We start from the raw sequence: 206,809 nt of genomic DNA, 5'->3' as shown, positions 1-206,809 counted from the left end.
ATCTGATGGCGAGATTCGACAGTGCGATCGGCTTGGCTTGGTCGCACGGAGTGATCACCGATGAAGTCAACACCTGACCAGCCATAGCTCAGTCGCTGCAATCAAGACGGGATCGCCGGACGCTTACCTTGAGCGCGCCGGCTTCGTTCACAGCCACGACTTCGTCATGCAGTTTCAGGGCACCGGGCAGACGGTCAGTCACTACACATGGCAGGCTGGCGCCGCCAAGGCTCGGTGAGGCCCAGCGGCAAGTCACCAAGCCCGCCATAACTTATCCGTCGACATGAACGCCCATTAACATCTGCTCCCTGCGGTCGCACTTTTGTGCGGGCCCCAGTTACGTTGACGTGAGGCTGCACCGTGGACATCCGACCCATTCAATCGACCGAAATCGAGGACGCAAGAGTCCTGCTTGCAAGCTCCGGTTGGTCGCATCGAGTCTCAGATGCTGAACAATTCCAGGAGCTCCTCGCTCGCTCGCAGATTGCTTTGGTCGCGGTTGACCAAGGGAAGGTTGTGGGGTTTGTGCGTGGGCTGACTGATGGCGTCACGAACGGGTATATCTCGATGCTGGTTGTGGACGAGTCGCATCGCCTGCGCGGCATTGGTTCGGCTCTCGTGCGCGCGGCAATGGGCCAGAATCCAGAAATGACGTGGGTTCTTCGCGCGCAACGGCCAGGCCTGTTTTCGTTTTACGAGAAGCTTGGCTTTCGTGTTTCGAGTGTTGCCATGGAAAGGGTGCGGGCCAGTGCTTCCTGACCAGTTGACCGACAGGGATGCGGTATGACGAATTTCTGCACCCCACCGAAAGCACGCCCTTTCAGCGCGCCGCCGACAGCGCTGTTTCGCGAATGATCGTCGCGGTCTGGATCGCCACCGTGCGGGAAATCGGCTCTGTGAACGTCACCACCACCACTTCGAGCGCGGGCACGACGTAGATGAACTGCCCGCCGAAACCTGACGCGTTGGAGGCCGGCAATTCGTCATGCGGCTCGAGCCGCTGACGCCCTGCTGGTAGTAAGCGAAGGTCGCTGTTCTAGCCTTGGATCCGTTCCAGAATCATCCAAGCCCCTGGCGCAAGTCGCCGGTCACCTTCACCTTAGACTGCAAAATTATCCAAGGTGCCAGCATGCTCGTTCGAAGAACAACCGAGTCCGAAGACCTGGTGGCGCTCACTGCCATGATTCGCGCCGCCTACGCGCCGCATGCGTTGAAAGGGCTGCGCTATTGGGCAACCCACCAGTCCGTTGAGGACACGGCCAGGCGCCTCGGCGGAGGTGTCGGCTTCGTTGGCGAGGTAGATGGAGAGTTGGTCGCCACCATCACGCTCAGCAAACCCGACCCCGAGTCCAAGGTTGCGCTTTTGCGCGACGAGTTCACGTGGTCGTTTGGTCAGTTTGCCGTCGCGCCAACGCATAAAGGCAAGGGCTACGGAAGGCGCATCCACGACGCCGCATTGCAGCATGCCATTCGCGAGGGTTGCCAGGTCATGGCGCTGCACACTGCCGAGCCCGCTGTCGAACTGATCGAGATGTACCGCTCCTGGGGCTATGCTCAGGTCGGCACCTGCGACTGGCGACCACACACGAACTTCTTGAGCGTCCTCATGACGAAGTCCCTCGCCTCGCAGGCAAGCAGCAAGGCGGCCTAACCCATCGTTCACGTTGACCGGCCTGCCGCAGCGGTCAGCTCAACTCAAACGTCAGGCCCCGGAATCAGCAACAGACCCAAACTGCCATGTTCGACAACTTTCTCCTTGGCGTCAGCGACTACGCCGCGGCCAAAGCGTTCTTCGCCACAATGTCGAGGTTGTGTGTCACGTCGGGTTGCCAAAAATGATTGTTGTCGTCGGTAGTGCTCTCATTCTGGACGGACGCGGTGAGGAAGCTCTCGCATTGAGCCTCGACCATGTGAGGCGTTCGCGCGCCGAGCCTGGGTGCATGTCGCACTTTGTGCATCACGATGCCGAGAATCCGCGGCGTTTGGTTTTTGTGGAGGAATGGCAGGATCTGCCAGCGCTCCAGATGCATTTCCAAGTGCCGGAATCCCGAAAGTTCGCCAAAGCGCTTGCCAGCCTGTGTGATGGTCGGCCGAGCATGCAGGTCTATGAAAGTGAGACGGTTGATCCGTTTCGCCAGTCAGACCACACACGTTAATGTCTTCGATCGCCACCCACGAACTCCAGGACCGGATTGTCGAATTCCTTCGCGGCATCGGACTCTCCGTTCGCGAGGAGGCAATTGCGGGAGACACATTCCTGCCAGGCCTTGCCATCGTGAATGGCGAGTTGATTCTCGATCGTGCCCGCAATACGTGGCCTGGCGATCTGCTGCACGAGGCTGGCCACCTGGCCGTACTTCCTGATGTCTTGCGCCGCACTGTTGGTGGAAATTTGCACGGTACGGAATTGGTGTTGCATGCCGGTGAGCCGGAAGTCACTGCATGGGCCTACGCTGCGCTGGTGGAAATTGGCCTTCCAGCGGAAGTGCTGTTTCATGAAGGCGGCTACGGCGGCAAGTCCGCTGGCCTTTGTTTTACCTACAGCATAGGCGTGTATCCAGGCGCAGCAGGCCTCTCAGCCGCAGGCATGGCGGCCACACCGGCGCAGGCCAGCGCCGCAAGCGCCAAGGTCTATCCCGCCATGTTGCGCTGGCTTCGTGCCGCGTAGAGAGAGAATTCACCTTCGTTTCGCAGCCGCCTCATGCCTGACAACACTCGCGCCTTGATCCTCAGACACTGGGAACTCGCCAATGCAAGGCATTGGGACGAGTTCGCAAAGCTTCTTGCGTCAGACCTGAAGTACGAAGTGCCGCAGACTCGCGAATACATCGAGTCTGGACAGGGCTACGCCGAAATGTTCAGCACCTGGCCAGGTGACTGGAAGGCCAAAATCACTGACTTGGTATGCGATGGCGACAAGGCCATCTGCATCATCGACTTCAACGTGGGTCAGGACAGCATGAAGGGCATTTCGGTTTTTGAAGTGCACGGCGGCCAGATCGCCAGGGTGACTGATTACTGGCCCGAACCCTATGAGCCACCGCCGCGCGAAACTGCACACATGAAGCGCCGGCCACCTGCGGGCAGTGCGGCTTGAGTGTCGCGCGAGCGCAGCGAACACGCCCTCTTCGAATCGGCAAATAGAGAAAGTCCGCAGATATGCCAACTACTCGTCGTCAAGTCCTCGCTCTGATGGTCAAAGCAGGCGCAGCTTCGTCAGTCGTCCCGCTGGCGGCTTGTGCATCGAATGAAGGGCTGCGATTCTCATCGCTGGCTGCAGCGCAAGATGCGGTCACCAAACTGGCCGCCAATGGCATTCCAAAATCGGACACTGCGTTCTCATGGGCGCAAACGCTGAATCACCTGGCCCAGAGCATTGAATATTCAATGACCGGTTTTCCGGAATCGAAGTCACGCCTTTTCCAGAAAACCGCCGGCGCTGCCGCCTTCCAGGTGTTCGCATGGCGTGGGCAAATGACGCACAGTCTGTCGGAGCCAATTCCTGGCGCGCCCGCGCTGGATCGCGGATCGGACCCCAAGCAAGGCATGGAACGGCTTGTTGCCGCTATTGCCGCCTTCCGCAATTGGCCAGGCGGGCTCAAGCCGCACTTTGCGTACGGTGAGCTTGACAAGGCCAGCTATGAGTTGGCGCACGCCATGCACATCGCGAATCATGTCTCTGAATTTAAAGCGTAGCCCGGGCCGTAGCATCAGCCAATGACACTGCAAGAACTCCTCGGCATCGAGCTGCCGATCATCCAGGCGCCAATGGCGGGTGTGCAGGGCAGCGCGCTGGCAGTGGCCGTGTGCAACGCAGGTGGGCTCGGCTCGCTTCCCTGCGCCATGCTGAGCCTGGACGCGCTTCGCAGCGAACTCATGGCGATCAAGGCGCAAACCAGCAAGCCGTTCAACGTCAATTTCTTTTGCCACACACCGCCCGTGCCGAGTGCCGAGCGCGAGGCGCTCTGGCGCGCGTCACTTGCGCCTTACTTCCGGGAATTCGACATTGATGCCGACAAGATTGCGCCGGGGGCAGGGCGCGCTCCCTTCACTGCCGAAGCTGCTGACGTGCTGGACGAGTTCAAGCCTGCCGTGGTGAGCTTTCATTTTGGGTTGCCGTCCGCCGGACTGCTGGCCCGCGCAAGGGCATGGGGCGCGAAGATTTTCTCGTCGGCAACGACTGTCGACGAAGCGCTGTGGCTGCAAGCCCAGGGCGTTGACGCCATCATTGCCCAAGGGCTGGAGGCGGGCGGGCACCGCGGCAACTTCCTGTCGGACGACTTGACTGCCCAGATGGGCACCTTCGCGTTGTTGCCGCAGATCGTGCGAAGCGTGAAGCTGCCGGTGATTGCGGCAGGAGGCATCGCGGATGCGAATGGCGTTGCTGCTGCCATGGCACTTGGCGCGGCTGGTGTGCAGATCGGCACGGCTTACCTGCTGTGCCCCGAGGCCACGACGAGCGCCATCCATCGCGCTGCGCTCAAGAGTGATGCTGCGCGCCACACTGCACTCACCAATCTCTTCACCGGGCGGCCTGCCCGGGGCATCGTCAATCGCATCATGAGGGAGCTGGGGCCGATCAGCACTGCTGTACCCGCCTTTCCGCTGGCCACCGCCGCCATCGCGCCATTGCGCGCCAAGGCGGAAATGCGTGGGTCGGGTGATTTCTCGCCCCTGTGGTCGGGCCAGAATTCCAGCGGTTGCAAGGACGTTGCGGCCGGTGAACTGACGCGGGAACTGGCCAGGTTGTTATCTGGCATGGAGGAGCTTCGGGCGTGAAGCAGGCGGCTTGCCCTACTGGATGTGCGTTGCTATAAAGGCTGTGGCGATGTCGCCGGAAACCGGAGCTTGCACATGATCAAGTCACTCGCAGCGGCGACCGTACTGGCAGCGCTATCGCCGTTCGCATCTGCCGGGCAACCGGCCAGCCTGGGCCAGCTGCTGGATCTCGGGGCGCAAAAACTCTCTTCCGGTGAAGTCCAGTCGCTGGGTGACCTGCGTATCGTGCGCAAGGCTGCGGACGCTGACTCTTACATGACCATGCGTGGGGATCGCACGGTGGTGGGCATGGTCCATAACAAGCAAGGCCACGGCTCGAGCGAAGCAGTGGGCACGTGGCAGTTACAACCCGATGGCCAGCGTTGTGTGGCAGTGCAGTTGCCGGCATTCCGTATGGAAATGAACCAGTGCGGCTACACCTACCGGCTGGGCAAGGACATCTTCTTTGCGCCTTCAGATTCAGATAGAACCGTCGCGGTGACGCACTACACAGAGAACGCGTTTCTCGAATAGTTGCCAGACCTCGCCGCGTGCTGCATCACATCTCGCTCGGAGTCGCCAATCTTGAAACGGCTGGCGCGTTCTACGACGCAGCTCTGGAGGCGTTGGGCTTTCGGCGAGTATTTGAAGCCAGCACGGCTATCGGCTACGGCGTCGAAGACGGCAAAGACAAGCTGTGCCTGAAGCTGCAGCCAGCGGCCCGTGCGCCCGGCCCGGGCTTTCATCTTGCATTCGATGCTTTGTCGCGCGAAGCAGTCGCCTCGTTTCATGCAGCAGGCCTCACAGCGGGCGGCACGGACAACGGCGCGCCGGGCTTGCGGCCTCACTACGGTGAGCATTACTACGCCGCTTTTCTTGTTGATCCGGATGGTCATCATGTGGAGGCGGTGATGAACTCGCCCGCTCACAGCGACTCGTAGTCCAACCCCCTATGCCCATCTTCGACTTCCTGAACCCCAACCTGCCCGCAGGCCTACCGACAGTGCGCATGCCGGTGGTCGATGCGACCGATGCCAACTTGAAGGGCTTTGGCCATCTCGTCGCTGACGCAGACAAGTGCCCGGTCGAGATCGTGCGATGGCCCAGCGTTGGCACGCGAGCCGTCGATGAAGACACGGGCGACCAGGCCGGCACGACGCAGGGTGTGTTCGTGAGCGAGTGGAAAGGCGACGTGCTCTATGGCCGCAACGAAGCCGTGTCGGGCCACTACGTGCTGGCGTATGGCACCGATCCTGCGCAGGCGCGTGAGGACCACTCGCGCGCACCGGCTCGCATGCTCCTGTGGCACGCGAACTATCACCCCGATGGCGGCCAGCTGTTCTTCCCGCTCGACAGGCATCCGTTCTACGTGCCGCTCGCATTGCCGGGTGACGACATCACGCCGCAGCGGTTTATCTGTTTTCGTTTCGAGGGCGATCGCGGGCTCTACATCCACCCCGGCATCTGGCATGAAGGCGTGTTCACGGCCCGGGGTGCGCAACGATTCTTCGACAGGCAGGGCGCGGTGCATGCACGCGTCTCCGTTGACTTCGCGCGTGAGTTCAATTGCCTGCTCGAAGCGCAGCTTGGCGATCAGGCCTGATTCGGCGGCAGCGTCTTCGGCTTGAAGTCGCACCAGGGGCTCACGGCGCACTCCCAGCACCGCGGCGTGCGGGCCACGCATACATAGCGGCCCAGCAAGATCAGCCAGTGGTGCGCGTCGTGCATGAACTCCTCGGGCACGCGCTTGAGCAGTTTCATTTCAACCTCGTGCGGGTCTTTGCCCGGCGCCAGGCCAGTGCGGTTGCTCACCCGGAAGATATGCGTATCGACCGCCATGGTCGGCTCGCCGAACACCACATTGAGCACAACGTTCGCGGTCTTGCGGCCCACACCCGGAAGCGCTTCCAGCGCCTCGCGTGAGCGTGGCACCTGGCCGCCATGCTGCTCAACGAGGATGCGGCAGGTTTCCATCAGGTGCTTGGCCTTCATGCGATACAGGCCGATGGTCTGGATGTACGTGGTGAGGCGCTCGATGCCCAGGTCAAGAATCGCCTGTGGTGTGTTCGCCACCGGAAAGAGCCGGCGCGCCGCCTTGTTCACGCCTACGTCGGTCGCCTGCGCGGACAGCAGCACGGCTGTGAGCAGCTCGAATGGCGTTGTGAATTCGAGCTCCGTCACGGGCAGCGGATTGGCAGCGCGCAATGTCTCAAAGAAATGCTGGATTGAATCTGTCTTCATTGGGGGGAAGTCTAGGCCAGGCCCTGGCCGTTAGCGTGCCAACAGAGGTCGGGCAATAATATCGGCATGACCTTCGACTTCAACAATCCTTACCTGTCCACGCGCCTGCCGGTGTTCGCGCGAAACATCTGCTCGACGTCGCACCCGCTCGGCTCGCAAGCAGGGCTTCGCATGTTGCTCAAGGGCGGCAACGCAGTAGACGCAGCGATTGCAGCGGCAGCAACCATGACGGTGGTGGAGCCGGTGAGCAACGGGCTGGGCAGCGACTCATTCGCCATCGTGTGGGACGGCAAAACGCTGCAGGGCCTGAATGCAAGCGGCCCGGCGCCAGCGGCCTGGACGCCTGACTACTTCAAGGACAAGTACGGCAGCAGCAAGAACCCGCCCAAGCGTGGCATCGACTCCGCGACGATTCCGGGTGCGGTGGGCAGCTGGATGGCGCTGAGCGAGCGCTACGGCAAGCTCCCCTTTGCCGACTTGATGGAGCCGGCCATTGAGGCGGCCGAGCGCGGCTATTTGGTGCCCGTTGTTGTCCAGAGCAAGTGGGCAGCGGTGATCGACGAATTGCACGCGCAACCCGGTTTCGCGAAGGCATTCATGCCGAATGGCCGCGCGCCGCACGTGGGCGAGCTGTTCCAGTTCAAGTCAGCGGCCAAGGCGCTGCGGCTGATCGCGCAGACCAAGGGTGAGGCGTTCTATCGCGGCGAGATTGCGCAGGCGCTGGAGAAGTTCTCGAGCGAGAGCGGCGGCAGCCTCAAGGCGAGCGACCTGGCAGCGTACAAGCCCGAGTGGGTGCAGCCCATCGAGCGCAATTACCGTGGCTACACGATGCATGAGATCCCGCCGAACGGGCAGGGCATCGCGGCGTTGATTGCACTGGGCATCGTCGAGAAGTTCGACCTGGCCAAGCTGCCGGTGGACAGCGCCGATTCACAGCACCTGCAGATCGAAGCGATGAAGCTCGCGTTTGCCGATGTGTACAAGTACGTGGCCGAACGGTCCGCCATGAGTGTGACTACCGAGCAGATGCTCGATGACAAATACCTGGCCAGCCGCGCCGCGTTGATCGACATGAAGAAGGCGCAGGATTTTGGTGCGGGCAACCCGGTCAAGGGCGGCACGATCTACCTCACCGCCGCTGATGAAAACGGCATGATGGTCAGCTTCATCCAGAGCAACTACATGGGCTTTGGCTCCGGCTGTGTGGAGCCGACGTTCGGTGTGAGCCTGCAAAACCGCGGCCATGGTTTCAGCCTGGAGGCGGGCGCGAATCAGGTTGCGCCGGGCAAGCGGCCCTTCCACACCATCATCCCCGCGTTCCTCACGAAGGACGGCCAGCCGGTGATGTCGTTCGGCGTGATGGGCGGCAACATGCAGCCGCAGGGCCACCTGCAAACGCTGGTGCGCATGATCGACTACAAGCAGGGCCCGCAGGTGGCGTGCGACGCACCGCGCTGGCGCTTCAATGCCGGCATGGAGCTCAACGTCGAGCAGCAAATGGACCCGGCGGTTGTGCGCGAGCTGCAGGCGCGCGGCCACCAGATCGAAGTGATCAACGACAGCTACATGGATTTCGGCTCGGGCCAGTTCATCTGGCGCGCGGGCGACCCGGCGCGCGAAGGCTACATCGCGGCGAGCGATTCGCGCCGCGACGGCCTGGTGGCCGGGTTCTAGCGGATAGCGCGAATCGCGCTGCATCAGCGTTGTATAAACGCTGATGCATATTCGCAAAACCTTCATTGCCCTGGGTGTGGCGCTTGCCGCCGCCGCTGCAGGCCCCGCCGTTGCGCAGGCGCAGGCACCCACCCCCGTCGAGATCTTCTTCCAGAACCCCGCCATGAGCGGTGGCAAGCTGTCGCCCAATGGCCGGTACCTGGCGCTGAAAGTCGCGCCAAAAGGCGGGCGCGCCCAGCTGGTGGTCATGGATGTCGAGAAGCTCACTGCGAAAGCACTGGTCTCGCCGACCGATGTGGACATCTCGCAAGTCATCTGGGTCAATGACAACAGGCTGGTGTTCAACGTGCACGACACCGAGACAGCCATTGGCGACACCGTGGTGGGCGGTGGCCTGTACGCCGTGTCGCGCGACGGCAGCGACTACCGGCAGCTGGTCGACCGTGACCAGCAGTTCCTGCGCGAGCATGGCGATGTACGCATGCTCAACTACTTCACCGACTTTCTCGCGACGACCAACGACCAGAAATCGGACGACATTTTTGTGGAGCAATGGGACTGGACCAGCAGCCTGGGCACCGCATCGATGAATGTGTTGAAGCTCAATACGGCCACGGGCCGCTACACCACGTTCACCCGCCCCGGCAAGATCGTTGACGCCGTGATGGACAGCACCGACACGCCGCGCGTGGAGCTGACCTACGACGAAGGCAAATATGCCGTGCACAGGCTTGAGGCCGACGGCAAGTGGACGATGCTGGCGCAGTTCGACCAGTTTTCCTCGGGCGGCTTTTTCCCTGTGGCCATTGCGCGAGACGGCTCGCTGTTTGTCACCTCAAACAACGGCCACGACAAGACAGCGCTGTATCGCTTTGACCCGGTGAAGAAGGCGCTCGACCCCGAGCCTTTGCTGTCGCTCAAGGACTTCGATTTCCATGGCTCGATCGTGATGGGCCAGGATGGGCCTGTGGGCATACGCTATGTCTCCGACGCGAACGCGACGGCCTGGCTCGACCCGAAGTGGAAAGACGTGCAGGCGCGCATCGACAAGCTGCTGCCCAACACCGTGAACCACATGGAAGTGCCGCTGCGCGGCGAGCTGCCTGTCGTGCTGGTGAACGCCTATTCCGATGTGGATCCGGGCACGTACATGCTGTTCAATACCGCGACCAACAAGTTCACCGTGCTCGGCCCCGTGATGCGCGAGATCGACCCCAAGCGCATGGCCACGCGCGACTTCGTGAAGTACAAGGCCCGCGATGGCCTGGAGATCCCAGCGTGGCTCACGCTGCCACGCGGCGCCAAAGGCAAGAAGCTGCCCATGGTGGTGCTGGTGCATGGCGGCCCGTGGTTGCGTGGCGGTGAATGGAAGTGGAGCCGCGACAGCCAGTTCCTTGCGTCGCGCGGTTACGCCGTGCTCGAACCTGAGTTTCGCGGCAGCACAGGCTACGGCTACAAGCACTTCAGCGCGAGCTTCAAACAGTGGGGCCGTGCCATGCAGAACGATGTGGCCGACGGCACGAAATGGGCCATCGCCCAGGGCATTGCGGACCCCGCTCGCATCTGCATCGCGGGCGCCAGCTACGGCGGCTACGCCACCATGATGGGCCTGGTGAACGACCCCGATCTGTACAAGTGCGGCGTGAACTGGGTCGGCGTGGCCGACATGGAAATGATGTACACGGTGAACTGGAGCGACATCTCGACGGTCGTGAAGAAGTACGGCTTTCCGCGTTTGCTGGGCGACCCGGAAAAAGACCGCGCCCAGATGGACGCCAATTCGCCGCTCAAGCAGGCAGCGCGCATCAAGCAGCCGGTGTTGCTTGCTTACGGCGGCGCAGACCGGCGCGTGCCGATCGTGCACGGCACGCGTCTTCGCTCAGCCCTGGAGCGCACGAACCCCAATGTGGAATGGATCGAATACACCGAAGAAGGGCACGGCTGGAGCCTGGTGAAAAACCGCGTGGACTTCTGGACTCGCGTCGACAAATTCCTTCAGAAGAACATGGGTACCGCGCCCTGAGAACATTCTTATTAGCGCGCTAACAGTCTGTTTCAGGTGCAAGCTTGTCATTGCAATTTCCTGTTAACGATCGCACCAATTTGTTGACGCATTGCCAGCGCATCGAGCTGTAACGCAAGTAACCTTATCTGTGTCACACGGATGAGGTTTTGATGAAGTCAGTTGTATTTGCTTTTGTTCTCGCGGCTGCCGCGCTGGCCGCCAACGCCCAGGGCGATAAATGGGTCATTGGCCAGTCTGTGCCTTTGACGGGCAGTAACGCAGCTTTCGGCAAGGACATTCGCGATGGTGCGAAGGCCTATTTCGCGCACGTCAATTCCAGAGGCGGCGTGCAGGGCAAGCAGATCGAGCTGGTCTCGCTCGACGACAAGAACGACCGCAAGCAGGCGGCGGCCAATACGAAGACGCTGCTCGAAGAAAAGAATCCGCTGGCGCTCTTCGGCTATGCATCTGCCACGCTGAGCCTTGACGCCATACCGCAGGCCGAAAAGGCCGACGTCGCCTTTTTTGCGCCGTTCTCCGGTGCCAATCCGGTTCGCGTGAACAACCCGGTGCTCTTCACGATGCGCGCGTCGTATGGCGAAGAGATGGAGAAGATCCTGAATTTCTGGATGAGCCTGGGGCTCAAGCGCGTCACGGTCGTTCACTACGAAGACGAGGTCGGCAAGCAGAACTTCGAGGTCGTGCAGAAGTACCTGCAAAAGATCAACCTTGTGCCGCAGGCGCTGCCGCTCAAGCGCAATGTGCCGATCACCAAGGTGGAAGTGGATGCCTTGCTGGCGCAGCAACCCGACCTGATTCTTCACACCATCCTGTCGGGAGCGGCTGCCACTTTCCAGAAGCAGCTGGTCGAGATGGGCCGCATCGTGCCGACGTCGTCGCTGTCGTTCATCGGCGCGGACCAGTTCATCACCGCAGCGGGTGCATCAGCGTCGGGCGTGTCCATCACGCAGGTGGTGCCCAACCCGAGCTCGCAGCAAGTGCCGGTGGTGCGCGAATGCGCCAAGGCCATTGCCGATTCGGGCATCACGACGCCGATGAACAGCACGCAGCTGGAGGCCTGCATCGCCGCGAAGACGCTGGTGGAAGGCATTCGCCGCGCCAAGGCGCCGGTGTCGGCCCGGACGGTGCTGGCTGCACTCTCGAACCTCGGCACCTACGACCTGGGCGGCTACAAAGTTGCGTTCAGCTCTGGCGCGCACCACGGCAGCAAGTTCGTTGACCTGGCAATGGTCACGCGCGACGGGCGGCTATTGAGCAGGTAAGGTGCCTAGCCCGGCGCCTTTGCCGTGACCGGCACCGACCACGGGTAGTGCCAGTAAATGCCGTACTTCTTCATCGACTCACCGCGAAAGCGCACATCGGTGAAGCCGGCGTCTTCCAGGTTTTTGCGCAGGGCTTCCTTGGCGAACACGCGCATCTCGAGCGTATCGCCCGGGCCGCCGTGAAACACCAGGTCACGATGCACTTTCACTTCGCCTGACGCAAGCGTGTTCACCAGCTCGTAGTCGTCCCCGACTTTGCGGATCTCGAAGTTGTGGATGTCCGGGTAGTGCTCGATTGTTTCTGGCGTCTCAAGCGCGAACGGCACCGACATCACCAGCGTGCCACCGGGCTTGAGCAGTTTCATCGCACCTTCGAATGCCCTGGATACGGGGGGCAGCACGTGTTCGAACACATCCGTCGAGATGATGAAGTTGCAGGTGTGCTCCATCTCGGCGGGCGGCTTCGTGATGTCGAGAAACGGCGCCTGGTGGTAGTACGTGTTGGTGTAGTTGACGCGATGCGGCAGGCGATTGGCATAGCCGTCCCAGTCGCTCAGGCCCACGCCGCGATATTCGGGGTGAACCGGCCACTCGGTCAGCACGAGGCTCCTGCCGTAAAGCGCTTCGCTCGCGTGATGAATCATGGCGCGCATGCGCACGGTGGAGCCGCACTGGTCGCAGCTGGGCGACTCACGGTTGAAGTCGCTGTAAGGGCGGCTGTTGTAGGCGCCGCAGATATTGCACTGGAACCATTTGCGAAAGGGCGCCTTCGAGCGGATGCCCAGCAGGAGGCCCTTGAGGTGACTGGCGTACAAGCGGGCGGGCGAGGGCCGCACACCGGCCGTCATAGCGTGCGGGCAAACAGGTCGAGCACCCGTTCCCAATGCCGCTCTGCGCTCGGCTTGTCGTACACGGCCCGCTGCGGAAAGACAAAGCCGTGCTCTGCTTTCGGATACCACTCGATGCGGTGCTTCATGTTGGCAGCTTTCATGGCGGCTTCGAGCTTGTCGATATCGGCGGGCGGTGCCCACTTGTCGATCTCGGCGCAGGCAAAGTAGGCCTCGCACTTGATCTTCGCGGCCGTGAGGTGAGGGGAGTCGGGCAGGTCGTTCACCATGTTCGCGCCGTGGATCGACGCAATGCTGTGAATGCGGTCGGGGTAGGCCGCTGCCACGTGCATGACGAACGGGCCGCTCATGCAGTAGCCGACGGCGCCGATCTTCGAGGCATCGGCTTCAGGCTGGGTGTCGACAAAGTCGATCATCGCCCTGGTGTCGCTCACGATCATGGCGTTGGTCGTTGCGTGCATGTGCGTGAACATCTCGGCCATGCCGGCTTCGGTGCGCTCGCGCAGCCAGTAGTCGCGCGTGCGGCGGTAGTACAGGTTGGGCAGCACGACGAAGTAACCCACCGAAGCGAGGCGGCGCGCCATGTCGTGCAGCTCTTCGCGCTTGCCCGGTGCATCCATGTAGAAGAAGACAACAGGCTTGGGCCCGCCTTCGTCCGGATGCACGACGAACGTGTTCATCGCGCCATCAGCCGTGGTGATGTCCAGGTGTTTTTCGATCATGAATTTCCCTCAGGCGAGCATTTTGCCTTGCGCACTCGCGTGCCAGAGCACAATGCGCGCATGTTTGCCCATTACCTTCTTGCGGCCAGCGCCTTCATCATCCTTGCGCTGGGCCTCGTGCACCTCATCTATACATTTGCCACCGACAAATTCGACCCGCGTGATGCGGCCCTGAAGGTCGCGATGGAAGCCGTGTCGCCCGTGATCACGCGCCAGACGACGATGTGGCGGGCCTGGGTCGGCTTCAATGCGAGCCACTCCTACGGCGCGATCCTGTTCGGCTGGATCTACGGCTACCTGGCGCTTGCGCAGACCAAGGTGCTCTTCGCCTCCACCTTCCTGCTGGGCACGGGCCTGGTGGTGCTGGTGGCCTACGCATGGCTCGGCTGGCGCTACTGGTTCAAGATTCCGTTCCGCGGGATCGTGATCAGCCTGAGCCTGTATGTGCTGGCGCTCGTGGGCGAATTCGCCTAGGGCAGTTCCTGCAAGAACAGTTGTGCCTGCGCCAGATACGGCTTGCCCCGCCCAGCCGCGCCACAATACTCAGTCCATACCCGGCCCAGACCCTTTCACCACCATGCCCATCCCGTTCGCCAAACGCCTCGACAACGTAGAAACCTCTGCCATCCGCGAGCTGTTCAAGCTGCTTGGCAAACCCGGCATCATTTCGCTGGCCGGTGGCTTTCCCGACAGCGCGATGTTCGATGTCACCGGGCTGTCGCAGGCCTCGCAGCGTGCCTTGCAGGAAGAGCCCGGCGGCGCGCTGCAATACGGCGCCACGGAAGGCTTTGAGCCGCTGCGCACGCAGCTCGCGCAATTCATGGCCGGCAAGGGGATCGACGTCAGACCTGACGGCCTGGTGGTCACCACCGGCAGCCAGCAGGCGCTGGACCTGCTGGGCAAGACGCTAATCGACCCGGGCGACAAAGTGATTGTCGAAGGCCCGACCTTTCTGGCGACCATCCAGTGCTTTCGCCTGTACGGCGCCGACCTGGTGAGCGCGCCGGTCGACGAGCACGGCGTGATGGTCGATGTGCTGGAGCAGCAGATCATCGAGCACAAGCCGAAGTTCATCTACCTCATTCCCACGTTCGGCAACCCGAGCGGCGCAACGCTCAGCCGCGAGCGCCGCATCAAGGTGCTGGAGTTGGCCGCGAGGCACCAGGTGCTGGTGGTGGAAGACGACCCCTATGGCGACCTGTATTTCGGCGAGCCACCGCCGCCCAGCCTCATGGCGTTGTCACAGCAGGTGCCCGCAAGCCGTGAGTGGCTGGTGTACTGCGGCAGCATGAGCAAGGTGCTCAGCCCCGGCCTGCGCGTCGGCTGGATGGTGGCGCCGCCTGCGCTCTTGCAAAAAGCAGTGATGTGCAAACAGTTCAGCGATGCGCACACCAGCACGTTCGCGCAGGCCACGGCTGCGCAATACCTGAAGGCGGGGCGCATGCCTGCCACGCTCGATCATGTGCGCACCGTTTATGCCGAGCGGGCACGGGCCATGGGCCAGGCGCTTGCGCGTGAACTCGGCGATGCAGTGGCATTCACGCAGCCGCGCGGCGGTTTGTTCTTCTGGGCACGGCTGACGGGTGCGGGCGGCAAGGTCAAGGACGCAGGCGAATTCGCCAAGCGGGCGATCGAGCAGGGCGTTGCGTTCGTGCCGGGCGCGCCGTTCTTCGCCAAAGACCCCGATCACTCGACGTTCAGGTTGAGCTTTGCGACGGCCGACGTGCAGAAAATCGAAGAGGCGATCGCGCGGCTGGGCCGGGCGGTTTGAGTTTGCCGGGCTCGTGCGTGAGGTAACTCTGTGCGTGCTGCACCGGCCACGCCGCACGCTACCGCTTCATTTCCAGGGATTCCTCAGGGTCGCTGATTTCATACATCGCGTCGCCCATGTAGCGGTTAGGCCCGAAAGCAGCTGCGAGCGCATGGCGCTCTGCATCCTGCCATTGCACGAAGATGTGCCGCTCGGCGTCAGACAGGTCTTCCATGTCGGGGTCGTAGCCGTAAATGCATGACAGGCGGCGGTGGCTCTCGTACACGGCCAGAACCAGGGCGGGGGCGCCGAGGTGTTCCTCCATGGATTTGCGAAAGCGCTCTTCAGCGGCGGCGAGGTCGAGGTCGGTTGCCTCGGCCTCCCAGATTTTGAGTTTGTAGTCGAACTTTTCCATGGGCCGCAGAGCCTAACTCATCGCACGGCGAACTGCGTGGTACCGTTATGCAAACACGAGAAGAATTTCATATGCCACGCAAAATTTTGTCTGAAGCTTCCATTCATCCGGCCGTCAGGCAGAAGGTCGAGCGCTGGCAACACGGCATCGTCGACGAGGTCATGGCCGCCGTCGCGTCCAACGATGTCGTGGTGGTGGGCATGGCGTTCAATCCTTTTCCTGCGAAGGCGCGCAAAGCGCTCGATGCGGCCGGTGTGCCGTACAAGTACCTCAGCTACGGCAGCTACACAAGCCAGTGGCGGCCGCGCAATGCGCTCAAGATGTGGACAGGCTGGCCGACTTTCCCGATGATTTTCGTCAAGGCAACCCTGGTGGGCGGCTATGAAGACCTGCAGGCGCTCATCGACAGTGCCGAGCTCAAGAAAATGCTTGCGGCGGCGTAATGCGGCACGACGAGCGCGAACGTTCCGTCGCCATCTACTGGGATTTCGAAAATCTGCACGCCAGTCTGTGCGAGGCGAAAGAGCCCGGCGCTTATGCGCGGCCCGACAACCGGTTCAGGCTGCAGGAGCCGCTTGTGCAGGTGCAGGCGGTTGCCGATTTCGCTGCATCGCTGGGGCCGGTGGCGATCCATCGTGCGTATTGCAACTGGCAGTTCTTCGGCCGCTACCGTGAGGCGCTGCTGAAAAACGCCATGGAGCTGGTGCAACTGTTCCCCCCGGGTGCCACGGCCAAGAACGGCGCTGACATCAGGCTATGCCTCGACGCCATGGAGGATGTGCACAGGTTCGGGCACATCGACACGGTCGTGGTGGTCGGCGGCGACAGCGACTTCCTGCCTTTGTCGCAGAAAATGAAGGCGGCCGGGCGCAGGCTCGTCGGTATCGGCGCGCGGAACGCCACCAACGAGCATTGGGCCCGCAGCTGTCACGAGTTCAGGTATTACGAAGACATCGTGGGCCAGGCCCACGCGGAGCAACAACAATGAAGACACGCGCTGCGGTGGCATGGCAGGCGGGCCAGCCCCTGACGATCGAAGAGCTCGACCTCGACGGCCCGCGTGCCGGCGAAGTGCTGGTCGAGATCAAGGCCACGGGCATCTGCCACACCGACTACTTCACGCTCTCCGGCGCTGACCCTGAGGGGCTGTTCCCGGCGGTGCTCGGCCATGAAGGCGCAGGCGTCGTCGTCGATGTCGGCCCCGGCGTGACGTCGCTGAAGGTTGGCGACCACGTCATTCCGCTCTACACGCCGGAGTGCCGCCAGTGCAAGTTCTGCCTGTCGCGCAAGACCAACCTGTGCCAGCTCATTCGCGGCACGCAAGGCAAGGGGTTGATGCCTGACGGCACGTCGCGCTTCTCGCACAAGGGCAAGCCCGTGCTGCACTACATGGGCACCTCTACATTCAGCAACTACATCGTCGCGCCTGAAATCGCGATGGCGAAGATTCGCAGTGACGCGCCGTTCGACAAGGTCTGCTACATCGGCTGCGGCGTGACAACGGGCGTCGGCGCCGTGATCTACACCGCCCGGGTCGAGGCGGGCGCGAACGTGGTGGTGTTCGGCCTGGGCGGTATCGGCCTGAACGTGATCCAGGGCGCCAGGATGGTCGGTGCCGACAAGATCATCGGCGTGGACCTGAACCCCGCGCGTGAAGCAATGGCCCGCAAATTCGGCATGACGCACTTCGTCAACCCGAAGGACCACCCCAATGTGGTCGACGCGATCGTGCAGCTGACCGACGGCGGGGCCGACTACAGCTTCGAATGCATCGGCAACACGACCACCATGCGCCAGGCGCTCGAGTGCTGCCACAAGGGCTGGGGGCAAAGCATCATCATCGGCGTGGCCCCGGCGGGCGCCGAGATCAGCACGCGGCCGTTCCAGCTTGTGACAGGTCGGCACTGGAAGGGCTCCGCCTTCGGCGGCGCGCGCGGCCGCACCGATGTGCCGAAAATCGTCGACTGGTACATGGAAGGCAAGCTGAACATCGACGACCTGATCACGCACACGCTCAAGCTCGAAGACATCAACAAGGGCTTCGACTTGATGAAGTCCGGTGAGTCGATCCGTTCAGTCGTCGTTTTTTAATCGCAAAGCACAGAGGCACAAAGACATGGCAAGCATCGTCAAAGAGATCAGAGTCCCCGCGAGCCCCGACAGGGTATGGCAACAGGTTCGCGACTTCGGGCAGGTCCACAAGCTCTTTCCCGGCATCGTGAGCGAATGCAAGATGGACGGTGAGGCGCGTGTGGTGAAGTTCTCCAACGGCATCGTGGTGCGCGAAATCCTGGTGGACATCAGCGACGAGCGGCGCCGCCTGGTGTATGCGTCGGTCGGTGGCCGCGCAACGCACCACAACGCATCGATCCGGGTCTTCGCCGATGGTGCGGGCAGCCGCGTCGTCTGGACGCTGGACTTCCTGCCCAACGAGCTGGCACCGGCGATCAAGGGCCTGGTGGACGCCGGCGGCACGGTCATGAAGTCGGCTTTCGCCACGACGGCGTGACCAACACCCCACGTCCGGCGTAGCTGCCCGCTGCAACAGGCCCGGTAATTGCTTCGGCCGAAGGCATGTCCGACGTCCTCAGCCTGTGCCGCTTGCTGCCTGAACTGCAGGTAGCAGCTGGCCACGTGCTGATCGAAGAAGGCGTGCCGATGGGGCGCGTTTACGTGCTCAAGGAAGGCGCCTTCGAAGTGGTGCGATCAGGCGTGCGGGTGGTGGCCGTGACGCAGCCTGGCTCTTTCATGGGCGAGATCTCGGCGGTGCTCGGCTCGGCGCCCATGGCTGATGTGGTGGCTGTGCGCGACAGCACGGTGTACATCGTGGACGACGCGCAAGAGGCAGCCCGGCGCGACCCCGCGTTGACTTACGCCATCGCGCAGTTGCTCGCGCGCCGCCTGCAGGCCGTGACCTCATACCTGGTCGACATCAAGCGGCAATACGCGGGCACCAACACGCACCTGGAGCTGATGGACCAGGTGCTGGCCAACCTGATGGCCATGCAGCAGGGCGCAAGCAGCGGCTCGGGCTCCGAGCGGACGGACGTGCCGGACTATTGACCCAGGCCATCAACGCAGCCTGCACGGGGCTTACCCCAGCGCCTGTTCCTCCACGCCTTCCATCGTGATCCAGCGCGCGACCTGTGCGTCGAAGTCGATTTCGATGCGGGCCGGAATGTCGCCGATCTGGTTGCCCGCATTGAACAGCCATGTGTTGCCGATGCGGTCGAACCAGCTGCCGTCCTTCTTGTGGGGCGCCTCATGGATGTGGCCGCACAGCACCGCCGAGGGTGCGTACTGCGCAATCAGCGCGGGCAGCGCCGGATCGCCAAAGTGCCGCTTGCCCGTCCAGCTGAGCGGGCCCTCGGGCGGCGCGTGATAGACCCAGATCCAGCGGCCCGTGCGTTTGCTGGCCGCTTCAGCCAGCAGGGCCGCGACAGCTTCGCGGGCGTGAGGGCCGTCCCACCAGGGGCAGACGGTGAACATGGTGTCTGCGATGTGCACGGTGTCGCCGTCAATGGCGAGCGTGCCGCTGCGCACCGCGTCCAGCCATGCCGCCGTCTTTTCCCCCTGCGGGTTGCGGCTGTCGAGATCGTGGTTGCCTGAGCATACGAGCAGCCGGCTCTCGTGCGAGAGGGCCGTGAGGCTGGCCGACAGTGCGGCGATCTGCACCCGGTCGGACACGGTCGAAGAGATGTCGATATGGTCGCCCGCAATCACGACTGCATCGAAGCGTGCCGCCACGCCAAGCAGCCAGTCGTAGTGCCGCAGCCGGTAGTGCAGGTCAGAGGTCAGCAGCAGGCGCATGGTGGGAATCTGCGTAAGCAAGGTGTGCGCCACTTCATCATCGCCTACCGGCGCGGCTCCTGCGCCGGCAAAATGGCGCCCATCCATGATGAAAAACAAATCGGGTTCGGGCGGGCTGGTGTATTCGACAGACGCGGGCCGCATGTGCCCCGTGTGCCGCAAGCCGGTGGCGCAATGCGCATGCAAGAGCAGCCAGGCTCAGGCTGCGGCCGGCGACGGGATCGTGCGCGTGCTTCGCGAAACCAAGGGGCGCGGCGGCAAGGCGGTGACCGTGGTGCGGGGCGTTCCTGCCGACGCGGCGGGCCTCGTCAAGCTGGACCAGCAGCTCAAGACCGCGTGTGGGTCAGGCGGCACCGTGAAAGACGGCGTGATCGAAGTGCAGGGCGACCACTGCGACAAGGTCATCGCCTTGCTCCAGGCGCAGGGCTACAAGGTCAAGCGCGCCGGTGGCTAGGCCGACGTGCTGGCGCGCCTGTCGCGGCCGAACAGCTTGCCGCGCAAGGTACCGCTCTGGTAGCTCGTCTTGAACGCGCCGCGCTCCTGCAGTTGCGGCACGACATGCGCGATGAAATCGTCGAAGCATTCCGGCACGACGGTGCGCGAGAGGTTGAAGCCATCGACATCGGCCGCATCGCACCATTCGATCATCTTGCGCGCAATGGCCTCACCGGAGCCCACCCACGGCGGCTGGCGGCTGCCCATCACGAGCTGGTCGAGCAGCTTGCGGCGCGTCCACTGCGGCCCGGCGGCGCGCGTCATCGCGGCCACGTTCGACTGGATCGCGTTGCTCTTCGTCTCGATGGGCTCGTCGATGTCGTACTTGTAGAAGTCGATACCGAGCGATGCAGCCGCATGCACAAGCGCTGCTTCTGAATTGGCGTAGCGCTTGTAGTCCTCGAACTTGTCCTGTGCTTCCTGCTCGGTGGCGCCTGTGACGATCGTCGCGCCGAGAAACACCTTGATGTCGCTGGCAGCGCGGCCCTGTTGTGCGGCTGCCTGGCGCAGCTCCTGCACGGCCTGCTTCACGGCGGGCTGCTTCTGGCCGTTCATGAAAACGCATTCGGCATGCGTTGCCGCAAAGCGGGTGCCGCGCTCAGACGCGCCCGCCTGGTACAGCACCGGTGTGCGTTGCGGCGACGGCTCGCTCAGGTGCATCGCGTCGACTTTGTATTGCTTGCCCGCGTGATGAATGACGCGCACCTTGGCGGCGTCGGCGTAGATGCCGCGGGCCTTGTCGCGGATCACGGCGTCGTCGTCCCAGCTGCCTTCCCACAGTGCAGTGACGAGCGACATGAATTCATCGGCCATGTCGTAGCGGTCGTCATGGGCCATCTGCTGCGTGAAGCCCGCAGCGCGCGCAGCGCTGTCGAGATAGCCGGTGACGATGTTCCAGCCGATGCGCCCGCGCGTGAGGTGGTCCAGCGTGGACATGCGCCGCGCGAACTGGAAGGGCTGCTCGTACGTGAGGTTCGCCGTCACGCCAAAGCCCAGGTGCTGCGTGACTGACGCCATGGCAGGGATCAGCATCATCGGGTCGTTCACCGGCACCTGCACGGCGTTCTTCACAGCTGCGTCCGGGCTGCCGCCGAGCACGTCGTACACGCCGATCACATCGGCGAAGAAGATGCCGTCGAACAGGCCCGCCTCCAGCCGCCGGGCGTAGTCCGTCCAGTAGCTGATATCGGTGTAGCGCGTCGACTGGTCGCGTGGGTGCGTCCACAGCCCTTGCTGGATGTGGCCGACGCAGTTCATGTCGAAGGCGTTGATGCGGATTTCGCGGGGCATGGGTGTGAGGCTTTCGTGAAAACGCATCCTCCATATTGAGGATGTGCAATTTGCCACTGGATGTTACATACCGGATCTCAACAACAGGAGAGGGTGTATGCGAGTTGCACTTGTTGCAGTATGGGTGGCTGCGGCCGGACTTTCCGGCTGCGCGAATGTCAATTCCATCTACCGGCCGTTGGGCTTGGGCGATGGTGGCTCGGCGGTGGCGGTGGACGCCAAGCAGCGGGCGATATTTGCTTCGAACCGCAAAGACGCTGCGCAGACGGCGAAGGGACTGGAATACATCGAAACCCGAGTGACGTGTCCCGAGCCAAGCCCTGATGCTCTTTCCGCCTACAGCGCCTCTGGTGGCTTGACCGCGCTGATCGAAAGCGCCAGCGGCGCGCCCTCGCAGGCAAGCCGCGCGCAAGCGGCATTTGCGGCAGGCGAGGCCTCGGCATCGATAGGCCTGCGCACGCAGTCGATCCAGCTCCTGCGCGATGGCCTGTTCTCGAACTGCCTTGCCTACATGAATTCAGCTGTGAGTGGAGAGCAGTTCTATGAGCTGCAGCGTCGAAGCCAGAACTTCACGCTCGGCTTGCTGGCGATCGAGCAACTGACCGGCGCGGTGAAAGCGGACCAGGCCGCACTAGGCACCAACAGCTCCGCGGCGACCGGAAGCGACAACACCGACAAGGAGGCGGCTGCCGTTGCCACCGCCCAGGAAAACCAGAACGACGCGAAAACCCGTCAGGCCGAGGCAGCGCTGGCGATGAAGCAGGCACAGCAAGCGTTAGCGGACGAGCGACGGAAGCTGGACGACGCAAAGAAGAAACTGGCCGGCCTGACCGCGCCTGACGAGGCCACGAAGAAAGCCGCCGAAGATGAAGTGGCCAGTCTCACCGAGTCTGTCAAGCAGAAGCAGGCTGACGTGGAAAGCAAGCGTGTCGCGGTCGACACGGCGGATCGGGCAGTGGTGAATGCAAACGCACAGGTGCGACTGGCCCAGGAGAGCCTGCTCGCGGCGCAGATGCGGGTCCGCGCGGCGGCCAGCGGATCGGCGCAGCTGTTGAGCGCAGGTGGCACGCGTGCCGCCGTCACTGACAAGGTGGCCACGGCCGTGACGGACATCGTCAAGGCCGTGCTGGAGAGTGGCAGCGATGAGGCGTGCTGGACGATGCTGACGCGACTGAGCGGGCTGGACGAAAGGCAGCTGAACGAGGGCAATGCGCTGCTGCGGCTTTTCAATGCCCGCTGCGGCGTGGTGGCACAGAAGGCCTTGGCGCAAAACGTACTGAACAAGCTGAACACGGAACGCAAGGTGCCCAGCCCCGAATTGAAGCGAGCCGTGCCGCAAATCAACCAGCTCATCACGCAGTAAGCCGTGCGGGCAGGCCCGCGGCCCGCTCACTTGGCGAAGAGCGACTCCATGTCGGCGAAAGCCTTGAACTCGATCGCGTTACCCGAGGGGTCGAGGAAGAACATCGTCGACTGCTCGCCGACTTCGCCCTTGAAGCGGGTGTAGGGCTCGATCACGAACTGCGTGCCCGCGGCTTTGAGCTTGGCCGCGAGTTCTTCCCACTGCGCGATGGACAGCACTGCGCCGAAGTGGCGAACGGGCACGTCGTGATTGTCAACGCTGCTTGACTGGCGATGGCCGCATTCGCCGGGCGCGAGGTGGGCCACGATCTGGTGGCCATAGAAGTTGAAATCAACCCACTCGTTGCTGCTGCGCCCTTCGGGGCAGCCAAGCAGCTCGCCGTAGAAGCGGCGCGCTGCAGCAAGGTCATGGACGGGGAAGGCGAGGTGGAATGGGGGCATGCCGTCAATTCTGCACGAGCCTGCACTACCATGCTGGTTCCATTTACCTGACCGGAGTGCCTCATGTCGAACGATTTTCTGTCGCAAATTCTCACCAGCGTGATCGGGGCAGGCGCAGGAGGCGGTGGGCTGGGTGGCGTGGGCGGAAGCGCTGCGGGTGGCGGACTCGGTGGCCTGGGCGGACTTGGAGGCCTGGGTGGCCTTGGGGGTCTTGGTGGCGGCCTTGGCGGCATGCTCGGCAGCGTGCTGGGCGGTGGCAGCCGCGACAGCAACGATCAGGGCGGCTCCGCGCTCGGCGGCCAGGGCGGCGCGCTGGTCGCGATGCTGCTGCCGCTGGCCATGCAATGGGTGCAGCGCAACGGCGGCCTGGGCGCTGTGCTCGACAAGTTTCGCGAGCAGGGCCACACCCAGCAAGTCGCCTCGTGGGTGTCGACCGGCGCCAATGAAGGCATTGGTGCGCAGGCAGTCGAAGACGTGGTGGGCGCCGACGAGCTCTCGCGCATGTCGCAGCAGCTCGGCGTCTCGACCGAAGAGGTCACCAGCGGCCTGGCGCACATCCTGCCGCAGGTGGTCAATCACCTGACGCCCAGCGGCGACGTGCCTGACGATGCCGACGACACGCTCGGCTCGGCGCTGCAGAAGCTGTCGCAGCTGTCCGGCCGCCTGGGCTGAAAGCGAGCCTGCGCCATGCGCGCGACGGCGTCGGCAATTACCGTCCTTGCGGCCTGGGCGGCGCTGGTTTGCAGCGCTGCGGCAGCGCACGAGCTCGACCCCGCGCTTGTTCCACTGGCCGAGAAAGAAACCGCACCACTGCTTGAAACGCTGCGCGCCCTGACTGCGTTCGACTCTGGCACCGGCCAGGCGCCGGGCCTGGAAGGCGTTGCGGCCTACATCGAGAATTTCGCACGCGCAATAGGCGGCGACGTGCAGCGTGTGGCACCCGCCAACGACGTGGCCGGCACCAACCTGCTCATCACCTTCAAAGGCACGGGCAAGCGCAGCGTGCTGCTCATCGCCCACATGGACACCGTGTACACCGCGGGCACCGCAGCGGCGCGCCCGTTTCGCATCAATGGCAACCGGGCCATTGCGCCCGGAATCGCCGACGACAAAAGCGGCATCGCGGTGTTCCTGCACGCGATGAACCTGCTCAAGGCGCGTGGCTTTGGCGACTACGAGCGCGTGACCATGCTCTTCACCACCGACGAGGAGCGCGGCTCGGCCGGCTCGCGCGACCTCATTCGCAGCCAGGCGCGTGCGCATGACGCGGTGCTCAGCGGCGAGCCCACCGGCCCTGACGAAGGCGTGGTGCTGGGAACATCGGGCGTCGGCCAGCTCAATGTGCGCGTGCAGGCCGGCCCCGATGCGCGCGCCATCGAGGAGCTTGCCGATGTCATTCTGCGCAGCGTCGACGCGCAACGCGAGGTGCCCGAGACGCGGATGAACTGGACGGTGATGCGCGCCGAAGACCCGGCAGGGCTCGGCCGGCTGTCCAATACCGCGTACGACTTTGCGACCCTTACCTTCCGCGTGAAGGGACGCGCTTCGCATGCCGGTGTCTCGCCGGAGCTCGGCGTGAATGCCGTCGTTGAAACGGCGGACATCGTGCGGCGCGTGTCGGCCGCGTCAGCGCGCATGCCGCAAGTCCGGCTGCACTGGCGGATCGCGGGCGGCGGCGTGGTGTCCAACATCATTCCCGAGCGCGCGCAAGCTGTCGCCGAACTGGCCGTGCCGAAAAACCAGGACATGCGGCCTGTGGTCGAGCGGCTGGCAGAGGCGGGGGCACGTGGGCTGCTGTCCGGCGTCGAGATCACGGCGGAGTCCGCCGAAGGCCTGCCGGAGAAGTCGGCAGCGCAAGGCCAGGCGTTTGCGTCCGCCGACCAGCGCGTGCCGGACGCACAGGCCTACGCATCCCTGGTGCGGCAAGCGCGCGCGCGCATCGGCCAGCAGAAGTTCAGTGCGTCGGCCATCACGGTGCAGGACGGCTTGTTCTTCCCGCCGTTCAATGCCACGGCGCAGGGCCGTGAGCTGGCGCAACTCGCACGCGAGATCAACGCGCGCCTGGGTGGCACGCTCACGCTGTACCCGCGCACGTATGGCGGCACCGACGCGGCCTGGGCCGGGCAGTCGGGCCAGCCCGTGGTCGAGAGTATGGGGCTGCCAGGCGGCAACTATCACTCGTCGCAGGAGGAGTTCATCCTCATCGACCGCATCCCGCGCCGGCTGGCACTCGTGGCTGAAATGATCCGCGCGATCGCGCAGCGGCCATGAGCGACAACGCGGGTGACCGTCCTACAGCCTTGGTCGTAACTCAGCCTTACGCTATTGCGCATGCATCCAGCCGCTGAACGCGCACTCTTGCTGCTGCGCGAGAAGTCCACGCTTTTGTGGCAGTCGATCCAACGCCACCCCGTGCGCACGGCCCTGGTGGCGCCAGCGCTTGTGCTGGTGTACGTGCTGGTACTCATTCCGTTCACGCCGGGCATTCGCGACTTGCGAAAGGGCAAGGCGGAGACGCCCGCAGTGGTGCTGTCTGCGGACAACGTCGTGCTGGCCGAGTTCAGGCGAGTCAACCGGCAATGGGTGCCGCTTGCGAAGATATCGCCGCATGTCGTCAACGCGCTCATCGCCACGGAAGACAAGCGCTTTTATGAGCACCACGGCATCGACTTCGTGCGCACGGGCGGCGCACTGCTGCGCACACTGGGTGGCAACCGTCAGGGCGGCTCGACCATCACGCAGCAGCTCGCGCGCAACATGTACCCCGAAGACATTGGCCGCGCCGTGTCGATCAACCGCAAGGTGAAAGAGGCGATCACGGCCGTGAAGATCGAGGCCGTTTACACCAAGAGCGAAATTCTTGAGACGTACCTGAACACGGTGCCGTTCCTCTACAACGCGTTCGGCATCGAGATGGCGGCGCGCACGTATTTCGACAAGTCGGCAGACAAGCTCGACATTCTTGAGTCGGCCACGCTGATCGGCATGCTCAAGGGCAATAGCGTTTACAACCCGGTGCTCAACCCGGAGCGGGCACGCGACAGGCGCAACGTGGTGCTCGCGCAGATGGTCAAGGCCGGCAAGCTCGACGCGAAGCGTCTCAACTCGCTCGCGGCGCGGCCCCTGGTGACGGACTTCGAGCGCCAGAAAGAGCCGATTGGCGTTGCGCCGCACGTCGCGCAGTTTGTGCGGCAATGGTTGATCGGCTGGGCTGACCGCCGCGGCTACAACATCTATGCCGATGGCCTGGTAGTCAAGACGACGATCAATTCGCGCCACCAGAAGGCCGCCAACCAAGCCGTGCTGCGCAACATGAACAGCCTGCAGGCGCTGGCCGATGGCCAGCGCAAGCGCGGCGAAGAAAAGCGGGTGCTGCAGACGGGCTTCATGGCGCTCGATCCGCGCAACGGGCGCATCCTGGCGTGGGTGGGCAGCCGCGACTTCGCGACAGAGCAGTTCGATCACGTGGTGATGGCGCGGCGGCAACCCGGCTCCACGTTCAAGCCGTTCGTGTATGGCGCTGCATTCATGGGCGGGTTCGGTCCATCGGATACGTTCGTGGACCAGGCCGTGAGCTACCGCATGAAGGGCGGCGATGTGTGGACGCCGACGGATGGCACGCCCGCCACCGGCGACTCGATGACGCTGCGCGATGCGCTGGCCCTCTCGAAGAACACGGTGACGGCGCAGCTGATGCAGCGTGTAGGCCCGCAGCGCGTGGTGGACCTGGCGCAGGCCATGGGCGTGCGGCAGAGCAAGCTCGAAGCGGTGCCCTCGCTCGCCCTCGGCACGTCACCTGTCACGCTGAAAGAGATGGTGACGGCCTACGCCACGATTGCGAACGAGGGTGCGTACAACGAGCCGTTTCTCGTCACGCGTGTGGAAGACCGCAAGGGCGTTGTGCTCGAGCAGTTCGCCCTGCCGCTGGCCTCAGAAGGCATGCCGCGGCCCAGCGCGTTGACGTTGGTGGATGTGATGCGTGGCGTGGTCGACAGGGGCACGGGCAGCGCGATCCGCACTCGTTATGGCATTCAAGCCGACGTGGCCGGCAAGACGGGCACGACGCAAGACAACAGCGATGGCTGGTTCATCCTGATGCATCCGCAGCTCGTGGCGGGTGCGTGGGTGGGCTACAACGACAACACCGTCAACATGGGCGCGTGGGGGCAGGGCGCGCGCAGTGCGCTGCCGATCATTGGCGACTACTTCCAGCAGTCGCTGCGCTACAAGTGGATCGACTCGCAGGTCGAGTTCGCGATTCCGAGGCCACGGCCGGAGCCGCCGCCGTTGCGTTTGCCTGACCCGGTCGATTTGGTGCGCGGGTTTTTGGACAGGCTGTTTCGGGGGCGGTGACTTTTCTGGGCGTTCTTTTGTTTCAAGGGGCTCTCGTTGTTCAGGGCCGCTCGCGGCAGGCGGACTCTGGCGCGGCCTCCTGCTGTGACGGTTTGCGCTAGTCGCGCAAACTTCGCTTTGAAATTTTCCTTCGGACCGGTGCGAAAAAAACTCCCTGCGAGTTTGCAAGCAAACTCTCCGGTCAAACAGCTTTTCGCAAGTCAGTGCACGAGTCGCGCTAAAGCGCGATCCGGTGTACGCCCGCGGAGGCGTTCACACAGCGAGGTGAAAGTCCTTGCCGGGGCATGCCAGAACCCCGTAGTCGAAGGTAACTGCGTCGCTGCGAAGCGGGGTGGGGAGCAACCGGAGGCGAACTGGCGGTCCGCAGGATGACGAACTCGATTCGGCGGGTAGTGGTGGCGAGCCTATGTCGGAATGGCGAAGCCTGGAACTCATTGCAAGCGCTGCGCTGGCGGGTAAAGCGACTTGCGAACCACGCTTGTGGTTGGAGGCGGAACGTCTGGAAAGTGTGAGCGAGACAAGCGGGGAGACCTGTGAGCCGTGGGTGACGGCAGCAGGAGTCAGAGCCCTCGTAGTACCGAGGCTGGAGTGATCGAGCCACAGGCCCGGGCAACATAAACCGGGCTGAGGGAAGGTGGGCAGGAAGGTGAATGTGTGAAAGAAAGATCAAGCGAAGAGCAAGCAGCAACACCAGTGTCGGCAACGACTAGACGTGTTGCGTCGGACCCCGCCAGTGCAGGCATCGAGCCTGCGCAGGAAAGCCACGAGTGGGAATGGGTAGACCGCGAGATCTGGACAGAACGCATGTTGGCGGCGCTGGTAACGGCGTCAAGCAAAGACAGAGGCAGCAAGTGGTTCAGCCTGATTGACAAGGTCTGGCGCGACTCGACCCTGCAGGCGGCTTGGCAACAAGTCAAAAGCAGGCGCGGCGCGGGCGGTGTCGATGGCATCAGCATTGCGCGCTTTGAAGCTCAAGCCGAGAAGTATCTGGGCGAGCTTGCAGAACAACTCAAAACAGGTCACTACCGTGCTGACGCGGTGCGCCGGGTGGAGATACCCAAGACGGGCGGCGGCAGCCGCCCACTGGGCATCCCCACCATCAAGGACCGGGTGGTCCAGGCAGCAGTCAAGCGCGTGATGGAGCCGATCTTCGAGACCCGGTTTTGCGAGACGAGCTACGGGTTCCGACCGGGCAGAAGCTGCAAGGACGCACTGCGTGCAGTCGATGGCTGGTTGCGACAGGGCTACACCCATGTGGTGGACGCCGACCTCAAGAGCTACTTCGACAGCATCCCGCATGAACGACTGAAGGCACGAGTGGCCGAACGCATCAGCGATAGCAAAGTGCTGGCGTTGATCGACGGCTGGCTGCAGCAGGACATTGTTCAGGAACTCAAACGTTGGACACCCACAAGCGGCACGCCGCAAGGAGCGGTGCTCAGTCCGCTATTGGCCAACATCTACTTGCATCCGCTGGACGAGCACATGCGTGCAAGCGGCTACAAGATGGTGCGCTACGCGGACGACTTCGTGATCCTGTGTCAAAGCGCTCACGAGGCGCAGCAGGCGTTGGTCGAAGTTCAGCGATGGATGACTGACAACGCGCTGGAGTTGAACATGGACAAGACCTCGCTTGGAGATTGCCGCCAAAAGGGGCAAGGCTTCGAGTTCCTCGGCTACCACTTCGAGGCAGGAAGGCGTCTGGTCCGAAAGAAAAGCCTGACGAAGTTCAAGGACGCCATACGCGAACGCACGGGCCGCACACGCAGCCTGTCGATGCGCGACATCGTGGCCGAACTCAACCCCGTGCTGCGCGGCTGGTATGCGTACTTCAGGCACGCCATCGCTACGACGTTTGTTCCGCTCGACGCCTTCGTGCGTCGTCGCCTGCGAGCGATCCTGCGACGCCGCGAGAAGCGAGTCGGACCTGGGCTGTGCCTGGCCGACCACCGACGCTGGCCGAACTCCCACTTCGCCGAGCTGGGACTATTCACCATGTATGCAGTCCGGCGCGCGGCGAGCCAACCCCGATGAGGACTTCACCAACTGGAGAGCCGTGTGCGGGAGAACTGCACGCACGGTTCGGAGGGAGGGGAGGCTGACGCCTTCCCTACCCCTATCCGAAGGAAAATTTCAAAGCCGCTCACAAAAGTCGGCCGCGCCAGAGTCCGCCTGCCGCGAGCCAACGGCTGCGCTTGATCAACGAGATACCGGCCGCTGCCTGTTTTGCCAGCTAGTGCGCGGCAATTGGCCGCAAACTCCGTCTCGCCCAACCGCACTAGCCCTCATTCCCGGCAATGCGGAGCGAGCCGAGACCTGGTCACAAACCCCCCGTTGGTTGACGCGCGGCAGGTGGACTCTGGTGGGGCCGATTTCTTTTGTGGCTTCAAGAATTGGCTCGAAGCCGGATCGCGCTTTAGCGCGACACGTCATCTAGCTTGCGAAAGCTGTTTGACCGGAGAGTTTGCTTGCAAACTCGCAGGGAGTTCTTTCGCACCGGCTTCGAGCCAATTCTTGAAGCGACGTTTGCGCGACTAGCGCAAACCACAAAAGCATGAGGCCCCGCCAGAGTCCACCTGACGCGAGCACCCTGAACAGAAGACAACGAACAGATGAGCCCGAACAGCACCCCAGTCAAACAAGCGAAAATGGCCACATGCCACTGCCCGAAGCACAACCCCGCACCCACCTCCACACCCGCGCCGTCACGTACCGCGGCTTTCACCGTCAGGACGGCCTGTGGGACATCGAAGCCGAGATGACCGACACGAAGGCCTACCAGATCGAGCGCTCTGAGCGCGGCGTGATGGTGCCCGGCACACCCATCCACGGCATGGCGATACGCGTCACCGTCGACGATTCATTCACCATCCGCGAAATCATGAGCTCGTCGGACCACACGCCGTTCGACGAGTGCCAGCAAGGCGCGCAGCCCATGCAGAAAATGGTCGGCGCCGTGATGGGCCCCGGCTGGCGGCAAACCATCGAGAAGAACCTGGGCGGCATCCGCGGCTGCACGCACCTGCGCGAGATGCTGTTCAACATGGCAACGGCCGCTTACCAGACCATTCCGTCCTACCAGCATCGCCTGCGCCGCGCCGCCGGCCTGCCCGAGACAGAGACTGACAAGCCGCCGTATCACCTGGGCAAATGCATCGCGTGGGACTACGACGGTGCGGTGGTGCAGCGCCACTATCCGCAGTTCGCCGGATGGGAGCCGCTGAAGCGGCGGACCTGATCAACCGCGCAGCAGCGCGACCTCCATCCGGTCCATCCCCGCGCTGCCCTGGATCCTTCGCGCCACTGAAAGCAGGCGCGCGTTCAGGCGCAGCTTCTGCCGCGCGGCGGCCTCCAGCGAGACACCGAAGCGAACCCGGTCGTCTTCCATGAAGAAGCTCATCACACTGCCTCTGGGGTGGGCCGAGTCGACGTCGCCCACGGTGAGCACGCCCTCGGGCACGGCAGCCAGCACATCGGATGCCCTGGCCGTCGTGTCCGCTTTCACATACAGGATGTGCACACCCGTCACCGGGTCGCCCGGCAACAGTCGCACGACGGTCACGGGGCGTCCGTCGCGCGGCCGGTCGCGCGCCAGGGCGTTGAGGTCGGCGTACACCTCTTCGTCGCCCATCACGCCGATACGCACCGGCGTGTCGGGCCGCGCGAACGTGCCTTCGGGCCATTCGACAAAGCTGAAGAACTTGTGCAGGAAGGCAGCCTTGACGAGCGCGCTGCGCATGCGCTCGGTGGCTTGCGCACCCTGGGCCTGCGCCAGCGCTTGCGCCCGGCTCTCGTGCGCTGGCCCGCCCAGTGCGGCCAGTGCGGCCAGGCAGCCGATGGCGGCCCACCTCGCCACACCCTTGCGGGGCAGCATGGCAGACGGCGCAAGCGGGGTTCTCATTGCCGCCATACCAGCTTTGCTATGGCGCCGCGCGACAGCTCTGCGCGTGCGCCGCCAGCACCCCATTCGGTGTGGGACGGATCGTTGATGTTGCGCACGGTCACGGAGAACTGCATGCCGGGCCGCACGTGCCAGCCCCAGCGCACGTCCACAGCGCTATAGGCAGGCACGGCCGGATTGGGCAGGCCGCCAACGCGGCGCGCCGTCACGTCCAGCTCATGGCCGCCTCCCAGGTCCCAGGACGAGCCGAAGTTCCAGCGCGAGCGCGGATCGTTGCCGAGCTGGGCGCTGCCGCCGACGGGTGAAGTGCCGGCCAGCGCCGTGAACTGCTCGCGCATCTGCGTGGTGCCCAGGTTGATCTTCCAGCTGTCGGACACCCGGTAGCTGCCCCAGGCTTCCACGCCCGTGAGCTTGCCGCTGAAATTGTTGTTCACTGTCAGGCCGCCGGGGGTCGCATCGACCGATCGCAACTGGCTGAACCTGTGGTGAAAGAGCGTGAGCGACCACGACAGCGCCGCCATGGGTTGCGCGCGATAGCCCGCCTCAAAAACGCGGGCAACTTCCGAGACGAAGTCCGCACCGCCTGCGATCACGTAAGGCGGGTTGGCCGGCGAGTAATAGTCGCGGTCGACGCGCGCGGGTGCGCGCACGGTGCGCGACGCCGCAGCCCAGAGCAGGTGGTTGGGCGCGAAGGCCCAGGTGACGCGGGCACTCGGCAGGAACTCCACACCCGTATACGCATTGCGCTCGAGCTTCGCGCCGACGGTCACATTCACGGACTCGGCAACGGCGATTTCGTCCTGCGCGAAGATGTTGGCCAGATCAAGGTGGCGCTGCGGTGGCAGCAGCGCCAGCGTTTGCGGCGCAATGTTCTCGGCGTTGTCGCGCAACCAGCGATAGCCGCCGCCCACCAGCAACTGGTGATTGGCGAATGATCGGGTGAGGTGCTGCACATCGAGGTCGAGCGTGGTGATCGCATCGCGGATCGAGCCGGGCTGGTCGCGCGCTGTGCGGTCGGCATAGGCCTGCACCTGCGTGCGGCCCCCGTCGGTGTGGTCCATCGACCAGCGCACGAGCACGTTGCCGCCGCTCAGTCGCCGCTCGCTCGGCGCAGCGACTGAGCCCTGGTCGATGCGGCCGTCGTATGCGTCGGCCTGCAGCGTCCATTGCTGGCCGCCACCCGAATGCTCAGCGCGCACACCGGCGCGGTTCATGCCGGAGGCGTCGCGCACGGCCTGGCCGCTGGCGTTGACGGCGTTGTCGCGCTCTGCGCGCCTGGCATAGACGCGATAGGCGATGCCGCTGCCCGTGGTGCCGCCATAGCGTGCGGCCACCGAGCGGTCATCCCTGCCATACAAGGCGGCTACCAGCGCGCCCTGCGTGTCGGAGGCCTGCCGCTTGATGACGTTGATCACGCCATTGACCGCGTTGGAGCCATAGAGCGTTCCGCCTGAGCCACTGAGCACCTCGATGCGGTCGATGTCCTCCAGCATCAGGTCGCGCTCTTCCCAGAACACGCCGGAGAACAGCGGCGAATAGACCGTGCGCCCATCCACCAGCACGAGCATCTTGTTTGCGATCACGCTGTTGAAACCGCGCGCGGAGATGGCGTACTGGTTGGCGTCTGCGCGGGCGACGTGCAGGTTGGGCGCCAGGCGCAGTGCCTCTGGCAGGCTCGTTGCGCCGGAGCGGCGGATATCGTCCGCCGTGATGACGTAAACCGAGCCGGCGACATCGGCCAGCCGCTGTGCGCGCTTGGAAACGGATGTCACCTCGATGTTGGCGAGCTGTTCGAGCGAAAGATCGACGAGGCTGGGTGCCTGCTGTGCTTGCGCCATCGCAGGCACGCACGCCGTCCACGCGGCCAGGGTGATGCCGGCAATGCCCGCCATGGAGCGGGCCGGTGCGATTTGCATGATCCGCGCCTTTCGATAGAGGGCTGGTTTCCAATGCACAGGTCGGGTGCGCGAAGTGCCGTTTGTACCGCAAACGCGCGGCTGCACAATGCGCGACAGGCATCACGATGGGCCTGCGTCATCATGGATGAGCGGCATCGTCATATTTTTCAACGCTCACTCAAAAAAGAGGACTCAACCATGCTCACACTCCACGGCTTTCCTGTGTCGAATTACTACAACAAGGTCAAGCTGGCCTTGCTGGAAAAGGGCGTCGCTTTCGATGAGGTGTACGCAGGCACCAGAAGCACGGATGAGGCTGTGCTCAGCAAGACACCGCTTGGCAAGATTCCTTTCATCACGACGGATGAAGGCTCGCTGTGCGAGAGCACGGCCATCATGGAATGGATCGAAGCCAAGTGGCCACAGCCGGCGCTGCTGCCTGCCGACCCGTTTGCTGCCGCCAAGGTGCGCGAGCTCACCATCTTCCTTGACTGGCACCTGGAGATCGCCGCGCGCCAGGTTTACGGCCCTGCGTTCTTCGGCAGCGCGCCGTTGAGCGAGAGCAATGCAGCACGCATCCGCAAGCAGATCGACGATGCCATCACCGGATTCAAGCGCCTGGCCAAGTTCGCCCCGTTCGTGGCCGGCGCCGAGATGACGCAGGCCGACTGCTCGGCGTTCGTCAACCTGCCGCTGGTCGGCATGGCCACGAAGATCGTGTACGGCGAAGATGCCTTGCTGGCCGCCGGCGTTGACTACAAGGCTTACGTGAAGATGATTGGCGAGCGCCCCTCGGGCCAGCGCGTCAACGCCGATCGCAAAGCCGCGCAGACCAAGAGCTGAGCGCCCCATGAATGCTCCTCGGCAGGTCGCGATCGTCACGGGTTCGGCGACCGGCGTCGGCGCTGCCACTGCCTTGATGCTCGCGCAGCGCGGCTTCGATGTGGTGGTGAACTATTCGCGCAGCGAAGAAGAAGCGCGCGAGACGCAGCGCAGCTGCGAAGCAGCAGGCGCTGCCACACTGCTCGTGCGTGGCGATGTTTCCAGCGACGCAGACTGCGTGGGCCTCGTGCGGCAGACTGTCGAGCGCTGGGGCCGCATCGACACGCTCGTGAACAACGCCGGCATTTCGGTGTTCGCCGAAGCCGCCGCGTGGGACGCGCTCGACGCCTCGACCTTTGCACGCATCATGGGTGTGAATGTGGTCGGCGCGTTCCAGATGATCCGCGCGTGCCTGCCGCACCTGAAGGGCTCGCGCGGCAATGTGGTCAATGTGTCGTCGATCGCCGGCTCGCTGGGCATTGGCTCATCGGTGCCCTACATCGCATCGAAAGGCGCGCTCAACTCGATGACGCTGCACATGGCGCGCACGCTGGCGCCTGATGTGCGGGTCAATGCCGTTTGCCCCGGGCTCATCACCACCCGCTGGTTTGTTGATGGGGTGGGGCAGGCGGGCTTCGAGAAAACGCGCGCAGCCTACGAAGCCATGGCGCCGCTCGGCGTGGCGTGCACGCCGCAAGATGTTGCAGAGGCGATCGTGTGGCTCATCCACGCGCGCACGGTGAGCGGGGAGCTGGTGCAACTGGATTCCGGCATGCACCTGGGCGGGCGGGCTGCGCCGTTGATCCAGCGCTGAGCTTCGGCGCGCCTTGTGGTGCCGCCCCGCGTGAATAGTTCTCGCAATGCCGCCAAGGGGCACCCTCAGTTGAAAGCAGGGTGAACTCGCCGGGTGTCACGCGCTCCTTTCCTACTCGCGTAAGAAAGGACCTACATGATTCTCGTTGTTCGACCCGTTCACTCTGCAATTGCCGGCTTTCTCACCGTGACCCTGGGATGCCTCATCGGTGTGCAGATGAATGGGGGCTGGCTGCTTGATGAGCCGGCCCCGGCCACCGCGGTTGCACCTGCTGCCCCACATGTCTCTTCACCTGCTGCCGGCGTTGCGCTGGCCGCGGGCACGCTAGCCGCAGCGCCCGTCGCCGCAGCCAACGAGAGTTACTACGTGCAGCTGCGCAAGAAGATCCGCTGGGTCGAAACGCGGCTGGGTGCGGCAGTCCTGAAGACGCCTGACGAAAGCTCGCGCCTGTTGCTTGCCAAGTCGGCAGCCGAGCATGCGCGCCTGGCCGACGTCGGCCTGACGTTCCGGGATGTGTACGGCATCATCAACGCCGAGACTTCGTGGATTCCGCGCAGGGGCGCCAGCAAGGACGGAACGCCCAACCTTGGCATTGCCCAGTTCGAGCCGGCAACGGCGCGGGCGCTGGGACTGGCAGACCCGAATGATCCGGTGGAGTCCGTGCATGTCGCCGCACTGCACATGAAGGAAGCCGCCCTGTGGAGTGCGCAGCGGCTTTCCGGCCTGAAGCTCAGCGGCCCCGACCGCGCCGAGAAACTGCGCGAAGGCGTCTCGATCTACTACAACCTGTCGACGCGCGGCCGCAACGCCTGGAACGGCCGCAACACGCTGCAGCTGCCCCGCGAAACGCAGCGCCACATTGAAAATGCGCGCACCGGCGCACAGGAGGCCGCATGGCTCGACGCGCAAGTGCAAGCCGCGAAGTACAGCAGTGGCCGTGCGCTCGCGGTGGCGGCAAATTCAATCCAGGTGAATTCGAGGTAAAACCTTTGCACGACAATGGCGCAGCCGGACAACTCACGGTAGAGTGAGCGCTGCTCCACAAGACCACGCATGGCGACCGACAAGAAAAAATTCGATCCCGCGCCGCTGACTGACACCGGTGCGCTCTATTCCGCGCGCGACTTCCGCGCGCAGACCAATGCTGTCGAAAAGGATACCGACTCCGCATGGGACATGTGGGTCGAGGCGAACAAGTCCATTGAGCAGAAACCGCCGGGCGACCAGGGCTATGCGCGCACGGGGCCTGTGAGCCTGACCAGCGACCATGCGAGCACCATGAGTACGGTGCCCGCCAAGCTCGGCGAGGACCCCGGTTCTGAATCCGAAGCGCGCATGCGCCGGCGCAACCGCGTGGCCACAGTTGACGACGCCATGCTGGAGGCGCGCCGCAACAACCGTGTGTGCCCGCGCCCGAACCACTGGCAGACGCTCTACGAGATGCTTCCCAACCGCACGAAGAGCAAGCCGACGCCGCCGCTCATCGGGCCGCTGTGGAACTCGACACCGTCAATCACCAAGCGCACGTGCCTGCGCGAACACTTCGAGTGGGCCGACCAGCATGGTGTGCTCGCCCAGGTGATGAACTTCATGAAGACGCTGCCGGAAACCGACTGGTTCCACATGGACGACTGAGCGCCACCTGGCCCGCGCTCATGAGTCGGCAGCAACGCCTCCACCAGCTCGACGACGGCTCGCCCTGTGCCGCAGGCAGCGGCTTCGATGCACCAACCGGCTTGCTGAAAATCCATTTCACCTGAAGGAGACTTTGCCAATGAAAAAACGCAACTTCCTGGGCGGCGCTGCTGCCGCAGCCATCGCCATGCCTTTTGCTGCACGCGCAGCCAGCCAGCCTGTCGAAAACCTCAAGTCACCCACGCTGCTGACGGTCACAGGCGCGGTCACCAAAACCAATCGTGGCCCGCTCGACCCGATGCTCGACCAGATGCTCGCCAAGCAGAAGGTGACTTTCGAGAAGGCACATGCCTTCACCTTCGAGGCGCTGACGGCGATGCCTGCGTCGACGATCAAGCCCACCATCGAGTACGACAAGAAGGTGCACACGTTGCGCGGGCCGCTGCTGGTCGATGTGCTCAAGGCCTGCGGCGTCACGGGCGACACCGGCAAGCTGGCCATGCGCGCTGTCGACGGCTATTCGCCAACCGTGACGATTGCCGACGCACGCAAATACCGCTTCATCGTTGCGACGCACTTTGACGGCAAGCCGATGCCGCTGGGCGGCCTGGGCCCGCTGTGGGGTGTCTACGAGCCTGACGGCTTTGCCGACATGGCCGCCAAACCGGTGGACGCGCGCTTTGCGAACTGCCCGTGGGCGCTCTTTCACATTGACGTGCAGGCTTGATCGAATGAAATACGCACCGCTCGGCAGCAGCCAGCTCGAAGTGTCTCGCCTGTGCCTGGGCACGATGATGTTCGGCGACCAGACCGCCATGGCCGAGGCACGCGAGATCGTCGCGCACGCAAGCGGCCACGGCGTGAATTTCGTCGACACGGCGGACGTCTACACCAAGGGCGCGTCGGAGACGATGCTGGGCGAGGTGCTCAAGGACCAGCGGCACGACTGGGTCGTGGCGACCAAGCTGGGCAACAAGATGAGCGAGCGCGTGAATGAGGCCAAGTATTCGCGCACCTGGATTCTTCGTGAAGCCGATGCCAGCCTCAAGCGCCTGCAGATGGATCACATCGACATCCTCTACTTCCACCGCGACTACAACGGCATGGACCTCGAAGAGCCGTTGCGGGCCGTCGGCGCGCTGATCGATTCCGGCAAGGTGCGCTACTGGGGCGTCTCGAATTTCCGCGGCTGGCGCATTGCCGAGATCGTGCGCGTGGCGCAGCAGCTGGGCGTGCCGAAGCCGGTGGTGTGCCAGCCTTACTACAACCTGCTCAACCGCATGCCTGAAGTTGAAATCATGCCGGCGTGCCACCACTACGGCATTGGCGTGGTGCCGTACAGCCCGGTGGCGCGCGGTGTGCTCACAGGCAAGTACCTGCCGGGGCAGGCGCCGCAGGAAGGCACACGCGCCGCGCGCGGCGACAGGCGAATGGCAGAGACGGAGTTTCGCGAAGAGTCGCTTGTCATCGCGCAGAAGTTGCAGGCGCATGCGCAAGGCAAGGGCGTGTCGCTCGCGCAGTTCGCCACGGCGTGGGTGCTGGCCCATCGCGCCGTGAGTTCGGTGATTGCGGGGCCGCGCACGCTGGCGCAGTGGCAAGACTACCTGCCCGCGCTTGACTGCACGATCACTGCGCAGGACGAGGCGCTGGTCGACTCGTATGTGCGCCCCGGCCATCCTTCAACGCCGGGCTACACCGATCCGGCGTACCCGCTGCACGCACGTGTGAACTGAGCAGCAGCGTGCGTAGGCGATGGCTGCCTGCCACCAGCGCGCGCTGCCGGGCGCACACGCGACTTTGTCCTACGCGGCAGGGGTCAACGTGCGAACACTCTGGACGTTGGTCATAAAGAGACTTCATCCCCTTTTGAACCTCGACCACCATTTCGGAGGTTTACACCATGTTGAAGAAAATTTTGATCGCCACCGTCATCGGCGCCTCGTTCGCAACGGTACCGTTCGTCGCTACCGCGCGCACTTATGTCATCACGGAAGCACCGCCGCCCCCGCGCTCTGAAGCCCCGCCGGAAATGCGCCGGGGCCATGAGTGGGCACCGGGCCACTACGTGTGGCGCAACGGCCAGTACCGCTGGGTGGAAGGCCGCTTCGTGCGTGAGCGCCGCGGCATGCACTGGGTGCCGGACAACTGGGTTGAGCGCAATGGCCGCTGGGTGATGGTGGCTGGCCACTGGGAACGCGGTGCACGCCCCGGCATGCGCGACCGTGACGGCGACGGCGTGCCGAACCGCTACGACGCACGCCCGAACAATCCGAACAAGAACTGATCGTTCCTGACCGGACCGAGACGATCGCGACTCCTGCGGGAGTAGCGGTCGTCTCTTTTTTTTTGCGCGCGATGCTACGCGAGCTGGGCCCGGAAGAAGGCAATCGTGCGGTCCCACGCCAGCTTTGCAGCCGCAGCGTCGTAACGCGGCGTGGTGTCGTTGTTGAAGCCGTGCTGCGTGCCCGGGTACTGATGCATCGTGAAGCGCGCGCCCGCCGCCTTCAGGGCGGCTTCGTAGGCGGGCCAGGACGCATTGATGCGATCGTCGTTGGCGGCCAGCTGAACCAGCAGCGGTGCCTTCACGCGCGGCGCGAGTTCCACTGCGGGCGTGTTGCCGTAGAAGGGCACGCCCGCGGTCAGTTCAGGCAGGCGTGTTGACAGCATGTGCACGATGCCGCCGCCGTAACAGAAACCGACAGCACCGAGTTTTCCGTTCGAGTTGGCATGTGTGCGAATCCAGCGGGCAGCCGCCACGAAATCGGCTTCGATGTTCGGACGGTCGAGCTTTGAAAAAAGGCCGACGGCCTTTTCTTCGTCGCCCGGATAGCCGCCGACGATGAACAGGGCATCCGGCGCAAATGCGAGGAAGCCGTCGAGCGCGAGCCGGCGCGTGATGTCTTCAATGTGCGGGTTCAGGCCGCGGTTCTCGTGGATGACCAGCACGGTGGGCAGCCTGGTGGCTGCCGTTGCGCTGGCGGGCCGGGCGAGATAGCCCCGGCCGTCTCCGTTGCCGTCGGGTGAGGGGAAGGTGAGGTATTCCGTCTTGATGCGCGCATCGTCTTTGGGCACTTGCTGGCCTGCGGCGAAGTCGGGGCGCAGTGCTGCGAGCAGCCCGGCCGCTGTCACCCCCGCCTTGGCAAACTTCTGGGCCTTGTCGAGAAAGCCGCGGCGGTCGAGATGGCCGTGGACATACGCGTCGAAAAGGGCAAGGACCTCCTGGTCGAAGTCCTGCGCTGTGAGGCGGGGTGGCATGCTGTCTCCTGTGGTTTTTGCGGCAGGATAGCTTTGAACATGGCCTGACAGGCTTGTGGGGGTATCGCGGCAGAGCCGGCCTGCCGTGTGCTGCTGTGAGCTGCCGTGAACTGGCAGCCGCGTTGCTCAAAGCGCGGTGCGAACCTCGGCAGCAATCTCGTACGACCGCAGCCGCGCATCGTGATCGAAGATGTTCGAGGTGATCATCAACTCGTCGGCTTGCGTGCGCTCAATGAAAGCGCGCAGGCCGTCCTTGACTGTCGCGGGCGAACCAATGGCCGCGCACGACAACACGCTGTCGAGCAAGGCGCGTTCAGCGGGCCCCACGCTCTCGCGGTAACCCGCAAGCGGTGGCGGCAGCGGTGCCGGACGGCCACTGCGCAAATTCACGAAAGCCTGCTGGCTCGAGGTTGCGCGGATCTGCGCCTCTTCATCAGAGTCCGCCGCAAAGACGTTGAAGCCCAGCATCACATACGGCCTGGCGAGAAACTCCGACGGACGGAACGTGGCGCGATAGACCTCCAGCGCCTGCATGAGCTGCTGCGGTGCAAAGTGCGACGCGAATGCATACGGCAGGCCGAGCATGGCCGCGAGCTGCGCGCCGAACAGGCTCGAGCCCAGAATCCACACCGGCACCTTCGCCCCACGGCCAGGCACTGCGCGCACATGCTGCCGCGGCTCGTCGGACATCAGGTCGATCAACTCGACCACGTCTTGCGGAAACTCGTCGGCATCGGTGGCGAGATTGCGGCGCATGGCACGCGCCGTCGCCTGGTCGGAGCCGGGTGCGCGGCCCAGCCCCAGGTCGATGCGGCCCGGATAGAGCGCCTCGAGCGTGCCGAACTGCTCGGCAATGACAAGCGGCGAATGATTGGGCAGCATGATGCCGCCCGCCCCGACGCGAATGGACTTGGTGCCCCCCGCGATATGGCCGATGAGCACGGAGGTGGCCGCACTCGCAATGCCAGGCATGCCGTGATGCTCGGCGAGCCAGTAGCGGTTGAAGCCCCAGCGCTCGGCGTGCTGCGCCAGGTCGAGCGAGCGGCGAAACGACTGCGCCGCGTCTGAGCCTTGGGTGATGGGGGAGAGGTCGAGTACGGAGAACGGAATCATCGTGTGCAGGTGGGGGCGCGCAGCGCATGCACAAGGTGTGTGTATGCTGCCAGCGATGTCCAGCATAGCTGCTCCTGCCCCCGTTCCCGTTCCCATTCCCATTCCCGTTCCCAGCCGCATCCTGCCCGTGATCGTTCTGGCGCAATTCGCGGGCACCTCGCTGTGGTTTGCTGTCAACGCCGTCATGCCTGACTTGCAGCAGCAATGGGGCTGGCCTGCGTCGTCGCTCGGCACGCTCACCTCGGCCATCCAGCTCGGCTTCGTGGTGGGCACGCTCGTGTTTGCGCTGGCCATGATTGCCGACCGCTTCGCGCCACCGCGCGTGTTCCTGGTGTGTTCGCTGCTGGGCGCGTGCATGAATGCATTGACGCTGCTCGCGAATGGCGACATGGGCTTCTTGTTGGTGACGCGGTTCTGCGTCGGCTTCCTGCTCGCGGGCATTTACCCCGTGGGAATGAAGATTGCGGCGAGCTGGTATCGCGAACGGCTCGGTGCAGTGATGGGCGTGCTGATTGGCGCGCTGGTGCTCGGCACGGCGCTGCCGCATGGCCTGCGCGCGCTGGCAGGTGCCGCCAGCGTGGGCGGTGCCACTGGCCTGCATGCGCCCTGGGAGTGGGTGGTGGTCGGTGTTTCGCTGCTGGCGGCGGCGGGCGGGGTGGCAACGGCGTGGCTGGTGCCCGCCCACCCCGATGCAGCAGCGCACTCGACAACCCGCGCATCGCGCATCACGCCGCGCGCCTTGGGCCTCGTGTGGCACGACCGCAAGTTGCGCGCTTCCGTGTTCGGCTACTTCGGCCACATGTGGGAGCTGTACTCGTTCATCGTGCTGGCACCGCTGGTGTGTGCGACGCGCTTCGTCGGCAGCGAAGTGAGCGCAGCGGCCTTCTTTGCGATCGCCGCGGGATTTGTGGGATGCGTTGGCGGTGGCTTGCTTGCCAGGCGGCTGGGCAGCGCCGTCGTGGCCTATGTCCAGCTGGCGACCAGCGCAGCGTGCTGCGTTGCCGCGCCGTGGATGCTCGGTGCACCCACGGGTGTGTTCATCGCCTGGCTGCTGGTCTGGGGCGCGACGGTCGCGGGCGACTCGCCGCAGTTCTCAACACTCGCCGCGCAGAACGCGCCGCCCGCCGTCGTGGGCAGCGTGCTCACGTTCACGAACTGCATCGGCTTTGCGATTTCGATCGTGAGCATCGAACTGTTTGTGTGGGCCTCGGGCATCTGGGCGCTGGCGGACGTCTTGCCGTGGCTCGCCATCGGCCCGGTGCTGGGCCTGCTGATGCTGCGCCCGCTGCTTCAGGACCTGCCTGAGACGAGCACCGGCTTGTCGCGGTAAATCTCTGGCATCAGCGCCTTGAGATTGACGAGCTTGGGTGCATCGAACGTCACGATGTAGCCCGCATTCGGGTTGAGCGTGGCGTAGTCCTGGTGATAGGCCTCCGCCGGGTAGAACGCATCCAGCGGCGCGACCTGCGTGACGATGCGGGCCGGGTACACCTTGGCCGCATCCAGCTGCGCGATGTATTTTTGCGCGACCTGTTTTTGCGTGTCGCCGTTATAGAAGATCGCCGAGCGGTACTGTGTGCCCGAATCAGGCCCCTGCCTGTTGAGCTGCGTCGGATCGTGCGCCACCGAGAAGTAGATCTGCAGCAGCTTGCCGTAGCTGATCTTCTTCGGGTCGAAAGTCACCTGCACTGATTCGGCATGGCCCGTGCGACCGCTGCCGACCATCTGGTACTTGGCCGTGTCCCTGGTGCCGCCCGCATAGCCGGACACCGCATTCAGCACGCCGTTGGTGTGCTGGAACACGGCTTGCACGCCCCAGAAGCAGCCGCCTGCGAACACGGCCGTTTCAGTGGCTGCCACCCCTGCTGGGCTGTCTTGCGCGGGCGGCGGCAGGCGCACAGCCTTTTCGGCAGCGGTGCTGTTAGCCACCATCAGGCCGGCTGCAACGGCCACCGCGCCGGCAAAGCCCAGGAACTTGGTGGTCGAGAGGATGTTCATGCGTGGCTCCTGGTGTGAGAGGTGATTGTGGACCTGGCTGTCTGTCGTTGCTGCGGCCGGGGTCTTACACGCTTGCCCGCCTGCGTGGCGCGAACTACCATGCCCCATCAGCAGCCGGAGGCTTGCCATGCCGCAGCTCATCGCGTCCGTCGAAGGTGTCGAGATCAAGCACGTGTACCTGCAAAAGGACCGCACGACACTCGGCCGCAGCCCCGACAACGACATCGTGTTCGACAACATGGTGGTCAGCAGCCGTCACTGCGTGTTCGAGCTCAAGGGGCTGGCCGATGTGTACATCGAAGACCTGCGCAGCACCAACGGCACCTACATCAATGGCCAGATGGTGCGCAGGCAGAAGCTGCGTGATGGCGAGGTGATCGCCATCGGCAACTTCCGCATCCAGTTCCTGGAGGCGACCGAAAAGCCCAGCGGCTTTGGCGAGACGATGGCCTTCCAGCTCGAATCCGCCAAGCCTACGCATGCCGTGTTCCAGGTGCTGAGCGGATCGTCGGCGGGCCTGGAGATGCCGGTGGTCAAGGCCGTGACAACGTTCGGCAAGCCCGGCGTGTCGGTGGTGGCGGTTTCGCACCGGCGCGATGGCTACTACGTGGCCTGGCTGGACGGCACCAGCAGGCCGACGCTCAATGGCGACACGATCGGCGAGGACCCGGTGATGCTGTCCAACCACGACGTGCTCGAACTCGCGGGCAACCGGATGTTGTTTCGCATGGAATAATTGCCCGAACAGGCGGACCACACCACCATGAGTTTGATCAAGAAGATTTTTGGCGCAGGCTCGGGCAGCGGCAGCAGCGAGTCAAAATTGCCGCCGCCTTCGACGACGGATTCCGACAGCACCGCCAACGAGCGTGAAACGCCGCACATGCGTGCCGTTGCGCGCCGCGAGCTGGTCCACATGATCCTGCGCGAGACGATGCGCAAGCACGCCATCCCCAAAGACTGGATCACGGCACGCGTGTTGTCGGTCGAGTCGCGCGCACGCAAGGCCGGTGTGCATGTGCAGTTCATCGTGCACAAGGGCGACGACCAGCTCATGAGCTACGTCCACCAGTTCCAGGAAGGCTTCTGGCAGGAAGTCGAGAAGATGGACAAGACGGCCCGCCAGTGGATCTTCAGCCTGGCATGGCAGTTCGACGGCAAGTCGTCGCCCAATGCCCGGCCCATCCAGGTGGAGGCGCCGGCGCCATCGCTGGCTGCACAAGCCGAGATGGACGACACGATGCCCGAAGCCGGCGACACCATCCCGCACGACGAAGATGCAGTGGATCTGGAGTCGGACCTGGCTGCGTTGTATGCAGCGGTGAATGCGTCAGTGCCCGACAACGGCACGCCGCCCACGCAGGGGCGCTAACCCGGCGGCGCCAACCACGCGGCGCTGGCCAACAGCGCCTACAGCTTGGGAATGTGCAGCGTCTTGCTGATCATCAGGCTGCCGGACACCACGAAGAGCAGGGCAGCGAGATGAAGGCTCCACGGGCCAATCGCGTAAACACCACCCCATAGCGCATCGCCGACGCGGCCCTGCCACGCGCACACGGCGAGCAGGCCCGTGAGCACCACACTCGTGGGAATGGGCGTGCCTTCGAAATACTTCACCTTGTCGCCACCGCCCGAGAGCGATTCGGCTGTGACGTTGAAGCGCGCCAGACGGCTCACGCCGCAGCACACGAAGTAGATCAGCGCCGCCACGTCCCAGCCGCCGCGCATGCCGGCGGCAAAGCCAAGAGCGGCTGGTGCCACACCGAACGAAATCACGTCCGACAGCGAATCGAGTTCACGGCCGAGCGCAGAGTGCTGGTGCCGCGCCCGCGCGATCTTGCCGTCGAGCACATCGAAGATGAAGGCTGCGGGCGCGAGTGCCGCCGCCGCGTAGAAGTGGTCAATGCTGCCACTGGCCATGTACATCATCGCGAACAGCACGGCGCCCACGCCGCACGCGGCATTGCCGAGCGTGAAGAAGTCGGCGAGGTGGAATTCCCGGAGCATCGAGAAGTGGCGGCGTGCGTGGGGCTGATTCATCCGGCCCATCCTAGGCGCATTGCACGCCAGGTGCTGTCGGCGGTGGCCGACAAAAAAAAGGGGCCGAGAGCCCGCTGCAGAAAAAAAGGGGCCCGAGGGCCTGCTGCTGAAAAAAAAGGGGCCAGAAGGCCCCCTTGGAGAGTATGCAATGCAAGCGTGTGTGGATCAGCCGCCGGCCTTCAGGTACATCAGGAATTCCTTGAACTGCGCGTCGGTCATCATGTCGCCCGTCGCCTTCATCTTCTTGGCGTTCATCTCCCAGGCCATCGTCATCATGTCCATGAATTCCTTCTTGGACACCATGCCGTCCTTGTTCTTGTCGATCATCTTCATCGCCATGATTTCGGCGAAGGGGAAGTATTCGGCATTGGTGTGGCTGGCAGCGAAGGCGGGGGCCGACACCGAGAAGGCAGCGGCAATAGCGAGGGAAGAGGCAAGGGTCTTGAGGTTCATCGATCAATCTCCGTTAAGAAAGTTAAGGGCCCGAACACCGCTGCAACTCAAGTGATGTTCATGGTGCGCATGAGTCGCAGTGGGCTCGCGTCTCTTACACAACAGGCTGCAAAAAGTTTTTGATGCGCGGCCACACGATGCGTTCGAGCGACCACGCGCCCGGGCCGAAGATGGCGATGCCTGCCAGCAGGCTGCCCCACAGCGTGTGCTGCTGCAGTGCCACAGGAAGCACTTCCTGCAGCGACAGCACCGCCACGATATTCACGACCGACAACCCGAGCGCTGCAAAGCGCCCGCCCAGGCCAAGCACCAGCAGCACCGGCAACACCAGCTCGCCGGCAGTGCCAAGCGGCGCGGCAAGTGCAGGGGGCAGCAGCGGCACCTTGTATTCGTCGGCGAAGAGGGCGAGTGTGGTGTCCCAGTCGCGGATCTTCGTCAGGCCCGACAGGAAGAAGGCATGGCCGACATAAGCGCGTGCAGCGAGTGCCGCGAGCGGTTGCAGGCTATCGAGCGCCGCGCAGAGGTATTGCCACCATTGGAGCGGGTAGGCGAGCGCTTGGGCCAGGCGTGTGTTCATGTGTTCTCCATGGAATCGTTCAGAAGTGGTGCGGCGCCCGTGAGCAAGCCGCTTTGCACCGCACCGGCCAGCCAGGAGGGGAAGTCCAGGCCGGCGGCAGCGTCCAGTGAGTCGCCGAGCGAGCGCTTTTCTTGCAGTGCGCGCAGGAAATCTGCTTCACCAGGCGCGGCCGCGCGCAGTTGCGGTGCCAGGCCGCTGCGCCAGACCACCGCTGTCTGCGCCACATGGTCGCGCAGGTGCTGCGCTGCCAGCGCCATGGCAGATGCTTGCCCGCCATGCGCCTGGATGACGCTGACGACAGGGTGCGTGCTGTTCACGATGGCCGTGCCGGGCGCCAGGTGCAGCCCGATATCGCCCGGGTCGCATTCCGCGAGCAATGCGAGTGACTGCATGTCCACCGTGCTGTCGGCCGCCGTCGCGGCGCAGTGCAGCTGCCATTCAACGCGGGCCACATCGGCGAGATAGGGCGCATCGCGGCACAGCTGCGGCAGCGCCTCGATATGTGCGGGCAGGTGGCCGCCCCATTGGGCGACATCACCGCGCACGGGCGGGTCGCTGCGCCACAGCGTGCGGGCCAGCGCGTCGAAGTTGGCGTCGCCCACCAGTTGCGCCACGACCGGGAATGCGCCCTGCAATGCGCGGGCTGCCAGCGCATTGGCGTTCGTGCGGTAGGCCGTGATGCCACGCAGCGAGGTTGGCTGCGTGTCGATCGTTGCCGTGCTGGCTAGCCATGCAAACGCCTCGTCGTCGCGTGCGAGCCCGAGCGCCTTCAGGAGCGCCTGCTGCTGCACTGCAAGAGGCGTGTGCGTCATGGCGCCACGACCTCCAGCGTGTTCGAGCGTGCGCGCGCCGCTTCGGCCAGCAGCACTTCGAGTGCGGGCACCCCGGTGTCCCATTCGACGAGTGTCGCGGCGCCCTTGAATCTGTTGACGGCGTGCCGGTGCAGCTGCCACACGGCATCGCACACCAGGCTGCCGTGGTCGTCGATCACGATGTCGTCCATCACGCAGTGGCCGGCCACATGGATTTCGCTGTCGATGCCTTGGGGAATGCGGTCGAGCCACTGCATGCAGGCGGCGAGCGGGTCGATGTTGTCGCCAGCGAGTCTTGCATTCAGCGCATTCACGTAGATGTTGTTCACGTCGATGAGCAGGCCGCAGCCGGTTCGCAGCGCGAGTTCGGCGAGGAAATCGGTCTCGTCGCGATCGGAGCCGGCCATGCGTACATAGGCCGACAGGTTCTCGACCAGCAAGGGCCGGCGCAGCCGGTCTTGCACGCGCTGCACGTTCGCGCACATCACGTCGAGCGCTTCGGAATTGAAAGGGATGGGGAGCAGGTCAGCGGCATGCACGGTGTTGCCGGCGACCGGGCCGCGCGCAAAACAGGCGTGGTCGCTCACCCGCACGGGCTCGATGCGCTGCACGAGCTGCGCGAGCTGGTCGAGGTGCCAGTCGTCAATGCCGCATGCCGACCCCAGTGCGAGGCCGACGCCGTGCAGGCTGATTTCGTAGCGTTGCCTTGCGGCGAGAAGGACGGCAAGGGCAGCGCCGCCCTCGCCGAAAAAATTCTCGGAGTGCACTTCGATGAAGTCCAGCCCCGGCTGCTCTTGCAGCAGCTGCGCATAGTGCGCGTGGCGCCAGCCGATGCCTACAGGCTGCGTCATGGCGCGCGCGGCGGGCTGGTTCAGCCCTTCTTCGAATCGGCGGCGACCTTGGCCTTAGCCTGGTCGATGGTCAGGCCCTTGAGGGTGGCGCAGGTGCCGGCGGGAACGTACTTCCACTCGGCGACGTTGCCGTCGGTCTTGGACTGGCCGGCGCATGAGTGTGTGCCTGAAATGTTGGCGCAATCGTTCTGGCCTGCCTTGGTGATGCCAAAGCACTTTTCATGGCCGGCCTTCGGTGCGACGGGCTGGGCCAGTGCGGCGGTGGACAGCAGGGCGAGGGCGGCTGCGGCGACGATGGCTCGTTGATTCATGGGGTTCTCCGTTCAAGCTAGGTTGGGTGTCGATGGAAACCAGCGACATGCTGGTGATGCTTCGTCTGGCGGCGCGGCAACTTCTTACAGCGCAGCGCCAGATTCAAAGCAGGTCAGAAATCTTGTCCCAGGCCTCGGCCGGGATCCGTCCATGGAAGCGCAGCACGATGCGGCCAGCCTTGTCGATGACGTAGGTGGCGGGCAGCATGGTTTGAGCGCCGAAGTTGTCCTGGTAGCCCGGCTCGCCCGTCCACAGCTGCGGGAAGCGTTGCTCCTTGGCGACGACGCGCGCGATGATCTTCTCGTACGCCTGCACGTCTTCCTTGCGCCTGTCGGTGCTTACCAGCACCAGCTCGAACGGCTGGCCCTTCCAGCCTTCGTAGTTCTGGCGCAACTCGGGCATTTTGTCGCGGCAGACGGCGCAGTCGGTGTTCCAGAACATGACCAGCACCACCTTGCCTTTCAACGCCGACAGCCGGAACGGCGCGCCCTCCAGCGTGCGTGACTGGATGGCGGGGGCTGCGGGCTCGGGCTGCGTGGCGGGGGGTGCGGCCAGGGCACCGGGCGCAGCAGCCGTCAGGCAGGCAGTCAGGAGGAGGCCGGTGAGTGCGTGGGTCTTCATGCCGCCTTAGTCGTGTGAGATGATTTCCTCTTACACATGCACGCCATGACGATCGAACACCAACTGGCCGAGCACCGGACTTATCTGGTGCGCTACGCCATGCTGCAGCTGCGCAACGAGGCCTGGGCTGAAGACGCCGTGTCCGAAACCCTGCTGGCCGCCTTGTCGAAGCCGCAGTCGTTTGGCAGCCGCAGCCAGCTCAAGACCTGGCTGGTCGGCATCCTCAAGCACAAAGTCATCGACGTCTTGCGTGAGCGCAAGCGCGAGGTGTGCCTGCAGTTTGACGGCGGCGACGGCAGCGAGGAGCTGGAGGCCCTGATCTTCAAGGCGGACGGTCACTTTGCGTCGCAGCCGTCTGACTGGGGCAACCCCGAGCAGGAGCTCGAGTCGCAGCAATTCTTTGCCATGCTCGAGGCCTGCGCGCAAAAGCTGCCGCCGGCGCTGGCCCGCGTGTTCCTGATGCGCGAATGGCTGGAGCTGCCCTGCGAGCAGATCTGCAGCGAGCTCGAACTCACGCCCACCAACCTGTATGTGCAGCTGCACCGCGCGCGCCTGCGACTGAGGGAATGCGTGGACATCAACTGGTTTGGCAACCAGCAGAATGCATCATGAGCCTTGACCTGACCTGCAAGGAAGTAGCCGCACTGCTCATCGCGCAGGAAGACCGCGAGCTGCCTGCCGCCGAACGTGTCGCGCTGCGCCTGCACATGACCATTTGCAGGACCTGCCCGAAGTTTGAGGCGCAGCTGCTGACCATGCGAAACGCCTTCAAGCGCTGGCGCGGGTACACGGGCGAGTAGACGAGAGGCGCCTGCCAGGCGGTTAGACTTCAAGCGGGTGTCCGTGCCAACCCGGCGCGACAGGTTCATGCGCTGGTCGGGCCGCCACGCGGAGAATTCGCGACCATGTTCCCGCTCACCGCAGACACCATGCAAATCATCGCCGCCGCCATCTTTGCGGTCGCGCTCATCCACACCTTCACCGTCAAGCAGTTCGAAAGACTCTCGGCGCGCTTTCCCAGGCATGCCGGTGCGTTCCACCTGCTTGGCGAAGTGGAGGTTGTCTTCGGCTTCTGGGCGATCGTGCTGGTGCTGCTCATGGCGCTCATCCAGGACGGTGCCAGCGCGCTCACCTACGCCGAGTCACGCAACTACACCGAGCCGCTTTTCGTGTTTGTGGTGATGGTGGTGGCCGGCACGCGGCCCATCTTGCAGGCCGTGCAGCAGAGTGTTGATTTCATCGCGCGCGTGGCGCCCGTGCGCTCGGTGCTTGCCAGCACCTGGCTGAGCTTTGCCGCCATTCCCTTGCTCGGTTCATTGATCACAGAGCCCGCTGCCATGACCATCGCTGCGCTGATGCTCGCGCCCCGCGTGTTCCGCGCGGGCGTGCCCGAGCCGCTCAAGTACTTTGGCCTGGGCGTGTTGTTCGTCAACGTCTCCATTGGCGGAACGCTGACGTCATTCGCCGCGCCGCCCGTATTGATGGTGGCCGACGCGTGGAGCTGGAATTCCGCCTTCATGGCCAAAACCTTCGGCTGGAAGGCCGCGCTGGCCGTGTTGGTCAATGCGACTGCCGCCGTCGTGCTGCTGCGCAAACACCTGGCCGATGACGTTGCCCCCGCGTCGCCAGATGAACGGCTTTGTACGGTGCCCAAGACCATCATTGCAATCCACATTGCATTCCTGGCGGCCGTGGTGCTGCTGGCCCACCACCCCGTCGCATTTCTCGCGCTGTTCCTGATGTTCCTCGGCTTCACGCAAGCGTACGAGCGTCACCAGGACACCTTGATCCTCAAGGAAGCATTGCTGGTGGCCTTCTTCCTGGCAGGGCTGGTGGTCATCGGCGGGATGCAGCAGTGGTGGCTGGAGCCCATCGTCTCGCGCATGTCCGCCGGGGTGCTGTTTTTCGGCGCGGCGGCGCTCACGGCCGTGACGGACAACGCGGCGCTCACGTACCTCGGCTCGCTGGTCAAGGGCATTTCCGACGAGGCCAAGTACAGCCTGGTGGCGGGTGCAGTGGCTGGCGGCGGCTTGACGGTGATTGCGAATGCGCCGAATCCTGCCGGCGTGGCCTTGCTGCGATCGGGCTTTGACGACGGCACGATCGGCGCGGGTGGATTGCTGCTCGGTGCGATGGCACCCACGGCGGTGGCGTTGGCTGCGTTCTGGATGCTCTGACAGAATAATTTGCTCGCGCCTGTCGAAACGGGCTTGTCGCCAAACGTCATTGGTTCAGCGGCGCATGTGCGTCGCATCAACCCACTACGGAGTTCGAAATGCAATACCTGTTGATGATCTACAGCGAAGAAGCCGCCGAAATGAAGGCGACACCCGAGCAAATCACGCAGACGATGGTCGCTTACCGCGCCTACACCGAGGCCCTGCGAAAGGCAGGTGCCCTCGTGGCATCGGACCGCCTCAAGCCCACGTCCACGGCCACCACCGTGCATGTGGCCAACGGCAAGACCGAAGTGCTCAATGGCCCCTATGCAGAGACGCGGGAGCAGCTGGGCGGCTATTACCAGATCGAAGCGAAAGACCTGGATGAAGCGCTCTCGTGGGCCGCGCGCTGCCCGGGCGCGACGGGCGGCAAGATCGAAGTGCGGCCGATCTGGTCGATGACCTGAAGCCGATGGAGGGCGCGGCCATGATGGCGCAGCAAGCTGCCGAGGCCGCGGCCCGCCGCAGTTACGGCAAGCTCGTCGCTTTTCTGGCTGCCCGCACGCGCGATGTGGCCGGCGCTGAAGATGCGCTGGCCGATGCCTTCGCGAGTGCGCTCGAGGCCTGGCCCGCACGCGGCATCCCCGACAACCCCGAGGCCTGGCTGCTCACGGCAGCGCGCCGCCGCCTCATTGACGAGTCGCGCAAGCGCAAGACGGCTGAAGGCGCGGGCGAGCATTTGTTGCTGCTTGAAGAACTTGCGAGTAGCGACGACGAAGCCGACGCCATCCCTGACGACCGGCTTGCCCTGATGTTTGCCTGCGCCCATCCGGCCATCGACGCCGGCATGCGTGCACCCTTGATGCTGCAGACCATCCTGGGCTTTGATGCTGCCGCGATTGGTTCGGCCTTTCTCGTGGCGCCGTCGACGATGGGCCAGCGGCTCGTGCGCGCGAAGGCCCGCATCCGGCAGGCGGGCATTCCGTTTCGCATACCGGCGCAGGAAGAACTCGCGGCCCGGCTCGACGCCGTGCTCAACGCGATCTACGCCGCTTACGCCGAAGGCTGGGTTGACGCGGCCGGCACCGACGTGCGCCGCCGCAACCTGGCGCAAGAAGCGATCTGGCTGGGGCGGCTGGTGGCGTCGCTCTTGCCGCAGTCCGCAGAGGCGCTGGGGCTGCTGTCGCTGATGCTGCATTCGCATGCGCGGCGCAAAGCAAGGCGTGCTGCTGACGGCGCCTATGTGCCGCTGGCCGAACAGGACACGGCGCTGTGGGATGCTGCGTTGATGGACGAAGCGGAAGCTGCGTTGCAGCAGGCGAGCCGGATGAACACCATCGGGCGCTTCCAGCTTGAAGCTGCAGTGCAATCGGCGCATGCCGTGCGCAGGATGTCTGGCAGCACCGACTGGGCTGCGATTGAAAGCCTGTATGAAGCCCTGGCGACGATGAGCGATTCACCCGTGGTGCAGATCAACCGCGCCGTTGCGCTGGCGCATACCCAAGGGCCGCAGGCAGGCCTTGCCTTGCTGGATTCGCTGGCGGGTGATGCGCGGCTGGCTGACTACCAGCCGTACTGGGCCGCGCGCGCGGGGCTGCTGGCGCAGATGGGCGCGAAGGATCAGGCCGATGCGGCGTATGAGCGCGCGAGCGGGTTGGAGAGAGACGAGGCGGTGCGGCGGTTTTTGCAGGGGAGGCGGGCGGCGCTTGGGACGGTTACTTAGAATGCTCCACGCTTATGGCATGACTCGCCTGTTGGCCGCATTCAGCGTTGCGATCACGGTCTTTCGAAATACAACAGCAGCAGTAAGGGGGCGCAGATGGCAACGGTGACGGGTACTGAGGGACAGGACACACTGGTCGGAACGGACGCGAGCGATGTCGTCAATGGCCTCGGCGGTAACGACGCGCTATCTGGCGGTGGCGCCAATGACTCCCTGAGCGGCGGTGACGGCGCCGACACTTTGGCGGGCGGGGCTGGAGCTGACACGCTCGATGGTGGCGCGGGCAACGACGCGCTCTATTCCCACGCACCCAGCGCCGAAGGCCTGCCCATGCCGGGCTATGCCGGACCCGCCGATGGCAGCGTCGACAGGGGTACAGATGCCGATGTTTTGACAGCGGGCGCAGGGGATGACGCCCTTGTTGCTGGCTGGAAGGACAAGGTCGATGGCGGTGCAGGCATCGACACGCTCTATATCTCGTTTGCCGGCGCCACGTCCGGCGTCAACGCAGATTTCAGGCCACTGCTGAACAACGGCGTTCCTGTCCCTGAAGGCATCACGATTGCCGGAGCGGTCATCGTCAACATCGAGGCGGTGGTATGGGTTGAAGGCAGCAACTACGCTGACCTTCTGGTGCCCGTCGATTTTGGATACGCGCCGTCATTCGGCGATATCTATGGCCTGGGCGGTGACGACACAATCGTCAGCAACGACCACACACGCTATGTGTCCGGAGGGACCGGAAATGATCTGATCGACGCGCGTGCTGGCGGCGCCTGGGACATTTCTGGTGATGACGGAGCCGACACGATTTACGGCGGCAACTATGCACAAAACATCAATGGAGGCGCCGGGGACGACGAGATTCAGGGCGGTCTGATCAATGGTCGCTACAACGGCGGAACAGGCAACGATGTCCTGCTTGGCGGCGCAAGTGCAGATGATGTTTTGCACGGAGACGACGGCGACGACACGATATATGGTGGCGCAGGTGGCGATTTCCTCCATGGAGACGCCGGCGCAGACCTGATCTACGGCGACTCGCGCGGCTCAGGGTTGCCGACCGCGGCGGGTGATGCGGGCGACGATTGGCTACTTGGCGGCGCGGGCAACGACACCCTCTACGGTGAGTTCGGCAACGACACATTCGAGCCGGGCGAAGGCGACGACTCCATGGAAGGCGGCGCCGGTAACGACACCGTGCGGCTTGCCGGCAACGCGCCCGACTACGCTGTCGTCTACAACGCGGCAAACCAGCACTTCACCATTTCCGACACTGTCGCCGGCAGGGGCGGCGTGGACGTTGCTGGTGGCGTGGAGTTGTTCGTGTTTGCCGACAGTACGTGGGCAGCTGAAGACTTCATCGCGGGGCGCGCTGCACCGACAGCAGGAAACGACTCGGTGCTGGCCGGCTCCGGCAACGATAGCCTTTACGGCGGCTTTGGCCACGATACGCTGGCCGGCGGTGCGGGCGCCGATACGCTGACCGGCGGCCCTGGAATTGACTATCTCTATTCGGCTGCCATTTCGCCAGCGTGGCGCGAGTCCCACTATCCCTTTCTGGATGCAACCGAGCCGGTGCTCGATACCGGCGCAGAGGTAGACGTGATCGATGGGGGCGCAGATCCGGACGTCATTTTCGGCGGCTACGGCGACAAGATCGACGGCGGCATGGGTGAAGACATTCTGCTTGTCAGCTTCATGGGTGCCACCTCAGGCGTCAACGCGGATTTCCGGCCGTTACTCACTCAAGCGTCAATACAGATCGGCACCGGCACGATCGCCAACATCGAAGGCATCGCGTGGCTGGAAGGCAGCAACTACGACGACGTACTCGCGCCGATCGATACCAATTACGCTAACGGTCCGATCTATGGTCGCGGCGGCAACGATCTCATCATTGCCGCCTACCTGACCGCCGACATCTTCGCCGGTGATGGCAACGATACGGTCGACTGCTCCGCAAGCTATTACACCAACGCCATCTGGGGCGAACAGGGGAACGATCACATCATCGGCGGGCATGCGATGGAGCAGCTTTTCGGAGGCATTGGCAACGACAGCCTCGAAGGGCATTTCAGCAACGACATGCTGTATGGAGGCGATGGGGTCGACACGCTCGATGGTGGCCCTGGAAGCGACCTGCTTACCGGTGATGCGGGCGATGACCTCCTTTATGGTGCGGCCGAGCGCGACACGCTCGAAGGCGGCGATGGAAACGACACGCTTCACGGCGATGCGAGCCCGATCTCCGAGGAGAGCGGTGAGTCCCCGAATCACTTCGAAGACACCCTGATTGGTGGCGCTGGTGACGATGACCTGTATGGCGAGAAGGGGGACGATCTTCTGTTTGGCGGCCAAGGCGATGACTTGATCAATGGGGGGGCTGGCGTTGACGTCGCCTACTACCTTGGCAACCGCTCTGAATACACGTGTACCTACGACAAGGTGACGGGCATTGTCCTGATCGCCGACTCATTCATCAATGGCGATGGCGTCGATGCTGTTGTCGGAGTGGAGTTGTTTTCCTTCAGCGATGGGGTCTGGTCGCTTGACGACATCGTGAACAAGCGCAGCGCGCCCACGGGCGGTGATGAAACCTATGTCGGCGGCCCGGGCAACGACAGCATATTTGCAGGCGCTGGCGATGACCTGCTCATGGGCATGGCAGGTGCCGACACGCTGGACGGCGGCACCGGTGACGACTGGATTTTCAGCAATGAACTGCTGACATGGGGTTTCCATACGGTTGTCGAGTACGCATATGGCGTGGTCTATCCAGAGGTTGTGCCGGAGCTCGACACGGCAACCGAGGCCGATTCGATCATGGGCGGTGACGGCGACGATTCAATCTTTGGCGGATGGGGCGATCACATTGACGGCGGCGCTGGCACGGATGGCGTCTATTTGAGTTTCCAGGGCGCGACGACTGGTGTTGTGGCGGACTTCCGGGCACTAAACGGTGGCGCTGCCACCGTTGCGGTCGGCCCCACTCTTATCACCAATGTCGAAAGCGTCAGCTGGCTGCAGGGCAGCGAGTTCGCGGACTTTCTTGCGCCATTCAGCGCAGGCTCAGTTGGCGGCCAAATATCGCCCGATGGCCGCACCTCATTCGCACCGACGCACGGCGGTGGTGGCAATGACACGATCTACGGCTCGTATTACAGCGGCCCGATGTACGGCGACGCCGGGGATGACCTCATCGACGGCTCGCTCACCGGGTACCAGCCTCACCTTCATGGTGGAACTGGCAACGACACACTCATCGGCGGCTTGGGTGCGCAGGCGATGTATGGAGACGAAGGTGACGACGTCCTCATTGCAACGAACAAGCCAGAGGCGCCGTCTTGGTCGTGGATCTTCGGCGGCGACGGCAACGATGCGTTGCACGGCGCGGACGGCGATGAGACGCTCGATGGCGGCGAGGGTAACGACACGCTCGACGGCGGCAAAGGAATTGATGTTGCGCGCTATGAAACCGAAACCGATGCGCTGGATGTCAACCTTGCGCTCGGTAGCGCTTCAGGTGGCGCCGGCAGTGACGTGCTAATCAACATCGAGAGCGTTTGGGGCGGGTCCGGCTCGGATCTGCTGACAGGCGACGAAGGCCCCAACCGCATCGAAGGCAATGCTGGCAGCGACACGATTGAAGGCGGTGGCGGCGACGACTTTCTCGATGGCAGCCTGTATCCGTCCGAAGATGACTGGGTCGTCTACACGCATGCGAGTGGACCGGTCCTCGTCGAACTCTATGCCCTGCGCGCCAGCGGGTCTGCGGGGCAAGATACGCTCTACGACTTCAATCATGTGGGTGGTTCAGCGTTCAACGACACACTGATCGGCGACGATGGCTGGAACCGCATCGACGGCGGCACGGGCAACGACAGCCTGAACGGACGCCATGGCCGCGATACCCTCATGGGCGGAATTGGCAACGACACGCTTGAAGGCGGCCTCTTCAACGACTCAATCGATGGCGGTGACGGTAACGATGTTGCCGTTTTCACCTATTACCGGCTGGAGTACGACGTCACCTACGACAACGTGGTGCAGGCGTGGATAGTCACGGACCTTACTCCCGATCGCGACGGACAGGACACGGTGACCGGCGTCGAGTCTTTCAGCTTTGCAGGAGAACTCGTTGCGGTCGCTGACGCGCCCGCTGTGAAAGCCACAACTGGCGCGGATGTCTACGTTGGTACGAGCGGTGCCAATCATTTCAACGGTTTGGGCGGCGCGGACACGCTCTCTGGCGCAGCAGGAAACGATACGCTTGAAGGCGCGGGTGGTGATGACCGTTTGTCCGGCGATGGCGGAAACGACAGCCTAGTCGGCGGACCGGGCCTGGATGTCGCCGTATTCACGGGTGGCGCTTCAGCACATGTCATCACGTTCGATAGTGTGTTGGGTTCATGGAGTGTTTCAGCAACGACAGGGCCAGACGGCACGGATTCGCTCGCCTCGATCGAGCGCCTGGAGTTCCAGGATTTCAGTGTTGCGCTTGACCTGGACGGCAACGCAGGCGTTGTTGCGCTTCTGATCGGGACTGTTTTCGGTGAACCGTTCCTGTCGAGCAAGTCGCTTGTGGGCATAGCGCTGGACTATCTCGATCATGGTGGCAGTGAACTCGCGCTTGTGCAGGCTGCGCTCGACTACTGGATCGGACCCAACGCTTCGAATTCGGCGTACGTCGAAACCGTGTACAGCAACCTATTTGGCAGCCCACCCGCCGCCCAGGATCGCGAATACCTTCTGGGGCTGCTCGATGCACACGTTCTCACGCAAGTGCAAATGACGGAAATCGCCATGCACACGACCTACAGCGAGGCCAACATCGGCTATGCCGGTTTGCAGGAAAGCGGCTTGGCGTATTCCCCATTCTGAATTGCCCCGCCGCCCCAAACCCCACTACCACGTCTACGTCGTCCTCCTCGGCGACGAGGTATGGAACTCCGCGCGTTTTCGCCGCGCCAACCCGGACTATCAACTCGGCCAGCCCTTCCTCTATGTCGGCATGACGGGGCTCGACCCTGACATCCGCTTCGACAAGCACAAGGCCGGCATCCAGGCGAACACGTTTGTGCGGGACTACGGCGTGCGGCTTTTGCCCCACCTGTACGAGGCCTACAACCCGATGGCCTACGATGCTGCCAAAGCGATGGAAGTGGAACTGGGCATCGCACTGCGCAAGAAGGGGTTCGGCGTGTGGCAGGCCTGAACGGCACGCCGCACGAACGAGCCTCCAATGGAGACAAGAAATGACTGCTACCCGCGAGGGCACTCGCGCCGACATCGAGTCGCGCTACGCATGGATGCGGCTGGCCGTGTCGCTGCTGCTGATGACCATCGGCGGCTCAGGCATGTACGCGGTGAGCGTGGTGCTGCCGCGCATCCAGCAGGACTTCGGCGTGGCGCGCGCCGATGCTTCGCTGCCCTACACACTGACGATGATCGGCTTTGGCTTCGGCGGCGTGCTCATGGGCAAGCTCTCGGATCGCTTCGGCGTGATCATGCCCGTGGCCGTTGGCGCTGTGGGGCTGGGCATCGGTTTCGTGCTGGCTGGGCTTGCGCCCAACCTGTGGATCTTCTGCGCGGTGCAGGGTGTGCTGATCGGCCTGCTCGGCACGTCCGCCACATTCGCGCCGCTGGTGGCCGACACCTCGCAATGGTTCGACCGCCGCCGCGGCATCGCGCTCGCCATCTGCATGAGCGGCAACTACGTGGCCGGTGCGGTGTGGCCGCCGGTGATGCAGCACTTCATTGACAGCGTGGGCTGGCGGCAGACCTACATCGGCATGGGTGTGTTCTGCGTGGTCACGATGCTGCCGCTGTCATGGGTGCTGCGAAAGCGTCCGCCGCCGCAAGAGGCGCCCGTGGTGGCTATGAATGGGTCGGCGCTGGCATCCGACAGGCCGATGGGCATGAGCCCCGGCACAGTGCAGTTGCTGCTGTGCGTGGCCGGTGTGTCGTGCTGTGTGGCGATGTCGATGCCGCAAGTGCACATCGTTGCGTATTGCGGTGACTTGGGTTTTGGCGCGGCACGCGGTGCAGAGATGCTCGCGCTGATGCTGGGGCTGGGCGTGGTGAGCCGGCTGGTGTCGGGCTGGATATCGGACCACATCGGCGGGCTGCGCACGCTGCTGCTTGGCTCGGTGCTGCAGGGCGTGGCGCTGCTGATGTTCCTGCCCGTGACGGGGCTGGTGCCGCTCTACGTGGTCTCTGGCATGTTCGGCCTGTTCCAGGGCGGCATCGTGCCTTCGTATGCGCTCATCGTTCGCGAACATTTTTCGCCAAAGGAGGCGGGTGCGCGCGTCGGCACGGTGCTGATGGCCACGCTGTTCGGCATGGCGCTGGGCGGCTGGATGTCTGGCGCGGTGTTCGACTGGACGGGCTCTTACCGCGCCGCGTTCATCAACGGCATCGGCTGGAACTTGTTGAACGTCTCGATCGTGCTCTTCTTGCTGTACCGCGTGCGCTCGATGGCCACGCGTGAGGTCTCCAGGGCATAGACCACGGCGCGGCGATGCTCCTTGGTGGTGAAGGTCTCGCCGGCTTCGATCACGTAGTCTTTCTGGTCTTCGTCGAGCGTGATCCACACGCTGCCTTCGCGGCAGACGAGATCGAGGCCGGCTGCGTCGTTGATGCTGTGGAGCGCGCGGCGCGGCAATTGCAGTTCGCAGGTGCTGCTGGCAGTGACGGTGGTGGTGGCGGTCATGGCGTAGTCCTTTGCATTCCGTAGTGGAATGAATATACTTTTCGCTACACAAGCATTCAAACGCTCGTTTGGAATCATTGGCATGCCTATACGGAATGCGAAACTGCCCTCCGGCTTTCCTGCAGCGCGCCTGTCCGCCAGTCGCAATGAGCTGCCGCCGCTCGATTTGCTGCGCACCTTCGATGCTGCGGCGCGCCACCTGAGCTTCACGCTCGCGGGGCAGGAGCTCTTTCTCACGCAGTCGGCAGTCAGCCGCCAGATCCAGCAGGTGGAGGCGCACTTGGGCGTGCCGTTGTTCACGCGGCATCACCGTGCGCTGGCGCTGACCGAGGCCGGCCAGCTCTTGCACCGCGCGGTGGTCGACAGCCTGGAGCGGCTGCGCGATGCCACGGCGCGCGTGCGTTCCACCTCAACCATGCGGCAGGTCTCGCTGACCTGCACGAACGGCTTTGCGTCGCTGTGGCTCATTCCCCGCCTGTCGCGATTCACGGCGAATCACCCGGACGTGGACGTGCGCATCTCCGCGACGATGGACGTGCTCGACCTCGATCGCAGCCAGTTCGACCTGGCGGTACGGTTTTGCCCGACCAGCGATGGCATGGGCCCGCCGCTCTTCGAAGAAATGGTGCTGCCTGTGTGCGCGCCGCAACTCGTCAAGTCCAGGCCGCATCCGCTGAAAAAGCCCGCTGACCTGATTCACCACTCGCTGCTGGCCGTGGACATGCCGCAAGGCATGGCACTGACTGTGGACTGGGAGCCGTGGATTCACTCGATGGGCCTGGAGGACTTGCGCGCAAAAAGCTACATGCGCTTCACCACGTATGCCGATGCCATTTCAGCGGCCGTTGCGGGGCAGGGCGTTGCGATCGGCAGGCTGCCCCTGCTGGCGGAAATGCTGCGCGACAAGCGGCTGGTGGCGCCTTTCGGTGGCGGTGCTTCTTCGCAGCGTGGCTACTACGTGCTGCTGGGCAGCAAGGGCGCCAGCAATCCGGATGCCAAAGCGTTTGTCGATTGGTTACGCGTCGAGGCTGAACTGGCGCGAGTTCATGCTTGAATCTCATCCATGAGTGACCTGAACCCTACGCCCCACACGGATCGCCGCCGCTTGCTGCAGCTCGCCGCGGCCAGTGCGGCAGTGCTGTGGCTGCCGCGCAGCGTGTGGAGCCAGCCGCGGCTGGCAAGCGACCCGTTCACGCTGGGCGTTGCCAGCGGCTCGCCGTCGCACGACAGCGTGGTGCTCTGGACGCGGCTCGTGTCACCAGCGCTTGCGTCGCAGCAGGTCACCGTGCGCTGGGAGGTGGCGCACGACGAGCAGTTCACCCGCATCGCCCAAAGCGGCCAGGCGCAGGCACTGCCCGAGCTGGCGCATTCGGTGCACGTCGAGCCACAGGGGCTGGAGCCCGACCGGTGGTACTTCTATCGATTCATGGCAGGCGACGCGGTGAGCCCGGTGGGCCGCACGCGCACCTTCCCCGCGCCCGATGCGATGGCGCAGAAACTGCGGCTGGTCTATGCGTCGTGCCAGCGGTGGGAGCACGGCTTTTTCAGCGCGTACGAGCACATGCAGCGCGAGAACGCTGACGTCGTGCTTTTCCTGGGCGACTACATCTATGAATACGCGGGCGCTGCCAACGCGGTGCGCCCGGCGCCGGGCGGCTGGTGCCTGTCGCTGGACGACTACCGCGGCCGCTACGCGCTGCACAGGAGCGAAGCGGCCTTGCGTGCGATGCATGCAGCATGCCCCTGGATCGTCACCTGGGACGACCACGAAGTGCAAAACGACTATGCAGGGCTCACGCCGGGCGATTCCGGGCCCAGCGTTGCGGATTTTGCGGCGCGGCGGGCAGCGGCCTACCAGGCTTTCTACGAACACATGCCGGTGCGCGCCTCGACGCTGACGCGCGCCGTGGCTGGCCTGCGCGAAGGCGCGGAGATGCGCCTGTACGGCCAGGTGCAGTTCGGCCAGCTTGCCAACTTGCTGGTGCTCGACGATCGCCAGTATCGCGGTGCGCAGGTGTGCTCGCGCGGCGGCAAGTTCGGATCCAGCACGCTCGACCCGGCCACGTGCGCCGCCTGGGACGACCCGGCTCGCACGCTGCTGGGCGCAGCGCAAGAGCAGTGGGTGGACGCGGCCTTCGCCAAGGCGGGCGCTGGCTGGAACATCGTTGGCCAGCAAACCGTGTTCGGCCAGCGCGACTGGCGCAGCGGGCCGGGCAAGACGCTGTGGAACGACGGCTGGGACGGCTATTCGGCCGCACGGTCGCGCCTGACGCAATCATTGCAGCGCCACAAGGTGGCCAACGCCGTGTTCCTGGGTGGCGATGTGCATGAAAACTGGGTGGGCCATGTGAAGGCCGACTACGACAGGCCCGACAGCGCCGCACTCGGCGTCGAGTTCTGCGGCACCAGCATCACGTCACGCTCGGCGGGCAACCAGAAGATTTCCGAGTGGCTCGCCGAGAACCCGCACTTCGTCTTTGCCGATTCAGTGGGCAAGGGCTATGGCGTGGCGGAGTTCACGCCGCAGCGCCTGACGACAACGCTGCGCGTGCTCGATGACGTGACGCGGCAGGACACCCGGGTGCAGACGCTCGCCAGCTTCGTGGTGCAGGCGGGCCGTGCCGTGGTGGAGCGCGCATGATGCAGTCGCGCTGGCTGGCGCTCGCGTGCTGGCTGGCCTGCTGCATGGGCGCCTGCCTGGGCATGGGCGCCGCGCTCGCACAGGCACCTGTGCATGTGGGCGAGGTCGAGGTCAGCAACGCCGCCAGCTACCCGCTCTCGCGCTCGTTCTACTTCCTCGAGGACAAGGGCGCGAAGCTCACGTTCGACGACATCCTCAAGCCCGAGACGCAAGCGGCGTTCAAGCCGCTGCAGCAAACCGGGCCGGGCGCGAATTTCGGCTTGACGACGTCAGCAATCTGGCTGCGCGTGAAGCTGGTGGCCGCGCCCTACGCGCCTGCCGACTGGCTGCTCGAAGTGGCTTACCCGCCGCTGGATTCATTGCAGGTGTACTCGCCTGAGGGGCTCCGTTTCGAGAAGCAGGCGGGCGGTGACTTGCTGCCCTTTGGCAGCCGAGTGGTGCCGCATCGCAACCACGTGCTGCCCATCAAGCTCATGCCGGGTGCCGACAACGTGGTGTACATGCGCATCCACTCGGAAGGCACGGTGTCCGCGCCCACCACGCTGTGGCGGCCGCAGGCGCTCTGGGCGCATGACCAGGCCACGTACTCCGCGCTGGCGCTGTACTTCGGCTTGCTGCTGGGGCTGCTGCTCTACAACTTCCTGCTGTTCCTGTCGGTGCGCGATGTTGCCTACCTGGTGTACGTGGGATTCGTGGCGTCGATGGGCATTGGCCAGGCCGCGCTGACGGGGCTGGGCGGGCAGTTCCTGTGGCCCGAGCTCACGTGGTGGAACAGCGTGTCGCCGCCCGCAGGGCTCTCGCTGACGGCCGTGTTCGGCTTGCAGTTTGCGCGCATCTTCCTCGCGAGCCGCAAACGCATGCCGCGCATCGACTGGTTCTACCTGCTGCAGCTGGCCGGCTGGTCTGCGGCTTTCATCGCTTCGCTGACGCTGCCCTACACCGTGTCGTCGTACATGGTCACGGTGCTGGCCGTGCTGAGCGTCGCGACGATGGTGGCCGTGGGTGTGATCAGCGTCAAACGCGACTACCCCGGCGCGCGCTACTTCATCAGCGCCTGGACGCTGCTGCTGATCGGCGTCGTGACTTTGTCGCTCCACAACACGGGCGTGCTGCCGTCGAATGCATTCACGGCCAATGCGCTGCTGATCGGCTCGGCGCTGGAGATGGTGCTGCTGTCGTTTGCGCTGGCCGATCGCATCAACGTGGCCCGTCGCTTCAAGGAGCAGGCGCAGGCGCGCATCGCGGCGGAACACGCGATGGTTGAAGCGCTCAGCCAGTCGCAGGAGCGGCTGCGCTCTGTGCTGGAGGAGCGCGAGATCATCCTGGAGAGCTCCATCGTCGGCATCGCGTTCCTCACGCCGCAAGGGCGTTTTCGCTGGGCTAACCAGGCGATGCTCGATATCTTCGGCGCGAGCTTGCGCGCCGCATTCTCGATGGAGCCGTTCTACCTGACGCGCGACGAATACCTGCGCGTGGGCGGCGAGGTGGCCAAGGCCGTGGCGCGTGGCGAGGTGTACGAGACCGAGCTGCAGATGCGCCGCATGGACGGCACGCTGATCTGGATCTCCCTGTCGGGCAAGGCCGTGAGCCGCGAGAACCTCAGCCAGGGCACTGTGTGGGTGGTGATGAACATCACGCCGCGCAAGGAGCTCGAAGAGCAGCTGCAAAAGACGAACTCGGAGCGCGAGGCGATCCTCAATAGCGCGCTGGTGGGCATCGTGTTGTCGGTGCACCGGCGCCACGAATGGGTCAATGACAAGTTCGCGCAGATGCTCGGCTACCCCCGCCAGGTGCTGATCGGCCAGTCGTCCATGCATATCCACCCCGACGAAGCGTCGTGGCTGCACTTCGGCGAGGTGGCGCGGGCTGCGCTGATCGCGACCGGCTCTTATGTTTGCGAACGTCAGGTCAAGCGCCGCAATGGCGAGCTGCTGTGGGTGGAGATGGGCGGCAGCTGCATCCGGCCGAACGACCCGGACTCGGGCGTGATCTGGACCTTCCTGGACATCACCGAGCGCAAGAAATCCGAAGACGAAATCCGTGAGGCGCTCGAGCAGCAGAAGGCGCTCAATGAATTGCGCAGCCGCTTTGTTGCGATGACGAGCCATGAATTCCGCACGCCTCTGGCGGCGATCCTGTCGGCCGAAGAGCTGCTGCGCCACTACGGCGACCGCCTGCCGCAGCCCGAGCGCATCGAGGTGCTCGACAGCATTGCAGCCGGCGTGCAGCGCATGTCGCGCATGATGGATCGCGTGCTGCTGCTCGGCAAGGCCGACGCCGGCATGCTCGACTTCCAGCCGCAGCGCATGGATCTCAAGCCGCTGTGCAAGAAGCTGGTGGACGAAGCGCGCGCGCAGCAGCCCAATGATCACAGCGACGTCGTGCTCCAGGTTGCCGACGATGTGGGCGAGGGCGCCTATGACGAGAAGCTGCTGCGCCACATCTTCAGCAACTTGCTGTCGAACGCGCTGAAGTATTCGCCGGGCGGCGGGCAGGTGAAGTTCGATGTGCGGCAGGAGGCGTCAGAGACGGTGTTTGAAGTGGCCGACCATGGCATCGGCATTCCGCCCGACGAGTTGCCGCACCTCTTCGAATCGTTCCATCGCGCCAGCAATGTGGGCGCGATCCAGGGAACGGGGCTGGGCCTGGCGATCGTGAAAAACGCGGTGGAGATGCACGGCGGCACCATCACCGTGGCGAGCGTGGTGGGCGAGGGAACGCGCTTTACCGTACGACTTCCAGCAGGCGGTCCAGCCCGCCCGAGTTGATGGCAACCATGGCCTTCTCGCGCACGGCGGGCTTGGCGTGATACGCAACGGACAGGCCCGCTTCGTACATCATCGGCAGGTCGTTCGCGCCGTCGCCCATGGCGATGGCCTGCTTGGGCGAGATGCCCAGCGCCGCGCATGTTTCCAGCAGCATCTTGCGTTTTTCGGCGCCGTCGCAAATGTCGCCCCACGGCTGGTCCACCATGCGGCCGGTGAGCTGGCCGCAGTTCGGCCCTGATTCGACTTCGAGCACGTTCGAGCGTGTGTAGTCGATGCCCAGGCGGTCGCGGATGCGGTCGGTAAAGAACGTGAAGCCGCCCGAGACCAGCAGTACTTTCAGGCCGGCGGCTTTACACGCCGCCACGAGTTGTTCAGCGCCGGGGTTGAGTTGCAGCCGCTGCGTGTAGACCATTTCCATGTCGGCGATCGTCACGCCGCGCAGCAGGGCGACGCGCTGGCGCAGGCTTGCTTTGTAGTCGGCGATTTCGCCGCGCATGGCGGCTTCGGTGATGGCCGCGACTTCTTCCTTGCGACCTGCTGCGTCGGCGATTTCGTCCACGCATTCGATGTTGATCAACGTCGAATCCATATCGAACGCGATCAGTTTGAAGTCTTTGAGATTGAGCGGTGGTTGGACGCCTTGAATGACAAGGCCGGGGGAGAGTTCTTGCATGGGGTGCATTTTCTCATTGGTGCCTGATCGGCTTGTGCGGGGTAAACTAAGAAATTACTGCTATCACTCGAGTCCACTGTGGGAAAAGTCCAGTCAATTGAACGAGCCGTTCAAGCCTTGCCCCCGACTGAGCTGGCGGAGTTTCGTAGATGGTTCGTCGAATTTGATGGCGCGATGTGGGACGCGCAAATTGATCAGGATGCCGCCGCTGAAAAGCTCGACCACCTTGCGTCTGAAGCACTCGCAGACTACGACTCTGGCCGGGCACGCAGACTTTGAATCACACCGCGTCGAAGCGGTTCTGGCAATGACATGAGAGATTGCCGACCGACCGCAGTCACTGGTGCCCAGGTCGTTTGTTCAGCGCCGTGCCACGGACCCAGCGGTGGGGTGTTTGTTCAGTCATCACCCAACGTGGTCAACAACAGAGCGGTCGACTAAACACTCGTTGACTAACACTGTTCGGGTTGCTAAACGCAGCGGTTGCAAGCTTTCTCAGTCCCAACGATTGCGTACAGGTCGGTGAGCGCTGTGTGGCCGCTTCCCGCAGGTAAAGAAGGGAGCCCGGCCTCGTGGCCGGCGGAATGACACGGAGGGAAGCGGCCACACAGTGATCGCCGACCCACCCACGAACATAAAGCAAGCCCCCCGAACGCCTATGAGAAAAACTCAGGCGTTCACAACCACCCGAGGTTGACCCAACGAGCGCAGCACATCACGAACCATCTGCGCACGATCCTTCGGGTCAGGCAGCGCGCGTTCGATTCGCAGCTTCTCGTTGCCAGCGAGCTTGATGTGCCGGTTCTTCTGCACGAGCTCGATGATTCGCATTGAATCGATGGGCGGGTCTTTCTTGAAGGTGATGTGCGTCACGCCGGGCGCCGCATCAACCTTCACCACGCCATACGGCTTGGCCAACACACGCAAACGATGCACATCGATCAACGTCTGGCCTTGCGGCGGCAGCTTGCCGAAGCGGTCCACCAGCTCTTCGAGCAACGTGTCGATCTGGTCGGTGCTCTTGGCCATGGCCAGGCGCTTGTAGAACGACAGGCGCAGGTGCACATCGCCGCAATAGTCGTTCGGCAACAGCGCGGGGGCGTGCAGGTTGATGTCGGTGGTGACGGACAGCGGCGAGAGCAGGTCCGGCTCCTTGCCTGCCTTGAGTGACTTCACGGCTTCAGACAGCATCTCGTTGTACAGCTGGAAGCCGACTTCGAGCATGTTGCCGCTCTGGTTTTCGCCAAGCACTTCGCCCGCACCGCGAATCTCCAGGTCGTGCATCGCCAGGTAGAAGCCGCTGCCGAGTTCTTCCATCTGCTGGATGGCTTCGAGGCGCTGGCTTGCTTGCTTGGTGAGGCCTTCGGTGTCGGGCACCATCAGGTAGGCGTAGGCCTGGTGGTGGCTGCGGCCGACGCGGCCGCGCAGCTGGTGCAACTGCGCCAGGCCGAACTTGTCGGCACGGCTCATCACGATGGTGTTGGCCGAGGGCACGTCGATACCCGTCTCGATGATGGTCGAGCACAGCAGCAGGTTGAAGCGCTGCGCGATGAAGTCGCGCATCACGCGCTCCAGGTCACGCTCGGGCATCTGGCCGTGCGCGACGGCGATGCGCGCTTCGGGCAGGAGCTCTTCAAGGCGCTCGCGTCGCGCTTCAATGGTCTCGACTTCGTTGTGCAGGAAGTAAACCTGCCCGCCGCGCTTCAACTCGCGCAGCACGGCTTCGCGGATCACGCCGTTGCCTTCGTTGCGCACAAAAGTCTTGATCGCAAGGCGGCGCTGCGGCGCGGTGGCAATCACCGAGAGGTCTCGCAGGCCTTCCAGCGCCATGCCCAGTGTGCGCGGGATCGGCGTGGCCGTGAGCGTGAGCACATCGACTTCGGCGCGCAGGGCCTTCATCGCTTCCTTGTGGCGCACGCCGAAGCGGTGCTCTTCGTCAATGATCAACAGGCCCAGGTTCTTGAACTTGGTTGATTCCGAGAGCAGCTTGTGCGTGCCGACAACGATGTCGACACTGCCGTCGGCCAGGCCCTTGAGCGTGGCCGTGACTTCCTTGCCCGAGCGAAAGCGCGAGACTTCCGCCACCTTGATCGGCCACTTGCTGAAGCGGTCGACCAGTGTGGTGTAGTGCTGCTCGGCCAGGAGCGTCGTGGGTGCGAGGAAGGCGACTTGCTTGCCGCCGGTGATGGCGATGAATGCGGCACGCAACGCCACCTCGGTCTTGCCGAAGCCCACATCGCCGCACACGAGCCGGTCCATCGGTTGCGGCGACACCATGTCCTGGATCACGGCGTGGATCGCAGCGTTCTGGTCGGCGGTCTCTTCAAAGCCGAAGTCGTTGGCGAACGTCTCGTAGTCTTGCGGTGAATAGCGGAAGGCATGGCCTTGCCGTGCGGCGCGGCGCGCGTAGATGTTCAACAACTCGGCGGCCGTATCGCGCACCTGCTCGGCAGCTTTGCGCTTGGCCTTTTCCCACTGGCCCGAGCCGAGTTTGTGCAGCGGCGCCTCGTCGGCGGAGACGCCCGTGTAGCGGCTGATCAGATGCAGCTGGCTCACCGGCACGTAGAGCGTGGCTTTGTCGGCGTATTCGAGGTGCAGGAATTCCTGGTCGCCCTGGCCGAGATCGAGGTTGATGAGGCCGCGGTAGCGGCCAATGCCGTGCTGCGAGTGAACGACCGGGTCGCCGACGTTCAGCTCTGACAGGTCCTTGATCAGCGCTTCAACATCGCTGACTTGCTCCTGCTTCTTGCGGCGGCGCGCTGTGGGGCTGGAGGCGAACAGCTCCGTTTCGGTAACGAGGTCGATGCCTTTTTCAAGCCACGCGAAGCCGGTGTTGACGGGGCCTGTGGCGATGCCAATTCTTTCGTCGCTGGCTTCGAATTCGGCGAGTGAGTCGAAGGCGGGTGGCGAGAGGTGGCTTGCGCGCAGGAAGTCGAGCAGGCTCTCGCGGCGGCCATCGCTTTCGGCCAGCACCAGTGCGCGGTGCTGCGTGTTGCGCAGGTGTTCCTTGAGCTTGGCGAGCGGGTCGTCGGCGCCACGCACCACGGCCATGGGGGGCAGTGCGTCGAACTCGACGTAGGGGGGGATGCCCCCATCCCGACCTTCCCCCAGAGGGGGAAGGGGTAATGCAGAGCGGATGGAAAGCTGTGCGTGTTCATTCGCGCGGCCATAGAACTGGTCGGACGAGAGGAACAGTGTTTCCGGCGGCAGGGCAGGGCGCTCATGGTCGCCCTGCGCCAGCCGGAAGCGGTCGCGCGTGTCTTGCCAGAAGCGCTGGAATGCCGGTTCAAGCTCGCCATGCAGCACCACCGTGGCGGATGTGCCGATGTAGTCGAACACCGACGCCGTTTCGTCGAAGAACAGGGGCAGGTAGTACTCGATGCCGGCAGTGGCCACACCCGCGCCGATGTCCTTGTAAATGCGGCTCTTGGTCGGGTCGCCTTCGAGCAGTTCGCGCCAGCGGCTGCGGAATTTTGCGCGGGCGTCGTCGTCCATCGGGAATTCGCGGCCGGGCAGCAGGCGCACTTCAGGCACGGGGTACAGGCTGCGCTGGCTGTCGGGGTCGAACGTGCGGATGGAGTCGATCTCGTCGTCGAACAAGTCCACGCGAAACGGCACGGGCGAGCCCATCGGGAACAGGTCGATCAGGCCGCCGCGCACGGCGTACTCGCCCGGGCTCACCACGGTGGTGACGTGGTTGTAGCCAGCGAGCGTAAGCTGGGCCTTGAGCTTCGACTCTTCGAGCTTTTGCTTGACCTTGAAATGAAACGTGTAGCCAGCCAGGAACGAGGGCGGCGCGACGCGGTAGAGCGCCGTCGTGGCAGGCATGACGATCAGGTCGGCTTCACCTTGCGAGATGCGCCAGAGCGTGGCGAGCCGCTCGCTGATCAGGTCCTGGTGCGGCGAGAACGTGTCGTACGGCAGTGTCTCCCAGTCGGGAAACAGGGCCACGCGCAGGTCGGGGCAAAAGAAGGCGATCTCGTCGATGAGCCGCTGCGCATCGGTGGCCTCGGCTGTGACCAGGGCGGTGAGCTTGCCTGCAGCCTTCTCGCGCTCGGCCACGCTGGCGATCAGCAGCGCGTCGGCCGAGCCAGGCGGGCGGGGCAGCGTGAAGCGTTTGCCGGGGTTGAGTTTGGGTAGTTGCATGCGCTCGGAAAATACAAAACACCCCGCTCCTGCAAAAGGGTGGGGTGTGACGGCGATTCTAGAATGGACTTATGGCGACAAGTGACATGAGGACAGATACCCCGGCTTCTGCGCCGCCACGCTTTTTTGCGCTGGTGCCGTGTGCGGGAACGGGCAGCAGGGCCGGCACTGATGGCCCCAAGCAGTACGAGCGCATAGCAGGCCAGCCCATGGTGTGGCACACGCTCGCGGCGTTTGGCGCCGTCAGGCGAATCGCGCGCACGCTCGTGGTGGTGGCGCCGGCCGACGGATTCTTCGAGCGCAATCACACCTCGGCGTTGGTGGTGGCGTGTGGTGGTGCCACGCGGGCAGCGAGTGTGCGCAATGGCCTCTATGAGCTGGTGCGTGTCGGCGCCAGCGAGCAGGACTGGGTGCTGGTGCACGATGCGGCGCGTTGCCTCATCACGCCCGCGCTCATCGATTCGCTGATCGACGCGTGCCTGGGCGATGCCGTCGGCGGGCTGCTCGCCCATCGCCTGCCTGACACGCTCAAGCGTGAAGCCCAAGGGCGCGTCGTCGAGACGATCGCGCGCGACGACAAGTGGTTGGCGCAAACCCCGCAGATGTTTCGCATCGGCATGTTGATGCAGGGCCTGGAGCACGCCGGCGCCAATGTGACGGATGAGGCATCGGCCATCGAGTCGCTGGGCCACCAGCCGTTGCTAGTGCCCGGTGGCGCGCAGAATTTCAAGGTGACCTATCCCGATGATTTCGCGCTGGCCGAAGCCGTGCTGAAAGGAAGGCAGCGATGACGGCCATGCGTATCGGAGAAGGCTGGGACGTGCATGCGCTGGTGCCCGGGCGCAAGCTGGTGATCGGTGGTGTGCACGTGCCCTTCGAGCGCGGCCTGCTCGGCCACTCGGATGCAGATGTGCTGCTGCACGCGATCACGGATGCATTGCTCGGTGCAGCAGGGCTTGGCGACATCGGCCGTCACTTTCCAGATACCGACGAGCGGTTCAAGGGCGCGGATTCAGTGGTGCTGCTGGTCGAGGCTGCACGCCGTGTGCGTGAGCAGGGCTGGCAGGTCAACAACATCGACAGCACCGTGATTGCACAAGCGCCCAAGCTCGCGCCCTTCATCGAGCAGATGCGCAACCGCATTGCGGCCGCGCTCGACCTGCCGCCGGCGCAAGTGAACGTGAAGGCCAAGACGGCAGAAAAGCTCGGGCCCGTGGGGCAGGGGCTGGCAATTGAAGCGCGAGCGATTGTGCTGTTGACTGCGGGGTGACTGCCCGCGCGCTGCGAGTGGCTTGACCGTGGGCTGATCGCCGCGGCCGATCAGTGAATGCTTGCCGGCTCGCTGCGCAGTTCCGGCCCCACAGATTGTGTAGCAGCCGCCTTCGGCTTTTGCAGCTTGATGTGCGCAGCCAGGCCACCGGTGGTGGTGTTGGCCAGCGCGAAGATGCCACCCATGCGCTGGACGGTCTTGTCCACAATGGCCAGGCCCAGTCCCGCGCCGGTTGCCGCCGTGCGCGCAGCGTCGCCGCGGAAGAATGGCTTGATCAGGTTGGGCAGTGCGTCCGGTGCCACGCCCATGCCGTGGTCGCGCACTTTGAGCAGCACCCATTCGTTGCGTGCACGGGCTGCGATATCGACGATGGCAATGCCTGTCTCAGGCGTCTTGCCATACCGGCGCGCGTTCTCCAGCAGGTTCGAGATCACGCGGGCCAGCTCGACTTCGTCGGCGAGCACATAAAGGCCCTTGGACACATCGAGGTTGATCTTCATGTCGCCTTGCTCCTGCACCGCGTACAGGCAGGCTTCGATCACGTCGTTGAGCAGCACGGGCTTGAGCTCGGCGTGGTCGGGGCGGGCGTAATCCAGGAATTTGTCGATGATGGCGTCGAGCTGGTCGATGTCGGCGGCCATGTGGTCGCGCGCGTCCTGGTCGGACACGCTCATCTCGGTTTCGAGCCGCAGGCGTGCCAGCGGGGTGCGCAGGTCATGCGAGATGCCGGCGAGCATCACGGCGCGGTCTTGTTCGATCTTGGCGAGCTGCTGGGCCATGCGGTTGAAGCCGATGTTCACCTCGCGGATCTCGCTGGTGACGGCCTTCTCGTCGAGCCGGCTCGCATCGAAATCGCCGTCGCGCACGCGGCTGGCGGCAAACGACAGCTGCTTGAGCGGCCGGTTGATCAGCCGGGCGATCAAAGCCGCGCCGGCGAGCGACAAGCCAGCTGCGGTGATCAGCCAGATCAGCCACGTGCGGCCGCCGACTTTGGTCAGGCGCGAGCGGTCGAGCAGCATCCAGTAGCGGTCAGCATCGATCTTGAAGCCGACCCACAGGCCTTCTTCGCCGTTGACGCTGGCGGCCATGACGGTGCCGGGGCCGAGCCGGTTGACCAGCTCGTCCAGCACGCGCTGATCGACTTCGCCTTCGGTGAACGGGGCGGATTTGTCGTTGGGCTCGCGCGGCAGGATGCGCACGCCTTCCGAGTCGGCCAGCGTCTTGATGAGCGAGACGCGGTTGATCGAATCGGAGTGGATGAGTGCCGCGCGGCTGAGGTTCACGAGCGATGCGATCTGCTGCGCTGTCTGCACGGCACGCGGCTCGAATTCGAGTGCGCGAAAGGTTTGCAGCCAGGCGACGATGGAGCCGACCAACAACAGCGAGAGCAGGAAGAAGGTGCGCCAGAACAGTGACAGCCCGACGCGCGGGCGCATGTCGAGCGGCGCGGGCGCTGTCTCCAGCGGCACCGGGCCGGTCGCGTCAACGCTGGTTGTGCCGCTGCGAATCACCTTCACTCCCCTGAACTGGTGAAGGCGATTGTGGCCCGGGCCTGTCGTTGGCTGCAAATCAGCCCGCGCCGTCCGGCACGAAAACGTACCCCACGCCCCACACCGTCTGGATGTAGCGCGGCGCCGCAGGGTCTTGCTCGACCAGCTTGCGCAGGCGCGAGACCTGCACGTCGAGGCTGCGGTCGAACGGCTCGAACTCGCGGCCTCGGGCCAGCTGGGCCAGTTTTTCGCGCGAGAGTGGCTGGCGCGGATGGCGCACCAGCGCCTTGAGCATGGCGAATTCGCCGGTGGTCAGGGGCAGCTCTTCGCCGTTCTTGCGCAGGGTGCGCGCGCCCAGGTCGAAGGCAAACGGGCCGAAATTGACGACTTCGTTTTCGCTCGACGGTGCGCCGGGCGCCTCTTGCGCGGGGCGGCGGCGAAGCACGGCGTGCACGCGGGCCAGCAGTTCGCGCGGGTTGAAGGGCTTGCCCAGGTAGTCGTCGGCGCCGACTTCGAGGCCGACGATACGGTCGACGTCTTCGCCTTTGGCGGTGAGCATGATGATGGGCGTGCGGTCATTGGCGGCGCGAAGGCGCCGGCAGATCGACAGGCCGTCTTCGCCGGGCATCATCAGGTCGAGCACGATGAGGTCGGCGGTCTCGCGCAGCATGAGCCTGTTGAGCGCCTTGCCATCTTCGGCCAGGATGACTTCGAATCCTTCCTGCGTGAGATAGCGGCGCAGCAAGTCGCGGATTCGGGCGTCGTCATCGACGACCAGGATCTTGTCGGTGCGGGCTGCAGCTTGGGTCATGGGGCTCCAACGGAATTTGTAACAGCGCCAATTCTGAGGGGCGAATCCGTCTGCGTGCCTCGTTTTCCCGGACCCTTGACACAGTGTTACAAATGTTGCCCTGCGCGGCAAGGCTTGACCTGCGGGGCGCTTCGCTTGACTACACTGCGAGTCCCTCGACCAGGATTACCGACATGACGCTTTTTCCTCACGCCGCATGGCGCGCCGTAGCGACCGCACTTGCGATCACCGCTTGTTCCGCTTCCATGGCGGCGGAACCGCAGCCCCAGAACGTGCTGCAGCTGAGTGCAACGGGCACCGTCGAAGTCCAGCAGGACCTGCTGGCCCTGAGCCTCACGGCCACGCGCGACGGCAGCGATGCCGCGACCGTGCAGGCCCAACTGAAAGCGGCGCTGGAGACAGCGTTGAACGAGGCGAAGAAGACGGCGCTGGCGGGCCAGCTCGACGTTCGAACGGGTCAGTTCGGCCTGTACCCGCGCTACGGCACCGACGGGCGGATCAACGGCTGGCAGGGCACCGCCGAACTGGTGCTGGAAGGCCGCGACTTTCCGCGCATCACGCAGGCCGCCGCGCGCATCCAGACGATGACGATGGGCAACGTGTCGTTTGGCCTCAGCCGTGAGCAGCGCGCGAAGGTGGAAGGCGACGCCCAGTCGATGGCGATCGAGCGGTTCAAGGCGAAGGCCAGCGAGCTGGCACGCGGCTTCGGCTTCAGCGGCTACGCGCTGCGCGAGGTGTCGGTCAATGCCAATGACCAGGGCTTCCCGCAGCCGTTGCGAATGCTGTCGGCGCGGGCCAAGACTGGCGCCGCCGATGCGCAACTGCCGGTGGAGGCGGGTCGCAGCACGGTCATCGTGACGGTCTCGGGCTCCGTGCAGATGCGGTAGCGTCCGACAAGGCAGGCGGCGCAACGCGGCTAGGCTCGTCGCCTTGAGCATCCTTCTCCACATCTCCGATACCCACTTCGGCACCGAAATCCCCGCGGTGGTCGCGGCCCTGCAGGCACTGGTGCGCGAGCGCCGGCCCGACGTGCTGGTTTACAGCGGCGACATGACGCAGCGCGCACGCGCATCGCAGTTCGCCGCCGCGCGCGCGATGTGCGACTCGTTCGACATCCCGCGCATGCTCGCGTTGCCGGGCAATCATGATGTGCCGCTGTTCAACCTGCCTGCACGGCTGGCCATGCCCTATCGCGGCTATCTCAAATACTTCGGCCCGCGGCTGGATTCTTCACTCGAGACTGATGATTTCCTGGTCATCGGCGTGAACACCACGCGCGCCTCGCGACACAAGGATGGCGAGGTGTCGGGCGCGCAGATTGTCGAATCGGCAGAACGCCTGAAGTCGGCGCGGCCGCGTCAGCTGCGCATCGTGGTGACGCACCAGCCCGCGGTCGTCCTGCGTGAGGAAGACGAGCCAGACCGGTTGCACAACGCAGATGCGGCGTTGCAAGCGTGGTCGAGTGCGGGCGCGGACCTGGTGCTCGGGGGCCACATCCACCTGCCGTACGTGGCCGATCTCACGAAGATCAGCCCGGCAACGCCGCGCGCCATGTGGTGCGTGCAGGCGGGCACTGCTGTGTCTTCGCGCATCCGGCATGACACGCACAATTCGGTGAACCTGATCCACTGGCAGCCGGGCGCCGCCGACAGGCCGCGCAAGTGCAAGGTGGAGCGATGCGACTACCGACCGGCCGATGGATGGTTTGCGACGCAAACCATCCAGGAGCTTGCGCTGGGCTGAGGCCCTACTGTGCAGCCCAGCCGCCGTCCATGTTCCATGCCACGCCGCGCACGTTGTTCGCCGCAGGTGAACACAGGAACACCGCAAGCTGGCCAAGCTCTTCAGGGGTGGTGAATTGCATCGAGGGTTCTTTCTCGCCAAGCAGCTGCTTGATGGCGGCGTCGTTGGAAATGCCGCCCGCCGCCGCTCTCGCATCGACCTGTTTTTGCACCAGCGGCGTCAGCACCCAGCCGGGGCAAATCGCATTGCAGGTGACGCCAGTGGTCGCATTCTCGAGTGCGGTCACCTTGGTCAGGCCAACCAGGCCGTGCTTGGCGGCAACGTAAGCGGACTTTTGCGCGGAGGCCACGAGCCCGTGCACCGACGCCAGGTTGATGATCCGGCCCCAGTTCGCCTTCTGCATGGCGGGCAGCGCCAGCCGGCTTGCGTGGAAGGCGCTGGACAGATTGATCGCGATGATGGCGTCCCACTTCTCGGGCGGGAATTCTTCGATGGTCGCTACGTGCTGGATGCCGGCGTTGTTCACCAGGATATCGACGCGGCCGAACTCGGCGGCGGCGAACTTCATCATGGCTTCGATCTCGGCCGGCTTGCTCATGTCGGCGCCGTGATAGGCCACCTTCACGCCGTGCGCTGCGATCCCGGCCTTCGGGCCTTCGACATCGCCAAAGCCGTTCAGGACAATGTTCGCGCCTTGCGCTGCGAGCGCATTTGCAATGCCCAGGCCGATGCCGCTGGTCGAGCCGGTGACGAGGGCGGTTTTGCCTTTCAACATGGGGGTCTCCGTATTCAATTAGGATGGGGACACAAGAGCAACAAACGAGCCGCACAGTATGCGGTTTTTTCACGCGAATGCCCGACCCTAAGCTGAACTACGTACCCTGCCCGGATGCCTCCGGCGGTCATCGAATGGCGTTCTGGGAATGGGGCGACGCAAAGGCGGCCCACGTGGTCATTTGCGTGCACGGCCTGTCGCGCCAGGGGCGCGATTTCGACGTGCTTGCGCAGGCGCTGGTGGAGCGCGCGACGCACCCGATCCGCGTCATCAGCCCCGATGTCGTCGGGCGCGGCAAGAGCGACTGGCTCAAGGACCCATCCGGCTACCAGATCCCCCAGTACGTGGCAGACATGCTGGCGCTGCTCGCCATGCTGCATCAGCAGGCGCCCATCGTCACGCTCGACTGGTTCGGCACCAGCATGGGCGGCCTGATCGGAGTCGGCGTGTGCGGAACGCCGAACCTGCCGCTGCCCGCGCCCGTGCGCAGGCTGGTCTTGAATGACGTGGGGCCCGCCTTGCAGTCGCAGGCTTTGCAGCGGATCGGCACGTACCTCGGGAATACGGGCCAGTTCGAAACGCTGCAGCAGGCCGCGGATGCAATGTGGGCAATTTCCACGTCGTTCGGGCCGCACACGCCGCAGCAGTGGCTGGCACTGTCGGCACCGATGGTCAAGCCGCATCCGGCAGGCGGCGTCACGCTGCACTACGACCCGGACATCGCCGTCCCGTTTCGCGCAATCACGCCCGAGGCGGCAGCCCAGGGTGAGGCTGCCCTCTGGCAGGCCTACGACAACATCCGGGCGCAAACGCTGCTGCTGCGGGGTGCGCAGTCAGACCTGCTGCATCGCGACACGGCGATGGCCATGACACAGCGCGGGCCGAAGGCGCAGCTCGTTGAATTCCCCGGCGTCGGCCATGCGCCAACGCTGATTGCACAAGACCAGGTGGACGTGGTCACGTCGTTCCTGCTGAAAGATTCCGATGAAAAGCCTGAGTCCGGAGCAGGCTGAGAGCGCGGCCGTTCCCGAGCTGATCGCCGCGACCGAGCAGGCGATGCCGCAGCAGGCGAATGCACTGGCCCGCGCGCGTGCGTTTGCAGAGCCGCTGATCGCAGGCGAGACGCTCGACACCGGCGAGAACACACTTGCGCATGCTGATGCCGTCGCGGCGATCCTCAAGTCAATGGGTGGCTCGCAGGCCATGCAGGCGGCAAGTTACCTGGTGTATGCCACGTCGCACCTGAACAAGCCGCAGGAGATCATTGCCAAGGCGTTCGGCGAGAACTACGCCGCACTGGCCATGGAGACGAACAAGCTGGTGCGTATCCAGCGCCAGGCGCGCGACGCGAGCGATGCGCAGCCCATTGACGATGCGAAGGCGCAGACCGAGGCGGTGCGAAAGATGCTGCTGGCTTTCTCGCGCGACCTACGCGTGGTGATGCTGCGCCTCGCATCGCGCCTGCAGACTCTGCGCTGGCACGCCGCCACGAAGAACCCGGCACCACCCAGTGTGTGCAATGAAGTGCTTCACGTGTTTGCGCCGCTGGCCAACCGCCTGGGCATCTGGCAGGTGAAGTGGGAAATGGAAGACCTTGCGTTCCGCTTTCTCGACCCGGACACCTACCGCGCGGTGGCGGGGCAACTCGACCAGAAGCGCACGGAGCGTGAAACTTACGTCGAGCAATTGCGCTCGCGTCTCGAAGCGGAACTGCTCGCGCAGGGAATCAAGGCCAGTGTGTACGGCAGGCCCAAGCACATCTACAGCATCGTCAAGAAAATGCGTGGCAAGTCGCTCGACTTTGACCAGGTGTTCGACATTCGTGCGCTGCGGGTGATCGTGCCGTCGGTGGACGACTGCTATGCCGCGCTGTCGTGGGTGCACGAGAAGTTCACGCCACTCGTCGAGGAGTTCGACGACTACATCGCCAAGCCCAAGCCCAATGGCTACCAGTCGCTGCACACCATCGTGCGTGACAAGGAAGGCCGTCCGATCGAAATCCAGATTCGCACGCAGGCCATGCACGACCACGCCGAGCATGGCGTCGCTGCGCACTGGGCCTACAAGGAAGCAGGCACGAAGGGCTATTCGGGTGTGACGGCCAGCGGCGAGTACGACGCGAAGATCGCCGTGCTGCGCCAACTGCTGGCATGGGAGCGCGACCTGGTCGGCTCGGGAGACGGTCTCTTCGACGACCGCATTTATGTGCTCACGCCTGATGCGGCCGTCGTCGAGCTGCCGCGTGGCGCGACGCCGGTGGACTTTGCGTACACCGTGCATACAAGCCTGGGCCATCGCTGCCGTGGCGCGCGGGTGGATGGGGCCATGGTGCCGCTCAACACGCCGCTTCAAAACGGCCAGACCGTGGAGGTCATCTCGGCGAAGGAAGGCGGGCCATCGCGCGACTGGCTCAATGCCGAGCTGAATTTCCTGGTGAGCCATCGCGGCCGCGCCAAGGTGCGGGCGTGGTTCAACGAGCAAGTGCGACACGAGACGATTGCGCGCGGGCGCGAGTCGGTCGAAAAGCTGCTGCAGCGCGAAGGCAAGACGGCGTTCAAGCTGGAAGACCTGGCTTCGCAACTCGGGTTCAAGTCGGCGGAGGACTTGTTCTTTGCCGTTGGCAAGGACGAGTTTTCGCTGCGCAATATCGAGACGCTGCTCAAGCCGCCGGAGCCCTTGCCCGACCCCGACGAGATCGTGCTGCTGAAAAAAGCGCGCAGCGTCGAGCGATCGCCCAAGGGCGGTGTGCTGGTGGTGGGCATCGATTCGCTGATGACGCAGCTGGCCAAGTGCTGCAAGCCTGCGCCGCCTGACAGCATTCGCGGTTTCGTCACACGCGGCAAGGGCGTGAGCATCCACCGCGAGGACTGCAGCAATTTCCGCGAGCTGGCATCGCGCTCGCCCGAGCGCGTGATCGACGTGGAGTGGGGCGTTCCCAAGGGCGAGGGCGGCTCTGTCTATCCGGTCGACGTCGGCATCGAGGCCTCGGACAGGCAGGGGTTGCTGCGCGATATCTCCGAGGTCTTCGCCAAAGAGAAGATGAACGTGATTGGTGTGCAGACGCAGTCTGTCAAAGGCACGGCGTGGATGACGTTCACGGTGGAGATCGCCGATTCGCAGCGCCTGAACAAGGTGCTGGGCCTGGTGGGCGAGGTGAACGGTGTTCGCTGGGCCAAGCGCAGGTAACGCCTTTGTTGCCAGCGATGGACCAACCCTCATCCACCGACCTTCTGCTCATTGCCTGCGAACTGGCGGTCAAGGTTGAGTGCAGGCCGCAGCGGGGTGATGGCACGGACGCAGCCGTTTATGTGAGCTCGGGCGATACGCTCGCGCGTCGGGTCAGGGCGGGCGCAAAGATCACCGTGTCCAGCAACGCCGAAGTGATGGAGCCGGGCCTGAACGTCGCGTGCTTTTGCTGGACCGTCGTCATGCAGGTGGGGGCCGCGCGCAAAACAAAATACCTGGTCTGGATCGACGCGACGCCGCAGGAGCTCGCTGCGTTGTGGCAAGCCCGCGGGGAGGCGAAGGCCGTGCGTGACAGCTTGCCGCACAGCCAGCGCAAGAAAAAGCCATGGGGCCCGCTCTGATTCGCCGTGACGAGTTTGATATACTTCGCGCCTGCTGTGTAGCGTTGGCTTCACACATGACAGATACGGGCCGTTAGCTCAGCGGTAGAGCGCCTCTTTGACGTGGAGGATGTCGGAGATTCGATCTCTCCACGGCCCACCAGATTTTTTGCTTCTGCAAAGACCCGTTCCCGAAAGGGAGCGGGTTTTTCTTTTTTGCCCCATGCGCGGCTCTTGTATCCCTCAGGGAAAACCTTGGCCTGCCTGCCATGCCCCCTCCCTAGAATCTGTTGCACTGCAATACAACAGCGTTCGCCATGAGCGGGCGCCCGAGGAGCCAGGCACGTGCAAAGCAAGAAATCCGCTGGTGGCAAGCCCACGCAGCGCGTCATCAAGAAGTACCCCAACCGCCGGCTCTACGACACCGACACCTCAACGTACATCACGCTGGCCGAAGTGCGGCAGCTGGTGATGGACAGCGAGCCGTTCGTCGTTCGCGATGCGAAGACGAATGAAGACCTCACACGCAGCATCCTGCTGCAGATCATTCTGGAGGCTGAGGCGGGCGGCACGCCGATGTTCAGCGAGGCTGCGCTGGCGAACCTGATCCGCTTCTATGGTCATGCGTCCCAGGGCTTCATGGGCAGCTACCTGGAAAAGAACGTGCAGGCGTTCACCGATATCCAGGCCAAGCTCACCGAGCAGTCCAAGACGCTTACGCCCGAGATGTGGTCGCAGTTCATGAACATGCAGAACCCGCTGATGCAGGGGATGATGGGCAATTACGTCGAGCAGTCCAAGACCATGTTCGACAAGATGCAGGAACAGATGGCCAAGCAGACCGAGCAGATGCTGGGCGCCTTTCTCAAGCGCTAACTCAAACGTTGAGGCGTTTGCGACCACTGCCGCAACGCGCGCGCACGCTTGCGTCGTGCCTCTGGGACAATAGGGCCCATGAGTGAAGTCGCCCTACCTGAAGTCAAAATCCCCAAAGTCGGTTTCGTCAGCCTCGGATGCCCGAAGGCGCTGACCGATTCCGAGCTGATCCTCACGCAGCTGAGCGCCGAGGGTTACCAGACCTCCAAGACATTCGAAGGCGCGGACATCGTCATCGTGAACACGTGCGGCTTCATTGACGACGCGGTTCGCGAAAGCCTCGACACGATCGGTGAGGCGCTGGCTGAAAACGGCAAGGTAATCGTGACGGGCTGTCTCGGCGCGAAGGCTGGCGAGGGCGGCGGCAACCTCGTCAAGCAGATGCACCCGTCCGTGCTGGCGGTCACTGGCCCCCACGCCACACAGGAAGTGATGGACGCCGTTCATTTGAACCTGCCCAAGCCGCACGATCCATTCACTGACCTGGTGCCGGCATTCGGCATCAAGCTCACGCCCAAGCACTACGCCTATCTCAAGATCAGCGAAGGCTGCAACCACCGCTGCACGTTCTGCATCATCCCGTCGATGCGCGGCGATCTTGTCAGCCGGCCCATTGGCGATGTGTTGAAGGAAGCGAAGGCGCTGTTCGAAGGCGGCGTGAAAGAGCTGCTGGTGATCAGCCAGGACACTTCTGCGTACGGCGTCGACGTGAAGTACCGCACCGGCTTTTTCGACGGCCGACCGGTTCGCACCCGCATGCTGGAGCTCGTCCAGACCTTGGGCGAGTTGGCGCAGCCGTATGGCGCGTGGGTGCGGCTGCACTACGTGTATCCGTACCCGTCAGTCGATGAAGTGATTCCGTTGATGGCCACGGGCATGGTGCTGCCGTATCTCGACGTGCCCTTCCAGCACAGCCACCCCGATGTGCTGCGCCGCATGAAGCGGCCGGCCAGCGGCGAGAAGAATCTGGAGCGCATCGAGCGCTGGCGTGCCATGTGCCCGGAGCTGGTGATCCGCAGCACGTTCATCGCTGGCTTTCCGGGTGAGACGGAAGAGGAGTTCACGCACCTGCTCGATTTCATGCGCGAAGCACGCATTGATCGCGCAGGGTGTTTTGCCTACAGCCCGGTGACCGGCGCGGTGGCCAACGAAATTCCAGGAATGCTCCCTCAGGAAGTACGCGAAGAGCGCCGCGCACGCTTCATGAAGGTGGCTGAGGAAGTGTCGGCTGAGAAATTGCGTGAGCGTGTGGGCGCCACGATGCAGGTGCTGGTGGATTCAGCGCCGGCGCTGGGCCGCAAGGGAGGCGTGGGCCGCTCCTATGCGGATGCGCCGGAGATCGATGGAACGGTGAAGCTGCTGCCGCCGGAAAAAATCAGCAAGCAGCTGCGCGTGGGTGAATTCACGCGGGCTCGCATTGTGGGGACAGACGGGCACGACCTGGTGGGTGTGCCGGTTTGATGTCAGAAAAAAAAAGCCCGGCAAAGCCGAACCAACCAACAAAAAGGCCGGCAAAGCCGGCCTTATCATCTGTTGGTGCCCAGGAAGGGACTCGAACCCCCACGAAGTTACTCGCTAGTACCTGAAACTAGTGCGTCTACCAATTCCGCCACCTGGGCATCTCAGGAAAGAAAAGGATTCTATATCAAAAATATCGACCACATCGGCCACGGACTGCTCGATGAAATCGAAGGCACGATCCAGGGCCATCGTGATGGACACGGTTACGTGCTTCGCGACGATGGCGACAGCGACATTTACCTGCCGCCCAATGAAATGCGCGCCGTGCTGCACAAGGATCGCGTCAAGGCGCGCATCGTGCGCCATGACCGCAAGGGCAGGCCAGAAGGGCGCGTCGTCGAGATCATCGAGCGGCCGCCACAGCCCATCATCGGCCGCTTGCTGCATGAGAGCGGCGTGTGGCTCGTCGCACCGGAAGACAAGCGCTACGGTCAAGACGTGCTCATACCCAAGGGCGCGACAGCGCTGGCGAAAGCAGGGCAAGTCGTTGTCGTTGAACTGACCGAGCCACCGAGTCTCTTCGGGCAGCCCGTCGGGCGCGTGAAAGAAGTGCTCGGCGAGATCGACGACCCGGGCATGGAAATCGAGATCGCGGTGCGCAAGTACGGCGTGCCTCACGAGTTCTCTGACGCATGCATCGGCCTGGCGCGCTCGCTGCCGGACAAAGTGCGTCCCCAGGACAAGAAGCATCGCGTTGATTTGACCGACCTTCCGCTCGTGACGATTGACGGCGAAGACGCGCGCGACTTCGACGACGCGGTGTACTGCGAACCGGCGAAGGTCGGGCGCGGCAAGGGCTGGCGTTTGCTGGTCGCGATTGCCGACGTGAGCAGTTATGTCGAGACGGGTAGCGCCATCGACATCGATGCCTACGATCGCGCGACCAGTGTGTACTTCCCGCGGCGCGTGATTCCAATGCTGCCGGAAAAGCTCTCGAACGGCCTGTGCTCGCTCAACCCCGAGCAGGACCGCTTGTGCATGGTCTGCGACATGCTGATCAACGCGAACGGCGAGATCCACGCTTACCAGTTCTATCCGGCGGTGATGTGGAGCCACGCCCGGTTCACGTACACCGAAGTGGCGGCAATTCTTGCCAACACGCGTGGCCCGGAAGCGATCCGGCGCAAGGAGCTCGTTCCCTATCTTGAGAACCTGCACGACGTTTATCGCGGCCTGCTGAAGGCGCGCAATGCGCGTGGTGCTGTGGACTTCGAGACGACGGAGACGCAGATCATTTGCGACGACAGCGGCCGTATCGAGCGCATCGTCCCGCGCGTGCGCAACGATGCGCACAAGCTGATCGAAGAGGCCATGCTCGCGGCCAACGTCTGTTCGGCCGACTTCATCCAGCAAAGCAAGCACCCGGGCCTGTACCGCGTGCACGAAGGCCCGACGCCCGAGAAGAAGGACGTGCTGCGCGGCTATCTCAAGGCCATGGGCGTGGGCTTGAGCATCACCGACGATCCGCTGCCTGCCGAATTCCAGAAGATCGCGCTGGCCGTGAAAGACAGGCCTGACGGCCCGCAGATCCAGACGATGCTGTTGCGTTCGATGTCGCAGGCGATCTACTCGCCGATCAACGCGGGTCACTTCGGCCTGGCGTACGACGCCTACACGCATTTCACCAGCCCGATCCGCCGCTATCCGGACTTGCTCGTGCACCGCGTGATCAAGGCGATCCTGCTTCAAAAAAAGTACGAGTTGCCCGTGTTGCCAACGCCGGGCGAAGCGCACGAAAAGCTCGCGCGACGCCTGGCCTCACGTGTGAAGGCGCCGGGCAACAAGTTGAAGAAAGCGCCGCCGACGCCCTCGCGCGAAATGCAGGCGTGGGAAGCCGCTGGCCTGCATTGCAGCGCGAACGAGCGCCGCGCCGATGAAGCCAGCCGCGATGTGGAGGCGTGGCTGAAGTGCAAGTACATGCGCGAGCATCTCGGCGAGGAGTACGGTGGCGTCGTGACGGCGGTGACCACGTTTGGCATCTTCGTGACGCTCGACCAGATGTATGTCGAGGGGCTCGTGCACATCACCGAACTCGGCGGCGAGTACTACAAGTTCGACGAGGCGCGGCAGGAATTGCGCGGCGAGCGGACTGGCTTGCGCTATGCAATCGGCACGCGTGTGCGTGTGCAGGTCAGCCGAGTCGACCTCGATGGCCGCAAGATCGATTTCCGTCTGGTGCGCGAGGGCGACGAACTTCTCAACCGCGCGATGAAGGACAAAGGCGTTGCACACGAGCAGGAGAAGGCTTCGGCCAAGCCGCAAGGCAAGCGCAAGCCGGCTCGCAAGCCTGTGCCGGAGACGAAGTCGGTGGTCAAGGACCTGCGTGCCGCGGCCAAGAAGGCCGCTTCCAAAGGCAAGAGCCACCGTCCGCGTCGCTGAGCGGATCACGAACAAATCGAGGAGACATTGAGCATGGCAAGCAATACGGGCAAGGTCGCGATCGTCACGGGCGGTGGCACGGGGGTTGGCAAAGCCGCGGCGCTCGCGCTGCTGGCTGACGGCTGGCGCGTGGCGGTGGCCGGCCGCAGGGTGGGACCACTCGATGAAACGGTGGCCGTAGCCAATGCGGGTGATCGTGCTATGGCCGTGCCTGCTGATGTCACTGACCATGCATCTGTGGCGGCCTTGTTCGACACCGTCGTGAGGGCCTGGGGCCGCGTCGACCTGCTGTTCAACAACGCCGGCATTGGCGCGCCGGCAGTGTCCATCGACGAGCTGCCGATCGACCAGTGGAAGCGCGTCGTTGACACCAACCTGAACGGCATGTTCTACGGCATTCGCGAGGCATTCCGCGTGATGCGTGCGCAGTCGCCGATGGGCGGACGCATCATCAACAACGGGTCGATTTCGGCGCACGCACCGCGGCCCGGCTCGATTGCCTATACGGCAACCAAGCACGCGGTGACCGGGCTCACCAAGACAGCCTCACTCGACGGACGCAAGTACGACATCGCCGTGGGCCAGATCGACATCGGCAATGCAATGACGGAACTTGCCGCTCGCATGGCGCAGGGCGTGCCCCAGGCCAATGGCGAGATCGCCATCGAGCCGCTGATGGACGCGAGCGTGGTCGGGCAGTCGGTGCTGTACATGGCGAACCTGCCGCTGGAAGCCAACGTGCTGTTCCACACCGTGATGGCCACGAAGATGCCTTTCGTGGGCCGGGGCTAAGGCAGCACGGCTAGCTTCAAGCGCTGGTCAGGGCGCTCGCGAGCGCGCCTGCGGTCAGTGCTGTGCCTGCTGGCCAGCGGTCGGCAGCATCTGCATGGGCGAAGACGGCGTCAGTCGCTGCTTCAAACGACGGCATGCCCGCTGCCAGTCGTGCGGCGATCAGTCCGGCCAGCACATCGCCTGTGCCACCTGTCGCCAGCCGGGCGTTGCCGGTGATGTTGATCGCAGGCACCGCGCGTGGCGCGGCGATGATGGTTCCCGAGCCTTTCAACACCGACACGCAGGCGAATTGCGTGGCAAGTTGCCTTGCCGAATCCAGCCGGTTCGACTGAACCTGCTGCGTCGTTGCGCCAAGCAGCCGTGCAGCTTCGAGCGGATGAGGCGTAATCACGGTGGGGCGACCGCGCTGCGAACGGGCGCGCAGCAGGCTTTGCAATTGGGTGTCTGCAGCAATCACGTTCAGGGCGTCGGCGTCGAGCACGACACTGCCTGCGCTTGAAAGAATTCGCGGCAACTCGGCGCGAACGGCTTCGCCGCCGCCGCAACCGCAGGCCACAGCCATCTTTGACAGATCGAGGTGTGCCGCATGCCGGAACATGAGTTCGGGCTGGGTTGGATCGACGGTCATGGCGTTGTCGCCCAGCAATGCGACAAACACGCGCCCCGCGCCCCCATGCAGCGCTGCGCTGGCGGCAAGCAATGCAGCGCCTGTCATGCCCGTGGCGCCACCAACGATCGCCACGTCGCCGAACTGGCCCTTGTGCGAGTCGTGCGCTCGGCCTTGTGTGGCACTTCGTGTTGCAACCCGCGCCGTAGGTGTGTGGCCTGCTGTGTCGACGCCCAGGCTGTCGAACCAGATCACACCAGCTGCGTCACGCCCGCCCGCCGTGAACAGCCCCGGCTTGAGTGTGAGCAGGCTGAGTGTGTGGGTGGCGCGGACACCCTGGCCGGCACCGGTGTCAGCGTTCAGGCCCGATGGCAGGTCGATGGCGAGCACAGGTTGCGTTTGCGCCGCCATGGCAGCAGCCCATGCAGCCATTGGCCCCTGCAGCGGTCGCTGGCTTCCAATGCCCAGCAACGCGTCGATGGCCACGTCCCATGTTGCAGGTGCTTCGGCGGTGAAGCGGACTGCAGCATCACGCGCCCGCTGGAGAGAGGCTTTTGCATCGGCGGGCGCATGCGACTCGTCGCCGGCCCATGTCACGGTCACCTCTTTGCCCCACTGCTTCAAGTGCATCGCGGCCTCGAAGCCGTCGCCGCCGTTATTGCCCGCGCCGCAGGCAATCCAGATGTTGCGCGCATGCGGCGCCATGGCCAGTGCAAGGCGCGCCACTGCCAGGCCCGCCCGCGCCATCAAGGCATGAGCCGGCAGCGTGGCTGTGGCCGCCTGTTCGATTGCGCGGGTGGCCTCGACGTCGTGGAGTGGCCAGGGTCTATCGGGCGTGATTCGTTGCATGCGGGTATTTGGGGTCAGAGGGCCCATCGTTCCACGCCGAGGCCTTCCATGTCCACTTCTGGTTGCCGCTGGGCCATCAGGTCGGCCAGCGCCCGCGCGCTGCCGCACGACAAGGCCCAGCCGCTCGAGCCGTGGCCCAGGTTGATCCACAGCCCCGGCACTTTCGTGGCGCCGATCAGGGGTGGGCCGTCCGGCAGCATGGGCCGTGCGCCTTTCCACTCTTGGACCGCTGCACCTGTATTCGCCAGTTGGGCTGCGCCGGGGAACCAGTCGCGCAGGACTTTGTACAGCGTCTGGATCGCCTTCGGACGCTTGCGAGCCGGGTCGCCGCCGATCTCGGCACTGCCTGCGACACGCACGCGATTGCCCAGGCGCGAAATCGCCACCTTGAACCGCTCGTCCATCAAGGCGCTGCGCGGCGCGTTGAGCGGCTCGCGGATGGGCGCGCTGATCGAGTAACCGTGCACGGCCGCGAGCGGCACGTGCAGGCCGGCAGGCGCCAGCAAACGCGCGGAGTCAATGCCGCCGCAGACGACGATGGCGTCGAAGCGCCTGCGCACCGGCGCGGGCTCGCCCAGGACCCATGTCGAAAGTGCACCGTGCTCTGAAGCGTGAATCTCGTGAACGGCTGTGTTGAATTCGAAATTCACGCCATGCGCTTGCGCCGCGCCTTTGAGCAAAAGCGCGAACTGCCGACAGTTGCCAACTTCGTCCTGCGGCAGGTGCACGGCGCCGGCGAATTCGGTGTCCGGGTTGATCGCCGGCTCGATGAGGCGCGCATCTTCGGCGCTGATCTCGCTGAACGTCACGCCTGCGTCGCGCAGCACTTGCAGGCCGGGCTGCACGAGCTTGCGGTCTTTCTCGCCGCGCAGCAGCACCATGTAGCCGCTGCTTCGCTCGTACTCGATGCCGTGCTCCTCGGTGATCGCGTGCAGGCGCTGGCGGCTGTAGAACGCAAGGCGCTGCAGCCGCAACCGGTTCGCGGAGTAGGTCTTGAGATCGCACGCGCGGTACCAGCGCCACATCCAGCTGATTTCGGCGCGCGAAAGCGGCAGGCAGACGCGCACGGGCGCATGTTCGCTCAGCAGGTAGCTCGCGACTTTCGCGGGCATGCCGGGCGCTGCCCACGGCGTGACGTAGCCGGGCGCGACCACGCCGGCGTTGGCGAAACTGGTTTCTTCAGCCACGGATGAGCGGCGCTCGATGACAGTGACCTCATGACCATCCTGCGCGAGCTCAAACGCGGTGGTGACGCCGATGATGCCGGCGCCGACGACAGCGATCTTCATGCGCGCAGTGCCTTCGCCAGAGCAGCTTCCGCCTGCAGGGCGACCTGCAGCACGGTGTCGTCGTGCATCGACTGCTGCCAGATCATCAGGCCCACTGGCAGTGTGCCCGGCGCATGGCAGGGGATGGAGATGGCGCAGCCGTCAAGCATGTTCACGACGCTCGTGTTGCGAAGGAGCAGGGCGTTGACGCGGAAAAACTCGTCGTCGAGCGCCTTCGCGTCTTCGCCTGGTTTGGCCGGCCGCACCTGGTCGATAGGTGGCGCGACGATGGGCACGGTGGGTGACAGCACGGCGTCGAAGCCGGCAAGCGCCTCGCCGACGCGCGCGATCCAGCTCTGGCGAGCCTGTGCGAGTTCCAGGTATTCAAAGGCTTTCATGTTGGCGCCGCGCTCCAGGCGCACGCGCACGCGCTGGTCATAGTCCTCTGCGGCGCGCGCAAGCAACAAGCGATGCCATGCGTAGGCTTCGGCGCCTGTGAAGCCGCCAGTGGCTTGCAGGGCGCCCAGGTCACGAATGGCATCGAGTGGAATCTCCTGGATGCTCGCGCCGGCGTCGCGCAGGGTGCGAAGTGTTTGCTCGAAGGCGGTGGCAACCTGGGCGTCGAGCGAGTCGAGCATGGTCGTGCGCGCGACGGCCAGTCGCATGCCCGACAGGGGCGTTGACGATCGGGCCACCGTTCGGTTCGCGAGGACCTCGTGCGCCAGGATCGCGTCGCGCACGGAGCGCGTCATGGCGCAAGCCGTATCGAGTGTCGTGGACAGGGGTACTGCCCCTTGGGTGGAAGTCAGGCGCGCCGTGTTCTTGAACCCGACGATGCCGCATAGCGCAGCCGGAATGCGGATCGAGCCGCCCGTGTCCGAGCCCAGGCCGATGAACGCGGCGCCTGTCGCGACCGATACCGCCGCGCCTGACGAAGAGCCGCCGGGGATGCGGGGCGTTTGCGTGTCGGCGGGATTCACCGGCGTGCCGTAGTGCGGATTGACGCCGATGCCTGAGAACGCAAATTCGGTCATGTTCGTGCGGCCCAGCACGATGCCGCCACCTGCCTTGAGCGCGGCGACGGCGGGGCAGTCGGATGCGGCGGGCGGGGCAGCCGCCAGCACTTTCGATCCCGCAAGGGACGGCTGGCCTGCGATATCGAAGAGATCCTTGATCGAGACGGCAAGCCCGGCCAGCCGGCTGTGGTGCAAGTGGGGCTGGGCGCCGGCGTGGCGGACGCTGTCGAAGTCCGGTGCCAGGAAGGTGTGGCGGTTGGCCGGCGACTGCGCGATGGCGAGCGAGGTTTCCAGCTCGGCAGCAACGGTTGTCTGGCCAGCCAGAAGGCGCTCCCGCGTGGCGGTGAGGTCGGGGCGAGGGGGCTGCGTCATCGGGTGCGTGCTACAATCTTTGGGTTTTGCTGGGTGGCGGGCGCGTAGTGCGTCTGGCGCTGTCAGCACAACAAAATCGCTGATCCAGCCCACCCAGGTGTTGTGATGCATTCGAAGGGAAATCACCCTTCGCGAGGCAGCTCAATTCGGGCCGGATTTTAGACCCAACCTTTAGGAAATTCTCATGGCAGTCTCCATGCGCGAAATGCTGGAAGCCGGCGTCCATTTCGGACACCAGACCCGCTTCTGGAACCCCAAGATGGCTCCGTACATCTTCGGTCATCGCAACAAGATTCACATCATCAACCTCGAGAAGACGCTCCCGCTCTACGAAGAGGCCACCAAGTTCATCAAGCAGCTGTCCGCCAACCGCGGCACGATCCTCATGGTCGGCACCAAGCGCCAGGCCCGTGAGACAGTCGCTGCAGAAGCCCGCCGCGCCGGCGTGCCTTTCGTCGACCAGCGCTGGCTCGGCGGCATGCTGACCAACTTCAAGACCGTCAAGACATCGATCAAGCGCCTGAAGGACATGAAGGCCCAGCTCGAAGGCGGCCTGGAAGCCATGAGCAAGAAAGAGCAGCTCATGTTCGCCCGCGAAATGGAAAAGCTCGAGAAGGACATCGGCGGCATCCAGGACATGAATGCCCTGCCGGACGCCATCTTCGTGATCGACGTCGGCTTCCACAAGATCGCCGTCTCCGAAGCCAAGAAGCTCGGCATTCCGCTGATCGGCGTTGTGGACACCAACCACTCGCCCGAAGGCATCGACTACGTCATCCCCGGTAACGACGACTCGGCCAAGGCCGTGACGCTGTACGCCCGCGGCGTTGCCGACGCGATCCTCGAAGGCCGCTCCAATGCCGTGAACGACGTGGTCAAGGCCGTGTCCGAGGCCGGCGACGAATTCGTCGAAGTGAAGGAAGGCGCCGCCGCCTGAGTTGCGTGCCCGCCAAGCGAAAAGGGGGCTTTCGAGCCCCTTTTTCACAATTGAATTGAATTGAACTGAACCGTAAAGGCAAAAAAAATGGCTGCAATTACCGCAAGCATGGTCGCCGAACTCCGCGCCAAGACCGATGCGCCCATGATGGAATGCAAGAAGGCGCTGACCGAGGCGGACGGCAACTTCGAAAAAGCTGAAGAACTGCTGCGCGTCAAGCTCGGCAACAAGGCCGGCAAGGCCGCTGCGCGTATCACCGCTGAAGGCGTGATCACCGCCGTGATCGAAGGCGATGTCGGCGCGATCCTCGAGACGAACTGCGAAACCGACTTCGTCACCAAGAACGACAGCTTCCTGGCACTGGCCAATGCGGCAGCGCAACTGGTCGCCAGGAACAATCCGGCCGATGTGGCTGCGCTCGGCGCACTGGCTTACACGCAGGACGGCTTTGGCCCCACCCTGGAAGATGTGCGCAAGGGCCTGATCGGCAAGATCGGCGAGAACATGAGCTTTCGCCGCTTCAAGCGCACCGCTGGCGTCAAGGTCGCTTCCTACCTGCACGGCACGCGCATTGGCGTGCTGGTGGAGTACGAAGGCGACGAAACCGCCGCCAAGGACGTGGCGATGCACGTTGCCGCGATGAAGCCGGTGGCACTTGCTGCTGCCGACGTGCCTGCCGACCTGGTGGCCAAGGAGCGTTCTGTCGCGGCTGCCAAGGCTGACGAAGACCGCAAGGCCGCTGAAGCCGCCGGCAAGCCCGTGCAGTCTGACGAAATCGTCGCCAAGCGCATTGAGGGCGGCGTGCAGAAGTTCCTCAAGGAAGTCTCGTTGCTGCCCCAGCCGTTCGTGAAGAACGACAAGCAAACCGTCGAGCAGATGCTCAAGGCCGCGAACACCACGGTCAAGGCGTTCACGCTCTACGTCGTGGGCGAGGGCATCGAGAAGAAGGTCGACGACTTCGCTGCTGAAGTGGCTGCGCAAGTTGCTGCTGCCAAGCAAGGCGCTTAATGCGACCAGCCGCCCGACGGGGCGGCTAAACTCTCGGCCAATTCGAACAACAGGAGCCTTACCCATGCCCGACGCCCGTCCCGCCCACAAGCGAATTTTGCTGAAGCTGTCGGGCGAGGCGCTCATGGGCGACGACGCCTTTGGCATCAACCGCGCCACCATCGTTCGCATGGTCGAGGAAGTCGCCGAGGTCGTGAACATGGGCGTGGAAGTGGCCATCGTCATTGGTGGCGGCAACATCTTCCGCGGTGTGGCGGGCGGCGCAGTTGGCATGGACCGCGCAACGGCCGACTACATGGGCATGCTGGCCACGGTGATGAACTCGCTGGCGCTGGCCGATGCGATGAACAAGCAGGGCCTGACCGCCCGTGTGATGTCGGCCATTGCCATCGAGCAGGTCGTCGAGCCGTATGTGCGCCCGAAGGCGCTGCAGTACCTCGAAGAAGGCAAGGTTGTCGTCTTCGCGGCCGGCACCGGCAACCCGTTCTTCACGACCGATACTGCTGCTGCGTTGCGCGGCGCTGAGATCGGTGCGGAGCTTGTGCTCAAGGCCACGAAGGTCGATGGCGTTTACTCGGCCGACCCCAAGAAAGATCCCTCAGCCACTCGCTATACAAAAATTTCGTTTGACGAAGCGATGGCGCAAAATCTCGGCATCATGGATGCGACAGCGTTCGCTCTTTGCCGCGACCAGAAACTCCCGATCAAAGTGTTTTCCATCTTCAAGCATGGCGCTCTGAAACGAGTGGTGATGGGCGAGGACGAAGGCACGCTCGTTTACGCATGAGGAGCGAAAGACGATGAATACGATTCCCGAAATCAAGAAGAACATGGAAGCGAAGATGGACCAGTCCATCGCCGCGTTCAAGGTGAACCTGTCCAAGATCCGTACCGGGCGTGCGAGCCCGGGTGCGCTCGACACGGTGCATGTCGATTACTACGGCTCCTCGGTGCCAATCAGCCAGGTCGCGAACGTGTCCTTGCTCGATGCCCGCACATTGAGCGTGCAGCCTTGGGAAAAGGGCATGGGCCCGAAGATCGAAAAGGCCATCCGCGACAGCGACCTCGGCCTCAACCCTGCGTCGATGGGCGACCTGATTCGCGTGCCGATGCCGCTCATGAGCGAAGAGCGCCGCAAGGAGATGACCAAGATCGTGCGCCACGAAGGCGAGAGCGCCAAGATCGCCGTGCGCAACCTGCGCCGCGACGCGAATGATCATGTCAAGAAGCTGGTCAAGGACAAAAGCGTTTCTGAAGACGACCAGAAGCGCTCGGAAGCCGACATCCAGAAGATCACCGACCGGCACATCGCGGACATCGACCAGCTGGTCCACGCCAAGGAACAGGACATCCTGGCTGTCTGACGGCCAGACTCCGCATGTTCGCCGTCCCGCACCACGTCGCAATCGTCATGGATGGCAATGGCCGCTGGGCCATACGCCGTTTCCTGCCGCGCGCGGCTGGCCACAAGAAGGGCATGGATGCGTTGCGGGCCTGCGTGCGCCGCTGCGGCGAGCGCGGCGTGAAGGTGCTGACCGTCTTCGCGTTCTCGTCCGAAAACTGGAATCGCCCTGCTGAAGAGGTCTCCAGCCTGATGGCGTTGCTCATGCATGCACTCGCGCGTGAAGTGCCGCTGCTCAGCGAAGAAGGTGTTCGAGTGCATTTCGTCGGTGATCGCACGGCGCTCCCGGAAATGGTTCGCAATGGCCTGGCGAATGCGGAGCGCGCGACGGCTGCCAACACGCGCCTGATTTGCAACGTCTGCTTCAACTACGGCGGCCGATGGGATATTGCGCAGGCAGCCGCCAAACTGGCAGCGGCCGGCGAGCCGATCACTGAATCGAGCCTGGCAGGCGCGATGGCGCTGGCCCACGTGCCAGACCCCGACCTGATCATCCGCACAGGCGGCGAGCGGCGCCTGTCGAACTTCCTGCTGTGGCAGTCTGCGTACACCGAGCTCTACTTCAGCGACAAGCTGTGGCCTGACTTCGATGCCGCCGCGCTTGATGAAGCCCTGGCTGACTACGCGACACGCGAACGCCGTTTCGGAAAGACGACCGAGCAAGTCGCACCGCGCGCCAAGCGGCTCGTCGCGTAGGCCCCGCACTCCATGCTCAAGCAGCGAATCATCACGGCCATCGTCCTGCTGGCCATCCTGTTGCCTGCCCTGTTCTGGCCTTCGCCGACGCCGTTTTGCGCCGTGGCGCTGGTGTTGATCGCGGCCGGCGCGTGGGAATGGGGCAAGCTCAATGGACTGGGCCCGGCTGGCTCGGTCGCGCTCGGTGCGGTTTGCCTGGCAGCTTGCGCTGCGTCATGGGCTGCTGGCTTGCTGGGCCAGTCACTCGGGCTGGTCTGGACCGTGGCCAGCGCGTTCTGGGTCATTGCGGGCGCCTTCCTGATTCGGGCGGGTGTCGCCGGCTGGCCGCGTATCCCAAAGGCCATCCGGATTGCCGGTGGCGTGCTGGCACTGTGGGTTGCCTGGCTGGCCGTGGCGCAGGCCCGTGTCATTGGTATCAATTTTCTGTTGTCACTGCTCGTACTGGTCTGGGTGGCGGACATCTTTGCCTACTTCGCAGGCCGTGCCTTCGGCCTGAAATTCACCAAGCGCAAACTCGCGCCCGCAATCAGCCCCGGCAAGAGCTGGGAAGGTGTGTGGGGCGGGATGCTCGGGGTGGTCGTGCTCGCGGTCGCGTGGACGTTCGCTGATCGTGAATTCAACGCCGCAGTTCCCAGCCTCTTTTCGCGGCTTGCGGCCCAGAGCTGGTGGCTGCTGCTGGTGGCAGCCGTTTTCCTCGCAGCGATGAGCGTGGTGGGCGACCTGGCAGAGTCGCTGGTCAAGCGCAGCGCTGGTGCCAAAGATTCGAGCGGCCTGTTGCCGGGGCACGGCGGTGTGCTCGACCGGGTCGATGCGCTGCTTCCCACGTTGCCGCTGGCCATGATGGTCAGCTCCCTGGCATGGCAATGAAGCAACGCGTATCGGTCCTGGGCTCGACGGGCTCCGTCGGAGCGAACACGCTCGACGTGATCGCACGGCATCCGGATCGCTTCGAGGTATTCGCGCTCAGCGCTGCGACGAAGGTTGACTTGATGCTTGCGCAATGTGCGCAGTTCCGGCCCGCCTTTGCTGTCATGGCCAGCGAGCCGCATGGCCGCGAGCTGGCGGACAAGCTGAAAGCCGAAGGCCTGCCCACCCAGGTGATGTCAGGCCAGCGCGCCATCGACGAAATTGCGTCGCACGAGTCGGTCGATGTCGTCATGGCCGCCATCGTCGGCGCTGCGGGCCTCGAGTCGTGCCTCGCAGCGGCCCGGGCAGGCAAGAAGCTGCTGCTGGCCAACAAAGAGGCCCTGGTGGTCGGCGGCGAGCTCTTTCTTGAAGCCGTGAAGTCGGGCGGAGCAAAACTGCTGCCGATCGACAGCGAACACTCGGCGATCTTCCAGTCGCTGCCAGAAGATCCGGCCACGTGGAACGCGCGGGTTGAAAAGATCATCCTCACTGCCTCGGGCGGGCCGTTTCGCACGCGTGCAGTTGCCACGCTGCGCAACGTCACGCCGCAAGAGGCTTGCGCGCATCCCAATTGGGTGATGGGCCGCAAGATATCCGTGGACTCGGCGACCATGATGAACAAGGCGCTCGAAGTGATCGAGGCGCGTTACCTGTTTGGCCTGCAGCCTGACCGGCTGGAAGTGGTGATCCATCCGCAGAGCGTCATCCATTCCATGGTGCAGTACCGTGACACATCGGTCGTTGCCCAGCTGGGCACGCCCGACATGCGGGTGCCGATTGCTTATGGCCTTGCCTGGCCCGAGCGCATCGAGTCGGGCGCGCAGGCGCTGGACTTCATGTCGCTGGCCGACATGACCTTCGAGTCATTCGACAGCCGCGGCCACCGCGAGCGCTTCCCAGGGCTGCAGCTCGCCTGGGAGAGCCTGGCCGCAGCACCGGGAACAACGGCCGTGCTGAATGCGGCCAATGAGGTGGCAGTGGCCGCGTTCCTGGACGAGCGCATCCGTTTCGACCAGATACACAGTGTGAACCTTGCAACTTTAGGGACGGTTGCCCCCTCCAAGCCCGCATCGCTGGACGACCTGCTGGCCCTGGATGCGCAATCGCGTGCCGCGGCCAACGCAGCAATTGGACAGCTGCGCTGACTGAAAGAAGAACGCACACATGCTGACCCTCGTTGCCTTTGTCGTTGCCCTTGGCTTGCTGATCGCCATCCACGAATACGGCCACTACCGGGTGGCGGTGGCATGCGGCGTGAAGGTGCAGCGTTTCGGCATTGCGACGTTTCCGGTGCCAGAGCCGGAAGAAGGCAAGAAGGCTTCGTTCGGGCATCGCCTGGCGTACGCCGTGACCAAACCGGTGATTGAATGGCAGCCGCGCCGCCAGCACCGCGGGCAGGCAACCGTGTTTGCCATCGGGCTCTTTCCGCTGGCGGGCTATGTGCAGATGCTGGGCCAAAACGGCGAGAAGGAACCGCCCTCCAAAGAGGTGGCAGGAGACTTCCGCAATACCAGCGTGCTGCAGCGCACGGCTATCGTCGCGGCCGGGCCGGCAGCCAACTTGTTGCTGGCGATCTTTCTTTACTCCGTACTCAACTGGTATGGCGTTGAAGAGCCGAAGCCCATCCTGGGCAAGCCGGTCGCCGGCTCGGTCGCGCAGCAAGCCGGGCTATCGGGTGGCGAGGTCGTGACGGCTGCGGCTTTCGACGGCAGCGCGCTGGAGCCCGTTGAGAGCTTCGACGAAGTGCGCTGGATGCTCACGCGAGGCGCCCTCGATGGGCGCGATGTGCGCCTGGCGCTGAGCGTCAACGGGCGCGCAAGCGAAACAGTCATGCGCCTGTCGGCCCTGCGCGCGCGCGAAGCCGACGAAAAACTCAACCGTGAAATCGGCGTGCTCGGACCGTGGACTCAGCCGGTGATCGGCGATGTCATCAAGGGCGGGGCGGGTGAGCGAGCGGGCCTGCGCAAAGGTGATGTGATCCGCGCTGTCGGTGGCGTCGAGGTGGTTGATGCACAGCAGCTGCGCGAGATGATCAGGCTGTCGGTGGCGGGCGGCAAAGGCCTGTCGCAGCCATGGCGGATCGAGCGGGGCGGCATGGCCTCCACGCTGGATGTGCAGCCTGACGCCGTCGTCGATGCAGGCAAGGCCACCGGCCGCATCGAGGCCTATGTGGGCTCGCCGCCGGCGATGGTGCTGGTCCATCGCGGCTTTCTCGCGGGTCTGTCGAAGGGCGCCGTGCGGACCTGGGAGATGTCCACTTTCACGCTGCGAATGATCGGCAAGATGGTGATCGGTGATCTGTCGCTCAAGAGCCTGTCGGGGCCAATCACGATTGCCGAATACGCTGGCAAATCGGCCAGCGTCGGCCTGACCTACTACCTGCAGTTCCTCGCCGTGCTGAGCGTCAGCCTTGGTGTGCTGAACCTGCTGCCGGTGCCAATGCTCGATGGCGGGCACCTGATGTATTATCTTTGGGAGGGCGCGACAGGAAGAAGCGTCTCCGATGTGTGGATGGAATACCTGCAACGCGCTGGCATGGCAGTGCTGCTAGTGACGATGTCGGTCGCATTATTCAACGATGTTGCCCGCCAGGTGACCCGCTTCTTTGGCTGAGCCCCAAGCCCACTCTTGATTCAATGAAGAAACAATACAAGCGCTTTCGCGTTAGCACCGTTGCGGCCATGGTCGCACTCGCCTTTTCGGCCAGTGCATGGGCTGTGGATCCGTTCACCGTCCGCGACATTCGTGTCGAAGGCCTGCAACGCGCCGAACCCGGCACCATCTTCGCTTCGCTGCCGTTTCGCATCGGCGAGCAGTACAACGACGAAAAGGGCGCCGCAGCCATCCGGGCACTTTTTGCCCTGGGCCTGTTCAAGGACGTAAGACTCGAGGTCAATGGCGATGTGCTCGTCGTGATCGTTGAAGAGCGGCCGACCATCGCCGAGATCGACTTCTCAGGCATGCGCGAATTCGACAAGGAAGCGCTTCGCAAGGCGATGCGCGAAGTCGGCCTGACTGAAGGCCGGCCGTTCGACCAGGCCCTGGCCGACCGCGCCGAGCAGGAACTCAAGCGCCAGTACATCAACAAGAGCCTGTACGGCGCTGAGGTGGTGACTACGCTCACGCCTGTCGAGCGCAACCGCGTCAACCTGAACTTCACGATCACCGAAGGCGAGCCCGCCCGCATCAAGGACATCCGCATCGTCGGCGCCAATGCATTCAGCGAATCGACGCTGCGCGACCTGTTTGACCTGGACACCGGCGGCTTTCTCAGCTGGTACACCAAGTCCGACCGCTATGCGCGCACCAAGCTCAATGCCGACCAGGAAGCACTGCGCTCGTACTACCTGGCGCGCGGCTATCTTGAGTTCCGCGTCGATTCGACGCAGGTCGCGATCTCGCCGAACAAGCAGGACATCACGATCACCATCAACATCACCGAGGGCGAGCGTTACGTTGTCTCCGGTGTGCGCCTCGAAGGCAACTACCTGAACAAGGAAGACGAGTTCAAGTCGCTCGTGGTCATCCGTCCGGGCGAGCCCTACAACGCCGACAAGGTTGCAGAGACCACCAAAGCCTTCACCGATTACTTCGGCAATTTCGGCTATGCCTTCGCGAGCGTGGAAGCACGCCCTGAAATCGACCGCGCCAACAACCGCGTGTCGTTCGTCCTCGTGGCCGATCCGTCGCGCCGTGCGTATGTACGCCAGATCAACATTGCAGGCAACGCACGCACCCGCGACGAAGTCGTGCGCCGCGAAATGCGCCAGTTCGAGTCGTCCTGGTATGACGGTGACAAGATCAAGCTGTCGCGCGATCGCATTGACCGCCTGAGCTTCTTCAAGGATGTGGACATCACCACGTCGGAAGTGCCTGGCGCGCCCGACCAGGTCGACCTGAACGTGGCCGTGACTGAAAAGCCCAGTGGCAGTCTGCAGCTGGGCGCTGGATTCTCGCAGGCTGAAAAGCTGGCCCTGTCGTTCTCGGTCAAGCAGGAGAACGCCTTCGGCACGGGCAACTATCTCGGCATCGAGCTCAACACCAGCAAGTACAACCGCACCGTCGTCTTCAGCTCGGTCAATCCGTACTTCACCAACGACGGCATCTCCCGGTCGATTGACTTGTATCACCGTGCGACCCGGCCTTACGAAGACCAGGGCGGCAATTACCAGCTCGTGACCAGCGGTGCGGGCCTGCGTTTCGGCGTGCCCTTCACCGAGGTCGATACCGTGTTCTTCGGTGGCGCTGTCGAGCGCGTGCAGATCAAGCCCGGCACGAACATCCCTGCCGCGTACCTGGCCTACGCGGCCAAGGCGGGCTTTACCAGCGTCTCGTTGCCGCTGAGCATCGGCTGGGGCCGCGATGACCGCGACAGTGCGATTACCCCCACGAAGGGCCGGCTGCAGCGCGCGTCCGGCGAACTCGGCGTGATCGGCGACGCGAAGTATGTTCGCGCCACCTACCAGTTGCAGCAGTTCGTGCCCATCAGCAAGCAATTCACGCTGGCCTTTAACGCTGAAGGCGGCTGGGGCAAGGGGCTGTCCAACCAGCCTTTCCCCGTGTTCAAGAATTTCTACAGCGGCGGCTTGGGTTCGGTGCGCGGTTTCGACCAGGGCACGATCGGCCCGCGCGACGTGACGGGCTCCGTGATCGGCGGCACCAAGAAGGTCACACTCAATGCTGAGCTGATTGCACCGTTCCCCGGTGCGGGCAACGACAAGAGCCTGCGCGTCTTTGCCTTTGTCGATGCCGGCAACGTCTATGGCGAAGCTGAGAAATTCGAGCTGTCTACGCTGCGTGCCTCCACCGGCGTGGGCCTGTCGTGGATTTCGCCAGTGGGCCCGCTTCGCTTCGCCATTGCGCAGCCCATTCGCAAGTTCCCTGGCGATAGAATCCAGAAAATGCAATTCCAGATCGGAACGTCGTTCTAATGAAGTCCCTGTATCGCTCCTGCCTCCTGATCCTCTTTGCCGGCCTGGCGATGGCCGCGAACGCGCAGGCCGAAGATTTCCGGGTGGGATTCGTCAATACCGACCGCATCTTCCGCGAGGCCAACACAGCCAAGGCCGCGCAAGCCAAACTCGAGACCGAGTTTGCCAAACGTGAGAAAGAGCTCAACGACATCGGCAACTCACTGAAGGCCGCCTCGGACAAGTTCGACCGCGAAGCGCCCACCTTGTCAGAGGCCGTGCGTGCCACGCGTTCCAAGCAGATCCTCGACCAGGATCGCGACTTCCAGCGCAAGCGCCGCGAATTCCAGGAAGACCTGAACGCACGCAAGAACGAAGAGCTCCAGCAGGTCCTCGAGCGTGCGAACCGCGTTGTCAAGCAAGTAGCCGAAGCTGAAAAGTACGACCTTGTCTTGCAGGAAGCTGTGTACGTCAATCCCAAGCACGACATCACCGACAAGGTGATCAAGGCCCTCAACGCCCGTTGAGGGCGCAGCTGGTGTGCAGCTGCAGCTCCAAGCCATCATCGATGCCCTCGGCGGCGAATTGCATGGCGACGGCCGCCTGACCATCGAAGGGCTCGCCTCGCTGGAGGCGGCTTCGCCCCGGCAGCTGAGCTTCCTCAGCAATCCACGGTACCAGCAGCAACTGGGCTCGACCCAGGCAGCCTGCGTCATCGTCGCGCCGCAGTTTCGTGACGCTGCCGCTTCGCGCGGTGCGTGCATCGTGGCAGCGGATCCCTATCTCTACTTCGCCAAAGTCACGCAGCTGTGGCGTAAGGCGCAGGTCGTCGTGCCGGGCCCCGCGATTCACCCCAGTGCTGTGATCGATCCCGATGCAGTCATCGACCCGACGGCGCGCATCGGCCCGCTGTGCGTTGTTGAACGCGGTGCGCGGATCGGCGCGCACACGGTGCTGAAGTCACGCGTGAGCGTCGGCGAGCATTGCGTGATTGGCGATCGCTGCATCCTCCACCCAGGCGTCGTGATCGGTGCCGACGGTTTCGGCTTCGCACCGAACGCAGGCGCGTGGGAGAAGATCGAGCAGCTTGCCGCAGTGACCATCGGCAACGACGTCGAGATCGGTGCCAACACCTGCATCGATCGCGGCGCTTTGCAAGACACGGTGATCGAAGACGGCGTGAAGCTCGACAACCTGATCCAGATCGGTCACAACGTACGCATCGGCAAGCACACCGCCATGGCGGGCTGTGCGGCTGTCGCCGGCAGTGCAACGATAGGCGCGCATTGCACGATAGGCGGGCGCGCGGGCATCCTCGGTCACCTCACGATCGTGGACAACGTTCACATCTCCGCGACATCGCTCGTCACGCGCTCGATTCTCAAGCCCGGGCACTACACCGGCGTCTTTCCGTTGGACGACAATGCCACCTGGGAAAAGAACGCCGCCTCACTCAAGCAGCTGTACAAGATGCGTGAGCGGCTCAAGGCGTTGGAGAAAGCGCACGATGGTGCGCCAGTGAACAAGAGCGAACAATGACAACAATGGACATCCACGAGATTCTCAGGCTGCTGCCTCACCGCTACCCCATCTTGCTGGTGGACCGCGTGCTCTCTTATGAGAAGGGCAAGACAATCAAGGCGCTGAAAAACGTCACCATCAATGAGCCGTTTTTCGTCGGCCACTTTCCGCATCGCCCCGTGATGCCGGGCGTGATGATGCTCGAAGCCATGGCGCAGACCGCGGCGCTGCTTTCTTTTGCAACCGCAGATGCAGCGCCGGACAGCAAGGCCGTTTACTACTTCGCGGGGATTGATGCCGCGCGCTTCAAGCGCGTGGTCGAGCCGGGCGACCAGCTGGTGATGAATGTCGAACTGCTGCGCCAGAAGGCCGGCATCTTCAAGTTCAAGGGCACGTGCCACGTTGGCGATGAACTCGCGTGCGAGGCCGAGCTGATGTGCACGATGCGCACCGTAGGGTAGGCCGCGATGGCGCAGATTCATCCCACGGCGATCGTTGACGCTGGCGCGCAGCTCGACGACAGCGTGACCGTCGGCGCGTACACGCTGATCGGCCCGCACGTGAAGATCGCGGGTGGTACCAGCATCGGCCCGCACTGCGTGATCGAAGGGCACACGACCATCGGGCGCGACAACCGTATCTTCCAGTTCAACTCGCTGGGTGCGATTCCGCAGGACAAGAAGTACGCGGGCGAGCCGGGCGAGTTGATCATTGGCGAGCGCAACACGATTCGCGAGTTCGGCACGTACAACATCGGCACCCCCGGCGGCGGCGGCGTGACGCGCGTGGGCAACGACAACTGGCTGATGGCCTATGTGCACCTCGCGCACGACTGCATCGTCGGCAACCACACAACCTTCGCGAACAACGCGCAGATGGCGGGGCATGTGCAGGTCGATGACTGGGTGATCCTGGGCGGCTTCACGAACGTCCACCAGTTCGTGCGCATCGGCGCGCACGGCATGACGGCGCTTGGCACGGTGGTGTTGGCCCACCAGCCGCCATTCGTGATGAGCGAGGGCCAGCCGGCGCGTGCACGCTCGATGAACTTCGAAGGCCTGCGGCGCCGGGGGTTCTCCGCGGAGCGTGTGTCAGCGGTCAAGGCGATGCACAAGGCGCTGTACCGCGACGGCATCACGCTGGAGCAGTCGAAGGCGCGAATTGCCGAACTCGCGCAGTCGCATCCCGCAGCACAAGCTGATGTCGCGATGATGCTCGAGTTTCTCGGGGCGACGAGCACGAACGACCGCGGCATCGTCCGCTAGCGCGTCCTGGTCATGGAGCCCCTCAGAATTGCAATGGTCGCCGGTGAAGCGTCCGGCGACTTGCTGGCCGGCCTGCTGCTGCAAGGCATGCACGCGCGCTGGCCCGGTTTGCAGGCGCAGGGCATTGGCGGGCCGCGGATGAAAGCGCAGGGTTTCGACGAATGGTGGCCGCACGACAAGCTTGCCGTGCGCGGCTACGTCGAGGTGCTCATGCACTACCGCGAGATCGTCGGCATCCGCAAGCAGCTTGCGCAGCGCCTGCTGGCCGATCCGCCGCGCGCCTTCATCGGTGTCGATGCGCCTGACTTCAATCTTGATCTCGAAGGCCAGTTGCGCGAGAAGGGCGTGAAGACGGTGCACTTCATCTGCCCGTCGATCTGGGCGTGGCGCGCGGACAGGGTGCACAAGATCAAGCGCTGCGCTGATCACGTGCTGTGCGTGTTCCCGTTTGAACCAGAGCTGTTGCACAGCCATGGCATCGGCGCGACGTACGTCGGGCATCCGCTCGCCAACGTGATCCCCATGGAGCCCGACAAAGCCGCCGCGCGCGCCGCCCTGGGCCTTGCTGCCGATGATGAAGTGCTGGCCGTGCTGCCGGGCAGCCGCGGCTCGGAGGTGAAGTACCACGCGTCGCTGTTTTTCGAGGCGGCCGCCCTGGCCGCCACATCGCGGCCAGGCCTGAAGATCGTCGTGCCAGCGATGCCCGCCTTTAAATCCGCGATCGAGGAGGCGGCGCGTTTCGCCGGATTGAAAGACGCGTTGATCGTCGAGGGCCAGTCGCACGCCGTGCTGGCCGCCTGCGATGTCACGCTGATTGCCAGCGGCACAGCCACGTTGGAGGCTGCGCTGTTCAAGCGGCCGATGGTCATCTCGTACGCGATGAACTGGCTGACCTATCGCATGATGAAGCCGCACCAGGTGCTGCCGTGGTTTGGCCTGCCCAACATCCTGCTGCGCGAATTTGCCGTGCCCGAATTGATACAGCAGGATGCAACGCCGCCAGCGCTGGCGCAGGCGCTCTTGGACTGGCTTCAGGCGCCTGAGAGAATGGCTGCCGTACAAGACAAATTCAGGGCGTTGCACGTTTTGCTGCAACGCGATACCGCGCAACTTGCCACCGATGCCATCGACAAAGTCATCCACGCGTGAAAGCGGCGCTGCCTTGCGGCAGCGCTCGCGCGTCATTCAGAAACAGCTCGACTGGGACCCCGTCGGCCTGCTCGCCGGCGTGGACGAAGCAGGGCGCGGCCCGCTCGCCGGCCCGGTCTATGCGGCGGCCGTGATTCTTGACGACTCCAAGCGCATTCGCGGCCTTGCCGATTCCAAAGCCTTGACGGCGTTGCAGCGTGACCGCCTCTTTGACCAGATTCGCGAGAAAGCGCTGTGCTGCTCGGTCGCCTCGGCCACAGTCGAAGAGATCGACACCCTCAATATCCTGCAAGCCACGATGCTCGCGATGAAACGCGCCGTGGAGGGCTTGCGCCTGAAGCCGGCGAAGGTGCTCGTGGATGGCAACCGCCTGCCGACGATCGATGTGCTGGCAGAAGCCGTCATCGGCGGCGATGCGAAGGTCAAGGCAATCTCCGCCGCGTCGATTCTGGCCAAGGTGACGCGGGACCGCTATTGCGAGACGCTGCACGAGGAGTTTCCGCAGTACGGCTTTGGCTCGCACAAAGGGTACGGCACGCCCGAGCACCTCGAAGCGCTGCGTGTGCATGGCGCTTGCAAGCATCATCGCAAGTTCTTCGCACCGGTGGCCGCGACCTTCACCATCCGGGACGGCACGACGGTGAGCGTGTCGGTCTCGTGACAACCTCCGGCCCGCTTCTCGTCACGTCCGCCGCGAACGTGCAGCTCAAGGAGCTCAAGCGGCTCGCACAGGACAGCACCGCCTATCGCAAGCAAAGCCGCATCTGGCTCGAAGGTGATCACCTCTGCCGCGCGGCGGTTGAGCGTGGCGTGCAGCCTGAGCTGATGGTGTTTTGCGAATCGGCGTGGTCGCAAACCGGCCACGCGTGGTCGGGGCATGGCGGCAAGCAGTTGATCGTGTCGGATGCGCTGTGGCCGGGGTTGAGCGCACTGGAGTCGCCGGCGCGCATGGGCTTCGTCATCGCGATGCCAGCTCAGCCCGTACTGCAGAAAGACAAGCCAACTGTTGTGCTCGATGGCCTACAGGACCCTGGCAACGTTGGCTCGATCCTGCGAAGCGCGGCGGCATTTGGTTTCCAGCAGGTGATCGCGTTGAAGGGCACGGCTGCCTTGTGGAGCGCGAAGGTGCTGCGAGCGGGCATGGGCGCGCATTTTGGTTTGCAGTTGCACGAAGGAATGCTGGCCGCCGATGTGGGCGTGTTGGATATTCCGCTGATCGCGACGAGTTCGCACCACGGCGAGTTCCTGCACGAGGCGCGCCTGCCGACGCCGTGCGCGTGGTTGCTGGGGCACGAAGGGCAGGGCGTGAGCGCGGCGCTGGCTGCGTTGGCCACGCACTCGGTGCGAATCGCTCAGCCTGGCGGGGAAGAGTCGCTGAACGTGGCGTCTGCCGCAGCCATTTGTATGCACGCCAGTGCGACCTTCAAGAGCAGTGGGGCATAAGGCGTCCGTTATAATCGTGTGCTTTCCCGCAAACCCCCGTACGCCTAGCGCATTCAAGCCAAATCCCTGAACAAAGCTGCAGTGTGAACCCCGGTTCGCACGACGCACTTGAACCTTGGGCGTACCGTAATCATCCGGAGAACCCAGTGCTTTTGTTTCAACAGGGAACCGACGCCAGAGCCCTCCTGGCGCTTGCCGATGGCACAGTGTTCACAGGCAACTCGATAGGCGCTACAGGCGCCACCACCGGCGAAGTCGTTTTCAACACGGCCATCACCGGTTACCAGGAAATCCTCACCGACCCCAGCTATTGCCAGCAGATCGTGACGCTCACGTATCCGCATATCGGCAACTACGGCGTCAACGCGGAAGACGTCGAAGCGCAGAAGGTCCATGCCGCCGGCCTCATCATTCGCGACCTGCCGCTGATCGCATCCAACTTTCGCTCCACGCAAACGCTGCCTGACTACCTGCGCGCGCAGAACACCGTCGCGATTTCCAACATCGACACACGCAAGTTGACGCGCCTGCTTCGCACCAAGGGCGCGCAGAACGGCGCCATCGTCGCGTTGGCCGCCGGCGAGGAAATCACACCCGCCATCGTCGACAAGGCCATTGCCGCCGCACGAGGGGCGCCGAACATGAGCGGCCTTGACCTGGCGAAAGTCGTGTCGGTCGGGCAGCCGTATGAATGGTCCCAGCGCGAGTGGCAGCTCGGCGTGGGCTACACCAACCAGGGCGAGACGAAGCATCACGTCGTCGCCTTCGACTTCGGCGTGAAGAAGAACATCCTGCGCATGCTCGCCGAGCGCGGCTGCAAGGTCACTGTTGTGCCGGCGCAGACGTCCGCTGCCGAAGTCAAGAAGCTCCAGCCTGATGGTGTGTTCCTCTCCAATGGCCCCGGTGATCCTGAGCCATGCGACTACGCGATCGCGGCCACGCGTGAACTGATCGAAGCTGGCTACCCCACCTTCGGCATCTGCCTCGGCCACCAGATCATGGCGCTGGCTTCCGGCGCCAAGACGTTCAAGATGAAGTTCGGCCATCACGGCGCGAACCACCCCGTCAAGGATCTCGACAACGGCCGCGTGTCCATCACGAGCCAGAACCACGGCTTCGCGGTGGACGAGAAAACGCTGCCTCCAAACCTGCGCGCCACGCACGTCAGCCTGTTCGACGGCACGCTGCAAGGCCTGGCACGCACCGACAAGCCCGCGTTCTGCTTCCAGGGTCACCCAGAGGCATCCCCCGGCCCGCACGATATCGGCTACCTGTTCGACCGCTTCATCGGTTTGATGGAGGCGAAATGAAACAGAAGCTGATTGCTGCCCTGACGGTGGTGTTGGCAGGGTTCTTCGCGGCTCCCGCCTGGTCACAGCCTGAGGCACCTGGCGTCGCCCGCCTGACCGACCTGGTGGTGCGCACGCTCCCCGTTGGCGACATCTTCCAGGTCTTCCTCGACAAGGACCCGAACTGGCCCTTGGCCGACAAGGTCAATCGCGTATCGACCGAGCAGTTCACCTGCTTGCGCCAGCGCTTGTCCAAGCCGGGTTTCCTGGATCAGCGAAGCGCCGCCGCGGCCGCATTTGCCAAGCGCTACCCGGAAGCTGTCGAGCCGTCGATCAGTGTGCTCGAAGGCGGTGGCGCCGAAGTATTTTCCGCCGCCATTGGCGCCGGCCTGACCGAGGCGCGTAGCGGTAACAAGTCCGACTACGGCTCTGTGGCCGAGCGGTTTTCGCCCTTGCAGATGAGTGCGTTCGTCGAACTGGTCGGCGACCCGAAACACAAAGCATTGCGCGAGCTGATCGGCATTGACGACGTGCTCTCGCTCGGAGCCGGCAAGGAAGAGAATGCCGCGCGCGGCCGCGCCAAGGGTGAGCTGATTGCAATCAAGTTGATGTTCGCAGCCATGGACCACTGCAAGGTCCCGCTGGCGGCCATCCGGTGAAGGACTGACAGGAAAAAAATGCCAAAGCGCACAGACATAAAAAGCATCCTCATCATCGGCGCTGGCCCGATCATCATCGGCCAGGCGTGCGAGTTCGACTACTCTGGCGTGCAGGCCTGCAAGGCGCTGCGCGAGGAGGGCTACAAGGTCATCCTGATCAACAGCAACCCCGCGACGATCATGACGGACCCGGCCACGGCTGACGTCACGTACATCGAGCCGATCAACTGGCAGACAGTCGAGAAGATCATCGCCAAGGAGCGCCCCGACGCGATCCTGCCGACGATGGGCGGGCAGACGGCGCTCAACTGCGCGCTCGACCTGTGGCACAACGGCGTGCTCGAAAAGTACAAGGTCGAATTGATCGGTGCCACACCTGAAGCCATCGACAAGGCAGAAGACCGCCAGAAGTTCAAGAACGCAATGACGAAGATCGGGCTGGGCTCGGCCCGCTCCGGAATTGCGCATTCGATGGAGGAAGCCTGGGGCGTCCAGAAGTCGGTGGGCTTCCCCACCGTGATCCGCCCGAGTTTCACGCTCGGCGGCACGGGCGGCGGCATCGCCTACAACCCCGAAGAATTCGAAGTGATCTGCAAGCGCGGCCTCGAAGCCTCGCCCACCAAGGAGCTGCTCATTGAAGAGTCGCTGCTCGGCTGGAAAGAGTACGAGATGGAAGTCGTGCGCGACAAGGCCGACAACTGCATCATCATCTGCTCGATCGAAAACCTTGACCCGATGGGCGTGCACACGGGCGACTCGATCACCGTCGCTCCGGCGCAGACGCTGACGGACAAGGAATACCAGATCATGCGCAACGCGTCGATCGCGGTGCTGCGCGAAATCGGCGTGGATACGGGCGGCTCGAACGTGCAGTTCGCGGTCAACCCGCAAGACGGCCGCATGATCGTGATCGAGATGAATCCGCGCGTGTCGCGCTCATCGGCGCTGGCATCGAAGGCGACTGGCTTCCCGATCGCGAAGGTCGCAGCCAAGCTGGCCTGCGGCTACACCCTCGACGAACTGCGCAATGAAATCACCGGCGGCGCAACACCCGCGAGCTTCGAGCCGTCGATCGACTATGTCGTGACGAAGATTCCGCGCTTTGCCTTCGAGAAATTCCCGATGGCTGATTCGCGCCTGACCACGCAGATGAAGTCGGTCGGCGAGGTGATGGCGATGGGCCGCACCTTCCAGGAGTCATTTCAGAAGGCGCTGCGCGGGCTCGAAGTCGGCGTTGATGGCCTGAACGAAAAGACGCAAGACCGCGAAGTGCTCGAAAAGGAGCTGGGCGAGCCCGGCCCCGAGCGCATCTGGTACGTGGGCGACGCTTTCGCGCAAGGGATGTCGGTCGATGAGGTGTTTGACCTCACCAAGATCGACCGCTGGTTCCTCGTGCAGATCGAAGAGATCGTGAAGATCGAACTCGCGCTGGAGAAGATGTCGCTGGACGAGATCGACGCGCCCGCGCTGACGATGCTCAAGCAAAAGGGCTTCTCCGACAGGCGACTCGCGCGCCAGTTGAAAACGACGGACAAGATCATTCGCGACAAGCGCCGCGCGCTCGGCGTGCGCCCGGTTTACAAGCGCGTCGACACGTGCGCCGCCGAATTCGCGACGAACACGGCCTACATGTATTCGACGTATGAGTCCGCCACCTACGGCGGCGTCGCCGAATGCGAAGCCGAGCCGACGAACAACAAGAAGATCATGGTGCTGGGCGGTGGCCCGAACCGTATCGGGCAGGGCATTGAGTTCGACTACTGCTGCGTCCATGCCGCGCTCGCCATGCGCGAAGACGGCTACGAGACCATCATGGTCAACTGCAACCCTGAAACCGTTTCGACCGACTACGACACATCCGACCGCCTGTACTTCGAGCCGCTCACGCTCGAAGACGTGCTGGAGATCGTCGACAAGGAAAAGCCTTTCGGCGTGATCGTGCAGTACGGCGGCCAGACGCCGCTCAAGCTCGCGCTCGGCCTCGAAGCCGAAGGCGTGCCAATCATCGGCACCAGCCCCGACATGATCGACGCGGCGGAAGACCGCGAACGATTCCAGCAGCTGTTGCACAAGCTGAACCTGCGCCAGCCTGCCAACGCCACTGCGCGCGCAGAGCCCGAAGCGCTGGAAAAGGCCGCGGCACTCGGCTACCCGCTCGTCGTGCGCCCCAGCTACGTGCTCGGTGGCCGCGCGATGGAAATTGTGCACGAGCAGCGCGACCTTGAGCGCTACATGCGCGAGGCCGTGAAGGTATCCAACGACTCACCCGTGCTGCTCGACCGCTTCCTGAACGACGCGATCGAATGCGACGTCGATTGCCTGCGTGACCCGACGGGCCGCACCTTCATCGGCGGCGTGATGGAGCACATCGAACAGGCGGGCGTGCACAGCGGTGACTCCGCCTGCTCGCTGCCGCCGTATTCGCTGTCGAAGGCGACGGTCGAAGAGATCAAGCGCCAGACCGCGGCCATGGCTGAAGCCCTGAGCGTGGTGGGCCTGATGAACGTGCAGTTCGCCATCCAGCAAGCCGATGGCAAGGACGTGATCTACGTGCTCGAAGTGAACCCGCGTGCCTCGCGCACGGTGCCATTCGTGAGCAAGGCGACGGGCATCCAGCTCGCGAAGGTGGCGGCGCGCTGCATGGTGGGCCAGTCGCTCGAATCGCAGGGCATCCGCGACGAAGTCACGCCGCCTTACTTCAGCGTGAAAGAGGCCGTGTTCCCGTTCGTGAAATTCCCGGGCGTTGACACCATCCTAGGCCCCGAGATGAAGTCCACCGGTGAAGTGATGGGCGTAGGCAAAACTTTCGGTGAAGCCTTCGTGAAGAGCCAGCTGGGCGCAGGCACCAAGCTGCCGCGGCCCACGGATGCCGTGAAGAAGGTCTTCCTCACGGTGAAGAACAGCGACAAGCCGCGTGCTGTCGAAGTTGCGCGCCAGCTTGCTGCGCAAGGCTTCGATATCGTGGCCACCAAGGGAACGGCCGCCGCCATCAATGCTGCGGGCATCACTTGCGAGAGCGTGAACAAGGTGGCCGAAGGCCGGCCGCACGTGGTCGACATGATCAAGAACAACGAGATCGTGATGGTGATCAACACGGTCGAAGAGCGCCGCAACGCGATCTCCGACTCGCGCGCCATCCGCACCTCGTCGCTGCTGTCGCGCGTGACCACGTTCACGACCATCGCCGGCGCCGAGGCGGCCGTCGAAGGCATGAAGTACATGGACAACCTCGGCGTTGTCTCGCTGCAGGAACTGCACGCGCAGCTCGGTTGAGCGTTGGGCGTTCGGCGTCGGGCGTGTTGTCGCCCTGCGCCAGCGCTTCGGCGACAATCTCAACCACTGCGGGCATTTCCACGCTCAACCCTCAACGCTCAACGCCCAACCCATAATGCCTACCATCCCGATCACCACGCGCGGCTTCGAAAAGCTGAAGGCCGAGTTGCACCGCCTGAAGACGGTCGACCGTCCTGGCGTGATCAACGCCATCTCCGAAGCGCGTGCGCAAGGCGATCTTTCCGAGAACGCTGAGTACGAAGCCGCCAAGGACCGCCAGGGCTTCATCGAAGGCCGCATCCAGGAAATCGAGAGCAAGCTTTCGGCCGCGCAAGTCATTGACCCGACCTCGGTCGATGCGAACGGCCGAGTTGTTTTCGGCGCCACCGTCGAGCTCGAGGAAGAAAAGACGGGCACGAAGGTGAAGTACCAGATCGTCGGCGAAGACGAGGCTGACCTGAAGCAGGGCCTGATCAATATCTCCAGCCCCATCGCGCGCGCAATGATCGGCAAGGAAGAGGGCGACGTTGCCGTTGTTGAGGCCCCCGGCGGCGTGCGGCGGTTTGAGATCGTCGCTGTGCACTACATCTGATTCGCCGCAACTGAAAAGCACTTTGACCGACATGAGCGGCGGCTGGAAGGCCAGGGCAGGGGTGCTGGCCTGCGCTCTGTGGTGGGGCAGCCTCACCACCATCGGCTTCATCGTCGTGCCGCTGCTGTTTGCCAACCTGCCCACGCCCGCTGACGCAGGCCGCATGGCAGCCAGGCTGTTCACAGCGCAAACATGGGTCTCCATCGGCTGCGGCATCGTGGTGATGCTGTCGGCGCGCGCCACTGAAGAGGTGGCGTCGATGGACTGGAAGCACGGCGTGCTGATGTATCTCTTTGCAGGCGTGCTGCTGGCGGTGCTGGCCGAGTTCGCGGTGGCGCCTCACATCATCGCGAGGCAGGACCTGCGGTTCTGGCACTCGGTGGGCAGCGTGATGTACTTTTTGCAGTGGCTCTGCGCTGGCACCGTTTTGTGGAAGGTGACTTCGGCGCCCGGGGTGTGCCAGGTGCCGGAAGCGAATTAAGTCTGCCGGCCCTTCTTGACCGACTTCTGCTTGGGCGGCTTGGCACGGCGCACCTGGCCACCGGCCGTCAGCCGCTGGTTGCCCAGCACGCGCAGGGTTTTGACCTCGGGCCGCTGGCCGCCGCGCTTGCTGTACTTGAGCACCTTGAATTCGCGTGGGCCGGCCATGCGGTCTTCGTCAGGCGTTTTCTCCTTGGCGACCTTGGGGCGCCAGAGCACGAGCAGTTTGCCGATGTGCTGGATGGGCGCTGCACCAAGCTCGTCGCAAAGCTGGGCGTAAATCGCTTCACGGGCCTCGCGAGAGTCGCCCTGGACGCGGATCTTGATCAGGCCGTGGGACTTCAGGGCGGCATCAGCCTCTTTTTTCACGTTGGGCGTGAGGCCGTCGTTGCCGATCATGACAACGGGGTCGAGGTGGTGGGCTTCGGCGCGATGCGCCTTGCGCTCGGCAATGGTTAACTGGATGGCAGGCATGGGCACGTATTATGGGTGGGAAGCATGAACGCAAAGACAAAGAAGAGTGGCAGCAAGGTCAAGAACCGGTCCTGGCTGAACGACCACATCAACGATCCCTACGTGAAGATGGCCACGCGGGACGGCTATCGCGCCCGCGCGGCCTACAAGCTCAAGGAAATTGATGAGCAGCTCGGCCTGATCAAGCCGGGCGCTGTCGTTGTTGACCTCGGCTCGACGCCGGGCGCCTGGAGCCAGTATGTGCGCCGCAAGATGTCGCCCGCAGGCGCTGCGGCAGGTGAGCTCAACGGCACCATCATCGCCATGGACATCCTGCCCATGGAGCCTATCGAGGGCGTGACGTTTATCCAGGGTGACTTCCGCGAGCCCGAGGTGCTGGCGCAGGTGGCTGCCCAGCTGGGCGGCCGCAAGGCAGACGTGGTGATTTCAGACATGGCGCCCAACCTGTCGGGCATTGAGTCGTCAGACGCGATGCGTATCGCGCACCTGGTGGAGCTTGCGGTGGAATTCAGCCAGGCACACATGAAGCCAGAAGGGGCATTGGTGACCAAGCTTTTCCATGGCAGCGGCTACAGTCAGCTTGTCAAGCACTTCAAGGAATCGTTTCGCGTCGTCAAGCCCATCAAACCCAAGGCATCCCGCGACAAGTCGTCCGAAACCTTCCTTGTGGGCGTGGGTCTGAAGACAGGGAAATGACACAAGGTGCACCGGTGGCAATTGCGTCACTTCCGCCCCTGGCACCCGTCGCGAAAATACATCATTGCATGGCTTGAAAGGCCTAGAATGGGCATCAGCTAGTGCATATCTTCTTCGGAGACGCAGTTTGAATAATCAGTGGTTCTCGAAAATTGCCGTGTGGCTTGTCATAGCCCTCGTGCTTTTCACCGTGTTCAAGCAGTTCGACACGCGTGGTGCCGCAGGTGCTTCCGTGGTGGGCTACTCCGACTTCCTTGAAGAAGTCCGCGGCGGCCGCATCAAGAACGCCGTCATCCAGGAAGGCCAGGGCGGCACGGAAATCGTCGCCGTCAAGGAAGACGGCACCAAGGTCCGCACCACTGCCACCTACCTCGACCGGGGCCTGGTTGGCGACCTGATCAATAACAAGGTGAAGTTCGACGTCAAGCCGCGTGAAGAGGGCTCTTTGCTCATGACGCTGCTGGTCAGCTGGGGCCCGATGCTGCTGCTGATTGGCGTGTGGGTGTACTTCATGCGCCAGATGCAAGGCGGCGGCAAGGGCGGCGCTTTCAGCTTCGGCAAGAGCAAAGCGCGCATGCTCGACGAGAACAACAACCAGGTCACCTTTGCGGACGTCGCCGGCTGCGACGAAGCGAAGGAAGAAGTCAAGGAAGTCGTCGACTTCCTGAAAGACCCCCAGAAATTCCAGAAGCTCGGCGGGCGCATCCCGCGCGGCCTGCTGCTGGTCGGGCCTCCGGGTACCGGCAAGACTCTGCTCGCAAAGGGCATTGCTGGCGAAGCGAAGGTTCCGTTCTTCTCGATCTCCGGTTCCGACTTCGTCGAGATGTTCGTTGGCGTGGGCGCTGCCCGTGTCCGCGACATGTTCGAGAACGCCAAGAAGAACGCACCTTGCATCATCTTCATCGACGAAATCGATGCCGTCGGCCGCCAGCGCGGCGCGGGCCTGGGTGGTGGCAATGACGAGCGCGAGCAAACGCTCAACCAGATGCTCGTCGAGATGGACGGCTTTGAAACCAACCTCGGCGTGATCGTCGTGGCTGCCACGAACCGCCCTGACATTCTGGACGCCGCATTGCTGCGCCCTGGCCGTTTCGACCGCCAGGTGTACGTGCAGCTGCCCGATATCCGCGGCCGCGAGCAGATTCTGAATGTGCACATGCGCAAGATTCCGATCGGCCAGGACGTGAATGCCAGCGTGATCGCACGCGGCACGCCCGGCATGTCGGGTGCTGACCTGGCCAACCTCTGCAATGAAGCCGCCTTGATGGCAGCGCGCCGCAGTGCTCGCGTCGTCGAAATGCAGGACTTCGAGAAGGCCAAAGACAAGATCTTCATGGGCCCCGAGCGCAAGAGCATGGTCATGCCCGAGGAAGAGCGTCGCAACACCGCCTATCACGAGGCAGGGCACGCGCTCATCGGCAAGATGCTGCCCAAGACGGACCCGGTGCACAAGGTCACGATCATCCCGCGCGGCCGTGCCCTCGGCGTGACGATGAGCCTGCCCGCGCAGGACCGCTACAGCTACGACCGCGAGTACATGCTGAACCAGATAGCGATGCTGTTTGGTGGCCGTATCGCCGAAGAAGTCTTCATGAACCAAATGACGACGGGCGCTTCGAACGACTTCGAGCGTGCCACGACGATCGCCCGAGACATGGTGATGCGCTACGGCATGACCGACGCGCTGGGCCCGATGGTCTATGCCGAGAACGAAGGCGAAGTGTTCCTGGGCCGCTCGGTCACCAAGACGACTAACATGTCCGAGCAAACCATGCAGAAGGTCGACCAGGAAGTGCGTCGCATCATCGACGAGCAATACGCCCTGGCCCGCAAGCTGATCGAGGACAACCAGGACAAGATGCACGCGATGGCCAAGGCGCTGCTCGAATGGGAAACCATCGACGCCGACCAGCTCGACGACATCATGGCCGGCAAGGACCCGCGCCCGCCCAAGGACTTCACGCCGCGCACGCCCACGGGCGGCTCGGGTGGCACGCCGGTAGGTGCCGACCCGGCGCCTACAGCTGCTTGAGGGGTTGAGCGTTGAGCGTCGGGCGTTGAGCGTCGCGCAGGCGTAGTGCCGGGCTTGGCGCCGAACGCCCCACGCCGAACGCTCAACCTTCCCGTCATGCATTGGCAAACCAGCCGCTACCTCATCGATCTTTCGCAGCCGAAGGTCATGGGCATCGTCAACGTGACGCCTGATTCGTTTTCGGACGGCGGCCACTACGCCAGCACCAAGGCGGCGCTCGATCACTGCCAGAAGCTGCTGCAAGAAGGCGCGGACATCCTCGACATTGGCGGCGAATCCAGCCGGCCCGGCACGCCGCCGGTTCCGCTCGATGAAGAGCTCGCCCGCGTGCTGCCTGTGCTGCGTGAGGCTGTGTCGCTCGGCGTGCCGGTGTCTGTGGACACGTACAAGCCGCAAGTGATGCAGCAGGCGCTTGATTTGGGCGCAGACATCATCAATGACATCTGGGGCGTGCGCCAGCCAGGCGCGCGCGAGGTGATCGCTGCACATGCGTCGTGTGGCGTGTGCGTGATGCACATGCATGGCGAGCCGCAAACCATGCAGCGCTCGCCGATGGAAGGCGATGCCGTGCCGCAGGTGCGCGCCTTCCTCGACGGCGCAACGCGCCTGCTGCGCGAGGCGGGCGTTGCCCCTGCGCGCATCGCCTGGGACCCGGGCATTGGCTTTGGCAAGACGGTGGAACAGAATTTCGCACTGCTGGCGCGGCAGCACGAGTTGCTCGCAGGCCATGCGCTCGTCGCAGGCTGGTCGCGCAAGTCGTCACTCGGCAGCGTGACGGGGCTGGACGTCAACGATCGGCTCATCCCCAGCGTGTCGGCAGCGGTGCTCGCCGTCGAGCGCGGCGCGCACATCGTGCGCGTGCATGACGTGAAGGAAACTGTTGCCGCCCTGAAGGTGTTCGGCGCGATGGCAGCAGGCAATAATTAAAAGAGGCATTCCATGACAAGAAAATATTTCGGCACAGACGGCATCCGTGGCACGGTCGGCCAACCGCCGATCACGCCCGACTTTGTGCTGCGCCTTGCACATGCCGTAGGCCGTGTGCTGAAGAAGAAAGAGGCGCGCCCCACCGTGCTGATCGGCAAGGACACCCGCATCTCCGGCTACATGCTCGAGAGCGCGCTGGAATCGGGCTTCAACTCCGCCGGCGTTGATGTCGTGCTGCTCGGCCCGCTGCCCACACCGGGCGTGGCCTACCTGACGCGGGCGCAGCGCGCGAGCCTGGGCGTGGTGATCAGTGCAAGCCACAACGCATTCGCGGACAACGGCATCAAGTTCTTCAGCGCGCAGGGCACGAAGCTGCCTGACGAATGGGAAATCGCCGTTGAAGCCGCGCTCGACGAGCCGCCCGTGTGGGCTGATTCCGCCACGCTCGGCAAGGCCCGCCGCCTGGACGACGCGGCAGGCCGCTACATCGAATTCTGCAAAGGCACCTTCGCCAGCGACCTCACCTTGCGCGGCAAGACCATCGTGGTCGATGCGGCCCATGGCGCGGCGTACCAGGTTGCGCCCAAGGTGTTCCACGAGCTGGGCGCCGAAGTGATCTGCATCGGCTGCGCGCCTGACGGCCTGAACATCAACGACCATGTGGGCGCTACCCACCCCGACGCACTCGTGGCCGCCGTGAAGCAGCACAAGGCCGACTTTGGCGTTGCGCTCGATGGCGACGCTGACCGCCTGCAAGTCGTGGACAACAACGGGCGCCTGTTCAACGGCGACGAGCTGCTCTATCTACTTGCCGCCGACCGTCTGGCGAACGGTGAGAAGGTGCCAGGGGTCGTCGGCACGTTGATGACCAACATGGCCGTCGAGATCGCCCTCAAGGCCCGCGGCCTGCAGTTCGTGCGGGCCAAAGTCGGTGACCGCTACGTGCTCGAAGAACTCGACCGCCACGGCTGGCTGCTGGGCGGCGAGGGCTCTGGCCACTTGCTCGCACTCGACAGGCACACCACGGGCGATGGCCTCATCAGCGCGTTGCAAGTGCTCAATGCAGTGGTGCGCAGTGGCAAGTCGGTGGCGCAACTGCTTGAAGACGTCACGATCTTTCCGCAGTGCCTCATCAACGTGCGGCTGCAACCCGGGCAGGACTGGAAAAAGAGCGAAGCGCTGGCCGCGGAGAGCCGCAAAGTCGAAACCGAGCTCGCGGGGCAGGGCCGCGTCCTGATCCGCGCGAGTGGCACAGAGCCTTTGCTGCGGCTCATGGTCGAAGCCCGCGAAGAGTCTGTGGCCAGGTCGATGGCCGAGCGACTCGCGCAGGCGGTGAAGGCCGGTTGAATGTCGCAGCCGCGCGTTGTTGCCGTCCACGCGAGCACGAGCCACAGCTTCAGCAAGTTCACTGAAGAGGCGATCACCTTGCTCGAAGGCCTGGGCGTGCAGGGTGATACGCATGCCGGCGTGACGGTGCAGCATCGCTCGCGCGTGGCACGCGATGCGTCGCAACCCAACTTGCGGCAAGTGCATCTGCTGCATGCGGAGCTGTTCGATGAACTGGTTGCTGGCGGCTTCGCCGTGTTCCCTGGCGACCTTGGCGAGAACATCACTACACGCGGCCTCGATGTGCTGGCGCTGCCCACTGGCACGCGCCTTCGCATCGGTGCCGATGCAATCGTTGAAATCACAGGCCTGCGCAATCCGTGTTCGCAGATCGACAAGTTCCAGCTCGGCCTGACGGCGGCCGTGCTCGATCGCGATGCGCAGGGCAACCTCATTCGCAAGGCGGGCGTGATGGGCATCGTGCTGCAGGGCGGCGAGGTGCGCACGGGCGACGCCATTGAAGTGATGCTGCCTGCGCTGCCGCACGTCGCGCTGATTCCAGTCTGAAGCGGGCGGGCCCGGTGGCTTGCCCGTTCGAAAGGCTGCGCGGATACTCGCGGCCATGACCTTCCACCTGTACAAGATCAACGAGATCTATTCCAACGCCGATGGCACGATGCAGTACATCGAGCTGTCCGTTGGCAACTTCCAGGACCAGGGCCACTGGGTGGGCCAGCACATCAGCGTCAGCAATGGCGTCGCGACGCACACGCTGGAGTTCACGCACGACTTGCCGAGCGAGCTGACGGCCAACACAACGGTGCTGATTGCCACGCAGGCCTTCGCTGACATCGGCGTTGTCAAACCCGACTTCATCATTCCGGACAACTTCCTGTTCACGGCCAGCGGAACGGTCAACTTTGCCGGTGTCGATTCAGTCGTGTATTTCGCGCTGCCAAGCAACGGCCAGTCCGTGAATCGTTTCGGCGCGCTGCAGGCGGGCACGCCGAAAAATTTTGCCGGTGCCACGATCACGATCGACCCGTTGCCGCCAACCTTCACCGTCACGAACGGCACGGCGGACGACGATCACCTGACCGGCGTCGTGGGCAATGACCAGATCTACGGCTTTGCAGGCAACGACACGCTCGATGGCGGCCAGGGCGGCAACGACACACTCGATGGCGGCGATGGCACTGACACAGCGTTGCTCTACGCGCTGTCTAACGGCATCACAGCCGTGAGCGGCACGCTGGACCACCTCACGGTGACGGCGTGGGGCCGCGTCACGACCTATATCGATGTAGAGCGTGTTCAGGCTTTCGACAAGACCTTTGCGTTCGACACGCATGTGGGTGATTCGCTGTGGAACCTGGCAGCGCTGGTTTGGGCCGGGACCGGCTTCAAGCCGAGTGCGGGCACGCTCTGGACGTATGCGTCGGTGGCCGACTCAACTTCGTCGATCAATGAGCTCTCCCACGAACTGCTCGAGTTGTTCGGTCTCGCGGACGTCGGCGCGGCCGACTTCGTGACCCATCTTTTCCAGACGGTGTTGCAAATCGACCCGACGCCCGACCAGGTGGCCGCTGTCACAGCCCTGATGGGGCCGGGCCACCTGTTCGAGACGGACGCCGACCTGCTGGCCTACGTTGCCGTCCAGTCGATCAACACCGACAAGATGGTGGACTTCACCGGTAGCGTCCAGCAGCTGATTCCGAGCCAGTGGATCTAGCGCCAACGCGCGTTTTCATCGTAGTGCCACAAATGGGTTGCACGATGCGACCCATGACCCAACCCATCGTCATCGTCGCCATTGCCGCTGCTTGCATGCGCGGCGCCGTGGAATTCGTCGCGCTGCAGCTGTGGCGCCTGCGCGAACGCAGCTGGCGTTGAAGGCGCGGGTTCCCGAACTCCAGGAGCTCGAACGCGTCCTGTCTCGACTGGGCAGCGATGCGCAGCGGCACATCGCCTGCGAAGTGCAAGGCACCCCCGGCCAGACATTGCCGCTGCACGTCGTCACGCTGGGTAATCCGCACGCGGATGCTGGCGTCGCCTACGTCGGCGGTGTGCACGGCCTCGAGCGCATTGGGTCGGCTGTAGTAACTGCATGGCTCGACAGCCTGGTCTCGCGCCTCGAATGGGATTCGTCGCTTCATCAGTTGCTCGAGCGTGTGCGAGTCGTGTTCATTCCCATCGTCAATCCCGGCGGCATGCTGCGCGGCACACGCGCCAATCCGCAAGGTGTGGACCTGATGCGCAACGCGCCGGTCGATGCACTCGACGCCGTGCCATTCCTCGTGGGTGGGCAGCGCATCAGTGCAGGCCTGCCGTGGTATCGCGGTCGGCTGGGTGAGCCGATGCAGCCAGAGAGCGCCGCGCTGTGCGATGTCGTGCAGCGCGAGTTGCACGGGCGCAAGTTTTCATTGGCGCTGGATTGCCATTCGGGTTTCGGCATGCGAGACCGCATCTGGTTCCCGATGGCGCATCGCCGCCAGCCGATTGCACATCTGGCGCACCTGCACGCGCTCAACGACATCTTCGAGCAGAGCAACAACCACCACCATTACGTGTTCGAGCCGCAGAGCCGCCAGTACCTGGCGCATGGCGACTTGTGGGACTACTCGTACATGCAAGCGTGCGAAGCGGGGCAGGGCGTCTTCCTGCCGCTCACGCTGGAGATGGGTTCATGGCTGTGGGTGCGAAAGAACCCGCGCCAGCTCTTCTCGCGCCACGGCATCTTCAACCCGCTGATCGAGCACCGGCAGCAGCGCGTGCTGCGACGGCACTTCGCGCTGCTCGATTTCACGCTACGTGCGGCCGCATCGGCGAGCGCATGGCTGCCAGAAGGCGATGCGCTCCAGACACACCGTGCTGCTGCGATGCAGCGCTGGTACGCGCGTACATAAACGCTGGCGGTGTGTCATCAAACTGACCCGCAATTGCCACATTCGCGTCACTGGATGTTTGCACACTCCCGCTCATCGAGACCAACCGGAGCCGATCGATGAACGAACTGCCGAACCCGACCTTTGCACTTTCGCCGGTCGCCGTGCAACGGGGGTCACTTCCAGGAAATGATGCAGATGTTCAAAGGGCAGGCGGTGCGCTGGTTTCGTGGGCTCGGCATCAGGACGAAGTCCGGCAGGCGCAACGCCTGAGGTTCAAAGTCTTCGCAGAGGAGATGGGCGCACGGCTGAACACCAACGTGCCGGGCCACGACGTCGACCTGTTCGATGACTACTGCGAACACCTGCTGGTGCGTGACCCCGAAACACTGCAAGTCATTGGCACCTACCGTGTGCTCACCCCGGCGCAGGCCAAGCGCGCGGGTGGTGCCTATAGCGACACGGAATTTGATTTGACGCGCCTGCGCTTCCTGCGCGAACGCATGGTCGAGCTCGGCCGCAGTTGCGTGCACCGCGACCATCGCCACGGCGGCGTGATCCTCGCGCTGTGGGGCGCGCTGGCGCAATTCATGCATCGCAACAAGCTCGACACGATGATCGGCTGCGCCAGCATCCCGATGCTGCACAACGGTGTTGTGAGTGGCGACGCAGCGGCGAGCATCTGGCAGCAAGTGAGCAAGACGCACCTGGCGCCGATCGAATATCACGTGCGCCCGCGCTTGCCGCTGCCAGTCGAGCAACTCGATGGCTCGCTCGATGTCGAGCCGCCCGCGCTGATCAAGGGCTACTTGCGCCTGGGCGCCAAGGTGCTGGGGCCTCCGGCATGGGACCCGGACTTCAACACGGCCGACTTGCCGATGCTGATGCGCGTGGCGGACCTGCCTTCGCGCTACCGCCGCCAATTCAAGGAATGAGGCGATGCGCACCGCCTTCGACGCCTTCCTCCCATTCACAGAAGGTATCGTCGCCGGCGCAGCGTTCGACACCACGCACAACACCCACGATGCCGATGACGCGCATGGCGGGCAGCGCATGCGCACGATCTTCATTTCCGATATTCACCTGGGCACGCCGGGCTGCCAGGCGCAGGCGCTGCTGCAGTTCCTCAAAGACTATCCGTGCGACAACCTGTACCTTGTCGGCGACATCGTCGATGGCTGGCAGCTGCGCAAGCGGTGGTACTGGCCACAGGCGCACAACGACGTCGTGCAGAAGCTGCTGCGTGCAGCGCGCAAGGGTTGCCGCGTGATCTACGTGCCGGGCAACCATGACGAATTCGCACGGCAGTTTGCGGGCCATCATTTCGGCGGCATCGAAGTGCGCAATGAAGCCGTGCACGTCACGGCAGATGGCCGCAGCCTGTGGGTGATTCATGGCGACTACTTCGATGGCGTCGTGCAGTGCGCAAAGTGGCTCGCGTATGTCGGCGACAACCTGTATGAGTTCACCTTGCGGCTGAACCGCCATCTCAACCACATGCGCGCCCGGCTCGGCCTGCCGTACTGGTCGCTCTCGGCGTACCTCAAGCAGAAGGTGAAGAAGGCGCTGAACTACGTCACTGACTTTGAAGCGGCCGTTGCCCATGAAGCCAAGCGCCGCGGCCACGACGGCGTTGTCTGCGGCCACATCCACCGCGCAGAGATGCGAATGATCGACGGCGTTCTGTATTGCAACGACGGCGACTGGGTTGAAAGCCGCAGCGCACTCGTCGAGCACTTCGACGGCCGGCTCGAACTTTTGAGCTGGAGCACCGGCCACGACGTCCCCGGCACCCATTCACACACCGCCATCCAACCCGCCACCGCCCTCGTGAAGGAACACGCATGAAACTCGCATTGGTGACTGACGCCTGGCTGCCGCAGGTCAATGGCGTCGTGACGACGCTCGTGGAACTGGTGCGTGAACTCACGCTGCTCGGCTACGAGGTCAAAGTGATCCAGCCCGGCTTGTTTGCAACGCGCCCGTGTCCCGGCTATGCGGGCATCGATCTCGCAATTTCGCCGAAGAAGCGCCTGCGCGAAATGCTGGACGAGTTCCAGCCCGATGCGATCCACCTCGCCACGGAAGGGCCACTCGGCTGGGCGGGCCGCTCCTACTGCCTGTCGAAGGGGCTGCGCTTCACCACGGCGTTCCACACGAAGTTCCCCGAGATCGTGAACGCCGCGGCACGTGTGCCAGTGGGGTGGGGCTATGCGGTCATGCGCCACTTCCACAAGCACTCGTCCGGGATCATGGTGCCGACGCAAAGCGTGCTGCGCATGCTGGAGGGCAGGGGCTTTCGCAACCTGCGCGCGTGGACGCATGGCGTGGACACGACGCTCTTCGAATACCAGGCGCGGCCCGCCGACATTGCGGAATTCGCCGGCCTGGCGCGGCCCATCTCCTTGTTTGTGGGACGTGTTTCATACGAGAAAAACATCGAGGCCTTCCTGAAGATGGACTTTCCCGGCACCAAGGTGGTCTGCGGTGTCGGCCCGGTCGAAGCATCGCTGAAGCAGCGGTTTCCACAGGTGCGATGGCTGGGCCTGTTGCCGCGCGACAAGCTGGCAACGGTGTATGCAGGCGCGGACCTGTTTGTCTTCCCAAGTCACGCAGACACGTTCGGCCTGGTGATGGTCGAGGCCATGGCGTGTGGCACGCCAGTTGCTGCGTTTCCGGTGGATGGCCCGCTCGAAGTGCTGGGCCGCCTGCACGACAGCGGCCGCAGCCTGGGCGGTGTGATGCATGAAGATTTGCAGAAGGCCAGCTTCGGTGCGATGGGTGTGCCGCGCCATGAAGCGCGCGCCCGTTCGCTCGACTTCAGCTGGGCGCACGCGACCCGCCTTTTTGCGAGCTTTCTTGTGCAGGCGCGCGCACATGACAAAGCGCAAACACAGCCCACACAGGCCGTCACGAACCTGTCATCTGGCTAAGTGACACTGTCACAATTGCTTCATCAAATCGACTTACACCCTGATCTCCGCCGCCGCCGTGTCCGCGCCTTCCTCGCAGGGAATCCCTTTCCTCGACCGTGACCACAGCATCCTCGCTTTCAACGAGCGCGTGCTGGACTGGGCGCATCGCGCCGACGTGCCGTTGCTTGAGCGGCTTCGCTACCTGTGCATCGTCTCGTCCAACCTCGACGAGTTCTTCGAAGTGCGTGCTGCGCCACACCTGACAGCCGTGCAGACGGGGCAGGCGAAGGGCGAATACTCCGTGCAGTCGTTCGTGAGCCTGTCGCGCGCCGCGCACTTACTGGTGGACAAGCAGTATTCGCTCTACAACGACGAGCTGATGCCCGCGTTTGCCAAAAAAGGCATCGAGATCGTCTCCAGTGGCGAGCGCACTGCGGCCCAGCGCGCCTGGGTAGCCAGCTACTTTGAATCCGACGTGCGGCCCTTGCTCATTCCGGTGGGCCTGGATCCCGCGCACCCGTTCCCGCAGGTGGCGAACAAATCGCTCAACTTCATCGTGCGCCTGTCGGGCAAGGACGCCTTCGGCCGTGAGAACGAGATCGCCATCGTGAAGGTGCCGCGTGTGCTGCCGCGCCTGATCCGCATGCCCTCGCGCGTGTCGCGCGGCAAGTCGCTCTTCGTGTCGCTCTCCAGCGTGATCCGCGCGCACCTCGACAGCCTCTTCGCGGGGCGCCAGGTCGGCGAGTTCTCGCAGTTCCGCGTTACCCGCCACTCGGACCTGGCGGTGGACGAAGACGACGTGAAAGACCTGCGCACCGCCTTGCGGCTGGGCTTGCAGCATCGCCACTACGGCCAGGCCGTGCGCCTGGAAGTCTCGTCGGGGTGTTCCGAATATCTCTCGGCTTTCCTGCTGCGTGAGTTCGAGTTGCCGCCGGGCGCGCTGTATCGCGTGCATGGCCCGGTGAACCTCGTGCGGTTCGCGCAACTGATCGACCTGCTCGACGAGCCGAAGCTGCTCTTCGCCCCCCACACACCGACGTATCCCGTCCAACTCGTGCCGGGGCAGTCGATCTTCGAGCAGTTGCGCAAACGCGATGTCCTGATCCACCAGCCGTTCGAGAGCTACGACGGCGTGCTGGCGTTCCTGCGCGAAGCCGTGCACGACCCGAAGGTGCTGGCAATCAAGCAGACCATCTACCGCACCGGCGCCGACTCTGAACTGATGGACTTGTTGCAGGAGGCCGTGCGGCGCGGCAAGGAAGTGACTGCGGTTGTGGAGCTGAAAGCGCGCTTCGATGAAGAGGCCAATATCAACTGGGCCGAGTCACTGGAGGCGATCGGCGCGCAAGTGGTCTATGGCGTGATCGGCCTGAAGACCCACGCGAAGATGTTGCTCATCACGCGGCGCGAAGGGCGACAGCTTGTTCGCTATGCGCACCTGTCCACGGGCAACTACAACTCGCGCACGGCGCGGCTCTACACAGACCTGAGCTACCTGACGGCCAACGTGGCGCTCACGTCCGATCTTGAAGCCGTTTTTGTCCATCTGGCCAGCCACAGCCGCCTGCCGCGTCTTGCGCAGGTGTGGCTTGCGCCGTTTCACCTGCATCGCAAGCTGCTCGACCGGATCGAGGCACTGACCGAAGGTGCTGCGCAAGGAAAGAAGGCACGCATCGTCATCAAGATGAACGCATTGACCGACCTGCCGCTGATGCAGGCGCTGGTGCGCGCCGGGCAGGCAGGCGTGAGCATTGACCTGATCGTGCGCGGCGCCTGCATGTTGCCGGCCCGATTGCCGGGCGTGACGGACAACATCCGCGTGCGCTCGATCATCGGGCGCTTCCTCGAGCACTCGCGGGTCATCTATTTCCGGCTCGACGATGACGAGCAGCTCTACCTGTCGAGCGCCGACTGGATGAACCGCAACATGCTGCGCCGGGTGGAACTGGCGTGGCCCGTGAACGATCCCGTCCTGCGCCAGCGCATCGTGGACGAGTGCCTGGTCGCGTACCTGCACGATGAGCGCGACGCCTGGGACCTGATGGCGGACGGACATTACAAGCGCGTCAAGCGCGCAAGTGACGCCAGGGCGCCGAGTGCGCAGGCAGCCCTCGCGGCGCGCTATGTTGCCCCCAAGGGGCAGGAAGCTGGTTAAACCATGGACCTGATTTTGTGGCGGCATGCCGAAGCCGTGGACGATGTAGACGGCGGTGACGACCTGCAACGCGCGTTGACGGCGCGCGGCGAGAAGCAAGCCATGCGCATGGCCGCATGGCTCGACCGGCACTTGCCGGAGGGCGCGCGCATCCTGGCGAGCCCCGCGCTTCGGTGTGAACAGACAGCGATGGCGCTGGGCCGCAAGTTCAAGACCCGCACCGAGCTCGCGCCCGACGGCACCGTCGCCGGCGTCCTCGAAGCAGCCAAATGGCCCGATGCCAAGGAGCATGTGGTGATCGTCGGCCACCAGCCTGTGCTTGGGGAAACCGTGGCGCAGCTGTTGCAGCTCAAGCAGCCCGCCTGCCCGATCCGCAAGGGCGCCGTCTGGTGGTTTCGCACCCGCGAGCGTGACGGGCACCAGCAGACCTTGCTGATCGCCGTGCAGTCGCCGGACACCGTCGGCTAGCCGCCGACACGGGGCCTGGTGCTACCGTTCGACTTTCAGGGCCACCATGTCGATCGAATTCGAATTGAAGCTACAGGTCCCGCCGGAACGCAGCCGGGATATTGCCGCCGCGCTTGGCTCCGCGCCGCGCCAGCGCATGCGCGCGGTGTACTTCGATTCAGCGGACGAATTGCTGGCACGCCACCATTTGGCGCTTCGCTTGCGCAAGGAAGGCCGCGAGTGGGTGCAGACAGCGAAGGCGCCGGGTGCCCACGGCCACGCCCGGCTGGAGCACAACGTGCCGCTTGGCCGCGCGGCGGCAGTCCCTGCCGTGTCGCTGCAGCGGCATGCAGGCTCGGTGGTCGAAAAAGCGTTTCGCACCGCCCTGGGCGTTCGCGATCTCGGCGACGCCGAGCCTCTGGTCGCGCGGTTTGAGACTGACGTGTATCGCGTCGCCAGCGAGATTTCAGACTCGCACGGCAATCGTGTGGAGATCGCCTTCGACCGCGGCCACATTCGTGCCGCTGACGCGTCGCTGCCCGTCTGCGAGATTGAGTTCGAGTGTGTGCATGGCGATCCGGCGGCTGCCGTGCGAGTGGCCCGCCAATGGGCTCAGGAGCACGGGCTGTGGATCTCGACGGCGAGCAAGGCGCTGCGCGGTGACTTGCTCGCGAGGGGCAGGGCTATTCCCGATGCCACGCCGGCCTCGCAACCTTCACTGCATCGGCACGCGAGTGCGGTGAACGTGGTGGCCGAAATGGCCCTGCATGCGCTCGACCAGGTGTTTGCAAACGCCTCGGCGGTTGGTGATGGGTGTGACGATGCCGACATCGTCCACCAGCTGCGCATCGGCCTTCGCCGCTTGCGTGTCGTGGTGCGGGAATTCAGCCGGTGCGTGCCGGGGCTGGACACGCGCCACGAGGCGGAGCTGGCTGGCGTGTTCCGGCTGCTGGGCGAGCACCGTGACCGGCACAACCTCATCACGCTCATCGGTCCGCGCATCGTGGCTGATGGCGGGCCGCAACTTGACTGGCCGACGCCTGTTGGTGCGAGCGAGCTCTCGCGCGCCGTGCGATCGCAGCCGTTCCAGCAGGCGCTCCTGGTGCTGCTGGAGGCGGCCACGGCGGCGGCGGGCGAAGGCGGCGCCAGCCGCGACGCATCAGCGCGCCGCCTTGTGTCGCAGCGGCTTGCCCGCCTTCATCGGGCGCTGGTACACGACAGCAGGCGGTATGGCCAACTTGACGAGGCCCGCCAGCACCGGGTGCGCAAGCGGCTGAAGCGGCTGCGCTACGTCGCGCAACTCGCAGCTTCGTTATTTGGGCGCAAAGACGTGGCGCGCTATCTCGAAGCGGCCCAACCCCTGCAGGATGCACTGGGGCAGTACAACGATGAATTGGGCGCGCTGGACGCTCACCGCCAACGTGCTCGCCGCGATACCGATGCCATGTTCGGCCAAGGCTGGCTGGCGGCGCAGTGCCACGTCAGTGCCCGTGCCTGCGCAAACGAGCTCGCACGGTTTCTCAGGCGCAAGCCTTTTTGGCCATAGTGCGTTTCAGCGGCGTGCGCATGGGCGCAACTCAGTCCAGTGCAAACGCCCAGGGGGTTTTCTGCCATGCCACACATTCCTCACGCAGCAGGTGCGCAGACTGCGGGTAGGCGGCAGCCCAGTCGGGGCGCAATTCCAGGGTGACGGTGCGGCCATCGGCGCGCAAGGTGAGGCCGCGCAGGTCCGGATCGCGGCGCGCGTGGCACAGCAGCACGGCCAGCCGCAGGGCCAGCAGCTGGTGCACGAATTCGTCGTCGCCGAAGTCGGCTTCGAGCTTGCGCAGCTTGCCGCGGTGGCCCAGCACCAGCAGGCCGAGCTGGTGCAGCTCGGGCTGCGCAAAACCGGCGGCGTCGGCGTTCTCGAGGATGTACGCGCCATGCTTGTGATAGTCGCTGTGCGCAATGAGGCTGCCGATCTCGTGCAGGCGCGCAGCCCATTCCACCGGCCTGTGGAGCCGTTCGACGTCGCCGGGGCCGTCGCCTTCGCGTAGCTGGCGAAGCAGTTGCAGGGCAACCTTGCGCACGCGCTGCGCCTGCGAGAGATCGACGCCGAACTTCGCCGCCATCCGCTCCACGGTGCTGGAGCGGATGTCGGTTTCGCCATGCTCGCGATCGAGCAGGTCGTAGAGCGCACCATGGCGCAAAGCACCTTGCGCCGCCAGCATCTCGTCGATGCCGAGCAAGTCGAACACGGCAAGCAGGACGCTGAGGCCACCGCCGATCACGGCGCGGCGGTCGTCCTTCAGGCCCTCGAGTTTCACGCGGTCGGCCGATCGAGCGGCGATCAACTGCTCGCGCAGCCATTCGAGCGCGTCGCGCGTGACGGCCGCCGACTCGAAGCCGCTGGCCAGCAACACGTCGGCGACGGCGCCGATCGTGCCCGACGAGCCGTATGCGATCTCCCAGCGATCATGCGAGTACGCATCCAGCGCCTCATCGAGCACGGCTTTGGCAGCGACCTCGGCGGCCTGGAATGCTGATGTCGTGAATTCGCCCTGCGGAAAATACTTCATCGACCATGCGACGCTGCCCACGCGAAAGCTGTCCATCACCTGCGCCTCGAAGCGCTGGCCGAGGATCAGCTCGGTGGAGCGGCCGCCGATGTCGACGACAAGACGGCGCTCGTCAGACTGCGGCAGCAAGCGTGCAACGCCCTGGTAGATCAGCCGCGCTTCTTCGCGGCCGGATATCACTTCGATCGGAAAGCCCAGTACCTGGTTGGCTTTGGCAAGGAATGCTTCGCGGTTGCGTGCCTCGCGCAGCGTCTGCGTGGCAACGGCTCGCACCTGTGACTTGCGAAAGCCGCGCAGCCGCTCGCCAAAGCGAGCCAGGCAATCGAGCCCGCGCTGCATCGCGTCTTGCGTGAGGTTGCGCGATTCGTCCAGGCCATTGCCCTGGCGCACGGTTTCCTTGAGGTATTCAGTGCGGCGGATCTGGCCATGGTCCAGCCGCCCGATTTCGAGGCGAAAACTGTTGGAGCCGAGGTCAACCGCGGCGAGGAGGGAGCCGTCTTGCATGCTGTTTGATTTGGTTTCGGCCAGCATAGCATCGGCATGCCACGCCGACGTGTCGAGCGCACTACGAAGCTTGCATCTGGCTGTGAGCTGGACAGGCCAACTTTGACAGCTGTTCCACTCCAACGGGTGCGTGAACCAGCCACGGCACGACGAACAAGCGGCTCGCGAGCCCGCCCGAAATTCTCTCAAGCTGCACGCGCTCGCCATTCAGGCGCGCACCCAGCAGCGGGTCGCTTGTGCCTGCAGCCAGCACACTCTTGTTCAGCACCCATGCATACGGGTCGACACCCGCTCTGCGCAAATCTGTCTGCAGGGCGGCGGCTTGCGACACGGGCGTGACTTCTGGCAGCGTGACCAGGATGATCTTGGTGTACGCGGCATCCTGCAGCCGCATGAGCGGCGTGACCACGCGTGCGGCGCCCAGGCCTTCGTAGTCGCGCATCATCTGCCGGTGGTAGGCGCCTGTCGCGTCCATCAGCAGCAACGAGTGGCCGGTCGGCGCCGTGTCCAGCACGACAAAAGCGCTGCGCGCCTCGCTCACGACTCGCGAGAACGCGTGGAAGACAGCCACCTCTTCGGTGCAGGGCGACTGCAGGTCTTCAAGCAGCAATGCTTGTTCTTGCGCATCAAGACCGGGCGACTTTGCCGCCATCATCTTGTCGATGTAGCGCTGGGTTTCAACCTTGGGGTCAATGCGGTCCACGTTCAGGCCGGGCACTTCGCCTTGCAGCGTCACCGCCAGGTGTGCCGCGGGGTCCGTCGTGCTGAGATGCACCGTGTTGCCGCGCTGGATGAGCCCGAGTGCGAGGGCCGCAGCCACCGTCGTTTTGCCGACACCGCCTTTGCCCATCACCATGATCAAGCCACGGCCCGCCAGCGCCAGCTCGTCGGCGAGGCTGCCCAGCCCGAGGAATTGGTCAACGTGGTCGTCGGCAGTGGCGCGCACCTGCAGTGCCGGGGCTGGCGCAGAGCCGAGCAGGGCGCGCAACGCAGGCAGCCCTACGGTGTCGAACTGCCGCAGTGGCACGCGGTCCTGCGGTAATGCCAGCAGTGATGCAGGCATCTGCGCGATGGCTTGCTCGCCCAATGCTTCAATGGATGCGGCAACCATGTCGGCTGGATCGGTCGCGTGAAAGCAGCCGTTGATCACCAGGCGCTGGTTGTTCAGGCCCAGCGTGCGCAACTCATCCGATGTGCGCGCAGCCTCGGCGATCGCGCCTTTGTCGGGCCGGGTCACCAGCACCACGGTGGTCTGTGCTGGATCGCTCAGCGCGTCGAGCGCCGCCTTGAATCGCGCCTCTTGCATCTTCAGGCCCGAGTGCGGGCCCAGGCACGAAGCGCCGCGGTCGTTGCCGGCGAGAAAGCCGCTCCACGCCTTGGGCAAGCTCAGCAGGCGCAAGGTGTGGCCGGTGGGTGCCGTGTCGAAGACGATGTGGTCGAAGCGCGTATCGTCGCTCGAGAGCAGCGATGCGAATTCGTCGAACGATGCGATCTCAGTTGTGCAAGCGCCCGAGAGCTGTTCGCGCACAGCCGACAGCTCGGCTTCGCTCGTGCCCGCACCCATCTGCGCCAGAACGCGTTGGCGGTACGCATGTGCCGCTGTGTCCGGGTCGATATTGAGCACCGACAGGCCAGGCGCACCGGGCACGGCAACGGGCGTGTTGGCAAGCACGATGCCCAGCATCTCGTCGAGGTTCGATGCGGCGTCGGTGCTGACCAGCAGCACCTTCTTGCCCGCGTCAGCAAGCGCGATCGCAGTCGCGGTCGACAGGGATGTCTTTCCGACACCGCCTTTGCCCGTGAAGAAAAGAAATCGTGTGGGTTGGCTCAGCGCATTCATGTTTGGTCTTCAGATGGCGCGCTGATTGACGCGCTGCTTGTATCGAAGCAGGAAGACAGCGCTGTTCCGGCTGCGCCACCGGCCACCTGGGCTGCAATAAAGCCCAGTGCGCTTGCCGGCGCAACACCAGCAAAGGTGTCGCTCCACATGCGCCCGAACACAGCGGCGGGGTTGGCGAACGAAGTACTCGATGTGAACCAGTACGCAGCGCCGATGTAGCAGGCCACCAGCGCGGCTGCTTTGCCGGCAGGCGCGCGCAGGATCACGAAGATCAAGCCTGCTGCGGCCACTGCCTCGGCCAGCCACTGGCCCCAGCCCCCGCGCAGTTTGGTGCTGGCTTGGATCAGCGGCAGATCGAACATGGCGTTAGCTAACGCAGCGCCAGCGATGGCGCCAGCAAGTTGGGCCACGATGAAAAGTGCGGGCAGGGTAAACCTGTCGTAGGCGCTTTCGGCCTGCCGGGCGGCCAGCACAACTGTCACAACCGGATTGAAGTGCGCGCCGCTGATGGGGCCTAACACTTCGATCAGCACATACAGGATGAACACAGTCGCAAGCGTGTTGGCGAGCAGCGCCACGCCCACGTTGCCGCCGCTCAGCCGCTCGGCCATGATCCCGGAGCCGATCACGGCGCAAAGCAGAATGCCTGTGCCGATGAATTCAGCGAGCAGCGCTCGCGGCATCTTTTTCATGGATCAGGCTTGCCGGGCGAGGGTGCGCGCCGTGGTCTCCAGCGCCATGCTTTCGAGCCGTTCGTGCGGCAGGCTCACCAGCAGGTCGAGCCGGCGCTTGATGGCGTGCAGCGTGACCCTGAACGCCTCAAGGCGCTCGGCGTCAGTTCCTTGCACCTCGGACGGATCGGGGTAGCCCCAATGTGCGGTTGCCGGATGGCCCGGCCAGACGGGGCACACCTCGCCTGCCGCGTTGTCGCAGACGGTGATGATCAGGTCCATCGCCGGTGCGCCGGGTTGCGCAAAGTCGTCCCAGCTCTTGCTGTGAAGGCCCTCGGTGCTGATGCCGGCTTGCTGCAGCACCGTGAGCGCCAAGGGGTTGGGCTTCTGGTTCTCGCGCGGGCTGCTGCCTGCGGAAAAGGCTTTGAACTGGCCTTTGCCAATTGAATTGAGGATGGCCTCGGCCAGGATGCTGCGGGCAGAGTTGTGGGTGCAGAGGAACAGCACGTTCAGCGGTGAGTTGCTCACTCGATTCTCCGTAGGGGTTGAAGGAAGGCTCTCGCGGTTCAATGGCGAAGCGCTGCAGGATTCGCCCTGGCAGCAGTGCTCGGTGAGGTAGCCGAGCAGCGCATTCATTCGGTCGAAATTCGCGCGGTAAATCAGGTTGCGGCCATCGCGTTCCTGCGAAATGAGCCGGGCATGAGCCAGCTCTTTCAGGTGAAACGACAGCGTCGCAGCTGGCACCTGAAGTTGCTCGCTGAGCAGGCCGGGGGTCTGGCCTTCGGGTCCGGCAACCACCAGGGACCGGAACACGCGCAGGCGCATGTTTTGGGCAAGCGCCGCCAGGCTCTGGACGGCTTCGGGTTCATTCATCGCTGACTCATTCATATTTCTATGATAGTGGAAATATCGAAGGCTGCGACTCCCGTGAAGGGGCATACTTGCAGGTTCAGCCGATCACCCGGCCGTCTTGCGTGAGCATGCTCTGCGTCACGAAAGTGCCGCCGCGACGGCGCTGGTCAAAGCTCACGCGAAAGCCGCCCACGTCCAGGTTGGCGCGCCGCTGGAAGGCGGCGAGGGCGCTTTGCCGCGTCAGGTTTGCGTCGGCGTCGCGCAGCACTTCAAACGTGTAGCGCGCGGCGATGAAGCCGGCCAGGCTCAGCGGAGTGGGTGGTTCGTCGAATAGCTTGGCGAGCGCCTCGCGGTACATGCGCACGACAGGAACGCTGGCTGTCACCACCGGCACCGCCTGCGTCGCAATGATGGGTGTGTTGCGCGCGGCGCCCATCTGCATGAGCGTCTGCAGGTTCACGTCCGCGAGCGCGACCACATAGCGCTGGCGCGACTGCTTCTCGAGCCCCTGCGTGAACTGCGCGAGCTCGGGCGTGCCGCCGACGAACAGCAGGATCGCCGGTGTGGTTTGCGTCAGTTTTTGCCCGAGACGAATGAGGTCGCCGCCGGCGCGGAAAGTCTGTAGCTTGATCTTTAAGTCGGCCGCGCTGCGCTCGAACTCCTGCTGGTAGGCGTTGAATTCGACATCGCTTGCATAGACCGCACCGATCTCCTGCACGCTCATCACTGTCAGTGACTTGAGGGCGTGCACGATCTGCTCCTGGCGCGCAGCGAAGATGGGGAAGGTGCGCTCGTCGATGTCGAGGCTGGAGTTCTGCAGCCATGGCGCGACGTGCGCGATGCCCAGCCGCTCCTGCTTCAGCGTCGCCACGACGTGACCCGCAGTGATGTCACCGGCCGTGCCGGACAACACGACGACCGATGGGTTGTCCCGCAGCTGCGCAATCGCCGCGCGGACACTGGCCGCGCTGCCATCGACCTCGATGGATGTGTGCTGCACGGCGCGGCCATGCAGGCCGCCCCTGAGGTTGATGTCCTGCCAGGCAGCGCGCGAGCCGATCAGGAAGTCTTTCGAGACATCCTGTTGTGTGGCCGACGTATCGAAGAGCTGCGCGACCGTGACAGCACGCGCGCCAGCTGCGGGCTTGGCCGGCTGCGCAAACGCGCGAGGTGCGGCCGCCAATGCACAACCCGCCAGGATCGCGCCCCGGCGGGTGAGGGATGTGAATGCCACTGGATCAGCGCGGGGGCATCAGGACCCGGTCGACCGAGTGCACGACGCCGTTGGTCGCCATCACGTCAGCATGGGTGACCATCGCGTCTTCCACGGTGACGAAGTCGCCCGCTTTCGACAGCGCCAGGTTGGCACCCTGCGCGCTCTTGACGTTCTGTGTCTTGACCTGCGACGACGTGAGCTGCGAAGGCACGACGTGGTATGTCAGCACGGCCTTGAGCTTGGCGGGGTCTTTGGCCAGGTCATCCATGGTTTTGGCGGGCACGGCCTTGAAGGCCTCGTTGGTCGGTGCGAAGACCGTGTAGGGGCCCTGGGCCTTGAGCGTGTCGGCCAGGCCTGCCTTGACGACCAGGCTGTTGAGTGTGCTGAGTTCGGGGTCGCGTGCGATGGTGTCGGCGACGCTCACGGGCGTAGCCGCCGGCTGGCTGGCGCAGGCCGCCACGAGGGCGATGGTGGGCACGAGTGCGAGGATTCGGTTGAACGACATGGTTTTCCTTCTGGTCCTTCTGGCTATGGGTTTGACTCCCGCAAAGCTTAGGAACTGCACGTGACACATCCGTGACGGTCATGTGACATGGAGATGACAGCGCCCTTGGGCGGCCATGTCATGGCAATGTCACAAAAGCTTCTTAGAGTCGGCGCAACCCTTAGCAACAACCAACGAGGTGTTCAGCATGATTTCTGTCTCCCGATTCGTCCTGTGCAGCGCCGTCGCGCTGTCGTTCACCGCCCTGGCTGCCGCGCAAGACATCACCGGCGCGGGCGCCACGTTCCCGGCCCCGCTGTATGCCAAGTGGGCCTCCGACTACAACAAGGCCACCGGCGTCAAGATCAACTACCAGTCCGTCGGCTCCGGCGCCGGCATCCGCCAGATCGATGCAAAGACCGTTGCGTTCGGCGCTTCCGACATGCCCATCAAGGACGAAGACCTGGCCAAGAAGGGCCAGATGCAGTTCCCGACCGTCATCGGGGGCGTCGTTCCCGTGGTCAACATCAAGGGCATCGCGCCCGGCCAGATGAAGCTCACGGGCCAGGTGCTCGGCGACATCTACCTGGGCAAGATCGCCAAGTGGAACGACCCCGCGATTGCCGCACTGAACCCTGGCGTGCCGCTGCCTGATGCTGCTATCTCGGTGGTGCGCCGCGCCGATGGCTCGGGCACCACGTTCATCTTCACGAACTACCTCTCGAAGGTGAACCCTGAGTGGAAGGCCAAGGTCGGTGATGGCACCGCAGTGAACTGGCCCACGGGCGCTGGCGGCAAGGGCAATGAAGGCGTCGCCGCTTTCGTGGGCCGCCTGCCCAACTCGATCGGCTACGTTGAATACGCTTACGTCAAGCAAAACAAGATGACGTACACGCTGCTCAAGAACCGCGATGGCAACTTCGTGCCGCCGAGCGATACGGCGTTCAAGTCGGCAGCAGCCGGCGCTGACTGGGCCAAGACGTTCTACCAGATCACTACCGACCAGCCGGGCAAGGATGCATGGCCGATCACGAACCCGACGTACATCATCATGTACAAGGTGCAGGACAAGCCGGCAGAAGCAGCAGCAACCCTGAAGTTCTTCGACTGGGCTTACAAGAACGGCGACAAGACGGCTGACGACCTCGACTACGTTCCGATGCCTGATGCAGTCAAGGCGCAGATCGCCAAGGCGTGGGGCGACATCAAGGACGCGTCCGGCAAGGCAATCGCTTACAAGTAAGAACGTGTCCTCTACACTGTCAGGCCATGAGGCCGCGCAACTTCCTGACTCCATGCGTGCGAAGGGCGAGCGAGAAATGAATCCCCGTCCGCCCGCGTCGATGCGCATGGGCCCGATCGCCGACCGGCTCTTCGGCTGGGCCGCCAAGGGCGCGGCCCTCCTGACGCTGAGCCTGCTGGCCGGCATCCTCTTGTCGCTCGTGGTTGGCGCATGGCCGGCGATCAACAAGTTCGGCCTGGGCTTTCTCACCAACAGCGTATGGGACCCCGTCACGCTGGAGTTCGGCGGCCTGGTGATGATCTACGGCACGCTCGCCACTTCGGCGATAGCGCTCATCATCGCGGTGCCTGTCAGTTTCGGCATTGCGCTGTTTCTCACTGAACTCTCGCCCGCATGGCTCAAGCGACCGCTGGGCACGGCCATTGAATTGCTCGCGGCAGTTCCGTCGATCGTCTATGGCATGTGGGGCTTGCTCGTGTTCGGCCCGATCCTGGCGAAGTACGTCCAGACGCCATTGCAGACGCTCTTTGCCGGTGTGCCGGTGCTCGGCGCATTCGTATCCGGCCCGCCAGTGGGTATCGGCATCCTGTCCGCCGGCATCATCCTCGCGATCATGATCATCCCGTTCATCGCCGCGGTGATGCGAGACGTATTCGACGTGACACCGCCCATGCTGAAAGAGTCGGCCTACGCGCTGGGCTCAACGACGTGGGAAGTGGTGTCGAAAGTCGTGCTGCCGTACACCAAGGCAGGCGTTGTCGGCGGGATCATGCTGGGCCTGGGCCGCGCGATTGGCGAGACGATGGCCGTCACGTTCGTCATCGGCAACTTCAACCAGCTCGATTCTCTGTCGCTGTTCCAGGCGGCCAACAGCATCACCTCGGCACTCGCGAATGAATTTGCGGAAGCCAGCGAGGGCCTGCACCAAGCCTCGCTGATCTACCTCGGACTCGTGCTGTTCTTCATCACGTTTGTGGTGCTGACGCTGTCCAAGCTGTTGCTCGCGCGACTGCGCCGCAATGAGGGAGCCGCATCATGAGCGCTACCGATACGGGGACCGGCGCACGTCTGATCCGCACGGCCGACGCTAACGCCATGCGTGAGCGCAAGTTTGCTTCGCGCAAGCGAGTCAATAAGGTGGCACTGACACTCTCGATGGGTGCCATGGCATTTGGCCTGTTCTGGCTCGTGTGGATCCTCTGGGAGACCGTGGTGCTTGGCATCGGCGGCCTCACATGGGCAACCTTCAGCCAGATGACGCCGCCGCCCAATGAGGCCGGTGGCCTTGCCAATGCGCTGTGGGGCTCTTTGCTGATGGTGACGCTGGCGACTTTCGTCGGCGCGCCGATCGGCGTCATGGCGGGCATCTACCTGGCCGAATACGACGTGAAGGGCTGGCTCGGCTCGCTCACGCGCTTCGTCAACGACATCTTGCTGTCGGCACCCTCCATCGTGATCGGCCTGTTTGTGTACGCGGTGATCGTGTCTCGCTACAAGTCGTTCTCGGGCTGGGCAGGCGTGATGGCGCTCGCATTGATCGTGATTCCCGTGGTGATCCGCACGACAGAAAGCATGCTGATGCTGGTGCCCTCGGGGCAGCGCGAAGCGGCTTACGCGCTGGGCGCGCCGAAGTGGAAGGTGATCATGAGCATCACGCTGCGCGCTGCGCGTGCTGGTGTGGTGACGGGCGTGCTGCTGGCTGTGGCGCGTATCGCTGGCGAGACCGCGCCGCTGCTTTTCACGGCGCTGAACAACCAGTTCTTTACCAACGATCTCGGCCAGCCGATGGCGAGCTTGCCGGTGACCATCTTCAAGTTCGCCATGAGCCCTTACGAAAACTGGCAAAAGCTGGCCTGGGCTGGCGTCTTCATCATCACCGCGACCGTGCTGGCCCTGAACATCCTGGCCCGCGTGCTGACCCGCAACAAGCTTTGAGAACCACATGAACACGATGACATTGCCACAAGCAAGTGCCTCGAAGATCTCCGTGAAGGACCTGAACTTCTTCTACGGAAAATTCCACGCGCTCAAGGGTATCAACCTCGAGATTCCCGAAAACAAGGTCACGGCTTTCATCGGCCCATCGGGCTGCGGCAAGTCCACGCTGCTGCGCACCTTCAACCGCATGTTCGAGCTCTACCCGGAGCAGCGCGCTGAAGGGCAGATCATTCTCGACGGCGAGAACCTGCTCACCTCGAAGAAGGACGTCGCGCTGATCCGCGCCAAGATTGGCATGGTCTTCCAGAAGCCGACGCCTTTCCCGATGTCGATCTACGACAACATCGCCTTTGGTGTGCGCCTGTTTGAAGACCTGGGCTCGGTCGATATGGACGAGCGTGTGGAGTGGGCACTGCGCAAAGCGGCGCTGTGGGGCGAAGTCAAAGACAAGCTGCAGCAAAGCGGTGCAGGCCTGTCGGGCGGGCAGCAGCAGCGCTTGTGTATTGCGCGCGGCATTGCGATCAAGCCGGAGATTTTGTTGCTCGACGAGCCGTGCTCCGCGCTCGACCCGATCTCCACCGCCAAGATCGAAGAGCTGATCGCCGAGCTGAAGGCTGACTACACCGTCGTGATCGTCACGCACAACATGCAGCAGGCCGCGCGCTGCAGCGACTACACGGCTTACATGTACCTGGGCGACCTCGTTGAGGTCGGCGAGACCGAGCAGATCTTCTTCAAGCCCAAGCGGCGCGAAACGGAAGACTACATCACTGGCCGTTTCGGCTGAAGGCGAGGAATACGTGATGCCTGAAAAGCACTTGTCCACACAGTTCGATGCCGAACTCAATGGCGTTTCATCCCGCGTGATGGAGTTGGGCGGCCTTGTTGAATCGCAGATCCGCAACGCGATTTATGCGATGTCGCATTTCGACAGTGACGCGGCCGCGCGCGTGATCGATGTCGAGAGCCAGGTCAACGGCATGGAGATCGAGATCGACCGCGAGATCGCGTCGATCATCGCGCGCCGCCAGCCCACAGCGGGCGACTTGCGCCTGCTGATGGCCATCTCGAAAACCACGGCCAATCTCGAACGCGTGGGCGACGAGGCAGAAAAGATCGCGCGCATGGTGCAGTCGATCATCGAAAAGAGCGGCAGCATGCGTGCTTTGCCTGCTTCAGAGCTGCGTGTCGCTGCCGACCTCGCGTCGGCCCTGCTGCGCAAGGCGCTCGACGCGTTTGCGCGCCTGGACACCACAACTGCCGTGGCGATCCTGAAGGAAGACGACCTGATCGACAAGGAGTTCGACGGCTTCGTTCGCAAGCTCATCACTTACATGATGGAAGACCCGCGCACGATTTCGGCGAGCCTCGACTTGCTGTTCCTGGCCAAGGCGATTGAACGCGTTGGGGACCACGCCAAGAACATTGCCGAGTTCATCATCTACGTGGTCAAGGGCGCTGACGTTCGCCACACGTCGATGGAAAACATCGAGTCTGCCGTGAGGTAAGCATCGATGAAGAACCAGCCCCGCATCCTGATTGTCGAAGACGAGCCATCAATCGCCGAGCTGATTGCTGTCAACCTGCGCCACAACGGCTTCCAGCCCGTGTGGGCCGAAGACGGGGAAGCTGCCCAGCGCGAGATCGATGCCACGCTACCCGATGCGATCCTGCTCGACTGGATGCTGCCTGGCCAGACGGGCCTGGCCTTGTCGCGCAAGTGGCGCGCCGACTCGCGCACGAAGCTCGTGCCGATTCTCATGCTCACCGCACGCGGTGACGAGCCCGACAAGATCGCCGGCCTCGACGCAGGCGCTGACGACTACATCACCAAGCCTTTCTCCACGCAGGAGCTGCTGGCGCGCATTCGCGCTGTACTTCGCCGCCGTGCGCCGGAGCAGGCGAGCGATGTGGTGTCGATCAGCGGCCTGGTGCTCGACGCAGCAACGCACCGCGTGAACTGGCAGGACAAGCCCGTCAAGGTCGGGCCCACCGAGTTCAAGCTGCTGCACTACCTGATGAAGCATCCTGAGCGGGTTCATAGCCGCTCGCAGCTGCTCGACAAAGTGTGGGGCGACCACGTGTTCATCGAAGAGCGCACGGTGGATGTCCACGTCAAGCGGCTGCGCGAATCGCTGGGGCCGGCAGCAGGCGGGCTGATCGAAACCGTGCGCGGCGCCGGCTACCGGCTGTCGGCGCAGGCCAAGGCAGCGGCCTGACAAGCCTGAAGACACGGCCCAGGCCAGCCGGCCCGCGGTGTCCAACGCACAATCGCTTCCATGCTCTGGCGAATCACTAGCTTCCTCATTTGTCTGGCGACAGGAGCGGGCGTCGGCACGTGGATAGCGGGCAAGGACGGCGCGCTTGCAGGCGTCGTGCTCGGCAGCATGTTCTGGTTTGCCATTGACCTGTGGCGCGGTGTCCGCGTCCTGGGCTGGCTTCGTGCAGCATCTGCACCGGCCGCGCCGGAGATGAGCGGCTTGTGGGGCGAGGTTGTGGACCGCACGCGGCGCCAGCTGCGCACCCGTGACCAGCAGCTTGGTGAGTCGGTACGCCGGCTGCAAGACTTCCTCGCCGCGATCCAGGCATCGCCCAATGGCGTTGTGCTGCTGGACGCCACGGGCCATATTGAGTGGTGCAACCAGACGGCGGCCCATCACTTGAGCATCGATCCCCAGCGCGACCTGATGCAGTTGATCGGCAACCTGGTGCGTGACCCCGACTTCGCGGCGTACTACGCGATGAAAGACTACAAGCAGGATGTCGTCATCGAGTCGCGCAACAGCACGCCGGGCCGGCCGATGAAGGTGGCGGTGCATCTGCACCCGTATGGCGAAGGGCGCAAGCTCCTGCTCACACGCGACATTACGGGTGTCGAGCAGGCGGAAGTCATGCGCCGCGACTTTGTGGCAAACGTCTCACACGAGATCCGCACGCCGCTCACCGTGCTCACGGGCTTTGTCGAAACGCTGCAGAGCCTGCCGCTATCGGCCGACGAGCAGTCGCGCTACCTCGCCTTGATGGCGCAGCAGGCGCATCGCATGCAGACACTGGTGAGCGACTTGCTCACGCTGTCCCGGCTTGAAGGCAGCCCCTTGCCGGGCGGTGCCGAATGGACGCCCCTGGCGCTGCTGGCCGCGCAGTGCGAGCAGGAGGGGCGCGCGCTTTCTGATGTGCTGGGCAAGGCGCAGCAGCTGCACTTCGGCACTGCGCCACCGTTCGAGATTGCGGGCTCTGTCAGCGAGCTGTTGAGCGCGCTGACGAACCTGGTGAGCAATGCCGTGCGCTACACACCTGCCGGCGGTGCAATCAACGTGGAATGGACTGTGCTACCGGACAACCGCATCGAGTTTTGCGTGCGTGATACCGGCCCCGGCATCGCGCCCCAGCATTTGCCGCGCCTGACGGAACGCTTCTACCGTGTGGACCGCAGCCGTTCGCGCGAGACGGGAGGCACAGGCCTGGGTCTGGCCATCGTCAAGCACGTGGTGCAGCGGCACGGCGCGGAACTGCACATCGACAGCGTTGTGGGCACTGGCTCGGCTTTCACGATTGTGTTTCCGGCGGTGCGGCTGCGGCCTGCAACGGTTGAATCACGCACCGCTGCATTGGCGGCGGTGCGGCCCATGGAGGCAGGCCGCGTAGAGAAGGAGTCCAGCGAATGAAGAAGAAGGAGATGGAACGCCGATTGCAGCTGGAAGCGCTCGACAGTTACGACGAGGAACTGGAGCTGGAACAGGAAGACCGGCCGTTCGACAGCACGGGCGCCGAGATCGAGCTCTCAGCCGATGAGCGGCTTGCGCGGCGCGGCTACTTCGCGCAACTGCTGCGCCTGCAAGGGGAGCTGGTGAACTTGCAGGACTGGGTGGTCGCCACCGGCCACAAGGTGGTGATCCTGTTTGAAGGGCGCGATGCGGCAGGCAAGGGCGGCGTCATCAAGCGCATCACGCAGCGGCTCAATCCGCGCGTCTGCCGCGTGGCAGCCTTGCCTGCACCGAACGATCGCGAACGCACGCAGTGGTACTTTCAGCGTTATGTGCAGCACCTGCCTGCGGCAGGCGAGATCGTGCTGTTCGACCGCAGCTGGTACAACCGCGCCGGCGTTGAACGCGTGATGGGTTTTTGCAGCGACGAGCAGTACGAGGAGTTCTTCCGCACGGTGCCCGAGTTCGAAAAGATGCTTGTGCGCTCGGGCATCCAGCTCGTGAAGTACTGGTTCTCGATCTCCGACGAAGAGCAGCACTTGCGGTTTTTGAGCCGCATTCGCGATCCGCTCAAGCAGTGGAAGCTCAGCCCGATGGACCTGGAGTCGCGCCGCCGCTGGGAGGCGTACACACGTGCCAAGGAAGTGATGCTCGAGCGCACGCATATCCCCGAAGCGAGGTGGTGGGTGGTGCAGGCGGACGACAAGAAGGCAGCGCGCCTGAACTGCATTGACCACCTGCTTTCGCTGATGCCGTACGCGGAGGTTCCGCACGCGCCAGTGGAGTTGCCTGCACGCGTTCGCAACAAGGACTACACGCGCAGGCCGGTGCCGCCGGAGTTTTTTGTGCCCGAGAAGTATTGAGCCGTCAGCGCGCGTGGCGGCCAGCACGCACGGCGCGCCACAGCATGAACGACAAGATGGTGCCCAGCACCCAGAGCGCGATGGCGGCGGCCATCCAGAACGCCGCCGGTGAGTGTTGCGCATCCAGCGACCCGAAGCCCGTGTAGGCGAGTGCGTAGCCACCCGCCAGGCCCATGCCCCACAGCAGCACGCAATAGGCAACGAGCGGCGCGATCGTGACCCTGTAGCTTCGAAGCAGGAACACCACAACGCCCTGCGTCGCGTCGCCCACGTGATACAGCGCGAGCCAGCCCAGCAAGGTGGTTGCCAAAGCCACGACGGCTGCGTTGGTCGAATAGATCGCGGCAATCTCACCACGAGCGAGCAGCAGCACCGCAGCGAGTGAGAGGGCCATGCCCAGGCCCATCTGCAGCCCCGTGCGCACGGCACCGCGTGCCTTCTTCGCGTCGTTCGCGCCAAGCCAGAAGCTCACGCGCGCGCTGGTAGCAATGCCCAGTGACAGCGGCACCATGAACATCACGGCGGCCATGTTGGCGGCGATCTGGTGCGCGGCAGACGCCACGGTGCCTTGCCGCGCAATGAAAAGCGCCATCAGCGTGAAAGATGTGACCTCCACCATCACCGCAAGGCCGCTCGGCACGCCGAGCCGCGCAAATTCTGCAATCGTGGGCCAGTGCGGCCGCTCGATGCGCTTCCAGATCGCATACGGTGTGTAGAGCGGCTGCGTTCGAACGAGCCAGATCGAGCAGATGAGGAAGCCATAGGTGACGACGACAGTTGCCCACGCACAGCCCACGGCGCCCATCGCGGGCACGCCCAGCCCGCCGAAGACGAACCAGATCGTGAGCGGGACCTTGAGCAAGAGCGACAGGGCCTGCAGCCACGTCACGAGCTGCGGCTTGCCCAGGCTCTGGTTCAGCGTGCTGTACATGCGAAAGAGCAATGCGGGCGGCATGGCGAGCGCGAGGACCATCAAGTATTCCTCGACATCCTGCTGCACGGCAATTGGCACCTGCGTCCAGCGCATCAGCGGACCGGGGAAGACCAGGGCCGTACAACCCAGCACCGAGCCGATGGCCGCGAGATACAGCGCCTGCCGCACTGAGCGGCCGAGCTCATGGTTGCGCCTGGCGCCATGCAACTCGGCCCACACCGGCAGCAGCGCCTGCAGCACGCTCATCATCGCTACAAAGAAGGTGATGTAGACCGCAGAGCCGACCGACAACGCGGCGAGCGCCCGATCGGAGTAGCGGCCCGCCACGATGGTGTCGGTCACGCCGAACGCCATCACGGCAAGCTGGCCAACCAGCACCGTACCTGCGTGCCGGGCGATGGTCCGGCCTTCGCTCACGGGCGGGCCGACCGGCGGAACAGGAAGACGTCTTCGTTGGCGTCAGACGGCCGGCGGATCTTCGCGACCTGCGTCCACTGCCGGATATCGACCGTGATGGGCAATGCGGGGCGCATCTCGTCGTTCACGAGCAGCCACGGGCACTTGGCGTCACCGTTGGCCCAGCGCAGATCCATGCCGCCGTGATAGTGGAACGCGGTGATTTGCGCGCGGCTCAGGCCGAAAATTTCCACGCAGCCGGGCTGGTCGATGTGCGACTGCACGGCGCGCACCAGCGGTGTGTAGCCGCGTGCGTAATTGAGCGCGGGCAGCCAGAGCGTCATCACCAGCAGCCAGCACAGCGCAGCGCCGCCGGCAGGCAGCACCAGGCTCTTCCAGATGGCCGTACGGTGCCGGCCCGTGCGCCACTTCACGAGCCAGGCCCACGCGAGCGTGGCGGCAATCGCCAGCACGAAGGCGATCAGCGAGAAGCTCGGCTCGAAGCCCGGTGCCAGCCGCGCGACGTTGGCGGCTGGGCGTGGCGGGTAACCGGTCTGCATGGCTATCCATACCACCCAGATCACGACGGCACAGCCGGTGAAGAACAGGAGCGTGAACCAGTCGATCAATGCTGAGACGCTGCGGCTGAGCGTCGGCAGTGCAAAGGCGGCGAGCGCCGCCATGGCGGGCAGGGCGAGCAGCAGCGAACGGTCGGAAGAGGGGGTCAGCAAGGTGGCGCCCAGGCCCACAAGCGTGAACCACAGTGGCAGCGCCACATGCCGGTTCGTCAGCTGGCGGCGCCAGCGCCACAGCGTCCACAAGGCCAGCGGCCAGGCGGGCCAGGTGAACCACAGCAGCAGGCGCCCAAAGGGCTGCCAGCGGGCCAGGCCGGTGTCGGAGATGCGCCAGTGCCAGAGATCGAACGCCAGCGCCAGCAGTGCCACGAGGAACATCGCCGCCGCAAAGATCGGCAGTTGCTTCCAGACGGTGACAACCTCCTCTTCATCCCGGTCGATGACGGTGATCACAAGGCCGCCCAGGCCGAAGAGCAGGGCCATTGCCGGGGCGCCGCTGAGCGCCATGCCGGCAAAACCTGCTATGAGGGCAGCGCCGCCGACAACAGGCCGCCTGGGAATGGCCGTCATGGCAAAAAAGCTCAGGGACGCGAAGGCGACTTGCGCGAGCGACGGCGTGGTCTCGTGGGAAAACTGGCCCAGGCCGAGGCAAGCGATGAGTGCGAGCAAGCCGCCGTCGGCCATGGCGCGGGCGTAGTCGGTCGGGTTGGCCTCGCCGCCAAAGGCAAACGGGACGGGTTGCGCACGGAGCGTGCGGGCGAGGTAGTAAACGCCGTACCAGGTGGAGACCAGCGTCAGCACCAGCAGCAGCGGGAAGACCAGGCGCACCGCCAGGTCGGGGCTGATGAAGGAGGGCGCGAGCTGGATGGCAGCCGCGCCGAGCCAGTAAGGCAGCAGCGCATCAAACTCGGGTGGCTGGCCCAGCAGCGTTGGCGCGAGCCACGACGCATGGCCCTGCGCGATTTCAACCATGTGGCCGAAAGCCGCGATGTCGGCGTTCTTCCACGGTTCGCGGCCGATGAAGCCGGGCAGGACGTACGCCAGGCAAAACAGCAGCAGCGCCAGGCGCGGCAGCCGGCGTACGGCGTCCTGGGCAACGATGGCGGGGGTGGGCTGGTTCACAGGTTCACGTATGCGGGAAGGAGTGTGCCTGAAAGCAAAAGGGCAGCTCGGTTGCCCGGGCTGCCCTCTGGAGGGGACGCAGTGCGAATTACTTCGTCGCTTCTTCGGCCTTGGCGTCTTCAGCCTTGGCGCCCGGCTTGCCGAACTTGCGGAAGAACTTGTCGACCCGGCCGCCCATGTCGTTGATCGACTTCTGGGTGCCCGTGTAGAAGGGGTGCGACTCGCTGGAGGTATCCAGCTTGAACAGCGGCAGTTCGCGGCCGTCGTCCGTCGTGCCCATTTCCTTGGTGTTCACGCACGAGCGCGTGACGAACTTGAAACCGTTGGAGAGGTCCATAAACAGGACTTCGCGGTAGTTCGGGTGAATGCCATCTTTCATGATTGTTCCTTGCGGGTCGGTGCGGGAGCCGGGCCAGGACATCTGGACTACTTTCCGCAAAAGCCCTCGATTATAGCGCCCGGTCCATCCGATGCTCCAGCGCGGCTGAGAACTGGGTCAAAAGAGTCGTCAGGATGAGGTAGATGCAGGCCGTGGTCGCCAGCGTCGCAACGGGCTGGAACGTGACGGCCTGCACGCGGTTGCCGACGTTGGTCAGCTCAACCACACCAATTGCAAAGGCGAGCGACGAGTCTTTCAGCAGCGCGACCACGTTGCCTGCCAAGGCCGGCAAGGCCACACGAAACGCCTGAGGCAGCACCACACCGAACAGCACCTGTGGCGGCTTGAGGCCTAGCGCGCGAGCGGCATCGCGCTGGCCCTGGGGCACGGCCAGCAGCGCGCCGCGGATCACTTCTGCGTTGTACGCGCCGACGTTCAGCGACAGCGCGACCACTGCCGCAGCAAAGTCGGGCAAGGTCAGGCCGGGGACGAGCACGGGCAGCGCGAAGTACACGAACAGGATCTGCACGAGCAACGGCGTGCCGCGAATCAGCCAGATGTAGAACGATGCGATGCGGCGCAGCGCCCAGGCGCGCGACGTGCGCCCCAATGCTGCAGCCAGGCCCAGCACCAGGCCGATCGAGCCGGCGACCAGCGTCAGGCCCAGCGTGGTGCGGGCGCCTTCAGCAAATTGCTGCGCGTTGCTGCCGATCGGCTCGGGCGCGAGAGCCAGCAGGCTGCCCAGCGCCCACAGGAAGGCGATGAGTAGCAGGGCGCCTGCTGCCAGCGTGGCGTTGCTGCGCGCCAGGCGCGACCACGAAGCGGGCCAGACGTCGATGAGCATTGCGCCGCGTTACTTGCAGCGCACGTCTTCGCCGAAGTACTTCTTCGAGAGTGCCGCATAGCTGCCGTCTGCCATGGTCGCGGCCAGCGCCTTGTTCCATGCATCAGCCAGGCCCGTGTTGCCCTTGGCGGCAGCGGCGGCAATGCGTTCGGTAAAGAGCAGGTCGCCCGACTGCAGCTTCAGGCCGGGGTTCTTCTTCAACGTCTCCAGCACGGTGAAGCGGTCCGTCACCCAGGCATCGACGCGCCCGGCGGCCAGCGCTGAACGCGCGTCGGCGTCTGACGGGAAGTTCTTCACTTCCTTCGCCGTGCCGAGCTTGGTGATGTTCTCAAGGTAAGTCGTACCGGTCTGCACGGCCACTGTTTTGCCGGCCAGATTCTTTGCCGTACGGATCGCTGCGTCTTTGGACACGATCATGCCGCCTGAGCAATAGTGCGGCGCCATGAACGTCACCGCTTTCGCGCGCTCGTCTGTGATGCCGTGGGAGGCGATCACCATGTCCCAGCGGTCCTGGCCAAGGCCGGCCAGCAGGGCGTCGAAGCCGACTGTCTTCCATTCAAGGGCGAGCCCCATTTTTTTGGCGACGAGTTCGGTGAGCTCGACTTCAAAGCCGGTGAGCTTGCCCTTGTCGACGTAGTTGAACGGCGTGAACGCGCCTTCAGTGGCGGCGACGAGTTTGCCGCTCTTGGTGACGGCGTCGAGTGGCCGCGCAGAAATGGAAACGCCCGCGGCTAGCGCGAGCGTTGCAATCAATAGCTTGAATGAGGTTCTCATGGCCAACTCCTGTACGGATATGGCCGCGAGTTTAGCCGTGCGTTTGGTCGGTGAGATTGAACCGAGGTGATGACCTGCGCGCGTCACCGGACGCTGTTTGTTGGACGCTGCGCTATCGGCGCCCCGAAGCAGAAACACCTCAAGGTCTTGAACGGTCGTCAAGCTGGAACTGTAGAGCGCTTGGTGTTACTCACCCTACACTTCAATGAACGAGGATGTGCTGCTGTGGGCGTCACGATATCAAAGTTGGCGGTGGCAGGTTGGCCTAACCAAGGCTCAACCTCCGCCGCGCGGTCGGGCACAGTTCAAGATCCCGCGGCGCCGCGGTTACCGGCAGCGGCTGATCAAGCCGCTCCGGTAGCGATACATATTGCAACGCAGGTGGTGGCTGCCGGGCCGCGATTGAATGCGCGTCCAGACCTTTTAGGTGCTCTACCTGAAGATGTCCTCGCGAAGATCGCTGTCGACTACTTCAATCCTGGCGAAATCAAGTCGTTGGCGACAGTCACTAGGCTTGAAGTGCGGCCCGAGGAGATGATGGCGACGTTGAAACGGCAGATTTCGCAGTCGATGCTTCATCTATACGACGATGCCGTTCGTAGGTCCGCTGTCGTCATATTGCTTCCTGCGGCATTTCATGAGCTACCGCAAGCGTATCGGACCGGGGACCGATACGACACTTTGGCCGAAGTAATGGCGCGAAGTACGGGTGAAGTTGCGGATGCTTGGGCCCTGAACGCGCAACCCAGCGCGTTTGCCGCGCTGCCTGAAGCGGAGCGCACCGAAGAGCGATTCGAAGATATTGCCGGTGCTTTGGCTGAAATTCGAATCGACGCTGTGCGAGCGGTGCATGCGCAGGTCAAAGCGTTTGCCGCGCTGCCGCAAGCGGTTCGCACCGGAGAGCGATATGAAAATATTGCCCAAGCGGTGGTCCAAATTGTGGACGAGCGTCTTCTTGGAATTGCCCTGAACGCGCAAGCCAGCGCGTTTGCCGCGTTGCCTGAAGCGGAGCGCACCGAAGAGCGATTCGAAGATATTGCCGGTGCTGTGGCTGAAATTCGAATCGACGCTGTGCGAGCGGTGCATGCGCAGGTCAAAGCGTTTGCCGCGCTGCCGCAAGCGGTTCGCACCGGAGAGCGATATGAAAATATTGCCCAAGCGGTGGTCCAAATTGTGGACGCGAAATGTCGTGTAAATGCCCTGAACGCCCAAGCCAGCGCGTTTGCCGCGTTGCCTGAAGCGGAGCGCACCGAAGAGCGATTCGAAGGTCTTGCCGGTGCTGTGGCTGAAGTTCGAAACCACCCTTATCGAGCGGAGGGCCTGCATGCGCAGGCCACAGCGTTTGCCGCGCTGCCGCAAGCGTTTCGCACCGAAGAGCGATACGAAAATTTGGCCGGTGCTGTGGCTCGATTGACGTTGCAGGTCGAGCATGCGCCCTTACTGGTTGCACAAGCCACAGCGTTTGCCGCGCTTCCGCAAGCGTTTCGCACCGAAGAGCGATACGAAAATTTGGCCGGTGCTGTGGCTCGATTGCAGTGCGAGACCTTCCGTGCGAAGGCGCTATCTGCACCAGTCACAGCGTTTGCCGCGCTACAAGACGCGGATCGCACCGGGGAGCGCTACGATCGTTTGGCGGGTACCGTGGCACTTTTGAAAGAAGACATGGTTCTGGCAAGAGCCCTCCTGACACTGCCAACAGCGTTTGCCGCGCTGCCTATTGGGGAGCGCACCGTGGAGCGCTACGATCATTTGAGCGTGACTGACCTCAAGCACGAGGCTGCCCGCTCGGCGGGGGTGGGAGCGCAAGCCAGGGCTTTTGCCGCGCTGCCAGAGGGCGACCGTACTGTGGATCGCTATCGGGGCTTGGTTGAGGTCGCGTCACGCCTCAGTGGGGTGGAGCAGGATCATCCAGCCGCCATGCTCACTGTCATCGAGGCGTACCCCGCACTGGGCCGGCGCGATGCCAATTTCGACATCTTCTATGAATTGTCAACGCTTGTTACTGCGACAAGCCTATATTGGAAGGGCCACACCCGCATTCGCCTGCTTTCCGCACTCTACAAGGCACTTGAGAGTCAGTAGGCCGACCTTGTACAACCGCAACCGCCCGAAACGCCAGCATCAGCAACTGGCGGTGGCTTGGATGCAGGCGTGCTAACCGCCGCGACGCATCATGTCGAAGAACTCGACATTGGTCTTCGTGGCGCGCATGGACTTGAGCACCATTTCCATCGCCTCGATTTCGTCCATGTTGTACATGAACTGGCGCAGGATGCGGGTCTTTTGCAGGATCTCAGGGGCGAGCAGCAGCTCTTCGCGGCGGGTGCCTGAGCGATTGAGCTGGATCGACGGGAACACGCGCTTTTCATACAGGCGCCGGTCCAGGTGGATTTCGCTGTTGCCGGTGCCTTTGAACTCCTCAAAGATCACTTCGTCCATGCGTGAGCCGGTGTCGATCAGCGCTGTGCCGATGATGGTGAGCGAGCCGCCTTCTTCGACGTTACGCGCGGCGCCCAGGAAGCGCTTGGGGCGCTGAAGGGCGTTGGAGTCCACACCACCAGTCAGCACCTTGCCCGATGAAGGCACGACGTTGTTATAGGCCCGGGCGAGGCGCGTGATCGAGTCCAGCAGGATCACCACGTCTTTCTTCAGCTCGACCAGTCGCTTGGCGCGCTCGATCACCATTTCGGCAACGTGCACGTGGCGCGCAGCGGGTTCGTCGAAGGTGGAGGCAATGACTTCGCCCTTCACCGACCGCTGCATTTCAGTCACTTCTTCAGGGCGCTCGTCAACGAGCAGGACCATGAGGTAGCTGTCGGGGTAATTGGCCGCGATGGCGTGGGCCATGTGCTGCATCATCACCGTCTTGCCGCTCTTGGGCGGGGCGACGAGCAGGGCGCGCTGGCCTTTGCCGATGGGCGCAATGATGTCGATAACACGGCCCGTGATGTTTTCTTCGCCCTTGAAGCCGTCGCGCTCGAGCTTCATCTGCTCCTTGGGGAACAGCGGCGTCAGGTTTTCAAACATCACCTTGTGCTTGTTGTTCTCCGGCGGGCCGTCATTGACCTTGTCGAGCTTGGTCAATGCAAAGTAACGCTCGCCATCCTTGGGCGTGCGCACTTCGCCTTCGATCATGTCGCCCGTGTGCAGGTTGAAGCGGCGCACTTGCGAGGGCGAGATGTAGATGTCGTCCGTGCTCGCGGTGTAACTCGTGTCGGGGCTGCGCAGGAAGCCGAAACCGTCGGGCAGGATTTCCAGCACGCCGTCGGCAAAGACCTGTTCGCCGGCGCGGGCGCGCTTTTTGATGATCGCGAACATCAGTTCCTGCTTGCGCATGCGGCCTGTGTTCTCGATCTCGAGCTCTTCAGCCTGCTTCAGGACTTCGGACACGTGCAGTGCCTTGAGTTCGTTTAAGTGCATGGAATGACCCCTTGCGGAGTTTGTTTCTGGGACTTGGGGGAGGGAAGGCAGGGGGCGCGAATTGCCTCAATGCCGGGAACTCGAACTGCGCGCCTCGTGGGCGAAATGCAGTGAACTGGAGCGGATTATATGCAGGAAAACGGTCAGTGCAGCGACGCGGCCGTTGCAGCCGCGTCGCATTGGCGCATCAGGCCAGTTGCTGGTCGATGAAGGCCGTCAGCTGAGCTTTGCTCATGGCGCCAACCTTGGTGGCGGCCAGCTCGCCGTTCTTGAACAGCATCAATGTGGGGATGCCGCGAATGCCGAACTTGGCAGGGATGTCGCGGTTCTCGTCCACATTCATCTTCGCGATTTGCAGCTTGTCGCCATAGGTGCCGGCGACTTCGTCGAGGATGGGCGCAATCATCTTGCAGGGGCCGCACCACTCGGCCCAGTAATCCACCAGAACCGGCTTGCCGGACTTCAGGACATCGGACTCGAAGGTTGCATCAGAGACATGCTTGATCAGATCGCTGGCCATTTGTGGTTCCTTTGGCTTGTATTGCCGGTGCTCTGCTGAAAGATGTGTGCACCGGTCCAAGTACAGTGGGGGAATTGTGACAGAAACCAAGTCCCCTCGTTGTGCCGGCACGTGTTGAAACCGCTATGGATGCGATAGCGCAAAACCATCACGCCACATCTGCCATGCACGCGCTTATGAAGCGCATCCGCGAGTTGATGCACGCACGCGATGCGCATGCCGCACGCACGGTGGTGCTCGCGCCCTATGTCCAATTGCTTGCGTTCCTGCGCGAGGCGTGGGCGGTGCAAGCGGCAAGCGGATTCGCGCCGCGCTTTGAAACCACCACGACATGGATCAAGTCGCTTGCGAGCGAGAGCGACGACGCAGCGTCCATGGACATCTCGATGGACATGGGCCGCGACCTGCTCACGGCGCGGGCCTGGCTGGAGCGCGCGGGCTTGCAGGCGCAGGCGGACCTGCTTTCAGGGCGGCTTGTTGAGGCCGCGTGGCAACTGGCCCCTGTGGCCGCCGCAGTGCCTCGCAGCGCCCGCGCTGAATGGGCTGCGAAGGCGAGGGCCTCGATTGCGACGGGCTTCGATGCGCCTCAGCTCGCACTCGAGTCCGCCGTCGCGCGCATCGCACTCGAATGGGCGGCTGCGTCTTCACGGCCCACTGACGTACTGCTGGAAGACGACGCGCTTGCTGACGTGGAACTGCTGGTCGTGCTGGAAGGGCTGCAGTCCGATCCGTTGGCGCATGCGCTGTTGACGCTCGCTCCAGCGAAGTCCGTCGGCTTGCCGCTCGCCGCACAAGGCACGCCTGGCTCTATCCGCTTGCACGAGGCGGGCGATCCGTCCGAAGAAGCCGCCCGCGCCGCCGCCTGCGTGATAGACCATGTGAACGCAGGTCGCGTTCCGGTCGCGCTGGCCGCTGTCGACCGCGAGGTCACCAGGCGTATCCACGCGATGCTCGCCGCGCACGGTGTTGCTGTGCGCGATGAAACAGGCTGGAAGCTTTCCACAACGCGGCGCGCAGCCGACGTGATGCTGGCCCTTCGCGCTTGCGCGTGGAACGCGGCGAGCGACGAAGTGATCGACTGGCTGAAGAACTGCCCGCAGGTCAACGCTTTCACGGCCCTGGCACTGGAGCGCCAGGTTCGCCGCGAAGACTTTGTGCGCGAGTGGCGATCGTTTCGCTTGGCCGAAGCGCAGGATGAAAGCGCTGTGGCGGATCTGGCGCGCCGAACCAATGAATGGCGCGAGAGCATGCAGGGCGTTCGCTCCTTGCCGCAGTGGCTGGCGTCGCTGCGCGCGATGCTGCAATCGACAGGGCAGTGGGCCGTGCTCGTAGGCGACAAGGCTGGCACCGCCGTGATTGCCGCCCTGTCGCTCGATGAGGGCATGCAGCAAGACCTGGCGCAACTTCCACAAGCGCAACGCCGTTGGAGCCTTGCGGACTTCACGACGTGGGTCAACGAAAGCCTGGAGGCCGCGAACTTCAAACCTGATGTGGATGTGCAAGAACAGGTGGTGATCCTTCCCGTCAGCCAGGTGCTGGGCCGGCCGTTTCCGGCGCTCGTGATGCCGGGCTGCGACGAGATGCGGCTTGTTGCCTCGCCCGAGCCCAGCGGCATGTGGACGCCGGCGCAGCGCGAAGTGCTCGGCCTGCCTTCACGGGAGTTACTTGAAGCGCAGACGCGCGCGGCGTGGCAGCAGGCACTGCAAACACCGCATTGCGATTTGCTGTGGCGGCGCAGCGATGAAAGCGGCGAGCCACTTTTGCCAGGCACGCTTGTGCAGCAACTGCGCTTGGAGCACGGGCTGGACCTTGCTGCTGATCCGCGCACCGTGCGTTCGCTCGAAACAAACCCCATACCAAGGCCCACCGCTTCCGGCGAGCGGCTTCACATCACCAAGCTCTCGCCAACTGCGTACGCTGATTTGCGCGCCTGCCCGTATCGCTTTTTCGCCATGCGCCAGATGGGCCTGCAGGAAGCGGACGAGATCGACACCGATGTCGACAAGCGCCACTTCGGCAACTGGCTGCACAAGGTGCTGAGTACCTTCCATGAAAACCTCCACGCGCAGGCGCAGCCGCCCGGCCCATTGCGCACGCAGATGCTGGAAGACGCGGCGCAGCAAGTCACGCGGGCCATGCGCCTGGACGACGGCGAGTTCCTGCCCTTCGCAGCCGCCTGGCCCAGGACGCGTGACGCCTATCTTGAATGGCTGGCCAAGCACGAGGCGGACGAGCGCGCCACGTGGCTTGAGAGCGAACAGGAGCATTCACTGGACCTCGGCAAGCTCAAGCTGTCTGGCCGCATCGACCGCATCGACAAGCTGCCCGACGGCACAAAGCTGGTGATCGACTACAAAACTGAAGCGCTGAACACCAGCCGCGAGCGGGTGAAAGACCCGGCCGAAGATACGCAGCTGGCCTTCTACGCTGCGCTGCTTTCCGACGACACGCTGCGCGCGGCGTACGTGAACGTCGGCGAGCGCGAGACCAAGCTTGTCGAACAGGAAGCCATCGTGGGCGCGCGTGACCTGCTTGTGCACGGCATCCTCGATGAAGTGGCGCGCATCGAAGCGGGCGCCAAGCTGCCAGCGCATGGTGAAGGCAAGGTGTGCGACTTTTGCGGCGCGCGCGGCCTGTGCCGCAAGGACTTCTGGTCATGAGCGGGCCAGGCTACGAGCACAACGACCGCGTGGTGGACGCGGCGACGTTCTACGCAATCGCATGCGACCCGCGCCGCAGTGTTGTCGTCGAGGCATGCGCGGGCGCTGGCAAGACGTGGATGCTGGTGTCACGAATCCTTCGCGCGCTTCTCGCCGGCGCGCAGCCACAGGAAATCCTCGCGATCACCTTCACCAAGAAGGCCGCCGGCGAGATGCGCCAGCGCCTGCAGGAGTGGCTCTCCACATTTGCGAAAGCGCCACCCGAAGTCTTGAAGCGTGAACTGCAATATCGCGGCATTGCCCACCCCAGCGATGAAGAGGTGAGCGCATTGCGCGGGCTCTATGCGCGTCTGCTGGGTGCCGGGCGGCCCGTGCGCATCCTCACGTTTCACGCGTGGTTTGCTTCGCTGCTGCGCAATGCGCCGCTCGCGGTGATGGAGCACTTGAACCTGCCTGCGAACTACCAGCTGCTGGAAGACGATGCAGAGGCTGTTGAGCTTGTCTGGCGAAGGTTCCACGCCGCGCTGGTAGCGCAGCCTGAGGCGCGACGGGACTTCGAGGCGTCTGTCGCAGCGCACGGCAGGTCGAACACGCGCAAGGCACTGCAGTCGGCGCTGGCCAAGCGAGTCGAGTTTGCTTTTGCCGATGACTTTGGCTCGGTCGAAAAATCCGTCAAGCCATTCGATGAGCAGTTCCCTGAGTTTTCGGGCTTGGCCGTGCCCGGTGAAGCGGTCGCCACACCCGGAGCATCGCGGCAATTGCTTGCCGATGCAGCGCGCGCGCTTGGCCGTGCCAAGGCACCCACGCACTCGGCCAAGGGTGTCGAGCTGGAGCAGGCGATCGCCAAGGGCGATCTCGACGCGGTGATGGCGTCGTTACTCACGCAAAAGGGCGACGCGCGCAAGCTCAGCGACAAGCTCGAAGGCCTGGAACACATTCGCGCCGCGCAGGACCTCGTGCTGCGCCTGCAGGAGGCCAGCCACCAGCACGACGCATGGCTGCACCAGCAACGCATGGCGCGGCTCACGCGCGTGCTGGTCGCGCAGTTCTCCATGCTCAAGCGCGAGCATGGCTGGATCGACATGAACGATGTCGAGCAGGCAGCGCAGGAACTGCTGGCGAGCTCCGTGTTGTCGGGCTGGGTGCAGGAGAAGCTCGATGCGCGCATCCGCCACCTGTTGATCGACGAATTCCAGGATACCAACCCGCTGCAATGGCAGGCCCTGCATTCATGGCTGGCGAGCTATGGCGGCGCGGGCGAGGCACCGGGCATATTCATCGTGGGCGACCCCAAGCAGAGCATCTATCGCTTCCGCCGAGCCGAGCCGCAGGTGTTCCTCGCGGCGCAGCAGTTCATCCAGGACATAGGCGGCGACAAGCTCAGCTGCGACCACACACGGCGCAATTCGCAGGCGGTGATGTCGCTGGTCAACACCGTGATGGGGCAGGCGCAGGACGAAGGCCAGTACGAGCGCTTCAGGCCGCACACGACCGAGTCCGTGGAGCAGGGCGAAGTGTGCTTCCTGCCGCAGATCCTGCGCGATGCATTGGATGTTGATGCGGAGGGTGACGCGGCAACGCACATCGACGAGCACACCGGCCTGCCGGCCTGGCGCGACAGCCTCACCGTGCCACGCGACCTGCCTGAAGAAAAACTGATCGAGCTGGAGTGCAGGCAAGCCGCCAACTGGATCGCGCAGGAGATTGCGCGTGGCGTGAAGCCGCGCGACATCATGGTGCTGGCGCGCAGGCGCACACGGCTTGCGGCCATGGAAGAGGCATTGCGTGCCCTGCGCATTCCCGCGCAGCAGCCCGAGAAGACCGACCTGCGCGAGCCGCCTGAAGTGCAGGACATCGTGGCGCTGTTCGATGCGCTGGTCTCTACCTCGCACGACCTCTCATTGGCGCGGGCGCTCAAGTCGCCGGTCTTCGGCGTGAGTGACGACGCGCTGGTTGCGCTGGCGGTAGCCACCCGAGCGTTGCGTGAAGAGGGGCGGGCGGCCAGCTGGTATGAATTGCTCCAGCGCGAGAAAGAGTTGCACCCCGGCTTGCGCGCCGCAGGCGAACAACTGGCGCAGTGGAAAGCGCTGGTCGAACTTCTGCCGCCGCACGACGCGCTTGAAGAGATTTACCGGCGCGGCGACGTCATCGCGAAGTTCGTGGCTGCGTCACCAGCGTCGATGCGCGATGCAGTCGTCTCGCACTTGCAGGCGCTGCCGGGTGCGGCGCTGGAGATTGACGGCGGCCGCTATGCAACGCCCTATGCGTTCGTTCGCGCCCTGAAGGCCGGCAACATCGAGGCACCGCCTCTCGCAGAGGCGCAGGCCGTGCGACTGTTGACCGTGCACGGTGCCAAGGGGCTGGAGGCATCCATCGTTCTCATGCTCGACACAGACGGCGCTCCGCCAAAGGCTGAAACGATGGGCGTCGTCGTCGAGTGGCCCGGCGACGCGCCTGCGCCATGGCGCTTCGCCTTCCTCGCAAGCGAGACAAAGCCGCCGGCCTGCAGCGCAGAAGCGCTGGAGGTAGAGCGCATGGCGCGGCAGCGCGAAGAGCTCAATGCGCTCTATGTGGCGATGACGCGTGCAAAGAGCCGGCTCGTGATCTCATCCGTCGAGCCGCATCGTGCGGCCGAGGCAAGCTGGTGGCAACGCCTGCAACCGCACTGCAATCCACTGCCAGCGGCGCCGTCCGCCGACATAAGCGCCGCCAATGCAGGCGCAGCGCAACAGGTCGCTGTGCACGCGCTACCCGCGCTGACAGCCGCCGCGCCACCGCCACGCAAACGTGAAGACCCCGACTCGGAGTCGTCGCGCTTTGGCCAGGTCTTGCACCGTTTGCTCGAACTGTCGAACGGATCGCCCCAGTTCTCCGATACGCAGGTCCGCCGCGTGGCGCGCGAGTTTGCCCTGGAGGAGCCCAAGGCGCGCGTTGCGGCCGACAAGGCACGCGTCATCCTGTCGGGTGAAGGCGCGTGGGCGTGGGATGAGACCATCATCAACTGGCAGGCCAACGAAGTGCCGATGACGCTCGAAGGCAAGGCGATTCGCCTCGACAGGCTCGTCAGGCGTGCGGACAGCGGCGAGTGGTGGGTGCTCGACTTCAAGTCGCACTCGCGGCCTGAAGACGACAATACGCTGATCGAACAGATGCGCAGCTACCGCCGAGCCGTGCAAACAGCGCATCCCGACGCGCCCGTGCGCGCCGCATTCCTCACAGGGCAGGGCCGGCTCGTTCGCGTCGATTGAAGGATTTCCAGAGACATATGACCACCAACGCCATCATCGGCGCGGGCCCGGCGGGCCTCATGGCTGCCGAAGTGCTTTCGCAAGCCGGCGCATCGGTAGACGTGTACGACGCCATGCCTTCGGGCGGCCGCAAATTCCTGCTCGCCGGCAAAGGCGGGCTGAACCTCACGCATGCTGAGCCATTCGACGTGTTCGTCACGCGGTATGGCGCACGCTCGGCCAACGTGCAGGCGTGGCTGGGCGAGTTCGGTCCGCAAGCGGTGCGCGACTGGGCTGCAGGCCTGGGCATCGAAACATTTGTCGGCACATCGAGCCGCGTGTTCCCCAAGGAGATGAAGGCCGCGCCGCTGCTGCGCGCATGGATTCACCGGCTGCGCGCAGCGGGCGTGCGCTTTCACATGCGGCACCGCTTTACCGGATGGACGGCCGGGGGCCACCTGAAATTCGAGACACCGGCAGGTGAGTCCACAGTGGAAGCAGACGCAGTCGTGATGGCCATGGGCGGCGCGAGCTGGCCGCAGCTGGGCTCCGATGGCGCGTGGCTCGCTGCACTGGAGAAGCGCGGTGCCAAGGTCGCGCCGCTGCTGCCGTCCAACTGCGGCTTTGACGTGCGCGGCGGCTGGAGCGCGTATTTCCGCGAGCGGTTTGCCGGCCAGCCGTTCAAGTCGGTGGCCATCCGCCATGGCGACTTCCTGCGCCAGGGCGAATTCGTTGCGACGGAAACAGGCGTGGAAGGCAGCCTGATCTATGCCGCATCGGCGATGTTGCGTGACGAGGTGCTCGCCAACGGTGAAGCGACCTTCGAGCTCGACTTGCTGCCCGGCCGCACTGCCGCGCAGGTGGCGAAAGAAGTGGCTCATCCGCGCGGATCGCGCTCATTGCCAAGCCATTTGAAGAGCCGTTTGTCGCTCGACGGCATCAAGCTCGCGCTGCTGCATGAACTGGTGCCTGCTGAGGCGCTGAACGATGCGACCAAGCTCGCCGCAGCGATCAAGGCACTGCCCATCACCGTCGTCGCAGCGCGCCCCATCGCGGAAGCGATCAGCACGGCAGGCGGCGTGACGTTCGATTCGCTCGATGAAAACCTGATGGTGACGTCAGCCCCCGGTGTGTTCTGCGCGGGCGAGATGATCGATTGGGAAGCGCCCACGGGCGGCTACCTGTTGACCGCCTGCCTCGCCAGTGGACGCGCGGCCGGGCAGGGCGTGCTGGCGTATCGGGGCGTAGTGGCGAGCCGGGCCGCTCAGAACCTGGCGCGGTAGAACATCATCGGCTTGCCGCCGCTGCGATGCAGCGTGATGCGCGCGCCGCTTTCCAACTGCATGCCGATGCCGTGGTCGGCGATCAAGCCGGACTTCGGCGCCGCGGCGATATGCAATTCAACGCGCGCGCCGTAGCCCGGCTCGCGCATCTGGAGTTGCGTGATGGCGTCGTTCTGCGCCACGCGGCGCCAGGCGCGCACATCGACTCTGTTGTTGTCGTCGGTGGTGTAGCGCAAGTGGACGCCGAGGTCCACAGACGGCGGCGTGCTCGCAAGACCTGCGCTATTGAAGGAGGGGCCGTGGTTGGTCGTGACGCCAATGGCCGGCCCGATCGACGCGCGACCTGCGGGCAGCAGAGTCATGTCGATGCGCGAGGCGCGCGTGGCGCCGTCCACGCTATCGAAGCGGGGAGTCTGGGTAGCAGCGACTTCCAGTTGCGCCCGGACGCGGTTGTTCGCGCGCTCATCTGCTGAGTCGGCCCAGATCTGTGCGATGGCGTCGAAGGCTAGCAGGCAAAGCGCCAGCGGCACCGCAATGCGGACACAAACCTTGGCCAGGCTCCCCGTTGTGCTCACAACCCCCGCGTTCATCGCAATCCTCCGAAAGGAAGACTGAACTTTAGGTGCGGGGCGCAAGAAAGTTTGTCAGACGCGAGCGCGCAGCGAGGTCAGCCGTTGCTTTGCGATGCGAAACGGTTGCGCGATGAAAAAGAGAGGTTGACGAGCCTTACCCCCGGCACTGGCTCCACAGTTAGGGCTGCTTGGTTCCCCACCTGACCCGGTTGGCCGCTTCACCATGCGGGGAGGCCCGTCAGCCTGCATTGTAGCCACGGCGCATGGCGACGACTTCACTTCTCAACCCACCGGCCTAGGCCACCGGGCGGATCGACATTCGGGGGCCGATCGCTAACCTCATCAGTGTCTATACACACAGGCGGCATTGATGAAATCGGAATATCTCCCAGGCCTGTATTCAGGCTTCGCAGAAGCAGTTGAAGCGCAAGTCAATCGCAGGGGATCCAAAGCGGCTATCACGTTTGTCGACAGCAACGACCAGCCATCGGTCGTCACCTACGCGCAACTCGGTGCCACTGCCAAGGCCATCGCAAGCGGGTTGCAGCTGCATTGCAAACCGGGCGATCGTGCATTCCTGATTTTCGAGCCGGGCCTGGAGCTGGCACAGGCATTTCTGGCGTGCATGTATTCGGGTGTGATCGCCGTCTTGAGCTATCCGCCGGCCAATGCCAAGCTGGGCAAAAAGCTGCACAGCCTGATTCACGATTGCTCGCCGCGCGTGATCGTCACGTCTGCCATGCTGGCGCAAGCCATGGGTGGCGATGCCGTTGGCAAAGGCCCCAAGGTGTTGCGGTACGACGGGTTGGCGCAGGCGCCTGTGCACGACTGGCACCCGCCGATCATCACGCCGGACAGCACCGCATTTCTGCAGTACACATCCGGCTCGACTTCCAATCCGAAGGGCGTCATGGTCAGCCATGCCAACCTGTTGCACAACAGCACGATCAACAGCGAATTCAGTGGCAGCTACAGGGACGAAGCCGTCGTGGTCAACTGGCTGCCGCCGTACCATGACATGGGCCTCATCGGAGCCATCCTGATGCCGATGGCAGTCGGCGCATCAGCTGTGTTGATGTCACCCATGACGTTCATGCGCCAGCCTGTCAAATGGTTGAAGGCGATGAGCGACTACAAAGGCACTGCCAGTGCAGGGCCCAACTTTGCCTACGACCACTGCGTTGACCGGATTCCGGAGGCGGACAAGGCCAGCCTGGACCTCAGCGCCTGGTCATGTGCCGTTTCAGGAGCGGAGCCGATCTCCGCAGAGACACTCGACAGGTTCTACCAGGCGTTCAAATCCACCGGCTTCAGGCGCAGCGCATTTGTGCCTTGCTACGGCCTGGCAGAGGCCACGCTTTGCGTGACGTCGGCCACCATGGGGGTCGGTCCTGTCGTCCAAGCTGTCTCGAAGCTCGGTATCCAGAACGGCAAAGTGGCAGCGGCTGCCAATGACGCCGACCAGCAAGTCTTCGTCAGCTCTGGCCGGGCTCACATGGATGTGCAAGTGGTCGATACGGCAACTTCGATGCCTGCATCAGCCGATTGCGTGGGTGAAATATGGGTCAGCGGCGGCAGCGTTGCGACCGGCTACTGGAATCTTCCGAGGGAGTCTGAAGAGACCTTCGGCGCCGTGCTGGCGACCAATGGCATGCGTTATCTGCGCACGGGCGATCTGGGGTTCATGCGCGACGGTGAGCTGTATGTCACGGGCCGCAGCAAGGACTTGATCATCCTGAATGGCCAGAACTTCTACCCGCAGGATATTGAACGCGCGGCGCAGCAAAGCCACGCTTTGCTCAAATCGGCAACCACTGCTGCATTTGAAATAAGGAACAAGGCGGCATCGGTTTGCCTCGTGGCTGAAATCGCAGAGCGCGACCCGGCAGACTACGCCGAGGTTGTCAGATCCGTTCGCAAAAATGTGCTCAAGGAGCTGGGTATCAACATCCAGCGTGTTGTGTTGATTCCTGTGCGCGAGTTGCCAAAGACCACCAGCGGGAAGATCCAGCGCAAACAAGCCCAGGCCTTGCTTGCCAAACAAGCATTGACTGTCTTGCTCGACGACGATCAGGCGGGCGATGTGCAGCTGGAATCAGCTGGCTCCCAAGTTGCAGCGCCGCGCACAGCCCAGTCTGCGGCAAGCGCTGCAATGAGGCAGACCATTAAAGGCGCGTTGCGCCGGGTCATGCACCTGAAAGCTGAAGACGAACTTGACGAGAACGTCAGTTTTGTCGAGTTGGGCATGGACTCGATGATGGTGGTGAACTTGTTGTGCGAACTCGAAGCATTGCCTGGCGGCAGGCCTGTTGCAATGGCTGACTTCCAACAAAATTCGACCATCGCAAAGCTTGCAGACTTCCTGGTCAACGACGCAGGAGCAGCACCGGTATCAGTAGCACCTGCGCCTGAACCGGCACCGGCACCGGCACCGGCAGCGGTGCCAGTGCATGAGCTGGCGCGCTTCACCGACTTCCGCCAGCTGCCCAGCTATATCGAACTCCAAAGCCAGCGGCAGCAATTACGAAAACTCGACATTGACAGGTACTTTTTTCAACAGGTCGATGGCGTGGCTGCCAATTCGATTGACATCGATGGTGCGGCTTACACGAACTTCTCCAGCTTCAACTACCTGGGCTTGTCAGGGCACGAGACCGTATCAGACGAGGCGATAGCAGCAATCCGACGTTACGGCACATCAGTGTCGGCCAGCCGTGTTGTCGCTGGAAATAAGGTGCTACATGCCGAACTTGAGCAGGAAATTGCCGAATTTCTCGGCACGGAAGCCTGCGTGGTTTTTTCTGCAGGTCATGCCACCAACGTCGGCACCATCACGCACCTGATGGGTGCGAATGACGTGATCTTCTACGACTCGCTCTGTCACAACAGTCTGATCCAGGGTGCCGTCTTCTCGCAAGCGGCGCGGTTCGCGTTCAACCACGATGACCCTGGTCACCTGGAGAAGTTGCTTGCGCGACATCGGGGCAAATTCGAGCGGGCGCTGATTCTGACCGAAGGCGTTTTCAGCATGGACGGCGATATTCCGGACATTCCAGCGCTGGTGACGTTGAAGCGGCGGTATGGCTGCTGGCTTATGGTCGATGAGGCGCACTCGATTGGAACGATCGGTGCGACGGGCCGCGGAATCTGCGATCACTTTGACCTGGCGCCGCATGAGATCGACATTCTCATGGGCACACTGAGCAAGTCGCTCGCCAGCTGCGGCGGGTACATCGCAGGGTGCAACGCGCTGGTCGAAAATTTGAAGTACAAATCCCCTGGCTTCGTGTTCTCGACGGGGATTGCTCCGGCGAATACGGCTGCAGCGCTAGCCGCGATTCGCTTGATTCGGCAAGAGCCAGAGCGAGTCGCGCGCGTTCTGCACAACGCGGCCTTCCTTCTAGATGGGTTGAAGCGGCTTGGCGCCAATACCGGCACGAGCGCGGGTACGCCGGTCGTCCCGATCATCATGCCGACGCAGGAGCAAACGTTGCAGTTGAGCAAGGCTTTGCGCAAGTCGCACGTGCTGGCACTGCCAATCCTCTATCCGGCGGTACCGAAGGACCAGACCCGGGTGCGCTTTTTTGTCAGCAGCGCGCACACGACCGAGGATCTGCAGCGCGCGATTGACGCTGTCGCGCTCAGCCTGCCTGCATCCAGCAACTAAAGCGATGGACTGCGCCGGTCGGGCGTGAAGGAGCGGCTCGCGTCCCCGTAGAATCGCCCGCATGTCTTACGTCGTGCTCGCCCGCAAATACCGCCCGAAAAACTTCGGCGAGATGGTGGGGCAGGAGCACGTGGTGCAGGCGCTGTCCAACGCGCTCGCCCAGCAGCGCCTCCATCACGCTTACCTCTTTACCGGCACCCGCGGTGTCGGCAAGACCACGGTGTCACGCATCCTTGCCAAGTCGCTCAACTGCCAGGGGCCAGACGGGCAGGGCGGCATCACGGCCACGCCGTGCGGCGTCTGCGAGGCGTGCGTGGCTATCGACAGCGGCCGCTTTGTGGACTACACCGAACTCGACGCCGCGTCGAATCGCGGTGTCGACGAGATGCAGGCCCTGCTCGAACAGGCCGTCTACAAGCCGGTGCAGGGCCGCTTCAAGGTCTTCATGATCGACGAAGTGCACATGCTCACCGGGCACGCCTTCAACTCGATGCTCAAGACGCTCGAAGAGCCGCCCGCGTATCTCAAGTTCGTGCTGGCCACGACCGATCCGCAGAAGGTGCCTGTGACGGTGCTCTCGCGCTGCCTGCAGTTCAACCTGCGACCGATGGCGCCTGAGACGGTGCAGCAGCACCTCGCGCATGTGCTTGAAGCAGAGAACGTGGCTTTCGAGCCCGCCGCATTGCGATTGCTCGCACGCGGCTCACGCGGCTCCATGCGCGACGGGCTCTCGCTCACCGATCAAGCCATTGCTTTCGGCGGCGGCAAGGTGGAAGAAGCGGCTGTGCGCCAGATGCTGGGCAGTGTGGACCGCTCGCATGTCTTCCAGGTGATCGATGCGCTGGCGCACGGCGACGGCAAGACGGTGGTCGAGATCACTGAGGCGCTTCGCCTGCAGGGCATGAGTGCAGCCTCAACGCTCGAAGAAATGAGCGCCGTGCTGCAACGCATGGCTGTCCTGCAGGCTGTGCCCTCGGCTGCTGACGACAACGATCCGGATGCGCCCGAGATTGCCCGGCTCGCGCAGCTGATGCCTGCCGACGAAACCCAGTTGCTCTACAGCATGTGCCTGCATGGCCGCACCGAGCTGGGCCTGGCGCCTGACGAATATGCGGCGCTCACGATGGTGTTGCTGCGACTGCTGGCCTTCAAATCGCCCGGCGGCGCGGCTCAAAAAAAAACTCTGAATGAAACGCGGGCGGTAGCGCGGCCCGCTGCGTCCGCTGTTGCCACGCAGGGGTCTGCGCCAGTTTCTGCACCAGTCGCGGCGCCGGCAACAGCACCCACAGTGCCCGTTGCGCCAGCAGCGCGACCGCCCCAGCAGTCCGCGTCGCCCATCGCACCTCAACCCCGTGCGGTGCCCGCCGTCGGCGCGCCGCCTGGCCGCGTGTTGCCCGTTGTCGAACAAGACGCCGAGCCGGCGCCCAAGCCAAACAGTGCGACGCCGCACACGCCCAATGGCCAAACCGGCAGCGAAGTCGTGGGCGTGCCGGTGCGTGTGCAAGCCGAATCCCCGCGTGAGAACGCCAGCGCCGCGCCTGCCGCACTCGTGCCGACGGAAGAGGGCGACTTCTGGCACAGCGTCGTGATGGAGATGGTGTCGCGAGAAGCGATCACGGCGCTCGTGCGCGAGCTTGCCCTTCAATCGCAACTCGTTGCGCGCGACGAAGGCCACTGGATGCTGCGTACCGAGCGCGAGTCGCTCAACCAGCCCGCTGCCCGCGACCGCCTGACAACCGCGCTGCACGCAGCGGGCCACAGAGTCAATCTCACGGTGGAAGTAGGCGCAGTGGGCGACAGCCCTGCGCGCCGCAACGCAGCTGCAGCACAAGAGCGCATGCGCGCGGCCGAAGCCATCATCGTCAATGACCCCTTCGTTCAGGAGATGATGCGGGACTTTGGCGCGAAAATCGTTCCCGGAAGCATCAAGCCCGTTTAACGCGGCGCCCTTCGCAGCTCTTACAGAATTCATTCGAAAGGATTTCTCATGTTCAACAAGGGACAACTCGCCGGCCTCATGAAGCAGGCCCAGGCGATGCAGGACAACCTCAAGAAGGCGCAGGATGAACTCGCTTTTATCGATGTGACCGGTGAATCGGGCTCGGGCCTGGTTAAGGTCACGATGACGTGCAAGCACCAGGTCAAGCGCATCACGATCGACCCGAGCCTGGTGGTGGTCGATGAGAAAGACATGCTCGAAGACCTTATTGCCGCCGCGATGAACGACGCTGTGCGCAAGGCCGAGGAAACCTCGAACGAGAAGCTCGGCAAGATCACCGCCGGTATGCCCGGCATGGCCGGCAAGCTGCCGTTCTGAGCGGCTTGCAAGCAGCCTCATGGCCGACAACAACTCGCTCAACGCACTGATAGAAGGGCTGCGCCGTCTGCCCGGCGTGGGCGTCAAGTCGGCATCGCGCATGGCGTTTCACTTGCTGCAGCACGACCGTGCCGGCGCGCAGGTGCTGGCGCAGGCGCTGCAGCAGGCATCCACGCAGATCAGGCATTGCGCCCGCTGCCACACCTTCACGGAGAGCGAGATCTGCCAGACATGCCTCGACCCCTCGCGTGACGCGAGCAAGCTGTGCGTGGTGGAAACACCGGCCGATCAGGCGGCAGTGGAGCGCACGTCGGCCTACAGGGGTTTGTATTTCGTGCTGATGGGCAAACTCAGCCCGCTCGACGGAATCGGCCCGAACGACATCGGCCTGGCGAAGCTGTTCGATCGCGCGACAAGCGGCCTCGTGCAGGAAGTGATCCTGGCCACCAACTTCACGGCCGAAGGTGAAGCCACCGCGCACGTGATCGCCGAAGCACTGAAGGCGCGCGGCCTGAAGGTCACGCGGCTCGCGCGCGGTGTGCCCGCGGGCAGCGAACTCGAATACGTCGATCTGGGCACCATCGCCCACGCGATGGTCGACCGCAGGTAGCGCCTGCCTCAAAAAAAAGACCTACGAAAACAAAAGGAACACCTAGAGATGGCCTTGCCCAGCGCGCACTTCACGATTGCTTACTGGTGTGTCTTCATTGCGGCGATGCTGCCGTTCATCTGTGCAGGCTTTGCCAAGTCAGCCGGCTTCGGCAAGCCGCGCCGCCAGGGCGGCTACGACAACGACAACCCTCGTGTCTGGCTGGCAAAACAGACCGACTGGCACGCCCGCGCCAACGCGGCGCAGTCCAACACGTTCGAGGCGCTGCCGTTCTTCATCGGCGCGGTGGTGATTGCTCATCAATTGGGAACGCCGCAGACCTCGCTCGACATCCTGTCGGTCGTCTTCGTGACCTTGCGCGTCATCTACATAGCGATGTACATCGCCGGCTTGTCCAGCATCCGAACGGGCATCTGGACGCTGGCGCTGGCCGTCAATATCGCCATTCTGTTCATCGGCTATCGGTGAGTAAAAACCCGCACGGGATGTTCCCGATGCGGTTTTGGCCCTCTCTGGCTAACCTGCGAAGCAGTTCACAGAGAGGCTCTGCACAATGAAAACAACTCTTCTGACCCGGCGTGTGTTCACGTCGGCAGCGGCGCTGGCCGCAGCATGCGTCGCTGCGCCCGCCTTGCGCGCGCAGCCCAAACTCGAGAAGACCAAGCTGGCGATTGCCGTAGGCGGCAAGGCGGCTTTTTACTACCTTCCCCTCACGATTTCGGAGCAGCTCGGCTACTTCAAGGCCGAGGGCCTCGACGTTGAGATTTCCGATTTTGCAGGGGGTGCCAAGGCACTGCAGGCGCTGGTGGGCGGCTCGGCCGACGTGGTGAGTGGCGCGTATGAGCACACCATCAACATGCAAAGCAAGAATCAGCACATCCAGTCAATCGTGCTGATGGGCCGCGCACCGCAGATCGCCATGGGCATTTCAACCAAGGCGATGCCCAACTACAAGTCGCTCGCTGACCTCAAGGGCAAGAAGATCGGCGTGTCCGCGCCCGGTTCGTCCACCAACATGGTCGCCAACCTCGTGCTGTCCCGCGCGGGCATCAAGGCGGCTGACGTGAGTTATGTGGGTGTGGGCACGGCTGCGGGCGCGCTCGCTGCGCTGCGTTCGGGCCAGATCGACGCGATGAGCAACACCGATCCGGTGATGACGATGCTCGAGCAAAAGGGTGACGTGAAGATCGTCAGCGATACCCGCACGCTCAAGGGCACGCTCGAAGTCTTCGGCGGCCCGATGCCTGCAGCGTGCTTCTATGTCCAGGCCGATTTCGTCAAGGCCAACCCCAATACCTGCCAGGCACTCGCCAATGCCATCGTGCATGGCCTCAAGTGGCTGCAGACGGCTGGCCCCAGCGACATCATCAAGACCGTGCCCGAGTCGTATCTGCTGGGCGACCGCGCGCTCTATCTCGCCTCGTTCAACAAGGTGCGCGAGGCCATTGCGCTTGACGGCGTGATGCCCGAAGAAGGCACGCGCACCGCGCTGAAGGCGCTGGCGAGTTTCGAGCCGAGCATCAAGGCCGACAAGATCGAGCTCGGCAAGACCTACACGAATGAATTTGCGCGCCGCGCCAAGGAACGCTTCAAGGCCTGAAGCGTGTCGGCCTACGCCCTCGAACTCGACGACATCACCGTCACCTTCCAGTCGCCGGACAACCCGGCGCAGCGGTACACAGCCGTCGCGAAAACCACGCTGCGTATTGCGGCTGGCGAGTTTGTGTCGGTCGTCGGCCCCACGGGCTGCGGCAAATCCACGTTGCTGAATATTGGTGCGGGGCTGCTTGATGCCTCCGCCGGTGACGTGCGCGTTTTCGGCGAGAAGCTGCAGGGCATCAACCGGCGCGCCGGCTACATGTTCCAGACCGAAGCGCTGATGCCGTGGCGCAGCGCCATCGACAACGTGATGGTCGGCCTGCAATACCGGGGCATGCCGGATGGCGAGGCTCGCGCGCTGGCGCAATCGTGGCTCGATCGCGTGGGCCTGAGCGACTTCGGCGACCGCTATCCGCACCAGCTGTCAGGCGGCATGCGCAAGCGCATCGCCCTGGCACAGGTGCTCGCGCTCGACCCCGACATCGTGCTGATGGACGAGCCCTTCAGCGCGCTCGACATACAGACGCGCCAGCTGATGGAAAACGAAGTGCTGGCGCTGTGGGCGGCGGGGAGCGAAGGGCGACGGGCCGCCCCTAGCCCGGAGCGAACCCCCTCGGGGGGTGGCCGCGCAGCGGCCGGGGGTCAACAAGTACGGAAAGCGGTGCTATTTATTACGCACGATCTCGACGAAGCTATTGCAATGAGCGACAGAGTGGTGGTGCTCTCCGCCGGCCCGGCCACGCATCCCATTGGTGAATTCACGATCGACTTGCCGCGCCCGCGTGATGTGGCCGAGGTGCGCACGCATCCACGCTTTGTCGAATTGCACAAACAGATCTGGGATGTGCTGCGCGAAGAAGTGCTCAAGGGCTATGCGCAGCAATTGAAGAAGGTGGCATAAGCCATGTTCGCGTCGCTCAAGCCGTCGAGCCGCAACCTGCGTTACTGGCAAGTCGGCCTGCTCGTCGTCACGCTGCTCGCCTGGCACGGCTTCACGCGTGACGAGCAGACGGCATTCTTCCTGGGCGAGCCGGTCAAGGTGGCGGGGCGCGTGTGGTCGTGGTTCATGCCGTGGAGCATTGCGCCGAATGCGCTCTTTCCGGAAGGCTTGGCAGGCCGCGCTGATATCTACATCCACCTGGGCATCACGTTGATGGAGACGGTGCTGGCGTTCGCGTTCGGCACGCTGCTGGGGCTGGGCTTTGGCTTGTGGCTCGCGCTCGCGCCAACGGCGAGCGCCATTCTCGACCCGTACATCAAGGCCGCGAATTCGATGCCCCGCGTGATCCTGGCGCCGATCTTTGCGATGTGGTTCGGCCTGGGCATCTGGAGCAAGGTGGCGCTGGCCGTCACGCTCGTGTTCTTCATCGTCTTCTTCAACGTCTACCAGGGCGTGAAGGAAGTCAGCCCCGTCGTGCTGGCCAACGCGCGAATGCTAGGCGCCAACCGCAAACAGCTGCTGCGCACGGTGTACCTGCCGAGCGCCACCAGCTGGGTGTTCTCCAGCCTGCACACGTCCGTGGGGCTGGCGTTTGTGGGCGCGGTGGTGGGCGAATACCTGGGCTCAGCGCGCGGGGTGGGCTACCTCATCTTGCAGGCCGAGGGCACGTTCGACGTGAACACGGTATTCGCCGGCATCGTCGTGCTCACCGCCTGCGCGCTGGTGCTCGACGGCATCGTCGGGCGCATCGAGAAGCGGCTGATGAAGTGGCAGCCGCGCACTGGCCAGACCGAAAAGCTCTGAGCGCGGTGCGCTCAGCGCCGCTTGGCGGGGGCCTTGGAAGGCGCCCTTGCCGGCGCCTTGGTCGCTCGCCGGAGGGCGGGCTTGGCAGCACTGGTGCGGCGCACGCTGTGCGACCTGGCGCTGGCCCGGCCTGCACCGGGCGCTGCCACCCGCACAGGCAGGTACACCACCACCTGCTGGCCCGCATGCAGCGCGGCGTTGGCGCCCATGCTGTTCCATTCGGCGACCTGCATCGGGTTGAGCCTGTGGCGGCGGGCGATGGTTGTGATCGTGTCGCGTTTGCCGGCCTTCACCGTCGTCTTGCGCGTGACCTGCTCGGGCTGCAGGCTGAGCTGGCCGTTGTCCGCGACGTGGCTGGCGACGTCATCGTTGTTCTTGGCCGAGCGCGGCACGATCAGCACCGAGCCCGCCTTGATCAGCATGCGCGGCGGAATGTTGTTGATGCTGCGCAGGTCGGCCTCACTCATGCCAACCCGTTTGGCGGCCTCGGACGAACTCATGGTGGCGGGTGCGCTCCATGCCGTCCAGCTCGCGTACTGGCCTGCCGTGTGCGCCTCGAAGTTGCGCTTGAAGATGGTTGCGTTGTCCCATGGCAGCAGAATTTGCGGTGTGCCTGCCGCCAGGATCACGGGCCGGTTCATCGACGGATTCAGCGCCTTGAAGTCCTCCAGCGACACGTCGGCCAGACTCGCCGCGAGCGCCACGTCGATATCGCGCTCGACGGTCACGGTCTGGAAGTAAGGGTGGTTGCCGATGAAGGGCAGCTCGGCGCGAAACTGCTCCGGGTTGGCAACGATGTTCTTCACAGCCTGCAGCTTGGGCACGTAAAAGCGCGTCTCGTTGGGCATGTTCAGGTCGGTGTACGACGTGCGCAGGCCCAGCCGCTGGTTCTTGGCTATCGCACGGCCGACACTGCCTTCGCCCCAGTTGTAGGCGGCCAGCGCCAGGTGCCAGTCGCCGAACATGCCGTAGAGCTTTTGCAGGTAGTCGAGCGCGGCGCGGGTGGAGGCGAGCACATCGCGCCGGTCATCGCGAAACACGTTCTGCTTGAGCTCGAAGTGCGTGCCGGTCGCGGGCATGAACTGCCACATGCCGGCGGCTCGCGCGCTGGAGACAGCCTGCGGGTTGAACGCGCTTTCGATGAAGGGCAGCAGTGCCAGCTCGGTCGGCATGTCGCGGCGCTCAAGCTCCTCGACGATGTGGAACAGGTACTTGCGCGAGCGCTCGGTCATGCGCTGCATGTAGTCGGGCCGGCTGGCGTAGAACTGCTCTTGCTGGCGCACGAGGTCCGTGTCGAGGTTCTGCATCTTGAAGCCGCGACGGATGCGGTCCCACAGGTCGGTGGGCGGCTGCATGAATGCGACGCCGCGCGAGGTGGCCTCGGCGGCGGTGATGGGGTCGAGCGGGCCGCTCGGGATGACGGACTGGATCGACGCTGGGCGTGTGGGCCCGGATTGCGCCGTGACGGGTTTGGCAGACGCGGATGCCTCGGCAGCCGGTGGAGGGGTGGCGCAGCCGGCCATCAAGAGGCACAGCGCGAGTCCCGCGAGGTAAAGCTTCATCAGTATTTGTTCTTCCGTTGGGCCAGATGGATCAGCCAGCCGGTGGCGGGGTTCCCGCGGTCGCTGCACTTTACCGCTTTGCGCCTGTGTCAAATTGTGCGGCGCACTGCTGACTAGAATCGCTGCTGGAGGGCCGCCAGCGGGCCACAACTCATGAGCGACCCGATTATAGGAATGCAGCAGTGGTTTGAAACCCCGCCCGGGCGCTACTTGCTGGCCTGGGAGCGGGCCGAGTTCGAGCGCTCGGTCGGCGACATCTTTGGCTATCACGCGCTGCAGCTGGGCATGCCGCTGCTCGACACGCTCGAACACAATCGCATGCCGCACAAGTGGCTCGCGCTGCAACACGCGGGGGATGGGGAAGAAGAGGGCAGGATGCCCTTTGCCAAGCCGTCCATCGTCACGGATTTCGCGGCGCTGCCCTTTGAGGAAAACAGCCTCGATCTCGTTGTGCTGCCGCATTCGCTCGAGCTCAATGCCGATCCGCACGCCACGCTGCGCGAAGTCGAGCGGGTGCTGGTGCCTGAGGGCAAAGTCATCATCTGCTGCCTGAACCCCGCAAGCCTGTGGGGCCTGCGCCAGCGGCGCGCCCACCTGTACCGGCGGCTAGGCTTTGGCGAACTGTTCCTGCCCGACGCGGGCGAATTCATCGGCTACTGGCGGCTGCGCGACTGGTTGCGCCTGCTCAGCTTCGAGGTCGAGTCAGGCACGTTTGGCTGCTACCGCCCCTCCATGAAGAGCGAGAAGTGGCTCGATCGCACCCAATGGGTGGACAGGATCGGCGAGAAATGGTGGCCCATATTTGGCGCCGTGTATTTCATCGTTGCCGTCAAGCGCGTGCGCGGCATCAAACTCATCGGCAAGGCGTGGAAGTCGCCTGCCGGCATCCCGACCGCGCCAGTTCCCATCGCGAACCGGCAGCGGCGCCCTACTTACCTGGAAGAACACGTTTGAATCCTGTCGAGATCTACACGGACGGCGCCTGCAAGGGCAACCCTGGTCCGGGGGGCTGGGGCGTCCTGCTCAAGTCGGGCGCCACTGAAAAAGAGCTGTATGGCGGCGAGCGCGAGACCACCAACAACCGCATGGAAATGATGGCCGTGATCCAGGCGCTGCAGGCCCTGAAGCGGCCGTGCGCCATCACGCTTCACGTGGACAGCCAGTACGTGCTCAAGGGCATGACCGAATGGCTGCCGGGCTGGAAGGCCCGCGGCTGGCGCACAGCGGCCAAGGAGCCCGTCAAGAATGTGGACCTGTGGCAGCAGCTCGATGCGCTGGTGCGCGAAAGCGGCCACAAGATCGAGTGGCGCTGGGTGCGCGGCCACGATGGCGATCCGGGCAACGAGCGTGCGGATGTGCTGGCCAACCTGGGCGTAGAAGTGGCGCTGGGCCGTCGCGCGGCGCCTGTGTAAATCAAGGGTAAAGCGCGTCGCATCGAGGCAACCTCCCCGCGTCAGTAAGGGGGATTGCGAATGTCGCGTTTCGTAAGCGGCTGATACATTGCCGGGTCGGTATCCCCCATCACCCGTTGCCGCACGCGCGTCGTCTGGCAGGCAGTATTCATGGCATCCAAAGCAATCTATACCGTGGTCGCCGTTGTCGGCATTGCCGCCGCCTCGGGCGCGGCATGGTGGTACCAGAACAAGTCGTCGAAGCCGGCGGGCGAAGTCTCGGCAGGTGCGCCAGCGGGCGGGCCAGGTGCAGGTGCGGCAGGCGCAGGCGGTGCAGCGGGCCCGGCGCGACCGCCCGCCGTGGAAGTCGCCAAGGTCGAGCTCGTGAAGCTGACCGACGACGCGCAGACGGTCGGCAGCCTGCGCTCGCGCCAGAGCGTGGTCTTGCGCCCTGAGGTGAGCGGCCGGGTGACCAAGCTGAACTTTCGAGACGGCGATCGCGTCCGGCGCGGCCAGCTGCTGGTGCAGCTGGACGACCAGTTGCCGCTGGCGCAGGTGCAGCAGGCGCAGGCCGAGCTGTCTATCGCCCGAGCCAACCACAAGCGCAACCAGGAACTGGTCGCGCAAGGCTTCATCAGCCAGCGCTCGGTCGATGAGAGCGCCGCCAATCTGCAAGTAGCCGATGCCAAGCTGGCGTTGGCGAGCGCGACTGCAGCGCGGCTGAAGATCGTCGCGCCGTTCGATGGCATCGCGGGCATCCGCACGATCAGCGTAGGCGACTACCTCAAGGACGGCGCAGACATTGTCAACATCGAAGACCTTGCCGCGATGTTCGTGGACTTCCGCCTGCCCGAGCGCTTCCAGACCAAGCTGGCCAAAGGCCAGACGGCACGCGTCGAGCTCGACGCACAGCCGGGCCGCAAGTACATGGCAGTGGTGCAGGCCGTCGATCCGCTGGTGGATGCAAACGGGCGTTCGGTTGGTGTTCGCGCGTGCATCGACAACCGCGCCATGCAGCTGCGCCCCGGCATGTTCGCGCGGGTGACGGCTGTGTTTGGCGAGCGGGAGAACGCCAAGGTCATTCCTGAAGAGGCGATCGTGCCGCAGGGCGGCCGCCAGTTTGTGTACCGGCTTGTCGACGGGCCTGACCAGGACACCAGGATTGCCCAGCGAGTGGAAGTCAAAGTCGGCATCCGGCGCCCGGGCCGCGTCGAGATCACCGAGGGCCTGCAAGCTGGCGATGTGGTGGTCACCGCCGGTCAGCAGCGCATCCAGAAAGACGGCATACCCGTGCGCGTGCTGGACTTGAACAGGCCGGCAGGCGGCGGCAACGGGCCAGGCGGCGGTGCGCGCGCTGGCGCGTCTGCATCGCGTGCTGCAACGCCAGCATCCGGTGCGCCCGCCGCTGCTGGTGCACCCGCAGCTGCCGGTGCATCGGCGACCATGGCCGCTGCCGCCCCGTCTGCGCCCGCCGGCGCCCGCCCGCTCGACGGGCCTAACCCCTGCATCGTGGCCTCTGCCGACACAGCACGCAGCGCTGTCAAGCGCAATGCAACTCGCTGACCGCACCGGGGAAGTGACCTATGCAGCTGCCTGAAACTTCAATTCGCCGGCCCGTGTTTGCGACCGTGCTGTCGCTGCTCGTCGTGCTCGTGGGCGTGGTGAGCTTCACGCGCCTGTCGGTGCGCGAGTACCCGAAGATCGACGAGCCGGTCGTCACCGTCAGCGTGCGATACGCCGGTGCCTCGGCAGAAGTGATCGAGTCGCAGGTCGCCAAGCCGCTCGAAGACTCCATCGCCGGTATCGACGCGGTCGACGTGATCACATCCATCAGCCGCGCCGAGCAGGCGCAGATCTCCGTTCGCTTCCGGCTCGAGAAAGACGCAGATGCCGCTGCCGCCGAAGTGCGTGACCGCACGTCGCGTGTTCGCAATCGATTGCCGCAAGCCATTGAAGAGCCGGTGATCGCCAAGGTGGAAGCCGATGCCTTCCCGGTGATCTTCCTGGCGTTCACCAGCGACACACTCACGCCGCTGCAGATCAACGACATGGTCAACCGCATCGTGAAGCCGCGCCTGCAGACGGTGACGGGTGTGGCCGACGTGCGCGTGTTCGGCGAGCGCAAGTACGCCATGCGCGTGTGGCTCGATCCGGAAAAGCTCGCCGGTTATCGGCTCACCACGCAAGACATCGAAGATGCCGTGCGGCGCAGCAATCTGGAAGTGCCGGCAGGGCGCATCGAATCGCAGCAGCGCGAATTCAGCGTCACCTCGCAAACAGACCTGATGCGCCCCGCCCAGTTCGGCGAGATCGTGATCAAGAGCGTCAACGGCTTTCCGGTCAAGGTTCGCGATGTGGCCCGGGTGGAAGAGGGCGCTGCTGACGAGCGCAGCGCCGTGCGCCTCAATGGCCGGCCCGCCATCTCGGCAGGCGTGATCCGCCAGGCAACGGCCAACCCGCTGACGCTGTCGCAAGGCGTGCGCGACATGATCCCCAAGCTCAAGCAGGACTTGCCGGCTGACGTGACGATCGACATCGCGAACGACAACTCGCTGTTCATCGACCGCTCGGTGAAGAACGTTTACCGCACGATCGCTGAAGCGATCGTGCTGGTGGCGCTGGTGATCTTCGTTTTTTTGCGCACGGTGCGCGCGTCGATCATCCCCATCGTCACGATCCCGGTCAGCCTGGTCGGGGCGTTTGCGATGATGGCTCTGTTCGGCTTCTCGATCAACACGCTCACGCTGCTCGCGCTGGTGCTGGCGATCGGGCTGGTGGTGGACGATGCCATCGTGATGCTGGAGAACATCTTCCGGCACATCGAAGAGGGGCTGGACCCATTCTCGGCGGCCATCAAGGGTGCGCGCGAAATCGGCTTCGCGATCATCTCGATGACGATGACGCTGGTGGCGGTGTACGCGCCGCTGGCTTTCACGCCCGGCCGCACCGGGCGCCTCTTCGTCGAGTTTGCGATGGCCCTGGCAGGCTCGGTGCTTATCTCCGGCTTCGTCGCGCTGACCCTCACGCCGATGATGTCGTCGCAGCTGCTGCGCCATAACCCCAACCCGAACTGGTTCGACCGCACGATGGAGCGGCTGCTGACGAGCCTGTCAGACCGCTATGCGCGGGCCTTGCGCTGGGTGTTGCTGGCGCGCGCACCGGGTGAGCCGGGCAGCCTGCGCGCGAAGCTGCTGCAGGCACGCTGGATCATCATCGCTGTGATGATCGCCAGCGGCTTGTCGATCATGGCCATCTGGCCGACGATGAAATCCGAGCTGTCGCCGCTGGAAGACCGCGGCGTGATCCTGGCCAACGTGACGGCGCCCGACGGTGCCACGCTCGACTACACCAACCGCTATGCCGTAGCGCTCGAAAAAGTCGGCCAGCAGTACCCGGAGTTCGACCGCATCTTTGCCAATATCGGCAACCCGACGGTGTCGCAGGGCAGCGTGGTGTATCGCGCGGTCGACTGGGAAAACCGCAAGCGCACAACGCTGGACATCGCCCGCGAAATGACGCCCAAGTTCAACGCGTTCCCCGGCATCAATGCCTTCCCGATCACGCCGCCTTCCTTGGGGCAGGGCTTTCGCGAGCGCCCGCTGAACTTCGTGATCCAGACGTCCGAGAGCTACGAAAACCTCAACCGCATGGTGCGGCAGATCCAGGACGAGATGGCGAAGAACCCCGGCATCCTGGCTGTCGATACCGACTTGCGGCTGAACAAGCCTGAATTGCGCATCCAGGTGGACCGCGAGAAGGCGGCAGACATGGGCGTGGGCGTCGATGTCGTGGCGCGCGCACTGGAGACTGCGCTCGGCGGCCGCCAGGTCACACGCTACAAGCGCGATGCCGAGCAGTACGACGTGATCATCCAGAACCGTGCAAGCGGCCGCACAACACCGGAAGACATTGACGGCCTTTATGTGCGGGGTCGCAACGACACGATGATCCCGCTGTCGGCGCTGGTGAAGGTGAATGAAACGGTGAGCCCGCGCGAGCTCAATCACTTCGGCCAGCGCCGCTCGGTGTCGATCACCGCCAACCTGGCGCCTGACTATTCGCTGGGCCAGGCGCTGGACTTCATGAACGAGACGTCCGCCAAAATTCTCAAGCCCGGGTACACGACGGACCTGAACGGCACATCCCGCGAGTTCAAGAGCTCGCAAGGTGCCCTGGCCATCGTGTTCGTGCTGTCGCTGCTGTTCATCTTCCTGGTGCTGTCGGCGCAGTTTGAAAGCTTCATCGATCCGCTGGTCATCATGCTGTCGGTGCCGCTGTCGATGATCGGCGCGCTGCTGGCGCTCAAGCTCTCGGGCGGCTCGCTCAATGTGTATTCGCAGATCGGGCTCATCACGCTCGTCGGCTTGATCACCAAGCACGGCATCCTGATCGTCGAATTCGCCAACCAGCTGCGCGAGCAGGGCCTGCCGATCGTCGATGCGATCGTCAAGGCCGCTTCGCAGCGGCTGCGCCCGATCCTGATGACGACAGGCGCCATGGTGCTGGGTGCTTTGCCGCTGGCAATGTCCACCGGCGCCGGCGCTGAAAGCCGTATCCAGATCGGCTGGGTGATTGTGGGCGGCATGTCGCTGGGCACGCTGCTCACGGTGTTCGTGGTGCCGACGATGTACATGCTGTTCGCGCGTGACCGCGTTCCCGGTGCAAACAAGGCAGCGGCAAAAACCGGTGTGGCCGATGGTGGCCATCACGTGGGCGACCTCGTCGCCAAATGATGCGGGTGGGGGCAGGAAAGCCGGATGCCATCAGTTGAATTTGCACCGGCCCTCACGCGGCATGTGCCATGCCCGCCGCAACACGTTGAAGCCACCACACTGCGCGACGCACTGGAGGCAGCCTTGGAAGCCGCGCCCGGCCTGCGTCACTACGTGTTCGACGAGCAGGGCAGTGTTCGCAAACACGTGGCTGTGTTCGTCAATGCGCAGCTGATCCGCAATCGCTCGGCGCTTGACGTGCCGCTGCAATCCGATGACAAAGTGATGGTGATTCAGGCACTGACAGGAGGTTAGGCATGGCAGATCGAATCTGGGTGGGCACACGCAAAGGGCTGTTTGCCGTGCAACGCAATCAGGGGCAGTGGCAGCTAGGCAAACCAGCATTTCCCGGTGAGCCCGTCACGCAGTTCATGGTTGATGCGAAGTCCGGCGCATGGTTTGCCGCGCTGCGCCTGGGGCACTTTGGCGTGAAGCTGTGGAAGAGCATTGACGAAGGCGCGAGCTGGAGCGAAGTGGCCGCGCCCGCTTTTCCGCCCAAGCCATCGGAAGGCCCTATCAAAGACGACGACACGCCATGGAGTGTTGATGTGATCTGGGGCCTGGCAGCGGGTACTGATGGGCGGTTGTGGGCAGGCTGCATACCGGCGGGGCTGTTCACGTCAGACGATGGCGGCGCAAGCTGGCAGCTCGTGACGAGCCTGTGGGAGCGGCCCGAGCGTCGCGAATGGATGGGCGGCGGCTACGACCATGCGGGCATCCATTCGATCGTTGTGGACCCGCGCGATGCGAAGCACGTCACCATTGCGATCTCTTGCGGCGGTGTCTGGCAGACACACGACAGCGGCGCGACCTGGACCAACACGTCAGAGGGTATGGTCGCCGACTTCATGCCACCCGAGCGCCGCGAGGACCCCAACATCCAGGACGTGCATTGCCTCGCGCAGTGCCAGTCAGCGCCCGATGTGCTGTGGGCGCAGCATCACGGCGGCATGTACCGCTCCACCAATGGCGGCTTGAAATGGAACCGATTCGCTGCACCCAAGCCCAGCGAATTCGGCTTTCCGGTGGCGGCGCATCCGTCGCAGCCGGATCGCGCGTGGTTCGTGCCGGCGCACTCCGACGCGCAGCGCATGCCCGCCGACGGCCGCCTGATCGTCAATGAGACGCGCGATGGAGGTGCGTCTTTCACTGCGCTGGGTGACGGCTTGCCGCAAAGTGACGCGTATCACCTCGTGTACCGGCATGGCCTGGACGCGAGCGCCGATGGGCGCGTGCTGGTGATGGGCTCGACCACCGGCGGGCTGTGGGTGAGTGAAGATGCGGGCACTTCGTGGAAGTGCCTCTCGCGCGACTTGCCACCAATTGCCGTCGTGCGCGTGGGCTGAACGGGCAGGACCAACAGCGCTTGTTTGTTGCCTCGCTGCAATGTCGGCTCAACAACAGCACAGTCGCTTCGTGCCCCTTCACGCGGGTCTTTTCGGGTATCGCCAAACGTACCTGACCCATATACTTATCTAGCACTTTTGCAACAGCGTGCAAGGAGAAGTCATGGCCACGAAGCCCCCGAAGAACAAACCCCCGGTCATCACTTCCAAGAGCGCGATCGGCTACCGCGAGTTCAGCGCGCCGAAGGTCATCAGCGAAGGGTTGATCCTCAAGGATGTCGACTCACCGACGCTGGTCGGCGCGACAGTCAAAATAGGTTCGGGGTACTTGGCGGGCCATGACCTCTTGACCTTTATCGCGCAGGGCGGGATCACCGGCAGCTTCAACACTGCAACCGGCGTGCTGACTTTGACCGGCGTTGCGACATTGGCCGACTACCAGGCCGTACTGCGCAGCGTTTCGTTTTCCAGCACCACCGCAGTTCGCGTCGACAGCAGCCGCACCATCAGCTTCCAGGTGGACGACGGCCAGGCCAACAGCCACGCCAGCAACATTGCGACGTCGACCGTCAAGGTGGTGGCCAATGTGGCGCCCACCCTGGTTGGCCTGACCAACTTCAACTACACGCTTGCGGCGAAGAACGTCGACGTCAATCTCGACACGGACATGCGGATCCAGGACATCGACAACACCTCGATGACAGGGATCAAGATCCAGATCACGGGGGGCTACGTCAGGGGAGAAGACGACCTGCATGTCTCGGGAGGCCTGCCCAAGGGCGTCACCTCCAGCTTCGACACCAGGACCGGCACGCTGACCATTACCGGCTCGGCGCTCGTCAGCCGCTACAACGACGTGATCCAGCAGATCGAGTACAAGAACCAGAAGGGCCTGGCCGCCTCAGGCGAGCCGCGCACCCTGACCTTCAGCGTGAACGACGGCGCCGGCTATGAAGTGGCCGGCACCCAGGTCATCACCTTTCATACGCCGCCGCTGGTCACCACTGCCGGTGGCACGACCGCCTATGTGGAAAACGCGCCCGCAGAAGTGATCGATGCTTCGATCGTGCTGCTGGACCCGGACAGCGCCTCGCTCGCCAGCGCGACCATCCGTATCTCTGCCGGCTTCCAGGCAGGCGACACCCTGACGTTCGCCAACACAGGCAGCATCACAGGCAGCTACGACGCATCGACCGGTGTGCTCACGCTCACGGGTACGGCCCCGACGGCTGACTACCAGGCCGCCGTGCGCTCCGTTGGCTTTTCCACCAGCAATGACAACCCGACTGCGAGCCGCACCATCGAAACGACGGTGAACGACGGCTCGATGGACAGCAACGCCGTCACGCGTGCGATCAGCATCACGCCGGTCAACGACGCGCCTGTCATCGACTCGCTGGCGGCGGTGCTCGCCTACACGGAGAACGATGCGGCCACCGTGATCGTGCCGGCGGGAACAGTGGCTGACGCCGACTCGGCCAATTTCGCCGGTGGCAGCCTGTCGGTGGCATTCACGGCCAATGGCGCGGCGCAAGACCAGCTGGCCGTGCGCAACCAGGGCACGGGCGGTGGCGAGATCGGTGCTTCGGCCGGGACCATCACCTATGGCGGTGTCGTCATCGGCAACGCGAGCGGTGGCGCGAACGGCGCACCGCTCACGATCACCCTCACTTCCTCGGCCACGCCGGCTGCTGTGCAGGCGCTCCTGCGCAACATCACCTACGCCAACGTGTCGGAAAACCCCTCCTCACTGGCGCGCACGGTGACCTTCACGCTGGTCGATGGCGACGGCGTGGCCCTGGGCGGCGCCGACACGGGCACGACCACGGCGACCATCAACATCACCAACGTGAACGACGTGCCGATCGTCACGCCCACGGCAAGCAACTCTGCCTACCAGGAGCAGGCGGCCGCGACAACGATCGATGCCGGCATCACGGTGACCGACGCCGAGACGCCCAACATGGCCAGCGCCACCATCAGTATCACGGCGGGCTTCGAATCAGGCGACAACCTCGTTTTCGCCGACACGGCCACCATCACCGGCTCCTACAACGCGGCCACTGGCGTGCTCACGTTGAGCGGCACCGACACGGTGGCCGCCTACCAGCTGGCGCTGGAGTCGATCACGTTCAGCGGCACCAGCGACAACCCGCCCGCGACCAAGACGATCACCTGGGTCGTCAACGACGGCATCGGCAACAGCGCGCCCAGGACCACCACGATCACCGTCACGCCAGTCAATGACGCGCCGGTGATCGACACGCTGGGCGATACGCTCGGCTACACCGAGAACGACGCCCCGGCCACCATCGCCAGCGTGATGCTCGTGAGCGATGTGGACTCGCCCAACTTCGCGGGCGGCACGCTTACCGCCGCCTTCACCGCCAATGGCGCGGCCGAAGACGAGCTGGCGATCCGCAACCAGGGCACCGGCGCCGGCGAGATCGGCGTGAGCGGCGCGAACGTGTCGTACGGCGGCACCACCATCGGCACCTTCACCGGCGGCACGGCCGGCACCAACCTCGTCATCACGCTGAACAGCTCGGCGACGCCGGCGGCGGTGCAAGCGCTGTCGCGGAACATCACCTACTTCAACACGTCCGAGAACCCTTCCGAGGCAACGCGCACCCTGACCTACACGCTGGTCGACGGCGATGGCGTTGCGCTGGGCGGCTTCGATACCGGCACGACAACATCGACCATCTACGTCACGGCCGTGAATGACGCGCCCGTCACCACGGCGACGTCGGGCAATGCGGCGTACACCGAAGGCGGCGCCGCTGCTGCGATCGACGCGACGCCCACCGTGAGCGACTTCGACGACACGAACTTCGAGTCGGCCACGATCAGCATCAGCGGCAACTTCCAGGCCGGCGACATCCTCGTGTACGTCGACACCGCCACCATCACCGGCTCGTACAACGCCGGCACGGGCGTGCTCACGCTCAGCGGCACGGACACCAAGGCTGCCTACCAGGCAGCCCTGCAATCGATCACGTTCTCGACCACGAACGACGATCCGGCTGCCACGCGCACGATCTCGTGGACCGTCAACGACGGCGCACTGGACAGCAACACCTCCACGCGCGTCATCGACGTCACGCCGGTGAACGACCCGCCGGTCATCAGCAGTGGCGCGACGCTCAACTACATCGAGAACGACACCGCGACGGTCATCGGCACGGGCACGACCGTCACCGACGCGGACTCGGTCAACTTCGCGGGCGGCTCGCTCACCGCCGGCTTCACTGCCAACGGCGCGGCCCAGGACCAGCTGGCTGTGCGTAACGTCGGCACCGGCGCCGGCCAGATCGGGGTGTCGGGAAGCAATGTCACCTATGGCGGCACGGTCATAGGTACCGTTTCAGGCGGCGCTAACGGTGCTGACCTTGTCATCGCCCTGAACGCCAGCGCCACGCCAGCGGCGGTGCAGGCGCTGGGCGACAACGTCACCTACTTCAACAGCTCCGATGACCCTTCAGGCGCCTCGCGCACCGTGACCTTCACGCTGGTGGACGGTGACGGCACGGCCCTCGGCGGCAACGACACGGGCATGACCACCGCGACGATCAACGTCACGCCGGTGAACGACGCGCCGCTCACTTCGGCAAGCGTCGGCAGCGCAGCCTACACCGAAGGCGGCGCGGGCCCGTTCATTGACAGCGCAGCAGGTGCCAGCGACCCGGACGACACCAACCTGGAAAGCGCCACCATCTCGATCAGTGCCAATTTCCAGGCCGGCGACAACCTCGTCTTCGTGGACACCGCCAACATCACCGGCAGCTACAACGCTGGCACGGGCGTGCTGACGCTCACGGGCACCGATACGAAGGCAGCCTACGCAGCGGCGCTGCAGTCGATCACGTTCGCAACCTCCAACGACGACCCGGCCAGCACCAAGACCGTGTCGTGGACCGTCAACGACGGCTCGCTGGACAGCAACACTGTCTCGCGCGGCATCGACATCACGCCGGTGAATGACCCGCCGGCGCTCAACCCGGGCTCCACGCTCAACTACACCGAAAATGACGCCGCTTGCGTGATCACATCGGTCACCTCGGTTGTCGATCCCGACTCCGCCAACTTCGCGGGCGGCACGCTCGCCGCCGCCTTCACGGCGAATGGCGCCGCCGAAGACCAGCTGGCCATCCGCAACGTTGGCACGGGCGCTGGCCAGATCGGCGTGAGCGGCGCAAACGTCACCTACGGCGGCACGGCCATCGGCACTTTCACCGGCGGCGCCAACGGCAGCAGCCTCGTCGTCACCCTGAACAGCTCGGCAACGCCGGCGGCCGTGCAGGCCCTGACGCGGGAAATCACCTACGCCAACAACTCGGACAACCCTTCGACGGCATCGCGCACGGTCACCTTCACGCTGGTCGATGGTGACGGCACTGCGCTGGGCGGCAACGACACCGGCTCAGCCACCTCGACGATCAATGTCGCGGCCGTCAACGACGCGCCCGCCACCGCGGCCAGCGGCGGCAACGCGGCCTACACCGAAGGCGGCGCAGCGGTAGCGTTCGACACCACGCTCACCACGTCCGACGTCGACGACACGCACCTGGAGAGCGCCACGATCAGCATCAGCGCCGGCTTCCAGGCGGGCGACCTGCTGAACTTCAGCAATACGGCCAACATCAGCGGCAGCTACAACTCAGGCACGGGTGTGCTCACGCTGACGGGCCACGACACGGTCGCCAACTACCAGTCGTTCCTGCGCTCGATCACTTTCTCGTCCACGCAGCCCGCACCGGTCACGAGCAAGACCATTTCGTGGTCGGTGAACGACGGCGCGCTGGACAGCAACACGGCCACGCGCAACATCGACGTGACGCCAGTGAACGACGCGCCGGTGCTGGACAACACACTCGCACTCGCGCTGGGCACCGTCAGCGAAGACCCGGGCGCTGCGTCGGGCGCCGTGGGCACGCTCGTCTCGTCGCTGGTCGACGTGGCCGGCGGCGGCGGCAACGACAACTTCGCCGACTTCGACGGCCCCGCGGTGGGCATCGCTATCACGGCGGCGGACAGCACTGGCAGCTGGTTCTATTCGACCAACGGCGGCACGAACTGGAGCGCCTTCCCGGCGGTGTCGAGCTCCACATCGCTCCTGCTCTCCGCCAACGGCAGCACGCGCATCTACTTCCGGCCGAACACTGACTTCAACGGCACGCTTGCCTCGGCACTCACCTTCCGCGCCTGGGATGGCTTCACGGGCACGAACGGTGGCACCGCCAGCACGGCATCGAATGGCGGCACCACCGCTTTCTCGTCAGCGAGTGACACCGCCGCCATCACGGTGACAGCGGTGAACGACGCGCCGGTGCTCAACGCAGGCGCCTCGCCGGTGCTGGTCACGATCAGCGAAGACACCGGCACCCCAAGTGGCGCGGTGGGCACGCTCATCTCGTCACTCATCGACCTCACCGGCGGTGGCGGGCTGGACAACGACAGCGACCCCGACGGCCCGGCCCTGGGCATCGCCGTGACAGCCGCGGACAGCAACGGCTCATGGTTCTATTCGACCAATAACGGCAGTACCTGGAGCAGCCTGGGCGCGGTCAGCGCCAGCAACGCGCGCCTGCTCGCTGCCGATGCGAATACCCGCATCTACTTCCAGCCCAACGCGGACTTCAACGGGGCAATTGGTACGGCCATCACGTTCCGCGCATGGGACGGCTCCACCGGCACCAACGGCGGCACGGCCAATCCGGGCGCGGGCGGCGGCAGCACGGCCTATTCCAGCGGCACCGACACGGCCTCGATCACCGTGAACGCCGTGAATGATGCCCCGGTACTCGACGCCTCGAAGTCGCCCACGCTCAACGCAATCAATGAAGACCCGGGCGTGCCGACCGGTGCGGTGGGCACGCCGGTCTCCGCGCTGGTCGACTTCACCGCGGGCGGGTCCTCGCTGGACAACCTGGCCGACGTGGACGCAGGCGCCTCCAAGGGCGTGGCCATCACCGGCGTCGCCGCGGGCGGCACGCTCCACTACTCGCTGAACGGCGGCTCCTCCTGGAGCGTGGCGCCGGGCGGCCTGAGCGACAGCACGGCGCTGCTGCTCAATGCGAGCGCGCTCGTTTACTACCAGCCGGGGCTCGACGTGAACGGCACGCTGTCGAACGCGCTGACCTTCCGGGTGTGGGACACCACGTCCGGCACCAACGGCGCCACGGCCGATGCCTCTGTCAATGGCGGCATCACGGCGTTCTCCTCTGCAAGCGACACCGCCTCGCTCGTCGTCAATGCGGTGAACGACGCGCCCATCCTGGACAGCAGCATGACGCCCGTGCTCGCGACAATCAGCGAAGACCCGGGCGCCCCCGTAGGCGCCGTCGGCACTGCGGTCACTGCGCTCGTCGACCTGGCCGGCGGCGGCGGCCTCGACAACGTCTCGGATGTGGACGGCCCGCCGACCGGCATTGCCGTCACGGCCGCCGACAGCAACGGCTCGTGGTTCTTCTCGGTCGACAACGGCGCCAACTGGAGCGCCCTGGGCGCCGTCAGCGCAGGCAGCGCTCGCTTGCTCACCGCCGACGCGAACACGCGCATCTACTTCCAGCCGAACGCGGATTTCAATGGAACCATCAATGCAGCCATCACCTTCCGCGCCTGGGACGGCTCCAGCGGCAGCAACGGTGGGCTCGGCGACACCACGTCCAACGGCGGCGGCACCGCTTTCTCGACGTCCACCGACACGGCGGCCATCACCGTTACGGCCGTCAATGACGCGCCTGTCGTCGTCACCAGCGGCGGCAGCGCGGCCTTCACTGAAGGCGGCGCGGCAGTCGCCATCGACACGACGTTGACGCTGTCCGACGTGGACAACACGACCCTGGCCAGCGCCACGATCCAGATCACCGCGGGCCACAACGGCGAAGACCTGCTCGAATTCGCCAACACCGCCGGCATGGGCAACATCGCCATCGCCAACTGGAACGCGGGCACGGGCACGCTGAGCCTCACGTCGGCGGGCGCCACCGCGACGCTGGCCGAATGGGAAGCCGCGCTGCACGCCGTCACCTTCGACTCCACCAGCGTAACCCCCGGACCTAGCCGCACCATCTCGTACACGGTGAACGATGGCGCGGCGAACAGCACGACGCAGACCAAGGCCATTGCCGTCACGGAAATCAACTCCGCTCCGGTGCTCGCCAACACAGGCAACGCCTCTTTTGTGGAGAACTCGGCTGCGGTTGCGGTCCACAGCACGCTCGCGCTGGGCGACCCCGACACCTCGACCCTGGCCGGCGCTACGGTCTCGATCACGGGCAACTTCAACGCCAGCGAGGACGTGCTGGCGTTCAGCAACACGGCCTCCATCACCGGCAGCTACAACCCCGTCTCGGGCGTGCTCACGCTCAGCGGCACCGACACGCTGGCCAACTACCAGTCGGCCCTGCGCTCGGTGACGTACAACAACACCAGCGACACGCCGGCCACCACCGCGCGCACGGTGACGTTCCAGGTCAACGACGGCCAGGGCGTGAACAACCTGAGCAACACCGTCACCTCCTCGGTGAGCGTGGCAGCCAGCAACGACGCGCCCGTGGTCGCCAACGGCGGAACCCTCGGCTACACCGAGAACGGCGCCGCGGCCAAGATCTCGCCGGCCATCACGGTCGTGGACCCCGACTCGGGCGAATTCAACGGCGGCTCGCTCACAGTAGGCTTGACCGCCAACGGCACGGCCACCGACCAGCTTTCGATCAGCAACGACGGCATCGGTGCGGGCCAGATCGGCGTGAGCGGCGCCAACGTCACATTTGCCGGCACGACCATCGGCACTTTCGCGGGCGGCGCGAACGGCGCCAACCTGGTGATCACCTTGAACAGCGCGGCCGCCACGCCGGCCGCGGTGCAGGCGCTGACCCGGGCCATCACGTTCGCCAGCACGTCGGAGAACCCTTCGGCACTGCCCCGCACAGTCACCTACACCATCGTCGACGGCGACGGCGGCACCGACACCGGTTCGACCACGGCCACCATCAACGTCACCAATGTGAACGACGCGCCCTCGATCAGCACCGGCGCGGCAGTGCTCGCCTACACCGAGAACGGCGCAGCCGCCGTCATCGCGGGCGCCGCCACGGTGAGCGACATCGACTCGACCGACTTCAGTGGCGGCTCGCTCACCGTCAGCTTCACGGCGAACGGCACCGCGGCCGACCAGTTGACCATCCTCTCGGGGGGCGGCATCACGGTGGCCGGCGGAAACATCAGCAATGGCGGCCTCGGCATCGGCACCTATACCGGGGGCACGAACGGATCGGACCTGGTCGTGACCTTCACGACCGCGAACGCAACGCCTGCGGCAGTACAGGCCTTGACCCGCGCGATCGCCTATTCGAACAGTTCGGACAATCCCTCGACGCTTGCGCGCACCCTGACGTTCGCGCTGAACGACGGCGACGGCGGGACTTCGACCGCCAGCTCCACGGCCACCGTGAATGTCACGGCGAGCAACGACGCGCCGGTGGCCACGGCCAGCGGCGGCAGCACGGCGTATATCGAACAGGCGGCGGCCGTCACGATCGACAGTGGCGTCACGGTGTCCGACGTCGACAACACCACGATCACCGGCGCCACCATCAGCATCTCGGTGGGCTTCCAGGCCGGCGACACGCTGAGCTTCACGAACACGGCGAACATCAGCGGCAACTACGTCGCGGGCACCGGCGTCCTCACGCTGACCGGCACGGACACGCTCGCCAACTACGAAGCGGCGCTGCGCTCCATCCAGTACTCCGGGACGAGCGATACGCCGACCACGACCAAGACGGTCAATTTCGTCGTGAACGACGGCACGACGAACAGTGCCGGCTCGACCAAGAACATCACGGTCACGCCCGTCAACGATGCACCCGTCATCAGCACGGCTGCCGCAGTGCTTGGCTACACCGAGAACGGTGCTGCCGCGGCGATCGCGTCTTCAGGCACCGTATCGGACGTCGACTCGGCCGACTTCAACGGCGGCTCGCTCACCGTCGGCTTCACGGCCAACGGCACGGCGGCCGACCAGCTGGGCATCATCAACCAGGGCGTGGGCGCCGGCCAGATCGGCACGAGCGGCGCGAACGTGACGTTCGGCGGCACGACTATCGGCACTTTCGCCGGCGGTGCCAACGGCTCGAACCTGGTGATCACCTTCAACAGCGCGGCCGCGACGGCGGCAGCCGTGCAGGCGCTCGAGCGTGTCATCACCTTCTCCAACACCTCGGACAACCCGTCAACCGCGGCGCGAACGCTGACCTACACGGTGGTGGACGGCGACGGCACGGCCAACGGTGGCGACCAGGATGGCACTGCCACCGCGACAGTCAACGTCACCCCGGTGAACGACGCACCGGTGCTCGGCGGCGGCGGCACGCTGGGTTACACCGAGAACGGCGCTGCGGCGGTGATTTCGAGCGCGGCCACCGTGACCGACGTCGACTCGGCCGACTTCAATGGCGGCTCGCTCACCGTGGGCTTCACCGCCAACGGCACGGCGGCGGACCAGCTGGCCATCATCGACCAGGGCGTGGGAGCCGGCCAGATCGGCACCAGCGGCGCCAACGTCACCTTCGGCGGCACCACGATCGGCACATTCAGCGGCGGTGTAAACGGCGCCAACCTGGTCGTGAGCCTGAACGGCAACGCGACGCCGGCTGCGGTGCAGGCGCTCGAGCGCGTGATCACCTTCTCCAACACATCGGACGACCCGTCCGCGCTCGCACGCACCATCACGTATACCGTCGTCGACGGTGACGGCACGGCCAACGGCGGGGACCAGGATGGCTCGACCACGGCGACGGTGAACGTGACAGCCGTGAACGACGGGCCCGTGAACACAGTGCCGGCGAATGCATCGCTGGGCACGGCGATGTCGAACACGAACTTCGCCGTCGGCGGCATCTCGATCGCCGACCTGGACGCGGCACCGGCCAATGTGCAGGTGCAGGTCGTGACGACCAACGGCGGTTCGACGCTCACGCTCTCTGGCGCTGCCAGCATCACGGCCGGCTCGAACGGTTCCGGCTCCGTCACGATCCAGGGCACCATCACCGACGTCAACAACACGCTGTCGTCGCTGGTCTTCAAGAGCACCGACGGCTTCAACGGTACGGCCACCGTGCAGATCAACACCTCCGACCTCGGCAACGAGGGCACGGGCGGCATCCTGACCGACTCCGACACCATCTCCATCGGCGTCATCCCGCAGGTCTTCATCATCGACAACACGGGTGGCGGCACCGGGGGTGCGGGCACGATTGCCTCGCCATTCAAGACGATCAACGACTTCAACACCACGGCTGCCGACGGGACGGGCGATTACGTCTACCTGAAGACAGGCAGTGGCACGTATTCGGAAGCCGACGGCATCAACCTGGTGAATGGCGAACTGCTCTATGGCCAGGGCCAGACGCTCTCGTTCACCAACCCGGTAACGGGCGCCGTCGTGACGATCGGATCGGCCGGCACGGCGCCGACAATCTCGGTGACGGGGGCGAGCCAGCATGGTATCGATCTCGCATCGGGCAATACGGTCACAGGCCTGAATGTGGCGACGACGCTGGGCAGCCAGACGGCTGTGAGTGACGGCGGCGCGACCGTCGGCACGCTGGTCATGAACGACATCGACATCTCCGGCAGCGGCATGGCGGTGGACATCGACCAGGGCGGCGCGCTGACGGTGACGATCGACAACCTGTCGTCGACGGGGTCGTCGCAGCAAGGCATCCAGCTTGCGGCCACGGGCACTGCGCTCACGGGGTCGTTCACCGTGACGGCGGGCAGTATTTCCGGATCCACCGGGACCGGCTTCCTCGTGGGCGATGGCGCAGGCGGCGCCAACACGGGCGGCGCGGTGGTGATTTCCTACGGCGGCACGGTGAGTACCACGGGCACGGTCCGCGCAGTGGACATCGAAGACCGTGTGTCCGGCAATATCACGTTCTCCAACACTGTTTCGCACACGGGTGGAGGCAACGGCACAGGTGTCTTCATCGACGACGTGGCCGGTGGCACGATCACCTTTTCCGGCAACAACACCTACAACACCGGCACCGCCAATGCGATTCAGATCAGCGACACGGCCGGCACCGTGAATTTCAGCGGCACGCTTGACATCGATACGACTTCCGGGACGGGCATTTCGATCGCGACAAGCAGCGCCGGCTTCAACTTCACAGGCTCGCAGATTTCGGTCGACACAACCGGCGGTGCCGGCGTCAACCTCAGCGGCAACAGCGGCACGCTGACATTCAACGCCTCCGGCAACGGCCTGGACATCGCCAGTGCAGGCGGTTCCGGCTTTTCCGCAAGTGGGGGCGGCACAGTGGTCGTCCAGGGAACAGGCAACACCATCTCGTCCGGTTCGGCAACCGCGCTCAACATCTCGAACACCACCATCGGTGCGAATGACGTGACGTTCCAGAGCATCAGCTCCAGCGGAGGCAGTGCAACAGGCATCATCCTCGACACAACCGGCTCGTCCGGTGGCCTGCATGTCACGGGCAACGGCACCAACGTCGGCGCGACAGGCGGCGGCGTGATATCGAGCAAGACCGGCGCGGATGGCGCGACAACCACCGGTAACGGTATTTTCCTGAACAGCACGTTTGACGTACAGCTCAACGGGCTGCTGCTGCAAAACTTCGATAACAGCGGTATCCGTGGCCTCTCTGTCAACAGCCTTTCGCTCACCAACAGCACGATCAGTGGCACCGTCGGCAACGCCTCAGGCCCCACCGAAGGCGCAATCACGCTCGGCACAAGCAACCCTTCTGGCGCCAACGGCCTCTCAGGCAATTCCTTGATCGACAATGTCGATGTGAGCGGCGCGATCGAGCACACCATCGAGGTCTATGGGCAGTCCGGCTCGTTCAATCTCACCATCCAGAACTCCGACATCCACGACAACACCGTGGCCTTCGGCGGCGACGGCATCCAGATCGAGCTTCAGGGGACCGCGAGCGGATCGATCAAGATCGACAACAACAATTTCTACAACAACAAGTCGCAGGGCATCCAGGCCGCGGCCAACGATAACTCGTCACTCAACCTGATCGTCAGCAACAACATCGTCACGCGCGGAACGCAGGGCAACGAAGGGATCGTGCTCTCCAACGGGAGCAATGGCGACCTGACGACGCTCGTTTCCAACAACACCGTGACGGGCTTTGGTGGCGTCGGTATTTTTGTCGGGCAGACCCCCGGCAACGCAAGCGCCAGTTCGCTCCTCCAGGCGACGATTTCCGGCAACACCGTCACCCAGCCTGCGGCGTCGACAAATCACGCGATCATCGCGTTCATGAGCAGCACGACGGGCGTCATCTCAGAAGCGCGCCTTCTCATCGACAGCAATACCGTCAATGAGAATTCAACGGGTGGTGTCTCCCGCGGCATCCTCGTGGACGCCCCGGATGCAAGCAGGACACCCAACTACGATGCGACCGTGACCAACAACATCGTCCATGTCACAGACAGTGTCGGCGGCGTGACTGCGATCGTGGTCCAGGCGCGCAACGGCGCCACAGGGCATTTCGACGTCCGCTCGAACAGCGTCGATTTCCCGAATGGGCAACCGGGCGGGGTGGTTGGCGTGCGCGTTCGCGAGGATGCGACCTCGCAAGCGGAGCTGGCTGCTGGTTCACAGTCAATTGGAACGGCGGTGGCCACTGTGTTGGCGGCAAACAATCCGAACGCGCATGGGACCGAAATTCTCGGCGCAAGTGTCACGGTGATTGCGAACGGTTTGGTGCTGTTGCCGTCTTTGCCGCCAACACCTCCGCTGCCCATGCTTGCGGGCTTCGAAGGCACTGCGTCCGACCATGCCCTGCCGCCATTGACAGACCTCACCCCGGCGCAACTCGAGGATGCGGTCACAGCGGCGTTCCATCGATGGGAAGCGGCTGGCCTCAGCGCAGACCAGTCGGCCGTCCTTCGCGCCGCAACATTCTTGATCGGCGACCTTTCCGGACTCAGCCTCGGACAGGGCGACGGCCTGACTGTCATGCTGGACGTCGATGCGGCCGGCCGCGGCTGGTACATCGACGCGCAGCCTTCTGACGACGCAGAGTTCACTCATGCTGCGACGGGCGCAACGCTTGTCGCGGACCCGTCATCGCAAGCAGCCGGCCGGATGGACCTGCTGACTGTCGTCATGCATGAGATGGGGCACCTGATAGGTCTTGGCGACGACTACAACGTCGAGCAAAACGGCGACCTGATGTATGGCTACCTGAATGTCGGCGAGCGGCGCCTGCCCGAAGGTCAAGGAGAAGCTGGGCCGTCCAGCGAGGAATTGGGGTCGAGCGAGGAATTGGGGTCGAGCGAGGAATTGGGGTCGGATTCCAGTTTCCCCGTGCCCACTGTGGAAGCGGTTGGAGTCAAGCCGTGGGCTGTCGATTTCTGATGAGGGACAGCTACTTCAGCACATACGCCGCCAGCACCGCCTGCACCTGGTAGATGCTCAACTTCTTGTTGAACGTCTTCTGCAGCGGCATGGGGTTGCCTGCCACCCTGCGCGTAAGCTGAACGGGGAGCGGACGGGGAGGGCGGACAACCCGCGTAAAATACCGCTTTTAACAGCGCCCCAAAATCATGTCCGCCTGGGTCCTGCCGGATCACATCGCCGATGTATTGCCTTCCGAGGCCCGGCATATCGAAGAGCTACGACGTGAACTGCTCGACACGGCGCGTGGCTATGGCTATGAGCTTGTCATGCCGCCGTTGCTGGAGCACCTGGAGTCGCTCCTTACCGGCACCGGCGAAGCGCTCGACCTGCAAACTTTCAAGCTCGTTGACCAGTTGTCTGGCCGCATGATGGGCCTGCGCGCTGACTCCACGCCGCAAGTCGCCCGCATCGACGCACATCTTCTCAATCGCCAGGGCGTTACGCGCCTTTGCTACTGCGGCCCCGTGCTGCACACCCGCCCCAATCGCCCCCACGCCACGCGCGAGCCGCTTCAGTTCGGCGCGGAAATCTATGGGCATGCCGGGCTTGAAGCTGATCTTGAAGCGTTGCTGCTCGCGCTCGATTGCCTCAAGGCCACCGGCACCGGCGAACTCACCGTTGACATGGCCGACGCGCGCATCGTGCGTTCGCTGCTGGCCGGTGTGATGGTCGATTCGAGCGTGCTCGTGCGTGTGCATGCCGCGCTCGCCGACAAAGATTCGAGCGAGCTTGCAGCGCTCACAAAAGACTTTCCTGTTGCAGCACGCGAAGGTTTGCTCGCACTCGTGTCGCTCTACGGCGATGCGAAGGTGCTGGACGAAGCCGAGAAATCATTGCCGCCTTCGAATGCCTTGCGCGACGCATTGGCCAACCTGCGTTGGCTCGCCAGCCATCTTGAAGGCTGCAAAGTCTCGTTCGACCTGGCCGACCTGCGCGGCTATGCCTATTACACCGGTGCCCGCTTCGCGATCTACGTGCCCGGCGCGAGCGACGCGCTCGTGCGTGGTGGCCGGTATGACGAGGTGGGCGCAGTGTTCGGCCGCAACCGGCCCGCTGTCGGCTTCAGCCTCGACGTGAAAGAGCTGGTGGCTGTGGCGGGCAAGCGCCCATTGAAAGCCGTGATCCGCGCGCCGTGGCCCGACGGCAAACCCGATGCCGCCGAGCTGCGCAGTGCCATCGCGCAGTTGCGAGCGCAGGGCGAAACCGTGGTCTGCATGTTGCCCGGCCATGAAAGCGAAGTGGACGAGTTCCACTACGACCGTGAGCTCGCGCGCGATGGTTCGCGCTGGGTCGTTCGCGTAATCTGAAAAATATTTTCTCCTCCAGGACGCAATCGAGATGATGAAGACGAAGGGTCGTAATGTGGTCGTGGTCGGCACCCAGTGGGGCGACGAAGGCAAGGGCAAGCTGGTCGACTGGCTGACCGAGATGGCGCAGGGCGTCGTCCGCTTCCAGGGCGGCCACAACGCTGGCCACACGCTGGTGATCAACGGCGTGAAGACGGCGCTGCACCTGATTCCGAGCGGCATCATGCGCCCCGGCGTGAAGTGCTACATCGGCAATGGCGTCGTGCTGTCGCCCGCCAAGCTCTTCGAGGAAATCGAAGGGCTGGAGAAGGCCGGTGTCGAAGTGCGTGGCCGTTTGCGCATCAGCGAGGCGTGCCCGCTGATCCTGCCGTACCACGCCGCGCTCGATATCGCCCGCGAAACACGCCGGGAGCAGGGCGGCACCGAGAAGATCGGCACCACGGGCCGCGGCATCGGCCCCGCTTACGAAGACAAGATCGCCCGCCGCGCGCTGCGCGTGCAGGACATGAAGGACCCGAAGCGCTTTGCAGCCAAGCTGCTTGAAGTGCTCGACCTGCACAACTTCGTGCTCACCAACTACCTGCACGCCCCGGCGATCGACGGCCAGGCCGTGCTCGACGAGGCGATGAAGCACGCCGAGCTGCTGCGCCCCATGATGGCCGATGTGTCGCGCGAGCTGAACGAGGCGCACATTCACGGCGACAACCTGCTGTTCGAAGGCGCGCAAGGCACGCTGCTTGACGTCGATCACGGCACGTATCCGTACGTCACGTCCAGCAACTGCGTGGCGGGCAATGCGTCTGCAGGCGCAGGCGTGGGCCCGGGCATGCTGCACTACATCCTGGGCATCACGAAGGCGTACTGCACGCGCGTCGGCGGCGGGCCATTCCCGACGGAGCTCGACTGGGCGACGCCAGGCACAGTGGGCTATCACCTGTCTACCGTCGGCGCTGAAAAGGGCGTGACCACCGGGCGCTTCCGCCGTTGCGGCTGGTTTGACGCAGCGCTGCTCAAGCGCAGCGCGCAGGTCAATGGCTTGTCGGGGCTGTGCATCACCAAGCTCGACGTGCTCGACGGCATCAAGGAACTGAAGCTGTGCACGGGCTACATGCTCGATGGCGAACACACCGACATCCTGCCGATGGGTGCCGAAGAAATCTCGCGCTGCGAGCCGGTGTACGAGACGATGGAAGGCTGGACGCAGAGCACGGTGGGCATCACCAAGTACGATGAACTGCCCGTGAATGCGCGCCTGTATCTGCAGCGCATTGAGCAAGTCACTGGCGTGCCGATCGATATCATCTCGACCAGCCCGGATCGCGACCACACGATCATGAAGCGCCACCCCTACTTGGCTTGAGGAGCACATCGAATGTTGACTGAAGACGGCAAGCACCTGTACGTCAGCTACGACGAATACCACAGCCTCATCGAGAAGCTCGCGATCAAGATCCACCAGTCGGGCTGGCAGTTCGACACCATCCTGTGCCTGGCGCGCGGCGGCATGCGGCCCGGTGACATCCTCTCGCGCATCTTCGACAAGCCGCTGGCCATCATGTCGACCAGCTCGTACCGCGCCGAGGCCGGCACGGTGCAGGGCCACCTCGACATCGCCCGCTACATCACGACGCCGCAGGGCGAGATTGCGGGCAAGGTGCTCCTCGTTGACGACCTCGCTGATTCGGGCGCAACGCTGCACGCCGTGCTCGACATGCTGCGCACCGGCTACAAGCCGATCACCGAATTGAAGAGCGCCGTGATCTGGACCAAGGGCGTCTCCAAGTTCATGCCCGACTATTCGGTGGAATACCTTCCCACCAACCCGTGGATCCACCAGCCGTTCGAAGGCTATGACTCGATGGGGCCGGAGAAGCTGCTGGAGAAGTGGAAGGTTTGAGGTTGCCGCCTCTGTTTTGAGGCGAATAACCGGGATAATCGACTCATTTTTTGAGTCGATTAAGGGGCATAATCGACTCACGCCTTGAGTTGATTAGCCCATGAAATCGACGCATCTCCTCTGGAAAGACCGCAATTGGCCCGCCTTGCGCTACGACAGCGCGAAGGTCGCCAGTGCGCTGGCCCGTGCGCGCCGGGCGCAGGGCGCCCTTGAGGGAAAACTGACCACCATCGGATTCGACGAGCGCCAGTCGCTGGCTGCCGAAGCGTGGACGCAGGAAGCCATGTCCACATCGGCCATAGAGGGCGAGCAACTCGACTTGCTGGCGGTGCGCTCATCGGTTGCCCGCCGGCTGAGCGGCGCAAAGGTCAAAGGCCCAGCCGCGCCACGCCACGTCGATGGCCTGCTGGACATCATGGACGACGCAGTCGCCAACGCCATGCAGACACTCACGCACAAGCGCCTGTGCGCGTGGCAGGCCGCGCTGTTTCCGACGGGCTATTCCGGCATGCGCCCCATCCTCGTGGGCGGCTACCGCAAGCATCCGATGCAGATCGTGAGCGGACCTGCCGGGCGCGAGGTGGTTCACTACGAAGCGCCGCCCGCTGGCCGGGTCACGGCGGAGATGAAAGCCCTGCTGGATTGGTTCAATCGCGGCGAAGAGGCGGATCGTTTTGTGCAGGCGGCTGTCGCCCACCTCTGGTTCGAAACGATCCATCCTTTCGAAGATGGAAACGGCCGCGTCGGCCGCGTGCTGGTTGATCTGGCCCTTGCCCGCGACAGCGGCGAAGTCGGCAGGTTGATGCGCATCTCGCAACGCCTGCTCGAAACGCGGGACGAGTATTACGAACAGCTCGAATCAGCACAGCACGGCACTTGCGATGTGACGGCATGGGTCGCATGGTTTGTGGAGCAAGTGGGCGTGGCTTGCGAAGAAGCCGTGCAAGTCGTGGACGCATCGCTCGCCAAGGCGCGCTTCTGGGCGACCCACCGCGACAAGCCAGTGAACGAGCGGCAACGCAAAGTGTTGAACGTGCTGCTCGACGCGGGGCCCGGCGGCTTCGAGGGAGGCCTCAGCACGCGCAAACACGAAAGCCTGACGTCCGCTTCTCGCGCGACGTCATCGCGGGACCTGCTTGAACTGGAAGAAGCGGGCTTGTTGAAACGCGTCGGCGCGGGGCGGTCCACGCGCTACTACATCAATTTGCCGGGGTGGTGATCTGGGGTTGAGAGGCTCGAGGCACTACCATCCACCCATGAGCAAGCAGCCGATCACCGATCTCATCCACCACGCCTACACGCCGCCCGCTGGCTTTGCCGCACCGCAGCCCGCTGTGCACAAGGCGTCCACGATCATCTTTGCCAACGTTGCCGCCATGCGCTCGCGCAACTGGCAGACCAAGGCCGGCTACACCTACGGCCTGCACGGCACGCCGACGACCTTCATGCTCGAAGAGCGGCTGGCGACCAGCGAAGGCGGCAAGTACTGCATCCTGGTGCCCAGCGGCCTGGCCGCCATTGCCAACGTTGCGATGGCTTTGCTCAAGACCGGCGACGAGGTTCTGATTCCGGATAACGCCTATGGCCCGAACAAGGCGCTGGCCGACGGCGAGCTGAAGGCCTGGGGCATCACCTGCCAGCTGTATGACGCGATGAACCCCGCTGACTTGCAGGCGCGCATCACGCCGGCAACGAAACTCGTCTGGCTCGAAGCCCCCGGCTCGGTGACGATGGAATTCCCCGATTTGCCAGCCCTGGCGCGCATCTGCCGCGATGCCGGCGTGACGTGCGCGCTCGACAACACTTGGGGCGCAGGCATGGCCTTCAACCCGTTCGATCTGGGCGGCGGCGCGTCGGTCGATATTTCTGTGCACGCGCTCACCAAGTACCCCAGCGGTGGCGGTGACGTATTGATGGGCGCCGTGATCACGAGTCGCGATGACCTGCACCTGAAGCTGAAGCACACGCATATGCGCACGGGGCAGGGTGTAGGCGCGAACGATGCCGAAGCGATCCTGCGTTCGCTGCCGTCGATGCCGCTGCGCTATCGCGCGCATGACGTGGCGGCGCGCAAGCTCGCTTTGTGGCTCGGCGGCCGTGCGGAAATCTCGAAGGTGCTGCACCCGGCGGTCGAAGGCTCGCCCGGCCACCGCCATTGGCGCGAACTCTGCGGTGAGCGCGATGCGGCGGCGGGGCTCTTTTCAGTTGTGTTTGATGAACGTTATTCCACGGCGCAGGTCGATGCCTTCTGCGATGCGCTCAGGCTCTTCAAGCTCGGCTATTCGTGGGGCGGGCCGATGAGTCTGGTGGTGCCGTACGACATCGCGTCGATGCGCAGCGCGCGACTCGGAACCTGGCCGCACAAAGGGACGCTGGTGCGGTTTTCGATTGGCCTCGAAGCCGTTGAAGACCTGCAGGCTGACCTGGCGCAAGCCATGGCTGCGCTCGATTGACAGTCAGTTGCTAAGGGCGAGGCGTTATCGCTTACATTGGACCAATCGGAAGAAATTTGAACGGAAAGTCCTGTGGCTACACCCAATTACGGTTACGAGAAGCGCCAGAAGGAACTCGCGAAGAAACGAAAAAAAGAGGACAAGCTGCGCGCGAAGTCCGAGCGCAAGCCCGGTGACGAGTCGGGCAACCCGGGCGACATGCCTGCCGAAGACGGCCAGGAACCGACCGGCGACGTACCTCCCCAGCAGCCCTGAACGCCTGGCGCTCGCGGCCTTAACTGAGCATCTGCCTCGCCAGTGAGCGCATTGCGTCCGCACCCCGCCCTGAAGGCGTGAGCGGCTGCGCATCTGCATAGCGGCTGAAGTTGCGCACCATCGATGCGCGATAGCCAGGGTCGTAGTGCTTTTCCAGTAGCTCACGCACGACCTTCTCTGTTCTCCCCGCCACCACATCTTCCTGCCAGCCCTGCACGGTGGCTTTGCCGCGCAGTTCGGTGAGTGCGCCCAGCCGGTCGCAAAACAACGCGTCGTCGTGCGCGAAGAAGGCGTAGTCTTCCAGCAGCAGGGCCACGCGTTCCTCGAATGGCAGCTGCAGGTCCAGACAGGGGCTCGCGCGCATTCTGGCGATCAGCGCATCGCCGATGGCGACATTGCCGACCTTGCGGCTTTCGCTCTCGACAAACACCGGCCGTGCCGGGTCGAACTGCCGCAACGCATTCCATACCAGCGTGTCGAAGCGCTTTTGCGTGGGTTGCGGCTGGCCGGGGATCGAGCCGAGCACTGAGCTGCGGTGGCTGGCCAGCGCCTCCAGGTCGAGCACCTGCGCGCCTTCTGCGATCAATGCCTGCAGCAGCCGCGTCTTGCCGGAACCGGTAGGCCCGCAGATCACGCGGTAGTCGAGCCGGTTGGCCAGCACCGGCAGGTCGGCCAGCACGGCAGTGCGAAACGCCTTGTAGCCGCCCTCGACCACATGCACCCTGAAGCCGATCTGCGCCAGCACCAGTGCGAGCGCGCCGCTGCGTTGCCCGCCGCGCCAGCAGTACACGAGCGGCTGCCAGTTGCGGTCTTTGTCCAGCACTTCGCGTTCGATGTGGCGTGCGATGTTGGCCGAGACGAGCATCGCGCCCCGCTTGCGCGCCTCGAACGGGCTGACCTGCTTGTAGATCGTGCCGATGATCTTGCGCTCTTCGTCGTTGAGCGATGGCCAGTTGATCGCGCCGGGAATCGCGTCTTGCGCGAATTCGGATTCGGTGCGCGCGTCGATCACGGCGGAAAAGTCACCGAGCCGCGAGATCGCGTCGGCAGCGCTCACGGTCTTGAGACTCACTTGAGCAGCTTCTTGAGTTCAGGCCAGACGTTGTCGAGCATGACCGGATGCGCCAGCGCCTTGGGGTGGATGCGGTCGGCCTGGAACATCGACAACGGGTCGGCCACATCGCCCACGCCTTTGAGCAGGAACGGCACGAGCCCCGTCTTGTGCGTGCCTGCCACCTTGGCGTACATCGCCGCAAAGCGCCTGGTGTAGTCAGCGCCGTAGTTGGGCGGCATCTGCATGCCAACGAGCAGCACTTTGGCGCGCGCTTGCTGGGATGCAACGACCATCGCCGTCAGGTTGTCTTCTGTCATCTGCACCGGCAGGCCGCGCAATGCGTCGTTGCCGCCGAGTTCGATGATGACGATGGAAGGCTTGTGCTGCGCCAGCAGTGGAGCCAGGCGTGAGCGGCCGCCCGACGTCGTGTCGCCGCTGATGCTGGCATTGACAACGGTAGCGGCGATCTTCTGCCCGGCCAGGCGCTTTTCCAGCAGGGCCACCCAGCCTTCGCCGCGCTTCAAGCCATACTCCGCGCTGAGCGAATCGCCCACGACGAGAATGACCGGCGGTGTGCCTGCGGCGAATGCCACCTGATAACTCCCAGCTAACGCGGCCGCGATAAAGTCACGGCGCTTCCAACGATCCAACATGTCTGATCCCATCATTGCTGTCGAGCACGTCTACAAATCGGTCACGGACTCCACAGGCACGCTCGATATTCTGCGCGATATCGATTTCACGCTGGCCCAAAAGGAGACTGCCGCCATCGTCGGCGCGTCGGGTTCGGGCAAGAGTACGCTGCTGTCGATCATCGCCGGGCTTGATACGCCGACTCGCGGCACCGTTCGCGTCGCTGGCGCAGACATCTTCGCCATCGGCGAGGATGAGCGGGCGGCGCTGCGGGCACGGCAAGTCGGCTTTGTGTTCCAGAGCTTCCAGCTGCTGGGCAATTTGACGGCGCTGGAGAACGTGATGTTGCCGCTTGAGTTGGCGGGTCGCGCTGATTCACGCAAGGCCGCGACAGAGATGATGTCGCGCGTCGGCCTGTCGCAGCGGCTGGGTCACTACCCCAAGGTGTTGTCGGGCGGCGAGCAGCAGCGTGTGGCATTGGCACGCGCTTTTGTCGTGCAGCCAGCGGTGTTGCTTGCTGATGAGCCGACGGGCAGCCTTGACTTCGCGACAGGCGAGAAGGTGATGGAACTGATGTTCGACCTGAACCGCGAATTGGGCACGACGCTGGTGCTGGTCACGCATGACCGGTCGATTGCGTCACGGTGCGAGCGGCGCATCACGATCGAGGCGGGCGTCGTGGTCTAGCGACCGCGATAATCCCCGCATGTCCTCCCCCAAAGTCCTGTTCGGCTTCCACGCTGTTGGCGTGCGCCTGAAGACCGCGCCTGCATCCATCATCGAGATCTACGCCGACCCCACACGGCGCGACGCGCGCATGCGTCAGTTCCTTGACCGGGCGCATGAAGCAGGCGCCCGCATCATCGACGCTGATGGCGTTCGCCTGGCCAAGCTCGCAGGCAGCCATGGCCATCAAGGCGTGGCGGCGCGCGTCACCGAACTGAAGGCCACGCACTCGCTGGACGACCTGCTCGACAGCATCGAAGGCCCGCCGCTGCTGCTCGTGCTCGATGGCATCACCGATCCGCATAACCTCGGCGCCTGCCTTCGCGTCGCCGATGGCGCGGGCGCTCACGCCGTGATCGCGCCGAAGGACCACGCCGCCGGCATCAACGCGACGGTTGCCAAAGTCGCGAGCGGCGCCGCCGAGACCGTGCCGTACTTCATGGTCACCAACCTTGCGCGCACGCTGGCAGAACTCAAGGAGCGCAGCATCTGGTGCATCGGCACCAGTGACGATGCGCCCAAGACCATCTACCAGGTCGACCTCAAAGGCCCTGTGGCGCTGGTGCTGGGCGCAGAAGGCCCGGGCATGCGCCAGCTCACGCGCAAGTCGTGCGATGAGCTTGTGAGCATCCCGATGCGTGGCGCGGTCGAAAGCCTGAACGTGTCGGTGGCCAGCGGCGTTTGCCTGTACGAGGCACTGCGCCAGCGCACCTGAAACTGGCAGTTGGACAGCGGGCGCATTCGCATCAGAATGCTCGCACGCCGCATTCATCCATGGAGCACACATGCCGATGTCCACATTGCCGACACGCCAACTGGCCGTTCTCGCCGCGTTCTTGCTGGGCCATGCAGCCGCGGTCGCAGGGCCGTGCGATGACTCCGCCTTTCGCGCATTCGACTTCTGGCTCGGCCAGTGGCAGGTGCACACGCCCGACGGCAAGCTGGCCGGCACCAACCGCATCGAACGCGAATATGGCGGCTGCGTGCTGCATGAGCGCTACGACACCGGCAAGGGCTACAGCGGCGAGAGCCTGAACATCTACGACGCTGCCCGCAAGATATGGCACCAGAGCTGGGTCGACACGGGCGGCACTTTGCTGCTGCTCGAAGGCGGCCTGCGCAACGGAGCGATGGTGCTGGAAGGCCAGACGTCGAACCTGGGTGGCGCGCCGACGAGGCATCGCATCACGTGGACGCCGAACGCCGATGGCAGCGTTCGCCAGCTCTGGGAATCGACCGACGCGAAAGGGCAGTGGACGGTTGCGTTTGACGGCAAGTACACGCGCGCACCGGCAGCACGATGAGCAGGCGAGTCGTCATTCGCGCGCCGGTCGCAGGCGACGAGGCCGAGTTTCTTGCCGCGTGCCAGCGAAGCCGCAAGCTGCATTCACCCTGGGTGAGCACAGTGAAGACGCCTGCGGAATTTCGCGCCTGGCTCGGCCGCATGGTGGCTCCGGCGAACTACCCGTTCCTGATCTGCCGCGCAGACACGGGCGAGATTGTGGGCGTGGTGAATGTGTCGAACATCGTGCGTGGCCTGTTTCACAGCGCCTATCTCGGCTACTACGTGTTCGCCGGCCACGAAGGGCAGGGGCTGATGCGCGAAGGGCTGCAGGCGGTGATGCGCCATGCGTTCAAGACGCTCAAGCTGCACCGGCTGGAGGCGAACATCCAGCCGGGCAACAAGGCGTCGCTTCGACTGGTGATGGCATGCGGCTTCGCCAGGGAAGGCTACTCGCCGCGCTACCTGAAGATAGGCGGGCGCTGGCGCGACCATGAGCGGTGGGCGATCCTGGCGGATGCGAAGGCAAGCACGAAGGTGCGGGTGCCAAAGTGACCCACTCGCTGGTGACGCTGGCCGATGCACAACCGCAGGACGCGCAGGCACTGCGCGAGCTGATGGCGCGCGTGATAGCGGTGAGCGTCACGCAGGATGAAGCGGTGTTGCAGAGCACGATCGCCAACGTCAACCGCAATCTCGGCTGGTGGCTGGCGCATCCCGGCGAGTGCGTTCACCTCAAGGCCGAAGCGGGCGGGCGAATCGTGGGCGTCGTGCTGGTCAAGCAGTTCTGGAACCTGTGCAGCCTGTTTGTCGAAGCAGACTTGCAGGGTCAAGGCGTGGGCCGGGCGCTGGTCGAAGCCGCGTGTGACGCGTGCAGGGGTCGAAGCCCCGAGAGTGCCTTGTTCCTGAACGCCGCCACGAATGCGATCCCGTTTTACCGGCACCTCGGCTTTGTCGAGCGTGAGTCGGCGCAGACGCTGCCTGCCGGATTCCTGCCAATGAGGAAGTCGTTGTGATGGGCCTTGGTGATGCGCAGCGCATCGTGATCGTCGGCATGGCGGGCGCTGGCAAGACGACGCTGGGCCAACGTCTTGCGCAGCTGACCGCAATCCCGCACACCGAGCTCGACGGCCTGTTCTGGGGCCCGGACTGGGAGCCACGCCTGCCGGCGTTTCACGACGACGTGCGACGCGTTGCAGCCGGTGAGCGCTGGATCACCGATGGCAACTACTCCACGGTGCGCGACATTCTCTGGCCGCGTGCGCAGCTTGTCGTCTGGCTGAACCTTCCGTTCACCACGATCTTTCGCCGGGTGTTGTTGCGCACCGTTCAGCGCTCGTTCAAGGGTACTCAGCTGTGGCAGGGCAACCGTGAGTCGTGGCGGCGCGCATTCTTCTCGCGCGAGTCGCTCTTGTGGTGGGTGATCAAGCACAGGGCGCGCTACCAGCGGCAGTTCAGTGAGCTGCGCGCGAGCGGCAAGTTCGCTGGTTTGGCGTGGATCGAGCTGAAGACGCCCGAAGAAGTCGAGCAGTTCGTCGCGATTTGCCGTTAGTCACTACGCGGCGCGCCGCGTTTCAAACGACGCCGAACCAGCCCAGTAGCGCGCCCGCACCCAACAGCCACAGCAAGTGGATTTTTGTGCGCCAGACGATGATGGCGCTCGCCACGGCAAGCGTCCAGACGGGCCAATTGCGCACGTCGTAGCTCACCCCCGTCGCGAGGATCCAGCCCGTGGCGATTAGCAGCGCAATCACGATGGGTGCCAGCCCCTGTTTGAAGGCGCGCACGCCGCGCAGGTTGCGGTTCTCGCGGCCCCAGCGCGTGGCCAGGTAGGTGAGCGTGGTGCTCGGCACCATCACGCCCACCATCGTCACGATCAAGCCAAACATCGCCAGGGGCAGCCCGCCTGCATTGAGGCCGACGTTCCATCCGAGCAGGCCCACGAACAGCACGTTCGGGCCCGGCGCAGCCTGGGCAATCGCAATGGATGCGCTGAACTGCGGGTCAGTCAGCCACGCCTGCTTGTCGACGAGGTAGCGATGCATCTCCGGCGCCGTCGTGATCGCGCCGCCCACAGCCAGCAGCGACATGACCAGGTAGTGGGAGAAAAGTGCGAGCCAGTCGGCGGCCGTCATCGTGATCGTCATGGCGCGGTCTTTCCGAGGCGCACATACGTCGCGATACAGGAAAGCCCGCCGAGCCCGATCAGCACATACGCGAGCGGCCAACGCAGCAGGGCGATGCCGATGAACGTGGCGATGCCGAACAACGCGCAGAGCGCCAGGCCCAGCGGATGTTTGCCCAGTGCGTTCATCAGCTTCATGCCCGTTGCGGCGATCAGCCCCGCAGCCACGGCGCCCATACCTCGCAGCGCGCCGGCTACCTGCGGGTTGCCCGCGTACTGTGCATAAACAAGCGCCAGCCCCAGCACGACCAGCAGGGGAAAGCACAGCATGCCTGCCACCGCAACGAGCGCACCTTTCAGGCCAAAGTAGCGGTCGCCGATCATGAGCGCAAGGTTGACGACGTTCGGCCCCGGCATGATCTGCGCCACGGCCCATTCCTCGACGAACTCCTCCTGCGTCATCCACTTTTTCTTCTCGACCAGCTCGCGCTGCACCACAGCCAGCACGCCGCCGAAGCCCTGCAGGGCCAGCACGGTGAATGAGAAGAACAGGTCGGAGAGTGACTCGGGCTGCGCTCGCGCAGGCTCGGGCGTGTCGGCCGGTGAGGTCATGCGCGATTATTGCGTGGGTCGTGCGGCTTGCGCCTTGTGGCCAGCCACAGGCCCACCGCGATCAGCACCAAAGCACCCCACGCTGTCGCATGCAATGGCTCACCGAGAACCAGCCAGCCGAGCAGGGCAGCCGTGACCGGGTTGAGCGCCAGGAACACGGTGACGCGCGTCGGCGACTCGTGCTTGAGCGCGTACAGCCACCAGAAGTACCCGACGCCGCTGGCGAGGCCGATGAAGAGCATCGCCACCCATGCTGGTGCGTTGAAGGTTGTGATGTGCGCTGGCCACTGCTCGGTCAATGCAAATAGCGCGAGAACGATCACCGACGCGAGCATTGCAAACGCCGACACGGGGATCGTGGGGTAGCGCATGAGATAAGGGCGGTACAGCACGCTGCACGCCGCGCCGACCAGCGCCGACGCGGCGACGGCAGCTTCGCCCCACCAGTGGCCCGCGTGCGTGCCCTGCAGTTTGGGCGTGAGTGCGAGTGCGACACCTGCGATGGAGATCGCAACGCCCAGCAGCAGCGGCCACGTCACGCGTTCACGGCCAAGTGCTGCGGACAGCAGCAACGTCAGGAGCGGAGCGAGGCTGAAGATGAGAGACGCCTGCGCCGCGCCGATGTGGCGCAGGCCGTAGTTCATGAGCGCGATCAACACGCCGAACTGCAAGATGCCCAACGCCGCCATCGCCGCGAAGTCGCGTGGCGCCGCCTTCCACACAGTTGCAAAGCCGCGCCATGCGAAAGGCAACAGACACGCAAAGCCGATGGAGTAGCGCAGCATGGCCAGCGTGAGCGGCTGCACTTCGCCAACGGCGAAGCGGGTGGCAACGATGGCCGCGCCCACCAGCACACCGGAGCCGGCTGCGGCCAGCAGCGCAAGGTTCGGTTGGAGGTTGGGCGCGCGTGGCGCTGCTTGCGTCAGAGCGTGAGCTCCCAGGTTTCGCTGGTCATGCGCTGGCCGAAGGCGTTGTAGGGCTCGGACTTCACGACGCGAAAACCGCGCGACTTGTAGATCGCGCGTGCCGCCAGCAGGTGGCTTTGCGTCCACAGCACGAGCTTGCGGTAACTCTTGCTGCGCGCGAAGTGGATGCACTCGTCGGTCAGCCGCCCGCCCAGGCCCTGGCCGCGTGCGCCAGGCCCGAGAATCAGCAGCCTCAGCTTCGCAACGCGCGGCGACTGGCGCACGACGAACACCGAGCCGACGCGTTCGCCGTCGATTTCGGCGATCCAGCCCTTTTCCCACTTCGGGTCGAAGTCGCGCAGGTATTTCGCGGCGATCTCGGCGACGAGCGCCTCGAACTCATGATTGAAGCCGTATTCGCGCCAGTAGATGTCGCCATGTTGCTGCACGACCCAGCCCATGTCGCCGGGTTGCGGGTCGCGCAGGATGGCCACTCGCTGGCTCGGCTGCCCTGCATTGAGCACTTGCTGCATGGTGCCCATCGCGCGCAGCAGTCGTTCGCGGTCGTGGCCCGGTATACCGGACAGCAGCGCTGCCGCTTCGTCGCGCGACTTCTGCTGCAACGGTGCAAAGGCAGCGTGGCCGCTATCGGTCAGCCGCAGCAGGCTTTGGCGCGCATCAGCGGGCGAGGGCGCGCGTTCGATCCAGCGTTTGGTTTCAAAGCGCCGCAGGATACGGCTGAGGTAGCCTGCATCCAGGCCCAGTTCGCGGCCCAACTCCGAGGCGACGGGCTGGTCGCGATGCGCGAGCTCATACAGCACACGCACTTCTGTCAGGGAAAACTCGCTGCCGAGATACGGGTCGAGTACGCCAATTTTCTGTGTGTAGAACCGGTTGAAGCGGCGGACGGCCTTGATCTGCTCGGGGGGTATGGCGGGTGGTGGCATGGATGACATGGTCAGGCGATTGCCTGACTTAGTCAAGTAAACAGGCGATGCCCGCCGTTGACGCTGAAAACAAAAAGGGCGCCCTGAACAGCCAGGGCGCCCCGAAAAAATGTGAAGAACGACTCAGCTGCCGCGCGTGATCGGAACCTGGTGGTCCTTGCCGTACGCGCCGTACTTGCCCAGCTCCCACTTCGCGATGGCGTTGCGGTGAACTTCGTCCGGGCCGTCGGCAAAGCGCAGCGTGCGCGCGCCAGCCCATGCGGAGGCCAGCGGGAAGTCACCCGACACACCGCCGCCGCCGTGCACTTGCATGGCCCAGTCGATGACCTGCAGCGCCATGTTCGGTGCGACCACCTTGATCATCGCAATATCGTTCTTCGCAACCTTGTTGCCCACAGTGTCCATCAGCCATGCCGCACGCAATGTGAGCAGGCGGGCCATGTCGATCTTGCAGCGTGCTTCGGCAATGCGCTCTTGCGTCACCGTCTGCTGCGCCACTGTCTTGCCGAACGCGGTGCGCGACAGGGCGCGCTTGCACATCAGCTCCAGCGCGCGCTCGGCCAGGCCGATCAGGCGCATGCAGTGGTGAATGCGCCCAGGCCCGAGGCGGCCTTGCGCGATCTCGAAGCCGCGGCCTTCACCCAGCAGGATGTTGTCGGCAGGCACGCGAACATTTTCGAAGTACATCTCGACGTGGCCGTGCGGCGCGTCGTCGTAGCCGAACACGGTGAGCGGCCGCACGATGCGGATACCGGGGGCGTCGGCGGGGATGATGATCATGCTCTGCTGCGAATGGCGCGGTGCATCGGGGTCGGTCTTGCCCATCGTGATGTAAACAGCGCAGCGCGGGTCGGCAGCGCCTGAAATCCACCACTTGTGGCCGTTGACCACGTAGTCGTTGCCGTCGCGCTCGATGCGCGTGCAGATGTTCGTTGCGTCAGACGATGCAACTTCAGGCTCTGTCATCGCGAAGGCCGAGCGGATCTGGCCTTCGAGCAAGGGCTTGAGCCAGCGCGCCTTGATCGCTTCGCTGCCGTAGCGGGCAATCGTTTCCATGTTGCCCGTGTCGGGCGCGGAGCAGTTGAACACCTCGCTTGACCACTGCACGCGACCCATGATTTCGGCCAGCGGCGCGTATTCCTGGTTCGTGAGGCCGGCGCCTTCGTAGCCCGATGCCGAGGCGCTGTCCACGGGCAGGAACAGGTTCCACAAACCAGCGGCGCGCGCCTTGGGCTTGAGGTTCTCAATCGTCTTGAGCGCCGACCAGCGCTTGCCGGCCTTGGTGTTGGCTTCGAGTTCCGCCTCGTAGTCTTTCTCGGCAGGGTAAATGTAGTCGTCCATGAACTGCGTCAGCTTGGCTTGCAGCTCGCGCGTCTTGGGGGAATAGTCGAAGTCCATTTGTTGTCTTCCTAGGGGTGATGTGGTGGCGCGCGGGTCAGGCCATTTGTGCGAACTGCCAGGCGAGTTGCGCCATGGGCTTGGCGCCTGCTGCCGATGCAACGGCTTGCGCGCTCGATGCGGTGCCCGTCTCCACGCGCTTGGCAATGCCTTGCAGGATGGCGGCGATGCGAAACAGGTTGTAGGCGAGGTAGAAGTTCCAGTCGGCCTTCAGGTCTTGCGGTGTGGCAAGGCCGGTGCGGTCGCAGTAGCGGCGGATGTATTCGTCTTCAGTCGGAATGCCCAGCGCCTTGAAGTCAAGGCCGCCGATGCCACGCGCCTGGCTGTGCGGGATGTGATACGACATGCAGTGGTAGCTGAAGTCGGCCAGCGGATGGCCGAGCGTGGACAGCTCCCAGTCAAGCACGGCAATGATGCGCGGCTCGCTCGCATGGAACATCAGGTTGTCGAGCCGGAAGTCGCCGTGCACGATGGACACCTTCGACTCGTCGCGGCCCGCTGCAGGGATGTTCACCGGCAGCCACTCAACGAGCCGCTCCATTTCCGGGATCGGCTGGCTCATGGGGCCGGCACCATCGGTCGACGCCTTGTACTGCTTGCTCCAGCGGCCGATCTGCCGCTCGAAGTAGTTGCCCGGCTTGCCGTAGCCCGCCAGGCCGCGGTCCGCGAACTTCACGGTGTGCAACGCGGCCATCACGCGGTTCATCTCGTCGTAGATGTCGCCGCGCTGCGCGGGCGTCATGTCGGGCAGAGCCTGGTCCCAGAGCACGCGGCCTTGCATGCACTCCATGATGTAGAACGCGCGGCCAATCACGGACTCGTCTTCGCACAGGCAGTACATGTGCGGCACGGGCACGTCGGTGCCGCCCAGGCCTTTCATCACGGCGAATTCGCGCTCGACGGCGTGGGCCGAAGGCAGCAGCTTGGCCACGGGGCCGGGCTTGGCGCGCATCACATAGTCGCGCGTCGGCGTGAGCAGTTTGTACGTGGGGTTCGACTGGCCACCCTTGAACATCTCCACGGTGAGGGGGCCGCGAAAACCGTCGAGGTTTTTCTCCAGCCACGCGGTGAGCGCGTCGATGTCGAAGACGTGTTTGTCCGAAACGGGGCGGGTGCCGATGAAGTGGTCGTATTGGCTCATGGGGTCTATTAAAGCTCGGCGTCGATGATGGCCATGAGTGCATCGCGATTGCGCACGACGAGCCCGCCCGGCTCGATGCGAATCACGTCCTCGCGCTCCATGGCCTTGAGTTCCTGGTTCACGCGCTGGCGCGATGCGCCCAGCAGCTGCGCGAGTTCTTCCTGCGCGAGCTGCAGGCCGATACGCACTTCGCCGCCATCTTGCAGCGATGGCACGCCGTAGCTGCGCACCAGATGCGTGAGCTGCTTGGCCAGGCGCGCGCGCAAGGGCAGGGTGTTGAGGTCTTCCACCAGGCCGAACAGCTGGCGGATGCGGCGCGCGTGCAGTCGCAGCAATGCTTCGTACAGCTCGACGTGCTGCGCCAGGATCTTGCGCAGGTCGCCACGCGAGACCGAGAGCATGGTGGTGTCGCCATGCGCAAAGGCGTCGTGCGTGCGCCTGTCGCCGTCGAAAATCGCCACGTCGCCAAACCAGATGCCCGGCTCCACGTAGGTCAGCGTTACCTGCTTGCCCGTGATCGATGTCGAGCTCACGCGCACGGCACCCCGCGCTACGGCGCTCCACGACTCCGCTGCGTCGCCGCGCGCGCAGATCAGCTCGCCGTCTTTGTAGCGTTTGGGGGATGCGCATCGAAGGATGTCGTGGCGAAGGGACGGAGAAAGGGATGAGAACCAGCGACCGGTATTGATCGCTTCTCGTTCTTCGATGGTAAGAATCGGGTCGTCCATGGTCTGTCTTGTCAGCGACTGGTGTGCTGGTCCATTGTCACGTCAGGGACGCAGTGAAAACAACCGGAGTGTCCCGTAGGGGACGAGTGACCTTGCCCCCGAAAAACGGATTCCTTGCTGAGGTGTAATTTGGCAAGGAGAAACGACAAATGGGTAAGAAGCCGAGGGCGAGGTACACGCTCGAATTCAAGCTGGAGGCGCTGAGGCAGATTG

At 64.1% G+C, this 206,809-nt stretch carries 186 protein-coding genes, 2 tRNA genes, 1 other RNA gene and 1 pseudogene; 133 read left to right on the top strand and 57 right to left on the bottom strand.

The genetic code is table 11. The annotated features are described in order from the left end of the window. Positions 1 to 360 precede the first annotated feature (360 nt). Positions 361 to 759, top strand: coding sequence for a GNAT family N-acetyltransferase (locus GHT07_RS13270; RefSeq protein WP_323740927.1), 399 nt, complete (start codon positions 361 to 363; stop codon positions 757 to 759). Positions 760 to 820: 61 nt separating this feature from the next. On the opposite strand, the gene GHT07_RS13265 is transcribed toward GHT07_RS13270, so the two are convergent. Then, the gene (locus GHT07_RS13265; RefSeq protein WP_153585563.1) at positions 821 to 979 is read right to left on the bottom strand and encodes a hypothetical protein; all 159 of its coding nucleotides are present in this window, start codon (positions 977 to 979) and stop codon (positions 821 to 823) included. A 63-nt stretch (positions 980 to 1,042) separates the two neighbouring features. Between GHT07_RS13265 and GHT07_RS13260 the strand changes: the two genes are divergently transcribed. From GHT07_RS13260 to GHT07_RS13220, 9 genes are all read left to right on the top strand, one after another. Further along, positions 1,043 to 1,651, top strand: coding sequence for a GNAT family N-acetyltransferase (locus tag GHT07_RS13260; protein WP_228488332.1), 609 nt, complete (start codon positions 1,043 to 1,045; stop codon positions 1,649 to 1,651). A gap of 184 nt (positions 1,652 to 1,835) precedes the next feature. Then, the gene (locus GHT07_RS13255) at positions 1,836 to 2,156 is read left to right on the top strand and encodes a putative quinol monooxygenase (protein ID WP_153585562.1); all 321 of its coding nucleotides are present in this window, start codon (positions 1,836 to 1,838) and stop codon (positions 2,154 to 2,156) included. Continuing rightward, positions 2,156 to 2,668 (top strand): hypothetical protein, encoded by a 513-nt coding sequence (locus GHT07_RS13250; protein ID WP_153585561.1) that lies wholly within the window; start codon positions 2,156 to 2,158, stop codon positions 2,666 to 2,668. Before GHT07_RS13255 ends, GHT07_RS13250 begins: the two co-directional genes overlap by 1 nt. 54 nt (positions 2,669 to 2,722) lie before the next feature. Next, positions 2,723 to 3,097 (top strand): nuclear transport factor 2 family protein, encoded by a 375-nt coding sequence (locus GHT07_RS13245; RefSeq protein ID WP_194792930.1) that lies wholly within the window; start codon positions 2,723 to 2,725, stop codon positions 3,095 to 3,097. Between the two features lie 95 nt (positions 3,098 to 3,192). Beyond that, on the top strand, positions 3,193 to 3,696 hold the full coding sequence (locus GHT07_RS13240) for a DUF1569 domain-containing protein (RefSeq protein WP_153585559.1): 504 nt from the start codon (positions 3,193 to 3,195) through the stop codon (positions 3,694 to 3,696). A 21-nt stretch (positions 3,697 to 3,717) separates the two neighbouring features. Further along, positions 3,718 to 4,779, top strand: coding sequence for an NAD(P)H-dependent flavin oxidoreductase (locus GHT07_RS13235; RefSeq protein WP_153585558.1), 1,062 nt, complete (start codon positions 3,718 to 3,720; stop codon positions 4,777 to 4,779). A gap of 75 nt (positions 4,780 to 4,854) precedes the next feature. Continuing rightward, on the top strand, positions 4,855 to 5,292 hold the full coding sequence (locus tag GHT07_RS13230) for a hypothetical protein (protein ID WP_153585557.1): 438 nt from the start codon (positions 4,855 to 4,857) through the stop codon (positions 5,290 to 5,292). 17 nt (positions 5,293 to 5,309) lie between these two features. Further along, positions 5,310 to 5,699: a VOC family protein gene (locus GHT07_RS13225; protein WP_323740926.1), complete on the top strand. Its 390-nt coding sequence runs from the start codon at positions 5,310 to 5,312 to the stop codon at positions 5,697 to 5,699. 11 nt (positions 5,700 to 5,710) lie between these two features. Further along, positions 5,711 to 6,361 carry an ureidoglycolate lyase gene (locus tag GHT07_RS13220; RefSeq protein WP_153585556.1) on the top strand — a complete coding sequence of 217 codons (651 nt, stop codon included), beginning with the start codon at positions 5,711 to 5,713 and terminating at the stop codon, positions 6,359 to 6,361. Here GHT07_RS13220 and nth read toward each other — a convergent pair. After that, a complete protein-coding gene (nth, locus tag GHT07_RS13215) occupies positions 6,352 to 6,999 on the bottom strand; it encodes an endonuclease III (protein ID WP_153585555.1) in 648 nt (215 codons plus the stop codon). The genes GHT07_RS13220 and nth overlap by 10 nt on opposite strands. Before the next feature lie 66 nt (positions 7,000 to 7,065). Here nth and GHT07_RS13210 point away from each other — a divergent pair, with 66 nt between their 5' ends. From GHT07_RS13210 to GHT07_RS13200, 3 genes are all read left to right on the top strand, one after another. Then, the gene (locus GHT07_RS13210; RefSeq protein ID WP_153585554.1) at positions 7,066 to 8,673 is read left to right on the top strand and encodes a gamma-glutamyltransferase family protein; all 1,608 of its coding nucleotides are present in this window, start codon (positions 7,066 to 7,068) and stop codon (positions 8,671 to 8,673) included. A gap of 43 nt (positions 8,674 to 8,716) precedes the next feature. Next, the gene (locus GHT07_RS13205) at positions 8,717 to 10,696 is read left to right on the top strand and encodes a S9 family peptidase (protein WP_153585553.1); all 1,980 of its coding nucleotides are present in this window, start codon (positions 8,717 to 8,719) and stop codon (positions 10,694 to 10,696) included. A gap of 152 nt (positions 10,697 to 10,848) precedes the next feature. Then, the gene (locus GHT07_RS13200) at positions 10,849 to 11,961 is read left to right on the top strand and encodes an ABC transporter substrate-binding protein (protein WP_153585552.1); all 1,113 of its coding nucleotides are present in this window, start codon (positions 10,849 to 10,851) and stop codon (positions 11,959 to 11,961) included. A 5-nt stretch (positions 11,962 to 11,966) separates the two neighbouring features. Here GHT07_RS13200 and GHT07_RS13195 read toward each other — a convergent pair whose 3' ends face one another. Together GHT07_RS13195 and GHT07_RS13190 are read right to left on the bottom strand one after the other, a co-directional pair. Next, entirely contained in the window at positions 11,967 to 12,776 is an 810-nt protein-coding gene (locus tag GHT07_RS13195) for a methyltransferase domain-containing protein (RefSeq protein WP_194792929.1), read from the bottom strand. A 29-nt stretch (positions 12,777 to 12,805) separates the two neighbouring features. After that, on the bottom strand, positions 12,806 to 13,531 hold the full coding sequence (locus GHT07_RS13190; protein ID WP_153585550.1) for a dienelactone hydrolase family protein: 726 nt from the start codon (positions 13,529 to 13,531) through the stop codon (positions 12,806 to 12,808). 60 nt (positions 13,532 to 13,591) lie between these two features. Here GHT07_RS13190 and GHT07_RS13185 point away from each other — a divergent pair, with 60 nt between their 5' ends. Next, a complete protein-coding gene (locus tag GHT07_RS13185; RefSeq protein WP_153585549.1) occupies positions 13,592 to 14,005 on the top strand; it encodes an LIC_13387 family protein in 414 nt (137 codons plus the stop codon). A 109-nt stretch (positions 14,006 to 14,114) separates the two neighbouring features. Further along, entirely contained in the window at positions 14,115 to 15,302 is a 1,188-nt protein-coding gene (locus GHT07_RS13180; protein ID WP_323740929.1) for an aminotransferase-like domain-containing protein, read from the top strand. A gap of 58 nt (positions 15,303 to 15,360) precedes the next feature. Here GHT07_RS13180 and GHT07_RS13175 read toward each other — a convergent pair whose 3' ends face one another. Beyond that, on the bottom strand, positions 15,361 to 15,696 hold the full coding sequence (locus tag GHT07_RS13175) for a hypothetical protein (RefSeq protein ID WP_153585547.1): 336 nt from the start codon (positions 15,694 to 15,696) through the stop codon (positions 15,361 to 15,363). A 71-nt stretch (positions 15,697 to 15,767) separates the two neighbouring features. On the opposite strand from GHT07_RS13175, the gene GHT07_RS13170 reads away from it, so the two are divergent. The 5 genes from GHT07_RS13170 (at position 15,768) to GHT07_RS13150 (ending at position 18,759) form a co-directional block, all read left to right on the top strand. Further along, positions 15,768 to 16,139, top strand: coding sequence for a glutaredoxin domain-containing protein (locus GHT07_RS13170; RefSeq protein WP_153585546.1), 372 nt, complete (start codon positions 15,768 to 15,770; stop codon positions 16,137 to 16,139). Continuing rightward, on the top strand, positions 16,139 to 16,684 hold the full coding sequence (locus tag GHT07_RS13165) for an NYN domain-containing protein (RefSeq protein ID WP_153585545.1): 546 nt from the start codon (positions 16,139 to 16,141) through the stop codon (positions 16,682 to 16,684). Before GHT07_RS13170 ends, GHT07_RS13165 begins: the two co-directional genes overlap by 1 nt. Further along, the gene (locus GHT07_RS13160; protein WP_153585544.1) at positions 16,681 to 17,787 is read left to right on the top strand and encodes an S-(hydroxymethyl)glutathione dehydrogenase/class III alcohol dehydrogenase; all 1,107 of its coding nucleotides are present in this window, start codon (positions 16,681 to 16,683) and stop codon (positions 17,785 to 17,787) included. Before GHT07_RS13165 ends, GHT07_RS13160 begins: the two co-directional genes overlap by 4 nt. 25 nt (positions 17,788 to 17,812) lie before the next feature. Next, positions 17,813 to 18,205 (top strand): SRPBCC family protein, encoded by a 393-nt coding sequence (locus tag GHT07_RS13155; protein WP_153585543.1) that lies wholly within the window; start codon positions 17,813 to 17,815, stop codon positions 18,203 to 18,205. A 65-nt stretch (positions 18,206 to 18,270) separates the two neighbouring features. After that, positions 18,271 to 18,759: a Crp/Fnr family transcriptional regulator gene (locus GHT07_RS13150; protein WP_153585542.1), complete on the top strand. Its 489-nt coding sequence runs from the start codon at positions 18,271 to 18,273 to the stop codon at positions 18,757 to 18,759. A 30-nt stretch (positions 18,760 to 18,789) separates the two neighbouring features. On the opposite strand, the gene GHT07_RS13145 is transcribed toward GHT07_RS13150, so the two are convergent. After that, a complete protein-coding gene (locus GHT07_RS13145) occupies positions 18,790 to 19,593 on the bottom strand; it encodes a metallophosphoesterase family protein (RefSeq protein ID WP_194792928.1) in 804 nt (267 codons plus the stop codon). A 1-nt stretch (position 19,594) separates the two neighbouring features. On the opposite strand from GHT07_RS13145, the gene GHT07_RS13140 reads away from it, so the two are divergent. Then, positions 19,595 to 19,960: a translation initiation factor Sui1 gene (locus GHT07_RS13140; protein WP_153585580.1), complete on the top strand. Its 366-nt coding sequence runs from the start codon at positions 19,595 to 19,597 to the stop codon at positions 19,958 to 19,960. On the opposite strand, the gene GHT07_RS13135 is transcribed toward GHT07_RS13140, so the two are convergent. Continuing rightward, positions 19,957 to 21,291, bottom strand: coding sequence for an LLM class flavin-dependent oxidoreductase (locus GHT07_RS13135; protein ID WP_153585540.1), 1,335 nt, complete (start codon positions 21,289 to 21,291; stop codon positions 19,957 to 19,959). The genes GHT07_RS13140 and GHT07_RS13135 overlap by 4 nt on opposite strands. A gap of 97 nt (positions 21,292 to 21,388) precedes the next feature. Between GHT07_RS13135 and GHT07_RS13130 the strand changes: the two genes are divergently transcribed. Continuing rightward, positions 21,389 to 22,654 carry a hypothetical protein gene (locus GHT07_RS13130; RefSeq protein ID WP_153585539.1) on the top strand — a complete coding sequence of 422 codons (1,266 nt, stop codon included), beginning with the start codon at positions 21,389 to 21,391 and terminating at the stop codon, positions 22,652 to 22,654. A gap of 26 nt (positions 22,655 to 22,680) precedes the next feature. Here GHT07_RS13130 and GHT07_RS13125 read toward each other — a convergent pair whose 3' ends face one another. Next, positions 22,681 to 23,094 (bottom strand): VOC family protein, encoded by a 414-nt coding sequence (locus tag GHT07_RS13125; RefSeq protein WP_153585538.1) that lies wholly within the window; start codon positions 23,092 to 23,094, stop codon positions 22,681 to 22,683. A 63-nt stretch (positions 23,095 to 23,157) separates the two neighbouring features. Between GHT07_RS13125 and GHT07_RS13120 the strand changes: the two genes are divergently transcribed. The 5 genes from GHT07_RS13120 (at position 23,158) to GHT07_RS13100 (ending at position 30,685) form a co-directional block, all read left to right on the top strand. Then, complete coding sequence (locus GHT07_RS13120; protein WP_153585537.1) at positions 23,158 to 23,766, top strand: YidB family protein; 609 nt, start codon at positions 23,158 to 23,160, stop codon at positions 23,764 to 23,766. A gap of 15 nt (positions 23,767 to 23,781) precedes the next feature. Continuing rightward, positions 23,782 to 25,365, top strand: a complete 1,584-nt coding sequence (locus GHT07_RS13115) for a M20/M25/M40 family metallo-hydrolase (RefSeq protein ID WP_153585536.1) — start codon at positions 23,782 to 23,784, stop codon at positions 25,363 to 25,365. A gap of 60 nt (positions 25,366 to 25,425) precedes the next feature. Beyond that, entirely contained in the window at positions 25,426 to 27,447 is a 2,022-nt protein-coding gene (locus tag GHT07_RS13110; protein ID WP_153585535.1) for a penicillin-binding protein 1A, read from the top strand. Positions 27,448 to 28,101: 654 nt separating this feature from the next. After that, positions 28,102 to 29,481, top strand: a complete 1,380-nt coding sequence (gene ltrA / locus GHT07_RS13105) for a group II intron reverse transcriptase/maturase (protein ID WP_323740924.1) — start codon at positions 28,102 to 28,104, stop codon at positions 29,479 to 29,481. Positions 29,482 to 30,103: 622 nt separating this feature from the next. Next, on the top strand, positions 30,104 to 30,685 hold the full coding sequence (locus GHT07_RS13100; RefSeq protein ID WP_153585534.1) for a DUF2889 domain-containing protein: 582 nt from the start codon (positions 30,104 to 30,106) through the stop codon (positions 30,683 to 30,685). Here the strand turns inward: GHT07_RS13100 and GHT07_RS13095 are convergent, their stop codons facing one another. Further along, complete coding sequence (locus GHT07_RS13095; RefSeq protein WP_194792927.1) at positions 30,686 to 31,348, bottom strand: YfiR family protein; 663 nt, start codon at positions 31,346 to 31,348, stop codon at positions 30,686 to 30,688. It lies immediately after the preceding gene. Then, positions 31,345 to 33,264: a TonB-dependent receptor plug domain-containing protein gene (locus GHT07_RS13090; RefSeq protein WP_153585532.1), complete on the bottom strand. Its 1,920-nt coding sequence runs from the start codon at positions 33,262 to 33,264 to the stop codon at positions 31,345 to 31,347. The genes GHT07_RS13095 and GHT07_RS13090 overlap by 4 nt, the downstream gene beginning before the upstream one ends. A 180-nt stretch (positions 33,265 to 33,444) precedes the next feature. On the opposite strand from GHT07_RS13090, the gene GHT07_RS13085 reads away from it, so the two are divergent. The 7 genes from GHT07_RS13085 to GHT07_RS13055 all read left to right on the top strand — a co-directional run bounded on the left by GHT07_RS13085 (position 33,445) and on the right by GHT07_RS13055 (position 38,801). After that, positions 33,445 to 34,089, top strand: a complete 645-nt coding sequence (locus tag GHT07_RS13085) for a glutathione S-transferase family protein (protein ID WP_153585531.1) — start codon at positions 33,445 to 33,447, stop codon at positions 34,087 to 34,089. A gap of 7 nt (positions 34,090 to 34,096) precedes the next feature. Further along, complete coding sequence (locus tag GHT07_RS13080) at positions 34,097 to 34,882, top strand: SDR family NAD(P)-dependent oxidoreductase (protein WP_153585530.1); 786 nt, start codon at positions 34,097 to 34,099, stop codon at positions 34,880 to 34,882. 135 nt (positions 34,883 to 35,017) lie between these two features. Further along, a complete protein-coding gene (locus tag GHT07_RS13075; RefSeq protein ID WP_153585529.1) occupies positions 35,018 to 35,866 on the top strand; it encodes a lysozyme family protein in 849 nt (282 codons plus the stop codon). Between the two features lie 69 nt (positions 35,867 to 35,935). Further along, on the top strand, positions 35,936 to 36,517 hold the full coding sequence (locus GHT07_RS13070) for a hypothetical protein (protein WP_153585528.1): 582 nt from the start codon (positions 35,936 to 35,938) through the stop codon (positions 36,515 to 36,517). A 139-nt stretch (positions 36,518 to 36,656) separates the two neighbouring features. Further along, positions 36,657 to 37,244 carry a molybdopterin-dependent oxidoreductase gene (locus GHT07_RS13065; protein ID WP_153585527.1) on the top strand — a complete coding sequence of 196 codons (588 nt, stop codon included), beginning with the start codon at positions 36,657 to 36,659 and terminating at the stop codon, positions 37,242 to 37,244. A 4-nt stretch (positions 37,245 to 37,248) separates the two neighbouring features. Continuing rightward, positions 37,249 to 38,250, top strand: a complete 1,002-nt coding sequence (locus GHT07_RS13060; RefSeq protein ID WP_153585526.1) for an aldo/keto reductase — start codon at positions 37,249 to 37,251, stop codon at positions 38,248 to 38,250. Positions 38,251 to 38,417: 167 nt separating this feature from the next. Further along, entirely contained in the window at positions 38,418 to 38,801 is a 384-nt protein-coding gene (locus tag GHT07_RS13055) for a YXWGXW repeat-containing protein (RefSeq protein ID WP_153585525.1), read from the top strand. 74 nt (positions 38,802 to 38,875) lie between these two features. Here the strand turns inward: GHT07_RS13055 and GHT07_RS13050 are convergent, their stop codons facing one another. Both GHT07_RS13050 and GHT07_RS13045 read right to left on the bottom strand, forming a co-directional pair. Further along, on the bottom strand, positions 38,876 to 39,772 hold the full coding sequence (locus GHT07_RS13050; RefSeq protein ID WP_153585524.1) for a dienelactone hydrolase family protein: 897 nt from the start codon (positions 39,770 to 39,772) through the stop codon (positions 38,876 to 38,878). 126 nt (positions 39,773 to 39,898) lie between these two features. Continuing rightward, entirely contained in the window at positions 39,899 to 40,885 is a 987-nt protein-coding gene (locus tag GHT07_RS13045; protein ID WP_153585578.1) for an LLM class flavin-dependent oxidoreductase, read from the bottom strand. A gap of 55 nt (positions 40,886 to 40,940) precedes the next feature. On the opposite strand from GHT07_RS13045, the gene GHT07_RS13040 reads away from it, so the two are divergent. Then, positions 40,941 to 42,215: an MFS transporter gene (locus tag GHT07_RS13040; RefSeq protein ID WP_153585523.1), complete on the top strand. Its 1,275-nt coding sequence runs from the start codon at positions 40,941 to 40,943 to the stop codon at positions 42,213 to 42,215. Here the strand turns inward: GHT07_RS13040 and msrA are convergent. Next, complete coding sequence (gene msrA, locus GHT07_RS13035) at positions 42,176 to 42,883, bottom strand: peptide-methionine (S)-S-oxide reductase MsrA (RefSeq protein ID WP_153585522.1); 708 nt, start codon at positions 42,881 to 42,883, stop codon at positions 42,176 to 42,178. The two genes, GHT07_RS13040 and msrA, sit on opposite strands and share 40 nt — an antisense overlap. 127 nt (positions 42,884 to 43,010) lie before the next feature. Here msrA and GHT07_RS13030 point away from each other — a divergent pair, with 127 nt between their 5' ends. Both GHT07_RS13030 and GHT07_RS13025 read left to right on the top strand, forming a co-directional pair. Continuing rightward, positions 43,011 to 43,619: an FHA domain-containing protein gene (locus GHT07_RS13030; protein ID WP_153585521.1), complete on the top strand. Its 609-nt coding sequence runs from the start codon at positions 43,011 to 43,013 to the stop codon at positions 43,617 to 43,619. A gap of 27 nt (positions 43,620 to 43,646) precedes the next feature. Next, positions 43,647 to 44,255 carry a hypothetical protein gene (locus GHT07_RS13025; protein ID WP_153585520.1) on the top strand — a complete coding sequence of 203 codons (609 nt, stop codon included), beginning with the start codon at positions 43,647 to 43,649 and terminating at the stop codon, positions 44,253 to 44,255. 38 nt (positions 44,256 to 44,293) lie between these two features. Here the strand turns inward: GHT07_RS13025 and GHT07_RS13020 are convergent, their stop codons facing one another. The 7 genes from GHT07_RS13020 to GHT07_RS12990 all read right to left on the bottom strand — a co-directional run bounded on the left by GHT07_RS13020 (position 44,294) and on the right by GHT07_RS12990 (position 48,549). Further along, entirely contained in the window at positions 44,294 to 44,923 is a 630-nt protein-coding gene (locus GHT07_RS13020) for a CDP-alcohol phosphatidyltransferase family protein (protein WP_153585519.1), read from the bottom strand. 165 nt (positions 44,924 to 45,088) lie between these two features. Then, the gene (locus GHT07_RS13015) at positions 45,089 to 45,376 is read right to left on the bottom strand and encodes an EF-hand domain-containing protein (protein ID WP_153585518.1); all 288 of its coding nucleotides are present in this window, start codon (positions 45,374 to 45,376) and stop codon (positions 45,089 to 45,091) included. Between the two features lie 94 nt (positions 45,377 to 45,470). After that, positions 45,471 to 45,953, bottom strand: coding sequence for a DoxX family protein (locus GHT07_RS13010; RefSeq protein ID WP_153585517.1), 483 nt, complete (start codon positions 45,951 to 45,953; stop codon positions 45,471 to 45,473). After that, entirely contained in the window at positions 45,950 to 46,765 is an 816-nt protein-coding gene (locus GHT07_RS13005; RefSeq protein WP_194792926.1) for an HvfC/BufC family peptide modification chaperone, read from the bottom strand. Before GHT07_RS13005 ends, GHT07_RS13010 begins: the two co-directional genes overlap by 4 nt. Then, on the bottom strand, positions 46,762 to 47,616 hold the full coding sequence (locus GHT07_RS13000) for a DUF692 domain-containing protein (RefSeq protein ID WP_153585515.1): 855 nt from the start codon (positions 47,614 to 47,616) through the stop codon (positions 46,762 to 46,764). The genes GHT07_RS13005 and GHT07_RS13000 overlap by 4 nt, the downstream gene beginning before the upstream one ends. A 20-nt stretch (positions 47,617 to 47,636) precedes the next feature. Then, positions 47,637 to 47,927 (bottom strand): BufA1 family periplasmic bufferin-type metallophore, encoded by a 291-nt coding sequence (locus GHT07_RS12995; RefSeq protein WP_153585514.1) that lies wholly within the window; start codon positions 47,925 to 47,927, stop codon positions 47,637 to 47,639. 103 nt (positions 47,928 to 48,030) lie between these two features. Further along, positions 48,031 to 48,549, bottom strand: coding sequence for a peroxiredoxin family protein (locus GHT07_RS12990; protein ID WP_153585513.1), 519 nt, complete (start codon positions 48,547 to 48,549; stop codon positions 48,031 to 48,033). A gap of 36 nt (positions 48,550 to 48,585) precedes the next feature. Here GHT07_RS12990 and GHT07_RS12985 point away from each other — a divergent pair, with 36 nt between their 5' ends. From GHT07_RS12985 to GHT07_RS12950, 8 genes are all read left to right on the top strand, one after another. Beyond that, on the top strand, positions 48,586 to 49,161 hold the full coding sequence (locus tag GHT07_RS12985) for a sigma-70 family RNA polymerase sigma factor (protein WP_153585512.1): 576 nt from the start codon (positions 48,586 to 48,588) through the stop codon (positions 49,159 to 49,161). Then, positions 49,158 to 49,349, top strand: coding sequence for a zf-HC2 domain-containing protein (locus GHT07_RS12980; RefSeq protein ID WP_153585511.1), 192 nt, complete (start codon positions 49,158 to 49,160; stop codon positions 49,347 to 49,349). The genes GHT07_RS12985 and GHT07_RS12980 overlap by 4 nt, the downstream gene beginning before the upstream one ends. A gap of 105 nt (positions 49,350 to 49,454) precedes the next feature. Continuing rightward, complete coding sequence (locus GHT07_RS12975) at positions 49,455 to 50,726, top strand: putative Na+/H+ antiporter (RefSeq protein ID WP_153585510.1); 1,272 nt, start codon at positions 49,455 to 49,457, stop codon at positions 50,724 to 50,726. Positions 50,727 to 50,824: 98 nt separating this feature from the next. After that, complete coding sequence (locus GHT07_RS12970) at positions 50,825 to 51,175, top strand: YciI family protein (RefSeq protein WP_153585509.1); 351 nt, start codon at positions 50,825 to 50,827, stop codon at positions 51,173 to 51,175. After that, on the top strand, positions 51,106 to 52,431 hold the full coding sequence (locus GHT07_RS12965) for an RNA polymerase sigma factor (protein ID WP_323740923.1): 1,326 nt from the start codon (positions 51,106 to 51,108) through the stop codon (positions 52,429 to 52,431). Before GHT07_RS12970 ends, GHT07_RS12965 begins: the two co-directional genes overlap by 70 nt. A gap of 96 nt (positions 52,432 to 52,527) precedes the next feature. After that, complete coding sequence (locus GHT07_RS12960; protein WP_153585507.1) at positions 52,528 to 57,315, top strand: calcium-binding protein; 4,788 nt, start codon at positions 52,528 to 52,530, stop codon at positions 57,313 to 57,315. Continuing rightward, complete coding sequence (locus GHT07_RS12955; protein WP_194792925.1) at positions 57,272 to 57,649, top strand: hypothetical protein; 378 nt, start codon at positions 57,272 to 57,274, stop codon at positions 57,647 to 57,649. The genes GHT07_RS12960 and GHT07_RS12955 overlap by 44 nt, the downstream gene beginning before the upstream one ends. Positions 57,650 to 57,689: 40 nt before the next feature. Then, on the top strand, positions 57,690 to 58,940 hold the full coding sequence (locus tag GHT07_RS12950) for an MFS transporter (RefSeq protein ID WP_153585505.1): 1,251 nt from the start codon (positions 57,690 to 57,692) through the stop codon (positions 58,938 to 58,940). On the opposite strand, the gene GHT07_RS12945 is transcribed toward GHT07_RS12950, so the two are convergent. After that, entirely contained in the window at positions 58,826 to 59,146 is a 321-nt protein-coding gene (locus GHT07_RS12945) for a DUF2917 domain-containing protein (RefSeq protein WP_194792924.1), read from the bottom strand. The two genes, GHT07_RS12950 and GHT07_RS12945, sit on opposite strands and share 115 nt — an antisense overlap. Before the next feature lie 82 nt (positions 59,147 to 59,228). On the opposite strand from GHT07_RS12945, the gene GHT07_RS12940 reads away from it, so the two are divergent. Genes GHT07_RS12940 through GHT07_RS12930 form a run of 3 tightly spaced genes read left to right on the top strand, consistent with a single transcriptional unit; the run spans position 59,229 to position 64,555 of the window. Then, a complete protein-coding gene (locus GHT07_RS12940) occupies positions 59,229 to 60,200 on the top strand; it encodes a LysR substrate-binding domain-containing protein (protein WP_153585503.1) in 972 nt (323 codons plus the stop codon). A 9-nt stretch (positions 60,201 to 60,209) separates the two neighbouring features. Continuing rightward, on the top strand, positions 60,210 to 61,787 hold the full coding sequence (locus GHT07_RS12935; RefSeq protein ID WP_153585502.1) for an alkaline phosphatase D family protein: 1,578 nt from the start codon (positions 60,210 to 60,212) through the stop codon (positions 61,785 to 61,787). Then, positions 61,784 to 64,555 carry a 7TM diverse intracellular signaling domain-containing protein gene (locus GHT07_RS12930; protein ID WP_153585501.1) on the top strand — a complete coding sequence of 924 codons (2,772 nt, stop codon included), beginning with the start codon at positions 61,784 to 61,786 and terminating at the stop codon, positions 64,553 to 64,555. The genes GHT07_RS12935 and GHT07_RS12930 overlap by 4 nt, the downstream gene beginning before the upstream one ends. Here GHT07_RS12930 and serB read toward each other — a convergent pair. After that, the gene (serB, locus tag GHT07_RS12925; RefSeq protein WP_153585500.1) at positions 64,512 to 65,237 is read right to left on the bottom strand and encodes a phosphoserine phosphatase SerB; all 726 of its coding nucleotides are present in this window, start codon (positions 65,235 to 65,237) and stop codon (positions 64,512 to 64,514) included. The two genes, GHT07_RS12930 and serB, sit on opposite strands and share 44 nt — an antisense overlap. A 660-nt stretch (positions 65,238 to 65,897) precedes the next feature. Further along, positions 65,898 to 69,374 carry a transcription-repair coupling factor gene (gene mfd / locus GHT07_RS12920; protein ID WP_153585499.1) on the bottom strand — a complete coding sequence of 1,159 codons (3,477 nt, stop codon included), beginning with the start codon at positions 69,372 to 69,374 and terminating at the stop codon, positions 65,898 to 65,900. An 86-nt stretch (positions 69,375 to 69,460) separates the two neighbouring features. Between mfd and ispD the strand changes: the two genes are divergently transcribed. After that, complete coding sequence (gene ispD / locus GHT07_RS12915; protein ID WP_153585498.1) at positions 69,461 to 70,165, top strand: 2-C-methyl-D-erythritol 4-phosphate cytidylyltransferase; 705 nt, start codon at positions 69,461 to 69,463, stop codon at positions 70,163 to 70,165. Continuing rightward, positions 70,162 to 70,644, top strand: a complete 483-nt coding sequence (gene ispF, locus GHT07_RS12910; protein ID WP_153585497.1) for a 2-C-methyl-D-erythritol 2,4-cyclodiphosphate synthase — start codon at positions 70,162 to 70,164, stop codon at positions 70,642 to 70,644. The genes ispD and ispF overlap by 4 nt, the downstream gene beginning before the upstream one ends. Before the next feature lie 50 nt (positions 70,645 to 70,694). On the opposite strand, the gene GHT07_RS12905 is transcribed toward ispF, so the two are convergent. Together GHT07_RS12905 and ompR are read right to left on the bottom strand one after the other, a co-directional pair. Continuing rightward, complete coding sequence (locus GHT07_RS12905; protein WP_153585577.1) at positions 70,695 to 72,080, bottom strand: sensor histidine kinase; 1,386 nt, start codon at positions 72,078 to 72,080, stop codon at positions 70,695 to 70,697. 133 nt (positions 72,081 to 72,213) lie between these two features. Continuing rightward, the gene (gene ompR, locus GHT07_RS12900; RefSeq protein ID WP_153585496.1) at positions 72,214 to 72,945 is read right to left on the bottom strand and encodes an osmolarity response regulator transcription factor OmpR; all 732 of its coding nucleotides are present in this window, start codon (positions 72,943 to 72,945) and stop codon (positions 72,214 to 72,216) included. Positions 72,946 to 73,118: 173 nt separating this feature from the next. On the opposite strand from ompR, the gene GHT07_RS12895 reads away from it, so the two are divergent. Both GHT07_RS12895 and GHT07_RS12890 read left to right on the top strand, forming a co-directional pair. Then, the gene (locus GHT07_RS12895) at positions 73,119 to 73,832 is read left to right on the top strand and encodes an SIMPL domain-containing protein (RefSeq protein ID WP_407646630.1); all 714 of its coding nucleotides are present in this window, start codon (positions 73,119 to 73,121) and stop codon (positions 73,830 to 73,832) included. A gap of 43 nt (positions 73,833 to 73,875) precedes the next feature. Then, a complete protein-coding gene (locus tag GHT07_RS12890; RefSeq protein ID WP_153585495.1) occupies positions 73,876 to 74,688 on the top strand; it encodes a metallophosphoesterase family protein in 813 nt (270 codons plus the stop codon). 4 nt (positions 74,689 to 74,692) lie between these two features. On the opposite strand, the gene GHT07_RS12885 is transcribed toward GHT07_RS12890, so the two are convergent. Beyond that, a complete protein-coding gene (locus GHT07_RS12885; protein ID WP_153585494.1) occupies positions 74,693 to 75,463 on the bottom strand; it encodes a 3-hydroxybutyrate dehydrogenase in 771 nt (256 codons plus the stop codon). 77 nt (positions 75,464 to 75,540) lie between these two features. Between GHT07_RS12885 and GHT07_RS12880 the strand changes: the two genes are divergently transcribed. The 6 genes from GHT07_RS12880 (at position 75,541) to rimO (ending at position 81,366) form a co-directional block, all read left to right on the top strand. Then, a complete protein-coding gene (locus GHT07_RS12880; protein ID WP_153585493.1) occupies positions 75,541 to 76,476 on the top strand; it encodes an alpha/beta fold hydrolase in 936 nt (311 codons plus the stop codon). Next, the gene (locus tag GHT07_RS12875) at positions 76,448 to 78,649 is read left to right on the top strand and encodes a RelA/SpoT family protein (protein WP_153585492.1); all 2,202 of its coding nucleotides are present in this window, start codon (positions 76,448 to 76,450) and stop codon (positions 78,647 to 78,649) included. Before GHT07_RS12880 ends, GHT07_RS12875 begins: the two co-directional genes overlap by 29 nt. A gap of 17 nt (positions 78,650 to 78,666) precedes the next feature. Further along, positions 78,667 to 79,050: a hypothetical protein gene (locus GHT07_RS12870; protein WP_153585491.1), complete on the top strand. Its 384-nt coding sequence runs from the start codon at positions 78,667 to 78,669 to the stop codon at positions 79,048 to 79,050. A gap of 67 nt (positions 79,051 to 79,117) precedes the next feature. Further along, positions 79,118 to 79,192, top strand: a tRNA-Val gene (locus GHT07_RS12865). 182 nt (positions 79,193 to 79,374) lie between these two features. After that, entirely contained in the window at positions 79,375 to 79,905 is a 531-nt protein-coding gene (gene phaR, locus GHT07_RS12860; RefSeq protein WP_323740922.1) for a polyhydroxyalkanoate synthesis repressor PhaR, read from the top strand. Between the two features lie 78 nt (positions 79,906 to 79,983). Then, positions 79,984 to 81,366: a 30S ribosomal protein S12 methylthiotransferase RimO gene (gene rimO / locus GHT07_RS12855; protein WP_153585490.1), complete on the top strand. Its 1,383-nt coding sequence runs from the start codon at positions 79,984 to 79,986 to the stop codon at positions 81,364 to 81,366. A 73-nt stretch (positions 81,367 to 81,439) separates the two neighbouring features. Here the strand turns inward: rimO and GHT07_RS12850 are convergent. Then, positions 81,440 to 81,524 (bottom strand) — tRNA-Leu (locus GHT07_RS12850). A gap of 55 nt (positions 81,525 to 81,579) precedes the next feature. Here GHT07_RS12850 and rnr point away from each other — a divergent pair. Together rnr and GHT07_RS12840 are read left to right on the top strand one after the other, a co-directional pair. Further along, entirely contained in the window at positions 81,580 to 83,805 is a 2,226-nt protein-coding gene (gene rnr, locus GHT07_RS12845; protein ID WP_153585575.1) for a ribonuclease R, read from the top strand. Between the two features lie 33 nt (positions 83,806 to 83,838). After that, positions 83,839 to 84,597, top strand: a complete 759-nt coding sequence (locus GHT07_RS12840) for an SDR family oxidoreductase (RefSeq protein ID WP_194792923.1) — start codon at positions 83,839 to 83,841, stop codon at positions 84,595 to 84,597. A 16-nt stretch (positions 84,598 to 84,613) separates the two neighbouring features. On the opposite strand, the gene GHT07_RS12835 is transcribed toward GHT07_RS12840, so the two are convergent. Genes GHT07_RS12835 through GHT07_RS12825 form a run of 3 tightly spaced genes read right to left on the bottom strand, consistent with a single transcriptional unit; the run spans position 84,614 to position 88,709 of the window. After that, complete coding sequence (locus GHT07_RS12835) at positions 84,614 to 86,053, bottom strand: NAD(P)H-hydrate dehydratase (protein ID WP_153585488.1); 1,440 nt, start codon at positions 86,051 to 86,053, stop codon at positions 84,614 to 84,616. Between the two features lie 14 nt (positions 86,054 to 86,067). Next, the gene (locus GHT07_RS12830; RefSeq protein ID WP_153585487.1) at positions 86,068 to 87,342 is read right to left on the bottom strand and encodes a D-amino acid dehydrogenase; all 1,275 of its coding nucleotides are present in this window, start codon (positions 87,340 to 87,342) and stop codon (positions 86,068 to 86,070) included. Beyond that, positions 87,339 to 88,709 (bottom strand): amidase, encoded by a 1,371-nt coding sequence (locus GHT07_RS12825; protein WP_153585486.1) that lies wholly within the window; start codon positions 88,707 to 88,709, stop codon positions 87,339 to 87,341. Before GHT07_RS12825 ends, GHT07_RS12830 begins: the two co-directional genes overlap by 4 nt. 184 nt (positions 88,710 to 88,893) lie before the next feature. On the opposite strand from GHT07_RS12825, the gene rpsB reads away from it, so the two are divergent. The 21 genes from rpsB to GHT07_RS12720 all read left to right on the top strand — a co-directional run bounded on the left by rpsB (position 88,894) and on the right by GHT07_RS12720 (position 110,240). Beyond that, complete coding sequence (gene rpsB / locus GHT07_RS12820) at positions 88,894 to 89,646, top strand: 30S ribosomal protein S2 (RefSeq protein ID WP_153585485.1); 753 nt, start codon at positions 88,894 to 88,896, stop codon at positions 89,644 to 89,646. Between the two features lie 87 nt (positions 89,647 to 89,733). Next, entirely contained in the window at positions 89,734 to 90,654 is a 921-nt protein-coding gene (gene tsf, locus GHT07_RS12815) for a translation elongation factor Ts (protein WP_153585484.1), read from the top strand. Between the two features lie 64 nt (positions 90,655 to 90,718). Beyond that, positions 90,719 to 91,441, top strand: coding sequence for a UMP kinase (gene pyrH / locus GHT07_RS12810; protein WP_153585483.1), 723 nt, complete (start codon positions 90,719 to 90,721; stop codon positions 91,439 to 91,441). A gap of 13 nt (positions 91,442 to 91,454) precedes the next feature. Then, on the top strand, positions 91,455 to 92,018 hold the full coding sequence (frr, locus tag GHT07_RS12805) for a ribosome recycling factor (protein WP_153585482.1): 564 nt from the start codon (positions 91,455 to 91,457) through the stop codon (positions 92,016 to 92,018). Between the two features lie 14 nt (positions 92,019 to 92,032). Then, positions 92,033 to 92,752, top strand: a complete 720-nt coding sequence (gene uppS / locus GHT07_RS12800) for a polyprenyl diphosphate synthase (protein ID WP_153585481.1) — start codon at positions 92,033 to 92,035, stop codon at positions 92,750 to 92,752. A gap of 12 nt (positions 92,753 to 92,764) precedes the next feature. After that, positions 92,765 to 93,619, top strand: coding sequence for a phosphatidate cytidylyltransferase (locus GHT07_RS12795; RefSeq protein WP_153585480.1), 855 nt, complete (start codon positions 92,765 to 92,767; stop codon positions 93,617 to 93,619). Next, positions 93,616 to 94,803 carry a 1-deoxy-D-xylulose-5-phosphate reductoisomerase gene (gene ispC / locus GHT07_RS12790; protein ID WP_153585479.1) on the top strand — a complete coding sequence of 396 codons (1,188 nt, stop codon included), beginning with the start codon at positions 93,616 to 93,618 and terminating at the stop codon, positions 94,801 to 94,803. Before GHT07_RS12795 ends, ispC begins: the two co-directional genes overlap by 4 nt. A 19-nt stretch (positions 94,804 to 94,822) precedes the next feature. Continuing rightward, positions 94,823 to 96,271, top strand: a complete 1,449-nt coding sequence (gene rseP / locus GHT07_RS12785) for an RIP metalloprotease RseP (RefSeq protein WP_153585478.1) — start codon at positions 94,823 to 94,825, stop codon at positions 96,269 to 96,271. 23 nt (positions 96,272 to 96,294) lie between these two features. Further along, positions 96,295 to 98,589 carry an outer membrane protein assembly factor BamA gene (bamA, locus tag GHT07_RS12780; RefSeq protein WP_153585477.1) on the top strand — a complete coding sequence of 765 codons (2,295 nt, stop codon included), beginning with the start codon at positions 96,295 to 96,297 and terminating at the stop codon, positions 98,587 to 98,589. Next, positions 98,589 to 99,095, top strand: a complete 507-nt coding sequence (locus GHT07_RS12775; RefSeq protein ID WP_153585476.1) for an OmpH family outer membrane protein — start codon at positions 98,589 to 98,591, stop codon at positions 99,093 to 99,095. Before bamA ends, GHT07_RS12775 begins: the two co-directional genes overlap by 1 nt. 13 nt (positions 99,096 to 99,108) lie before the next feature. Then, a complete protein-coding gene (gene lpxD, locus GHT07_RS12770; RefSeq protein WP_323740921.1) occupies positions 99,109 to 100,107 on the top strand; it encodes a UDP-3-O-(3-hydroxymyristoyl)glucosamine N-acyltransferase in 999 nt (332 codons plus the stop codon). Positions 100,108 to 100,112: 5 nt separating this feature from the next. Beyond that, on the top strand, positions 100,113 to 100,550 hold the full coding sequence (gene fabZ / locus GHT07_RS12765; protein ID WP_153585475.1) for a 3-hydroxyacyl-ACP dehydratase FabZ: 438 nt from the start codon (positions 100,113 to 100,115) through the stop codon (positions 100,548 to 100,550). A gap of 6 nt (positions 100,551 to 100,556) precedes the next feature. Beyond that, the gene (gene lpxA / locus GHT07_RS12760; RefSeq protein WP_153585474.1) at positions 100,557 to 101,354 is read left to right on the top strand and encodes an acyl-ACP--UDP-N-acetylglucosamine O-acyltransferase; all 798 of its coding nucleotides are present in this window, start codon (positions 100,557 to 100,559) and stop codon (positions 101,352 to 101,354) included. A gap of 12 nt (positions 101,355 to 101,366) precedes the next feature. Continuing rightward, entirely contained in the window at positions 101,367 to 102,503 is a 1,137-nt protein-coding gene (lpxB, locus tag GHT07_RS12755) for a lipid-A-disaccharide synthase (protein ID WP_153585473.1), read from the top strand. Further along, on the top strand, positions 102,475 to 103,164 hold the full coding sequence (gene rnhB / locus GHT07_RS12750) for a ribonuclease HII (protein WP_153585472.1): 690 nt from the start codon (positions 102,475 to 102,477) through the stop codon (positions 103,162 to 103,164). Before lpxB ends, rnhB begins: the two co-directional genes overlap by 29 nt. Next, positions 103,161 to 103,946, top strand: coding sequence for a TrmH family RNA methyltransferase (locus GHT07_RS12745; protein WP_323740920.1), 786 nt, complete (start codon positions 103,161 to 103,163; stop codon positions 103,944 to 103,946). Before rnhB ends, GHT07_RS12745 begins: the two co-directional genes overlap by 4 nt. A 146-nt stretch (positions 103,947 to 104,092) precedes the next feature. Further along, positions 104,093 to 105,256, top strand: a complete 1,164-nt coding sequence (gene carA / locus GHT07_RS12740) for a glutamine-hydrolyzing carbamoyl-phosphate synthase small subunit (protein ID WP_323740919.1) — start codon at positions 104,093 to 104,095, stop codon at positions 105,254 to 105,256. Continuing rightward, entirely contained in the window at positions 105,253 to 105,894 is a 642-nt protein-coding gene (locus GHT07_RS12735; RefSeq protein ID WP_153585470.1) for a hypothetical protein, read from the top strand. The genes carA and GHT07_RS12735 overlap by 4 nt, the downstream gene beginning before the upstream one ends. 18 nt (positions 105,895 to 105,912) lie before the next feature. After that, a complete protein-coding gene (gene carB / locus GHT07_RS12730; protein ID WP_153585469.1) occupies positions 105,913 to 109,167 on the top strand; it encodes a carbamoyl-phosphate synthase large subunit in 3,255 nt (1,084 codons plus the stop codon). Between the two features lie 115 nt (positions 109,168 to 109,282). Further along, positions 109,283 to 109,759 carry a transcription elongation factor GreA gene (gene greA, locus GHT07_RS12725; RefSeq protein WP_153585468.1) on the top strand — a complete coding sequence of 159 codons (477 nt, stop codon included), beginning with the start codon at positions 109,283 to 109,285 and terminating at the stop codon, positions 109,757 to 109,759. A gap of 31 nt (positions 109,760 to 109,790) precedes the next feature. Then, entirely contained in the window at positions 109,791 to 110,240 is a 450-nt protein-coding gene (locus GHT07_RS12720; protein WP_153585572.1) for a DUF4149 domain-containing protein, read from the top strand. Here GHT07_RS12720 and GHT07_RS12715 read toward each other — a convergent pair. Further along, positions 110,237 to 110,713 (bottom strand): YhbY family RNA-binding protein, encoded by a 477-nt coding sequence (locus GHT07_RS12715; protein WP_153585467.1) that lies wholly within the window; start codon positions 110,711 to 110,713, stop codon positions 110,237 to 110,239. The two genes, GHT07_RS12720 and GHT07_RS12715, sit on opposite strands and share 4 nt — an antisense overlap. Before the next feature lie 24 nt (positions 110,714 to 110,737). Between GHT07_RS12715 and GHT07_RS12710 the strand changes: the two genes are divergently transcribed. The 13 genes from GHT07_RS12710 (at position 110,738) to GHT07_RS12650 (ending at position 125,642) form a co-directional block, all read left to right on the top strand. Then, complete coding sequence (locus GHT07_RS12710; RefSeq protein ID WP_153585466.1) at positions 110,738 to 111,409, top strand: RlmE family RNA methyltransferase; 672 nt, start codon at positions 110,738 to 110,740, stop codon at positions 111,407 to 111,409. 127 nt (positions 111,410 to 111,536) lie between these two features. Next, complete coding sequence (gene ftsH, locus GHT07_RS12705) at positions 111,537 to 113,441, top strand: ATP-dependent zinc metalloprotease FtsH (protein WP_153585465.1); 1,905 nt, start codon at positions 111,537 to 111,539, stop codon at positions 113,439 to 113,441. 96 nt (positions 113,442 to 113,537) lie between these two features. After that, positions 113,538 to 114,368, top strand: coding sequence for a dihydropteroate synthase (gene folP, locus GHT07_RS12700; RefSeq protein ID WP_153585464.1), 831 nt, complete (start codon positions 113,538 to 113,540; stop codon positions 114,366 to 114,368). A gap of 12 nt (positions 114,369 to 114,380) precedes the next feature. Continuing rightward, positions 114,381 to 115,715, top strand: a complete 1,335-nt coding sequence (gene glmM, locus GHT07_RS12695) for a phosphoglucosamine mutase (protein WP_153585463.1) — start codon at positions 114,381 to 114,383, stop codon at positions 115,713 to 115,715. Next, positions 115,716 to 116,261, top strand: a complete 546-nt coding sequence (locus GHT07_RS12690) for an MOSC domain-containing protein (RefSeq protein WP_153585462.1) — start codon at positions 115,716 to 115,718, stop codon at positions 116,259 to 116,261. A gap of 55 nt (positions 116,262 to 116,316) precedes the next feature. Further along, a complete protein-coding gene (locus GHT07_RS12685) occupies positions 116,317 to 117,426 on the top strand; it encodes a calcium-binding protein (RefSeq protein ID WP_153585461.1) in 1,110 nt (369 codons plus the stop codon). 130 nt (positions 117,427 to 117,556) lie between these two features. Next, entirely contained in the window at positions 117,557 to 118,600 is a 1,044-nt protein-coding gene (locus GHT07_RS12680; RefSeq protein ID WP_323740918.1) for a DUF2817 domain-containing protein, read from the top strand. 98 nt (positions 118,601 to 118,698) lie between these two features. After that, positions 118,699 to 119,514 carry a GNAT family N-acetyltransferase gene (locus tag GHT07_RS12675; RefSeq protein WP_153585460.1) on the top strand — a complete coding sequence of 272 codons (816 nt, stop codon included), beginning with the start codon at positions 118,699 to 118,701 and terminating at the stop codon, positions 119,512 to 119,514. Positions 119,515 to 119,518: 4 nt separating this feature from the next. Continuing rightward, positions 119,519 to 120,427 (top strand): UDP-2,3-diacylglucosamine diphosphatase, encoded by a 909-nt coding sequence (locus GHT07_RS12670; RefSeq protein ID WP_153585459.1) that lies wholly within the window; start codon positions 119,519 to 119,521, stop codon positions 120,425 to 120,427. Continuing rightward, positions 120,424 to 121,512, top strand: a complete 1,089-nt coding sequence (locus GHT07_RS12665; RefSeq protein WP_153585458.1) for a glycosyltransferase family 4 protein — start codon at positions 120,424 to 120,426, stop codon at positions 121,510 to 121,512. The genes GHT07_RS12670 and GHT07_RS12665 overlap by 4 nt, the downstream gene beginning before the upstream one ends. 40 nt (positions 121,513 to 121,552) lie before the next feature. Then, positions 121,553 to 123,649 carry a polyphosphate kinase 1 gene (ppk1, locus tag GHT07_RS12660; RefSeq protein WP_153585457.1) on the top strand — a complete coding sequence of 699 codons (2,097 nt, stop codon included), beginning with the start codon at positions 121,553 to 121,555 and terminating at the stop codon, positions 123,647 to 123,649. 3 nt (positions 123,650 to 123,652) lie between these two features. Continuing rightward, a complete protein-coding gene (locus GHT07_RS12655) occupies positions 123,653 to 124,117 on the top strand; it encodes a SixA phosphatase family protein (RefSeq protein WP_153585456.1) in 465 nt (154 codons plus the stop codon). 46 nt (positions 124,118 to 124,163) lie between these two features. Next, complete coding sequence (locus tag GHT07_RS12650) at positions 124,164 to 125,642, top strand: CYTH and CHAD domain-containing protein (RefSeq protein ID WP_153585455.1); 1,479 nt, start codon at positions 124,164 to 124,166, stop codon at positions 125,640 to 125,642. A 31-nt stretch (positions 125,643 to 125,673) separates the two neighbouring features. Here the strand turns inward: GHT07_RS12650 and ppx are convergent, their stop codons facing one another. The 7 genes and pseudogenes from ppx to GHT07_RS12620 form a co-directional block, all read right to left on the bottom strand. Next, on the bottom strand, positions 125,674 to 127,158 hold the full coding sequence (ppx, locus tag GHT07_RS12645) for an exopolyphosphatase (protein WP_153585454.1): 1,485 nt from the start codon (positions 127,156 to 127,158) through the stop codon (positions 125,674 to 125,676). 61 nt (positions 127,159 to 127,219) lie between these two features. Further along, the gene (gene arsA / locus GHT07_RS12640; protein ID WP_153585453.1) at positions 127,220 to 128,998 is read right to left on the bottom strand and encodes an arsenical pump-driving ATPase; all 1,779 of its coding nucleotides are present in this window, start codon (positions 128,996 to 128,998) and stop codon (positions 127,220 to 127,222) included. Next, positions 128,995 to 129,690 (bottom strand): aquaporin, encoded by a 696-nt coding sequence (locus tag GHT07_RS12635; protein ID WP_153585452.1) that lies wholly within the window; start codon positions 129,688 to 129,690, stop codon positions 128,995 to 128,997. The genes arsA and GHT07_RS12635 overlap by 4 nt, the downstream gene beginning before the upstream one ends. 3 nt (positions 129,691 to 129,693) lie before the next feature. Next, positions 129,694 to 130,197, bottom strand: a complete 504-nt coding sequence (locus GHT07_RS21505; RefSeq protein ID WP_323740928.1) for an arsenate reductase ArsC — start codon at positions 130,195 to 130,197, stop codon at positions 129,694 to 129,696. A 168-nt stretch (positions 130,198 to 130,365) separates the two neighbouring features. After that, positions 130,366 to 130,494: pseudogene (locus tag GHT07_RS21500) on the bottom strand (winged helix-turn-helix domain-containing protein); the annotation flags it as partial. A 124-nt stretch (positions 130,495 to 130,618) separates the two neighbouring features. Further along, positions 130,619 to 131,755 (bottom strand): ABC transporter substrate-binding protein, encoded by a 1,137-nt coding sequence (locus GHT07_RS12625; protein ID WP_323740916.1) that lies wholly within the window; start codon positions 131,753 to 131,755, stop codon positions 130,619 to 130,621. Between the two features lie 4 nt (positions 131,756 to 131,759). Beyond that, on the bottom strand, positions 131,760 to 132,242 hold the full coding sequence (locus GHT07_RS12620; protein ID WP_153585450.1) for a fasciclin domain-containing protein: 483 nt from the start codon (positions 132,240 to 132,242) through the stop codon (positions 131,760 to 131,762). Positions 132,243 to 132,429: 187 nt separating this feature from the next. Here GHT07_RS12620 and pstS point away from each other — a divergent pair, with 187 nt between their 5' ends. From pstS to ppk2, 8 genes are read left to right on the top strand one after another with little or no spacing between them, the layout of a single operon-like run. Further along, entirely contained in the window at positions 132,430 to 133,464 is a 1,035-nt protein-coding gene (gene pstS / locus GHT07_RS12615; RefSeq protein ID WP_153585449.1) for a phosphate ABC transporter substrate-binding protein PstS, read from the top strand. 52 nt (positions 133,465 to 133,516) lie between these two features. Further along, entirely contained in the window at positions 133,517 to 134,503 is a 987-nt protein-coding gene (pstC, locus tag GHT07_RS12610) for a phosphate ABC transporter permease subunit PstC (protein WP_153585569.1), read from the top strand. Then, complete coding sequence (pstA, locus tag GHT07_RS12605) at positions 134,500 to 135,399, top strand: phosphate ABC transporter permease PstA (RefSeq protein WP_153585448.1); 900 nt, start codon at positions 134,500 to 134,502, stop codon at positions 135,397 to 135,399. The genes pstC and pstA overlap by 4 nt, the downstream gene beginning before the upstream one ends. Before the next feature lie 16 nt (positions 135,400 to 135,415). Next, on the top strand, positions 135,416 to 136,189 hold the full coding sequence (gene pstB / locus GHT07_RS12600) for a phosphate ABC transporter ATP-binding protein PstB (RefSeq protein ID WP_395685363.1): 774 nt from the start codon (positions 135,416 to 135,418) through the stop codon (positions 136,187 to 136,189). A 16-nt stretch (positions 136,190 to 136,205) separates the two neighbouring features. Next, on the top strand, positions 136,206 to 136,910 hold the full coding sequence (phoU, locus tag GHT07_RS12595; protein WP_153585446.1) for a phosphate signaling complex protein PhoU: 705 nt from the start codon (positions 136,206 to 136,208) through the stop codon (positions 136,908 to 136,910). Positions 136,911 to 136,916: 6 nt separating this feature from the next. After that, a complete protein-coding gene (gene phoB, locus GHT07_RS12590) occupies positions 136,917 to 137,621 on the top strand; it encodes a phosphate regulon transcriptional regulator PhoB (protein ID WP_153585445.1) in 705 nt (234 codons plus the stop codon). Positions 137,622 to 137,681: 60 nt separating this feature from the next. Further along, positions 137,682 to 139,067 carry a phosphate regulon sensor histidine kinase PhoR gene (gene phoR, locus GHT07_RS12585; protein ID WP_153585444.1) on the top strand — a complete coding sequence of 462 codons (1,386 nt, stop codon included), beginning with the start codon at positions 137,682 to 137,684 and terminating at the stop codon, positions 139,065 to 139,067. Next, positions 139,064 to 139,969, top strand: coding sequence for a polyphosphate kinase 2 (gene ppk2, locus GHT07_RS12580; protein ID WP_153585443.1), 906 nt, complete (start codon positions 139,064 to 139,066; stop codon positions 139,967 to 139,969). Before phoR ends, ppk2 begins: the two co-directional genes overlap by 4 nt. Positions 139,970 to 139,973: 4 nt before the next feature. On the opposite strand, the gene GHT07_RS12575 is transcribed toward ppk2, so the two are convergent. The 5 genes from GHT07_RS12575 to GHT07_RS12555 all read right to left on the bottom strand — a co-directional run bounded on the left by GHT07_RS12575 (position 139,974) and on the right by GHT07_RS12555 (position 144,993). After that, on the bottom strand, positions 139,974 to 141,320 hold the full coding sequence (locus GHT07_RS12575) for an MATE family efflux transporter (RefSeq protein ID WP_323740915.1): 1,347 nt from the start codon (positions 141,318 to 141,320) through the stop codon (positions 139,974 to 139,976). Next, on the bottom strand, positions 141,317 to 142,996 hold the full coding sequence (locus GHT07_RS12570) for a hypothetical protein (RefSeq protein WP_323740914.1): 1,680 nt from the start codon (positions 142,994 to 142,996) through the stop codon (positions 141,317 to 141,319). The genes GHT07_RS12575 and GHT07_RS12570 overlap by 4 nt, the downstream gene beginning before the upstream one ends. Positions 142,997 to 143,084: 88 nt before the next feature. Continuing rightward, positions 143,085 to 143,375, bottom strand: coding sequence for a type B 50S ribosomal protein L31 (locus GHT07_RS12565; protein WP_153585442.1), 291 nt, complete (start codon positions 143,373 to 143,375; stop codon positions 143,085 to 143,087). Between the two features lie 70 nt (positions 143,376 to 143,445). Further along, positions 143,446 to 144,219, bottom strand: a complete 774-nt coding sequence (locus GHT07_RS12560) for an amino acid ABC transporter permease (protein ID WP_153585441.1) — start codon at positions 144,217 to 144,219, stop codon at positions 143,446 to 143,448. A 9-nt stretch (positions 144,220 to 144,228) separates the two neighbouring features. Then, positions 144,229 to 144,993, bottom strand: a complete 765-nt coding sequence (locus GHT07_RS12555) for an ABC transporter substrate-binding protein (protein WP_153585440.1) — start codon at positions 144,991 to 144,993, stop codon at positions 144,229 to 144,231. A 225-nt stretch (positions 144,994 to 145,218) separates the two neighbouring features. Between GHT07_RS12555 and GHT07_RS12550 the strand changes: the two genes are divergently transcribed. Beyond that, entirely contained in the window at positions 145,219 to 147,075 is a 1,857-nt protein-coding gene (locus GHT07_RS12550; RefSeq protein WP_153585439.1) for a hypothetical protein, read from the top strand. A gap of 72 nt (positions 147,076 to 147,147) precedes the next feature. On the opposite strand, the gene rho is transcribed toward GHT07_RS12550, so the two are convergent. Both rho and trxA read right to left on the bottom strand, forming a co-directional pair. Further along, the gene (rho, locus tag GHT07_RS12545) at positions 147,148 to 148,413 is read right to left on the bottom strand and encodes a transcription termination factor Rho (protein WP_153585438.1); all 1,266 of its coding nucleotides are present in this window, start codon (positions 148,411 to 148,413) and stop codon (positions 147,148 to 147,150) included. Positions 148,414 to 148,600: 187 nt separating this feature from the next. Continuing rightward, entirely contained in the window at positions 148,601 to 148,933 is a 333-nt protein-coding gene (gene trxA, locus GHT07_RS12540) for a thioredoxin TrxA (protein WP_153585437.1), read from the bottom strand. A 164-nt stretch (positions 148,934 to 149,097) separates the two neighbouring features. On the opposite strand from trxA, the gene GHT07_RS12535 reads away from it, so the two are divergent. From GHT07_RS12535 to GHT07_RS12525, 3 genes are read left to right on the top strand one after another with little or no spacing between them, the layout of a single operon-like run. After that, a complete protein-coding gene (locus GHT07_RS12535; RefSeq protein WP_228488330.1) occupies positions 149,098 to 151,593 on the top strand; it encodes a PD-(D/E)XK nuclease family protein in 2,496 nt (831 codons plus the stop codon). Beyond that, positions 151,590 to 154,841 carry a UvrD-helicase domain-containing protein gene (locus tag GHT07_RS12530; RefSeq protein WP_153585435.1) on the top strand — a complete coding sequence of 1,084 codons (3,252 nt, stop codon included), beginning with the start codon at positions 151,590 to 151,592 and terminating at the stop codon, positions 154,839 to 154,841. The genes GHT07_RS12535 and GHT07_RS12530 overlap by 4 nt, the downstream gene beginning before the upstream one ends. A gap of 17 nt (positions 154,842 to 154,858) precedes the next feature. Continuing rightward, the gene (locus tag GHT07_RS12525; RefSeq protein WP_153585434.1) at positions 154,859 to 156,103 is read left to right on the top strand and encodes a TIGR03862 family flavoprotein; all 1,245 of its coding nucleotides are present in this window, start codon (positions 154,859 to 154,861) and stop codon (positions 156,101 to 156,103) included. On the opposite strand, the gene GHT07_RS12520 is transcribed toward GHT07_RS12525, so the two are convergent. Both GHT07_RS12520 and ffs read right to left on the bottom strand, forming a co-directional pair. Then, the gene (locus GHT07_RS12520; RefSeq protein WP_153585433.1) at positions 156,085 to 156,693 is read right to left on the bottom strand and encodes a hypothetical protein; all 609 of its coding nucleotides are present in this window, start codon (positions 156,691 to 156,693) and stop codon (positions 156,085 to 156,087) included. The genes GHT07_RS12525 and GHT07_RS12520 overlap by 19 nt on opposite strands. Before the next feature lie 125 nt (positions 156,694 to 156,818). Then, an RNA gene (gene ffs, locus GHT07_RS12515) (signal recognition particle sRNA small type) lies at positions 156,819 to 156,915 on the bottom strand. Between the two features lie 130 nt (positions 156,916 to 157,045). Between ffs and GHT07_RS12510 the strand changes: the two genes are divergently transcribed. The 8 genes from GHT07_RS12510 (at position 157,046) to GHT07_RS12475 (ending at position 166,612) form a co-directional block, all read left to right on the top strand. Beyond that, the gene (locus GHT07_RS12510; protein WP_153585432.1) at positions 157,046 to 160,342 is read left to right on the top strand and encodes an aminotransferase class I/II-fold pyridoxal phosphate-dependent enzyme; all 3,297 of its coding nucleotides are present in this window, start codon (positions 157,046 to 157,048) and stop codon (positions 160,340 to 160,342) included. Between the two features lie 61 nt (positions 160,343 to 160,403). Then, positions 160,404 to 162,281, top strand: a complete 1,878-nt coding sequence (dnaX, locus tag GHT07_RS12505; protein WP_153585431.1) for a DNA polymerase III subunit gamma/tau — start codon at positions 160,404 to 160,406, stop codon at positions 162,279 to 162,281. A gap of 48 nt (positions 162,282 to 162,329) precedes the next feature. Further along, positions 162,330 to 162,659, top strand: coding sequence for a YbaB/EbfC family nucleoid-associated protein (locus GHT07_RS12500; protein ID WP_153585430.1), 330 nt, complete (start codon positions 162,330 to 162,332; stop codon positions 162,657 to 162,659). A 19-nt stretch (positions 162,660 to 162,678) separates the two neighbouring features. Further along, positions 162,679 to 163,269 (top strand): recombination mediator RecR, encoded by a 591-nt coding sequence (recR, locus tag GHT07_RS12495; protein ID WP_153585429.1) that lies wholly within the window; start codon positions 162,679 to 162,681, stop codon positions 163,267 to 163,269. 48 nt (positions 163,270 to 163,317) lie between these two features. Continuing rightward, positions 163,318 to 163,737 carry an MAPEG family protein gene (locus GHT07_RS12490; RefSeq protein ID WP_153585428.1) on the top strand — a complete coding sequence of 140 codons (420 nt, stop codon included), beginning with the start codon at positions 163,318 to 163,320 and terminating at the stop codon, positions 163,735 to 163,737. 85 nt (positions 163,738 to 163,822) lie between these two features. Next, positions 163,823 to 164,869, top strand: a complete 1,047-nt coding sequence (locus tag GHT07_RS12485; RefSeq protein WP_153585427.1) for an ABC transporter substrate-binding protein — start codon at positions 163,823 to 163,825, stop codon at positions 164,867 to 164,869. A 3-nt stretch (positions 164,870 to 164,872) separates the two neighbouring features. After that, entirely contained in the window at positions 164,873 to 165,769 is an 897-nt protein-coding gene (locus GHT07_RS12480; protein ID WP_323740913.1) for an ABC transporter ATP-binding protein, read from the top strand. 3 nt (positions 165,770 to 165,772) lie between these two features. Further along, on the top strand, positions 165,773 to 166,612 hold the full coding sequence (locus tag GHT07_RS12475; RefSeq protein ID WP_153585426.1) for an ABC transporter permease: 840 nt from the start codon (positions 165,773 to 165,775) through the stop codon (positions 166,610 to 166,612). Between the two features lie 11 nt (positions 166,613 to 166,623). On the opposite strand, the gene GHT07_RS12470 is transcribed toward GHT07_RS12475, so the two are convergent. After that, a complete protein-coding gene (locus GHT07_RS12470; protein ID WP_153585425.1) occupies positions 166,624 to 168,174 on the bottom strand; it encodes a transglycosylase SLT domain-containing protein in 1,551 nt (516 codons plus the stop codon). 153 nt (positions 168,175 to 168,327) lie between these two features. Between GHT07_RS12470 and GHT07_RS12465 the strand changes: the two genes are divergently transcribed. From GHT07_RS12465 to GHT07_RS12405, 13 genes are all read left to right on the top strand, one after another. Next, positions 168,328 to 169,128, top strand: coding sequence for a class I SAM-dependent methyltransferase (locus GHT07_RS12465; protein WP_228488329.1), 801 nt, complete (start codon positions 168,328 to 168,330; stop codon positions 169,126 to 169,128). Beyond that, positions 169,125 to 169,586 (top strand): ribonuclease HI, encoded by a 462-nt coding sequence (rnhA, locus tag GHT07_RS12460; protein ID WP_153585424.1) that lies wholly within the window; start codon positions 169,125 to 169,127, stop codon positions 169,584 to 169,586. The genes GHT07_RS12465 and rnhA overlap by 4 nt, the downstream gene beginning before the upstream one ends. 150 nt (positions 169,587 to 169,736) lie before the next feature. Beyond that, positions 169,737 to 171,128, top strand: a complete 1,392-nt coding sequence (locus tag GHT07_RS12455; RefSeq protein WP_153585423.1) for an efflux RND transporter periplasmic adaptor subunit — start codon at positions 169,737 to 169,739, stop codon at positions 171,126 to 171,128. Positions 171,129 to 171,148: 20 nt separating this feature from the next. Then, on the top strand, positions 171,149 to 174,298 hold the full coding sequence (locus tag GHT07_RS12450; RefSeq protein WP_153585422.1) for an efflux RND transporter permease subunit: 3,150 nt from the start codon (positions 171,149 to 171,151) through the stop codon (positions 174,296 to 174,298). A gap of 24 nt (positions 174,299 to 174,322) precedes the next feature. Next, complete coding sequence (locus GHT07_RS12445; protein ID WP_153585421.1) at positions 174,323 to 174,592, top strand: MoaD/ThiS family protein; 270 nt, start codon at positions 174,323 to 174,325, stop codon at positions 174,590 to 174,592. A gap of 2 nt (positions 174,593 to 174,594) precedes the next feature. After that, complete coding sequence (locus tag GHT07_RS12440) at positions 174,595 to 175,683, top strand: WD40/YVTN/BNR-like repeat-containing protein (protein ID WP_153585420.1); 1,089 nt, start codon at positions 174,595 to 174,597, stop codon at positions 175,681 to 175,683. 163 nt (positions 175,684 to 175,846) lie between these two features. Beyond that, a complete protein-coding gene (locus tag GHT07_RS12435) occupies positions 175,847 to 189,091 on the top strand; it encodes a beta strand repeat-containing protein (RefSeq protein WP_153585419.1) in 13,245 nt (4,414 codons plus the stop codon). Between the two features lie 188 nt (positions 189,092 to 189,279). Then, the gene (locus tag GHT07_RS12430) at positions 189,280 to 190,440 is read left to right on the top strand and encodes an ATP phosphoribosyltransferase regulatory subunit (protein ID WP_153585418.1); all 1,161 of its coding nucleotides are present in this window, start codon (positions 189,280 to 189,282) and stop codon (positions 190,438 to 190,440) included. A gap of 31 nt (positions 190,441 to 190,471) precedes the next feature. Next, on the top strand, positions 190,472 to 191,800 hold the full coding sequence (locus GHT07_RS12425; protein ID WP_153585417.1) for an adenylosuccinate synthase: 1,329 nt from the start codon (positions 190,472 to 190,474) through the stop codon (positions 191,798 to 191,800). Between the two features lie 12 nt (positions 191,801 to 191,812). After that, the gene (locus tag GHT07_RS12420) at positions 191,813 to 192,337 is read left to right on the top strand and encodes a phosphoribosyltransferase (protein ID WP_153585416.1); all 525 of its coding nucleotides are present in this window, start codon (positions 191,813 to 191,815) and stop codon (positions 192,335 to 192,337) included. 100 nt (positions 192,338 to 192,437) lie between these two features. Beyond that, positions 192,438 to 193,556: a Fic family protein gene (locus GHT07_RS12415; RefSeq protein ID WP_153585415.1), complete on the top strand. Its 1,119-nt coding sequence runs from the start codon at positions 192,438 to 192,440 to the stop codon at positions 193,554 to 193,556. Between the two features lie 37 nt (positions 193,557 to 193,593). Beyond that, entirely contained in the window at positions 193,594 to 194,790 is a 1,197-nt protein-coding gene (locus GHT07_RS12410) for a PLP-dependent transferase (RefSeq protein WP_153585414.1), read from the top strand. Between the two features lie 72 nt (positions 194,791 to 194,862). Continuing rightward, positions 194,863 to 195,045 (top strand): hypothetical protein, encoded by a 183-nt coding sequence (locus GHT07_RS12405; protein ID WP_323740912.1) that lies wholly within the window; start codon positions 194,863 to 194,865, stop codon positions 195,043 to 195,045. Positions 195,046 to 195,064: 19 nt separating this feature from the next. On the opposite strand, the gene mnmH is transcribed toward GHT07_RS12405, so the two are convergent. Both mnmH and GHT07_RS12395 read right to left on the bottom strand, forming a co-directional pair. Continuing rightward, positions 195,065 to 196,117, bottom strand: a complete 1,053-nt coding sequence (mnmH, locus tag GHT07_RS12400) for a tRNA 2-selenouridine(34) synthase MnmH (RefSeq protein WP_323740911.1) — start codon at positions 196,115 to 196,117, stop codon at positions 195,065 to 195,067. Next, positions 196,114 to 196,764: an arylesterase gene (locus GHT07_RS12395; protein WP_395685361.1), complete on the bottom strand. Its 651-nt coding sequence runs from the start codon at positions 196,762 to 196,764 to the stop codon at positions 196,114 to 196,116. The genes mnmH and GHT07_RS12395 overlap by 4 nt, the downstream gene beginning before the upstream one ends. On the opposite strand from GHT07_RS12395, the gene GHT07_RS12390 reads away from it, so the two are divergent. The 6 genes from GHT07_RS12390 (at position 196,751) to GHT07_RS12365 (ending at position 200,292) form a co-directional block, all read left to right on the top strand. After that, on the top strand, positions 196,751 to 197,419 hold the full coding sequence (locus GHT07_RS12390) for an ABC transporter ATP-binding protein (protein WP_153585412.1): 669 nt from the start codon (positions 196,751 to 196,753) through the stop codon (positions 197,417 to 197,419). The genes GHT07_RS12395 and GHT07_RS12390 overlap by 14 nt on opposite strands. Positions 197,420 to 197,438: 19 nt before the next feature. Then, positions 197,439 to 198,173 (top strand): 23S rRNA (guanosine(2251)-2'-O)-methyltransferase RlmB, encoded by a 735-nt coding sequence (gene rlmB / locus GHT07_RS12385; protein ID WP_153585411.1) that lies wholly within the window; start codon positions 197,439 to 197,441, stop codon positions 198,171 to 198,173. 70 nt (positions 198,174 to 198,243) lie between these two features. After that, positions 198,244 to 198,762 carry a hypothetical protein gene (locus tag GHT07_RS12380; RefSeq protein WP_228488328.1) on the top strand — a complete coding sequence of 173 codons (519 nt, stop codon included), beginning with the start codon at positions 198,244 to 198,246 and terminating at the stop codon, positions 198,760 to 198,762. Next, the gene (locus GHT07_RS12375; RefSeq protein ID WP_153585410.1) at positions 198,759 to 199,295 is read left to right on the top strand and encodes a GNAT family N-acetyltransferase; all 537 of its coding nucleotides are present in this window, start codon (positions 198,759 to 198,761) and stop codon (positions 199,293 to 199,295) included. The genes GHT07_RS12380 and GHT07_RS12375 overlap by 4 nt, the downstream gene beginning before the upstream one ends. Next, positions 199,292 to 199,756 carry a GNAT family N-acetyltransferase gene (locus GHT07_RS12370; protein ID WP_153585409.1) on the top strand — a complete coding sequence of 155 codons (465 nt, stop codon included), beginning with the start codon at positions 199,292 to 199,294 and terminating at the stop codon, positions 199,754 to 199,756. Before GHT07_RS12375 ends, GHT07_RS12370 begins: the two co-directional genes overlap by 4 nt. Then, the gene (locus tag GHT07_RS12365; RefSeq protein WP_153585408.1) at positions 199,756 to 200,292 is read left to right on the top strand and encodes a P-loop NTPase family protein; all 537 of its coding nucleotides are present in this window, start codon (positions 199,756 to 199,758) and stop codon (positions 200,290 to 200,292) included. The genes GHT07_RS12370 and GHT07_RS12365 overlap by 1 nt, the downstream gene beginning before the upstream one ends. A 22-nt stretch (positions 200,293 to 200,314) precedes the next feature. Here the strand turns inward: GHT07_RS12365 and GHT07_RS12360 are convergent, their stop codons facing one another. The 7 genes from GHT07_RS12360 to GHT07_RS12330 all read right to left on the bottom strand — a co-directional run bounded on the left by GHT07_RS12360 (position 200,315) and on the right by GHT07_RS12330 (position 206,596). After that, positions 200,315 to 200,887 (bottom strand): chromate transporter, encoded by a 573-nt coding sequence (locus GHT07_RS12360; RefSeq protein ID WP_153585407.1) that lies wholly within the window; start codon positions 200,885 to 200,887, stop codon positions 200,315 to 200,317. Next, positions 200,884 to 201,477 (bottom strand): chromate transporter, encoded by a 594-nt coding sequence (locus tag GHT07_RS12355; protein WP_153585406.1) that lies wholly within the window; start codon positions 201,475 to 201,477, stop codon positions 200,884 to 200,886. The genes GHT07_RS12360 and GHT07_RS12355 overlap by 4 nt, the downstream gene beginning before the upstream one ends. Continuing rightward, on the bottom strand, positions 201,474 to 202,352 hold the full coding sequence (locus GHT07_RS12350; protein ID WP_153585564.1) for a DMT family transporter: 879 nt from the start codon (positions 202,350 to 202,352) through the stop codon (positions 201,474 to 201,476). The genes GHT07_RS12355 and GHT07_RS12350 overlap by 4 nt, the downstream gene beginning before the upstream one ends. Positions 202,353 to 202,399: 47 nt before the next feature. Then, positions 202,400 to 203,329, bottom strand: coding sequence for a bifunctional helix-turn-helix transcriptional regulator/GNAT family N-acetyltransferase (locus tag GHT07_RS12345; protein ID WP_228488327.1), 930 nt, complete (start codon positions 203,327 to 203,329; stop codon positions 202,400 to 202,402). A 123-nt stretch (positions 203,330 to 203,452) separates the two neighbouring features. Continuing rightward, the gene (locus GHT07_RS12340; protein ID WP_153585404.1) at positions 203,453 to 204,727 is read right to left on the bottom strand and encodes an acyl-CoA dehydrogenase family protein; all 1,275 of its coding nucleotides are present in this window, start codon (positions 204,725 to 204,727) and stop codon (positions 203,453 to 203,455) included. A 37-nt stretch (positions 204,728 to 204,764) separates the two neighbouring features. Then, positions 204,765 to 205,868 (bottom strand): phosphotransferase, encoded by a 1,104-nt coding sequence (locus GHT07_RS12335; RefSeq protein WP_153585403.1) that lies wholly within the window; start codon positions 205,866 to 205,868, stop codon positions 204,765 to 204,767. Positions 205,869 to 205,876: 8 nt separating this feature from the next. Next, the gene (locus tag GHT07_RS12330; RefSeq protein WP_153585402.1) at positions 205,877 to 206,596 is read right to left on the bottom strand and encodes a Crp/Fnr family transcriptional regulator; all 720 of its coding nucleotides are present in this window, start codon (positions 206,594 to 206,596) and stop codon (positions 205,877 to 205,879) included. Positions 206,597 to 206,809 lie beyond the last annotated feature (213 nt).

Origin of the sequence: Caenimonas koreensis DSM 17982 (assembly GCF_009646335.1) — a bacterium.
In the GTDB taxonomy this organism is placed as follows: domain Bacteria; phylum Pseudomonadota; class Gammaproteobacteria; order Burkholderiales; family Burkholderiaceae_C; genus Ramlibacter; species Ramlibacter koreensis.
The sequence above is the reverse complement of the archived record's forward strand: the minus strand, read 5'-3'. Positions and strand labels throughout refer to the sequence as shown.

Coding starts and splice junctions, on each gene's coding strand:
- GHT07_RS12840 (WP_194792923.1), top strand. CDS start 83,839: ATGGCAAGCAATACGGGCAAGGTCGCGATCGTCACGGGCGGTGGCACG.
- GHT07_RS12485 (WP_153585427.1), top strand. CDS start 163,823: ATGAAAACAACTCTTCTGACCCGGCGTGTGTTCACGTCGGCAGCGGCG.
- GHT07_RS12945 (WP_194792924.1), bottom strand. CDS start 59,146: ATGACCGCCACCACCACCGTCACTGCCAGCAGCACCTGCGAACTGCAA.
- GHT07_RS12420 (WP_153585416.1), top strand. CDS start 191,813: ATGTTGACTGAAGACGGCAAGCACCTGTACGTCAGCTACGACGAATAC.
- folP (WP_153585464.1), top strand. CDS start 113,538: ATGCATTGGCAAACCAGCCGCTACCTCATCGATCTTTCGCAGCCGAAG.
- GHT07_RS13165 (WP_153585545.1), top strand. CDS start 16,139: ATGCGGCACGACGAGCGCGAACGTTCCGTCGCCATCTACTGGGATTTC.
- GHT07_RS13250 (WP_153585561.1), top strand. CDS start 2,156: ATGTCTTCGATCGCCACCCACGAACTCCAGGACCGGATTGTCGAATTC.
- GHT07_RS13050 (WP_153585524.1), bottom strand. CDS start 39,772: ATGCCACCCCGCCTCACAGCGCAGGACTTCGACCAGGAGGTCCTTGCC.
- GHT07_RS12470 (WP_153585425.1), bottom strand. CDS start 168,174: ATGAAGCTTTACCTCGCGGGACTCGCGCTGTGCCTCTTGATGGCCGGC.
- GHT07_RS13125 (WP_153585538.1), bottom strand. CDS start 23,094: ATGCCCCCATTCCACCTCGCCTTCCCCGTCCATGACCTTGCTGCAGCG.
- GHT07_RS13100 (WP_153585534.1), top strand. CDS start 30,104: ATGCCACTGCCCGAAGCACAACCCCGCACCCACCTCCACACCCGCGCC.
- GHT07_RS12430 (WP_153585418.1), top strand. CDS start 189,280: ATGTCCGCCTGGGTCCTGCCGGATCACATCGCCGATGTATTGCCTTCC.
- rimO (WP_153585490.1), top strand. CDS start 79,984: ATGAGTGAAGTCGCCCTACCTGAAGTCAAAATCCCCAAAGTCGGTTTC.
- GHT07_RS13080 (WP_153585530.1), top strand. CDS start 34,097: ATGAATGCTCCTCGGCAGGTCGCGATCGTCACGGGTTCGGCGACCGGC.
- GHT07_RS12410 (WP_153585414.1), top strand. CDS start 193,594: ATGAGCAAGCAGCCGATCACCGATCTCATCCACCACGCCTACACGCCG.
- GHT07_RS13025 (WP_153585520.1), top strand. CDS start 43,647: ATGAGTTTGATCAAGAAGATTTTTGGCGCAGGCTCGGGCAGCGGCAGC.
- msrA (WP_153585522.1), bottom strand. CDS start 42,883: ATGAACATCCTCTCGACCACCAAGTTCCTGGGCTTTGCCGGCGCGGTG.
- GHT07_RS12395 (WP_395685361.1), bottom strand. CDS start 196,764: ATGGGATCAGACATGTTGGATCGTTGGAAGCGCCGTGACTTTATCGCG.
- GHT07_RS12510 (WP_153585432.1), top strand. CDS start 157,046: ATGAAATCGGAATATCTCCCAGGCCTGTATTCAGGCTTCGCAGAAGCA.
- greA (WP_153585468.1), top strand. CDS start 109,283: ATGCCTACCATCCCGATCACCACGCGCGGCTTCGAAAAGCTGAAGGCC.
- GHT07_RS13095 (WP_194792927.1), bottom strand. CDS start 31,348: ATGAGAACCCCGCTTGCGCCGTCTGCCATGCTGCCCCGCAAGGGTGTG.
- GHT07_RS13020 (WP_153585519.1), bottom strand. CDS start 44,923: ATGAATCAGCCCCACGCACGCCGCCACTTCTCGATGCTCCGGGAATTC.
- bamA (WP_153585477.1), top strand. CDS start 96,295: ATGAAGAAACAATACAAGCGCTTTCGCGTTAGCACCGTTGCGGCCATG.
- GHT07_RS12335 (WP_153585403.1), bottom strand. CDS start 205,868: ATGAGCCAATACGACCACTTCATCGGCACCCGCCCCGTTTCGGACAAA.
- arsA (WP_153585453.1), bottom strand. CDS start 128,998: ATGAATGCGCTGAGCCAACCCACACGATTTCTTTTCTTCACGGGCAAA.
- GHT07_RS13045 (WP_153585578.1), bottom strand. CDS start 40,885: ATGATTCCGTTCTCCGTACTCGACCTCTCCCCCATCACCCAAGGCTCA.
- GHT07_RS12340 (WP_153585404.1), bottom strand. CDS start 204,727: ATGGACTTCGACTATTCCCCCAAGACGCGCGAGCTGCAAGCCAAGCTG.
- GHT07_RS12905 (WP_153585577.1), bottom strand. CDS start 72,080: ATGCGCCCGCGCGTCGGGCTGTCACTGTTCTGGCGCACCTTCTTCCTG.
- mfd (WP_153585499.1), bottom strand. CDS start 69,374: ATGCAACTACCCAAACTCAACCCCGGCAAACGCTTCACGCTGCCCCGC.
- GHT07_RS13175 (WP_153585547.1), bottom strand. CDS start 15,696: ATGGAAAAGTTCGACTACAAACTCAAAATCTGGGAGGCCGAGGCAACC.
- GHT07_RS13135 (WP_153585540.1), bottom strand. CDS start 21,291: ATGCCCCGCGAAATCCGCATCAACGCCTTCGACATGAACTGCGTCGGC.
- GHT07_RS12490 (WP_153585428.1), top strand. CDS start 163,318: ATGGCCTTGCCCAGCGCGCACTTCACGATTGCTTACTGGTGTGTCTTC.
- GHT07_RS13040 (WP_153585523.1), top strand. CDS start 40,941: ATGTCCAGCATAGCTGCTCCTGCCCCCGTTCCCGTTCCCATTCCCATT.
- GHT07_RS13200 (WP_153585552.1), top strand. CDS start 10,849: ATGAAGTCAGTTGTATTTGCTTTTGTTCTCGCGGCTGCCGCGCTGGCC.
- GHT07_RS13210 (WP_153585554.1), top strand. CDS start 7,066: ATGACCTTCGACTTCAACAATCCTTACCTGTCCACGCGCCTGCCGGTG.
- phoR (WP_153585444.1), top strand. CDS start 137,682: ATGCTCTGGCGAATCACTAGCTTCCTCATTTGTCTGGCGACAGGAGCG.
- GHT07_RS13085 (WP_153585531.1), top strand. CDS start 33,445: ATGCTCACACTCCACGGCTTTCCTGTGTCGAATTACTACAACAAGGTC.
- GHT07_RS13010 (WP_153585517.1), bottom strand. CDS start 45,953: ATGAACACACGCCTGGCCCAAGCGCTCGCCTACCCGCTCCAATGGTGG.
- tsf (WP_153585484.1), top strand. CDS start 89,734: ATGGCTGCAATTACCGCAAGCATGGTCGCCGAACTCCGCGCCAAGACC.
- GHT07_RS12685 (WP_153585461.1), top strand. CDS start 116,317: ATGACCTTCCACCTGTACAAGATCAACGAGATCTATTCCAACGCCGAT.
- GHT07_RS12940 (WP_153585503.1), top strand. CDS start 59,229: ATGCCTATACGGAATGCGAAACTGCCCTCCGGCTTTCCTGCAGCGCGC.
- nth (WP_153585555.1), bottom strand. CDS start 6,999: ATGAAGACAGATTCAATCCAGCATTTCTTTGAGACATTGCGCGCTGCC.
- GHT07_RS13005 (WP_194792926.1), bottom strand. CDS start 46,765: ATGACGCACACGCCTCTTGCAGTGCAGCAGCAGGCGCTCCTGAAGGCG.
- GHT07_RS12525 (WP_153585434.1), top strand. CDS start 154,859: ATGACCACCAACGCCATCATCGGCGCGGGCCCGGCGGGCCTCATGGCT.
- GHT07_RS12360 (WP_153585407.1), bottom strand. CDS start 200,887: ATGACGATCACGATGACGGCCGCCGACTGGCTCGCACTTTTCTCCCAC.
- GHT07_RS13205 (WP_153585553.1), top strand. CDS start 8,717: ATGCATATTCGCAAAACCTTCATTGCCCTGGGTGTGGCGCTTGCCGCC.
- rnhB (WP_153585472.1), top strand. CDS start 102,475: ATGCCATCGACAAAGTCATCCACGCGTGAAAGCGGCGCTGCCTTGCGG.
- GHT07_RS12620 (WP_153585450.1), bottom strand. CDS start 132,242: ATGTCGTTCAACCGAATCCTCGCACTCGTGCCCACCATCGCCCTCGTG.
- GHT07_RS12870 (WP_153585491.1), top strand. CDS start 78,667: ATGGACCAACCCTCATCCACCGACCTTCTGCTCATTGCCTGCGAACTG.
- GHT07_RS12665 (WP_153585458.1), top strand. CDS start 120,424: ATGAAACTCGCATTGGTGACTGACGCCTGGCTGCCGCAGGTCAATGGC.
- fabZ (WP_153585475.1), top strand. CDS start 100,113: ATGGACATCCACGAGATTCTCAGGCTGCTGCCTCACCGCTACCCCATC.
- GHT07_RS12475 (WP_153585426.1), top strand. CDS start 165,773: ATGTTCGCGTCGCTCAAGCCGTCGAGCCGCAACCTGCGTTACTGGCAA.
- pstC (WP_153585569.1), top strand. CDS start 133,517: ATGCGTGCGAAGGGCGAGCGAGAAATGAATCCCCGTCCGCCCGCGTCG.
- GHT07_RS12415 (WP_153585415.1), top strand. CDS start 192,438: ATGAAATCGACGCATCTCCTCTGGAAAGACCGCAATTGGCCCGCCTTG.
- GHT07_RS13070 (WP_153585528.1), top strand. CDS start 35,936: ATGGCGACCGACAAGAAAAAATTCGATCCCGCGCCGCTGACTGACACC.
- GHT07_RS13055 (WP_153585525.1), top strand. CDS start 38,418: ATGTTGAAGAAAATTTTGATCGCCACCGTCATCGGCGCCTCGTTCGCA.
- GHT07_RS12635 (WP_153585452.1), bottom strand. CDS start 129,690: ATGAAAAAGATGCCGCGAGCGCTGCTCGCTGAATTCATCGGCACAGGC.
- GHT07_RS12710 (WP_153585466.1), top strand. CDS start 110,738: ATGAACGCAAAGACAAAGAAGAGTGGCAGCAAGGTCAAGAACCGGTCC.
- phoB (WP_153585445.1), top strand. CDS start 136,917: ATGAAGAACCAGCCCCGCATCCTGATTGTCGAAGACGAGCCATCAATC.
- GHT07_RS13115 (WP_153585536.1), top strand. CDS start 23,782: ATGCGCGCGACGGCGTCGGCAATTACCGTCCTTGCGGCCTGGGCGGCG.
- GHT07_RS13145 (WP_194792928.1), bottom strand. CDS start 19,593: ATGGATGGGCGCCATTTTGCCGGCGCAGGAGCCGCGCCGGTAGGCGAT.
- GHT07_RS13060 (WP_153585526.1), top strand. CDS start 37,249: ATGAAATACGCACCGCTCGGCAGCAGCCAGCTCGAAGTGTCTCGCCTG.
- ispC (WP_153585479.1), top strand. CDS start 93,616: ATGAAGCAACGCGTATCGGTCCTGGGCTCGACGGGCTCCGTCGGAGCG.
- GHT07_RS12450 (WP_153585422.1), top strand. CDS start 171,149: ATGCAGCTGCCTGAAACTTCAATTCGCCGGCCCGTGTTTGCGACCGTG.
- GHT07_RS12835 (WP_153585488.1), bottom strand. CDS start 86,053: ATGCAACGAATCACGCCCGATAGACCCTGGCCACTCCACGACGTCGAG.
- GHT07_RS12355 (WP_153585406.1), bottom strand. CDS start 201,477: ATGACCTCACCGGCCGACACGCCCGAGCCTGCGCGAGCGCAGCCCGAG.
- GHT07_RS12565 (WP_153585442.1), bottom strand. CDS start 143,375: ATGAAAGATGGCATTCACCCGAACTACCGCGAAGTCCTGTTTATGGAC.
- GHT07_RS13120 (WP_153585537.1), top strand. CDS start 23,158: ATGTCGAACGATTTTCTGTCGCAAATTCTCACCAGCGTGATCGGGGCA.
- GHT07_RS12985 (WP_153585512.1), top strand. CDS start 48,586: ATGCACGCCATGACGATCGAACACCAACTGGCCGAGCACCGGACTTAT.
- pstA (WP_153585448.1), top strand. CDS start 134,500: ATGAGCGCTACCGATACGGGGACCGGCGCACGTCTGATCCGCACGGCC.
- lpxB (WP_153585473.1), top strand. CDS start 101,367: ATGGAGCCCCTCAGAATTGCAATGGTCGCCGGTGAAGCGTCCGGCGAC.
- GHT07_RS13155 (WP_153585543.1), top strand. CDS start 17,813: ATGGCAAGCATCGTCAAAGAGATCAGAGTCCCCGCGAGCCCCGACAGG.
- GHT07_RS13190 (WP_153585550.1), bottom strand. CDS start 13,531: ATGATCGAAAAACACCTGGACATCACCACGGCTGATGGCGCGATGAAC.
- GHT07_RS13150 (WP_153585542.1), top strand. CDS start 18,271: ATGTCCGACGTCCTCAGCCTGTGCCGCTTGCTGCCTGAACTGCAGGTA.
- rseP (WP_153585478.1), top strand. CDS start 94,823: ATGCTGACCCTCGTTGCCTTTGTCGTTGCCCTTGGCTTGCTGATCGCC.
- GHT07_RS13065 (WP_153585527.1), top strand. CDS start 36,657: ATGAAAAAACGCAACTTCCTGGGCGGCGCTGCTGCCGCAGCCATCGCC.
- GHT07_RS12960 (WP_153585507.1), top strand. CDS start 52,528: ATGGCAACGGTGACGGGTACTGAGGGACAGGACACACTGGTCGGAACG.
- ompR (WP_153585496.1), bottom strand. CDS start 72,945: ATGACCCAAGCTGCAGCCCGCACCGACAAGATCCTGGTCGTCGATGAC.
- uppS (WP_153585481.1), top strand. CDS start 92,033: ATGTTCGCCGTCCCGCACCACGTCGCAATCGTCATGGATGGCAATGGC.
- GHT07_RS12675 (WP_153585460.1), top strand. CDS start 118,699: ATGAACGAACTGCCGAACCCGACCTTTGCACTTTCGCCGGTCGCCGTG.
- GHT07_RS13000 (WP_153585515.1), bottom strand. CDS start 47,616: ATGACGCAGCCTGTAGGCATCGGCTGGCGCCACGCGCACTATGCGCAG.
- GHT07_RS12445 (WP_153585421.1), top strand. CDS start 174,323: ATGCCATCAGTTGAATTTGCACCGGCCCTCACGCGGCATGTGCCATGC.
- GHT07_RS12390 (WP_153585412.1), top strand. CDS start 196,751: ATGTCTGATCCCATCATTGCTGTCGAGCACGTCTACAAATCGGTCACG.
- rho (WP_153585438.1), bottom strand. CDS start 148,413: ATGCACTTAAACGAACTCAAGGCACTGCACGTGTCCGAAGTCCTGAAG.
- ppk2 (WP_153585443.1), top strand. CDS start 139,064: ATGAAGAAGAAGGAGATGGAACGCCGATTGCAGCTGGAAGCGCTCGAC.
- GHT07_RS13220 (WP_153585556.1), top strand. CDS start 5,711: ATGCCCATCTTCGACTTCCTGAACCCCAACCTGCCCGCAGGCCTACCG.
- phoU (WP_153585446.1), top strand. CDS start 136,206: ATGCCTGAAAAGCACTTGTCCACACAGTTCGATGCCGAACTCAATGGC.
- GHT07_RS12995 (WP_153585514.1), bottom strand. CDS start 47,927: ATGAATCAACGAGCCATCGTCGCCGCAGCCGCCCTCGCCCTGCTGTCC.
- GHT07_RS12980 (WP_153585511.1), top strand. CDS start 49,158: ATGAGCCTTGACCTGACCTGCAAGGAAGTAGCCGCACTGCTCATCGCG.
- GHT07_RS13185 (WP_153585549.1), top strand. CDS start 13,592: ATGTTTGCCCATTACCTTCTTGCGGCCAGCGCCTTCATCATCCTTGCG.
- GHT07_RS13235 (WP_153585558.1), top strand. CDS start 3,718: ATGACACTGCAAGAACTCCTCGGCATCGAGCTGCCGATCATCCAGGCG.
- ppx (WP_153585454.1), bottom strand. CDS start 127,158: ATGCAAGACGGCTCCCTCCTCGCCGCGGTTGACCTCGGCTCCAACAGT.
- GHT07_RS12365 (WP_153585408.1), top strand. CDS start 199,756: ATGGGCCTTGGTGATGCGCAGCGCATCGTGATCGTCGGCATGGCGGGC.
- GHT07_RS12530 (WP_153585435.1), top strand. CDS start 151,590: ATGAGCGGGCCAGGCTACGAGCACAACGACCGCGTGGTGGACGCGGCG.
- GHT07_RS12885 (WP_153585494.1), bottom strand. CDS start 75,463: ATGTTGAAAGGCAAAACCGCCCTCGTCACCGGCTCGACCAGCGGCATC.
- GHT07_RS12555 (WP_153585440.1), bottom strand. CDS start 144,993: ATGAGAACCTCATTCAAGCTATTGATTGCAACGCTCGCGCTAGCCGCG.
- ispD (WP_153585498.1), top strand. CDS start 69,461: ATGAGGACAGATACCCCGGCTTCTGCGCCGCCACGCTTTTTTGCGCTG.
- GHT07_RS13015 (WP_153585518.1), bottom strand. CDS start 45,376: ATGAACCTCAAGACCCTTGCCTCTTCCCTCGCTATTGCCGCTGCCTTC.
- GHT07_RS13255 (WP_153585562.1), top strand. CDS start 1,836: ATGATTGTTGTCGTCGGTAGTGCTCTCATTCTGGACGGACGCGGTGAG.
- GHT07_RS13160 (WP_153585544.1), top strand. CDS start 16,681: ATGAAGACACGCGCTGCGGTGGCATGGCAGGCGGGCCAGCCCCTGACG.
- GHT07_RS13075 (WP_153585529.1), top strand. CDS start 35,018: ATGATTCTCGTTGTTCGACCCGTTCACTCTGCAATTGCCGGCTTTCTC.
- glmM (WP_153585463.1), top strand. CDS start 114,381: ATGACAAGAAAATATTTCGGCACAGACGGCATCCGTGGCACGGTCGGC.
- GHT07_RS12955 (WP_194792925.1), top strand. CDS start 57,272: ATGCCGGTTTGCAGGAAAGCGGCTTGGCGTATTCCCCATTCTGAATTG.
- GHT07_RS13240 (WP_153585559.1), top strand. CDS start 3,193: ATGGTCAAAGCAGGCGCAGCTTCGTCAGTCGTCCCGCTGGCGGCTTGT.
- GHT07_RS12970 (WP_153585509.1), top strand. CDS start 50,825: ATGCAATACCTGTTGATGATCTACAGCGAAGAAGCCGCCGAAATGAAG.
- pstB (WP_395685363.1), top strand. CDS start 135,416: ATGACATTGCCACAAGCAAGTGCCTCGAAGATCTCCGTGAAGGACCTG.
- GHT07_RS12735 (WP_153585470.1), top strand. CDS start 105,253: ATGAAACAGAAGCTGATTGCTGCCCTGACGGTGGTGTTGGCAGGGTTC.
- GHT07_RS12720 (WP_153585572.1), top strand. CDS start 109,791: ATGAGCGGCGGCTGGAAGGCCAGGGCAGGGGTGCTGGCCTGCGCTCTG.
- GHT07_RS12435 (WP_153585419.1), top strand. CDS start 175,847: ATGGCCACGAAGCCCCCGAAGAACAAACCCCCGGTCATCACTTCCAAG.
- serB (WP_153585500.1), bottom strand. CDS start 65,237: ATGCACCCCATGCAAGAACTCTCCCCCGGCCTTGTCATTCAAGGCGTC.
- carB (WP_153585469.1), top strand. CDS start 105,913: ATGCCAAAGCGCACAGACATAAAAAGCATCCTCATCATCGGCGCTGGC.
- lpxA (WP_153585474.1), top strand. CDS start 100,557: ATGGCGCAGATTCATCCCACGGCGATCGTTGACGCTGGCGCGCAGCTC.
- GHT07_RS13170 (WP_153585546.1), top strand. CDS start 15,768: ATGCCACGCAAAATTTTGTCTGAAGCTTCCATTCATCCGGCCGTCAGG.
- GHT07_RS12520 (WP_153585433.1), bottom strand. CDS start 156,693: ATGAACGCGGGGGTTGTGAGCACAACGGGGAGCCTGGCCAAGGTTTGT.
- GHT07_RS13030 (WP_153585521.1), top strand. CDS start 43,011: ATGCCGCAGCTCATCGCGTCCGTCGAAGGTGTCGAGATCAAGCACGTG.
- pstS (WP_153585449.1), top strand. CDS start 132,430: ATGATTTCTGTCTCCCGATTCGTCCTGTGCAGCGCCGTCGCGCTGTCG.
- GHT07_RS12990 (WP_153585513.1), bottom strand. CDS start 48,549: ATGAAGACCCACGCACTCACCGGCCTCCTCCTGACTGCCTGCCTGACG.
- GHT07_RS12795 (WP_153585480.1), top strand. CDS start 92,765: ATGCTCAAGCAGCGAATCATCACGGCCATCGTCCTGCTGGCCATCCTG.
- GHT07_RS12345 (WP_228488327.1), bottom strand. CDS start 203,329: ATGCCACCACCCGCCATACCCCCCGAGCAGATCAAGGCCGTCCGCCGC.
- GHT07_RS12535 (WP_228488330.1), top strand. CDS start 149,098: ATGCACGCGCTTATGAAGCGCATCCGCGAGTTGATGCACGCACGCGAT.
- GHT07_RS12830 (WP_153585487.1), bottom strand. CDS start 87,342: ATGAAGATCGCTGTCGTCGGCGCCGGCATCATCGGCGTCACCACCGCG.
- GHT07_RS12650 (WP_153585455.1), top strand. CDS start 124,164: ATGTCGATCGAATTCGAATTGAAGCTACAGGTCCCGCCGGAACGCAGC.
- recR (WP_153585429.1), top strand. CDS start 162,679: ATGGCCGACAACAACTCGCTCAACGCACTGATAGAAGGGCTGCGCCGT.
- GHT07_RS12935 (WP_153585502.1), top strand. CDS start 60,210: ATGAGTGACCTGAACCCTACGCCCCACACGGATCGCCGCCGCTTGCTG.
- rlmB (WP_153585411.1), top strand. CDS start 197,439: ATGTCCTCCCCCAAAGTCCTGTTCGGCTTCCACGCTGTTGGCGTGCGC.
- GHT07_RS12670 (WP_153585459.1), top strand. CDS start 119,519: ATGCGCACCGCCTTCGACGCCTTCCTCCCATTCACAGAAGGTATCGTC.
- GHT07_RS13130 (WP_153585539.1), top strand. CDS start 21,389: ATGCGAGTTGCACTTGTTGCAGTATGGGTGGCTGCGGCCGGACTTTCC.
- GHT07_RS12895 (WP_407646630.1), top strand. CDS start 73,119: ATGACGCTTTTTCCTCACGCCGCATGGCGCGCCGTAGCGACCGCACTT.
- rpsB (WP_153585485.1), top strand. CDS start 88,894: ATGGCAGTCTCCATGCGCGAAATGCTGGAAGCCGGCGTCCATTTCGGA.
- ispF (WP_153585497.1), top strand. CDS start 70,162: ATGACGGCCATGCGTATCGGAGAAGGCTGGGACGTGCATGCGCTGGTG.
- GHT07_RS12715 (WP_153585467.1), bottom strand. CDS start 110,713: ATGCCTGCCATCCAGTTAACCATTGCCGAGCGCAAGGCGCATCGCGCC.
- GHT07_RS12655 (WP_153585456.1), top strand. CDS start 123,653: ATGGACCTGATTTTGTGGCGGCATGCCGAAGCCGTGGACGATGTAGAC.
- GHT07_RS12825 (WP_153585486.1), bottom strand. CDS start 88,709: ATGACGCAGCCCCCTCGCCCCGACCTCACCGCCACGCGGGAGCGCCTT.
- GHT07_RS12330 (WP_153585402.1), bottom strand. CDS start 206,596: ATGGACGACCCGATTCTTACCATCGAAGAACGAGAAGCGATCAATACC.
- GHT07_RS12425 (WP_153585417.1), top strand. CDS start 190,472: ATGATGAAGACGAAGGGTCGTAATGTGGTCGTGGTCGGCACCCAGTGG.
- pyrH (WP_153585483.1), top strand. CDS start 90,719: ATGCCCGACGCCCGTCCCGCCCACAAGCGAATTTTGCTGAAGCTGTCG.
- dnaX (WP_153585431.1), top strand. CDS start 160,404: ATGTCTTACGTCGTGCTCGCCCGCAAATACCGCCCGAAAAACTTCGGC.
- GHT07_RS13140 (WP_153585580.1), top strand. CDS start 19,595: ATGAAAAACAAATCGGGTTCGGGCGGGCTGGTGTATTCGACAGACGCG.
- GHT07_RS12880 (WP_153585493.1), top strand. CDS start 75,541: ATGCCCGACCCTAAGCTGAACTACGTACCCTGCCCGGATGCCTCCGGC.
- GHT07_RS13090 (WP_153585532.1), bottom strand. CDS start 33,264: ATGCAAATCGCACCGGCCCGCTCCATGGCGGGCATTGCCGGCATCACC.
- GHT07_RS12455 (WP_153585423.1), top strand. CDS start 169,737: ATGGCATCCAAAGCAATCTATACCGTGGTCGCCGTTGTCGGCATTGCC.
- GHT07_RS12375 (WP_153585410.1), top strand. CDS start 198,759: ATGAGCAGGCGAGTCGTCATTCGCGCGCCGGTCGCAGGCGACGAGGCC.
- GHT07_RS13230 (WP_153585557.1), top strand. CDS start 4,855: ATGATCAAGTCACTCGCAGCGGCGACCGTACTGGCAGCGCTATCGCCG.
- trxA (WP_153585437.1), bottom strand. CDS start 148,933: ATGGCCAGCGATCTGATCAAGCATGTCTCTGATGCAACCTTCGAGTCC.
- GHT07_RS12950 (WP_153585505.1), top strand. CDS start 57,690: ATGACTGCTACCCGCGAGGGCACTCGCGCCGACATCGAGTCGCGCTAC.
- GHT07_RS12440 (WP_153585420.1), top strand. CDS start 174,595: ATGGCAGATCGAATCTGGGTGGGCACACGCAAAGGGCTGTTTGCCGTG.
- frr (WP_153585482.1), top strand. CDS start 91,455: ATGAATACGATTCCCGAAATCAAGAAGAACATGGAAGCGAAGATGGAC.
- GHT07_RS12500 (WP_153585430.1), top strand. CDS start 162,330: ATGTTCAACAAGGGACAACTCGCCGGCCTCATGAAGCAGGCCCAGGCG.
- GHT07_RS12975 (WP_153585510.1), top strand. CDS start 49,455: ATGTTCCCGCTCACCGCAGACACCATGCAAATCATCGCCGCCGCCATC.
- GHT07_RS12930 (WP_153585501.1), top strand. CDS start 61,784: ATGATGCAGTCGCGCTGGCTGGCGCTCGCGTGCTGGCTGGCCTGCTGC.
- GHT07_RS12690 (WP_153585462.1), top strand. CDS start 115,716: ATGTCGCAGCCGCGCGTTGTTGCCGTCCACGCGAGCACGAGCCACAGC.
- GHT07_RS12465 (WP_228488329.1), top strand. CDS start 168,328: ATGAGCGACCCGATTATAGGAATGCAGCAGTGGTTTGAAACCCCGCCC.
- GHT07_RS12380 (WP_228488328.1), top strand. CDS start 198,244: ATGCCGATGTCCACATTGCCGACACGCCAACTGGCCGTTCTCGCCGCG.
- GHT07_RS12875 (WP_153585492.1), top strand. CDS start 76,448: ATGAAAAGCCTGAGTCCGGAGCAGGCTGAGAGCGCGGCCGTTCCCGAG.
- GHT07_RS12560 (WP_153585441.1), bottom strand. CDS start 144,219: ATGCTCATCGACGTCTGGCCCGCTTCGTGGTCGCGCCTGGCGCGCAGC.
- GHT07_RS13110 (WP_153585535.1), top strand. CDS start 25,426: ATGCATCCAGCCGCTGAACGCGCACTCTTGCTGCTGCGCGAGAAGTCC.
- GHT07_RS12775 (WP_153585476.1), top strand. CDS start 98,589: ATGAAGTCCCTGTATCGCTCCTGCCTCCTGATCCTCTTTGCCGGCCTG.